This is a genomic window from Pseudomonas sp. NY15356 (assembly GCF_048068175.1).
Taxonomy (GTDB): domain Bacteria; phylum Pseudomonadota; class Gammaproteobacteria; order Pseudomonadales; family Pseudomonadaceae; genus Aquipseudomonas; species Aquipseudomonas putida_K.
The window spans coordinates 1-175,968 of sequence record NZ_JBLUPW010000007.1; the positions used below are offsets into that span (position 1 = coordinate 1).

Annotated in this window: 144 protein-coding genes, 2 tRNA genes and 2 pseudogenes; 63 read left to right on the forward strand and 85 right to left on the reverse strand. The window is 64.3% G+C overall.

The features are described 5' to 3' along the window. The coding region (locus ACNFCI_RS07695) for a hypothetical protein (RefSeq protein ID WP_324724994.1) at positions 1–190 on the forward strand (190 nt) is incomplete at its 5' end. Positions 191–254: 64 nt separating this feature from the next. Here ACNFCI_RS07695 and ACNFCI_RS07700 read toward each other — a convergent pair. The 3 genes from ACNFCI_RS07700 to ACNFCI_RS07710 all read right to left on the reverse strand — a co-directional run bounded on the left by ACNFCI_RS07700 (position 255) and on the right by ACNFCI_RS07710 (position 2,916). Next, positions 255–1,319: a hypothetical protein gene (locus ACNFCI_RS07700; RefSeq protein WP_084858097.1), complete on the reverse strand. Its 1,065-nt coding sequence runs from the start codon at positions 1,317–1,319 to the stop codon at positions 255–257. Between the two features lie 70 nt (positions 1,320–1,389). Next, entirely contained in the window at positions 1,390–1,767 is a 378-nt protein-coding gene (locus ACNFCI_RS07705) for a RidA family protein (protein ID WP_416767753.1), read from the reverse strand. A 12-nt stretch (positions 1,768–1,779) separates the two neighbouring features. Continuing rightward, on the reverse strand, positions 1,780–2,916 hold the full coding sequence (locus ACNFCI_RS07710; protein ID WP_416767754.1) for an NAD(P)/FAD-dependent oxidoreductase: 1,137 nt from the start codon (positions 2,914–2,916) through the stop codon (positions 1,780–1,782). Between the two features lie 114 nt (positions 2,917–3,030). On the opposite strand from ACNFCI_RS07710, the gene ACNFCI_RS07715 reads away from it, so the two are divergent. After that, a complete protein-coding gene (locus tag ACNFCI_RS07715; protein WP_084858100.1) occupies positions 3,031–3,654 on the forward strand; it encodes a helix-turn-helix domain-containing protein in 624 nt (207 codons plus the stop codon). Positions 3,655–3,809: 155 nt separating this feature from the next. Beyond that, the gene (locus ACNFCI_RS07720) at positions 3,810–4,595 is read left to right on the forward strand and encodes a sulfite exporter TauE/SafE family protein (protein WP_416767756.1); all 786 of its coding nucleotides are present in this window, start codon (positions 3,810–3,812) and stop codon (positions 4,593–4,595) included. Positions 4,596–4,623: 28 nt separating this feature from the next. Here the strand turns inward: ACNFCI_RS07720 and ACNFCI_RS07725 are convergent, their stop codons facing one another. The 5 genes from ACNFCI_RS07725 to ACNFCI_RS07745 all read right to left on the reverse strand — a co-directional run bounded on the left by ACNFCI_RS07725 (position 4,624) and on the right by ACNFCI_RS07745 (position 9,681). Next, entirely contained in the window at positions 4,624–5,163 is a 540-nt protein-coding gene (locus tag ACNFCI_RS07725) for a histidine phosphatase family protein (protein WP_416767757.1), read from the reverse strand. Positions 5,164–5,188: 25 nt separating this feature from the next. Next, on the reverse strand, positions 5,189–5,515 hold the full coding sequence (locus ACNFCI_RS07730) for a DUF3325 domain-containing protein (RefSeq protein ID WP_416767759.1): 327 nt from the start codon (positions 5,513–5,515) through the stop codon (positions 5,189–5,191). Next, on the reverse strand, positions 5,512–7,041 hold the full coding sequence (locus ACNFCI_RS07735) for a PepSY-associated TM helix domain-containing protein (RefSeq protein WP_416767761.1): 1,530 nt from the start codon (positions 7,039–7,041) through the stop codon (positions 5,512–5,514). Before ACNFCI_RS07735 ends, ACNFCI_RS07730 begins: the two co-directional genes overlap by 4 nt. Next, entirely contained in the window at positions 7,038–7,325 is a 288-nt protein-coding gene (locus ACNFCI_RS07740; RefSeq protein ID WP_324819203.1) for an iron transporter, read from the reverse strand. Before ACNFCI_RS07740 ends, ACNFCI_RS07735 begins: the two co-directional genes overlap by 4 nt. Positions 7,326–7,440: 115 nt before the next feature. Continuing rightward, positions 7,441–9,681, reverse strand: a complete 2,241-nt coding sequence (locus ACNFCI_RS07745) for a TonB-dependent siderophore receptor (RefSeq protein WP_324818552.1) — start codon at positions 9,679–9,681, stop codon at positions 7,441–7,443. A 261-nt stretch (positions 9,682–9,942) separates the two neighbouring features. Between ACNFCI_RS07745 and ACNFCI_RS07750 the strand changes: the two genes are divergently transcribed. The 3 genes from ACNFCI_RS07750 (at position 9,943) to ACNFCI_RS07760 (ending at position 12,767) form a co-directional block, all read left to right on the forward strand. Next, complete coding sequence (locus tag ACNFCI_RS07750; protein WP_416767762.1) at positions 9,943–10,086, forward strand: hypothetical protein; 144 nt, start codon at positions 9,943–9,945, stop codon at positions 10,084–10,086. 11 nt (positions 10,087–10,097) lie between these two features. Further along, entirely contained in the window at positions 10,098–11,381 is a 1,284-nt protein-coding gene (locus ACNFCI_RS07755; protein ID WP_368829502.1) for an arsenic transporter, read from the forward strand. Between the two features lie 168 nt (positions 11,382–11,549). After that, positions 11,550–12,767: an MFS transporter gene (locus tag ACNFCI_RS07760; RefSeq protein WP_416767764.1), complete on the forward strand. Its 1,218-nt coding sequence runs from the start codon at positions 11,550–11,552 to the stop codon at positions 12,765–12,767. 5 nt (positions 12,768–12,772) lie between these two features. Here ACNFCI_RS07760 and ACNFCI_RS07765 read toward each other — a convergent pair whose 3' ends face one another. The 6 genes from ACNFCI_RS07765 to ACNFCI_RS07790 form a co-directional block, all read right to left on the reverse strand. Beyond that, a complete protein-coding gene (locus ACNFCI_RS07765; protein WP_416767766.1) occupies positions 12,773–14,590 on the reverse strand; it encodes an ABC transporter ATP-binding protein/permease in 1,818 nt (605 codons plus the stop codon). Between the two features lie 187 nt (positions 14,591–14,777). Further along, entirely contained in the window at positions 14,778–14,987 is a 210-nt protein-coding gene (locus tag ACNFCI_RS07770; RefSeq protein WP_084858110.1) for a formate dehydrogenase subunit delta, read from the reverse strand. Then, on the reverse strand, positions 14,984–17,860 hold the full coding sequence (gene fdhF, locus ACNFCI_RS07775) for a formate dehydrogenase subunit alpha (RefSeq protein WP_084858111.1): 2,877 nt from the start codon (positions 17,858–17,860) through the stop codon (positions 14,984–14,986). Before fdhF ends, ACNFCI_RS07770 begins: the two co-directional genes overlap by 4 nt. Next, positions 17,857–19,416, reverse strand: coding sequence for a formate dehydrogenase beta subunit (locus tag ACNFCI_RS07780; RefSeq protein ID WP_084858112.1), 1,560 nt, complete (start codon positions 19,414–19,416; stop codon positions 17,857–17,859). Before ACNFCI_RS07780 ends, fdhF begins: the two co-directional genes overlap by 4 nt. Further along, positions 19,410–19,892 (reverse strand): formate dehydrogenase subunit gamma, encoded by a 483-nt coding sequence (locus tag ACNFCI_RS07785; protein WP_084858113.1) that lies wholly within the window; start codon positions 19,890–19,892, stop codon positions 19,410–19,412. Before ACNFCI_RS07785 ends, ACNFCI_RS07780 begins: the two co-directional genes overlap by 7 nt. 865 nt (positions 19,893–20,757) lie before the next feature. Beyond that, a complete protein-coding gene (locus tag ACNFCI_RS07790; RefSeq protein ID WP_416767769.1) occupies positions 20,758–21,390 on the reverse strand; it encodes a hypothetical protein in 633 nt (210 codons plus the stop codon). A 17-nt stretch (positions 21,391–21,407) separates the two neighbouring features. Here ACNFCI_RS07790 and ACNFCI_RS07795 point away from each other — a divergent pair, with 17 nt between their 5' ends. The 4 genes from ACNFCI_RS07795 (at position 21,408) to ACNFCI_RS07810 (ending at position 26,298) form a co-directional block, all read left to right on the forward strand. Beyond that, on the forward strand, positions 21,408–21,734 hold the full coding sequence (locus ACNFCI_RS07795) for a hypothetical protein (RefSeq protein WP_172403037.1): 327 nt from the start codon (positions 21,408–21,410) through the stop codon (positions 21,732–21,734). A gap of 422 nt (positions 21,735–22,156) precedes the next feature. Next, entirely contained in the window at positions 22,157–23,167 is a 1,011-nt protein-coding gene (gene dusA / locus ACNFCI_RS07800) for a tRNA dihydrouridine(20/20a) synthase DusA (RefSeq protein WP_368829507.1), read from the forward strand. Between the two features lie 122 nt (positions 23,168–23,289). After that, positions 23,290–24,216 carry a transaldolase gene (tal, locus tag ACNFCI_RS07805; RefSeq protein WP_084858164.1) on the forward strand — a complete coding sequence of 309 codons (927 nt, stop codon included), beginning with the start codon at positions 23,290–23,292 and terminating at the stop codon, positions 24,214–24,216. Positions 24,217–24,411: 195 nt separating this feature from the next. Beyond that, positions 24,412–26,298: an alkaline phosphatase D family protein gene (locus tag ACNFCI_RS07810; RefSeq protein ID WP_416767771.1), complete on the forward strand. Its 1,887-nt coding sequence runs from the start codon at positions 24,412–24,414 to the stop codon at positions 26,296–26,298. Between the two features lie 153 nt (positions 26,299–26,451). Here the strand turns inward: ACNFCI_RS07810 and rssC are convergent, their stop codons facing one another. From rssC to ACNFCI_RS07825, 3 genes are all read right to left on the reverse strand, one after another. Beyond that, complete coding sequence (gene rssC, locus ACNFCI_RS07815; protein ID WP_016394629.1) at positions 26,452–26,934, reverse strand: anti-sigma factor antagonist RssC; 483 nt, start codon at positions 26,932–26,934, stop codon at positions 26,452–26,454. Then, the gene (rssB, locus tag ACNFCI_RS07820) at positions 26,931–28,115 is read right to left on the reverse strand and encodes a two-component system response regulator RssB (protein ID WP_084858166.1); all 1,185 of its coding nucleotides are present in this window, start codon (positions 28,113–28,115) and stop codon (positions 26,931–26,933) included. Before rssB ends, rssC begins: the two co-directional genes overlap by 4 nt. Before the next feature lie 429 nt (positions 28,116–28,544). Then, positions 28,545–29,252, reverse strand: coding sequence for a VacJ family lipoprotein (locus tag ACNFCI_RS07825; RefSeq protein WP_084858167.1), 708 nt, complete (start codon positions 29,250–29,252; stop codon positions 28,545–28,547). Positions 29,253–29,446: 194 nt separating this feature from the next. Here ACNFCI_RS07825 and ACNFCI_RS07830 point away from each other — a divergent pair, with 194 nt between their 5' ends. Both ACNFCI_RS07830 and ACNFCI_RS07835 read left to right on the forward strand, forming a co-directional pair. Further along, positions 29,447–30,010, forward strand: a complete 564-nt coding sequence (locus ACNFCI_RS07830) for a phosphonoacetaldehyde phosphonohydrolase-related protein (RefSeq protein ID WP_084858168.1) — start codon at positions 29,447–29,449, stop codon at positions 30,008–30,010. A 123-nt stretch (positions 30,011–30,133) separates the two neighbouring features. After that, a complete protein-coding gene (locus tag ACNFCI_RS07835) occupies positions 30,134–30,397 on the forward strand; it encodes a DUF4404 family protein (RefSeq protein WP_084858169.1) in 264 nt (87 codons plus the stop codon). 38 nt (positions 30,398–30,435) lie between these two features. Here ACNFCI_RS07835 and queF read toward each other — a convergent pair whose 3' ends face one another. Further along, positions 30,436–31,266, reverse strand: coding sequence for an NADPH-dependent 7-cyano-7-deazaguanine reductase QueF (queF, locus tag ACNFCI_RS07840; RefSeq protein WP_084858170.1), 831 nt, complete (start codon positions 31,264–31,266; stop codon positions 30,436–30,438). 221 nt (positions 31,267–31,487) lie between these two features. Here queF and ACNFCI_RS07845 point away from each other — a divergent pair, with 221 nt between their 5' ends. Beyond that, positions 31,488–32,168 (forward strand): heavy metal response regulator transcription factor, encoded by a 681-nt coding sequence (locus ACNFCI_RS07845; protein WP_084858171.1) that lies wholly within the window; start codon positions 31,488–31,490, stop codon positions 32,166–32,168. After that, positions 32,165–33,511, forward strand: coding sequence for a heavy metal sensor histidine kinase (locus tag ACNFCI_RS07850; RefSeq protein WP_084858172.1), 1,347 nt, complete (start codon positions 32,165–32,167; stop codon positions 33,509–33,511). The genes ACNFCI_RS07845 and ACNFCI_RS07850 overlap by 4 nt, the downstream gene beginning before the upstream one ends. 125 nt (positions 33,512–33,636) lie before the next feature. Here the strand turns inward: ACNFCI_RS07850 and ACNFCI_RS07855 are convergent, their stop codons facing one another. From ACNFCI_RS07855 to ACNFCI_RS07865, 3 genes are all read right to left on the reverse strand, one after another. Further along, a complete protein-coding gene (locus ACNFCI_RS07855) occupies positions 33,637–34,881 on the reverse strand; it encodes a lipoprotein-releasing ABC transporter permease subunit (protein WP_084858195.1) in 1,245 nt (414 codons plus the stop codon). Between the two features lie 61 nt (positions 34,882–34,942). Beyond that, a complete protein-coding gene (gene lolD / locus ACNFCI_RS07860) occupies positions 34,943–35,626 on the reverse strand; it encodes a lipoprotein-releasing ABC transporter ATP-binding protein LolD (protein WP_172403038.1) in 684 nt (227 codons plus the stop codon). 7 nt (positions 35,627–35,633) lie between these two features. Further along, on the reverse strand, positions 35,634–36,884 hold the full coding sequence (locus tag ACNFCI_RS07865; protein WP_084858174.1) for a lipoprotein-releasing ABC transporter permease subunit: 1,251 nt from the start codon (positions 36,882–36,884) through the stop codon (positions 35,634–35,636). Positions 36,885–36,977: 93 nt separating this feature from the next. Between ACNFCI_RS07865 and ACNFCI_RS07870 the strand changes: the two genes are divergently transcribed. Together ACNFCI_RS07870 and ACNFCI_RS07875 are read left to right on the forward strand one after the other, a co-directional pair. Beyond that, entirely contained in the window at positions 36,978–37,562 is a 585-nt protein-coding gene (locus ACNFCI_RS07870; RefSeq protein ID WP_084858175.1) for a PilZ domain-containing protein, read from the forward strand. 30 nt (positions 37,563–37,592) lie between these two features. After that, entirely contained in the window at positions 37,593–38,315 is a 723-nt protein-coding gene (locus ACNFCI_RS07875; protein ID WP_084858176.1) for a glycerophosphodiester phosphodiesterase, read from the forward strand. Between the two features lie 42 nt (positions 38,316–38,357). Here the strand turns inward: ACNFCI_RS07875 and sthA are convergent, their stop codons facing one another. From sthA to ACNFCI_RS07890, 3 genes are all read right to left on the reverse strand, one after another. Further along, positions 38,358–39,752, reverse strand: coding sequence for a Si-specific NAD(P)(+) transhydrogenase (gene sthA, locus ACNFCI_RS07880; RefSeq protein ID WP_084858177.1), 1,395 nt, complete (start codon positions 39,750–39,752; stop codon positions 38,358–38,360). 200 nt (positions 39,753–39,952) lie between these two features. After that, entirely contained in the window at positions 39,953–40,924 is a 972-nt protein-coding gene (locus tag ACNFCI_RS07885) for an FAD:protein FMN transferase (RefSeq protein ID WP_368829508.1), read from the reverse strand. A 258-nt stretch (positions 40,925–41,182) separates the two neighbouring features. Then, positions 41,183–42,646 carry a glyceraldehyde-3-phosphate dehydrogenase gene (locus tag ACNFCI_RS07890; RefSeq protein WP_084858179.1) on the reverse strand — a complete coding sequence of 488 codons (1,464 nt, stop codon included), beginning with the start codon at positions 42,644–42,646 and terminating at the stop codon, positions 41,183–41,185. A 167-nt stretch (positions 42,647–42,813) separates the two neighbouring features. Between ACNFCI_RS07890 and mfd the strand changes: the two genes are divergently transcribed. From mfd to ACNFCI_RS07905, 3 genes are read left to right on the forward strand one after another with little or no spacing between them, the layout of a single operon-like run. Then, positions 42,814–46,263 (forward strand): transcription-repair coupling factor, encoded by a 3,450-nt coding sequence (gene mfd, locus ACNFCI_RS07895; RefSeq protein ID WP_368829509.1) that lies wholly within the window; start codon positions 42,814–42,816, stop codon positions 46,261–46,263. A gap of 9 nt (positions 46,264–46,272) precedes the next feature. Beyond that, on the forward strand, positions 46,273–46,845 hold the full coding sequence (locus tag ACNFCI_RS07900) for a CsiV family protein (RefSeq protein WP_416767776.1): 573 nt from the start codon (positions 46,273–46,275) through the stop codon (positions 46,843–46,845). Position 46,846: 1 nt separating this feature from the next. Beyond that, positions 46,847–50,167: an SNF2-related protein gene (locus ACNFCI_RS07905; protein WP_368829510.1), complete on the forward strand. Its 3,321-nt coding sequence runs from the start codon at positions 46,847–46,849 to the stop codon at positions 50,165–50,167. Between the two features lie 51 nt (positions 50,168–50,218). Here ACNFCI_RS07905 and nagZ read toward each other — a convergent pair whose 3' ends face one another. Genes nagZ through ACNFCI_RS07920 form a run of 3 tightly spaced genes read right to left on the reverse strand, consistent with a single transcriptional unit; the run spans position 50,219 to position 52,519 of the window. Beyond that, entirely contained in the window at positions 50,219–51,217 is a 999-nt protein-coding gene (gene nagZ, locus ACNFCI_RS07910; RefSeq protein ID WP_172403039.1) for a beta-N-acetylhexosaminidase, read from the reverse strand. A 23-nt stretch (positions 51,218–51,240) separates the two neighbouring features. Next, positions 51,241–51,765 (reverse strand): L,D-transpeptidase, encoded by a 525-nt coding sequence (locus tag ACNFCI_RS07915; protein ID WP_084858184.1) that lies wholly within the window; start codon positions 51,763–51,765, stop codon positions 51,241–51,243. Between the two features lie 40 nt (positions 51,766–51,805). Continuing rightward, a complete protein-coding gene (locus ACNFCI_RS07920) occupies positions 51,806–52,519 on the reverse strand; it encodes a TetR/AcrR family transcriptional regulator (protein ID WP_084858185.1) in 714 nt (237 codons plus the stop codon). 244 nt (positions 52,520–52,763) lie between these two features. Between ACNFCI_RS07920 and lexA the strand changes: the two genes are divergently transcribed. Next, complete coding sequence (lexA, locus tag ACNFCI_RS07925) at positions 52,764–53,372, forward strand: transcriptional repressor LexA (protein ID WP_084858186.1); 609 nt, start codon at positions 52,764–52,766, stop codon at positions 53,370–53,372. 13 nt (positions 53,373–53,385) lie between these two features. Then, positions 53,386–53,874 carry an SOS-induced cell division inhibitor SulA gene (gene sulA / locus ACNFCI_RS07930; protein ID WP_084858187.1) on the forward strand — a complete coding sequence of 163 codons (489 nt, stop codon included), beginning with the start codon at positions 53,386–53,388 and terminating at the stop codon, positions 53,872–53,874. Between the two features lie 49 nt (positions 53,875–53,923). On the opposite strand, the gene ACNFCI_RS07935 is transcribed toward sulA, so the two are convergent. The 7 genes from ACNFCI_RS07935 to ACNFCI_RS07965 form a co-directional block, all read right to left on the reverse strand. Next, the gene (locus ACNFCI_RS07935; RefSeq protein WP_084858188.1) at positions 53,924–54,157 is read right to left on the reverse strand and encodes a hypothetical protein; all 234 of its coding nucleotides are present in this window, start codon (positions 54,155–54,157) and stop codon (positions 53,924–53,926) included. A 51-nt stretch (positions 54,158–54,208) separates the two neighbouring features. Continuing rightward, positions 54,209–54,730, reverse strand: a complete 522-nt coding sequence (locus tag ACNFCI_RS07940; RefSeq protein ID WP_416767778.1) for a DUF6586 family protein — start codon at positions 54,728–54,730, stop codon at positions 54,209–54,211. A 159-nt stretch (positions 54,731–54,889) separates the two neighbouring features. Continuing rightward, the gene (gene topA, locus ACNFCI_RS07945; RefSeq protein ID WP_084859240.1) at positions 54,890–57,499 is read right to left on the reverse strand and encodes a type I DNA topoisomerase; all 2,610 of its coding nucleotides are present in this window, start codon (positions 57,497–57,499) and stop codon (positions 54,890–54,892) included. A gap of 100 nt (positions 57,500–57,599) precedes the next feature. Beyond that, positions 57,600–57,851, reverse strand: a complete 252-nt coding sequence (locus ACNFCI_RS07950) for a DUF1653 domain-containing protein (RefSeq protein WP_084859241.1) — start codon at positions 57,849–57,851, stop codon at positions 57,600–57,602. Between the two features lie 78 nt (positions 57,852–57,929). Continuing rightward, positions 57,930–59,105, reverse strand: coding sequence for an acetyl-CoA C-acyltransferase FadA (gene fadA / locus ACNFCI_RS07955; RefSeq protein WP_084859243.1), 1,176 nt, complete (start codon positions 59,103–59,105; stop codon positions 57,930–57,932). A 31-nt stretch (positions 59,106–59,136) separates the two neighbouring features. Continuing rightward, positions 59,137–61,284, reverse strand: coding sequence for a fatty acid oxidation complex subunit alpha FadB (gene fadB, locus ACNFCI_RS07960; RefSeq protein WP_084859244.1), 2,148 nt, complete (start codon positions 61,282–61,284; stop codon positions 59,137–59,139). A 382-nt stretch (positions 61,285–61,666) separates the two neighbouring features. Continuing rightward, positions 61,667–62,104 (reverse strand): hypothetical protein, encoded by a 438-nt coding sequence (locus ACNFCI_RS07965; RefSeq protein WP_084859246.1) that lies wholly within the window; start codon positions 62,102–62,104, stop codon positions 61,667–61,669. Between the two features lie 108 nt (positions 62,105–62,212). On the opposite strand from ACNFCI_RS07965, the gene ACNFCI_RS07970 reads away from it, so the two are divergent. Beyond that, a complete protein-coding gene (locus ACNFCI_RS07970; RefSeq protein WP_084859247.1) occupies positions 62,213–62,656 on the forward strand; it encodes a universal stress protein in 444 nt (147 codons plus the stop codon). 118 nt (positions 62,657–62,774) lie between these two features. Here ACNFCI_RS07970 and ACNFCI_RS07975 read toward each other — a convergent pair whose 3' ends face one another. Further along, positions 62,775–64,709: an ATP-binding cassette domain-containing protein gene (locus ACNFCI_RS07975; RefSeq protein ID WP_084859249.1), complete on the reverse strand. Its 1,935-nt coding sequence runs from the start codon at positions 64,707–64,709 to the stop codon at positions 62,775–62,777. A 221-nt stretch (positions 64,710–64,930) separates the two neighbouring features. On the opposite strand from ACNFCI_RS07975, the gene ACNFCI_RS07980 reads away from it, so the two are divergent. Beyond that, positions 64,931–66,859: a transglycosylase SLT domain-containing protein gene (locus ACNFCI_RS07980; RefSeq protein WP_084859250.1), complete on the forward strand. Its 1,929-nt coding sequence runs from the start codon at positions 64,931–64,933 to the stop codon at positions 66,857–66,859. A gap of 239 nt (positions 66,860–67,098) precedes the next feature. On the opposite strand, the gene ACNFCI_RS07985 is transcribed toward ACNFCI_RS07980, so the two are convergent. Together ACNFCI_RS07985 and ACNFCI_RS07990 are read right to left on the reverse strand one after the other, a co-directional pair. Continuing rightward, positions 67,099–67,902, reverse strand: coding sequence for an MOSC domain-containing protein (locus ACNFCI_RS07985; protein ID WP_368829512.1), 804 nt, complete (start codon positions 67,900–67,902; stop codon positions 67,099–67,101). A gap of 60 nt (positions 67,903–67,962) precedes the next feature. Beyond that, positions 67,963–68,898 (reverse strand): chemotaxis protein, encoded by a 936-nt coding sequence (locus tag ACNFCI_RS07990; protein ID WP_084859051.1) that lies wholly within the window; start codon positions 68,896–68,898, stop codon positions 67,963–67,965. 339 nt (positions 68,899–69,237) lie between these two features. Between ACNFCI_RS07990 and ACNFCI_RS07995 the strand changes: the two genes are divergently transcribed. From ACNFCI_RS07995 to ACNFCI_RS08005, 3 genes are all read left to right on the forward strand, one after another. Next, entirely contained in the window at positions 69,238–69,750 is a 513-nt protein-coding gene (locus ACNFCI_RS07995; protein ID WP_368829513.1) for a histidine kinase, read from the forward strand. A gap of 285 nt (positions 69,751–70,035) precedes the next feature. Then, positions 70,036–70,926, forward strand: a complete 891-nt coding sequence (locus ACNFCI_RS08000; protein ID WP_324816431.1) for a sensor histidine kinase — start codon at positions 70,036–70,038, stop codon at positions 70,924–70,926. Next, positions 70,916–71,575 (forward strand): response regulator, encoded by a 660-nt coding sequence (locus tag ACNFCI_RS08005; RefSeq protein ID WP_084859048.1) that lies wholly within the window; start codon positions 70,916–70,918, stop codon positions 71,573–71,575. The genes ACNFCI_RS08000 and ACNFCI_RS08005 overlap by 11 nt, the downstream gene beginning before the upstream one ends. On the opposite strand, the gene yegS is transcribed toward ACNFCI_RS08005, so the two are convergent. Continuing rightward, entirely contained in the window at positions 71,559–72,446 is an 888-nt protein-coding gene (yegS, locus tag ACNFCI_RS08010) for a lipid kinase YegS (protein ID WP_368829514.1), read from the reverse strand. The two genes, ACNFCI_RS08005 and yegS, sit on opposite strands and share 17 nt — an antisense overlap. Positions 72,447–72,653: 207 nt before the next feature. On the opposite strand from yegS, the gene ACNFCI_RS08015 reads away from it, so the two are divergent. Then, positions 72,654–73,895: a glycosyltransferase family 4 protein gene (locus ACNFCI_RS08015; protein ID WP_084859046.1), complete on the forward strand. Its 1,242-nt coding sequence runs from the start codon at positions 72,654–72,656 to the stop codon at positions 73,893–73,895. Here ACNFCI_RS08015 and glp read toward each other — a convergent pair. Further along, positions 73,884–75,071, reverse strand: a complete 1,188-nt coding sequence (glp, locus tag ACNFCI_RS08020) for a gephyrin-like molybdotransferase Glp (protein WP_368829522.1) — start codon at positions 75,069–75,071, stop codon at positions 73,884–73,886. The genes ACNFCI_RS08015 and glp overlap by 12 nt on opposite strands. Positions 75,072–75,093: 22 nt before the next feature. Continuing rightward, positions 75,094–75,633, reverse strand: coding sequence for a molybdenum cofactor biosynthesis protein B (gene moaB, locus ACNFCI_RS08025; RefSeq protein WP_084859044.1), 540 nt, complete (start codon positions 75,631–75,633; stop codon positions 75,094–75,096). Between the two features lie 177 nt (positions 75,634–75,810). Here moaB and ACNFCI_RS08030 point away from each other — a divergent pair, with 177 nt between their 5' ends. Together ACNFCI_RS08030 and ACNFCI_RS08035 are read left to right on the forward strand one after the other, a co-directional pair. Continuing rightward, positions 75,811–76,032 (forward strand): YgdI/YgdR family lipoprotein, encoded by a 222-nt coding sequence (locus ACNFCI_RS08030; protein WP_084859043.1) that lies wholly within the window; start codon positions 75,811–75,813, stop codon positions 76,030–76,032. Positions 76,033–76,114: 82 nt separating this feature from the next. Next, positions 76,115–76,191 (forward strand) — tRNA-Pro (locus tag ACNFCI_RS08035). A 188-nt stretch (positions 76,192–76,379) separates the two neighbouring features. Here the strand turns inward: ACNFCI_RS08035 and mqo are convergent. The 4 genes and pseudogenes from mqo to ACNFCI_RS08055 form a co-directional block, all read right to left on the reverse strand. After that, a complete protein-coding gene (gene mqo / locus ACNFCI_RS08040; protein ID WP_368829515.1) occupies positions 76,380–77,975 on the reverse strand; it encodes a malate dehydrogenase (quinone) in 1,596 nt (531 codons plus the stop codon). A 447-nt stretch (positions 77,976–78,422) separates the two neighbouring features. Continuing rightward, complete coding sequence (locus ACNFCI_RS08045; RefSeq protein ID WP_416767816.1) at positions 78,423–79,190, reverse strand: methyl-accepting chemotaxis protein; 768 nt, start codon at positions 79,188–79,190, stop codon at positions 78,423–78,425. A gap of 165 nt (positions 79,191–79,355) precedes the next feature. Further along, positions 79,356–80,039 (reverse strand): annotated as a pseudogene (locus ACNFCI_RS08050) (methyl-accepting chemotaxis protein); the annotation flags it as partial. 191 nt (positions 80,040–80,230) lie between these two features. Further along, positions 80,231–81,994, reverse strand: a complete 1,764-nt coding sequence (locus tag ACNFCI_RS08055; RefSeq protein WP_084859040.1) for an ABC transporter transmembrane domain-containing protein — start codon at positions 81,992–81,994, stop codon at positions 80,231–80,233. 264 nt (positions 81,995–82,258) lie between these two features. Between ACNFCI_RS08055 and ACNFCI_RS08060 the strand changes: the two genes are divergently transcribed. After that, positions 82,259–82,432: a PA1571 family protein gene (locus tag ACNFCI_RS08060; protein ID WP_196145475.1), complete on the forward strand. Its 174-nt coding sequence runs from the start codon at positions 82,259–82,261 to the stop codon at positions 82,430–82,432. 137 nt (positions 82,433–82,569) lie between these two features. On the opposite strand, the gene pdxB is transcribed toward ACNFCI_RS08060, so the two are convergent. The 3 genes from pdxB to rlmM all read right to left on the reverse strand — a co-directional run bounded on the left by pdxB (position 82,570) and on the right by rlmM (position 85,256). Further along, positions 82,570–83,712, reverse strand: a complete 1,143-nt coding sequence (gene pdxB / locus ACNFCI_RS08065; RefSeq protein WP_368829517.1) for a 4-phosphoerythronate dehydrogenase PdxB — start codon at positions 83,710–83,712, stop codon at positions 82,570–82,572. Positions 83,713–83,771: 59 nt separating this feature from the next. Continuing rightward, a complete protein-coding gene (gene tusA, locus ACNFCI_RS08070) occupies positions 83,772–84,014 on the reverse strand; it encodes a sulfurtransferase TusA (RefSeq protein ID WP_084859038.1) in 243 nt (80 codons plus the stop codon). A 177-nt stretch (positions 84,015–84,191) separates the two neighbouring features. Further along, positions 84,192–85,256, reverse strand: a complete 1,065-nt coding sequence (rlmM, locus tag ACNFCI_RS08075) for a 23S rRNA (cytidine(2498)-2'-O)-methyltransferase RlmM (RefSeq protein ID WP_368829518.1) — start codon at positions 85,254–85,256, stop codon at positions 84,192–84,194. 240 nt (positions 85,257–85,496) lie between these two features. On the opposite strand from rlmM, the gene acnA reads away from it, so the two are divergent. The 3 genes from acnA to ACNFCI_RS08090 all read left to right on the forward strand — a co-directional run bounded on the left by acnA (position 85,497) and on the right by ACNFCI_RS08090 (position 90,929). Continuing rightward, positions 85,497–88,238: an aconitate hydratase AcnA gene (acnA, locus tag ACNFCI_RS08080; RefSeq protein ID WP_368829519.1), complete on the forward strand. Its 2,742-nt coding sequence runs from the start codon at positions 85,497–85,499 to the stop codon at positions 88,236–88,238. A 276-nt stretch (positions 88,239–88,514) separates the two neighbouring features. Then, positions 88,515–89,300, forward strand: coding sequence for a type II CAAX prenyl endopeptidase Rce1 family protein (locus ACNFCI_RS08085; RefSeq protein WP_368829520.1), 786 nt, complete (start codon positions 88,515–88,517; stop codon positions 89,298–89,300). A 63-nt stretch (positions 89,301–89,363) separates the two neighbouring features. Next, the gene (locus tag ACNFCI_RS08090) at positions 89,364–90,929 is read left to right on the forward strand and encodes a methyl-accepting chemotaxis protein (protein WP_368829521.1); all 1,566 of its coding nucleotides are present in this window, start codon (positions 89,364–89,366) and stop codon (positions 90,927–90,929) included. 348 nt (positions 90,930–91,277) lie between these two features. Here ACNFCI_RS08090 and ACNFCI_RS08095 read toward each other — a convergent pair whose 3' ends face one another. The 5 genes from ACNFCI_RS08095 to ACNFCI_RS08115 all read right to left on the reverse strand — a co-directional run bounded on the left by ACNFCI_RS08095 (position 91,278) and on the right by ACNFCI_RS08115 (position 94,624). Next, complete coding sequence (locus tag ACNFCI_RS08095; protein ID WP_084855134.1) at positions 91,278–92,162, reverse strand: pseudouridine synthase; 885 nt, start codon at positions 92,160–92,162, stop codon at positions 91,278–91,280. Between the two features lie 50 nt (positions 92,163–92,212). Then, positions 92,213–92,521 carry a transcriptional regulator gene (locus ACNFCI_RS08100; RefSeq protein ID WP_084855133.1) on the reverse strand — a complete coding sequence of 103 codons (309 nt, stop codon included), beginning with the start codon at positions 92,519–92,521 and terminating at the stop codon, positions 92,213–92,215. A gap of 64 nt (positions 92,522–92,585) precedes the next feature. Further along, positions 92,586–93,017 (reverse strand): D-Ala-D-Ala carboxypeptidase family metallohydrolase, encoded by a 432-nt coding sequence (locus ACNFCI_RS08105; protein ID WP_084855132.1) that lies wholly within the window; start codon positions 93,015–93,017, stop codon positions 92,586–92,588. Positions 93,018–93,106: 89 nt separating this feature from the next. Further along, positions 93,107–93,343, reverse strand: a complete 237-nt coding sequence (locus ACNFCI_RS08110) for a glutaredoxin family protein (protein WP_084855131.1) — start codon at positions 93,341–93,343, stop codon at positions 93,107–93,109. 72 nt (positions 93,344–93,415) lie between these two features. After that, positions 93,416–94,624: an ammonium transporter gene (locus ACNFCI_RS08115; protein WP_368829226.1), complete on the reverse strand. Its 1,209-nt coding sequence runs from the start codon at positions 94,622–94,624 to the stop codon at positions 93,416–93,418. Between the two features lie 301 nt (positions 94,625–94,925). On the opposite strand from ACNFCI_RS08115, the gene ACNFCI_RS08120 reads away from it, so the two are divergent. The 6 genes from ACNFCI_RS08120 to ACNFCI_RS08145 all read left to right on the forward strand — a co-directional run bounded on the left by ACNFCI_RS08120 (position 94,926) and on the right by ACNFCI_RS08145 (position 101,866). Beyond that, positions 94,926–95,240, forward strand: coding sequence for a DUF883 family protein (locus tag ACNFCI_RS08120; RefSeq protein WP_084855129.1), 315 nt, complete (start codon positions 94,926–94,928; stop codon positions 95,238–95,240). 9 nt (positions 95,241–95,249) lie between these two features. Further along, a complete protein-coding gene (locus ACNFCI_RS08125) occupies positions 95,250–95,624 on the forward strand; it encodes a phage holin family protein (RefSeq protein ID WP_084855128.1) in 375 nt (124 codons plus the stop codon). Further along, positions 95,621–95,950 carry a hypothetical protein gene (locus tag ACNFCI_RS08130; RefSeq protein ID WP_084855127.1) on the forward strand — a complete coding sequence of 110 codons (330 nt, stop codon included), beginning with the start codon at positions 95,621–95,623 and terminating at the stop codon, positions 95,948–95,950. The genes ACNFCI_RS08125 and ACNFCI_RS08130 overlap by 4 nt, the downstream gene beginning before the upstream one ends. Before the next feature lie 73 nt (positions 95,951–96,023). Beyond that, positions 96,024–97,355: a deoxyguanosinetriphosphate triphosphohydrolase gene (locus ACNFCI_RS08135; protein WP_084855126.1), complete on the forward strand. Its 1,332-nt coding sequence runs from the start codon at positions 96,024–96,026 to the stop codon at positions 97,353–97,355. Positions 97,356–97,625: 270 nt separating this feature from the next. Beyond that, positions 97,626–98,246 carry a response regulator transcription factor gene (locus ACNFCI_RS08140; RefSeq protein WP_084855125.1) on the forward strand — a complete coding sequence of 207 codons (621 nt, stop codon included), beginning with the start codon at positions 97,626–97,628 and terminating at the stop codon, positions 98,244–98,246. An 8-nt stretch (positions 98,247–98,254) separates the two neighbouring features. After that, a complete protein-coding gene (locus tag ACNFCI_RS08145) occupies positions 98,255–101,866 on the forward strand; it encodes a transporter substrate-binding domain-containing protein (protein WP_416767789.1) in 3,612 nt (1,203 codons plus the stop codon). Positions 101,867–101,899: 33 nt separating this feature from the next. Here the strand turns inward: ACNFCI_RS08145 and ACNFCI_RS08150 are convergent, their stop codons facing one another. Further along, positions 101,900–102,247 (reverse strand): YggL family protein, encoded by a 348-nt coding sequence (locus ACNFCI_RS08150; RefSeq protein ID WP_084855117.1) that lies wholly within the window; start codon positions 102,245–102,247, stop codon positions 101,900–101,902. Positions 102,248–102,433: 186 nt separating this feature from the next. Here ACNFCI_RS08150 and dacB point away from each other — a divergent pair, with 186 nt between their 5' ends. After that, positions 102,434–103,897 carry a D-alanyl-D-alanine carboxypeptidase/D-alanyl-D-alanine-endopeptidase gene (gene dacB, locus ACNFCI_RS08155; protein WP_084855116.1) on the forward strand — a complete coding sequence of 488 codons (1,464 nt, stop codon included), beginning with the start codon at positions 102,434–102,436 and terminating at the stop codon, positions 103,895–103,897. A gap of 197 nt (positions 103,898–104,094) precedes the next feature. Here the strand turns inward: dacB and ACNFCI_RS08160 are convergent, their stop codons facing one another. After that, complete coding sequence (locus ACNFCI_RS08160) at positions 104,095–106,485, reverse strand: diguanylate cyclase (RefSeq protein ID WP_368829227.1); 2,391 nt, start codon at positions 106,483–106,485, stop codon at positions 104,095–104,097. 94 nt (positions 106,486–106,579) lie between these two features. After that, on the reverse strand, positions 106,580–108,772 hold the full coding sequence (gene rlmKL, locus ACNFCI_RS08165; RefSeq protein WP_416767791.1) for a bifunctional 23S rRNA (guanine(2069)-N(7))-methyltransferase RlmK/23S rRNA (guanine(2445)-N(2))-methyltransferase RlmL: 2,193 nt from the start codon (positions 108,770–108,772) through the stop codon (positions 106,580–106,582). Positions 108,773–109,323: 551 nt separating this feature from the next. On the opposite strand from rlmKL, the gene rmf reads away from it, so the two are divergent. Continuing rightward, the gene (gene rmf, locus ACNFCI_RS08170; RefSeq protein WP_080642046.1) at positions 109,324–109,539 is read left to right on the forward strand and encodes a ribosome modulation factor; all 216 of its coding nucleotides are present in this window, start codon (positions 109,324–109,326) and stop codon (positions 109,537–109,539) included. A gap of 99 nt (positions 109,540–109,638) precedes the next feature. Here the strand turns inward: rmf and ACNFCI_RS08175 are convergent, their stop codons facing one another. Then, positions 109,639–110,664, reverse strand: coding sequence for a quinone-dependent dihydroorotate dehydrogenase (locus ACNFCI_RS08175; protein WP_416767793.1), 1,026 nt, complete (start codon positions 110,662–110,664; stop codon positions 109,639–109,641). Positions 110,665–110,792: 128 nt separating this feature from the next. Between ACNFCI_RS08175 and ACNFCI_RS08180 the strand changes: the two genes are divergently transcribed. The 4 genes from ACNFCI_RS08180 to ACNFCI_RS08195 all read left to right on the forward strand — a co-directional run bounded on the left by ACNFCI_RS08180 (position 110,793) and on the right by ACNFCI_RS08195 (position 115,692). Continuing rightward, positions 110,793–112,007, forward strand: coding sequence for a CmpA/NrtA family ABC transporter substrate-binding protein (locus ACNFCI_RS08180; protein WP_416767794.1), 1,215 nt, complete (start codon positions 110,793–110,795; stop codon positions 112,005–112,007). Between the two features lie 11 nt (positions 112,008–112,018). After that, positions 112,019–112,594 carry an ANTAR domain-containing response regulator gene (locus tag ACNFCI_RS08185; protein WP_084855109.1) on the forward strand — a complete coding sequence of 192 codons (576 nt, stop codon included), beginning with the start codon at positions 112,019–112,021 and terminating at the stop codon, positions 112,592–112,594. Positions 112,595–112,799: 205 nt separating this feature from the next. Beyond that, positions 112,800–114,011 carry a nitrate/nitrite transporter gene (locus ACNFCI_RS08190; protein ID WP_368829230.1) on the forward strand — a complete coding sequence of 404 codons (1,212 nt, stop codon included), beginning with the start codon at positions 112,800–112,802 and terminating at the stop codon, positions 114,009–114,011. Between the two features lie 10 nt (positions 114,012–114,021). After that, positions 114,022–115,692, forward strand: a complete 1,671-nt coding sequence (locus ACNFCI_RS08195) for a protein kinase domain-containing protein (RefSeq protein WP_368829231.1) — start codon at positions 114,022–114,024, stop codon at positions 115,690–115,692. 97 nt (positions 115,693–115,789) lie between these two features. Here ACNFCI_RS08195 and ACNFCI_RS08200 read toward each other — a convergent pair whose 3' ends face one another. The 8 genes from ACNFCI_RS08200 to ppsA all read right to left on the reverse strand — a co-directional run bounded on the left by ACNFCI_RS08200 (position 115,790) and on the right by ppsA (position 124,034). Continuing rightward, on the reverse strand, positions 115,790–116,824 hold the full coding sequence (locus ACNFCI_RS08200) for an OmpA family protein (protein WP_084855106.1): 1,035 nt from the start codon (positions 116,822–116,824) through the stop codon (positions 115,790–115,792). Positions 116,825–116,934: 110 nt separating this feature from the next. After that, positions 116,935–117,501, reverse strand: a complete 567-nt coding sequence (gene sigX, locus ACNFCI_RS08205; protein WP_084855105.1) for an RNA polymerase sigma factor SigX — start codon at positions 117,499–117,501, stop codon at positions 116,935–116,937. Between the two features lie 113 nt (positions 117,502–117,614). Beyond that, positions 117,615–118,439, reverse strand: a complete 825-nt coding sequence (locus ACNFCI_RS08210) for a mechanosensitive ion channel family protein (RefSeq protein WP_084855104.1) — start codon at positions 118,437–118,439, stop codon at positions 117,615–117,617. Positions 118,440–118,441: 2 nt separating this feature from the next. Next, complete coding sequence (locus tag ACNFCI_RS08215; protein ID WP_043206741.1) at positions 118,442–118,693, reverse strand: hypothetical protein; 252 nt, start codon at positions 118,691–118,693, stop codon at positions 118,442–118,444. Positions 118,694–118,906: 213 nt separating this feature from the next. Beyond that, a complete protein-coding gene (locus tag ACNFCI_RS08220; protein ID WP_084855103.1) occupies positions 118,907–119,902 on the reverse strand; it encodes a zinc transporter ZntB in 996 nt (331 codons plus the stop codon). 27 nt (positions 119,903–119,929) lie between these two features. Continuing rightward, positions 119,930–120,421: a ribonuclease E activity regulator RraA gene (gene rraA / locus ACNFCI_RS08225; RefSeq protein ID WP_224458467.1), complete on the reverse strand. Its 492-nt coding sequence runs from the start codon at positions 120,419–120,421 to the stop codon at positions 119,930–119,932. A gap of 152 nt (positions 120,422–120,573) precedes the next feature. Next, positions 120,574–121,563, reverse strand: a complete 990-nt coding sequence (locus ACNFCI_RS08230; protein WP_368829232.1) for an alpha/beta fold hydrolase — start codon at positions 121,561–121,563, stop codon at positions 120,574–120,576. 95 nt (positions 121,564–121,658) lie between these two features. Then, the gene (gene ppsA, locus ACNFCI_RS08235; protein WP_084855100.1) at positions 121,659–124,034 is read right to left on the reverse strand and encodes a phosphoenolpyruvate synthase; all 2,376 of its coding nucleotides are present in this window, start codon (positions 124,032–124,034) and stop codon (positions 121,659–121,661) included. Between the two features lie 179 nt (positions 124,035–124,213). On the opposite strand from ppsA, the gene ACNFCI_RS08240 reads away from it, so the two are divergent. Next, positions 124,214–125,032, forward strand: a complete 819-nt coding sequence (locus ACNFCI_RS08240) for a pyruvate, water dikinase regulatory protein (protein WP_084855099.1) — start codon at positions 124,214–124,216, stop codon at positions 125,030–125,032. 203 nt (positions 125,033–125,235) lie between these two features. On the opposite strand, the gene ACNFCI_RS08245 is transcribed toward ACNFCI_RS08240, so the two are convergent. Further along, the gene (locus ACNFCI_RS08245) at positions 125,236–130,101 is read right to left on the reverse strand and encodes an NAD-glutamate dehydrogenase (protein WP_084855098.1); all 4,866 of its coding nucleotides are present in this window, start codon (positions 130,099–130,101) and stop codon (positions 125,236–125,238) included. A 337-nt stretch (positions 130,102–130,438) separates the two neighbouring features. Between ACNFCI_RS08245 and ACNFCI_RS08250 the strand changes: the two genes are divergently transcribed. The 4 genes from ACNFCI_RS08250 (at position 130,439) to ACNFCI_RS08265 (ending at position 134,534) form a co-directional block, all read left to right on the forward strand. Continuing rightward, positions 130,439–130,792 carry a hypothetical protein gene (locus ACNFCI_RS08250; RefSeq protein ID WP_416767797.1) on the forward strand — a complete coding sequence of 118 codons (354 nt, stop codon included), beginning with the start codon at positions 130,439–130,441 and terminating at the stop codon, positions 130,790–130,792. A 361-nt stretch (positions 130,793–131,153) separates the two neighbouring features. Further along, entirely contained in the window at positions 131,154–131,864 is a 711-nt protein-coding gene (locus ACNFCI_RS08255; protein WP_084855096.1) for a FadR/GntR family transcriptional regulator, read from the forward strand. A 105-nt stretch (positions 131,865–131,969) separates the two neighbouring features. Beyond that, on the forward strand, positions 131,970–133,163 hold the full coding sequence (gene lhgO / locus ACNFCI_RS08260; RefSeq protein ID WP_416767799.1) for an L-2-hydroxyglutarate oxidase: 1,194 nt from the start codon (positions 131,970–131,972) through the stop codon (positions 133,161–133,163). Between the two features lie 42 nt (positions 133,164–133,205). Beyond that, positions 133,206–134,534, forward strand: a complete 1,329-nt coding sequence (locus tag ACNFCI_RS08265) for an MFS transporter (RefSeq protein ID WP_416767801.1) — start codon at positions 133,206–133,208, stop codon at positions 134,532–134,534. A 60-nt stretch (positions 134,535–134,594) separates the two neighbouring features. Here the strand turns inward: ACNFCI_RS08265 and ACNFCI_RS08270 are convergent, their stop codons facing one another. Beyond that, a complete protein-coding gene (locus tag ACNFCI_RS08270) occupies positions 134,595–135,917 on the reverse strand; it encodes a T6SS phospholipase effector Tle1-like catalytic domain-containing protein (RefSeq protein ID WP_416767803.1) in 1,323 nt (440 codons plus the stop codon). Between the two features lie 217 nt (positions 135,918–136,134). Between ACNFCI_RS08270 and ACNFCI_RS08275 the strand changes: the two genes are divergently transcribed. Genes ACNFCI_RS08275 through ACNFCI_RS08300 form a run of 6 tightly spaced genes read left to right on the forward strand, consistent with a single transcriptional unit; the run spans position 136,135 to position 142,940 of the window. After that, positions 136,135–137,094: an AAA family ATPase gene (locus tag ACNFCI_RS08275; RefSeq protein ID WP_084855092.1), complete on the forward strand. Its 960-nt coding sequence runs from the start codon at positions 136,135–136,137 to the stop codon at positions 137,092–137,094. 4 nt (positions 137,095–137,098) lie between these two features. Next, the gene (locus tag ACNFCI_RS08280) at positions 137,099–138,043 is read left to right on the forward strand and encodes a DUF58 domain-containing protein (RefSeq protein ID WP_416767805.1); all 945 of its coding nucleotides are present in this window, start codon (positions 137,099–137,101) and stop codon (positions 138,041–138,043) included. Then, complete coding sequence (locus ACNFCI_RS08285; protein ID WP_084855091.1) at positions 138,040–138,534, forward strand: DUF4381 domain-containing protein; 495 nt, start codon at positions 138,040–138,042, stop codon at positions 138,532–138,534. Before ACNFCI_RS08280 ends, ACNFCI_RS08285 begins: the two co-directional genes overlap by 4 nt. Beyond that, positions 138,527–139,603 (forward strand): vWA domain-containing protein, encoded by a 1,077-nt coding sequence (locus ACNFCI_RS08290; protein ID WP_084855090.1) that lies wholly within the window; start codon positions 138,527–138,529, stop codon positions 139,601–139,603. The genes ACNFCI_RS08285 and ACNFCI_RS08290 overlap by 8 nt, the downstream gene beginning before the upstream one ends. Further along, complete coding sequence (locus ACNFCI_RS08295; protein ID WP_368829234.1) at positions 139,600–141,318, forward strand: tetratricopeptide repeat protein; 1,719 nt, start codon at positions 139,600–139,602, stop codon at positions 141,316–141,318. Before ACNFCI_RS08290 ends, ACNFCI_RS08295 begins: the two co-directional genes overlap by 4 nt. Further along, positions 141,315–142,940 (forward strand): BatD family protein, encoded by a 1,626-nt coding sequence (locus tag ACNFCI_RS08300; RefSeq protein ID WP_416767808.1) that lies wholly within the window; start codon positions 141,315–141,317, stop codon positions 142,938–142,940. Before ACNFCI_RS08295 ends, ACNFCI_RS08300 begins: the two co-directional genes overlap by 4 nt. 315 nt (positions 142,941–143,255) lie before the next feature. Here ACNFCI_RS08300 and ACNFCI_RS08305 read toward each other — a convergent pair whose 3' ends face one another. The 5 genes and pseudogenes from ACNFCI_RS08305 to ACNFCI_RS08325 all read right to left on the reverse strand — a co-directional run. Continuing rightward, positions 143,256–144,056 carry a hypothetical protein gene (locus ACNFCI_RS08305; protein WP_416767810.1) on the reverse strand — a complete coding sequence of 267 codons (801 nt, stop codon included), beginning with the start codon at positions 144,054–144,056 and terminating at the stop codon, positions 143,256–143,258. A gap of 10 nt (positions 144,057–144,066) precedes the next feature. Continuing rightward, positions 144,067–148,302: an RHS repeat-associated core domain-containing protein gene (locus tag ACNFCI_RS08310; protein WP_368829237.1), complete on the reverse strand. Its 4,236-nt coding sequence runs from the start codon at positions 148,300–148,302 to the stop codon at positions 144,067–144,069. A gap of 3 nt (positions 148,303–148,305) precedes the next feature. Further along, the gene (locus tag ACNFCI_RS08315; protein ID WP_368829238.1) at positions 148,306–148,767 is read right to left on the reverse strand and encodes a DcrB-related protein; all 462 of its coding nucleotides are present in this window, start codon (positions 148,765–148,767) and stop codon (positions 148,306–148,308) included. Between the two features lie 29 nt (positions 148,768–148,796). Next, a complete protein-coding gene (locus ACNFCI_RS08320; RefSeq protein ID WP_368829239.1) occupies positions 148,797–149,381 on the reverse strand; it encodes a hypothetical protein in 585 nt (194 codons plus the stop codon). A 59-nt stretch (positions 149,382–149,440) separates the two neighbouring features. Further along, positions 149,441–149,521: pseudogene (locus ACNFCI_RS08325) on the reverse strand (Rhs element Vgr protein); the annotation flags it as partial. Between the two features lie 570 nt (positions 149,522–150,091). Between ACNFCI_RS08325 and ACNFCI_RS08330 the strand changes: the two are divergent. From ACNFCI_RS08330 to ACNFCI_RS08340, 3 genes are read left to right on the forward strand one after another with little or no spacing between them, the layout of a single operon-like run. Further along, positions 150,092–151,330 (forward strand): exonuclease SbcCD subunit D C-terminal domain-containing protein, encoded by a 1,239-nt coding sequence (locus ACNFCI_RS08330; RefSeq protein ID WP_368829240.1) that lies wholly within the window; start codon positions 150,092–150,094, stop codon positions 151,328–151,330. Further along, on the forward strand, positions 151,327–154,971 hold the full coding sequence (locus ACNFCI_RS08335; protein ID WP_368829241.1) for an AAA family ATPase: 3,645 nt from the start codon (positions 151,327–151,329) through the stop codon (positions 154,969–154,971). The genes ACNFCI_RS08330 and ACNFCI_RS08335 overlap by 4 nt, the downstream gene beginning before the upstream one ends. Continuing rightward, entirely contained in the window at positions 154,968–155,561 is a 594-nt protein-coding gene (locus ACNFCI_RS08340; protein ID WP_324815249.1) for a glutathione S-transferase, read from the forward strand. Before ACNFCI_RS08335 ends, ACNFCI_RS08340 begins: the two co-directional genes overlap by 4 nt. A gap of 188 nt (positions 155,562–155,749) precedes the next feature. Here the strand turns inward: ACNFCI_RS08340 and ACNFCI_RS08345 are convergent, their stop codons facing one another. The 10 genes from ACNFCI_RS08345 to ACNFCI_RS08390 all read right to left on the reverse strand — a co-directional run bounded on the left by ACNFCI_RS08345 (position 155,750) and on the right by ACNFCI_RS08390 (position 167,502). Then, positions 155,750–156,880 carry a lactonase family protein gene (locus ACNFCI_RS08345; RefSeq protein WP_368829242.1) on the reverse strand — a complete coding sequence of 377 codons (1,131 nt, stop codon included), beginning with the start codon at positions 156,878–156,880 and terminating at the stop codon, positions 155,750–155,752. Beyond that, a complete protein-coding gene (locus ACNFCI_RS08350) occupies positions 156,846–157,133 on the reverse strand; it encodes a DUF5629 family protein (RefSeq protein WP_084855079.1) in 288 nt (95 codons plus the stop codon). The genes ACNFCI_RS08345 and ACNFCI_RS08350 overlap by 35 nt, the downstream gene beginning before the upstream one ends. A gap of 165 nt (positions 157,134–157,298) precedes the next feature. After that, on the reverse strand, positions 157,299–159,701 hold the full coding sequence (locus ACNFCI_RS08355; protein WP_368829243.1) for an RND family transporter: 2,403 nt from the start codon (positions 159,699–159,701) through the stop codon (positions 157,299–157,301). Further along, on the reverse strand, positions 159,698–160,711 hold the full coding sequence (locus tag ACNFCI_RS08360; protein WP_416767818.1) for a WD40/YVTN/BNR-like repeat-containing protein: 1,014 nt from the start codon (positions 160,709–160,711) through the stop codon (positions 159,698–159,700). Before ACNFCI_RS08360 ends, ACNFCI_RS08355 begins: the two co-directional genes overlap by 4 nt. Positions 160,712–160,996: 285 nt before the next feature. Further along, the gene (gene pepN, locus ACNFCI_RS08365; RefSeq protein ID WP_416767812.1) at positions 160,997–163,654 is read right to left on the reverse strand and encodes an aminopeptidase N; all 2,658 of its coding nucleotides are present in this window, start codon (positions 163,652–163,654) and stop codon (positions 160,997–160,999) included. Positions 163,655–163,667: 13 nt separating this feature from the next. Continuing rightward, complete coding sequence (locus ACNFCI_RS08370; protein WP_084855075.1) at positions 163,668–164,498, reverse strand: DUF2797 domain-containing protein; 831 nt, start codon at positions 164,496–164,498, stop codon at positions 163,668–163,670. Beyond that, a complete protein-coding gene (locus ACNFCI_RS08375) occupies positions 164,495–164,755 on the reverse strand; it encodes a YeaC family protein (RefSeq protein ID WP_084855074.1) in 261 nt (86 codons plus the stop codon). The genes ACNFCI_RS08370 and ACNFCI_RS08375 overlap by 4 nt, the downstream gene beginning before the upstream one ends. Positions 164,756–164,768: 13 nt before the next feature. Next, the gene (locus ACNFCI_RS08380) at positions 164,769–165,644 is read right to left on the reverse strand and encodes a rhomboid family intramembrane serine protease (protein WP_084855073.1); all 876 of its coding nucleotides are present in this window, start codon (positions 165,642–165,644) and stop codon (positions 164,769–164,771) included. Continuing rightward, positions 165,641–166,612, reverse strand: coding sequence for a metallophosphoesterase (locus tag ACNFCI_RS08385; RefSeq protein ID WP_084855072.1), 972 nt, complete (start codon positions 166,610–166,612; stop codon positions 165,641–165,643). The genes ACNFCI_RS08380 and ACNFCI_RS08385 overlap by 4 nt, the downstream gene beginning before the upstream one ends. Next, positions 166,612–167,502, reverse strand: a complete 891-nt coding sequence (locus ACNFCI_RS08390; RefSeq protein WP_084855071.1) for an NAD(+) kinase — start codon at positions 167,500–167,502, stop codon at positions 166,612–166,614. The genes ACNFCI_RS08385 and ACNFCI_RS08390 overlap by 1 nt, the downstream gene beginning before the upstream one ends. A gap of 57 nt (positions 167,503–167,559) precedes the next feature. On the opposite strand from ACNFCI_RS08390, the gene ACNFCI_RS08395 reads away from it, so the two are divergent. Continuing rightward, complete coding sequence (locus ACNFCI_RS08395; protein ID WP_368829245.1) at positions 167,560–168,549, forward strand: DUF1853 family protein; 990 nt, start codon at positions 167,560–167,562, stop codon at positions 168,547–168,549. 164 nt (positions 168,550–168,713) lie between these two features. Continuing rightward, positions 168,714–169,259 (forward strand): cytochrome b, encoded by a 546-nt coding sequence (locus ACNFCI_RS08400; protein WP_084855069.1) that lies wholly within the window; start codon positions 168,714–168,716, stop codon positions 169,257–169,259. Here the strand turns inward: ACNFCI_RS08400 and ACNFCI_RS08405 are convergent. Together ACNFCI_RS08405 and ACNFCI_RS08410 are read right to left on the reverse strand one after the other, a co-directional pair. Beyond that, the gene (locus ACNFCI_RS08405) at positions 169,250–170,146 is read right to left on the reverse strand and encodes a 1-aminocyclopropane-1-carboxylate deaminase/D-cysteine desulfhydrase (protein WP_084855068.1); all 897 of its coding nucleotides are present in this window, start codon (positions 170,144–170,146) and stop codon (positions 169,250–169,252) included. The genes ACNFCI_RS08400 and ACNFCI_RS08405 overlap by 10 nt on opposite strands. 66 nt (positions 170,147–170,212) lie before the next feature. After that, a complete protein-coding gene (locus ACNFCI_RS08410) occupies positions 170,213–172,249 on the reverse strand; it encodes an NADPH-dependent 2,4-dienoyl-CoA reductase (RefSeq protein ID WP_084855067.1) in 2,037 nt (678 codons plus the stop codon). Between the two features lie 186 nt (positions 172,250–172,435). Between ACNFCI_RS08410 and ACNFCI_RS08415 the strand changes: the two genes are divergently transcribed. Both ACNFCI_RS08415 and ACNFCI_RS08420 read left to right on the forward strand, forming a co-directional pair. Beyond that, positions 172,436–173,554, forward strand: coding sequence for a carbon-nitrogen hydrolase family protein (locus tag ACNFCI_RS08415; protein WP_084855066.1), 1,119 nt, complete (start codon positions 172,436–172,438; stop codon positions 173,552–173,554). A gap of 3 nt (positions 173,555–173,557) precedes the next feature. Then, on the forward strand, positions 173,558–174,643 hold the full coding sequence (locus ACNFCI_RS08420; RefSeq protein WP_368829246.1) for an AraC family transcriptional regulator ligand-binding domain-containing protein: 1,086 nt from the start codon (positions 173,558–173,560) through the stop codon (positions 174,641–174,643). A gap of 199 nt (positions 174,644–174,842) precedes the next feature. Here ACNFCI_RS08420 and ACNFCI_RS08425 read toward each other — a convergent pair whose 3' ends face one another. Both ACNFCI_RS08425 and ACNFCI_RS08430 read right to left on the reverse strand, forming a co-directional pair. Beyond that, on the reverse strand, positions 174,843–175,682 hold the full coding sequence (locus ACNFCI_RS08425) for a DUF2242 domain-containing protein (RefSeq protein ID WP_368829247.1): 840 nt from the start codon (positions 175,680–175,682) through the stop codon (positions 174,843–174,845). A 189-nt stretch (positions 175,683–175,871) separates the two neighbouring features. Beyond that, positions 175,872–175,948, reverse strand: a tRNA-Asp gene (locus ACNFCI_RS08430). Positions 175,949–175,968 lie beyond the last annotated feature (20 nt).

Here is a 175,968-nt window from a genome sequence, read left to right on the forward strand (position 1 = left end):
GAACCAGTCGGTGGCCACCGCCACCGAGGAGCAGAGCGCGGTGGTCGAGAGCCTGAACCTGGACATCACCCAGATCAACAGCCTCAACCAGCAAGGGGTGGAGAACCTCAATGAAACCCTGCGTCATTGCGATGCCTTGAGCCAGCAGGCGGGGCGCTTGAAGCAGCTGGTGGGCAGCTTCAGGATCTGAGGCGACCCTATCGCGGGGCAAGCCCGCTCCTACAAGCGATTGGGCTGCAAGGCAGCCCCCTCGCTCAGGCCACTGCCACGTTCCGTACCTTGCCCCGCCGCAGCCACCCCAGCAATACCGCCGCCATCAGCACGAAGCCCAGGTAACCGAAGAACGGGTACACCTCCCCCACCAGGCTGATGAACCCAACCAGACTGCAGACGAACGCCACCACACCGGTCACCACCGACCCCCAGCGGAACTGCCGGGTCCCCGCCGGCAGCAAGCGCGACAGGAAGGAAAACAGCGTCCCCACCGCCGTATTGATGATCATCCCGAAGATGATCAGGCACATCACCACGCCCAGCAGCGGCGACACTTCATTGGCGATCGACAGCATCGGCATGGAAAGCTCGGCCACGCTGTCCAACCGCGACAACAGCCCCGCGCTCATCACCAGCATCAGCCCACCCAGCGCCGCGCCACCGATCAGGCCGCCCCACACCGCCGTTCTCTCGCCCTTGGCCGAACCGCCAAGAATGGCCAGGATCGGCGCACCGGCCACGATGTTGTACGACACATACAGGAACGCGCCGAGCAGCCAGTGGCGAGTACCGGCCTCCTGCTGGCTGGCCAGCTGGTCCAGTTCGGCGAAGCTCTGCCCGCGGCTCGCCACGGCATACAGCGCGATGGCCGAGGCCACCAGGATCAATATCGGCGTGACGGCACCGATGGCGACGATCACCTTCTGCACATCCAGGCATACGATAGCCACCACCATCATGGTCACCAGTACACTACCGGCCAGCGCCGGCACACCGAACTGCTGCTCCAGCAACGCACCGCCGCCAGCGAGCATGACCACGGTGACAGCGAACATGAAGAAGGTGATCAACCAGTCGACGAACAGCCCCAGGTGACGGCCGCAGATGGCCTGGATCACGTCCTTGTGCGACGTGGCGTGCTGGCGATTGCCCAAGCCCGCCAGGGCCATGCCCAGGAAGGTGAACAGCGCGGCGCTGACCAGGGCACCGACCAGGCCCCAGACACCGAAATCGACGAAGAACAGCAACAACTCCCGCCCGGACGCGAAGCCCGCCCCCACGATCACGCCGACGAAAGCCCCGGCGATCTTCAGCTGCTCTTTCATGTGCACCTCTGGATTATTGTTGTTTTAAGCCACCCCACCGCCCTCACCGTGTGGGGGCGGCGATTTCGCGTCAGTCGTGCCCAACGAACGCCTGCACCTCGATTTCCACGTCCACATCCAGAGCCAGTGCCGAGGCCACCGTCGAACGCACCGGCAACGCCTCACCGAAGAATGCCTTGTAGACCTCGTTGAAACCGGCGAAATGGGCCATGTCGGACAGCCAGACCGTGACCTTCACCACCTGGTCGAAACGCGCACCGCACACCGCCAGGCTTTCGCCGATGCGCTCGCAGGCCGCCCGGGTTTGCGCCTGGATGTCACCGCGTACCACTTCGCCGGATGCATTCATCGGCACTTGGCCGGACAGGAACAGGAAGCCGCCCGCCTTCACCGCCCGGGAGAACGGGAACGGCAGGCTGCTGGGGAAACGCTGGATGTCATTGCTCATGGGTGATACCTCTCAAGGTTGCAGCAAACGTGCTGGGGACAATTGTTCAGGGGACACGCCCTGGGCCGTCAGGCTAGGGCACAGCGGCTGGCCAAGCAGCAGGTCCGCGGCCAGGCGCGATGCCCCGGCGGCGGACTGGATGCCGTAGCCACCCTGGGCCGCCAGCCAGAAGAACGTTGGCGTGCCCGGGTCGAACCCAATGACCAGGTCGCCATCGGCGACGAACGAGCGCAGCCCGGCCCAGCTGTGGCTCGGACGACGAATCTGCAAGGTGGTCATGGCTTCGATGTTGTAGATGCCCAGGGCCACATCCAGCTCCTCGGGTGCGGCATCCTGGGGCTCGACCGGGTCAGCATTGGCCGGAGAGCCGAGCAACTGGCCGGCATCGGGCTTGAAATAGAAGCTTTCATCCACGCCGATGACCGCGGGCCAGCGGCTGAAATCTTCCTCTGCCGGGCCCGGGAAGGTGAACGCACTGCGTCGGCACGGCTGCAGGCCGATCTTGGCCACACCGCATTGCTCGGCCACCTGGTCGGCCCAGGCGCCTGCTGCATTGACCAGCTGCCGTGCCTGTACATGGCTGCCATCGGCGAGGGACACCTGCCACAGGTCGTCCAGGTAATAAGCCTGGATGAGTTCTGCGTTGCAGCGCAGCTCGCCGCCTGCGGCGCGGTAGCCGCGCAAGAAGCCCTGGTGCAGGGCATGCACGTCCAGGTCCATCGCCCCCTGCTCGTGCACTGCACCGCACAAGGCCTCGCTGCGCAGGCTGGGCACCAGGGCCAGGGCAGCGTCACGGTCGAGCAGCCGCACGTCGGTGCCATTGGCCAGGTTCTGCGCATAGGTGGCCTCGAGCATGTCGCGCTGCTCGGTGTTGGCGACATACAGGCAGCCCCGCGGCTCCAGCAGCGGATGCTCGCAGAAGCCTGCCGGCGGCTGCTCGTAGAAGGCACGGCTGGCGCGGGTCAGCGCCTGGATCTGCGGCGTGCCATAGGCCTCCATGAACATGGCCGCCGACCGCCCGGTCGAGTGGTAGCCAGGCTGGGCCTCGCGTTCGAGCATCAACACCTGGCGCTGCCCGGCCAGGCGGTAGCCCAGGGAAGCACCGGCGATGCCGGCGCCGATGATCAGGGTGTCGTAGATCTGAGCCATGCACGCTCCTGTCGCGCCAATTATCATTTATGAGAATTCTAATATATGAGAATTTCAGCTCGCGCAAGTGTCCAAGGTAAGATGCCCGACCAAACGTAGCCCAAGAGAGAGCCGATGCCCGACGACCGCACCCGCGCCAATGCCCAACCCGGTACCCGGCCCCTGCTCGACCGAGCCGAGGTCGGCGCGCGCCTGCGCCAGGTGCGCAAGGCCCGGCAGATGACGCTCAAGGAGCTGTCCGGTCTCAGCGGCGTGCCGGTGTCGACCTTGTCGAAGATGGAGCTGGCCCAGGTTTCGGTGAGCTACGAAAAACTGGCGGCCGCCGCGCGCGCCTTGAACGTGGACATTGCCCTGCTGTTTCGCGCCAGCGGGCCGGTGACAGCGCCCGTGCCGGTCACGGTGGTGGTCGATTCACTGCCTGATTCGGCCGGCTATTCCACCGGCACCTACGACTACCACCCGCTCGCCGGCGCCTTTCCCGAGCGCTGCATGACGCCCGCCTATGCTCGCATCATCGCTCGCGAACGCGGCCAGTTCGACGACTTCATCCGCCATCCCGGTCAGGAGTTCGCCCTGGTATTGAGCGGGCGCGTACGGATCCTGTTCGAGACCGGCGAGGCGGTCAGCATCGGGCCGCAGGAAACTGCCTATTTCGACAGCCAAGTGGGGCACATCTACCTGTCCGAAAGTGAAGATGGCGGGGATGCCCACGTCATGGTAGTGATGACCGATCGTTGAGGGCCGCTGCGCCCCCCACCGCTTCATCACATCCATTCAGACGAAGACAGAAAGCATCCGGTTATAACCTAATAACGAACAAGTCTATTCGGTTATAAAAAAACCTTTATGCTGGCAGCCATCCGATCACGGGCAAGTTGGGCGTCGAGTAGCGTATGGATGTAGGTTCTTTCGGTTTCACCATCGCGGGGCTGATTGTTGGGTTCATCGTCGGCATGACCGGCGTGGGCGGCGGCTCGCTCATGACCCCCATCCTGCTCTGGTTCGGCATCAACCCCGCCACCGCCGTGGGCACCGACCTGCTCTATGCCGCCATCACCAAGGCCAGTGGCGTCTGGGTGCACGGGCGCAACAAGAACGTCGACTGGAAGATCACCGGCCTGCTGAGCCTGGGCAGCGTGCCCGCGGCGGCATCGACCTTGTGGTTCCTCAGCACCCTGCACACCGATACCTCGGCGCTCAATGCGGTGATCAAACAGGGCCTGGCCGTGGTGCTGATCCTCACCGCCCTGGCGATCTTGTTCAAATCCCGCCTGCAGGCGTTTGCCAACCGCCACGCGGGCGACCACTATCATCTCAGCGACCGCACCCTGAACATCCTCACGGTGCTCACCGGTGTAATGCTCGGTGTCATGGTCACCCTGACCTCCATCGGCGCCGGCGCCCTGGGCACCGTGGCGCTGTTCCTGCTCTACCCGTTCCTGGTCACCCGTCGCCTGGTGGGCACCGAGATCGCCCATGCCGTGCCCCTGACCCTGGTGGCAGGCCTGGGCCATGCCGGCATGGGGAACATGGACTGGTCATTGCTGGGCTACCTGCTGCTCGGCTCGCTGCCTGGGATCTACCTGGGCAGCCACCTCACCGGGCGCATCTCCGACCGCGTGCTGCGCCCTTGCCTGGCGACGATGCTGTTGCTGATCGGCTACAAGCTGGCGTTCTGAGCCGGGAGCGCTGCGCGCGCCGGGTCGCTCAGGCCAACCGCAACCGCCACTGCCCCGCCCGGCTCAAATGCAGCCGCGACAAAGGCAGCACATCGATACGCTGGAACCCCGCCAACGGGCTCTCCAGCACATGAACCAACGCCGCCCGTATCACCTGCGGATGGGTCACCGCCCACGTCTCCCCCGGCCTGTCGAATGCTTCCAGCCAGGTCACAACCCGCTGGCAGAGCTGGGCGATGGACTCGCCGCCATGGGGGGCGCTGTGCGGGTCCTCGAGCCATTGCCCCAGCGCCTCAGGGGCCTCGGCCTGCACCTGCTTGAGCGCCAGCCCTTGCCAGGCGCCCAGGTCGCTATCCGCCAGGGCCGGTTCGATATCCGCTTTTGCCCCCAGGCCAAGGGCCGTCTGGCGCGCCCGTGGTTCAGGCGCGCTCAGGACGCGGATACCCGGCTCGGCTGCGGCAGGCCATTGGCCTACGGGCAGGATGGCCTCGTCGATACCATGGAAGCGTCCGACCTTTTGGCTCTGGGTCAAGGCGTGGCAGATGAGGGTCAGGCGAATGGCTTTCACAGGTGGTCTCGTCGTTGAGCGGTGCTCAGAGTATCGACACCGTCCAGAGCGGCAGCAACCCCACCAACCCGATTGCCAGCCGCGGCCAGTACGGCAGCAGCAGCACCAGCACCACCGCCACCAGCGAGATCATCCCGAACCAGGCCACCGGCCCCATGGCCCACCCCCAGGCTTCGGCACACAGCAGCAGGCTCACGGCCAGCGCTGCCCAGCCGCCACCGCGCAGAGCCCGGCGCAGCAACGACGGGCCAGCCCTGCCCCAGACCTGCTTGTAGTGCCGCTCCAATCCTTGGCACAGGCCAACCATTCCTGCATAGGCCCACAACAAACCACCCACCATCATCATCGTCATCCCCCGACCTCCACGCGCCGTGCGGTACGGCGCTTCGCTGGCGCCCCATCGGCGCAGGCCACCCGCCAGGCCGCCACTGCCAGCCCCAGGCCCAGCGCAAGGCCGGTGGCTTCGACGCCCAGCCGCAGATTGCCGCCTGCTCCACAGACCGCACCCAGTACGCCAAGCCCGGCGCACAGCAACGAAGCCAGCCCCAATTGCTCGACCCAGGCGCGCCTGGCGGGTCGCACGCCGGCGTGCAACAGTGCCAGCAACCAACTGCCGAAGAACACCCGCACCTCCCAGGCTTCGCGGTGCGCCAACGCCATCGGCAGCAACCGGCTGGCCCACAGCAGGCCGGCGCAGGCGAGCACCAGGCCACTGATGAACCCGACGTTGCACACCGCAGCCAGCCGGTACCAACGCTGCGGCCACACCTGGGCGGTCGCACTGGCGTATTTGCGCCCACGCTTGACGCAGAACAGCACCAGGCCGCTGGCGATCATCGCGCAACTCACCAGCCCGCAGAGGAAATACAACCAACGCATGGGGTAGCCCCCGAACTGCGCAAAATGCAGGCCCGCCATCACCCGCTGGGTCAGCGGTGCCGGGCGCAGCTCGGGTACGTCGAAGAGCAGCTCGCCGGTGACGCCGTCGAAGACCATGGCGTGTCCCTTGGTCAAGGCGATGCGGTTGCCAAGCTCTGGGCGGACCTCGATACGCGCCGCAGCCGTATTGGGGTTACGGATGTTCAGGCCAGCGATGGGCCCTAGGCGGGCCTGGGCTTCGGCCAGCAAAGGCGCTACGTCGACCAGTACGCCAGGCTGCCGGGCCAACGAGCGCGGCTGCTCCAGCCGCGCGTTGCCCTGGGCCTGGAAATACGCCCGGGTGTCGCCGTCGAACAGTGCGTCGACCCCGGCCGGGATGTAGATGAGCATGAAGATCACCAGACCGGTATAGGTAATCATCAGGTGGAACGGCAGCAACAGCACCGCGCTTGCGTTGTGAAAGTCCAGCCAGGAGCGCTGCCCCTTGGCCGGGCGGAAGGTGAAGAACTCCTTGAAGATCTTCTTGTGGATCACGATACCGGTGACCAGCGCCGCCAGCATCACCAAGGCCAGGGCGCCGACCACGAAAATGCCCCAGTTGCGCGGCAGGTCCAGGGTGAAATGGAAGCGGAAGAAGAAATTGCCACCGACGCTGTCACGCACCTGGATCGGCTCGCCGGTTTGCGGGTCCAGTTGCACGCCGACGCCATGGCGACGGTCGCCGGTGGAAACCCGCAGCCCCGGCGAACGCTCGGTAGGCAGGCTGATGCCCCAGTTGCCGGCAGTGGGCTCATGGGCCTGCAGGTAGGCGATGGCACGGTGGGCGGCGTCGGCCTGGGACACTTGCACGGCCGGGATCTCCGGCTGCATCCAATGGCTGAGCTCCTTGTCGAACACCGCCAGGGTACCGGTGACGAAGATGGCGAACAGCAACCAGCCGAAGATCAACCCGGCCCAGGTGTGCAACCAGGCCATCGATTGGGTGAAGCTGTTCTTCATGCCAGCCACCTCATTGCCTGGGGCCAGAAGCCGGCCACGGCCAGCGGTACGGCGATGGCCAGGGGCAACCAGGCACGCAGGGGATCACGGCTGGCGAACGCCCAGAGAATGGCGGCGGTATAGCAGACGAAAGCGGGCAGCGTGGCGACGGTCACTGCGTCGGAAGGGGCCAGTGGCAACAGACGGGCCAGGCAGGCGGTGAAGGCGTAGGTGAAGGCATAGCCGCCGAACAATGCGGCGGCGCTGCGCGAGAGGATGGCCAGGCTGGTGGGGAGGATGCTCATCGTGGGCTCCTTGGGTACGGGGACTGCTGCGCAGCCCGCCCCCCACAGGTATTGCACAATCCCTGTAGGAGCGGGCTTGCCCCGCGATCGGGCCGCACCGCGGCCCCTTTGCACATCAGAACGAAATATTCAATGCCGCGAACACCGCACGCCCCGGCTGGTTGTAGGTGTTGGCCCCCGAGCTGCTGGCGTTGCCGCCACGCAGGATCTGCTTGTCGAAGAGGTTGTTCACCCCTACCCGCACGTCATAGTTGGCGTTGAACTTATAGCCAGCGCTCACATCCACCAGGCCATACGCCTCCACGTCCTGCTGGGCGGCTTTGTCGTAGTCCTGCTGGGTGCGGTAGTTGTAGGTCGGCGACTTCTGCTTGCCGAAATAGGTCCCGGCCACCTGGAACGACAGCTTGTCGGTGGCACGCCAGTCGAGGGTGGTGTTGACGGTGTATTCAGGGATAACCGACAGCGGCTCGCCGGTTTCGCGGTTGTCGTTGTCGAGCATCCAGGTCAGGTTGGTGTTCCAGTCCAGGGTCGGGGTCAGCGCCATGAAGAAGTTGCCTTCGATGCCTTCGACCCGCGCCTTGCCGGCGTTTTCCCATTGGGTCACCCGGCGCCCGCCATTGATGTCGTAGACCACATCGGTACCCCCGATGATCTTGTTCTTGTAGTCGTTACGGAAATAGGTCGCGCTGGTGCGCCAGGTGCCACGGTCGTACAGCAGGCCGATTTCCTTGTTGACGCTGATCTCCGGCTTGAGGTCGGCGTTGCCCTGCAGGTAGCAACCGCCGTTGTTGGTCTGCTGCACACTGCAGCCGTTGCCGCGGCTGTAGAGCAGGTAGCTGGGGTTGGACTGGTACAGGTTGGGCGTCTTGTAGGCACGGGCGATGCCGCCCTTGACGCTCAGGGCATCGGTGATCTTGTGCGACAGGTTCAGGCTCGGGCTGAAGTTGTCGCCGAAGGTCTCGTGGTGGTCGAAGCGCAGGCCCGGGGTGATGGTGGTATCGCCCACGACGATGTTGTCCTCGACGAACAGCGCGTAGCTGCGCGCGGTCATCTTGGTGTCGCTGCGGTCGAAGCCGATGATCGTGTCGTCACCGCCACCGGTGGGGTCGGAGCTTTGCGGGCGGAACGAGCCTTGGTCGTTGAGCGACTCGTAGAGGTATTCGCCGCCCAGGGTCAGCACATGCTCGGTGCTGCCCAGGGCGAACGGCAGGTTCACTTCGCTGTTCAGGCGCGTGTTGCGCAGGCGCGACATGGCGGCCCCCTCGTCGTTCGGCGCGCCTTCGGTGCGCCCGGCCAGGCCTTCGTTCAACCGCCAGTTGCGCACGTATTCGTAGGCCAGCACGGTCTTGCTGGTGCCCCAGGTGAAGTCGCCCAGGTGGGTCAGGTCGTAGGTGCTGCGCTGCATGACGTTGGTTTCATGGCCATACAGGTCGGCGACGAATTCCGGGTCGCCGCCACCATTGCTGTTCATGGTATCGCCGGCAAAGATGTTGCCCTGTCGGCTGTAGCCGGCGTTGAGTTCCAGGCGATGCTCATCGTTGAGCTTCCAGCTCAACAGGCCGTTGATGTCCTTGTTGCGCACGCCCTCGCGACCGGCCACCAGGGCGCTATTGGCATGCCCGGCGTTGATGTCCAGGTCGTCGGCATCGGTCTTGGCCAGGCCGCCGTAGAGGCGAAAGCCCAGGTTCTCGGTCAGGCCGCCGCTGAGGTTGAAGTTGGTCCGCCGGCTGGCCCCCTCGGCGCTGTCCTCGGGCAACTGGGTGAACAGGCTGACGCTGCCCTTGAGTTCGTCGGTAGGCCGCTTGGTGATGATGTTCACCACCCCGCCCATGGCGCCGGAGCCGTAGCGCGCCGCAGCCGGGCCGCGCAGGATCTCGATACGCTCGACCGCCTCGGCCGGGACCCAGTTGGTCTCGCCGCGGGTATCGCGGTCGCCGTTCCAGCCGTAGCGTACCGAGTTGCGCGCGCTCGACGGCTTGCCGTCGATGAGAATGAGCGTGTTCTCCGGGCCCATGCCGCGCAGGTCGATCTGGCGGTTGTTGCCTCGCGCGCCGCTGGCGCTGTTGCCGGTCAGGTTGACCCCAGGTTCGCGGCGGATGAGTTCGGACAGGTCGTTGGCCGGCGGGTGACGCTTGATGTCCTCCTCGGTGATGATCGATGTACCCAGGGCCTGGCGGGCTTCACGCTCGGCGGTAACCAGGGTGTCCTGGATCACCAGCGCGTTGCCGTCGACCGGCACCTCCAGCACCTCGCTGGCCTGCGCCTGCTCGGCCTGGGCCGCAGTCGCCACCATGGCCGGCGACGTCAGGGCGACGAAGGCCAGGGCCAGGTTGTTGGATGAGGTTCTGGGTTGCATCGACAGATCTCCTGCGGTTCATGGGCAAAAGGCATAACCCGGCCCCCACACGATTACGGGGGCTGACAGGGATCGTGAATATAATGATTCTCAAATGGGTTTAAATCTTATTTACGAAATTTACAGATCGGCGGGGAACGTGTGGGAGCGGCGGAGCAACGTGTCCCGCGATCGAGGGCGAAGCCGTTGCCACCGAAACATTCGATTTGCCATATATATGAGTTTACGTATATTCACATCGCCACTTGTCAGGACCTTCCTATGTTCACCCTCACCGACCTTTTCAAATGCCTGACCGATGAAACCCGGCCGCGTGCCCTGTTGCTCATCCTCGAAAACGGCGAACTGTGCGTCGCCCGCCCGCAAACCATGAATGGCCGCCCCACGCGCGCCGCCTGCCGCTGAGGAGCCGACCGATGCTGCCTGCCGCCGCTGTCTTCCTGTTCACCCTGGTCCTGGTCATCTGGCAACCCCGCGGCCTGGGCGTAGGCTGGAGCGCCAGCCTGGGTGCCCTGCTCGCCTTGCTCGTCGGCGCAGTGTCACTGCACGACATCCCCACGGTGTGGGCGATCATCTGGAATGCCACCGCCACCTTCATCGCCATCATCATCGTCAGCCTGTTGCTGGACGAGGCAGGTTTCTTCGAATGGGCAGCCCTGCACGTGGCCCGTTGGGCGCGGGGTGATGGGCGACGTCTGTTCGCCTTCATCGTGCTGCTCGGGGCGGCGGTCTCGGCACTGTTCGCCAACGACGGCGCGGCGCTGATCCTCACACCGATCGTCATGTCGATGCTGCTGGCACTGCGCTTTTCTCCTGCGGCCACCCTGGCGTTCGTGATGGCCGCTGGTTTCATTGCCGACACCGCGAGCCTGCCGCTGGTGGTGTCGAACCTGGTGAACATCGTCTCGGCCGACTATTTCGGGCTGGGCTTCAACCAGTACGCAGCGGTGATGCTGCCGGTCAACCTGGCCGCCGTTGCGGCCACCTTGATCGTCCTCTACCTGTATTTTCGCCGTGACATTCCGCTGCGCTATGAAGCGCATGATCTGAAGAGCCCGGCCATGGCCATCCGTGACCGAGCCACCTTCCGCGTTGGCTGGCTGGTGCTGGTGGCATTGCTGGCAGGCCTGTTCATCCTCGAGCCTTTGGGCATCCCCGTCAGCGCCGTGGCTGCCGCCTGCGCAGCGGTACTGTTCGCCGTTGCCGCCCGTGGCCATGTGATCGCTACCCGCCGCGTCTTGCGCGAAGCGCCCTGGCAGATCGTGGTGTTTTCCCTGGGCATGTACCTGGTGGTCTACGGCCTGCGCAACGCCGGGCTGACCGATTCGCTCACCGCCCTGCTCGACCGCCTGGCCGCCCAGGGCCTGTGGGCCGCGACACTGGGCACAGGATTGATTTCGGCGTTATTGTCCTCGGTGATGAACAACATGCCCAGCGTGCTGATCGGCGCCTTGTCCATCCACGCCAGCGAAGCACAGGGCGTGGTGCGCGAGGCGATGGTGTACGCCAATGTCATCGGCTGTGACCTGGGCCCGAAGATCACGCCGATCGGCAGCCTGGCCACCTTGCTGTGGCTGCACGTGCTGGCGCGCAAGGGCGTGCGTATCACCTGGGGCTACTACTTCAAAGTCGGCATCCTGCTGACCTTGCCCGTGCTGCTCGTCACCCTCTGTGCCCTGGCCCTTCGCCTGAGCCTCTGACCCTGGCGCGTCACCATGCGAGTCCTGTTCATGTGTACCGCCAACAGCTGCCTTCGACTGAGTAGATCGGCAAGCTCGACGTGAACCTGCGGGTCGCGCACTGCGACATGTTCATGTCCTAAAGTGAAGAGCATTACGTCGTCGGACATCAAGCTTGCGAGGACCCCGATGAGAAATGCTGGCCACGCCTCTTCCTCGCCCTCTCGCCAGACGCTCCAGGCCATCCCCCGTAGCGTCTGGGCCCTGGGGTTCGTGTCGATGTTCATGGACATTTCCTCGGAGATGATCCACGCGCTGCTGCCGCTCTACATGGTCACGGTATTGGGTACCTCAGTGGTGGCGGTCGGTTTCATCGAGGGGGTGGCCGAGGCGACGGCATCGATCAGTAAAGTGTTTTCCGGCGCGCTGAGCGACCGGCTGGGCAAGCGCAAGCTGCTCACGGTGCTGGGCTATGGCCTGGCGGCGCTGACCAAGCCGGTGTTCCCCCTGGCGTCGGGGTTGGAGTGGCTGGTCGGAGCGCGCTTCGTCGACCGGATCGGCAAGGGCATTCGCGGGGCACCGCGGGACGCACTGATCGCCGATATCACCCCGCCCGGGCTACGGGGTGCGGCCTTTGGCCTGCGCCAGGCGCTGGATACCGTGGGCGCCTTTCTCGGGCCGTTGCTGGCGATCCTGTTGATGTGGCTGACGGCCAGCCATTTCCAGGCGGTGTTCTGGATAGCCGTGCTGCCAGCCTTCCTGGCCTTGTTCGTGCTCATCGCCTTCGTTGGCGAACCCGAGGCATCCAGCAGGCCGGCCCCGGTGCGCGCCCCCCTGGCGGTCAAGGAACTGGCCCGCCTGGGCGGGCGTTACTGGCGGCTGATCATCCTGGCGACAGTGTTCACCCTGGCACGCTTCAGTGAAGCCTTCCTACTGCTGCGAGGCCAGGCCATGGGCCTGCCGGCCTTGTGGGCGCCCGCTGTGCTGGTGCTGATGTCGCTGGCCTATTCACTCTCGGCCTACCCCGCCGGTGCCTTGTCGGACCGGGTCGGGCGCCGGGCGATGCTGATGATCGGCCTGGGGCTGCTGGTGGCCGCCGACCTGGCCCTGGCATGGGCACCGGGTTGGCTGGGCCTGGGATTGGGCGTGGTGTTGTGGGGCCTGCACATGGGCTTTACCCAGGGTATCTTCAGCGCGCTGATCGCCGACAGCGCACCGGCAGATTTGCGCGGCACCGCGTTCGGCATGTTCAACCTGCTGGCCGGGGTGGCGCTGCTGGTCGCCAGCGTGGTGGCCGGCCTGCTCTGGGATGCCGCCGGCTACCAGGCCACGTTCCTGCTGGGCGCCCTCTTCGCCGCGGCCACCCTCGCCGGGGTGGCCCTGTTGCGCGGCGCCATCGACCGCTGACAGAACTAGGCCAGCGTGCCCTCGGCCGCTTGCTGCTCGAACAACGACCAGCCGCCCTGACCATCGACTTCCAGCCTGTGGGTGTGGAACGCGGCCAGTGTGCTGCGGTGGCCGACGCTCACCAGCAAGGTGTCGGGCATTTCGTTGCGCAGCAGTGAATAGAGCGCATGTTCGAGCCCTTCATCCATGGCCGAGGTGGACTCGTCGAGGAACACCACCTGCGGCCGGTTGAACAACAGCCGGGCGAAGGCCAGGCGCTGTTGCTCACCGACCGACAGGATGTGCGACCAGTCGCAACTGACATCCAGGCGCTCGGCCAGGTGGGCCAGGTTGACCTGGCGCAAGACCTGGCGCATGCGTGGGTCGTCCTCGGCAGCACCGGCCGCCGGGTAGGCGATAGCGGTGCGCAGGTCGCCCAGGGGCAGGTACGGGCGCTGGGAGAGGAACAGCGCACGGTTGCCCAGCGGCCGCGCGACCTGCCCCTCGGCATAAGGCCACAGGCCTGCCAGCGCTCGCAACAATGTGGTCTTGCCACTGCCGGAGGGCCCCTTGATCAATAGGGCCTGGCCGGCCTGCAGGCGCAGTTCGAGGTCGGCGATCAACGGGTGGCCATCGGGGCGCAGTACCTGCAGGCCACGGATATCCAGCGCCTGGGCCTGGTCTTCGGTGATCACCCGCGGCAACGCGCCGGCCTGCTGGTTGGCGTCGATGAAGCCGGTCAGACGGTCCAGGGTGGCGCGGTACTGGGCGAAGGTGTCATAGGACTCACGGAAGAACGACAGCGAATCCTGCACCTGGCCGAACGCCTGGGACGTCTGCATGACATCACCGAGCTTGATCGCGCCGCTGAAGAAGCGTGGCGCCTGCAGGATGAACGGGAACACCACCGCGACCTGGCTGATCCCCAGGTTGAAACCGTTGAACTTCAGGCTCCGGTAGACCAGCGCCCAGACGTTGACGATCAACGCGCCGAAGCGCCCCAACAGCGTGCCCCGCTCCACCTGGGCCCCTTGGTAGAAGGCGATGTTCTCGGCATTCTCGCGCAGGCGCATCAGGGCATAACGGAAGTTGGCGGTGAGTTTTTCGTTGAGGAAGTTCAGGCGGATCAACGGGCGCCCGAGGCGGAAGGCGATCCAAGTCGCGACGATGACATAGAGGTATACGGCAAACACCATCGCCCGGGGAATCTCCATGCCCGCCAGCGTCAACGGTGCGGAGAGCCCCCACAAAATGGCGGTGAAGGCCACCAGGGAAACCAGCGCGCTGACCGCCCCCAGGGCCAGGGACACGGAACCGGTGACGAAGGCGTTGACGTCCAGTTCGATACGCTGGTCGGGGTTGTCCACCGGCTCAGCGAGAAAACGCCCGCGGTAGTAGGCATCGCCCTGCATCCAGTCAGCGGTCAGGCGTTCGGTCAGCCACACACGCCAGCGGATGCTGAAGGCCTGGGTCACGTAGTAGGTGAACAGCGAGCGCAACACATGGATGGTGGCTAATACGGCAAATACGCCCAGCAGGTACCAGAACGCCGTCTGATCGAGGGCTTGCAGGGCGCTGTAGAAACCGTTGTACCAGAACGAGAACAGCACGTTCAGGCGCACTGAAAACAGCGTCAGCACCAGCAACAGCGCGAACACCAGCAAGGGGCGCCAGCTGCGTCTGAAGTTGAAATAGGCGCCGGCGAGCTGCCAGAACTGCCGCCCCCAACGGGTGAAACGCACCGCCAGGGCGCCAGCGGCGGCAAAGCCGGCCAGGGTGAAGAGAGAGGCGATTGCGAGCCAGCTCAGGCTCTCCTGCAGGGCCTGGTGCCAGTTCATGTCCATGGTGACTTCCATACGAATGCGGGTTGTCTGGCGAGCGTAGCATTGCCCCCGGATTCGTCAGGCATATATGACGGACTTTTCATCTTTTGCGGCCAGGCCCAATCGCCGGCAAGCCGGCTCCCACAGGATGGCCGCCTTGCACAGTCCCCGGTGGGAGCCGGCTTGCCGGCGATTGGGCCGCCCCGCGCTAGGCCAGCGCCTCGCGCACCAGCGGATGCAGCTCGGCCTGCGGGTTGGCCTGCGACCACTCCCCCAGCTGCCGACGCATGGCCGGCGTCCAGAAGCTCTGGATATGCTGCCTCACCCCCTCCACCGCCAGCGCCCGGTCGGGCTCGCTGACGAAGTACTGGGCGATCTGGTTGGCCATCTTGACCAGGCTTTCATGACCACTGCTCATCGGCGCACCTCGGCTTTCTCGGCTTGGCGGCGTTCCTTGAGCAGCCGCTGCTGTTCATCGCTGAAGGCCTGGTAGCGCTTCTGCCATTCGGACGGCTGGAACACCCGCACCACTTCCACCGCCGTGACTTTGTACTCAGGGCAGTTGGTGGCCCAGTCGGAGTTGTCGGTGGTGATCACGTTGGCCCCGGACTCGGGGAAGTGGAACGTGGTGTAAACCACGCCCGGCGCCACCCGATTGCTGACCTTCGCGCGCAGCACCGTCTGCCCTGCCCGGCTGCCCACACCGACCCAGTCGCCATCGCTGATGCCACGGCTCTCGGCGTCGGTCGGGTGGATCTCCAGGCGGTCCTGGGCGTGCCAGGCGACGTTCTCGGTGCGACGGGTCTGAGCGCCGACGTTGTACTGGCTGAGGATACGCCCGGTGGTCAGCAACAGCGGGAAGCGGTTGTTGACCTTCTCGTCGGTCGGCACGTAGCCGGTCAACATGAAGCGGCCCTTGCCCCGCACGAACTGGTCGATGTGCATGGTCGGCGTGCCGTCCGGCGCCTCGTCGTTGCACGGCCATTGCAGGCTGCCGTGGCGGTCGATCTCGGCGTAGCTGACCCGGTGGAAGGTCGGGGTCAGGCGCGCGATCTCGTCCATGATTTCCGAGGGGTGACGGTAGTCCATCTTGTAGCCCAGCGCATTGGCCAGGGCCACGGTGGCTTCCCAGTCGCCCTTGCCGGCCAGCGGCTCCATGACCTTGCGGACCCGCGAGATGCGGCGCTCGGCGTTGGTGAAGGTCCCATCCTTCTCGAGGAACGAGCTGCCCGGCAGGAACACGTGGGCGAACTTGGCCGTCTCGTTGAGGAAGATGTCCTGCACCACCACGCACTCCATGGCCATCAGGGCGGCGGTGACGTGCTGGGTGTTGGGGTCGCTCTGGGCGATATCCTCGCCCTGGCAGTAGAGGGCCTTGAAGCTGCCGTCCAGGGCCGCCTCGAACATGTTGGGGATCCGCAGGCCCGGGTCAGGCTGCAGGGTCACGCCCCAGGCCTGTTCGAACTCGCTGCGCACGGTCTCGTTGGAGATGTGGCGGTAGCCCGGCAGCTCGTGGGGGAAGGAGCCCATGTCGCAGGAACCCTGGACGTTGTTCTGCCCACGCAGCGGGTTCACGCCCACGCCTTCGCGGCCGACGTTGCCGGTGGCCATGGCCAGGTTGGCGATGCCCATCACCGCGGTACTGCCCTGGCTGTGCTCGGTGACGCCCAGGCCGTAGTAGATCGCCGCGTTGCCGCCGGTGGCGTACAGGCGAGCCGCTTCGCGGATCTGTTCGGCAGGCACGCCGCAGACCGGGCCCAGCACTTCAGGTGCGTTTTCCGGCAGGCTGACGAAGTCGCGCCAACGGGCGAAGTCTGCCGCCTCGCAGCGGGCATCGACGAACGGCTGGTCGACCAGGCCTTCGGTGACGATCACGTGGGCCAGGGCGTTGAGCATGGCCACGTTGGTGCCCGGACGCAGCTGCAGGTGCAGCTCGGCGCGAGCGTGAGGCGAATCCACCAGGTCGATGCGTCGCGGGTCGATGACGATCAGCCGCGCGCCCTGGCGCAGGCGGCGCTTGAGCTGGGAGCCGAACACCGGGTGGGCGTCGGTGGGGTTGGCACCGATCACCAGCACCACGTCGGCCTGCATCACCGAATCGAAGCTCTGGGTACCGGCGGACTCGCCCAGGGTCTGCTTCAGGCCATAGCCGGTCGGCGAGTGACAGACGCGCGCGCAGGTATCGACGTTGTTGTTGCCAAAGGCAGCGCGTACCAGCTTCTGCACCAAGTAGGCTTCTTCGTTGGTGCAACGGCTGGAGGTGATGCCGCCGATGGAATCACGCCCATACTTGAGCTGGATGCGGCGGAACTCGCTGGCGGCGTAGTTGACCGCTTCGTCCCAGCTGACCTCCTGCCACGGGTCGTTGATGTGCTTGCGGATCATCGGCTTGGTGACGCGATCCGGGTGAGTGGCATAGCCCCAGGCGAAGCGGCCCTTGACGCAGGCGTGGCCGTGGTTGGCGCCGCCGTTCTTGTCCGGGACCATGCGCACCAGCTGGTCGCCCTTCATCTCAGCGCGGAACGAACAGCCCACGCCGCAATAGGCGCAGGTAGTAATCACGGCACGCTCGGGCTGGCCGAGCTGGATCAGGCTCTTCTCGCTCAGGGTCGCGGTCGGGCAGGCCTGCACGCAGGCGCCACAGGAGACGCATTCGGACTCCAGGAAGTTGTCACCGCCCGCTGCCGCCACGCGCGACTCGAAGCCACGGCCGGTGATGGTCAGCGCGAAGGTGCCCTGGATTTCCTCGCAGGCGCGTACGCAGCGGTTGCAGACGATGCACTTGCTCGGCTCGTAGTCGAAGTACGGGTTGGAGACGTCCTTCTGCTCGTCCAGGTGGTTGTCGCCGTCGTAGCCGTAGCGCACTTCGCGCAGGCCCACCTGGCCGGCGACGGTCTGCAGCTCGCAGTTGCCGTTGGCCGAGCAGGTCAGGCAGTCCAGCGGGTGGTCGGAAATGTACAGCTCCATCACGTTACGGCGCAGGTCGGCCAGGCGTGAGGTCTGGGTACGGACCACCATGCCCTCGGTGACCGGCGTGGTGCAGGATGCCGGGTAACCGCGCATGCCCTCGATTTCCACCACACACATACGGCAGGAGCCGAAGGCCTCCAGGCTGTCGGTGGCGCAGAGCTTGGGAATGGTGGTGCCCAGCAGCGCCGCGGCACGCATCACCGAAGTGCCGGCAGGCACGCTGATTTCACGGCCATCGATGACCAGGTTGACCTGCACGTCGCTTTCGCGGGCCGGTGTACCCAGGTCGATGTCGCTGGCGGGGTCGAAGAAATTGATCACTGGGCGACCTCCGTGGTGGTCAGACCGAAGTCGGCGGGGAAGTACTTGAGGGCGCTGGCCACCGGGTAGGAGGTCATCCCGCCCATGGCGCACAGCGAGCCGTACTGCATGGTGTCGCACAGGTCATGCAGCAGCAGGGCCTGGTTCTGGCGCTCGGTGACATCGGTGGCGGCGATCAGCCGGTCCACCACTTCCATGCCACGGGTCGAGCCGATCCGGCAGGGCGTGCACTTGCCGCAGGATTCTTCGGCGCAGAACTGCATGGCGAAGCGGGCCATGCTGGCCATGTTCAGGGTGTCGTCGGCGACGACCACGCCACCATGGCCGAGCATCGCGCCGATGGCAGCGAAGGCCTCGTAGTCCATCGGCGTGTCGAAGGCACTGGGCGGCACCCAGGCGCCCAACGGGCCGCCCACCTGCGCCGCCTTCAACGGCCGGCCACTGGCGGTACCACCGCCGTAGCCTTCCACCAGCTCGCGCAGGGTCAGGCCGAAGGCACGTTCCACCAGGCCGCCCTGGCGAATGTTGCCCGCCAGTTGGAACGGCATGGTGCCCAGCGAGCGGCCCATGCCGAAGTCGCGGTAGAACGCCGAGCCCTTGGCCATGATCACCGGCACCGACGCCAGGGTGAGCACGTTGTGCACCAGCGTCGGCAGGCCGAACAGACCCTCGAGCGCGGGCAGCGGCGGCTTGGCGCGGACGATGCCACGCTTGCCTTCGATGGACTCCAGCAGCGCGGTTTCCTCGCCGCAGATATAGGCACCGGCCCCGACCCGCACTTCCAGGTCGAAGGCCTTGCCGCTGCCGGCGACGTCATTGCCCAGGAAGCCCGCCGCACGGGCGATGTCGAATGCCTGGTTGAGCACGCGGATCGCATCCGGGTATTCGGAGCGCACGTAGATGTAGCCCATGGTCGCGCCCACGGCGAGACCGGCGATGGCCATGCCTTCGATCAGCAGGAAGGGGTCGCCTTCCATCAGCATGCGGTCGGCGAAGGTACCGGAGTCGCCTTCGTCGGCGTTGCACACCACGTACTTCTGCTCTGCACGGGCGTCACGCACGGTGCGCCACTTGATACCGGCCGGGAACGCCGCGCCGCCACGGCCACGCAGCCCGGAATCCAGCACGGCCGCGACCACCTCGGCGCCATCGAGCGCAACGGCCCGGGCCAGGCCCTCGAAGCCACCGTGGGCGCGGTAGTCGTCCAGCGACAGCGGCCGGGTGATGCCGGCACGGGCGAACAGCAGCCGCTGCTGGGTCTTCAGGTACGGGATTTCTTCAACCGGCCCCAGGGCCAGCGCATGCTTGGCAGGCTCACCGGCCAGCGCATCCAGCAGGCCAGGCACATCCTCGACGGCGACCGGGCCGAAGCCGTGGCGGCCATCGGCCTGCTCCACCTCGACCAACGGCTCCAGCCAGTACAGGCCACGGGAACTGGTGCGCTGGATGTCCAGCGGCAACTGCCGGCGTTCGGCCTCGCGGGCCAAGGCCTCGGCGACCTGGTCGGCACCGACGGCGCGGGCGATCGAATCGCAGGGAATGAACAGCTTCAGCATGCTTCGTCCTCCAGGCAGCCATTGACCAGGGAACGCAGGCGTTCAGGGGTGATGCGGGCGTGCAGCTGGCCGTCGAGCTCCAGGGCTGGCGAGCAGGCGCAGGCGCCCAGGCAGTACACCGGCCGCAGGCTGATCGCGCCGTCGGCGCTGGTGCCATGGTCGTCCAGCGCCAGCTGTTCGCGCAGTTGCGCGGCCAACGCCTCAGCGCCACGGCTCTGGCAGGACTCGGCCCGGCACAGGCGCAGGGTGTGGCGTGCCGGCGGCGTGGTATGGAAATCGTGGTAGAAGCTGATCACCCCGCGCACCTCGGCCTGGCTGAGGTTCAGAGCATGGGCGATGTCGGGAACGGCGCCGTCGGGCACATAGCCCGCGCCTTCCTGGATGGCGTGGAGGATCGGCAGCAAGGCACCGGGGGTGTCCTTGAAGCGTTCCAGCACGGTCTGGATCAATGGCAGGTGAAGCGTCTCATCAGGCATACAGCGGACCTCGGCATCACGGACCGACCTGCCTCCCTGGGCAGGCCGCCGGTGTCTTCTGCTGCGGCGCACCGCCCATGTCACGGTTGCATGGTTACGGACGCCCTCCGTGCCCATGGCCATGCGTCTGCGCGCACTGGTTCCCTAGGCATCCTTAAAGCATGGCAGTACTGGCGCTGGAGATTTGCACCCAAGCGACAGGGCTCATCCTGAAACCGACGCGGGGTGCTGGAAGGCTTTTTGCCTGGTGCTGTAGGGGCCAACTGTCTTTCGCTTCGACCGGACCAATCCATCAGCATGACTTTTCGCCGCCATGGCGAATGGATGATTCGCGATTCCAACGGCGGCGATGCTTCTGCTTTTTTTGGGAGGTGTTGGTATGAGGTGGGCGAACAGTCCATTTGCGATGGCGACGCATAATCACCTTTCCGCCCTTACGGCGGGTCACTTTTTGTCAAACGCGACAAAAAGTAACCAAAAAACGCTGGCTCCTGCATCCGGCCCCTGCGCTGCGCTCCGGGGTTCCCTCGCTCCAGCCTCGCTCCGGTGGGGCGCGGCGAAGGGCCATCCATGGCCCTGCGCCGCTTGCCAGGCATCCATGCCTGGCACCCACCTGCGCAAGGCTTCCACTCGGCCTCCTGACGTCGCGATTGGCGGCGCCTGGGCTATCGCGTAGCAAGAGCAAGAGCAAGAGCAAGAGCAAGAGCAAGAGCAAGAGCAAGAGCAAGAGCAATGACAGGAGCATACTGCTGTCATGAATCCTATGGACGATGACCCAGCCGTTCAGGATGGACTGCCGTGGGGAACGAGTGGCTAGCGCTGCCCCTGGGAGCGGGCTTGACCCAAATAGCCGACGCTCAATTCATCAGCCCGCAAGCCGCATCAGTCCCCGCAGGGTGCGAATCACCCCAGGGTCCTGCCCTTGCAGTACATCCGCCTGGATCCGCGCGATCACCGCCTTGAGCACATCCGTCTGGCTCATGTGGCTCTGCTGCTGCAACGTCAGAAAATCCTCGGCCACATGCGGGTTGACCTTCATCGACAACCGCCGGGTCGAACCGGAAGACGCCAGCCTGCGCCCCTGCAACTGCTCCGCCAACTCACACGCGAACACCTCATGAGCCGGCTGCAGGCCCTCTCCCTGGCAACCCTGGGCCAGCATCTGGAAGTAATGCCCGAGGAACAACTTGCGCAAATGGGCACCGGCGTCGCCGCTCACGACATGCATGGCCGCATCCAGGACATCCAGGTAAACCGCGGGCAACCGCGCTTCGATGGACTTGAGCTGCTGCTTGCGCGCCTCGCGTATCGCCGGCGTGGACTGCGGCGGAATGGCCACCACCGTGTCGCAGCCGGTGCAGACGCCCACCAGGATATCCCTGGCCTGCCCCTGGCCATCGCTGAACGGCACGTCGCGGCGCAGGTAACGGGTCTGGACCACCGCCTGGCAACGCTCGCAGAGCGCCGTACCGGTGTCGCCTTCGAAAAGGATCTTCATGATCTGGATACTCATCGATGTACGCTGATGAACCAGGTGTCTGGTTCGATGAAATAGAACTTGATGTACCAACCATGCCGCTTGAGCACATGCACATCGATATGCGCGACAGCATGGTGGGGGCTGCTGTGATGATGGGTGCCGTTGCATGCGCGAACGATGCCAGCCACCTCCTACACCGTCACCTCTCCTGTCGCAAGCAAGTTCTTGACCTCGATATCGCCCCGCGACACGTGCAGGTAGTCACCTGTTTCAAGCGCCGCGATCACATCGCGCTTGGCCTTCCTGAAGCCATTGTTCATAGCCTTCCTTGTAGATACGAAAATCATCGTACAAAAACATGACCGAATCCACCCGCTGGTGAACCGGAGCGACCGACGGTCATGCGAGCCTATACCGGCAAGCCGTCAGCACACCCTGGAAACTATGGCCTGATTGTCCGAGCAGCGGCGTCCAACACTGTTACTGGCGTTTGCCAGGTCACTTGACGTGTCCGGCCGATGTGGTCGCTGGGGTGGGGCGGTGATCGTAGGCATCTGGTTGGTAATCGGCCTGATGTCATCAGGGTGTTCTGGCCATGATCGCGCCTTTGTAGAAGGCTCTGGGTCATCGAAAATTTCGCGCGCTTCGTCGTCCCTGCTCCAGCGCTCCCAGGCGAAGCCCCTGCAATCTGGTAAACTACCGCCTCTTTTCCCTGACACTACCGTGCCGCGAGCGGCCATTACACATGCGCCCCGCCGGAATCGGTACGGAAACACCTAGCCAAATGCTCCCAGAATCAGCCACCAAGCCCGCCGCTGCACGTACTGAGCCCTCCCGCCGCTTCAGCGTTGCCCCCATGATGGACTGGACCGACCGTCACTGCCGGTTCTTCCTGCGCCTGCTCTCCAAGCACACCCTGCTCTACACCGAGATGGTCACCACCGGCGCGCTGCTGCACAACGATGCCCAGCGTTTCCTGCGCCATGACGTGTCCGAGCACCCGCTCGCCCTGCAATTGGGCGGCAGTGTGCCGGCGGAGCTGGCGGCCTGTGCGCGGCTGGCGGAGGAGGCAGGCTACGACGAGGTCAACCTCAATGTCGGCTGCCCCAGCGACCGGGTGCAGAACAACATGATCGGTGCCTGCCTGATGGGCCACCCGGCGCTGGTGGCCGATTGCGTCAAGGCCATGCGTGATGCGGTGGGCATTCCGGTCACGGTCAAGCACCGCATCGGCATCAATGGCCGCGACAGCTATGCCGAGCTGTGCGACTTCGTCGGCCAGGTGCGTGATGCCGGTTGCCGCAGCTTCACCGTGCATGCGCGCATCGCCATCCTCGAAGGCCTGTCGCCCAAGGAGAACCGCGAGATCCCGCCGCTGCGCTATGACGTGGCGGCGCAGTTGAAGGCCGACTTCCCGGACCTGGAGCTGGTGCTCAACGGCGGCATCAAGACGTTGGAGGAATGCCACGCGCACCTTGCGACCTTCGATGGCGTGATGCTGGGCCGCGAGGCGTACCACAACCCGTACCTGCTGGCCGAAGTGGACCAGCAGCTGTTCGGCAGCGATGCGCCGATCGTCAGCCGCAGCGACGCGATGGCGCAGCTGCGTCCCTATATCGTCGCGCACATGCAAAGCGGCGGCGCCATCCATCACATCACCCGCCACATCCTCGGGCTGGGCCAGGGCTTCCCGGGGGCGCGGCGCTTCCGCCAGCTGCTGTCGGCGGACATCCACAAGGCCCAGGACCCACTGGCCGTGCTCGACCAGGCCGCCGAGCTGCTGCAGGGCCGCTGACGGAACCCCGGGCGCGCTTTCGACTCGAACCTTCATTCCCTCGCCCGACCTGCCCCGCCGGCCCTTGAGTGGCCGTCGGGGCTCGGGTAATGTCGAGTCATTGCACAGGACAGAGCACGCCCATGACCTCCAAGCTGGAACAACTCAAGCAGTTCACCACCGTGGTCGCCGACACCGGGGACCTGGACGCCATCACCCGCCTCAAGCCGGTCGACGCCACCACCAACCCCTCGCTGCTGCTCAAGGCAGCGGCGATCCCGGGTTACGCGGACCTGCTCAAGCAGGTGAAGCGCGATGCCAAGGGCAATGTGGACCTGGCCTGCGACCAGTTCGCCGTGGCGGTGGGCTCGGGCATTCTCAAGGTCATCCCAGGGCGCATCTCCACTGAAGTGGATGCGCGCCTGTCGTTCGACGAACCTGCCCTGCTGGCCAAGGCCCGCCAGTTGATCGAGCTGTACGAAAAGGCCGGCGTTCCGCGTGATCGCGTGCTGATCAAGCTGGCCTCTACCTGGGAAGGCATCCGCGCCGCCGAGAAGCTGGAAAAGGAAGGCATCCAGACCAACCTGACTCTGCTGTTCTCCTTCGCCCAGGCCCAGGCTTGCGCCGACGCCGGGGTGTTCCTGATCTCGCCGTTCGTGGGCCGCATCTACGACTGGTACAAGAAGAGCACCGGCAGGGAATACGTCGGCGCCGAAGACCCGGGCGTGCAGTCGGTGACGCGCATCTACAACTACTACAAGGCCAATGGCTACGACACCGTGGTCATGGGCGCGAGCTTCCGCAACATCGGCCAGATCGAGCAATTGGCCGGCTGCGACCGCCTGACCATCAGCCCCGAACTGCTGCAACAGCTGAGCGACGACCAGGGCCAACTGCCCCGCGTACTCCAGCCGGGCAAGGCCGGTGAAGCCAAGCAGCACTTGAGCGAAAGCCAGTTCCGTTGGGCGATGAACGAGGATGCCATGGGCACCGAGAAGCTGGCCGAAGGTATTCGCCAGTTCGCCCGGGACCAGGAGAAGCTCGAAGCGTTGATGGCTGAAAAGGCCTGATACAAATCTGGCTTGCCCGGCGGGCGGGAAATGCCGAGCATTTTCCGCCCGTTTTCGTTGGGAGAGGCTGCTACCGCGCTTTCTCCATGACACGACCGACGCAATCGCGGGGCAAGCCCGCTCCTACAGGGCTGGCGCCAACCTTGTGGGAGCGGGCTTGCCCCGCGATTGGATAGAGCAGACACCACAGGATCAATGGCAATCGACGCTCCGCTCCCCCTCGTGCTCGCCGGCCCCGTACTGCGCCGCCTGGAACCCCAGCGCCTGGCCATCTGGCTGGTCGCCACGCAACCGCTTCGCCCTGAATTCGTCCTCGATTGCCCAAGCATCACGACCAACCTGCATTGCAAGGTGGTGCCGATCGGTACGCATGCGTTCGTGCACCTGCTGGACATCCGTTTCGACCAGCCGCTGCCGTGTAACCTGGCGATCGGATACGACCTGCTGCTGGGCGACGCCCAAGGCATCGCCAGCTGGGCGCCGCACCTGCTCTACCCAGGCCAGCAACGGCCGGATTTCGTGCTGCGCGAGCGCGTCGACCAGTTGCTTCACGGCTCCTGCCGCAAGCCCCATCACCCGGCTGCCGATGGCCTGCTCTGCGCCGACCGCTTGCTGGAACAGTGCCAGCAGCCCCAGGAGCGCCCCGCGCTGCTGCTGATGAGTGGCGACCAGGTGTATGCCGACGATGTTGCGGGGCCCATGTTGCGGGCCATCCACGGGCTCGTGGCGCGCCTGGGCCTGTTCCAGGAAACCCTTGAAGGCGCCCTGGTCAAAGACAGCGCCGAGCTGTATCGCCACCCGGCCTGCTACTACCACCGCGCCGACCTGCTACCCGCCCAGGAGAGCAACGAGACCTTGCGCGAACGCTTCTTCGGGGGCAAGCGCAAGCCGATCTTCTCCAGCAGCAACGCCGACAATCACCTGGTGACCTTCGCCGAAGTCATGGCCATGTACCTGCTGGTCTGGTCGCCAACACCCTGGCAGCTGGTGCGCCTGGACATGCCTGCGGGCCTCACCGACAAGCGCCAGGCCCGCTACCGCCAGGAGCTGCCGCTGATCGAAGCGTTTGCGGCGGACCTCGGCCAGGTGGCGCGGGTCATGGCCCACCTGCCGTGCCTGATGATCTTCGATGACCACGACATCACCGACGACTGGAACCTGTCGGCGCAATGGGAGGAAACCGCCTACGGCCACCCCTTCTCCCGCCGGATCATCGGCAATGCACTGCTGGGCTACCTGCTCTGCCAGGGCTGGGGCAACGACCCGGATAGCTGCCGGCCACTGGTCGAGCGCAGCAAGGCCCTGGGCGAACAGGCCCTGCAAGGGCACCTGGACCGCCCAGCCCAGGATGCACTGATCGACCAGCTACTGCGCTTCCAGGGCTGGCAGTTCAACCTGCCCAGCACCCCGCCGCTGCTGGTGCTCGACACGCGCACCCGCCGTTGGCGCAGTGAGAGCAGCCTGAAGAAACCCTCCGGCCTGCTGGATTGGGAAGCCCTGAGCGAACTGCAGCAGGCGCTGCTCGATCACCCATCGGCGATCATCGTGTCCCCGGCGCCGATCTTCGGCGTGAAGCTGATCGAGACGGTACAGCGCGTGTTCAGCTGGCTGGGCCACCCGCTGCTGGTGGATGCCGAGAACTGGATGGCCCACCGGGGGGCGGCCCAGGTGATCCTCAACATCTTCCGCCACTCGCGCACGCCAGGGCATTACGTGATCCTTTCGGGTGATGTGCATTACTCGTTCGTCTATGAAGTGCTGATCCGTCATCGCCAGCGCAGCCCGCACCTCTGGCAGATCACCAGCAGCGGTATCAAGAACCAGTTCCCCAAGCGCCTGCTGGACGTACTCGACCGCCTGAACCGCTGGCTCTACGCGCCCCGCTCGCCGCTCAACTGGTTCACCAAGCGCCGGCAAATGGAGGTGGTGCCGCGCACGCCCAGCCGCAGCCAGGCGGGGGAACGGCTGTGGAATGGTGCAGGGCTGGGGCAGGTGTGGTTCGATGAGCAGGGGCGGCCAGCGCGGGTGTTTCAGTTGAGCGCCGATGGGGATGAGGCGACGGAGTTTACGCGGCCAACGTAACTGCGGCTGGTGGGTTTTGTACGGCCTTTACTGACCGCTTCGCGGTTAAACCCGCCCCCACAGGGATAGCCTGGTCCTGGTCCCGTCCGCCTTAAGCGTGTATGGCTCCCGTGGGAGCGGGTTTACCCGCGCAAGCGTCGGGACAGGCACGGATCAGGTCCGCTCCAGGGCATTCACCAAGTCATGGAACGCCTCGCGGTTGGAGTCGTTCAGGCCCATGAGGATCTTGTGTGCCTCAAGCACCTTCGAGCGCACCACATCCTCGTTCTGGTCCTGGGACGGCAGGTCGGTCAGGCACTCCGGGCACGGCACCGGGCGGTCGACGATGTTGAACACCTGGTCGAAGCCCATCGATTGCAGCAACCGGGAAATGTCCGGGTTGGTGGTGACCACGGTCGGCAACAGCCCGACCTTCTGCCGGGACAGGATGGATAGCTTGGCCAGCAGGCCAAGGGTGGTGCTGTCGATGCTCTCGGTCTCGGTCAGGTCGATGACGATGGCCGAGAAGTTCAGCGCAGTGAAGATCTTTTCGATCGTCGCATCCAGCGCCGAGCACAGGGTCAGGCGCACTTCACCGACAAACTTCAGGACGAAGGTCCCGCTCTGCTCGGCGAACTGGATTCTACCGGTACTCATTCAAGGTTCCTGCTCAACACCAATAGGGCGATATCATCCGGCATCTCCCCAAGCGTAGCCAATTCGAATCGTTGGCGCAGCCCGTCCAGGCTGCCCCCTGCGTCCTTGACGATTTCCGGCAAGGTCGCTTCCTTATCTTTGAGTGTATCCCCTGGCAAAAGGTCCAGAATGCCATCGGACATCAGGCTCAGGCTGAAGCTCGGCGGCAGCTCCAGCACCTGGTCCTGGTAGCTGGCCTCCTCGAACAGCCCCACCGGCAGGCCACGGCCCTCCAGGTAGCGAGCCTGACCAGGGGTATAGAGCACCGGCAGCGGCAAATGGCCGCCGACGCTGTAGGTCATCAACCCGGTGTCCTCGTCGATCACCCCGCCGACCATGGTCACATGCTTGCCCAGCTTGCAGTTGATCAGCCCACGGTTGATGTGGCTGAGCACCTGCGAGGGCTTGAACTCGCGCATCCTGTTGCTGCGCTTGAATTCGAACAACAGCCGGGTGGTCATGAACTTGAGCAGCACCGTGACGAACGCCGACGAGGCGCCATGGCCGGACACGTCCGCCAGGTAGAAGGCGATACGCCGCTCATCCACGCGGAAGTAGTCGGCAAAATCGCCCGACAGGTAGAGCGACGGGATGATCTGGTGCTCGAACGACAGGTCACCGGCCACCCACGGGCTTTCCGGCAGCATGTTCATCTGCACTTGGCGACCGGCGTTCTGGTCCTCCTGCAGCAGGTGCAGGCTGGCTTCCAGCTCACGGTTGGCCGCCTCGAGCTTGTCCCGGTAGCGCTGGTTCTCGAGCACCAGGCGCGAGCGGTCGAGGGCGCGACGCACCGAATGCTCGAGCACGGCGAGGTCTTCCAGGGGCTTGATCAGGTAGTCGGCGGCGCCCAGGCGCAAGGCCTCGACCGCATCGTTCATGACACCCGCGCCGGAGACCACGATCACCGGCAGTTGCGGCGCGCGCTCGCTCACCCGACGGATCAGTTCGAGGCCGCCCATTTGCGGCATGCGCAAATCGCAGATCACGAGGTCGGGCTGGTGTTCTTCGAAGACCTGGAGCCCCTGCTGGCCATTGCCGGCCTGGAGGACGCTGAAGCCACTGTCTTCCAGATAGGCGGCGAGGCTGGCACGGACCACGTCGTCGTCATCGATGATCAGCAGCGTTGCACTGGTTTTCTGCATGTGGGCGAACGGCGCCGGATTGGGTTGGTGTAGCGGCGTCGGCAAGGTGGCCGCGGCGCTACTGGAATACTGTGTGGCATCACTCTACTTGAGTTGTAGGACAAGAAAACAAGCCCGGCAACTTGCAGAGGTACCCTGTAAGGCGCAGACGGTACTCCCATCCGCCAGGCGTTTCAAGCATGCAAGGGTCGAGTTGCCTGCACCGTTATAAGGCAAATGACCGGAAGTTATAAGAAAGCGACCTGGTGCGATCCGAATGGATGGAAGCCAGGCGTGAACAGCACCGCCTGTGGCCCTCGGAGGGCTCGGAATTGGCGCCGTCCTGTGGGTGCGGGCTCATCTCGCAATGGGCTGCATAGCAGCCCATCACGACGAATTTCCTGACTGAATGGCCATGAACCACCATCAGGCTGCGCTGCGACTCTACAATCAGAAGTCGTCTTCGACTTCGCCATCCTTGACGCGGAACTCACGGTTCTGCAGGTAGGCATTACGAATGAAGACGTACTTGTCGCCGCTGATCAGCTTCTCTGCCGACAACAGGTCGGCCCGGGTGTCGATCACGTCCAGGGCGAAGATCGAGTTGCGCGTCGGCACGTGGTCGATGTAGCGGTAAGGCCGGGTATAGGTGTCCGGGTACTTGGCCAGGCCATCGCGCACGGTACTTGGGCCAAGGAACGGAATGACCACGTACGGGCCGCTGCCCACGCCCCAGTAGCCCAGGGTCTGGCCGAAGTCCTCGTCGTTGCGCTGCAGCCCCATCTTGGTGCCGACATCGAAGAAGCCACCCAGGCCGAAGGTGGTGTTGACGATCAGGCGCGCGGTATCGACGCCGGCGGCGTGCGGCTTGAGCTGCAGCACATCGTTCACCAGGTTGGTGACATCGCCCAGGTTGCGGAAGATGTTGTGGATGCCATCTTCGAGGAACTGCGGGGTGACCGCCTGGTAGCCCTTGGCCAACGGCTTGAGGGCATAGGTGTCGAGGGTATCGTTGAACTTGAAGATCGGTCGGTTGACCGCCTCCCAGGGATCCTCCTCGGTGGCCGCCTGGGTGGCTGCCACAGGCGCCAGCAACAAGCTGGCGCAGACACAGGCCTGGGTGACTCGCTCGATCACACCGGCACCGATCCTACGCATAGATGTTTCTCCATCGGATTTCACGGCCGCAACGCCCCGCTGGGCGCTGCGTAACTAAGACGCCAGTATAAATGCTGATTGGCTGATAAACAGCCTTACACATTTTTATTCAAGATTATGTGAACAACTGTTGCAGTGTCATCCCGCGGTAACACAGCCGACCTAGCCTGCGGGCTATTTCAGGGACGTTGCCAATGCTCGATGCATCCGACTTCACCGCCGTGCTCTTCGGGCTGCGTGGTTGCCTGGTCCAACCCGTGGGCGCCGCCGCCCAGCCCTTGCCGGGTGCCCTCGACACCCTGTCCAACCTGCAGCGCCAGCGCGTGCCCTGTATCTGGCTCGACGACGTAAGCCCAAGCCAGGGCAAGCGCCTGGCCGCCGTGCTGCCAGACTGGCTGCCCGGGCATCTGGTCAACGGCTGCCCCTTGCCGGCACCGAATGCCTGCTGGCAGGCGCTGATGGCTCTGCGAAGCGAACGCCTGGAGGGCTGCGTGCTGGTCAGCGGCCAACCACGCCTGTTGCAAGCGGGCCTCAACGCCGGGTTGTGGACGGTCGGCCTGGCTGGCAGCAACCCTGAGTGCGACCCCAGCTCCAGCCAGTGGCAGGCCATGACCGAGCAGGAACGGGAACTGGCGCGTGGCAAGGCGACCCTGGCATTGTTCGGCCTGGGCGTACACTCGGTGATCGACCACCTGGAGGCCCTGGACACCTGCCTTGCCGATATCGCCCTGCGCCGGCGCAAGGGTGAAAAACCCTGATACGGCCTAGTTGACGCGGATCATGCAAAGCGCCCGCCGGTGGATTACGCTTGAAGACAGGCCAGAACCTTTGCCCCGTTGCGAAGGTCCATGCCTTGCCAAGCCATAGAGGGAGAACACCCAATGCCTGCCCGCGAACTGCAAGAGCAACTCGAGAGCCTGCGCGAGCAACTGGAACGCAACCCGCCGCTCTCGCTGGAAGAGCGCGAGCATCTGCATGCACTGATGCAGCAGATCGAAGCCCAGATCAAACTAGAGGAAGCCACCCAGGACACCAACCTGGTCGATGGTGTCAACTCGGCCGTCGAGCGCTTCGAAGCAGACCACCCCGACCTGACCGCCATCCTGCGCAACATCGCCAACAGCCTGCACAGCATGGGGATCTGACCCTTCATCTGTCCTGGGGCCGCACAGCGGCCCCCCGCTTACTGACGAACCAGCCGCTGGTTGCCTGGGCTGATCGCCCCGGTGCTGCGGTACGGGTTGATGTCCAGGCCGCCACGGCGCACATAGCGTGCATATACGGTCAAATGCTCAGGCTTGAGCAGGCGCAGCAGGTCCAGGTAGATGCGCTCGACGCACTGCTCATGGAAGTCGGCATGCTGGCGGAAGCTCACCAGGTAGCTCAGCAGGCTGGCATGATCCAGAGCCAGGCCCTTGTATTGCACCACCACGCTTCCCCAGTCCGGCTGGCCGGTCACCGGGCAGTTGGACTTGAGCAAGTGGCTGTGAACGGTTTCCTCGACCACACGCTGCGCGTCGCAGTGCAGCAGCTCCGGCTGGGGCTGTTCGTAATTGCTGATGCTTACATCCAGGACATCGATGCACTGGCCAGGCAGGGCTACCACGCCCTGGGCCTCGACTTCACCCAGGCTGCGAACCCGAACGCCCACCGGCTTGCCGGCAGCGGCGGACAAGTCCTTCTCCAGGCAGGCCTGCAGCTCGCCGACCGAGGCAAACGTCGTCTGGTTCAGCGAATTGAGGTACAGCTTGAACGACTTGGACTCGATGATGTTCGGCGAGTCGGCCGGGATGGCAAATTCGCCAATGGCCACCACCGGCTTGCCCGAAGGCAGCAGCCAGGACAGCTCGAAGCAGTTCCAGTAGTCCACGCCCTGCCAGGGCAAGGTCTGGGCCGTGACACCCAGCTCGGCCCATTTGGCCGTACGCGGGATGGGGAACAGCAGCGAAGGGGTGTAGGTGGCGATGTACTCGCTGGACTTACCCAGCGGGGAATGTTCGGCGGCGGGATGCATGGACCTGACCTGGATACGGAAGTTTCGAATGGCCCTAGTCTACCGTTTTTAACGCCTGCCTTGGCACTGGCGTCGCCCGGTGCCCCCCACCAGGCGACCAAGCGCGGCTGGCCGCTGGCTGACAGCCGCATTACAACGCCGTCAGCTTCGCCCGGCAGGCCCTGGGTCACGTATCATTTGCCCGGTACTCACTGCCCTCACCTTCCAGCACAAGGGACACCATGAAACTGCTGATCGTCGAAGACCAGGCCAAGACCGGCCAGTACCTGTGCCAGGGCCTGAGCGAAGCGGGCTTCGCCACGGAGCTGGCCAGCGATGGGGACACCGGCCAGCACCTGGCCCTGAGCGGCGACCATGACCTGTTGATCCTCGATGTGATGCTGCCGGGACGCAATGGCTGGCAGATCCTCCAGGCCGTCCGCCAGGCCGGCCTGGATACGCCAGTACTGTTCCTCACCGCACGCGATGCCGTCGAAGATCGGGTGCACGGCCTGGAACTGGGCGCCGACGACTACCTGGTCAAGCCTTTCGCCTTCTCCGAGCTGCTGGCGCGGGTCCGCACCCTGTTGCGCCGCGGCACCAGCCCCAACCAGGACACCACACTGGGCCTGGCCGACCTGCGCCTGGACCTGATCCGCCGCCGCGCCGACCGCGACGGGCAGCGTATCGACCTGACCGCCAAGGAGTTCGCCCTGCTCGAACTGCTGCTGCGTCGCCAGGGCGAGGTGCTGCCCAAATCGCTGATCGCCTCGCAGGTATGGGACATGAATTTCGACAGCGACACCAATGTCATCGAAGTGGCGATCCGTCGCCTGCGCCTGAAGATCGACGACGGCCATGCCAACAAGCTGATCCACACCGTGCGTGGCATGGGCTACGTGCTCGAGGAGCGTCAGGATTGATGCGTCGCTTGTCCCTTGGCGGGCGCCTGGCCCTACTGTTCGCTGCCTGCACCGCAGCCGTTTCGCTGAGCGCCGGGCTGCTGTTCAGCCGGGCCAGCGAACGGCACTTCATCGAGCTGGACCAGCAATTGCTCGGCAGCCGCCTGTCGCTGATGCGCGCGCTGCTCGACGGCGTGGCCAGTCCCGACGCGCTGGCGCAACGGCTGCCGGCGCTGCGCAACGAGCTGAGCCACCAGGCCGACCTGGCCCTGCGCATTCGTGGCGCCGATGGCGTGGTGTGGTACGACAGCCGCACCGACCTACCCGAGGCGCCCCGCCATTCGGGCCTGGCGACCCTGCATGCCGACGGCATCGACTACCGCAGCCTTTCGACCCGCCTGGACGAGCAAAACCCAAGCGCAGGGCAACTGACCCTGTTCCTCGACATCACCCATCACCAGCATTTTTTGCAGGGCATGCAGCGCCTGATCTGGCTGACAGTCGGCCTGTCGGCCCTGGCCACCGCCCTGCTCGGTGCCTGGGCTGCGCGCCGTGGGCTACGCCCCTTGCGGCAGATGGGCGAAGTGGCCGCCAGCGTCAACGCACGCTCCCTCACCACCCGCCTGCCGGTGGCGCAGATGCCCGAGGAGCTGGCGGAGCTGGCCGACACGGTCAATGCCATGCTGCAGCGACTGGACGATGCCTTCCAGCGCCTCTCGGCGTTTTCCGCCGACATCGCCCACGAACTGCGCACGCCCCTGTCCAACCTGCTGACCCATACCCAGGTCACCCTCACCCGCCCACGCAGCCTCGAGGAGTACCGCGAAGCGCTGCACGGCAACCTGGAAGAGCTGCAATGGATGGCGCAACTGGTCAACGACATGCTGTACCTGGCCAAGGCCGACCATGGCCTGCTCATGCCCAACCGCGAGGCCCTGGACCTGGCCCAGGAGCTGGATGCACTGCTTGAGTACTATGCGCCCTTGGCCGAGGACGCCGAGGTGCAGTTGCTGCGTGAAGGCCAGGCGAGGCTCGAAGGCGACCGGCACATGCTGCGCCGAGCGCTGTCCAACCTGCTGGACAACGCGCTGCGCTTCACGCCAAACGGCGGGGAGATTCGTGTGACGCTGGTGCCCGGCACACAGATCACCGTCGCCAATACGGGCCCTGCGATCGCACCGGCCATGCTGCCGCGCCTGTTCGACCGCTTCTACCGCGCCGACCCCGCGCGCCGGGAAGGCAGCAGCGAGCATGCGGGGCTGGGCCTGGCGATCACCCGTTCGATCATCCAGGCGCATGGTGGAACCATTCGCGCCGAGTGCGTGGAAGGTTGGACGCGGTTTGTCATCGAGCTACCCGAATAGAGGCCTCTGCGCGCCCCATCGCCGGCAAGCCGGCTCCCACCTGCCCTGCGCTGTTTTCAAAGACACCATCGTACCTGTGGGAAGCTGGCGGAGCCTGCGATGGGCCGCAAAGCGGCCCTGGAACGTCACTCGTAACGCAACGCCATCGCCGGCTCCACCTGGGACGCCCGATACGCCGGGTAGATCGTCGCCAGGAAGCTCATCACCAGCCCCGCCGTGCAGATGATCGCCACGTCGCCCCACTGCAGCTCCGACGGCAGGCTGCTGATGAAGTACACGTCGGAGGTGAAGATATGCTGCCCGCTGACCCGCTCCAGCCAGCCGACGATCTGGCTGACATTGAACGCAGCGACCACGCCCAGCACACCGCCGACCAGGGTGCCGACGATACCGATCAAGGAACCCTGGACCATGAAGGTCCCCATGATCTGCGCCGGCGTGGCGCCGATGGTGCGCAGGATGGCGATGTCCGAACCCTTGTCGTTCACCACCATCACCAGGGTGGCGATGATGTTGAAGGCCGCCACGGCGATGATCATCATCAGCAGCAGGCCGATCATGGTCTTTTCCATCTTCATGGCACTGAACAGGCTGCCCTGGGTGTGGGACCAGTCATCGGCACGGTAGGCATCGCCCAGGCCTGCGGCGATCGCCTTGGACACCTGCGGCGCGGCATACAGGTCGTGCAGCTTCAGGCGCACGCCCTGCACACTGCCCGGCGCCCAACGCTGCATCTCACCGGCATCGGCCACGTGTATATAGGCCTGCGAACCATCCAGCTCGGCCCCCACCTTGAAGATGCCGACCACGGTCAGGCGCTGCATGCGCGGTGTGATGCCACCTGGCGCCTTGCTGATCTCAGGAACGATCAGGGTCAGCTTGTCACCGGTATTGAGGCGGAAACGCCGGGCCGTCAGCTCGCCGATCACCACGCCATACTCGCCCGGCACCAGGTCCTGCAACCGCCCCTGGACGATATGCTGGCCGACGATGGAGACATTGCCTTCCTCGGCCGGGTCGATACCGCTGACCTGGATCGGCTGCATGGCGCCCTTATAGGACAGCATGCCTTCCATTTCGGTCAGCGGCGCGGCGGCCATCACGGCTGGGTTCTTCAGCGCGCTATCGGCGACCTTGCGCCAGTCATCCAGCGGCTGCACGCCAAGGATGCTGGCATGGGGCACCAGGCCGAGGATGCGCGAGCTCATTTCGCGCTGGAATCCGTTCATCACCGAGAGCACCACGATCATCGCCAGCACGCCCAGGGACAGGCCGATCATCGAGGTCATGGAGATGAACGAGATGAAATGGTTACGGCGCTTGGCACGGGTGTAGCGGGCACCGATGAACAAGGGCAAGGGTCTGAACATGTACGAGAACACCCAATGAAAAAGAGTTACGCAGCGGCTCCTGCCGCCGCGTGCGAGCGGCTCAGATCGGCACCAGGTGGCCGTCTTCCAGGCGCAGGACCCGGTCCATCTGGCGTGCCAGGTTGAGGTCGTGGGTCACCACCAGGAAGGCTGTCTGGGACGAGCTGGACAACTCCTGCATCAACTCCTGGATACCCTGGGCGGTATGGTGGTCTAGGTTGCCGGTGGGCTCGTCGAGCATCACCAAACCCGGGCGATTGACCAGGGCACGGGCGATCGCCACGCGCTGGCGCTCACCGCCGGACAGCTCGGCCGGCTTGTGGTTCAGGCGATGGCCCAGGCCCACCCGCTTGAGCAGCGCCTCGGCACGCTCGCGGGCCTCCGGGATCGGCGTACGGCCGATCAGCAGCGGCATGCAGGCGTTCTCAAGGGCAGTGAACTCCGGCAGCAGGTGATGGAACTGGTACACGAAGCCCAAGGCGCGGTTGCGCAGCAGGCCACGGGCCCGCTCGCCGAGGGCCGACAGCTCCTCGCCGGCCAGCCACACACTGCCCTGGGTCGGCGTGTCGAGGCCGCCCAACAGGTTGAGCAAGGTGCTCTTGCCGGAGCCGGAGCTGCCGACGATGGCCACCCGCTCACCGGCGTGCAGCTCCAGGTTCAAGCCCGACAACACCTGCACAGACTCCGGGCCTTCCTCGTAGGACTTGCCCAGGTTGCGGCAACTCAATACGGCTTTATCACTCATGCGCGACTCACTCATAACGTAGCGCCTCTGCAGGCTGGGTGCGGGCCGCACGCCAGGCCGGGTACAGGGTGGCGAAGAAACTCAGGACCAGCGCCGCACCACAGACCATGTACACGTCCTGGGCCTGGATCTGCGACGGCAGGTAATCGATGAAATACACATCGGCATTCAGGAACTTGTGCCCGATCAGTTTCTCGATGCCGGCGATCACCGCACTGACATTGAGCGCCGCGAAGATCCCGACCACGGCGCCGATCAGGGTACCGACCACGCCGATCACCGTGCCCTGGACCATGAAGATGGCCATGATCTGCGCCGGGGTAGCGCCCAGGGTACGCAGGATGGCGATGTCGCCCCGCTTGTCGTTGACCACCATCACCAGGGTGGAAATGATGTTGAACGCCGCCACCGCCACGATCAGCAGCAGCAGCAGGCCGATCATGGCCTTCTCCATGCGGATCGCCTGGTACAGGTTGCCGTGGGTGCGGGTCCAGTCGCGGGCATAGAATTCCTGCTCGCCCAGGTTCTGGGCGATGTTCCAGGCCACCCGCGGGGCCTGGAACAGGTCATCGAACTTCAGCCGCAGGCCCTGGACCTGGTCGGCCTTCCAGCGGTGCAAGCGCGAGAGGTCGTTGATGTTGGTCAGGCCCAGGTAGCCGTCGATCTCACCGGCACCGACATGGAAGGTGCCGACCACGGTGAAGCGCTTCATGCGCGGGAACATGCCGGCCGGGGTCACGCTGACCTCCGGGGCGACGAAGGTCAGCTTGTCGCCGATGCCCACGCCCAGCTTGGCCGCGGCCTTGTCGCCGATCATGATGCCCCACTCGCCCGGCGCCAGCTTGTCGAGGCTGCCGTCGCGGATGAAGTTGTCGATGATCGACACCTCGCGCTCGCGCGCAGGGTCGATGCCGTTGAGCAGTACCTTCTGCACCTTGCCGTCATGGGTCAGCAACCCCTGCATTTGGGTGAAGGGCGCCACCGCAAGCACTTGAGGATTCTGCTTTACTTGTTGGGCGAGGGCCGGCCAGTCGTCCAGCGGCTGGCCGCTTTCCAGCGTGGCGTGAGGGATCATGCCCAGCACGCGGGTACGCATCTCGTGGTCGAAACCGTTCATGACCGACAGCACCACGATCATCACCACCACGCCAAGGGCGAGGCCGATCATCGAAGTCAGCGAAATGAACGAGACGAAGTGGTTGCGACGCTTGGCACGGGTATAACGCGTACCGATGAATACGAAAAGAGGTCTGAACATGTCGGGGCTTGTTCGGATGAAAGGGAACGTCCTTGTGGCAGGGCGCCTGCAGCGGCTTTACACTCGGACCACCGCCGTAACCATGGGTTCGCCATGACGACACTAGACGAAGAAGATCGCCGCGAATACTACCGCATCGAAGACAGTATCGCACTTGAAATCAGCCCCCTGGGCGCGGCCGAAGCCCTGGAAACAGACCTGTTGCAAGATGCTTCACCGCTGTTCAACCTGCTCAGCGAACTGCACCTTGCCGACTTCGAATCCCAGCACCTGATGCGCCAGCTCAGCGAAAAGGACCGCACCCTGGCGGCATTCCTGCGGGTGCAGAACAAACGCCTCGACCTGCTCAGCGCGGTGATGGCCCAAGCCCTGCTGGGCGAAATCGGGCAGCCGCAGCCGGTCATTCTCTCCGAAGGCGGCATCGAGTTCGCCCAGGCGACCCCGCTCGCCACCGGTACCCGCGTGGCCGTGAAGATGGTGCTGATGCCCCGCGCCCTGGGCCTGCTGCTGCGTGCCCGGGTCACCCACTGCGACCGGCGCCCGGACGGCCATTACGAGGTCGGCAGCGAATTCATCGACATGACCGACGCCCAGCGCCAGTTACTGGCCCGCTACATCCTGCAGCGCCAGCAACAACAGCGGCGCCAGGCGCTGGAACAGAACGCCCCCGCCTCCTGAGCCTATCCACTCTGATTTGAAGGAACGAACGTGACCCTGATCTATGGCCATCGCGGCGCCAAGGGCGAAGCACCCGAAAACACCCTGACCAGCTTCCGTCAGTGCCTGTCCCACGGCGTCAATCGCTGCGAGCTGGACCTGCACCTGTCAGCCGACAACGAGCTGATGGTGATCCACGACCCCAGCCTCAAGCGCACTACCGGTCGACGCGGCAAGGTGGTCGAGCACACCGCCGCCGAGCTGGTCACCTACGATGCGCGCAAAGGCGGCCCGGGCTGGGTGCAGCCCTGCCCTGTCCCGCGGCTGGAGGAACTGTTCGAGAAATGTGCCTTCGAGCACTGGCAACTGGAGGTCAAGAGTGCCTCGCGCACCCGCGCCGCCAGTACCGTATTGGCCATTCGCGAGCTGGCTCAGCAATACGGCCTGCTCGACAAGGTAACCATCACCTCGAGCTCCCGCGAAGTGCTCGGCGCCGCACTGGAGCTGGTACCGGACGTGTCCCGCGGGCTGGTGGCCGAATACGCCTGGCTCGACCCGTTGAAGGTCGCCCAGAACTACAGCTGTGACATGCTGGCCTTGAACTGGACACTGTGCACCCCCGAGCGCCTGCTCAAGGCCCAGCGCCAGGGGTTGCACGTATCGGTGTGGACGGTCAACGAACCGGCGCTGATGCGCCGGCTCGCCGACTTTGGCGTAGACAGCCTGATTACAGACTTTCCCGGTTTGGCCATGACCACCCTTGGGAAGGGCTGAACCCGGACTCCCCGACCGGCTCAGGCCACCGGCCGGAGCCGCTCAAAAAAGCCGGTTCAGGCCGTCGTAGGCCGCTACCCGATAGGCTTCGGCCATGGTCGGGTAGTTGAAAGTGGTGTTGACGAAGTACTTCAGGTTGTTCTGTTCACCTGGCTGGTTCATGATCGCCTGGCCGATGTGAACGATCTCCGAGGCCTGGTAGCCGAAGCAGTGCACGCCGAGGATCTCCAGGGTCTCGCGGTGGAACAGGATCTTCAGCATGCCCTGGGGCTCGCCGGCGATCTGCGCGCGGGCCATGCTCTTGAAGAAGGCCTTGCCCACTTCGTACGGCACCTTGGCCTGGGTCAGCTCCTGCTCGTTCTTGCCGATCGAGCTGATTTCCGGAATGGTGTAGATACCGGTCGGCACGTCATCGACGAAACGCCAGCTGCCATTGTCGACGATGCTGCCAGCGGCCGAACGGCCCTGGTCGTGGGCGGCGCTGGCCAGGCTCGGCCAGCCGATCACGTCACCGGCACCATAGATGTTCGGTACGCTGGTGCGGTAGGCCTGGTCGACCTCGATCTGGCCACGGCTGTTGACCTTGATGCCGATGTTCTCCAGGCCCAGCTTGTCGGTGTTGCCGGTACGGCCGTTGCACCATAGCAAGGCGTCGGCCTTGATCTTCTTGCCCGACTTCAGGTGCAGGATCACCCCGTTGTCCAAACCTTCGACCCGGTCGTACTCCTCGTTGTGGCGTACGGTGATGTTGTTGTTGCTGAAGTGGTAGCTCAGCGCCTGGGAGATTTCCGAATCCAGGAAGCTCAACAGCTGGCCACGGTTGTCCACCAGCTCCACCAGCACGCCCAGGCCGCTGAAGATCGATGCGTATTCGCAGCCGATCACCCCGGCACCGTAGACGATCAGCTTGCGCGGGGTGTGGCTCAGGCTGAGGATGGTGTCGCTGTCGTAGACGCGCGGGTGGTGGAAGTCGATATCGGCCGGGCGGTATGGGCGCGAACCGGTGGCGATAATGATGTGCTTGGCCACCAGGGTCTCGACCACGCCATTGGAGCAGACCACTTCGATGGTCTGCTCGTCAGCGAAGCTGCCGGTGCCGACGAACACATCGACGCGGTTGCGCGCATAGTAGCCGGTACGCGAGGCCACCTGCTTGGAGATCACCTTCTCGGCGCTCTTGAGCACATCGGGGAAGGAGAACCAGCGCGGCTCGCCGATGGCGCGGAACATCGGGTTGGTGTTGAACTGCATGATCTGCCGCACCGAGTGACGCAGTGCCTTGGACGGAATGGTGCCCAGGTGGGTGCAGTTGCCGCCGACCTGGCGACGGCTGTCGACCATCGCCACCTTGCGCCCTGCTTTGGCGGCATTCATTGCCGCACCTTCTCCGGCCGGGCCGGAACCCAGCACCACTACGTCGTAGTTGTAGACAGCCATGCGTACTCCTTCAGAACTGGCCCGCCGGCCGGGTGGCCGCGGGGCGCGATCATGTCGCCGGGGCGCCATGAGAAAATTCGGGTGCAGTCTAATCAAGCGTGAACGCCGCGCACATTAACCCTTGGTCGCGTCGTAGGCCAATTTTGACCACACTACATGTCATTCACCGGCCCTGGCGACGATCATCCGTGCTTGCGCTTTCACCTGCCTTTCAACGCCTGCTCGAACGCAGGCGTAGCACGGGAGACGAAGCCACCCTCGGCCCGGGTCACCAGCACCGCGGCAATACCGTGGGCCATGGCGAAATCCCAGCCCTGCTCAGCGCCGAGGATCAACAGCAGCGTCGAGTAGCCGTCGGCCTGCAGCGCCGAGGCATCGAGCACGGTGACCGCAGCCAGGTCGTGTTCGACCGGACGCCCCAGGCGGGCATCGAAGGTGTGCGAATAGCGCCGGCCATTGTCCTCGAAATAGTGGCGATAGTCACCCGAGGTCGACACGGCCAGGCCATCCACGGCGATCACCTGGCGGGCGACCTGGCGGTCTTCGCGGGGCAATTCCAGGGCGACCCGCCACGGGCTGCCGTCGGGTTTGTTGCCCACGGCCTTGAGCTCGCCGGTGGCCTCGACGAGAAAATGGCTGACGCCCATCGCCTGCAGGCGTTCGGCGATCAGGTCCACGGCGTGGCCTGCGGCGATGCTGTTGAAGTCCAGTTCCACCGGGGCGTCCTTGCACAAGGCACCGCCCTCGATACGCAGGTGCCGGTAGCCGACGCGCTGGCGTGCCTGGGCCAGCTGCAGCGGGTCGGGCACCTGCGCCTGCCGGGCTTGGGGGCCGAAGCCCCACAGGTCGAGCAACGGCTCGACGGTAAGGTCGAAGGCCCCCTCGCTCTGTTCGGCCAGGTGCTGACCGAAGCCGACCAACGCCAGCATGTCCGCCGGCAGCGCCAGGCAGCGGTTGGCTGGCAGCTGGTTGAACCGGCTGACGGTGGAGTCGCCACGGTAGGTCGAGTAGTGCTCGTCGATGTCACCGAGGATCGCATCGACGGCTTCCCGCACCTCCATTGACGACGGGCCGCCAGGGTCGCGGACATACTGGATGCTGTAGCTGCTACCCATGGTCGGGCCGCCCAGGCGTTCCAGAGTCGGGACTGGGTCGCAGGCACCAAGGGACATCAGGATGAACAGTAATAGAAGTACGCGCAAACTCGATCTCTCGATTGTCCAGCCGCCTGCACGCCCCTTGTAGGAGCGGCCTTGCGCCGCGAAAGGGCCGCACAGCGGCCCCTACTCTTGCCGGAGTCGCAGGGGCTGCCGCGCAGCCCTTTCGCGGCGCAAGGCCGCTCCTACAGGTACCGTGCAGATCGGCGCTTCGTGGCCAAAAAAAAAACGGGAACCCGAAGGTTCCCGTTTCTTCAACGCATTACAAGCGGATCAGCGTGGAAACGCTGGCGGGTTCACACCAGCCATGTCTTCCATCACACGAACGACCTGGCAGCTGTAACCGAATTCGTTGTCGTACCAGACGTACAGGACAACGCGGTTGTCGTTGCAGATGGTCGCCTCGGCGTCGACCACACCGGCGTGGCGGGAACCGACGAAGTCGGTCGATACCACTTCCTGGGAGCTGACGTAGTCGATCTGCTTGTGCAGGTCCGAGTGCATGGCGGTCTGGCGCAGGTACTCGTTGATTTCGTCGCGCGTCGTGGCCTTTTCCAGGTTCAGGTTCAGGATGGCCATCGAGACGTTCGGCGTCGGCACGCGAATGGCGTTGCCGGTCAGCTTGCCCTTGAGCACCGGCAGCGCCTTGGCCGCAGCGGTGGCGGCACCGGTCTCGGTGATGACCATGTTCAGCGGCGCGGCGCGGCCACGGCGGCTGCCCTTGTGGAAGTTGTCGATCAGGTTCTGGTCGTTGGTGAACGAGTGAACGGTCTCGACGTGGCCGTTGACGATGCCGTACTGGTCATTCACGGCCTTGAGCACCGGCACGATGGCGTTGGTGGTGCAGGAGGCGGCGGAAATGATCTTGTCGTCGGCAGTGATGTCACCGTGGTTGATGCCGTGCACGATGTTCTTCAGCGCGCCCTTGCCAGGTGCGGTGAGGATCACGCGGGAAGCGCCAGGGCAGGCCAGGTGCTGGCCCAGGCCATCGGCGTCACGCCATACACCGGTGTTGTCGACGATCAGAGCATCCTGGATGCCATACTGGGTGTAGTCGACTTCGCTCGGGTTCTTGGCGTAGATGACCTGGATCAGGTTGCCGTTGGCGGTGATGGTGTTGTTCTGCTCGTCGATGACGATGGTGCCATCGAACGGGCCGTGTACCGAGTCACGACGCAGCAGGCTGGCGCGCTTGGTCAGGTCGTTCTCGGCGCCCTTGCGCACGACGATGGCGCGCAGGCGCAGGCCGTCGCCACCACCGGTCTTCTCGATCAGGATACGCGCCAGCAGGCGGCCGATGCGGCCGAAGCCGTACAGGACGACGTCAGTGCCCTTGCGTGGGGAAACGTTCTGCTGGCCGACGACATCGGCCAGCTCTTCGCGCACGAACTGCTCGACGGTGCGACCGTTGCCTTGCAGCTTGAACTTGTTCGCCAGCTTGCCCAGGTCGACCGAGGCGGCACCCAGCTTCAGCTCGCTCATGGCCTTGAGCAGGGGGAATGTCTCGTGGACGGACAGTTCGGTTTCGTCGGCTTGACGGTGACGGGCAAAGCGGTGGGCTTTGAGAATCGAGATAACCGAACGATTGATCAGGCTGCGGCCATAGATCGAGCTCACCACGTTGTTGTTGCGGTAGAGCTGACCGATAAGCGGGATCATCGCTTCAGCCAGGGCTTCACGATCGATCCACTCACCAAGACACTGGTCGGGCTTCTGAGTCACGGGAACCTTCCACATGTAGGGGGAGAAAAAAGGGGCTACATTATGACGCCCCTCGACGTATCGGGCAATGAGCGCCTGTCGCCACCGCCAGAGCCCGTCGCCACGCCCTTCCGAGCCTGACAGCGCGCACCGGCACCGGTACAATTGTCGTCTTTGCCGCAACGCTTGGAGTCCAATCTCCCGTGTCAGTTCTGCGCCTACCGCAATTATCGGCCACGGCCGGCAAACAAACCTGGGGCAACCTGCCCGGGGCCGCCCTGAGCCTTGCCATCGCCGAAGCCGCCAGCAGCGCTGGCCGCTTCACCCTGCTGTTGACCGCCGACAGCCAGGCTGCCGACCGTCTGGAACAGGAGCTGCGCTTCTTCGCGCCCGACCTGCCGGTGCTGCCGTTTCCCGACTGGGAGACCCTGCCCTACGACCTGTTCTCGCCGCACCAGGACATCATCTCCCAGCGCATCGCCAGCCTCTACCGGCTGCCGGAACTGGACCACGGCATCCTCGTGGTGCCGATCACCACCGCCCTGCACCGCCTGGCCCCGACCCGCTTCCTGCTGGGCAGCAGCCTGGTGCTGGACGTCGGCCAGACGATCGACGTGGAACAGATGCGCACGCGCCTGGAAGCCAGCGGCTACCGCTGCGTCGACACGGTCTACGAGCATGGCGAGTTCGCCGTGCGCGGTGCATTGATCGACCTGTTCCCCATGGGCAGCAAGCTGCCCTACCGGATCGACCTGTTCGACGATGAGATCGAGACCCTGCGCACCTTCGACCCCGAGACCCAGCGCTCGATCGACAAGGTCGACTCGGTGCGCCTGCTGCCGGCCCGCGAATTCCCGATGCAGAAGGAAGAAGTGACCCGCTTCAAGGCGCGCTTTCGCGAACGCTTCGATGTCGATTTCCGCCGCAGCGCGATCTTCCAGGACCTGACCAGCGGCATCATCCCCGCCGGCATCGAGTACTACCTGCCGTTGTTCTTCGAGGAAACCTCGACCCTGTTCGACTACCTGCCGGCCGACACCCAGGTGTTCTCCCTGCCAGGCGTCGAACAGGCCGCCGAGCACTTCTGGAACGATGTGCGCGGGCGCTACGAAGAACGCCGCGGCGACCTGACCCGCCCACTGTTGCCCCCGGCCGAGCTGTTCCTGCCGGTCGAGGACTGCTTCGCCCAGCTCAAGCAGTGGCCACGCGTGGTGGTCAGCAGTGACGAGGTCGAGCCCGGTGCCGGTCGCCAGCGCTTCCCGGCCCGGCCGCTGCCGAACCTGGCCATCGAAGCCAAGGCCAACCAGCCCCTGGGCGAACTGTCGAAGTTCCTCGACGAGTTCTCCGGCCGCGTGCTGTTCACCGCCGAATCGGCGGGCCGTCGCGAAGTGCTGCTGGAGCTGCTCGAGCGCTTGAAGCTGCGCCCGCAAACAGTCGAAAGCTGGGCCGACTTCGTCACCGGCAAGGCGCGCCTGGCAATCACCATCGCCCCACTGGACGACGGCCTGCTGCTGGACGAGCCGGCCATCGCCCTGGTCGCCGAAAGCCCGCTGTTCGGCCAGCGCGTGATGCAGCGTCGGCGACGCGAGAAACGCGGCGACGCGGCCAACGATGCGGTCATCAAGAACCTCACCGAGCTGCGCGAAGGTGCGCCGGTGGTGCACATCGACCATGGCGTGGGCCGCTACCTGGGCCTGGCCACGCTGGAAATCGACGGCCAGGCCGCCGAGTTCCTCACCCTGGAGTACGCCGAAGGCGCCAAGCTCTACGTGCCAGTCGCCAACCTGCACCTGATCGCCCGCTACACCGGCAGCGACGATGCCTTGGCCCCGCTGCACCGCCTGGGTTCCGAAGCCTGGCAGAAGGCCAAGCGCAAGGCCGCCGAGCAGGTCCGCGACGTGGCTGCCGAACTGCTCGACATCTACGCCCGCCGTGCCGCGCGCAAGGGCCATGCATTCGCCGACCCAGCTGCCGACTACGCCACCTTCAGCGCCGGCTTCCCATTCGAGGAAACGCCGGACCAGCAATCGGCCATCGAGGCGGTGCGCGCCGATATGCTCGCCGGCAAGCCGATGGACCGCCTGGTGTGCGGCGACGTCGGCTTCGGCAAGACCGAGGTGGCCATGCGCGCTGCCTTCATCGCCGTGCACAGCGGCCGCCAGGTGGCCGTGCTGGTGCCCACCACCCTGCTCGCCCAGCAGCACTACAACAGCTTCCGCGACCGCTTCGCCGACTGGCCGGTGACGGTCGAGGTCATGAGCCGCTTCAAGTCGGCCAAGGAAGTCAGCGCTGCCGCGGCGGACCTGGCAGAAGGCAAGATCGATATCCTCATCGGCACCCACAAGCTGCTGCAGGACGACGTGCGCTTCAAGGACCTGGGCCTGGTCATCATCGATGAGGAACACCGCTTCGGCGTGCGCCAGAAGGAACAGCTCAAGGCCCTGCGCAGCGAAGTGGACATCCTCACCCTGACCGCAACGCCCATCCCGCGCACGCTCAACATGGCGGTGTCGGGGATGCGCGACCTGTCGATCATCGCCACTCCGCCGGCGCGACGCCTGTCGGTGCGCACCTTCGTCATGGAGCAGAACAAGAGCACGGTCAAGGAAGCACTGTTGCGCGAGCTGCTGCGCGGCGGCCAGGTGTACTACCTGCACAACGACGTCAAGAGCATCGAGAAATGCGCGGCCGAACTGGCCGAACTGGTGCCCGAGGCGCGTATCGGCATCGGCCACGGGCAGATGCGCGAACGCGAGCTGGAACAGGTGATGAGCGACTTCTACCACAAGCGCTTCAACGTGCTGGTGGCCTCGACCATCATCGAGACCGGCATCGACGTGCCCAGCGCCAACACCATCGTCATCGAGCGTGCCGACAAGTTCGGCCTGGCCCAGCTACACCAACTGCGCGGCCGTGTCGGGCGCAGCCACCACCAAGCCTATGCCTACCTGCTCACGCCACCGCGCCAGCAGATCAGCGCCGATGCCGAAAAGCGCCTGGAGGCCATCGCCAACACCCAGGACCTGGGCGCAGGCTTCGTCCTGGCCACCAACGACCTGGAGATCCGTGGTGCCGGCGAACTGCTCGGCGAAGGCCAGAGCGGGCAGATCCAGGCCGTAGGCTTCACCCTCTACATGGAGATGCTCGAGCGCGCGGTCAAGGCTATCCGCAAGGGCACCCAGCCGAACCTCGAGCAACCGCTGGGCGGCGGCCCGGAGATCAACCTGCGCTTGCCGGCCCTGATCCCGGAAGACTACCTGCCGGACGTGCATGCCCGCCTGATCCTCTACAAGCGCATCGCCTCGGCCGCCGACGAAGAGGGCCTCAAGGACCTGCAAGTGGAGATGATCGACCGCTTCGGCCTGCTGCCCGAGCCGACCAAGAACCTGGTCCGCCTGACCTTGCTCAAGTTGCAGGCGGAAAAGCTCGGCATCAAGAAAGTCGACGCCGGCCCCAACGGCGGCAAGATCGAGTTCGAAGCCGAGACACCCGTCGACCCGCTGACCCTGATCAAGCTCATCCAGGGCCAGCCCAAGCGCTACAAGTTCGAAGGCGCCACGCAGTTCCGCTTCCTCGTGCCGATGGAGCGCCCGGACGAACGTTTCACCACCCTGGAGGCGCTGTTCGAGCGCCTGACCCCACAGCCTGCCTAAGGAAGATCCATGCGTGCCATCCGTTGCCTGACCTTGATGCTGACGCTGTTCGCGCCGGCCGCCTTCGCCGAAGGCCCCTATCAGGTAGAAATGATCCTGCTGCGCCAGAACGCCGTGCCCGCGGTGACCAGCCCGTTCGCCCCGGAAGACTGGAGCGCTGGCGCGCCACGCCTGGACAAGGCAGCCGAACGGCCACTGGCGCTGGACGACGAAGCCACCCGCCTGCAGGCGACCGTCGACTACACCGTGCTGCTGCACAAGGCCTGGCAACAGCAGGTCGGCAGCACGCCAAGCCGCATTGCCCTGAGCGCCGGCGAAGAGCAGTTCGGGCATTTTCCCATCGAAGGCAACCTGAGCATCGCCGACGGCCGCTTCATCGCCGTGGACGCCAACTTCTGGGTCAACCAGCTCGACGGCAACGGTAGCGTGCTGCGCAGCGAGCAGTTCAGGCAGAGCAACAACAACATGAAGGCCAACCAGCTGACCTTCCTCGACGGCGGGCACCTGGCCGTGCTACTGAAGGTCACCCCCGCCGGCATGCGCAAGCTGCCGGTGCTCGACCCGGAGATGATGGAGCAATGAGGTGAGCGCGCGGGATGTGCAGCAACTGCTCCTGGCCCATGGAGGCTGGACGTCCGCCTTCGATGCCGGAGCGCTTGGCCGTGGCCTGGACTACGCCATCCAGGGCAAGGTCAAGATACTTTCGGCCCATGACCAGGCGGTCGAGGCAGTCTGCTCGGGTTCCGCAGGCCAGCGCTACAGCCAGACGATCCACCTGATGCACAGCGGCGCACAGCTGCGTGTACTCGGGCGCTGTACTTGCCCCGTAGGGACCAACTGCAAGCACTGCGCCGCCGCGCTGTTCCACCTGCAAGACTGCATCGACGACCCCACGACACCCGGTTGCGGCCCGTCGCTTTCTCCCGAACTGAGCTTGTGGGTCAAGGCTCTAGAAGCCCCCACGGCCACGCCGGCAGAGCAAAAGCCCGCGCGCAAGGGGCCGGCCATCTACTACCAGGTCAGGCTCGACCGTATGCAGTGCCGCCTGGAAGCAGTCAAGGGCACCCAGCAGAACGACGGCCGACTGAAACTGGGCAAGATCACCTCATTGCCGGAGATGATCTACTACACCCCACGCTATGTGACCGAAGAAGATGCTCGCCTGCTGCGCCTGATCAGCTCGCAGAACAAAGCCGTCGTTTCGCCCTCGACGCCACTGGAGGGCAAGAAAGGGGCGGAATTGCTCGAATATGCCCTGGCCACAGGTCGCCTGCTGTTCGAGGACCACGCCGAGCCGTTCACCCAAGGCCCCGAGCAATCGGCAGAGTTCCGTTGGGTGCGCCAGGACAACGGCAGCTACCGTGGCGCCTGGTACCATGATGGCCACGCCCTGTTCCCGGTGCTGCCGCTGGACCCGCTGTACTACGTGGATACCCAAGCCTGCCAAACAGGCCGGCTGCGGCACGAACTGGACCCCTTCATCGCCAGCCAGCTGGCCCGCGCGCCGACGGTACCAGAGGAGCTGGTCGTGCCGCTGAGCCATCGGCTCAACGCCCTGAACCGACAGGTTCCCACGCCCACCACCGTGCGCAGCGAAGAACACGACCATATCCAGCCACGCCCGCACCTGACCCTCGGCAGCCTGGAATTCAGCGCCTATATGCCCAAGACCGGGCGCATGCAGCGCCAGACGCAGCACCGCGCCGCCCTGGCCTTCAACTACGACGGCCTGCTGGCCAGCGGCAACGACGAAAAGCCCCTGAACCGCCTCGTGGGCGAGACCAGCCAACGCATCCACCGCCAGCCCCAGGCCGAGCAGGTCATACGCAAGACCTTGCGCGGGCTTGGCTTCAAGCCTGCCACCCGGCAGAGCAAGGCCCTGCCCGACAGCGCCGGCGAAATGTTCCAGCTCGCCGACGACGAAGCCTGGCTGCTGTTCGCCCGTGAAGGCCTGCCACGTCTGCGCAAGGCCGGCTGGGAAATCGACATCCCCCGGGATTTCGCCTTCGACCTGCAGGACATCGACGAGTGGTATGCCACCCTCGACGAAACACCCGGCCATGAATGGTTCGACCTGGAGCTGGGGATCGTGGTCGATGGCCAGCGCCACAGCCTGCTGCCGATCATGCTGCAGCTGCTGCGCAGCAGCCCCGAACTGCTGCGCCCCAGCGAGCTGGCCCGGCGCAGCGACGACGAACACCTGCTGATCGATCTCAACCGCGGCCGCCAGGACACCCCTGCCCTGCGCGTCGCCCTGCCCTATGGTCGCGTCAAGGCGGTGATGGGTACCTTGGGCGAGCTGTACCTGCACGAACATGCCGGCGGCCCCTCCCTGCGCCTGGACCGCGCCGACGCCGCGCGACTGAACGACATCGACCACCTGCCATTGCGCTGGGAAGGCGGCGAACACCTGCGCGACCTGGGCCGACGCCTGCGCGATGCCCGCGACCTGCAGGTCGAACCACCCAAAGGGCTGAACGCTGCGCTGCGCCCCTATCAGCAACAAGGCCTGAACTGGCTGCAGGCACTGCGCGAAATGGGCACCGGCGGCATCCTCGGCGACGACATGGGCCTGGGCAAGACCCTGCAGACCCTGGCCCACCTGCTGCTGGAAAAGGAAAACGGCCGCCTGCCGCAACCCGCCCTGGCAGTGATGCCCACCAGCCTCGTGCCCAACTGGCTCGACGAAGCCCAGCGCTTCGCCCCCGGCCTGCGCGTGCTGACGCTGCATGGCCCGGGGCGCAGCAAGCATTTCAACACGCTGCTCGACTACGACCTGGTGCTGACCACCTATGCCTTGGCGCCGCGAGACCTCGAGCACCTGCGCACAGTGTCCTGGAGCGTGTTGATCCTGGACGAAGCACAGAACATCAAGAGCAGCACCAGCAAGGCCGCCCAGGCGGTGTGCGAACTGCAGGCCGGCCAGCGCCTGTGCCTGACCGGCACGCCGATGGAAAACAACCTGGGCGAGCTGTGGTCGCTGTTCCACTTCCTGATGCCCGGCTGGCTGGGCGACCTCAAGCGCTTCAACCAGGACTACCGCACGCCCATCGAACGCCACGGCGACAGCGAACGCATGGCTCACCTGACCAGCCGCATCCGCCCCTTCCTGCTGCGCCGCACCAAGGAGCAGGTGGCCACCGAACTGCCCGCCAAGACCGAGATGATCCATTGGGTCGAGCTCAGCGATGCCCAGCGCGACACCTACGAAACGGTACGGGTGGCGATGGACAAGAAAGTCCGCGACGAAATCGCCCGCAACGGCGCGGCACGCAGCCAGATCGTCATCCTCGACGCCCTGCTCAAGCTGCGCCAGGTATGCTGTGACCTACGCCTGGTCAAGGGCGTGGAAGCCAAGGGCAACCAGGCCGACAAAGGCAAGCTGGGCAGCCTGATGGAGATGCTCGAGGAGCTGCTCAGCGAAGGGCGAAAGGTGCTGCTGTTTTCCCAGTTCACCTCGATGCTGGCTTTGATCGAGGCCGAACTGGACAAGCGCAGGATTCGCTACAGCCTATTGACCGGCGATACCCGCGACCGTCGCACGCCCGTGCAACAGTTTCAAAACGGCCACAGCGAAGTGTTCCTGATCAGCCTCAAGGCCGGCGGTACCGGCCTGAACCTGACGGCCGCCGACACGGTGATCCACTATGACCCTTGGTGGAACCCGGCCAGCGAGAACCAGGCTACCGACCGAGCCTATCGCATCGGGCAGGACAAGCCGGTGTTCGTGTTCAAGTTGATCACCCGGGGAACGGTGGAAGAAAAGATCCAGCAACTGCAACAGGAGAAGGCCGCGCTGGCGGCCAGCTTGCTCGATGGCGGGCAGGGCGGGCAGTGGCGCCTGGGCGATGACGAGATCGAGGCGCTGTTCGCGCCGTTGCCGGGCAAACGTAGTCGGCCCTGATACGCTCGCCGGCAAGCCGGCCCATAGGGTGGGGCCGGCGATAGGGCCCACTCAATCGATCAACTGCGCTTGCTTCAAGGCTCCCAATGCCTCCAGCCAGCGCGGCTGCTGGCGGTAGTCGGTACGCGCGAACCCTCGCCCGCGCATTCCCGCGATACGCGGCGACGGCCTGACCTTCAGGCGCTGCGCCGCGCTCAAGGCCAGCTCCGCCGCAGCCCGGTCGTTGCACACCAGCCCCATGTCGCAGCCGGCGCTCAGCGCGGCCTCGATACGGCTGGCCGCATCCCCTACCACATGGGCGCCAGCCATCGACAGGTCATCACTGAAGATCACCCCCTTGAAGCCCACTTCGCCGCGCAGGATGTCCTGCAGCCAGCGACGCGAGAAGCCAGCCGGCTGGTTGTCCACCTGAGGGTAGATCACATGGGCCGGCATCACGGCCGCCAACTGGCCACTCAGGCGCGTGAATGGCACCAGGTCGGCCTGGCGCAATTGCTCCAGGCTGCGTTCATCCGTAGGGATGGCCACATGGGAGTCCGCCTCCGCCCAGCCATGGCCGGGGAAGTGCTTGCCGCAAGCGGCCATGCCGGCTGCGTTCATGCCGCGGATGAAGGCTCCGGCCAACCGCGTGGCCCGCGCCGGGTCGCCTTCGAAGGCACGGCTGCCGACCACCGCACTGCGCTGGTGATCGAGGTCCAGTACCGGCGCGAAGCTCAGGTCCAGGCCGACCGCCAGCACCTCGGTCGCCATCAACCAACCGCACTGCTCGGCCAACTGCTCGGCATTGGCGTTGTCGGCGATCGCACGCATGGCCGGCAGGCGCACGAAGCCCTGGCGCAGGCGCTGGACCCGGCCGCCCTCTTGGTCGACCGCTAGGATCAGGTCGGGTCGGACGGCGCGGATGGAGGCGCACAGCTCGCGCACCTGGCGAGGGCTGTCGATGTTGCGGGCAAAGATGATCAGGCCGGCCACCTCGGGCTGGCGCAATAGATGGCGGTCTTCGGCGGTCAGCCATTTACCGGCGATGTCCACCATCAGGGAGCCTTGCAGGCTGGCGGTCATAATTGAATCCTTCAGTGAAGAGGCAGGGAACCCCATTGCGGGCAGGCGGCTTCGTCGATCCGCACCCGGCAATGCACCTGTATGCGGTCGAACAGCGGCACCAGGTCGCTGTTCCTCATGCGTATGCAACCATGGGACAGCGGCACGCCCATAGGTTCAGTGTCCGGTGTGCCATGCAGGTAGATGTAGCGGCGAAAGGTGTCGACCTGGCCGAGACGGTTGAACCCTGGCTCGCAGCCGCTGAGCCAGAGGATGCGGCTCAGGATCCAGTCTCGCCCGGGAAAACGTGCGTGCAGCGCCTCGGACCAGACCTCGCCGGTCCAGCGTCGGCTGCTCAGCACGGCGCCCTGCGGCAAGCCGGCGCCGATCTTCGCGCGGACCTGATGCAGGCCACGGGGCGTGCAGCCCGAGCCATTGCGCTCGCCAGCCCCGTTGCGCGCCGTGGACACGGCCAGGCGCACGCGCAGCTCGCCCTGGGCGAACCCATAGAGGCGCTGGTCGGCGAGGGAAATGTGCAGGAAATCGAGGTCGGGCATGGGCGCTAGCTTAGCTCAAGCGCCCTTCCACGCCCAGCGCTCAGGCCTTGGCCGAGGCCGGCGCGGAACCGGTCTTGCTGCGCGGGCGCAATTGCGCGGCGGCCATCGCTTCGTCAGTGACACCGCTGTCGGCACGCATGCCCGCGGCCAGGAACGGCACCATCAGGCGCATCACCTGTTCGATCGAAGTGTCGACGCCGAAGTCGGTCTCGGCAATGGCGCGCAAGGCCTTGATGCCCGACATGCTGAACGCCGCCGCGCCGAGCATGAAGTGCACGCGCCAGAACAGCTCCAGCGGCGGAATACGGGGGGCGGCCTCGTTGACCAGCAGCATGTAGCGGCGGAACACTTTGCCGTACATGTCTTCCAGGTAGCGGCGCAGGTGCCCCTGGCTCTGGCTGAAGGCCAGACCCAGCAGGCGCATGAAGATCGACAGGTCGTTGTTGCTGCGTGGTTGCACGGCCAGGGCCTGCTCCACCAGCATTTCCAGGAGCTCTTCCAGGCTCGGCCGCGGCTCGGGGCGAGCCTGGCGTCGGTCCAGCTCGCGCTCGAGGCTTGCGCAGAATGGGCCGAGGAAACGTGAGAAGACCGCCTGGATCAAGGCTTTCTTGGAGCCGAAATGGTAGTTCACCGCCGCCAGGTTGACCCCGGCCTTGCTGGTGATCAGCCGCAACGAGGTTTCCGCGAACCCCCTTTCCGCGAACAGCTGCTCGGCAGCATCGAGAATGCGTTCAACGGTTTCGGATTGGGCCATGACTACTCCGCCTGACAAACAGTTGTTTGAAACATACGTTTCAAGCAGGCCTCTTGTCAAGGCTCGGTGACTGGTGGGTCGCCATTTAACCACAGCTCCGCATGTCACGCTGCAGCCCGCGTATCCCGTAGCCTGGGCGATGAAAGTCAGCCTCGTGTGAAGCTTTTCTCGTCGGCAAGTGCTTGCAGCTGGCCATCCACTGTATATAATCCCAGTCACTGTATAAAAAGACAGAGCGCCCGCCATGTTGAAACTGACGCCACGCCAAGCCGAAATCCTGGCCTTCATCAAACGCTGCCTGGAAGACAACGGCTTCCCGCCGACCCGTGCGGAAATCGCTCAGGAATTGGGGTTCAAGTCCCCCAACGCCGCCGAGGAACACCTCAAGGCACTGGCCCGCAAGGGTGCGATCGAAATGACTCCGGGCGCCTCCCGTGGCATCCGCATTCCCGGCCTGGAAACCAAGGCGGAAGAAAGCGGCCTGCCAATCATCGGCCGCGTCGCCGCCGGTGCCCCGATCCTCGCCGAGCAGCACATCGAGGAATCCTGCAACATCAACCCGGCCTTCTTCCACCCCCGCGCCGACTACCTGTTGCGCGTGCACGGCATGAGCATGAAGGACATCGGCATCTTCGACGGCGACTTGCTGGCGGTGCATACCTGCCGCGAAGCCCGCAACGGCCAGGTTGTCGTCGCCCGTATCGGCGATGAAGTGACCGTCAAGCGTTTCAAGCGTGAAGGCAGCAAGGTCTGGCTGATCGCCGAAAACCCCGAATTCGCCCCCATCGAAGTCGACCTGAAAGAACAGGAACTGGTGATCGAGGGCTTGAGTGTCGGCGTCATTCGCCGCTGATCCAGGAGGCGTCATGCAGCAGTTCATCCATGCACCCCAGCAAGCACAGCTACCCCTGTTCGAGGCCTTCCTGGCCCAGCCGGTGCTGCCTGGCCTGAAAGCCCGCAACGGCGCCGCAGAGCAACCACGCAAGCCCCAGCAGCCCGAGCTGTTCAGCGAACTGTCCCTGCGTGGCGCACCTGGCCACTGCCAAAGCCTGCTGGCGCCGGTTCTGCGAGAACTGAGCGAAGAGGACGAAACCCGCTGGCTGACCCTCATTGCACCGCCCGCCAGCCTGACCCAGGCCTGGCTACGCGATGCCGGCCTCAACCGTGAACGCATCCTGTTGCTGCAACCGGGCGCTAACCAGAGCGCCCTGCAACTGGCCTGCGAAGCCTTGCGTCTGGGCCACAGCCATACCGTGGTCAGCTGGCTTGGCAACCTCAATGCCACGGCGCGCCAGCAACTGATCCGTGCAGCCACGACCGGAAACGCACAAAGCCTGAACATCCGCCTCGGCTGATGTTCAGGCTTTGCCTGTCTTTCAATTTCTGAATTACAAAGCGCGAGGCTCAATGCAGAACGCGTGGCCCTTCCTCGTGCTCGAGATCGCCTTCAACCAGGCGACCTGCCATTTGCACGCCGACACTCAGCATGGCCTTGGCCACTTCCACATGCTGGCCTTGCAGGAACGCCTTGGCGTCCTCGGAGAAATCCAGGGTCACCAAAGAACCCTCGTCCTCGGCACGGCGCAGCTCGATCCGGCCATCAGGCAACTCGACAATTTCTAGAAAGGACGTTGACATATAGGGCCTGCTTTTCACGAAAGGCCGGTATTGTACCAGCCACCGCCGCTGTCAGCACTCACTCAACGCGTCGCGGAAACGTCGTACCAAACCCTTGAGATTGTTGCGCCAACTTTCCAGCTCCTCCCGGGACAGCAGCGCCTGCTCGGGCTCATCCAGGTTCACGGCTTGGATCAGAGGCTGGGTGACATCGGTTTTCGGTGCTTTTTTGGCGACCGGCGGTCGGAACAAATCGGCATAAGCACGAAGCAATTGCGCGAGCCAGGTTTCCGGCTGACGCGCCAGTTCCAGCATTTCGGCCACCTCCGGGATGGCGATGCCATTGAGCGCCTCCTCATTGAGCAACAGCTCCACCTGCGCTGCCGCCGCTTGCGGCAGACGGTAGAAGCCGGCGATCTCATGGCATAGACCGAGTAGCGCGCCATACAAGTGGAACAGCGCCGATTCACGCTCCGCCTGGATCAGGCCCTGGGCATTCATTGCCTGGCTGTCGGCAGCCTTGGCCATGGACTCCAAGGCAAGCCCTGCGAAGAACAGTTTCTGGTTGGTGTGGGTGTAGAGTTCCTGGGCCATTTCGAATGGCCTCCCTAGGCTGCAAGGCGATGCCTCAGTTTCAGGGATTGCCCCGCCCTGCCGCAAGCCGAATGTCATAAAAGACAAGGGCCGCTTCATGCCCCATCGCGGGCTTGCCCGCGATGGGGCATGAAGCGGCCCCCTTTTAGCGCTTACCGATCAGCGCTTGTCTTCGACCTTCCACACCTTGCCGTCGTAGAACGCCTTCCAGCCCGTCGGCTTGCCGTCCACCTCGGACTGTACGTACTGCTCCTTGGTCTTGCGGCTGTAGCGGATCACCGCCGGGCGGCCATCCGGGTCCTTCTGCGGCGCATCGCACAGGAAGTGGTACTTCGGATCGATCTCATGCTTATGCGGGACGATTTCCAGCACCAGCGGCGCACGGGTTTCGCGGTTCTTCGGGAATTGGCTGGCAGCCAGGAATAGCCCCGAGGCACCGTCGCGCAGCACGTAGGTATCGTCGACCTTCTCGCACTTGAGCTCCGGCATGTCCACCTTGTCCATCTTCGGCGGCGCCGCCTCACCGTTCTTGAGCAGCTTGCGAGTGTTCTTGCACGCAGGGTTGGTGCAACCGAAGAACTTGCCGAAACGGCCGGTCTTGAGCTGCATCTCGCTGCCGCACTTGTCACATTCCAGGCTCGGCCCTTCGTAACCCTTGATGCGGTAGCTGCCCTCTTCGATCTCGTAGCCCGGGCAGTCCGGGTTGTTGCCACAAATGTGCAGCTTGTGTTTTTCGTCCAGCAGGTAGGCATCCATCGCCGTGGCGCAGATCGGGCAACGGTGCTTGCCACGCAACACCAGAGATTCGGACTCGCCTTCGTCGTCAGCAGCGATCTCGTCGCCCGGCACCAGGTTCACGGTGGCCTTGCAACGCTCCTTCGGCGGCAGGCTGTAACCCGAGCAGCCGAGGAAGACCCCCGTGGAGGCAGTACGGATCATCATCGGCCGGCCGCACTCTTTGCACGGAATGTTGGTCAGCGTCGGCTGATTGGCGCGCATGCCGTTCTCGGCCGACTCGGCGGTCAGCAGCTTCTTGCTGAAGTCGCCATAGAACTCGTCGAGGACGTTCTTCCAGTCGCGCTCGCCCTGTGCCACGTCATCGAGGTTCTCCTCCATGCCGGCGGTGAAGCCGTAGTCCATGAGGTTGGAGAAGCTCTCCGAGAGGCGTTCGGTGACGATGTCGCCCATCTTCTCGGAATAGAAGCGACGGTTGTGCAGGGTCACGTAGCCGCGGTCCTGGATGGTGGAGATGATCGCCGCGTAGGTCGACGGGCGGCCGATGCCGCGCTTTTCCATTTCCTTGACCAGGCTGGCTTCGGTGTAGCGCGCCGGTGGCTTGGTGAAATGCTGGCTGGGGTCGAGCTGGATGAGCTTGAGCACCTCGCCCTGGGCCATTTCCGGCAGCACGTCATCTTCGCCCGGCTTGCTCTGCTGGGGCAGCACACGGGTGTAGCCGTCGAACTTGAGGATACGGCCCTTGGCCCGCAGCTCGAAGTCGCCGGCATTGACCGTGACACTGGTGGACAGGTACTGCGCAGGCGGCATCTGGCAGGCCAGGAACTGGCGCCAGATCAGTTCGTACAGGCGTTCGGCGTCCCGCTCCATGCCACTGAGCTTGCTCGGGTGGGTGTTCACGTCCGAAGGACGAATCGCCTCGTGCGCCTCCTGGGCGCCTTCCTTGCTGCCATACACCACCGGCTTTTCAGGCAGGTACTGCTTACCGAATTCGCGCTCGATGTAGCTGCGCGCCATATCCAGCGCATCGACCGACAGGTTGGTCGAGTCGGTACGCATGTAGGTGATGTAGCCAGCCTCGTAGAGGCGCTGCGCCATCATCATGGTTTTCTTCACGCCGAAGCCCAGGCGATTGCTCGCTGCCTGCTGCAGGGTAGAGGTGATGAACGGCGCAGACGGTTTGCTGCTGGTCGGGCGATCTTCACGCTTGGCCACGCTGTAGCTGGAGGCCTTGAGCTTCTCCAGGGCCGCCATGGCCTGGGCTTCGTTCAGCGGCTTGAAGGCTTCGCCTTTTTCGCGCGCCACTTCGAAGCGCACCTTGGCGTTCTTGGCAGTGCCCAGGTCAGCATGGACTTCCCAGTACTCTTCCGGGACGAATGCACGGATCTCACGCTCGCGCTCTACCACCAGCTTGACCGCCACCGACTGTACGCGGCCAGCCGAAAGGCCACGGGCGATCTTGGCCCACAGCAGCGGCGAAACCATGTAGCCAACCACGCGATCGAGGAAGCGGCGCGCCTGCTGGGCGTTGACCCGGTCGATGTCCAGCTCGCCCGGCTGGGAGAAGGCTTCCTGGATGGCCTTCTTGGTGATTTCGTTGAATACCACGCGCTTGTAGCGGGTGTCGTCGCCACCAATGGCCTCGCGCAGGTGCCAGGCGATGGCTTCCCCTTCGCGGTCCAAGTCGGTTGCGAGATAGATGGTGTCGGCATCTTTGGCCAGGCGACGCAATTCGTCGATGACCTTTTCCTTGCCGGGCAAGATCTCGTACTTGGCCTTCCAGCCAGCTTCCGGATCGACGCCCATGCGTGCCACCAGCTGGCGACGGGCCTTCTCCTTCGGCGACAGGGCCGGCGCCTCACCTGCGGCCTTGCCGCGCTTGGCCGCCGGTTCCTTGCTGGCGCTGGCCGAACCGCTGGTGGGGAGGTCTCGGATATGGCCGATACTCGACTTCACCACGTACTGGCTGCCCAGGTACTTGTTGATGGTCTTGGCCTTGGCCGGGGATTCCACAATGACCAGCGATTTGCCCATGGATCGGAGTATTCCTGAATCTGAAGATGAAAAACGCGTCAGGTGCCGGACGCGGCACCGCTATATATAGTGGCAACAGAGTGAGGTCAAGCGCTCAGGTTCAGTCGCTTGCCGTGTCGGGACGCTTGAACATCCCCTCCTCGGCCTTGACCAAAGCAAAGCGCGGCACCTGCTCGCCGTCAACCTCGACAGTGTCATGGAACAGGGCCAGAGGCCGGGCACCCAGGCCGTAATCACCGTAAAGCAACTGGTAGATCACCAGCAACTCATCGGTTTCCGTATGATGTGCAACGCCCAGCACGCGGTACTCCGGCCCTTTGTAATGCCGGTATACGCCTGGCTGTATCTGCATGTCGCTCACCCTCTTGAAACAAATCTTGTAAAAAACAAAAACCGGGGCACGAGGCCCCGGTTGCTGTCGATGACGCGATCAGACGCGTTCGAAGACAGTCGTGATGCCCTGGCCCAGGCCGACGCACATGGTGGCGACACCCAGAGTACCGCCATTCTGCTTCATGACGTTGAGCAGGGTCCCGGAAATCCGCGCGCCCGAGCAACCGAACGGGTGGCCCAAGGCGATGGCGCCGCCGTGCAGGTTAACCTTCTCATCCATCTTGTCGAGCACTTTCAGATCCTTGAGCACTGGCAGGGCCTGTGCGGCGAAGGCTTCGTTGAGCTCGATGAAGTCGATGTCGGCCATGGTCAGGCCGGCGCGCTTGAGGGCTTTCTGGGTCGACGGCACCGGGCCGTAGCCCATGATCGCCGGGTCTACGCCCGCCACGGCCATCGAACGGATCACCGCCAAGGGCTGGATCCCCAGGTCCATGGCACGCTGGCCGGACATGACGATCATGCACGAGGCACCATCGGTGATCTGCGACGAAGTACCCGCGGTGACGGTACCGCCCTTGGGGTTGAATGCCGGCTTGAGCGATGCCAGGCCTTCGAGGGTGGTTTCCGGGCGAATGGTCTCGTCGTAGTCGAAGACCTTGAGGAAACCGTTCTCGTCATACCCTTGCATCGGGATGATCTCGTCCTTGAACTTGCCTTCGACCGTTGCCTTGTGGGCAAGCTGGTGCGAACGCAGACCGAACAGGTCCTGCTGCTCACGGGTGATGCCGTGCATCTTGCCGAGCATCTCGGCAGTCAGGCCCATCATCCCCGAGGCCTTGGCCGCGTGCAGGGACAGGTGCGGGTTCGGGTCGACACCATGCATCATGCTGACGTGCCCCATGTGCTCCACGCCACCGACCACGAACACGTCGCCGTTGCCGGTCATGATCGCCTGGGCAGCGGTATGCAGCGCGCTCATCGACGAGCCGCACAGGCGGCTGACGGTCTGGGCTGCCGAGGTATGCGGGATCGGAGTCATCAGCGACGCCATGCGGGCGATGTTCCAGCCCTGCTCGAGGGTCTGGTTGACGCAGCCCCAGATCACGTCCTCGACTTCCTTCGGATCGACCTTGTCGTTGCGCTCCAGCAGCTTGCTGATCAGGTGCGCGGACATGTCCTCGGCACGGGTGTTGCGGTGCATACCACCCTTGGAACGGCCCATCGGCGTGCGACCGAAGTCGACAATCACCACGTCTCTTGGATTCAGGCTCATATCAATACTCTCGCTCTAACTCGTTGGGCGCTCAGTTGAAGAAGCGCTGGCCGCTCTTGGCCATTTCGCGCAGCTTCGCGGTCGGGTGGTACAGCGGCCCCAGATCGGCGTACCGGTCTGCCAGGGCGACGAACTCGGCGACCCCGATCGAATCGATGTAGCGCAGCGCGCCACCGCGGAAGGGAGGGAAGCCGATGCCGTAGACCAGGCCCATGTCCGCCTCGGCGGCGGTTTCGACGATGCCGTCTTCCAGGCAGCGAACGGTCTCCAGGCACAGCGGGATCATCATCCAGTTGACGATGTCCTCGTCGGTCACTTCACGCTGTTCGAAGACGATCGGCTTGAGCACTTCCAGCACCGAGGGGTCGGCGACCTTCTTCGGCTTGCCGCGCTTGTCGGTTTCGTAGGCGTAGAAGCCCTTGCCGTTCTTCTGGCCCAGGCGGTTAGCCTCGTACAAGGCATCGACGGCGGAACGGCGATCATCCTTCATGCGGTCCGGGAAGCCTTCGGCCATGACGTCGCGGCCATGGTGGCCGGTGTCGATGCCGACCACGTCCATCAGGTAGGCCGGGCCCATGGGCCAGCCGAACTTTTCCATGACCTTGTCGATGCGCACGAAGTCCACGCCTGCGCTGACCAGCTTGGCGAAACCACCGAAGTACGGGAACAGCACGCGGTTGACCAAGAAGCCCGGGCAGTCGTTGACCACGATCGGGTTCTTGCCCATCTTCTTGGCGTAGGCCACGGTGGTGGCGACCGCCACGTCACTGGACTTCTCGCCACGGATCACTTCCACCAGCGGCATCATGTGCACCGGGTTGAAGAAGTGCATGCCGACGAAATTCTCCGGGCGCTTGAGCGCCTTGGCCAGCAGGTTGATGGAGATGGTCGAGGTGTTGGAGGCAAGGATCGCATCTTCCTTGACCTGCCCTTCCACTTCCGCCAGCACGGCCTGCTTGACCTTCGGATTCTCGACCACGGCCTCGACGACGATATCGACAGTGCCGAAATCACCGTAGGACAGGGTCGGGCGAATGGCATTGAGCGCCTCGGCCATCTTGGCCGGGGTCAGGCGGCCCTTCTCGACACGCTTGCCGAGCAGTTTGGAGGCTTCGTTCAGGCCCAGCTGGATGGCTTCTTCGCGGATGTCCTTCATCAGGATCGGCGTGCCCTTGACCGCCGACTGGTAGGCGATGCCCCCCCCCATGATGCCGGCGCCGAGCACGGCGGCCTGCTTCACGTCGTGGGCGATCTGGTCATGGGCCTTGGCCTTGCGCTTGAGTTCCTGGTCATTGAGGAACAGGCCGACCAGGCTTTCGGCGACCGAGGTCTTGGCCAGCTTGGCAAAGCCTGCGGCTTCGACTTCCAGGGCTTTGTCACGGCCGAAGTTGGCCGCCTTCTGGATGGTCTTGATAGCTTCGACCGGTGCCGGGTAGTTCGGGCCGGCCTGGCCTGCCACGAAGCCCTTGGCGGTCTCGAAGGCCATCATCTGCTCGATGGCGTTGAGCTTGAGCTTTTCCAGCTTGGGCTGGCGCTTGGCCTTGTGGTCCAGCTCGCCGCTGATGGCGCGCTTGATCAGGTCCAGGGCTGCGGCCTGCAGCAGCTCGGGGGCCACCACGGCATCGACGGCACCGACCTTCAGGGCGTCCTCGGCACGGTTTTCCTTGCCAGCGGCGATCCATTCGATGGCGTTATCCGAACCGATCAGGCGTGGCAGGCGCACGGTACCGCCGAAGCCCGGGTAGATACCCAGCTTGACTTCAGGCAGGCCGATCTTCGCCGTGCTGGACATCACGCGGTAGTCTGCTGCCAGGCACATCTCCAGGCCGCCGCCCAGGGCGATGCCGTTGATGGCGACAACGGTCGGCACTTCGAGGTCTTCGAAGTCGTTGAAGATGCGGTTGGCTTCCAGGTTCCCGGCGACCAGCTCGGCCTCGGGCAGCTTGAAGTTGTCGACGAATTCGGTGATGTCGGCGCCGACGATGAACACGTCCTTGCCGCTGCTGACGATCACGCCCTTGATGGCGGCGTCGGCCTTGATGGCATCCACGGCCTGGCGCAGTTCGTCCAGGGTCAGGCGGTTGAACTTGTTGACGGACTCACCCTTGAGGTCGAACTTCAGTTCGACGATGCCGCTTTCAAGAGCCTTAACCGTGATGGCTTTACCTTCGTAAATCATCAACTGATCTCCACGATATGGAAGCTGAACTGTACACGCCGAACGCTGAGCATAAGGGCCGGCTTGGCCCCTACCCAGGCACACCCGTCAGCGCGCGAGTCGGGATTCTGTTAGAGCCGTTCGACATACAAACGCTCAATTCATACGCCCGTTTGATTTGGGTACGCACACATTCCTCGAAAAGATCGACGTTGTCAAATGCTCGCAAGCACGGTGAAAACGCGACTTTCCGGTCATTTTGCACCCAATGGGTACGAAACATGATGACAGTGATAGGCAGGTATTCATGGCGCAGCGCATGCCTTGAATTTTGCGGCGCCGATAAAATCGAGCGCCGCGCGGGGGGCGCTGGATCTCACACCCGCCCAATATCCCAACCCTATCAAGCGAGGGCTTCGAGGACCTGGGCAATATCCTGCAAAACAGATTTGTCGCCCCGCTCGCCCCAGTACAAGGCAAGCATGCGGCTGTCGGCTTCGATCTTGTAGACGCTCGCCGGCAGGCGCGCAAAGGCCTCGCACAGACGCGCGTCCTCACATGGTTCGCGCCACTGGTTCCACCACACACCAGGGGTGACCTGCCAATACACCCAGGTATCGTCATGGCCTTTACGACGCGCGCGGTGGTATTGCGGGCAAGGACTTGGCGGCTCCTTTTCCAGCCAATGAGGCCAGGTCTGGGGCGCCAGCTGCATGGCAAGGCCCATGCGTCGCCCCTCCATGCGCAAGTTCATCTGTTCGCTCTGCTTGCGCGATGGGCGCAACCAGGCCAGGGGGCTGAGAATCAGCGCAAGGATTGACACCACCAGCCATACCGTCATATCTGTAGTTCCCATAAAGCGTTGCAAATGAGCTGGTTAGCCAGGTTTCACGGCATTCGGCCCGAAAGCGACCATACTTCTACTATCGCGATTGCAGGAGTACCACCCATGTCCTACGAACATCTTCTGGTCGCAGTCGACCTGACCGAAGAATGCGACCCGGTGATCAAGCGTGCCATGAAACTCGCCGAGCCCACGGGTGCCAAGGTCTCCCTGGTGCATATCGTCGAACCCATGGCCATGGCCTTTGGCGGAGACGTGCCAATGGACCTGTCGCAATTGCAGCAGCAACAGTTCGACCAGGCCAAGGAGCGCATGGATCGCCTGTTCAACAAGTACCCGACCATCAACCGTGGCGACTCGCACCTGACCTACGGCCAGCCACGCCAGGAAATCCACCAGTTGGCCAAGGAGCAGAATTGTGACCTGATCGTGGTGGGCAGCCATGGCCGCCATGGCCTGGCCCTGCTGCTGGGCTCCACCGCCAACGACGTGCTGCACGGTGCGCCTTGTGACGTGCTGGCGGTACGCCTGCTGAAGAAAGAAGGCTGACACGTACTTGGGGCTGCTTTGCAGCCCGCTCCCACAGGGCCAGCGATGCCCCTGCAGGAGCGGCGCTGCGGCGGTCCCGCTTGCCCCGCGATGGGGCGCATAGCGCCCCCGATACGCTCTACCCTTCCAACTCGGCCCAACGCTCGACCAGGGCGTCCAGCTCACCCTGCATCTGCTCCAGCTTGGCCAGTACTGCCGAGGTCTCGCCAATCGGGCGCTGGTAGAAACCAGGGGCATTGACCTCTTCCTGGACCGCGGCCATACGCTGCTCCAGCGCGTCGATCTGTCCCGGCAGGGCTTCCAGCTCGCGCTGCAGCTTGTAGCTGAGCTTCTTCTTCCCAGGCTCCACCGCAGCGGCAGACGCAACCGGCGCTGGCGCCGCCTGCTCGACAGGCTTCTCCACCACCGCGCTGCCAAGCTCTGCCTTGCCGCCCTTGCTCTCGGTCACGCCCAGCAGCTTCGGCGAGCCACCCTGGCGGATCCAGTCCTCATAGCCCCCGACATATTCGCGCACCCGCCCCTGCCCTTCGAATACCAGGGTGCTGGTGACCACGTTGTCGAGGAACGCCCGGTCGTGGCTGACCATCAACACGGTGCCCTTGAAGTTGGACAGCACTTCCTCGAGCAGCTCGAGGGTTTCGACGTCCAGGTCGTTGGTCGGCTCGTCCAGCACCAGCAGGTTGGCCGGCTTGCTGAACAGCTTGGCCAGCAACAGGCGCGCCCGCTCACCGCCCGACAAGGCCTTGACCGGCGTGCGGGCACGCTGGGGGCTGAACAGGAAATCGCCCAGGTAGCTGAGCACGTGGCGATTCTGGCCATCGATCTCGATGAAGTCGCGCCCCTCGGCAAGGTTGTCGATCACCGTTTTTTCCAGATCCAGCTGGTGGCGCATCTGGTCGAAGTAGGCGACTTCCAGCTTGGTGCCGCGCTCGACCTTGCCACTGCTGGGCTCCAGATCGCCCAGCATAAGCTTGAGCAAGGTGGTCTTGCCGGTGCCATTGGCGCCCAGCAGGCCGATGCGGTCCTCGCGCTGCAGGACCATGGAGAAATCCTTGACCAGCATGGGGCCGTCGGCATGGGCGAAACTGACGTTCTCCAACACCATGACCTGCTTGCCGGACTTGTCCGCCACCTCGATCTGGATGTTCGCCTTGCCCTGGCGCTCACGCCGTTCGCCACGCTCCACACGCAGGGCCTTGAGGGCGCGTACACGGCCTTCGTTGCGGGTACGCCGAGCCTTGATACCCTGGCGAATCCACACTTCCTCCTGGGCCAGGCGCTTGTCGAACAGCGCATTGGCGGTTTCCTCGGCGGCCAGCATGGCTTCCTTGTGCACCAGGAAGCTGGCGTAGTCACCGTTCCAGTCGATCAGGCCGCCGCGGTCCAGCTCGAGGATACGGGTGGCCAGGTTCTGCAGGAAGGAACGGTCGTGGGTGATGAACAGCACCGCACCGTTGAAACCGCTCAGGGCTTCCTCGAGCCAAGCGATGGCGCCGATGTCCAGGTGGTTGGTCGGCTCGTCGAGCAGCAGCAAATCGGGTTCGGACACCAGTGCCTGGGCCAGCAGCACACGACGACGCCAGCCACCGGAAAGCTCTGCCAGAGTCTTGTCGGCCGGCAGCTGCAGGCGGCTCAGGGTGCTTTCCACCACTTGCTGCAGGCGCCAGCCGTCGCGGGCCTCGAGCTCGTGCTGGACATGCATGAGTTTCTCCAGGTCGGCGTCGCCCTGGATGTTCTGGCTCAGGTGGTGATATTCGGCCAGCAGCGCCCCGACACCGTCCAGGCCCTCGGCCACGACGTCGAACACGCTGCGCTCGTCGGCCACCGGCAACTCCTGCGGCAGCTCGCCGATCTTCAGGCCCGGGGCCCGCCAGATCTCACCGTCATCGGGCCGTTGCTCGCCCTTGACCAGGCGCAGCATGCTCGACTTGCCGGTGCCGTTGCGACCGATGATGCACACCCGCTCGCCACGCGCGATCTGCCAGGACACCTTGTCCAGCAGCGGCATGGCACCGAACGCGAGGGACACATCGCTGAATTTGAGCAGGGTCATAATCGTCTCCAAAAACCGGGCGCGCATTCTACCTGACTTACCCCTTCCCGGCATCAACCCGGCCATATTCCAAGGGCCGTGCGACACCCGGTCGAAGATAATCTCCGGATACAAGCACAGTGCTTTCATCCGCCGCCGGCAAACGGCTAAGCTAAGGCAATAGATCCCAACAGTGCTGGCTCCGCCGTCACTTTCCCATGGTTCAACTGCCCGGACGTCTCATGCGCAGCCGCCTGTTCCAACTCGTTTCCTGCCTGTTGCTCACCGCCACCGCCGCGAGTGCGGCACAGGCCATCGACATCACCCAGCAACGTCAGTACTACGACGAAGCCAAGCGCGCCTTGGCCAAGGGCGACAAAGGCCCCTACCTGCGCTATGCCCAGGCACTGCGTGACTACCCGCTGACGCCCTACCTGGCCTATGACGAGCTCACCGCCCGCCTCAAGAGCGCCAGCAACCAGGAAATAGAAGGCTTCCTCGCCAAGCACGGCGACCTGCCCCAGGCCAACTGGATGAAGCTGCGCTGGCTGCGCTGGCTGGCCGAGCGCGGAGAGTGGAACACGTTCGTCAAGTACTACGACCCCAAGCTCAACTTCACCGAGCTGGACTGCCTGAACGGCCAGTACCAGATCACCCACGGTCAGCGTGCCGAGGGCTTCGCCAGCGCCGAAAAACTGTGGAACGTGGGTAAGTCGCAACCGGCGGCCTGCGACACCTTGTTCGGCCTCTGGGCCGCCGAGGGCCAGTTGACCGAAGCCAAGCGCTGGCACCGGGCCAAGCTGGCGGCCCAGGCGCGCAACTACGGCCTGGCCAACAGCCTGGTGAAAAGCCTGACCACCCTTGCCCCCCAAGGCCGCCTACTGATCGACGTGGCGCAGAAGCCGCAACTGCTCAACCAGCCGTCGCGCTTCACCCCGGTCAACGAGGCCATGTCCGATGTGGTCAGCCTGGGCCTGCGCCGCCTCGCCCGCCAGGACCCGGAACGGGCCATGGCGCTGCTCGACGACTACGCCCAGCGCATGCACTTCTCTCGTGACGAGAAAGTCGCCATCGCTCGCGAGATCGGCCTGACCCTGGCACGCCGCTATGACCCGCGCGCCCTCGACCTGATGACGCGCTACGACCCCGAACTGCGCGACAACACCGTCAGTGAATGGCGCCTGCGCCTGCTGCTGCGCCTGGGGCGCTGGGAAGAGGCCTACAAGCTGACCCAACGCCTGCCCCAGGACCTGGCCAGCAGCAACCGCTGGCGCTACTGGCAGGCACGCAGCCTGGAGCTTGCCCAGCCGAACAACCCACAGATCCCGCTGCTGTACAAGACCGTGGCCCGTGAACGCGACTTCTATGGTTTCCTGGCCGCCGACCGGGCGCAAACGCCCTACCAGTTGAACAACAAGCCGCTGGTGCTGAGCCAGCAGGTAATCAACAAGGTTCGCAACACCCCGGGCATCCGCCGCGCGCTGGAATTCCACGCCCGCGGCCAGATCGTCGAAGGCCGCCGCGAGTGGTACCACGTCAGCCGTCATTTCAACCGCGACGAGATGGTCGCCCAGGCGCGCCTGGCCTACGACCTGCGCTGGTACTTCCCGGCGATTCGCACCATCAGCCAGGCACAGTACTGGGACGACTTGGACATCCGCTTCCCCATGGCCCATCGCGACACGCTGGTACGCGAGGCCAAGGTACGCGGGCTGCATTCGAGCTGGGTGTTCGCCATTACCCGCCAGGAAAGCGCCTTCATGGAAGACGCCCGCTCCAGTGTCGGGGCCAGCGGCCTGATGCAACTGATGCCGGCTACGGCCAAGGAGACGGCGCGCAAGTTCAACATACCGTTGGCTTCACCGTCGCAGGTGCTCAACCCAGACAAGAACATCCAGCTGGGGGCGGCTTACCTGAGCCAGGTGCACGGGCAATTCAATGGTAACCGGGTGCTGGCATCGGCAGCCTACAACGCCGGCCCCGGGCGAGTACGTCAATGGCTCAAGGGCGCCAAGCACCTGAGCTTCGATGTCTGGGTAGAATCGATACCGTTCGATGAGACCCGGCAGTATGTACAGAACGTACTGTCCTATTCGGTCATCTACGGGCAGAAGCTGAATTCACCGCAGCCGTTGGTGGATTGGCATGAGCGTTATTTCGACGATATGTAACGGGGTGGGCTACGCGGACGGGCGCTATTTGGTTCGTCGTTCGGGCCCTATCGCCGGCAAGCCGGCTCCCACCGGACCTACGCTGTCTTCAGAGACACCGCGATACCTGTAGGAGCCGGTTTGCCGGCGATAGGCTGCAAAGCAGCCTCTAGAACCAGAGCCCACCCCCGTCCACCAGGCCAGGCGCCGTCTGTAATCTTGAGGCAACAAGAGGCCGGAACACAGGGGCCCATAGCCCCCTACTCAAGCACCTCGACCGCCATCCCCACCCGCAACTCCCCACTGCCATCCACCGCCAGGTTCTGCCCGAACAACACATCCCCCTCACGCTCGCGGAACGTCTTCAAGGTCGTCAACGGTTCGCGATCCGCGCTGCGCTCCCCGGTCGCCGGGTCCAGGGTCGTCAGGATGCAACGCACGCTAGGCTTGAGCACCCGGAAAACCAGGCCGCCGATACGAATCCGCTTCCACCCGTCCTCGGCAAACGGCTCGCCGCCCGAAACCACCAGGTTCGGTCGGAACCGCAACATCTCCATGGGCCGCCCGATCCGTCGATTCAGCTCATCGAGCGAGCCCTGCCCGATCAACAGCAAAGGAAACCCGTCCGGGAAAGCCGCACGATCACTGTTGAACCCATAGCCATTGGGCAGGTAGCGGGCCCGCTGCTCGGGGCAATGCACCAGGCGCACCGGCTTGCCGAGCAGCTCGCTCAACCAGGCCGCGGCGGCGTCGCCGGCATCGGGCACGCGCAGGGTATCGCGCCATATGGTCACCCCCCGCAGCGCCTCGTCGGCAGGTGGTACAGGCACCGTAAGCGGCGCCTGCCCCGATGTTTCAAGCAGCAATTGGCCATCCACCGCATAACTGGCCTTGAGCTGCCCCAGGCGCGGCCAGGCCCGCTGGGTAAGGAAGCGCCCATTGTCTTGCTCCACCACCATCCAGCGCCGGTCGCCCTGCAGGCCCAGCATGTCTACCGTCGAAGCCTCGAGGCTCTGGGCCTGCCCCGATTTCACCGGGTACCGATACAACGCACTCAAAAACATCCCTGCCCGCCTCGTGCCAGTCGAAAGCGCAAGCTTATACCCGGCAGTGGCCAGCAAGCACTAGGCGGTGGCCTCATCCAACATCAGCCGCTGGTGGACCACCTCCACCAACCGGTCAGGCTGGAACTTGGACAGGAAGTTGTCGCAGCCGACCTTCTTGACCATCGATTCGTTGAAGCTCCCCGACAACGAGGTATGCAGCACCACGTGCAGACCGCGCAGACGGGCATCGTTGCGAATCTCCGTGGTCAGCCGGTAACCGTCCATTTCCGGCATTTCCGCATCGGTGAACACCATCAACAACTTCTCGCAGACGTCCTCCCCTGCATCGGCCCACCCCTTGAGCATGCGCAAGGCCTTCAGGCCGTCACTGGCCACATGCAGCTTCATGCCCAGCTGGGACAGGGTCTCGCGCAACTGCACCAGGGCGACGCTGGAGTCGTCCACGAGCAACACTTCACGCCCACGTGCCCGCGCCAGGACCGGGTCGTCGAGCTTGTCCCGGGAAACGCGGGTGTTGTAGGGCACGATCTCGGCCAGGACCTTCTCCACATCGATCACCTCGACCAGTTGCTCATCGACCTTGGTGATCGCCGTCAGGTAATGCTGGCGCCCGGCACTGGAAGGCGGTGGCATGATCGCTTCCCAGTTCATGTTGACGATGCGATCGACACCACCGACCAGGAACGCCTGTACCGAACGGTTGTACTCAGTGACGATGATGGTGCTGTCCGGCCCCGGCTGCAGTGGACGCATGCCGATCGCCTGGGACAGGTCGATCACCGGCAGCGTCTGGCCGCGCAGGTTGACCACGCCGCAAACGAACGCATGGCGCTGTGGCATCAATGTCAGCTTTGGCAGTTGCAGTACTTCCTGAACCTTGAACACATTGATGGCGAACAACTGGCGGCCTGCCAACCGGAACATGAGAATCTCCAGGCGGTTCTCACCCACCAATTGCGTTCGTTGGTCGACCGTGTCGAGAATGCCAGCCATTGGAAACCCCCAGGCTTGAGTCAGGTGAATGATGTCATCTGCCCTGTATCGGCGGCTTGGGCAGCAGCTTGACCTGCTATGAAAAATGCATGATGCCCAATTGATATCAATTTAACATCATGCTCTACTGCTTACAGCCCTACTAGCCCCGCCCTTGCGCCCTCGCTTTGAAAACCATCAGGGTTTCCCCTAGTGGCAATCGGGTGCGACCTGATATTCCCCATATCCGTTAGCCATTAATGTGACGCCTTTCTCAATGCATGAATGGAGTCAGGCTTTGCTAGCGACAGTCTCGGTGTTGCCAAGCGCGTGTCCCGCCCTGCACACAGGGGCGTCATGATGGACAACGCACCACTGAACAATGGCGTTCTCCAGGATTTCCTGGTGGATGCACAGGTGTGGCTGACAAAGTCGCTGGAATGCCTGCAGCATCTCGAGCTGATCCACAACGATCCCGATGCCTGCTTCTGCCTGAACGAAACCCTCGAGACCCTCGCCCGTCGCGCCAACCTGCTGGGCCTGCTGGAAGTCGCCCACTACACGGCCTCCCTGCAACGGTTGCTCGAGCCAGCCTGCCGGCAACGGCATCTGGGCAGTGAAGCCTTGAGTGCGCTGCACGCATGCCTGAACCTGCTGGCCTGGCAATTGGAGCTGGTCGACGCTTCGACCGGCCGCCTCAGCCTGGATACCGAGGAACAACAGCTGCTGCTAGGCGAGCTGGCCGATGCCGTGGGCCAACCCCTTCCCGAGCTGTGCGGCCCTTGCCGGGCCCGTGGCGATGTTTGCGTTCACGCACGTCCCACCCAGGCGATATCCAGGCCATCCAGCAGCCTGAACAGCCCCCGGCATTGAGGTCCGTGCCCAGGCATTCGGGTGTGTTCCAAACCCATCGTCATACAGACAGCCCACGACACGACTTAACGCTGCTTGCGCCCGAAAACACCGGGGTCCCAGGCCATTACCCAGCAGCGACCAAATGAACCTGAAGTGATACCATGCCCGCAATCGAATGCACGCGTCGCGGGTATTGTCCAATTGGATGGACACCTTCGATGACAGTTGAACGCAGGATGCCAAAGCCTCTGATCACACCCATGCAAGGCCTCCAATAGCAATAATTCAGTGGCTTTTCTACTTATGTTTCCACGCTTGAAAACTCCATCACGTTGCCGCGCCACCTTGCTGCGCTGGGCGACTGCATTGATATGCGTGGCCTCCCTGCTTGCCAACCTGATGCTGAGCCTGCGCGAGCAGCCGTTGCCTGCCAGCCTGCTGCTGTTGCAAGTGCTCGCCCTGGCCGGCGTTTTCTGGCACTGGCGTCAATGGGGGCGATCGATCAGCCTCCGTCCGTCAGAACTGGCCGATCGCATGCTCAAGGTCCAGGAAAGCGAACGGCAACGCCTGAGCCGCGAGCTGCATGACGACATCGGCCAATTGCTCACGGCCGCAAAGCTCCAGGTCGACTGGCTCCAACGGCGCATGCCAGCCGATCTGCAGGCGCACTGCGACACTTTGCGCAAGACCCTCGACAACACCTTGGGCAATGTACGCGACGTCTCTGCTCTTCTGAATCCGCGTCAATTGGCCAGCCTGGGCCTGGAGGCCAGCCTGCGCGCCCACCTGCTGCGCACGCTGGAAAACAGCGGCGTGCATTGGAGCCTGGAGTGTCACCAGCGTTTGGGGGGCATCTGCGAGGACGTTGCCATGGCGGCCTTTCGCATCACCCAGGAAGCCGTTACCAACATGTTGCGCCACGCCAATGCTCGCAACCTCACGATCAGCCTGCGGCGCACCCCTTCGGGCCTCGCCCTGTCGATCCAGGACGACGGTTGTGGCTTCGCGCCTGCCACCGACCCGGCCGAGGCAGGCCAGCGCGGCATGGCAGGCATGCTGGAACGCGCCACTGCCCTGCAAGGCAGCCTGACCATCACCAGCCAACCCGGCCAAGGCACCCGGATCGACGCCGTGTTCCCATGGCCACCGCGCACCGAAGAGCGTGCCAGGATACCTGCCTCCCATGACCTGTAGATTATTGCTGGTGGATGACCACTCGCTGATCCGTGCCGGCGTGCGCGCCCTGGTGTCCGACATTCCCGGCTATGTGGTGGTTGGCGAGGCCGACGACGGCAGCCAGTTGCTGGAAATGGTCCAACGCCTGGCCCCGGACATCGTCCTGCTGGACATCTCCATGCGCTCGACCAGCGGCCTGGATGCCTTGAACCAGCTCCAGGCAAACGGCCTCGCATGCAAGGTACTGATCCTTTCCATGCATACCGACCCTGATCTGATCATGCGCGCCCTGGAGAGCGGTGCCCATGGCTATCTACTCAAGGACACCACAGCCAACGAACTGGAACAGGCCTTGGCTGCCTTGCGCAGCGACGAACGATACCTGAGCCCAGCGATCGCCCACACGGTGATCAACCAGGCGCTGCTGCGTGCCCAAGATGGCAAGCAGCTTGCGGTCGATCGACACAACCTGACCGCCCGCCAGCTGGAAATCCTGCGCCTGATCGTGCGCGGCAAGTCGACCCGGGAGATCGCAAGCGGCCTGGGCCTTTCCATCAAGACCGTCGAAACCCACCGCTCGCAGATCATGAAACGCCTGCAAATCTATGACGTTGCCGGCCTCGTGCTGTTTGCGGTGCGCGAGAAGATCATCAGCCTCGACGACTGAGCACTGGCGAGTCCTCCGGCAAGTGCAGGCGCAATGCCCCCGGGCAGGCCTCGAAGCGCAGGCTGTCGGCCTGCAGCGGCTCGCCGTCGAGGTTGATGTCCAACCCCTGGGAGCCCTTGATTTCGACCCAGGGCAGGCGGGCCCGGATGAACAATCCTTCTCCGGCCAGCAACTCGCGCAACGCCCCGACCATCTCCTGAGGCGCAGGCAAGATGCCGATGTCCAGCAACCCGTCGTCGACCATTGCATCAGGGCACAGCACATGCCCGCCACCCGCCTGGCGGCCGTTGCCGATGCCCAGCGCGAGCAAATCGCCCTGCCAGTGGAAGTCCGGCCCTTGCAGTTCCACCGAGGCCGCCTGCAATTCGCTGAAACGCGACAACCCCGTGAACAAGTAGGCCGCAGCGCCCAACACCTTCTTCAAGTCTTCCGAGGTGTTGGCGGTCACCTGGCTGCCGAAGCCGCCGGTAGCCATGTTGAGAAACAGCTGGTCGCCGACCTTGCCCAGGTCCACCGCCCGGGCCGGCTGCTCCAGCAGGTTCAGCGCAGCCTCCGGCTCCAGCGGTACACCTGCAGCCTTGGCAAAATCGTTTGCCGTGCCCAGGGGTAGCAACGCCAGGCTGGCCGAGTGGCTGGCCTGGCCCATGGCTTCGGCGATGTCGCGCAGCGTGCCATCCCCACCACCGGCGACCACGTGCGGATAACCGGCGGCCAAGGCCTCGCCGACCAACCGCTGGGCGTCACCCGCCTCCCAGGTCAAACGTACATCCAGCATCCAGCCACGCTCACGCAGGACACCCACGGCTCTGCGCACCTCTTCGTTCATGGCCTGCTTGCCATGCAGGATCAACATTGCCTTGCGCTCGCCCATCACGCTTCCCCTCGCCTTTTCGCTTCCAATCTCGACCACGACTGATGGCCAATGGTTGCATGGCATGAGTGAGATAGAACCTGACCAACCGACAAAAACTTGGCTCTCCAGACCAGCCGCCTGGCACCCCGGCCATTTTATTGACTATGCTCATGCCATATACCCTGGCTGAAACAGCGTACCAGCCAACGACGAGGTAGCGGGGCCATGCGCATACTCTGGACACTACCCTACCTGCCCTGGCCCACCACCAGCGGCAGCAAGACCCGGCAATATCATCTGCTGCGTGAACTGTCGCGACACGGCCACCGGATCACCTTGCTGGCGCAATCGAAGGTTCCGCTCGGCGATGCTGCCCGCGAAATGCTGGAACCCTTGGTCGAACGCTTGATCGTGTTGCCCCGGCGGCCGCTGCACAGCCCACTCAATTTGTTGGCTTCACCGATCATCGACTACCCCATGCGGGCCATCATCCATGGCCTGGCGCCCTGCCTGCGACACCGCTTCGAACAGTTGCTGGACGAACCCTGGGACGTGATCCAGATCGAGCACAGCTACAGCTTCCAGCCCTTCGAAAAAGCCCTGCAAGCCCGCCGCCTGCCCTTCATGCTCACCGAGCACAATCTCGAGTCGGTGATGGGTACCGCCTGCCATGACCGCCTACCGCTGTGGCTACGCCCGCTCAACGCCTTCGACCGCTGGCGCTACCGGCGCTGGGAGCAGCGTGTGTTGCGCCAGCCCAGCGAGGTGGTGGCCGTCAGTGCCCATGATGCCGAATGGATCGGGCAGATCAGCGGCCGGCCAGTGAACGTGGTGGTCAACGGTGTCGATTGCGACTATTACCAGGACGTAAGGCCGGCCTACCGCAGCCAGCGCCTGCTGTTCGTCGGCAACTTCGAATACGGCGCCAACCTCGAAGCCATCGAATGGGCGCTGGAAGAGATCCTGCCGCAGGTATGGATGAGCAACCCGGCCGTGCGCCTGGCCATCGCCGGGCATGCGCTGCCGGCCAGTTGGAAGCTGCATTGGAACGATCCGCGTATCGAATGGATCGGCTATCGCCCGGACCTGAGGGACCTGCAACGGCGCTCGGCATTGTTCTTCGCACCGCTACGCTATGCCGGCGGTTCCAAGGTGAAGATCCTCGAAGCCATGGCCGCCGGGCTGCCGGTGCTGACCACCAGCAAAGGGGCGTCAGGCCTGGCCATCAACAGCGGCGAGCACTACCTGGGCAGCGATGACAGCGGCCAATTGGCGCTGTCGATCACGCAGTTGCTCAACCAGCCCTGGCGCATGTGTCAACTGGGCGAGACAGGCCGGCAGTTCGTACGCCAGCGCCACGACTGGAGCGTCGCGGCGCAGCAACTGATGAACGTGCACATACGCCTGAGCCAACTGGGGCCGATCGAAGCCATGGATACCGCGTTGCTCGGGCGCTCAGTCAAGTAACGCGCTGAAGGGAATGAACGACACGCTGTCACCCTGGCGCAACGTGGCGCCTTCATTCACCTCCACCAGCCCCTCGGCCCAGGCCGCACTGCGTAGCACGCCGGAGCTCTGGTTCTTGTAGATGTGCACCTGGCCGTCTTCGATCCGCGCCCGCAGGTATTCGCGCCGACTTCCCGGTTTGGGCCAGTCGAAGCCTGCCGGCACACTGAAACGCAGCGGCGTGACCTGCGCTACACCTTGGCGACGCAGCAGATAAGGCCGGGTCAGCAAGGCGAAGGTGACCAAGGTCGATGCCGGGTTGCCTGGCAAGCCGATCACCGGGACACCGCGAAAATGCCCGAAGGTCAGCGGCTTGCCCGGCTTGATGGCCAGCTTCCACAACGCCAGCTCGCCCGCTTCGCGCAGCGCCATGCCCAGGTAGTCGGCCTCGCCCACCGAGACACCACCACTGGAAAGGATCAGGTCGACGTCGCCAAGCCCCGCGAGACATTCGCGGGTACGCTGCAGGTCGTCGGCGAGGATGCCTACATCTACCACCTCGCACCCCAGGCGCTGCAACCAGCTGGCCAGCAAACGCCGATTACTGTTGTAGATCTGCCCGGGGCCCAGCGGCTGCCCGGGCTCGACCAGTTCGTCACCGGTAGACAGCACCGCGACGCGCACCTTGCGCACCACCTCGAGCCGGGCAAGGCCCAAGGTTGCCGCCAACCCCAGCTGGATCGGCCCCAGCCGCGTGCCAGCCGCCATCACCTGTTCGCCTACACGCGTCTCCTGCCCTTGCGGGCGTACGTTCTGCCCGGGCTTGAGCGGCTCGAGGAAACGCACCTGGCCGTTTTCCAACACTTCGGTGTTTTCCTGCATCTCGACGCAATCGGCCCCCTCGGGCAGCGGCGCGCCAGTGAAGATCCGTGCACACGTGCCCGGCTGCAGCGGCGCAGGGGCATGGCCAGCGAAGATGCGCTGGCTCACCGGCAAAGGCTCGCCCTGCCAATCCGCCAGGCGCAGGGCATAGCCATCCATGGCGCTGTTCGGCCAGGGCGGCAGGTCCAGCTCGGCGACCACCTCGCGCGCCAGCACACGCCCTTGGGCATCGGCCAGGGCCACACTTTCCGAGCCCTTGATCGGCGCCGCTTCGGCCAGCGCCAGCAAGCGCTCCAAGGCTTCTTCCACCGCCATCAACGGGCGGGGCTTGGCGACCTCAACCACGGCTTTCACAGGCCGCTGCCTGCTTCAGGTGCGGTACGAAGTTGCAAGGGCGATGGCGAGCATCGAGCTGCTCGGCCAGAATACCGTCCCACCCGGTACGCACCGCGTTGGTCGAGCCCGGCAGGCAACACACCAGGGTACCGTTAGCCAGGCCCGCCAAGGCGCGGGACTGCACGGTGGACGTGCCGATATCGGCCACGGAGATCTGCCGGAACAGCTCGCCGAAGCCCTCGACCTGCTTGTCCAACAGGCAGGCGACCGCTTCGGGTGTGCTGTCACGGCCAGTGAAACCGGTGCCGCCAGTGATCAGGACCACCTGCACCTGGTCATCGGCGATCCAGGTGGCGACCTGGGCGCGGATCTTGTACAGGTCGTCCTTGAGCAACACGCGGGCTGCCAGGCGATGGCCCGCCGCGCCCAGGCGGTCGACGAACAACTGGCCGGACGTGTCGGTCTCGAAGGTACGGGTGTCGCTGACCGTGAGCACGGCGATGTTCAGCGGCACGAAGGGGGTGTCTGCCTTGGCTTTCATGGGAGTCCGTCGCAGGAAGAGGAAGATGGCCGCTTTTATATCACAGGCCAGCCGCGACGCCGCCGTTGTTCTGCGTCAATGCCTGCGCAATGGCGCTATGCTGCACTGTGCAAGGAACTTTGCGCGGACGCCCGGCGTCCTACTAGACATCAAGCACGATCGTACTGGAGAAACACAATGATTCAACGGACCCTTCCCGCTTTCCTGCTCGCCCTCGGCCTGGGCGCCCTCGCTGGCTGCGCATCGCCGACCGTCATCACGCTCAATGATGGCCGCGAGATCCAGGCAGTGGACACTCCTGCCTACGACGAGGACTCCGGTTTCTACGAATTCGAGCAGCTCGACGGCAAGCGCACCCGCATCAACAAAGACCAGATCCGCACCGTCAAGGAGCTGTGATTTGAGTGGCGCTTTTCGGCAAACACTCTTTTTGCAACAAGGGGTTGCGTCGAAAAATGCGATGCAGTAGGATTTTGTTCATCGGAGTGTAGCGCAGCCAGGTAGCGCGTCTCGTTCGGGACGAGAAGGCCGCAGGTTCGAATCCTGTCTCTCCGACCAAATCCTCTCCAAGAAGCCCGCCTCGAGCGGGCTTTTTGTTGTCTCTGGAAAAGCTGGGCCTTGCGGCCCACGCGGGGCAAGCCCGTTCCGCACAAAGAGCTTGCAATGACTGCACTAACACCAGATCCCCTCTAGCAGCCTTGCTCTTGCAAAAACGCCCCTCGGGAGGGGCGTTCTTCGCGATAGCGTTACTGCAGCGTGGCCGCTTCGGCCACCGCCTCTTCAGGCTGCACCGGAACGTACAGCAGCTGCAGACGCGCACTGCTCCATTCACGGGTCTTGTTGGTCAGCTCGAGATTATTGTTCAGCTTCTGGCCGTAGGTCGGCACGATCTCCTTGAGCTTGGCCTGCCATTCAGGGCTCTGGACGCGGTCCTTGAAGGTCTTCTCCAGCACCGTCAGCATGATCGGCGCCGCGGTGGATGCACCTGGCGAAGCCCCCAACAGCGCGGCGATGGTGCCGTCCTGGGAAGCCACCACCTCGGTGCCGAACTGCAGGATGCCGCCGTGCTCAGGGTCCTTCTTGATCACCTGGACACGCTGACCGGCCTGCAACAGCTTCCAGTCCTCGTTCTTGGCGTTGGGGAAGTATTCACGCAGGGCGTTCATGCGGTCATCGAAGCTGAGCATCAGCTGGCCCATCAAGTAGGTGCTCAGGTCGATGTTGTCGATGCCGGCGTTCATCATCGGCATGATGTTGTGCGTGGTCAGCGATGCGAACATGTCCAGCAGCGAGCCATTTTTCAGGTACTTGGTGGAGAAGGTCGCGAACGGGCCGAACAGCAGCACTTCCTTGCCGTCGATCATGCGGGTATCCAGGTGTGGCACCGACATCGGCGGCGCGCCGACCGAGGCCTTGCCGTACAGCTTGGCCTTGTGACGAGCGACGATGTCCGGGTTGTCGGTCATCAGGAACTGGCCACCGACCGGGAACCCTGCGTAGCCTTCGGCTTCCGGGATGCCGGACTTCTGCAGCAGCTTGAGGGCACCGCCACCGGCACCGATGAACACGAACTTCGCGTTGACGCGGGTTTCCTGGCCGCCGTTGGCCAGGTCCGCCACCACCACGTTCCAGCTGCCGTCATCGTTGCGCACGATATCGCGCACTTCATGGCTCAGGTGCACCTGGACGTTGGGGTTGCGGGTCATCGACGCAAACAGCTGGCGGGTGATCTCGCCGAAGTTGACGTCGGTGCCGATGGCCATGCGGGTGGCGGCGACCTTCTGATCAGGCGAACGGCCTTCCATCACGATCGGCACCCACTTGCGGATCTGCTCGTGGTCCTCGGAGATCTCCATGCCGCGGAACAACGAGCTGTGCTGCAGGGCCTCGACGCGCTTGTGCAGGAAGGCGACGTTCTCGTCACCCCAGACGAAGCTCATGTGCGGCACGTTGTTGATGAAGGACTTCGGGTTGCTCAGCACGCCCTGCTCGACCTGGTAGGCCCAGAACTGCTTGGAGACCTCGAACTGCTCGTTGACGTTGACCGCCTTGCTGATGTCGATCTTGCCGTCCTTGCCTTCGCTGGTGTAGTTCAGCTCGCAGAAGGCCGAGTGGCCGGTACCGGCGTTGTTCCAACCGTTGGAGCTTTCCTCGGCGACTTGGTCCATGCGCTCGTAGACGTCGACCTTCCAGTTCGGCTCGAGCTCGGTAAGGTAGGTACCTAGGCTCGCACTCATGATGCCGCCGCCGATAAGCAGGACGTCGACGGACTTTTCCGGCTCACCGGGCTTGGAGCAGCCGATGACGCTCAGGCACAGGAGCGTCAGCAGGATTTTTTTCATAGTTCAATCCAATTGAAGTGAAGTGGCTGGCATTGCCCCGCCCCCGCTGTGCACGCCCGGTTGTTGTTCTGGCTCGCGCGGCCTCTCGCGTCAGCGACGCGCCATCCTGCGGCAACTGGCCTGCAGGACCGGTGAAGGTCGACGCCTGGGGTTTCGATGGATCGGGGCGGGATTGCCGTGGGCCCTTGGCCCGGCTCGCCCTCAAGCAGAAGTTGTGCCAGTTTCGCCAAGACCAACGGCTAATAGCTAGGACGTGTGGTCGCACCCCATCTTTAGCGGTTTTGCTGGCGACAATCCGCCACATTACCTTGCCCTTTGGGCATACAAATGGCGGGTTTCCCCCGCCCGTGTGCCCCCTCCTTCTGTAGCAGCGGGTAGGCCCCGCGATTGCGCCGGGCCTGCCAGCGCATTGCATGGCAAGGGGCGCAGGTAGGCGAAACAGCCTTCTCAGGCACTGAGCCGGGACGTGACCTCACCCAACTGCCCGGACAACCCCTGCAGGCGTTGCCCGGCCTGCTCGGTATCCTGTACCGCCTGCTGGTTGGCCGTGGCGATACGGGTGATCTCGACCAAGTTGCGCGAGATGTCCTCGGCGACGCTGGTCTGCTCCTCGGCGGCGGTGGCGATCTGTCGGTTCATGTCGCGTATCGCCTCCACCGCCATGGTGATGCGCTGCAGCATCTGCCCGGCCTGTTGCACCTGCTCGGCGCCCTCCTCGCTGCGGCGCTGGCCGTTCTCGATGGCCTTGACCGCCTCCAGCGCACCGGACTGCACCGCCTCGATGATCTGCTGGATCTCGGCGATGGACGATGCAGTGCGCAGGGCCAGGCTGCGCACCTCGTCGGCGACCACGGCGAAACCACGCCCGGCTTCACCGGCCCGGGCCGCCTCGATGGCCGCATTGAGCGCCAGCAGGTTGGTCTGTTCGGCGATGCCGCGAATCACCTCCAGGACCTTGCCGATCCGCGTGCTGTCATGCTCCAGGTCGCGAATCACCGTGGCCGTGCCCGCGATCTCATGGTTGACCCGGGCAATGATGTCGATGGTCGCCTGCATCACCTGCTCGCCGGCCTGGGCGCTGTGGTCGGCATCGTCCGCCGCCCGCGCCGCCTCGGCGGCATGGCGTGCCACCTCCTGGGCCGTGGCGGACATCTCGTGCATGGCCGTGGCCACCTGATCGGTACGCTGGAACTGGTCATCGCTACCACGTGCCATGTCACCGGCAATGCTGCGCAACTGGCCGCTGGCATTCTCCAGATCGTCGGCATTGCCCTTGAGCCGGCCGATGGTCTCGGCGAGAAAATCACGCAAGGTGTTGGCGGCCCGGGCCAGGCGCCCGAGCTCGTCGGCCCGGCGACTGTCGACCCGGGCGGCGAAGCGACCTTGGCTCAGCTGCGCCACATAGTCGATCAGACCACGGATCGGCTCGACCAGGCTGCGGTTGACCAGCCACAGGCTGAACAGGCCGACCAGCAACGCCGATGCCAGCATCACCAGCAGGCCCAGCCACACCGTACGCTGCGCAGTAGCGTTGATGGACGAGGCGCGCTCCTGGGCATCGGCACGCAACCGCTCGACCAACGCGCTCATCTGCTCGCTGGCGGCACGGTCCACACCTTTGACCGCCGCATCCCCCGCTCCCGGGTCGCCGCCCGCCGCCAGGAAGGCCTGGCGACCACTGACATAGGCCTGGCCCAGCTGGCGATGGCTTTCCCGCAGCTGCTGCAGGCGCAGCGCCAGGTCGCCTTCGCTGCTTTCGATCAACTGCCCGAGCAACGCCTGCACCCGCTGCTCGCGGGCCTGGAACTGCTGCCAGTACTTGTCCAGCTCAGCAGGTTGCCGACCCCGCAAGAGCACATTCTTCCATTCCTGCACCTGGATCTTGAATTGCAGGTTGGCCTCGTCGATCAACTGCGAATCGCGCAACGGGCCGTCAACCAGCTCGGCGTAGCCGCGCACGCTCGAGGACAGGAACTGGAAGCACACCAGGGCGATCAGCAACATCGCCGCCAGGCTGCCGCCGAGCAGGGCCAGGATTTGCATTCTGAGGGATTTACGCAACATCGGTCGATCTCGGGAACAAGGCTGTAGGGAAACGGCATGCCGAGGGGCGCCGCAACGACATCCTTGCCCTCGTTCGCAGGCCAAAAAAAAGCTGCCATCAATCGATAGCAGCCAGGTCGAGCACTTACGCAACAGTTGAGCGAGATAGTCTCAAGCCTTTGCTACAAAAATGTTACAGCCGCGCAAAGCGTCTAGCCCGGGCTGAACTGCAGGGCGGCCAGGCGGGAATACAACGGGCTTTGCTCGATCAGTTGGCGGTGGTTGCCCACCGCCACCACGCGCCCGTGGTCGATCACCGCGATGCGCTCGGCATGCTGTACGGTGGCCAGGCGGTGGGCGATGACCAGGGTGGTGCGCCCGGCCATCAGGGGCGGCAGCGCCTGCTGGATCAGGTGCTCGCTCTGGGCATCGAGGGCGCTGGTGGCTTCATCGAGCAACAGGATCGGCGCATCCAGCAGCAGCGCACGGGCGATCGCCAGACGCTGGCGCTGGCCGCCGGAGAGCCCTAGGCCACCCTCCCCCAGGAGGGTCTGGTAACCCTGGGGCAGTTGTTCGATGAACGCATGGGCATGGGCGCTGCGGGCCGCCGCCTCCACCTCGGCCAGGCTGGCCTCGGGCCGCCCATAGCGGATATTGGCCTCGACAGTGCCGCGAAACAGCGCCGGGTTCTGGGCTACCAGGGCAAACTGACGACGCAGGTCGCCTGGGTCCAGCTCGGTGATCGCCTGGCCATCGAGCAGGATCTGCCCACGCTGGGGGTCGTAGAACCGCAGCAACAGGTCGAACAACGTGGATTTGCCAGCCCCCGAAGGCCCGACCAGCGCCACGGTCTGCCCCGGTTCGATGACCAGGTCCAGACCATCGATGGCCGCCACGCCAGGGCGCGACGGGTAGGCAAAATGCAGGTCGCGCAGCTCGATGCGGCCACGGGACCGCCCCGCAGCCAGGGCGCTCGCCTGCAGCGGTGGCAGGATCGCGCTGCGGGCCGCCAACAGTTCGGCAATGCGTTCGGCCGCTCCGGCAGCACGCTGCAGCTCGCCGATCACCTCGCTGAGGGTGCCGAAGGCACTGCCGACGATCAGGCTGTAGAACACGAAAGCGGCCAGTTCGCCCCCGGAAATGCGCCCGGCGATGACGTCCATGCCACCGACCCATAGCATCACCCCGACCGCCCCCAGCACCAGCACGATCACCAAGGTGATCAACCAGGCGCGTTGGGCAATCCGCCGCCGAGCCACGGCGAACGCCGCCTCCACCGTATCGGCGAAACGCTCGCGATCCAGCGCCTGATGGTTGTAGGCCTGCACGGTCTTGATCTGGCCCAGAGTCTCGGCCACATAGCTACCCACGTCGGCCACCCGATCCTGGCTCTGGCGCGACAGGCTGCGCACCCTGCGACCGAACAGCAGGATCGGCGCCAGTACCAGCGGCAGCGCCAATACCACGATGCTGGTCAGCTTGGGGTTGGTGACGAACAGCAATGCCACGCCACCGATCACCATCAAGGCATTGCGCAGGAACATCGACAGCGACGAGCCGATCACCGACTGCAGCAAGGTGGTATCGGCGGTCAGCCGCGACTGGATCTCCGAGCTGCGGTTGTCCTCGAAGAACCCCGGATGCAAACCGATCAGGTGATCGAACACCGCCCTGCGAATATCCGCCACGCAGCGCTCGCCAATCCACGAGACCAGGTAGAACCGGCTGAACGTACCGACCGCCAGGGCCAGCACCAGCAGCAGGAACAGGCCGATGGTCTGGTTCAACTGCTGGGGAGAACGGGTCATGAAACCTTGGTCGACCAACAGGCGGATGCCCTGGCCCATCGACAAAGTGATGCCGGCGGTGACCACCAGCGCCAACAAGGCCAACATCACCTGCTTGCGATACGGGCGAATGAACTGCCAGGCCAGGCGCAGGGCGCGGCGTTGACGGGAAGAAACCGGTTCGGGCATGAAAAGACCATCCACTGCCAGGAGATTGCACACTACCACTGATCCGCTCGAGCGGAACCGCAAGCCCCCACCCGGCGTCGTTTGCACAGCGAGGCCCAGCGATGGGAAGCACGAACCAGTCCCTATGCGCTTTCGTTCTAACAGGCCTCTGGAGCTTTACCACACTTTCTGGTGGACTATCCCTGTCGCGACGCCAGGGAGCTGTCACAGGCCAGTCACGGCAACGGGGTTATCCTGAGCTTGAACCTGATGAGGAGACAGGACATGAGCTTGCAACATAGCAGCGAAGCACCGAAGACTACCCACCAGCCGCAGCCGAAGGTGTGCGGTTCGATCATCGACGCCCAGGGCCGCGAGGTCCCGATCACCGAGCAGATGATCCAGCAGGCCTGCAAGGAGCTGGAGGAAAGCCGGGTGAAACAGGTGCCCAAGGCGTAAGCCAGGAATGACTTCGACCCGGCGCTTGCGCCGGGTTTTTATTTGCCTTTCGCCGGCAAGCCGGCTCCCACAGGCTCTGAAAACAGCGCAGGACAGGTGGGAGCCGGCGTGCCGGCGATAGCAGCAGCCAAGGAACGTCAGGCGAGCACAGCGCCCAGCGCGTTGACCACCTGCGCCAACTGCGGCGCCTCGCCCCGCAGGCGCACTGCCAGCCCCTCGATCTCGCGCCGCACCGGGTAGTGCTTGCGCAGCAGGTCGAACGCGGCACGCTGCTCGGCCGGCTCTTCGCTCAAGCTGCGACGGAAATCCGCATCGTCGCGACGCGGGTCGTACACCGCGCGACACAGCGTTGCCAGAGCCCAGGCGGGCTCGGCACTGGCGTCCAGGTCGACTTGCGCCAGCGCCGGTGCCGGCAGCAGGTCGGCCAGCTGCACTTGCTCGGGCTCCCCCCGCCAGCGGCAGAACGTCTGGTAGATCTGCGCCGTACCGCGCTGCTTGCCATCGAGGCTATAACCGGCGATATGCGGTGTGGCCAAGGTGCACAGGTCGGCCAGGTCCAGGTCCACCTGTGGCTCGCTTTCCCATACATCCAGCACCGCATGCACGTCTTCGCGATCGAGCAGCAGCTCGCGCAGCGCATTGTTGTCCACTACCGGGCCACGGCTGGCGTTGATCAGCCATGCACCCGCCCGCAGGCGTGCCAGCTGCTCCTCGCCCAGCAGATGCCAGGTCGGATGTTCGCCGCCGCGCTGCAACGGGGTGTGCAGGCTGATCACGTCGCAGGCTTCGAGTAGGGTATCGAGGCTGACGAAATCCCCGCCCTCCTGCGCCTGGCGAGGTGGGTCGCATACCAGCACCTTCCAGCCCAAGCCACGCAGCACGCGCACTAGGCGCTCGCCCACCTGCCCGGCACCGACCACACCGTACACCCGCTCGCTCAGCCTGGCGCCATCGAGCTCGGCCAGGGTCAGCAGGCTACCCAGTACGTAGTCCACCACGCCACGGGCGTTGCAACCCGGCGCGCTGCTCCAGTGGATACCGACTTGGGCGAAATAGTCGAGGTCGAGGTGGTCGGTGCCGATGGTGCAGGTACCGACGAAGCGTACCTGGCTGCCTTCGAGCAGTCGCCGGTCGACCTGGGTCACCGAACGCACCAGCAGTACATCGGCGTCCTTGACGCAGGCCGCGTCGATGCTGCGCCCTGGGTAACGGCGGATCTCGCCGAACCCGGCGAAGAAGGCATCGAGCAGCGGGATATTCTCGTCGGCAACTATCAGCATGGCGCTCTCCTTTCAGGGGAACGCAGTGTAGGCCCTCTGCAGGGCGCGATCCAGCGGGCTCAGTCGGCCTTCTTGCGGATCCAGTACAGGTAGGTGCCAGCCTGCTCCTGTTGCTCCAGCAGTTCATGGCCGAGGAAGTTGCAAAACTTGGGGATATCGCGACGGGTCGAGGGGTCGGTAGCGATCACTTTGAGCAGGCCTCCAGCGGCCAGGTCACGTACATGCTGGTGCAGCATCATCACCGGCTCCGGGCAGTTCAGGCCAGTGGCATCGAGGACGGCGTCAGGGGTGAATTCGGTCATGGGGGGCTCCAAATGATGGGGCATTGTCGCGCATCGGGCGCCAGGCTCCAAGGGGGCAGCCTTCAGAGCCAGCCAATCGCGGACAAGCCCACCCCAACGGATTGGACCACCCTGTGGGAACGGGCTTGCCCCGCGATCAAGGGCGAAGCCCTTGCCAGGCGGCAAACCTATTGCAGGTTACCGCGGTTTGAGGTCCAGCCGCCGCAGGTGGCAAGTGACCTCCTCACGGTCGTGATACAGCTGCTTGCAGGCGATCGACACCTTGATCTTGCGCGCCTTGAAGCCCGCCTCGATCCGGTCGAGCAGCCGACGTACCTCGGCATAACGCTGCTTCATCGGCAACTTGAGGTTGACCACCGCCTCACGGCACAGCCCCTCGCCCAGCCAGGTCTCGATCAAGGCCGCCGTGCGCGCAGGCTTCTCGACGATGTCGCAGACCATCCAGTCCACCGTCTGCCGCGGTTGCCAGGTAAACCCATCGGCCATCAGGTGCTGGACCAGACCAGTGTCCATCAGGCTCTCGGCCATGGGGCCGTTGTCGATGGCAGTCACCAACATCCCGCGCTTGACCAGCTGGTAGGTCCAGCCGCCTGGCGAAGCCCCCAGGTCGACGCCGGTCATGTCATCGTTCAGGCGTTGATCCCATTGGTCGCGCGGGATGAACTGGTGCCAGGCCTCTTCCAGCTTGAGGGTCGAACGGCTAGGCGCCTCGCGTGGGAACTTCAGACGCGGGATGCCCATGGGCCAAAGCGCCGAATTGTCGGCTTCGGCCAGGCCGACGAAAACCCGCCGGCCACTGATGAATGTCAGCAGCAGGCGTGGCCCGCCCGCCTTCTCCACCAGGCGCCCGGCCTTTTCCAGCGCTTTGCGCAGCGGTACTTCGAACTTGCGGCAGAAGGTCGACACCTCCTTGCCTTCGTTGCTGTCGAGCACCTCCAGCCACAGGCTGCTGCACACCGGGTAGCTGGCCAGGTGCTCGAGCAGGACACTGATACGGTCGCTTTCCGGCAAGTCGATAAACAGGCCTCGGGCCCACTGGCGCGGGAAGATCAGCCGATCGAAGCGCAGTTCACGCATCAGCCGCTCGCCGCCGTCGGGTTCGGCGCAGACGAACTCGGCACAGGCACTCTGCGGCTTGCCCTTGGCGTAGCCGGCAACGCCCAGACGGGCGGCGTGTTCGCTGATTTCGGCGCAGACCTCGCCCTCGAAACCGGGCCGGCAATGCATGAACAGGGTATCCATCTTTCACTCCACTTCGCTGGCATCGGTCGCCAGCCTTGATCCGGCGCAAGGCAGGCGCCGGCAGGGCGGCGATGATAAAGGAAGATCGGAACCTGCGACACGCCCCACCGGTCCAGAATTGAGTCAGGGTCGGCAAACCGGTCTACCCTGAGCATTCAGCCAGGTCCGTGCCGTGCGGACCGTCACAGAGCGGTGACACCGGCCTGGAATTGCCGGGCACCGGCGCAGAAGGAGTTGGCAATGCCCTCGCTCGATAGCCTGAACAGCCTCAAGACACTCAAGGTCGCAGAGCAGACCTACCACTATTTCAGCCTCGCCGAGGCCGCCCGGCAGCTGGGCGACCTACAGCGCCTGCCCATGTCGCTCAAGGTGTTGTTGGAGAACCTGCTGCGCTGGGAGGACGGCAAGACCGTCACCGGCGATGACCTGCAGGCCCTGGCCGACTGGCTCGGTGAACGCCACTCGGACCGGGAAATCCAGTACCGCCCGGCGCGGGTGCTGATGCAGGACTTCACCGGCGTGCCCGCCGTGGTCGACCTGGCCGCCATGCGCGCGGCCATGGCCAAGGCCGGCGGCGATCCGCAGCGGATCAACCCGCTTTCTCCGGTGGACCTGGTAATCGACCACTCGGTGATGGTCGACCGCTACGCCAGCCCCGCCGCCTTCGCCCAGAACGTCGACATCGAGATGCAGCGCAATGGTGAACGCTACGCCTTCCTGCGCTGGGGCCAAAGCGCGTTCGACAACTTCCGTGTGGTACCGCCGGGCACCGGGATCTGCCACCAGGTCAACCTGGAATACCTCGGCCGCACGGTCTGGACCCGCGAAGAGGACGGCCGCACCTATGCCTTCCCCGACACCCTGGTCGGTACCGACTCGCACACCACCATGATCAACGGCCTGGGCGTGCTCGGTTGGGGCGTGGGCGGCATCGAGGCGGAAGCGGCGATGCTCGGCCAGCCGGTGTCGATGCTGATCCCCGAAGTCATCGGCTTCAAGCTGACCGGCAAGTTGCGTGAAGGCATCACCGCCACCGACCTGGTGCTGACCGTGACCCAGATGCTGCGCAAGAAGGGCGTGGTGGGCAAGTTCGTGGAATTCTACGGCGACGGCCTGGCCGACCTGCCCCTGGCCGACCGCGCCACCATCGCCAACATGGCACCCGAATACGGCGCCACCTGCGGGTTCTTCCCGGTCGACCAGGTGACCTTGGACTACCTGCGCCTGTCCGGGCGGCCGGAGGCCACCGTGCAACTGGTGGAAGCCTATTGCAAGGAACAGGGGCTGTGGCGTCTGCCTGGGCATGAACCGGCGTTCAGCGACACCCTGTCGCTGGACATGCACGACGTCGAAGCGAGCCTGGCCGGGCCCAAACGGCCCCAGGACCGAGTCGCACTGTCCCAGGTCAGCCAGGCCTTCGACCATTTCATCGAGTTGCAGCCCAAGCCCCTGGCCAAAGAAGTCGGTCGCCTGGAAAGCGAAGGTGGCGGCGGCGTGGCGGTCGGCAATGCCGACCAGGCCGGCGAGATCGACTACACTCACGAGGGCCAGACGCACACCCTGCGCGACGGCGCCGTGGTGATCGCGGCGATCACCTCCTGCACCAACACCTCCAACCCGAGCGTGATGATGGCGGCAGGCTTGGTGGCCAAGAAGGCCATCGAAAAGGGACTTACCCGCAAACCCTGGGTGAAAAGCTCCCTGGCGCCTGGCTCCAAGGTGGTCACCGACTACTTCAAGGCCGCCGGCCTTACCCCCTACCTCGACCAGCTCGGCTTCGACCTGGTCGGCTACGGCTGCACTACCTGCATCGGCAACTCCGGCCCGCTGGACGACGCCATCGAGCATGCCATCAGCTCGGCGGAGCTGACCGTGGCCTCGGTGCTCTCGGGCAACCGCAACTTCGAAGGTCGCGTCCACCCGCTGGTGAAAACCAACTGGTTGGCCTCGCCTCCCCTGGTGGTCGCCTATGCCTTGGCCGGCAGCGTACGCACCGACCTGACCCGCGACCCTCTGGGCACCGGCAAGGATGGCCAGCCGGTCTACCTGCGCGACATCTGGCCCAGCCAGCAAGAGATCGCCGATGCCGTGGCCAAGGTCGACACGGCCATGTTCCACAAGGAATACGCCGAAGTCTTCGCCGGCGACGCGCAGTGGCAAGCCATCGAAGTGCCCCAGGCAGCCACCTATGTCTGGCAGGCCGACTCCACCTATATCCAGCACCCGCCGTTCTTCGACGACATCGGTGGCCCACTGCCACAGATCCGCGATATCCAGGGCGCGCGCATACTCGCCCTGCTCGGCGATTCGGTGACCACCGACCACATCTCCCCGGCCGGCAACATCAAGGCCGAGAGCCCGGCCGGGCGCTACCTGCGCAGCAAGGGTGTGGAACCACGCGACTTCAATTCCTATGGTTCGCGACGCGGCAACCATGAGGTCATGATGCGCGGCACCTTCGCCAACATCCGCATCCGCAACGAAATGCTGCGGGGCGAGGAAGGCGGCAATACCGTGCACGTGCCCAGCGGCGAGAAGCTGTCGATCTATGACGCGGCCATGCGCTACCAGGCGGAAGGCACGCCACTGGTGGTGATCGCCGGCCAGGAGTATGGCACCGGCTCCAGCCGCGACTGGGCGGCCAAGGGTACCAACCTGCTGGGGGTCAAGGCGGTGCTGGCCGAAAGTTTCGAGCGTATCCACCGCTCCAACCTGGTGGGGATGGGCGTGCTGCCGTTGCAGTTCAGGGCCGGCGAAGACCGCAAGGTCCTGGGTCTGACCGGCACCGAGCGCATCGACGTGCTGGGCTTGACCGACGCGCAGGTCCACCCCGGCATGACCCTGCCGCTGCGCATCACCCGCGAGGATGGCCAACAGCAACAGATCGAAGTGCTATGCCGGATCGACACGCTCAATGAAGTGGAGTACTTCAAGGCGGGAGGCATCCTCCACTACGTGTTGCGGCAATTGATCGCAACATGAACCCATGACCCGGGCTCTGCTTGCTTCATGGGAGCTGGCGGAGCCTGCGATGAGCCGCAAAGCGGCCGTTAAACCCGCTCCCACAGGGGCAGCATTGGCCGCTTGTTCTCTGCGCGACAGCGCAGCCCGAAGGGCTGGGTAACCTCCCACCGAGATTGCGCCGCTGCGAAAATCACTGTGGGCCTTGTGCCGCGATTGGCAGCCCCTCGATGACGTGTCCTGGACGACATTCGGTGAGTCGTACCCTTACCTGCCTCACCTCGACAAGGATTTCCCATGCCCCTCCCTCACAGCAGCGCCCTGCTCCTGCTCGGCTTCGGCTACCTCCTGGCCTTGGCTTACGGCAGCCTCGGCCCGGCCAGCCTGCCCACCTTCATCGCCCTGCTCGGCGCCTACCTGCTGGTCCGACGCCAAGTACGCTGGCAACAGGTCCTTGGCCACGCCTCGTTCATTGCCCTGGCCATCGCCCTCGCCCTGCATTGGCTCCCCGGCTTCCATAGCGCCAAGGTGATCGACAAGGCAGTCTTCAGCCCCGGCGCCCTGCCCTTTTCCATGTACCTGAACCTGGACAAACCCCTGATCGGCTTCTGGCTACTGCTGGCCTGTCCCTGGGCCCTGGCCTGGCGCGGCCGTGCCTGGGCGCCGAGCCTGGCACTGACGTTGCCCGCTACCGTGCTCGTCTGCCTGGGCGGGGCCTGGGCTGCAGGGCTGGTGGCCTGGGCACCGAAATGGCCGGACCAGGCCTGGATCTGGCTGTTGAACAATCTGCTGCTGGTAAGCCTTACAGAAGAACTGTTGTTCCGCGGCTACATTCAGGGCGGCCTGCAACGCCTGTTCGGCCATGACCACTTGGCCTTGCTCGCTGCCGCACTGTTGTTCGGCCTGGCGCATCTGGGGGGCGGCTGGCAATGGGTCTGCCTCGCCAGCCTCGCCGGCTTCGGCTATGGCCTGGCCTATCGCCATGGCGGCTTGCTCGCCGCCACGCTGTGTCACTTCGGCCTGAACCTGGCGCATTTCGCGGGCTTCACCTATCCGATGCTATCGCCCTATCCAATCCATTAAATAAACACTCAATAAAAGTCCGGACATGCCGATACCAGTCCAAAGCCTTGCGGATTGAGCCCCATGCGTAATAACCAGCCCATTACCCAGAGAGAACGGACGTTTCCTGCCGAGCAGCGGTTGATCTCCACCACCAACGCCAAGGGCGTGATCACCTACTGCAACGATGCCTTCATCGACATCAGTGGCTTTTCCCGCGAGGAACTCACGGGCGCGCCCCATAACCTGGTGCGTCATCCCGATGTGCCATCGGCGGTGTTCGCCCATATGTGGCAGACCCTCAAGCAGGGCCTGCCCTGGATGGGCATCGTCAAGAACCGCTGCAAGTCCGGCGACCATTATTGGGTCAATGCCTACGTCACGCCTGTGTTCGAACAAAACCAGGTGGTCGGCTACGAGTCGGTGCGGGTCAAGCCCACGGCCGAGCAGATCCGCCGGGCCGAGGCGCTGTACCAGCGCATCAACCAGGGCAAGCCAGCAATCCCTCGGCGCGATAAGTGGCTGCCGGTGCTGCAGGACTGGCTGCCGTTCATCCTGATCAGCCAGATCGGCTTCTGCATCGGCAACTGGCTTGGCCACTCCTGGGGCTTCGCCCTGGCGGCGGGCCTCTCGGTGCCGCTCGGCCTGCTTGGCCTGGGTTGGCAACAGCGTGGGCTCAAGCGCTTGTTGCGCTTGGCCGAGCAGACCACGTCCGACCCGTTGATCGCGCAGATGTACACCGACAGCCGCGGCGTCCAGGCACGCCTGGAAATGGCCATGCTCAGCCAGGATGCACGCATGAAGACGTGCCTGACGCGCCTGCAGGACAGCGCCGAACACCTGAGCGACCAGGCTCGCCAGTCCGATGCGTTGGCCCACCAGAGCTCCACCGGGCTCGAGCGTCAGCGCGTGGAAACCGAACAGGTGGCCGCTGCGGTCAACCAAATGGCCGCCACCACCCAGGAAGTGGCCAACCACGTACAGCGCACCGCCGACGCCACCCAGCAAGCCAACCGTCTGACCAGCCAGGGCCGTCAGATCGCCGGGGAAACCCGTGAAGCCATCGAGCGCCTGTCGGTTGCCGTTGGCGAAACCGGGCAGACCGTCACCCAGCTGGCCAAGGACAGCGACGAGATCGGTGGCGTGGTCGATGTGATCAAGGGCATTGCCGACCAGACCAACCTGCTGGCGCTGAACGCAGCCATCGAGGCCGCCCGGGCGGGAGAGATGGGACGTGGCTTCGCGGTAGTGGCCGATGAGGTTCGTCAGTTGGCCCAGCGCACCGCCGAATCTACCGGGCAGATCCACGGTCTGATCGCCAAGCTGCAGCAGACCGCCAGCAATGCGGTACAGACCATGGAAAATGGCCATCGCCAGGCCCAGGAGGGCGTGGAGCGCGTCATGGAAGCCGACCAGGCACTGGTAGGCATCAGCGAAGCGGTAGCCAATATCACCGACATGGCCACCCAGATCGCCGCCGCGACCGAAGAACAGACCGCCGTGGCCGACGAGATCAGCCGCAACATCAGCACCATCGCCGACCTGGCGGACCAGACGGCCGAACAGGCGCAGCGTTCGGCATTGCTGAGCGAGGAACTGACCAGCACGGCCGGCAGCCAGTATTCGCTGGTGGAGCGGTTCAACCGCTGAGGCTTGGCCTGACGCAGGGCTGCTTCGCAGCCCATCGCCGGCAAGCCGGCTCTCATAGAACAACGCATGACCATTTGATTTGCGGCACCCTGTGGGAGCGGCGGTGCGGCGGTCCGACTTGTCCCGCGATTAGGCCGGGCCCGATATCACCGCCGCCTGGCAAGGGCTTCGCCCTTGATCGCGGGACAAGTCGGACCGCCGCACCGCCGCTCCCACAGGGGCAAGCATCGGCCGCTTGTTCTCTGCGCGACAGCGCAGCCCGAAAGGCTGGGTAATCTCCCACAGTGATTTCGCAAGTCTTGAGCGCGGCGCAAACGCCGATCGGCCGGCCTCACACCAAGCCGTCAATCACCAATCAAGTGCCAACCGGCTCTCGAAATAACGCGCCTGCCCGGTCAAGGGGTCTTCGAACCGCAAGCTCTGCGCCAACAGTTTCAAGGGCCGCTGGTAGTCGTCCTCTTCGTTGGTCAGCTGCGGATAGAACGGGTCGTTGCAGATAGCTGCGCCCAGCGCCGCCATATGCACCCGCAACTGGTGCGTCTTACCGGTCACCGGCGACAGGCCATACCGCCATAATTCGCCGTTCTTCTCCAGCACCTCGGCCAGGGTTTCGCTGTTCGCCACGCCTTCCACTTCGTGCATGCGAAAGAAGGGCTCGCCATGCACCAGACGGCTGCGGTGCACCAACGGGAACTCTCGCCCAGGCAGCGCTGCCGCGATCGCCTGGTAGCGTTTGTCGATGCGCCGCTCGGGAAACAGCCGCTGGTAGGCCCCGCGACTTTGCGGGTTCGCCGAGAACAGCACCAGCCCTGCGGTGTGGCGGTCTATTCGATGCAATGGCACCAGGTGTGGGTTGTCCAGACGGCGGATCAGGCGGCGCAGCAAGGTCTGCTCGACATACTCCCCGGTGGGCGTGACGGGAAGGAAATGCGGCTTGTCCGCCACCACCAAGTGTTCATCGACGTGCAGAATCGCCTCTTGCACGGGGATCGGCTTTTCATTGGGCACTTCGCGAAAGTAATGCAGGCGCATGCCCTGGCGGTAGGGCAGGTCCGCCGGGATCGCTCGCCCCTCGGCGTCCAGCACCCGCCCACGGGTAAAACGGTCGAGCCACTGCTCGCGGCCGATACCCTTGAAGTGATCGCTCAGGCAATCGAGCACGGTCGTCCAACGGCCAGGGGGCAGGCATACGGTACTGGCTTGCTGGCGGGCGGGGTCGAAAGGTGCGGTCATGGCAAGGCTCGGGCATTCAAAGGCGGGCATTATCCGTCATGCCCGCTGGCTCAACCAGCCTGGCCGGTCAACTCACTGCGCTCCTTCAACCAGCGCAACACCTGCACGGCCTCCCAACGACCAGGATCGAACAGGGCATAGACCAGCCCTTGGTACCCCACCACATCCAGGGGGCGGTGGTAGCCGGCGCGCTGGAACAGCGCCTCGATTTCGGCAAAGCAGGTGTTGAAATGGACCTTGCCGAAGGGTGTCCGGTCGTCGGTCACCAGGCCTTCGAGTCGCAGCTCCAGCACGGCTTCGCACACGCGCTCCGGCGGCATGCGATTGACGCTGTACTTCAATTGCTCGACATTGAGCATGTGGCATCCCTGATACTGTATTTATATACAGCATACGGACGCAACAGCGCCTGCGTCAATCGCGTCAATGCAACCCCTGGAGGTAACCGCTGCCACGGCGAACGGTCAGCACCTCCCGTCGCGGCGTCTGTACCGCCACGGCAAGATGGACCCAGCTGTCATACTCCAGGATCAATTGGTCGAACATCAGGTCGCTGTCGAGGATGCGCTGAACCACTTCCCGAGGCTCGATTTCCACCACATTGAAATCGGCGGCCAGCCCGGAAAGGTGGGCACTGTTGCGAGCGCCGCCCACCCGCTGATTGACGGCGGGGCTGCGAAACCCACTGCTGATGAGAATAGGGGCATGACACAACTCACGCACCCCCTCCAATGCCTGGCACAGCAGGTCAAGATTGGCCAAGGCCTGCGGGCCCGGTTCGTTGCTCAGGCCTTCACGCGCGGCGACTTGCGAGACGGTCATTTCTGCGAGGGTGAAATGGGGGGTAATGAACATCACGGTACTCCAGGGTTTGGATCGGACCCGAATTTTCGATCCACGCCCTGTTGGATGCAGGATGGAGATGACTCCTGCCCGAGCATTTCTTACCCCAAGAATGCCACCACCTGCTCGGCATCGAACGGCCAACCCAGTTCAGCCCCGGTGTCGCAACGGCGCAACACCGGGATGCTCAACCCATAGCGCTCGAACAAGGCCTCACTGTCGGCGATATCGACCAGTTCAACCAGCAGACCATGCTCGACAAAAGGCATCAGCACGGCCTCGGCGACTTCGCACAAATGACACCCAACGGTGCCGAACAGTTGGCATTCAGGCAACATGGCCAGGCCCCAGGTCTGTGGAGAAGGAGTCTTATTCTAGGTCCATCCCCTGCCACGTGCACCTGTGGTGGGTCAGTCCTGGCTGGTCGCCCCGATACGATGCAGCGACAGGTCAGCGCCCTGGAACTCCTGCTCATGACTCAGGCGCAGCCCATGCACCGCCTTGATCAGGCCATACACGGCAAAACCGCCGGTCAACGCCACCAGCACGCCCGCCAGGCTGCCAAGCACTTGGCTGGCCAAGCTGACACCCCCCATTCCGCCCAGCAGGGTCTGCCCGAACAGGCCGCAGGCAATGCCGCCCCAGACACCACACAACCCGTGCAGTGGCCACACGCCCAGCACATCATCGATCTTCCAGCGGTTCTGCGCAGCGGTGAAGCACCAGACGAACATCGCACCCGCCACCAGGCCGGTTGCCAGGGCGCCGATCGGGTGCATGAGATCGGAGCCGGCACAAATGGCCACCAGCCCGGCCAGCGGCCCGTTGTGCAGGAAACCTGGGTCGTTGCGCCCGGCCAGCAAGGCGGCCAGCGTACCGCCGACCATGGCCATCAACGAGTTGATCGCCACCAGGCCACTGACACCCTGCAAGGTCTGGGCGCTCATGACGTTGAAGCCGAACCAGCCGATGATGAGAATCCACGAACCCAACGCCAGGAATGGAATGCTCGACGGCGCGAACGCCACCAGCCGACCCTCGCGATAACGCCCACGGCGCGCGCCCAGCAGCAATACCGCTGCCAGTGCCAGCCACCCCCCCATGGCATGCACCACCACCGAACCTGCGAAATCATGGAACGGAGCGCCAAAACGGGCCTGCAACCAGGCTTGCGCCCCGAAGTTGCCATTCCATACCAAGCCTTCGAAGAAGGGGTAGACCAACGCCACGATCAAGGCCGTGGCGCATAGCTGCGGCACGAAACGGGCGCGCTCGGCAATGCCACCGGAAATGATCGCCGGGATCGCCGCGGCAAAGGTCAGCAGGAAGAAGCACTTGACCAGGGCATAGCCATGGTCGGTGGCGAGTTCGCTGGCCGGCTGGACGAAGTTGACACCATAGGCCACCCAGTAGCCGACGAAGAAGTACACCAGGGCCGAGATAGCGAAATCACTGAGGATCTTCGACAAGGCGTTGACCTGGTTCTTGTGCCGCACGGTACCCACCTCGAGGAAGGCGAAGCCGGCGTGCATGGCCAGCACCAGGATGGCGCCCATGAGGATGAACAAGGTATTGGAGCCATGAACGAGAGAGTCCATCGCGCTGTGCATGTTTTCCATGAGTAGGCAGACCTGAAAAAAGCACCAGGACAGTTCAAGAGTCCGCATCCGTGCACCGATTCGGTGCCAGGCCTCTGCCCTGTTTCGGTGAATGGGGCGGGACCTGCGTGGTTTTTTCTTGGGTTTGTCGTGGATTGGGTTAAGGTTTATCGGTATCGGCCAGCCAGGTGCACGTATTCGGCGCGCGCAACCTGATGGTCACGCCCCTGCTGATAGCAAGGGCCATACCAGCAACCGCACTGAACCTTCCGCTTCGCCCATCACTCGAAATAGCCACACACATTTCACAGGGAGAGATCGCATGGCCAATAAATCGGCAAAGACTGCTCAAGAGCTATTGATGGCTGACTTCCAGGCCTTGGTGCGCGACACCGAGAAATTGCTCGCCGACACCGCCAACCTTGCAGGCGACCAGGCCGATGCCCTTCGCGAACAGCTGCACGAACGCCTGACCCAGGCCCGCGAGACCCTGCAACTGACCCAGGATTCGGTCCGCGAACGCGGTCAGGCGGCACTTGGCACCGCCGAACAGTACGTCCAGGAAAACCCCTGGCAAGCCATTGGCATTGCCGCCGGCGTCGGCCTGCTCATCGGCCTGCTGGCCAATCGACGTTAAGGAGCGCCCATGGACACCGACGCCCCCGGCGCCAGCGCTTCCGGCAAGCGCCTCGGCGCGGCCCTGCTCGGCCTGTTGCACAGCCATATCGAACTGTTCGGCATCGAACTGCAGGAACAGAAAGCCCGCACCCTCAGCCTCCTGCTGTTCGCAGGCCTCGCCCTGGTATTCGGGCTCCTGTTGCTGACCGCATTGTCCGGCCTGCTCCTGGTGCTGTTGTGGGACAGCTATCGCCTGGCCGGGATCGTCGGGCTGTGCGTGTTCTACGGCATTGCCGCGCTGTATTGCGGGTTGCGTCTGAAGGCGGCCGTGTTCGATGAGTCGTCGCCTTTCAGCGCCACGCTCGAGGAACTTGCCAAGGACAGGGAGCGCCTGTTGCCATGAGCCTGCCCGAACTGCCCAATACCCGGAACCCCAGGGAACTGCGCAAGGCGCTGCTGCGCCTGCGCCTGGAAATGCACCGCCAGGAAATCCGCCACGAATCGGCGCAACTGCTCGAACCCGTCCGCCGCCTGCGTGGCGTAGGCGATTCGCTGCACGACGGCCTGGGCATCAAGCACGCGCCCTTGTGGGGCCTGGGCGCAGTGGTCGCCTTGGGTTTTGTCACAGGCAAAGGTGTGCGCAGCGGCAACCTCAGCCGCCTGTTGCGCCTGGGCACCACCCTGGTCCCCCTGGTACGCCTGTTCCTGCGCAGCGGCCAACGTCCCTGAACCTCGTGCCCGCCGCTTGCGCGGGCGCGCTCGACACGGGAAGCTATGGCGTCCACTGATGGGAGATAGAGCCTTGGACTGGCATACCCTGCTGACCCGCGAACGCCTGGGCAAAGCCCTGTACAGCCCCGAGGAGCTGGGGCGCAGCCCCTTCCACAAGGACCATGATCGCATCATCTTCTCCGGCGCCTTCCGCCGCCTGGGGCGCAAGACCCAGGTGCACCCGGTCTCCAGCAACGACCATATCCATACCCGTCTGACCCACTCCCTGGAAGTCAGTTGTGTCGGCCGTTCGCTGGGCATGCGCGTGGGCGAGACGCTACGCGACAACCTGCCCGCCTGGTGCGAGCCCAGCGACCTGGGCATGATCATCCAGTCTGCTTGCCTGGCCCATGACATCGGCAATCCACCGTTCGGGCATTCCGGCGAAGACGCCATCCGCCATTGGTTTCAACAGGCCGCCGGGCGCGGCTGGCTGGACGACATGAGCGACGACCAGCGGGCCGACTTCCTCAATTTCGAAGGCAACGCCCAGGGTTTTCGGGTCCTCACCCAACTGGAATACCACCAGTTCGACGGCGGTACCCGATTGACCTACGCCACCCTGGGCACCTATTTGAAATACCCTTGGAGTGCCCGTCACGCCGACGCCCTGGGCTACAAGAAGCACAAGTTCGGCTGCTACCAGAGCGAACTGGCGCTGCTCGAGCAAATTGCTCGCAAGCTTGGCCTGCCACAGCTCGAGCAGCAACGCTGGGCAAGGCATCCATTGGTGTACCTGATGGAAGCGGCCGACGATATCTGCTACGCGTTGATCGACCTTGAAGATGGCCTGGAGATGGAGTTGCTGCAATACGCAGAAGTGGAGGCCTTGTTGCTCGACCTGGTGGGCGACGACCTTCCCGAGACCTATCGTCAGCTGGGGCCGGCGGATTCGAAGCGACGCAAACTGGCGATTCTGCGCGGCAAGGCCATCGAACACCTGACCAACGCCGCCGCCCAGGCCTTCGTCGAGCAGCAGCACGCCTTGCTCGCCGGCCACCTGGCCGGTGACCTGGTCGAGCACATGCATGGCCCGGCCAAGCGCTGCGTCCTGCAAGCCAAGGACATGGCGCGTAAGAAAATCTTCCAGGACAAGCGCAAGACGTTGCATGAAATAGGCGCCTACACCACCCTTGAGATCCTTCTGAACGCGTTTTGCGGCGCTGCGCTGGAACAGCATGGCGGGCGCACGCCTTCGTTCAAGAGCCGACGTGTCCTGGACCTGATCGGCAACCATGCACCTGACCCCCATGGCTCGCTACACAATGCATTCCTGCGCATGATCGATTTCATCGCCGGCATGACCGATAGTTATGCCAGCGAAATGGCCAGTGAAATGACTGGACGCTCCAGCCCGACATAAGGGCAGGAGCTGCCCAGATCCGATGGGCTTTGATGAAGGAAACATCTTAATAACCAACCCTTCAATTAAACATCTCTTTATATTTCCAAATAAAAAGTAACCAAATTCACCCCTTGCCGCCGCCCCGATACACGGGCGGCGTAGCGCGGATAGTTTTTTACTGTAAGCCTTTTCCCATATCATAATTACAGCCCTTCACCGCATATTCCTCATCTACCAACTGCGCTAAGGTAGATGTTGTTTTCCGACACCTACGCATGGAAGTTGAATATGCACTCTGTATATATCGTCGATGATCACCCCGTTATCCGTCTGGCTGTTCGCATGCTGCTGGAAAATCAGGATTACAAGATTGTCGGCGAGTCGGACAATGGCGTGGACGCCATGCAAATGATCCGCGAAACACGCCCCGACCTGGTAATCCTCGACATTGCCATTCCGAAGCTGGACGGCCTGGAAGTGCTTTCCCGCTTCCAGAGCATGGCACTCCCCTTGAAGGTTCTGGTTCTGACCGCCCAGTCACCTGCGCTATTCGCTGTCCGTTGCATGCAATCCGGCGCCGCAGGGTATGTCGGAAAGCAAGAAGACCTGAGTGAATTGCTAAGTGCAATCAAGGCAGTACTGTCGGGTTATAACTACTTTCCGAGCCAAGCCGTTAATGGCAGCCTCTCCGACGCCAACTCCGAAATACGACTTTTCCGACAGGTCAATGACAGAGAACTGATGGTGTTGCAATTATTCGCGCAAGGCAGAAGCAACAAGGATATCGCCAAGGGCATGTTTCTCAGCAACAAGACCGTCAGCACCTATAAAAAACGGCTCATGCAAAAACTTCAGGTTCAAACATTGGTCGACCTGATCGATGTCGCCAAACGCAACGCCTTGGTTTGAGGTGCGACATGGGGCGGTACCTGGCCATTTATCTTGCCTTGGCGCTGATGTGCAGCTCGGTCCTCGCTGAACCGGCAACACCCAAGGCATTGAACCTGCTTACGCGCTCGAACCTCAAGCCGATGCCGCCCGTGCTGAGCGAAGCACAACGCCAATGGCTTGAAAACAAGCAGGTATTGGTCGTCGGGACATCCTTTCCGGACTATCCGCCGTTCGATATCACCACCGGGGGGCGAGACTACCAGGGGCTCACTGCCGAATATGCAGGATTGATCGGCAGCGCCTTGGGGCTGCAGGTACAGGTGCTGGGTTTCGACAGTCGCCAAGCCGCGATCGACGCACTCACCCGAGGCGAGATCGACCTGCTCGGCAGCGCCAACGGTTACGAGGCCAATGCCGGGCTTGCCCTTTCGCGGCCCTACGCCGTCGACCAACCGGTCCTGGTGACCCGCGAACAGGAAGGTCGTGTACTGGATGACCAGCTCGAAGGCCTACGCCTGAGCATGCTCTACCATTACTTGTCGCCAAAGACCGTATTGCAAACCTACCCAAAGGCCGAACTGCTCGCCTTCCAATCCTCGACCCTGGCGCTCAATGCCGTCGCCTTCGGCCAGGCCGACGTATTCATCGGCGATACCATTTCCACCCATTACCAGCTCAACCGCGGCCACATGCCGCCCCTACGCATGGCCAGTTTCGGCAAGCATGAGGCCGTAGGCTTCAGCTTCGCCCTGCGTCGCCAGGATACCCAACTCAAGGCATTGGTCGACGCAGCCCTCGACACCCAGACCAACGCCATGAAGGCCAGCATCTTCAAACGCTGGGGGGCCGGCAGCGACCTGCTTTTGAGCGACCGCAAGCTGCAGCTTTCGCCAAGCGAGGAACAGTGGCTGCGGGAGCATCCGGTCATGCGCGTGGCCATCAACGAAACGGCCGCCCCCATATCCTATTTCGACAGCAACGGCCATTTTCGAGGCATTGCCGCCGACTTGCTCGAACTCGTCCGCCTGCGCACGGGCCTGCGCTTCGAAATCGAACGGGCCAGCGGCATTCGGGACATGCTGGCCCGGCTCAAGGATGGCCGAGCCGATGTCATCGCGGCCATTTCCAGCGATGAGAAACATGACCTTGCCCTGCATATCAGCCGCCCCTACCTGGAAAGCGCCTATGTATTGGTCACGCGTGCAGGCGGTGATCAGGCGTCATCGCTCGAGCAACTGCAGAACCGCCAGGTCGCGATCATGCGTGACAGCAACATCGCCGAACTGCTCTCGGCACACCATCCGCAGATCGGCAGGATCGAGACGGACAGCCCATTCTTTTCCATGGCCCTGCTCGGCAGCGGCGAGGTGGATGCGGCCATTACCACATTGATCGATGCCAACCACGCACTGGCCGACAACCCGGACCTGGTGATCCGCAGCACGATCGGCAGCGAGCCGGCAACCTTTGCGATGGCCACCAACAGCCAACCCCAGGCGCTCGCCTCGATACTCGACAAGGCCCTGCAGAGCATCTCGCCGGAAGAGCTGGGTGTGATCGACAACCGCTGGCGGGGCTATCGGTTGCATGACGATGCGCCCTGGCGCGAATTTCGGCGCGAAGCCCTGCAGTTCTTGCTGGCCATAGGCTTGCTGTTGCTGCTGGCCTTGCTCTGGAATGCGCACCTGCGTCGACAGATCAAACACCGCCAACGCGTGGAGCGAGCGCTCAACGACCAACTGGAGTTCATGCGCGCCCTGCTCAACGGCACACCCCATCCCATGTATGTACGTGACCGCGAAGGGCGCTTGCAAAGCTGTAACGACAGCTACCTGGAAGCTATCGAAGCACAGGCCGAGGACCTGATTGGCAAGCGCCTGGATGAGAGCCTGGGCAACGAACGTGAATATACCCAGCAGATAGAAACCGACTATCGGCAGGTGATGGCTGCCGGCACGCCCCTGATACTCGATCGTGCCTTGCACATAGGGGGTCGCCACCTGACGCTCTATCACTGGATCCTGCCTTATCGTGATTCTCTGGGCGAAGTCCAGGGCATCATTGGCGGCTGGATCGATATCAGCGAGCGCCGCGAGCTGGTTCAGGAACTGCGCCTGGCCAAGCAGCAAGCCGATGACGCGAACCGTGCCAAAAGCACCTTTCTGGCGACCATCAGCCATGAAATCCGAACGCCCATGAATGCAGTCATCGGCATGCTGGAGCTGGCCGTGCGGCGCGCCGACAAAGGGCAGCTGGACCGACCGGCACTGGAGGTCGCCTATCATTCGGCCAAGGACCTGTTGGGGCTGATCGGAGATATCCTGGATTTCGTTCGTATCGAATCCGGGCATCTCTACCTCGCGCCCGAGCCAGTCGACCCAAGCGCACTGGTGGAATCGGTGGCCCGGATATTCGACGGTCTGGCACGACAGAAGGGCCTCGCCTTGCAAGTGGTGATCGCACCGGATGCCCGCTGTCATGCCCTGCTCGACCCATTACGCTTCAAGCAGGTCGTCTCCAACCTGGTGAGCAATGCCATCAAGTTCACCGAAGATGGCCAGGTGTGCATCGACCTCGCCCTCGACGACAAATCGGGTACACCTGTCCTGGAGCTGCAGGTGCGTGATACCGGCATCGGCATCCATGAAGATGACCTGCAGCGATTGTTCAACCCGTTCGTTCAGGCCAACCCTCACAGCGAAGGCGCCCGGGCGGGTACTGGCCTGGGCCTTGCGATCAGCCAGAGCTTGTGCGAAATGATGGGAGGCGACCTGACGATCAAGAGCCTTCCGGGTGTGGGGACCCAGGTCCGCTTGGTCATGCCGCTGCAATGTGTCGCGCCCCCAATGGAAGCTGCGCCGCTGATACCTGAGGTCGAGGCGCCGGTGGCGCGCCTGAAAGCGCTCGTGATCGACGATCACCCGGCCAACCTGTTGCTGATGGAGCAACAATTGAGTTTCCTGGGGCTACGCCTGAACAGTGCTCGCGATGGCCATGAAGGCTTGGAAAAATGGCGCACGGGCGGTTTCGACCTGGTGATTCTGGACTGCAACATGCCACGCATGAGCGGCTACCAGGTAGCCGAAGCGATCCGAGCGCACGAGCACCAGCTCGGCTGGCCACGTTGCGTGATCCTTGGCTATACCGCCAATGCCCAGCCTGAGGTACGTCAGAAATGCCTGGATGTCGGCATGGACGATTGTCTGCTCAAGCCCATCAGCTTGCACATGTTGAACCAACGCCTCGCTGCCATCGCCCCCACCCGCCCGGGTAAGCAGGCGAACCCGCGCCCCAAACCTTTCGAACCCGCAGGCCTGACCGCCATCGCCGGAGAGAACCCCGCCAACCATGAACGGCTGCTCAAAGCGCTGCAACTAAGCCTGCAACAGGACCTGACTACATTGATGGCCATCGACCCAGACCTTGATCCACAGAAGCTCGCCACCCAGGCGCACCATATCCTTGGCGTAGCGAGGATGCTCGACGCGCGGGCGCTGGTAAAGGCTTGTGAGGCGCTGGAGTGCCAGCCATTGGCTTTGCCGCAACGCAAGCTGCGAAGGCAGGCCTTGGCACGGCACATGCGCCGTGTCGAGAACGCCCTGGCCAGGCATCTGCAGGATCTGGCCAGGGCTCGCTGAAGCGGCGCGCCGAACGGCGGCCGCACAGGTGGATCAGGAAGCCGGGGTATTGATCGGCTTGTCCGGATACCAGGCGTCCAGCAGCGGGCTGAGTTCGATCTTGGTCAGTTCGCTACGACCCTTGAGCCAGGCTTCGACAATAGCGCGCTGCTCTTCGCTGACCGAGCCACGCTTGGCCAGGCAGACCAGGCCGAAATCATCGCCGCCAACATAATCCAGGCCGTTGGCATCCATGGCTTCGGCGAGGAAGGCATCGAGGAAGGCGTCGATGGCTTCGTCGGACAGGTCTTCCTTGAATTCCAGGTTCAGTTCGAAACCCAGCTCCTGGAATTCGTCCACGCAGAGCTTCTTGCGCAGGCGACGGGAACGGTTGGTGGCCATGAAACAATCCTCTTGAGTATTAACGCGCGGCACTTTACCAGTTTCCGCGCCAGAGCGGCGCTTTTCCGTCGAACATGACCCATGGTCGGTGCGCTTGGGGCATAATGCGCACAGTATTTTGTCGTGGGGCCATCATCTATACAGCCCCGTTGTCATTTTCCCTCGTCCGCAGGGTTGAAATCGCACATGATCAAAACGCTTCGCCCCCTGATTCTCGCCGGCCTGTTCCTGCCGTTCGCCATGACCAGCCAGGCCGCCACGGTCAATACCACCCTCTCGCCCAAGGTGCAGCAGGCGCTGAAGGCCAACAAGCTGCAGGATTCGGCGCTGTCCCTGGTAATGCTGCCTCTGGACGGCCCAGGCACGCCGACCGTGTTCAACGCTGATGTCTCGGTCAATCCTGCCTCGACCATGAAACTGGTCACCACCTACGCGGCGCTGGAGCTGCTCGGCCCGACCTTCCAGTGGAAAACCGAGTTCTACACCGACGGCACCCTGAGCAACGGTGTACTCAACGGCAACCTGTATCTCAAAGGTGGCGGCGACCCGAAGCTGAACATGGAGAAACTCTGGTTGCTGATGCGCGACCTGCGTGCCAACGGCGTGCGTACCATTACCGGCGACTTGGTGCTGGACCGCAGCCATTTCGTCCAGCCCAACCTGCCACAGTTCAATGACGACGGCGGCGACATGAACAAGCCGTTCCTGGTACGCCCTGATTCGCTGTTGGTCAACCTCAAGGCCCTGCGCTTCGTGGCCCGTAACGACGGCGGCAAAGTGACGGTGGCCGTCGAGCCGCCATTGGCCAACATCCGTATCGACAACCAGGTCAAGGCCGTGGCGTCCAAGCGTTGCACGGGTGATGTGCGCTACAACCCGGTGCCCCAGGCCGACGGTGTCAGCGTGGTGGTCAGTGGCCAGCTTGGTGATGGCTGCAACTCCCAGACCTACCTGTCGCTGCTCGACCATCCGACCTACGCCGCTGGCGCCGTACGTGCGATCTGGAACGAGCTGGGCGGCAGCATCCAGGGCCGCGACCGGATCGAGAACGTGCCCAAGAGCGCACGCCTACTGGCCCGAGCGTTCTCGCCGGACCTGGTGGAAGTGATCCGCGATATCAACAAGTACAGCAACAACACCATGGCCCAGCAGCTGTTCCTAAGCCTGGGGGCACAGTTCCGCACCGATGCCGACGGGGATGACGCACGTGCCGCCCAGCGTGTGGTGCGCCAGTGGCTGGCGAAGAAAGGCATCACCGCCCCGCACCTGGTCATGGAGAACGGCTCCGGGCTATCCCGTGCCGAACGGGTCAGCACCCGTGAAATGGCGGCGCTGTTGCAGGCGGCCTGGAAGAGCCCTTATGCAGCAGAATTCATAAGCTCCATGCCCCTGGTGGGCATGGACGGGACCATGCGCAAACGGCTCAAGCGCACCGCGCTCAGTGGCGAGGGCCATATCAAGACCGGGACGCTCAATACGGTCCGGGCAATCGCCGGCTTCAGCCGGGACAGCAATGGGCATACCTGGGCCGTGGCGGCGATCTTGAACGACCCCAAGCCTTGGGGCGCGTCCCAGGTTCTGGACCAAGTGTTGCTGGACCTTTATCGCCAGCCCAAGGTGGGTGCCGGGACCGTGGGCGTCGTGCCCTGATGGCCCGGAGCCTGGCCTTCAGCGCCTGGGTCTGAATGATCGATGGCGATAGGGGCATGCTACCTGGCTGGCAATCCCGGCCCTGTCGCCGGCAAGCCGGCTCCCACAAAGACCAGTAGCGCCCCGGATCTTTGTGTGGCAGCCGGCTTGCCGGCGATGGGCTGCAAAGCAGCCCGCTACCTCTCCCATATCATCCCTCAGAGCAATTCCGACTCCACCCGATCCCGGCCCGCCTGCTTGGCCGCATAAACCCCGGCATCTGCTCGCAGCAACAACGCATCCGCGCCCTCACCCGCCCGCCATCCCGCCACCCCGAAACTCGCCGTCACCCGTCCGACCCCCTCGACCGCCACAGTCCGCACCCCCTGCCACAACTCCAGCGCCAGCAACCGCGCCTGCTCGGCATTGCTGCCTGGGCACAACACCATGAATTCCTCGCCGCCCAGGCGACAGAACACATCCGTGCGACGCAGCCGATTGCCAATCCGCTGGCACAGGCTGCGCAGCACATGGTCCCCGACCGCATGCCCATACTGGTCGTTGATGCGCTTGAAGTGATCGATGTCCAGCATGATCACTGCCAGGTCCAGGCCATCGCGCTGGGCCCGCTCGAGCTCATGCTTGAGCCGCTCCTGGAAGTAGCGACGGTTGTGGATGCCTGTCAGCGAATCGGTGACCGACAGGGCGCGTAGCTCCTCCTCCACCCGCTTGAGGTCGGAAATATCCGTCAAATACCCATGCCAGACCGTGCAGCCGGCATCGTCGACTTCCGGCGTCGCCTCCCCGCGGACCCAACGCAGGCCCGCCTTGGGCAGCACGACCCGGTATTCCTCACGCCAGGGCGTCAGGTGCTCGGCGGAATACCGCACCGACCTGCGCACGCGTTCCAGGTCGTCCGGGTGGATGCGCTCGTACACCACCGAGGCGTCTTCACGCAGCACCTGCAGGTCGATCTCGTAGATGTCGCGCAGCCCTTGGCTTGCGTAGGAAAAGCACGAATGCCCGTCGGCGTCCTGCCGATACTGGTAGATACCGCCCGGCACTTCGGCACTGAGCTTTTCCAGGAGCCGGTCACGTGCCGCCAGGGCCTCGTGGACCCGTCGCCGCTCGGTGACATCGATACAGATCGCCAGGTACCCCACCCACAGGCCCTGCTCGTCAAGCACGGTCGTCACCAGCATGTTCGCCAGCAGGTGGCTGCCATCCTTGCGCACCAGGGTCCATTCCCCCGGCTCGCTGCCACTCTCCTGTACCGTCTCGGCGAACATCGCCTGGCCGCCGCCGAAATCACGTCCGTAGCGCACGCTCAAGGCATGAGCGCGCTGGGTCAGCTCCTCGGGCGGAACCAGGTCCTCCAGGCGCAACCGGCCGACCGCCTCGCTGGCCGAATAGCCCAGCATGCGTTCGGCACCGGCATTGAAGGTGCTGACCACGCCCCTGAGGCTGGTGGCGATGATCGCCACCTGGGTGGCGGCATCCAGCACGCTGCGCAGCTGGTTATGGGTGTCGCGCAGGGATTGCTCGCTGACGCGCAGCTCAGCGGTGCGTTGCTCCACCAGGCCCAGAGCGCGCTGGCGCTGGCTGAACAGGCTGTAGAGCAAGGTGCTGAGCAGCAGGCTCAACAAGCCGCCCAGCAAACCGATGGCCACCGAAGCGGAGGAGCGGTTGGCCTGGAGGAAGGCCAGACTGGGGCGGATGTCGAGCTGGTAATGATGGTCTGCCAAGTGCAGCAGGTGGCTGCTGGCCAGGGACACCGGGGCGATAGGGTTCTGTGAGTCGAACAGCACCTCCGGGCCCTTGTCCCCGGAATTATCGGTGATGCGCACCACCAGGTTGTCCTCCTCCGACGGCGGCAGGCCTTCGGCAATCAGACGTCGCATGCTCAGCAGCGCCATCACATAGCCCGTCGGCAGACCGGCGACCACGCCGTCGGCGAATACCGGCGCGACCATCAGCACGCCACGCGCATAGGCCGGCTCGACATTGATCATGTCCAGCGGCGCCGAAACCGCCATGCCGCCCGGCGACTGGGCGCGGATCAACGTAGCCTCGCGCAGGGGCTGGCCACGCAGGTCGAGGCCATAGGGCTGTCCCTGCAGCGAGGCGGCCTGGGTATAGAGCACCGGGTAGTAGTAGTCGCGCTCGGCGGCTGGCTGCCAACCGCCCTGCGCGCCTTGGTCGCGAATCTGGTAGTCCTGGCCCAGCCACACCCTGGCCCGGCGCTCGAAGTCGCCTCGCTGGCCGGCATCGACCCGCGGCGCCCAGGAATAGGCCTGGGTGCGGTACAACAATGGCCGGGCATAGCCATCGAACTCCAACGGAGTGATCTGGGTGGAATAGCTGAAGAAGCGCCGCAGCCCGTCCAGGCGCTGCTCCTGGTCTTCGAAACGTTCGGCGATACGGCTGTAGCGCTCGTTGGCCAGCAAGTCGAAACGCTGGCGCAACTGCTGCTTATAGAATGTCTGGGCGGCGATCACCAAGGCGGCCGTGAGCAGCCCGCCGGCGACCAAGGCCGCCAGCGCCACCGCCCACGCAGGCACGGCTTCGCGAAATACGCCAAGCACCTTCGCACGCACGCCACACTTCATAGAAGGCTCTCACCACGTCAGCGTCCTGCGAATTGTCCAGCCCTTCGCTCAGTTATAGCTATTGGCCACTAGGCGCGCAACGTAGCTGGTCGGCTCAGCGGGCCTGAATGCGCCAGGCTTTGTGGATCCGGTTGTTACGGGCGAAATCCGGGTCCAGGGTCCGCGCGCTGATCTCCTCGACCGCATAACGCTCCTCCAGCCCGGCGTCGAGCTGGAACTTGCGGAAGTTGTTCGAGAAATACAGCACCCCCCCTGGCGCCAGCCGGGCCATAGCCAGGTCCAGCAGTTGCACATGGTCGCGCTGTACGTCGAACACGCCTTCCATGCGCTTGGAGTTGGAGAAGGTCGGCGGGTCGATGAAGATCAGGTCATAGCTGTCGCGGTTGCCCTCCAGCCATGCCATGACGTCGCCCTGCTCGAGGCGGTGACGGTCGGAGAAGCCATTGAGCGCCAGGTTGCGTCGCGCCCAGTCCAGGTAGGTCTTGGACAGGTCGACGCTGGTGGTGCTGCGCGCCCCGCCCTTGGCCGCATGCACGGTGGCCGTGGCGGTGTAGCAGAACAGGTTGAGGAAGCGCTTGCCGGCCGCTTCGCGCTGAATGCGCATACGCATCGGGCGATGGTCCAGGAACAGGCCGGTGTCCAGGTAGTCGGTGAGGTTGACCAGCAGCTTGACGCCACCTTCGTTCACTTCATGGAAACGTCCTTCGGCACCCTGGCGCTCGTACTGGCGGGTTCCACTCTGGCGCTCGCGGCGCTTGAGCACTACGCGCTGCGGGTCGATGCCCAGCGCCTGGGGGATGGCCGCCAGGGCGTCGAGCAGGCGCGCCTGGGCCTTGTCCGGGTCGACCGAACGCGGTGCGGCATATTCCTGCACGTGCACCCAGTCCTGGTAGAGGTCCACGGCCAGGGCATATTCGGGCATGTCGGCATCGTACAGCCGGTAGCAACCGACCTGCTCGCGACGGGCCCACTTGCCCAGTTGCTTGAGGTTCTTCTGCAGGCGGTTGGCGAACATCTGCGCGCCCTCGGACAGGCGTGCCGGCTCGCTGGCAACCGCCGCAGGGCGGCGCGGCTCGCCCGCTTCAGGCTCGGCCTGGCGGCGCTCGCCGGTCACGAACTGGTCGGGCTGCACCTTGAACAGCAACAACTTGCAGGGCAGCGCGCCGTTCCAGAACGCGTACTGCTTGTGGCTGCGAATGCCCATGCGCTTGCCCAGCTCCGGCGCACCGGTGAACACCGCCGCCTCCCAACCCAGGCACGCCTGGCGCAGGCGCTCGCCAAGGTTCTGGTAGAGGTAGAGCAGGCTCGCCTCGTCGCCCAGGCGCTCGCCATAGGGTGGGTTGCTGATCACCAGGCCTTTCTGATTCTGGTCCGGGCGCGGCTCGAAGCTGCCCACCTCGCCCTGGTAGATCTTCACCCAGTCGCCCAGGCCCGCGCGCTCGACGTTGTTGCGCCCCGGCTGGATCAGCCGAGGGTCGGCTTCGTAGCCGCGAATCCACAGCGGCGGCTTGGCCAACCCTGCCTGGGCACGGGCCTGGGCCTCGTCATGTACCTTGCGCCACAGCGCCGGCACATGGCCGAGCCAGGCCGTGAAGCCCCAGCGTTCGCGCTTGAGGTTAGGTGCAATATCGGCAGCGATCATCGCCGCTTCGACCAGGAAGGTGCCCACGCCGCACATGGGGTCAGCCAGGGCGCCGCCTTCGGCGGCGATACGCGGCCACCCGGCACGGATCAGCACCGCCGCAGCCAGGTTCTCCTTCAGCGGCGCAGCGCCTTGCTGCAGGCGGTAGCCGCGCTGGTGCAGGCTGTGGCCGGAAAGGTCCAGGGACAGGATCGCCTCACCGCGCTCCAGGCGCAGGTGCACGCGCACGTCCGGGTCGATCTTGTCCACCGAGGGGCGCTGGCCTTCACGGTTGCGCAGCTTGTCGACAATGGCGTCCTTGACCTTCAGGGCACCGAAGTGGGTGTTGTCGATACCTGAGCCGTGGCCGCTGAACTCCACCGCCAGGGTGCCGTCGGCCATCAGGTGGTCCTGCCAGTCGACACCATGGACGCCGCCGTAGAGCTCGTCGGCGTTCTTCATGGAAAAGCGCTTGAGCACCAGCAGCACGCGGTTGGCCAGGCGCGACCACAGGCACAGGCGGTAGGCGGTTTCCATGTCGGCCGAGCCGCGGATCGCCGAGGTGTGCTCGCGCACCTCTTCAAGGCCCAGGCTGCGGGCTTCCTCGGCGAGCAGGCCTTCCAGGCCTTTGGGGCAGGTGAGATAGAGTTCGAAACGGTCCGACATGAGCAATCCAAAGCCTTGGGCTGGTTGAGTGACGGGCCGACGCATCGCCCCGCCTGAGTTTGCCCGGGCGCCCTTCCAGCAGGCGCTCGGGTGGCCTTGCCCATTGAGGGAAGGCCGGGCCACCTGATCGACGAGCCCATCGCGTCATGGCGAAAGTGGGTTAGATCATCAGGCAGTATGAAAATTTCCAGCGACGGGGCCGCCAATGTGACCCTTCGTCGCATTTCAAATTGTTACGGTCATCATCCGGCACCACTGGCCAGGTGACTGCACAGCAGCGCTAAACCCTGATCATAGCGGGCTCAACGATAAATCAAGTTGAGTCGCATTTATTTACTTATCCTTTGACCCTTGGAAAGGTTACGTCCTTATGACAAATCGATCATTCACACTGTGACTCGCTTTGGTTAGAACTGACCTCAGGTTGTCTCGCAACGAGGCAACACCTTCCGCTCGCCACGCCGGCAGCGAGCGCAAACCGGCAGAACGATTCTGCCCGGCCTCGGAGAGGCCGACGGGACATTACAGTCAACAAGTGAGGGCAACACCCTATGAGAAGACTTAAGCGTGATCCGTTGGAAAGAGCATATTCACGTGGCTACCAGTATGGGGTCACCGGCAAATCCCGCGAGCTTTGCCCCTTCAACCTGCCGTCCGTACGTCAAGCCTGGATCAATGGCTGGCGCGAAGGACGCGGTGACAACTGGGATGGCATGACCGGCACCGCTGGCATCCAGAGACTCAACGAAAATCACGCCGTTGGCTGAGACGAGGACACTGAATTCGAGTCACCATGCGCGCCCTATCCGGGCGGCGGGCTGAGGCCCAGGGGCCCCCTCGAGGGGCCCTTTTTTATGCCCGTTCCTTTATTGCCGAGGCATCGCCGCAATGGCATCCACCGCCTCGCGGAGCAGCGCAGGCCCCTTGTAGATAAAGCCCGAGTACACCTGCACCAGGCTGGCACCCGCGGCAATCTTTTCCGCTGCGTGACGCCCTTCGGTGATCCCGCCTGCGGCGATGATCGGCAACCTGCCGGCCAGTTCACCGGCCAATACCTTCACCGTGTGGGTGCTCTTCTCCAGCACCGGCGCACCGGACAGGCCACCGGCCTCGTCACCGAACGGCAGGCCCTGCACGCCTTCGCGGCCGAGCGTGGTGTTGGTGGCGATCACCGCGTCCATGCCGGTTTCCATCAGCGCCGAGGCCACCAGCGCGGTTTCCTCGTCGGTCATGTCCGGGGCGATCTTGATGGCCAGGGGCACGCGCTTGCCGTGCTCGGTGGCCAACTGCTCGCGGCGCACCGCCAGCGCCTGCAGCAATTGCTTGAGCGAATCGCCGAACTGCAAGGTGCGCAGGCCTGGGGTGTTGGGCGAGCTGACGTTGACGGTGATATAGCTGGCGTCGGCGTAGACCTTCTCCAGGCAGATCAGGTAGTCGTCAACCGCGCGCTCGACCGGCGTGTCGAAGTTCTTGCCGATGTTGATGCCCAGCACACCGTCATAACGTGCTGCGCGAACCCGCGCCAGCAGGTGATCGACGCCGAGGTTGTTGAACCCCATGCGGTTGATGATCGCCGTGGCTTCGGGCAGGCGGAACAGACGCGGCTTGGGGTTGCCCGGCTGAGGGCGCGGGGTCACGGTGCCGATCTCGACGAAGCCGAAACCCAGCTGGGCGAAACCGTCGATGGCCGCGCCGTTCTTGTCCAGGCCAGCGGCCAGACCGACCGGGTTGGCGAAGTTCAAGCCCATGACCGTTACCGGCAACGCCGCCGGCTGCTTGCACAGCAGGCCGTTCAGACCGAGGCGGCCACCGGCGCCGATCAGGTCCAGGGACAGGTCGTGGGAGGTTTCCGGGGAAAGCTTGAACAGCAGCTGGCGGGCCAGGGTATACATGGGCAGGCAAGACTCGCGGTGAGTGAGCGGGCGATTATAGCCAGCGCGCGGCCCGGGCGACAGGGGCGCTGGCACATGGGTTGCTTCGCAAGGTACAGGCAGACAGCCCCGTATCGGCGAGGAACCCCTTGAATACAGCACTCCCCACGACACCCCTGGCCTGGGTCAATGGCAGCGATGCCCCCGAGAAAACCTCCCTGGACATCGGCTTCATGGCCTTGACCGACTGCGCGCCAGTCGTAGTGGCCGCCACACAAGGCTTCGCCCAGCTGCACGGCCTGACCCTCAACCTCAGGCGCCAGGCCTCCTGGGCCGGGCTGCGCGACAAGCTGGTCAGTGGCGAACTGGACGCCGCCCATTGCCTGTACGGCCTGGTCTATGCCGTGCACCTGGGCCTGGGCGGCGTCCCCAGCCATGCCATGGCCGTGCTCATGGGCCTGAACCAGAACGCCCAGGCCCTGAACCTCTCCCCGGCCCTGCAGCGCAAAGGCGTGACCAGCCCCGAGGCGTTGTCGCGCCTGGTGCACCAGCATGGCGCACGCCTGACCTTCGCCCAGACCTTCCCCACCGGCACCCACGCCATGTGGCTGTACTATTGGCTGGCCAGCAAGGGTATCCATCCACTGCAGGACGTGCGCAGTGTGGTGGTACCTCCCGCGCAAATGGCTGCCCACCTGCAGGCTGGACGCATCGACGGCTTTTGCGTCGGCGAGCCCTGGTCGGCCGATGCGGTGGCCAAGGGCTTGGGCTTTACCTTGGCGACCAGCCAGTCGATCTGGCCGGACCACCCGGAAAAAGTCCTCGGCGCTACCCGCTCATTCGTAGAGCAATACCCCAACAGTGCCCGAGCGTTGTTGAAAGCCGTTCTGGCTGCCAGCCGATTCATCGAGCAATGCCAGGAAAACCGTCGTAGCACAGCCCAACTGCTCAGCGGCAAGGCCTACCTGGACGCCCCGCTGGGCAGCATCGAACCGCGACTGCTCGGCGACTACCAGGACGGCCTTGGCAACCAGTGGCACGACCCTCACGCCCTGCGCCTGTTCGACCAGGGGCGGGCGAACATGCCCTACCTGTCCGACGGCATGTGGTTCATGACCCAGTTCCGCCGCTGGGGCCTGCTACGCGAAGACCCGGACTACCGGGAGATCGCCCACCAAGTCCAGCAGCTGGATCTTTACCGACAGGCAGCCGAGGCCATCGGCGTGCCATGCTCCTATCCCCTCATGCGCAGCAGCCTGCTGATCGACGGCAGCCGCTGGGACGGCAGCGACCCTTACGGCTATGCCCGCAGCTTCCGCCTGCATGCCCTGGATGACGCTCTCGGCACCCGAGCCGGACTGTGAGGAGCACGAACATGCTGCGTATCCTGCTGATCGACGATACCGAGAAGAAAGTCGGCCGCCTCAAGGGCGCCCTGATCGAGGCGGGCTTCGAGGTGATCGAGGCCGGCGCGCTGACCATCGACCTGCCCACCTGTGTCGAAACTGTGCACCCGGACGTGATTCTGATCGATACCGAATCACCGGGCCGGGATGTGATGGAACAGGTGGTTCTGGTCAGCCGCGACCGCCCTCGCCCGATCGTGCTGTTCACCGACGAGCACGACCCGGGCGTGATGCGCCAGGCGATCCAGGCCGGGGTCAGCGCCTATATCGTCGAAGGCATCCAGGCCACGCGCCTGCAGCCGATCCTCGACGTGGCCATGGCCCGCTTCGAAAGCGACCAGGCGCTCAAGGCACAGTTATTGGCTCGCGACCAGCAACTGGCCGAACGCAAGCGCATCGAACAAGCCAAAGGGCTGTTGATGAAGATGAAAGACTGCAACGAGGAACAGGCCTACACGCTGATGCGACGCCAGGCCATGAGCCGCCAGCAGAAGCTGATACAGGTGGCCGAGCAGATCATCGCCATGCACGAGATGCTGGGCTAGGCACCGAAAATCCAAAGCCCCCCGCCTACAGTTGGCCCATCTCTTGCTGAGCAAACCTCACCGGTAGCCAGAGGCGGCTACCTCACTTGATTCCCGACAAAGACGTCGCTCTCCCCTCCTCTCGTGGAGCGGGCAGCGGCGTCTTTTTCGTTCCAGCCCTGCACAGCCAGGGCGTGACCAGCGTTGCAGCCACGCGAGGTGTTCGATGAATACGAGCTTCTGGAAATCCGGGCATGTCCCCACCCTGTTTGCCGCGTTCCTGTATTTCGACCTGAGCTTCATGGTCTGGTACCTGCTGGGCCCCTTGGCGGTGCAGATCGCCACCGACCTCGGGCTCAGCGCACAGCAACGGGGCCTGATGGTGGCCACGCCGATCCTGGCCGGCGCCGTGCTGCGTTTCGTCATGGGCCTGCTGGTCGATCGTTTGTCGCCGAAGACGGCCGGGTTGCTCGGCCAGGTCGTGGTGATCGCCGCCTTGGCCAGCGCCTGGCATCTGGGCATCCATAGCTATGGGCAAGCCTTGCTGCTGGGCGTATTCCTCGGCTTTGCCGGCGCCTCGTTCGCTGTCTCCCTGCCCCTGGCCTCGCAGTGGTATCCCCCTCAGCACCAGGGCAAGGCCATGGGCATCGCCGGCGCGGGCAATTCCGGCACGGTGTTCGCCGCCCTGTTGGCCCCGGCCCTGGCGGCGGCCTATGGCTGGAACAACGTGTTCGGCTTCGCCCTGCTGCCCCTGGTGCTGACCCTGGCCTTGTTCGCCCTGCTGGCACGCAATGCACCGCAACGGCCCAAGCCCAAGGCCATGGCGGACTACCTCAAGGCCCTGGGCGACCGCGACAGCTGGTGGTTCATGTTCTTCTACAGCGTAACCTTCGGCGGTTTCATCGGCCTGGCCAGTGCCCTGCCCGGCTATTTCAGCGACCAGTACGGCCTGAGCCCGGTGACCGCCGGCTACTATACGGCCGCCTGCGTATTCGCCGGGAGCCTGATGCGCCCCCTGGGCGGCGCCCTGGCCGACCGGTTCGGCGGGATCCGCACCTTGCTGGCCATGTACAGCGTGGCCGCCATCTGCATCGCCGCGGTCGGCTTCAACCTGCCCAGCGCCATGGCGGCCTTGGCCCTGTTCGTCAGCGCCATGCTCGGCCTTGGCGCGGGCAACGGCGCGGTGTTCCAACTGGTGCCCCAGCGCTTTCGCCAGGAGATCGGCGTGATGACAGGGCTCATCGGCATGGCCGGGGGCATCGGAGGGTTCCTCCTGGCCGCCGGGCTGGGGGCGATCAAGCAACATACCGGCGACTACCAGCTAGCCCTGTGGTTGTTCGCCAGCCTCGGCCTTTTGGCCTGGTTCGGCCTGCACGGTGTCAAACAGCGCTGGCGCACCACCTGGGGCTCTGCGGCCGTCACTGCGGCGCGGGTCTGAGGAAGTACCCATGAGCCTGCAGTTGAGCTTCGCCCAAGCCACGGCCACCGGCCCACGGGCCGAGAACCAGGATGCCCTGCGCCTGGTCACGCCCGCTGCGGAGCTGGCCGCCAGCAAGGGCTACCTGTGCGCGCTGGCCGATGGCGTCAGCCAGTGTGCCGACGGCGGCCTGGCCGCGAAGGCCACCCTGCAGGCGCTGGCCCTGGACTACTACGCCACCCCGGCCACCTGGGGCGTGACCCAGGCCCTCGACCGCCTGTTGCTGGCACAGAACCGCTGGCTGCGTGCCCAAGGCAACGGCCAGCCGCTGCTGACCACACTCAGCGCCCTGGTATTGCGCGGGCGGCGTTTCACGTTGGCCCACGTGGGCGACTGCCGCATCTACCGCTGGCACGCAGGCCACCTGAAGTGTTTAAGCGAAGACCATGTCTGGGACCAGCCCGGCATGCAGCATGTGCTCAAGCGGGCCCTGGGGCTGGACCAGCACTTGCTGGTGGACTACCTCGAGGGTGAGCTGCAGGTCGGCGATTGCTTCATGCTGCTCAGCGATGGCGTCTGGGCGACCCTTGGCGATCGGCTTATCCAGTCGATACTGCATGACCAGCCCGACCTGCAGGCAGCCGCCGACACCCTGGTCGCCACGGCCCACCATGCCGGCAGCCAGGACAACGCCAGCGCCCTGCTGGTGCGCGTGGACCAGCTGGGCCCGGCCAACCTCGGCGATACCTTGGCGCACCTGCAGCAATGGCCGGTGCCCGGGCTGCTACGCCCAGGCCAGTCGATCGATGGCTGGCAGGTCGATGCAGTGCTGTCGCGCAGCCGTCAATCGGTGCTGTATCGGGTGCACGACAGCCAGGGGCAAGCCTGGCTGCTCAAGACCCTGCCTGAGGACCTGCGTGCCGAACCGGGCGCCACCCAGCGCCTGTTGCTGGAAGAATGGTTCCTGCGCCGGGTCGCCGGGCGGCATTTTCCCGAAGTGCACAGCGCCAGCCAGCGCCAGCACCTGTACTACCTGATGCGCGAATACCCAGGGCAGACCCTGGCGAGCCTGTTTGCCGAGCATGGACCGCTGCCCCTGCAGCGCTGGCTGGAGGTGGCGCGCCAGCTACTGCTAGCAGTCGGCGCACTGCACCGGCGCAACCTGCTGCATCGGGACATCAAGCCGGACAACCTGCACCTTGGCAGCGATGGCCAGGTACGGCTGCTGGATTTTGGCCTGGCCTATTGCCCGGGTTTGTCCGAGGACGCGGCCCACGCGCTGCCCGGTACCCCTTCGTTCATCGCACCGGAAGCGTTCGAAGGCGCCCAGCCCAGCCCGCAGCAGGACCTCTATGCGGTCGGGGTGAGCCTGTATTTCCTGCTCACGGGGCGTTACCCGTATGGCGAGGTCGAGGCGTTCCAGCGGCCCCGGTTCGGCGTGGCGGTCGATCCGGCACGCTACCGACCGGATGTGCCGGCCTGGGTGCAGGGGAACCTGTTGCGAGGAGTAGCGCGTGAGCCTGCGCGACGGTTCGAGACGGCCGAGGAATGGTTGCTGGCCTTCGAGCGAGGAGACAGGGACGAGGCGCCCAAGCGAGCCCGGCCGCTGCTGGAAAGGGAACCGTTGAAGGTCTGGCAGGGGGTGGCGTTACTGTCGTTGCTGCTGAACCTGCTCCTGCTGGTGCTTTTGCTCAAGCGATGAGACGTCACGGCATTGCTGCTCCCACAGAGCGAAGCCTGCAGGCCAAAAAAAGAAAAACCCGGCCGAAGCCGGGTTTTTCGTGAAGCATCAAACCAAATTACTTGGCCTGGGCTTCGACCTGAGCTTCAACGCGACGGTTGATAGCGCGGCCTTCTTCGGTGGCGTTGTCAGCAACCGGACGGGTCTCACCGTAGCCAACCGAGTCGATACGGCTGGATTCAACACCGTACTGCTGGGTCAGGACTTCCTTGACAGCATTGGCACGACGCTCGGACAGCTTCTGGTTGTAAGCATCCGGACCAACGGAGTCGGTGTGACCTTCAACGGTGGTGGTGGTCTGTGGGTACTGCTTCATGAAGTCAGCCAGGTTCTTGATGTCGCCGTAGCTGTTTGGCTTGACGACCGACTTGTCGAAGTCGAACTTGACGTCCAGCTCAACACGTACGACTTCGGCAACAGCCGGGCAGCCGTCGGCGTCAACGGTAACGTTGGCCGGGGTGTCAGGGCACTTGTCGACGTTGTCGCAGACGCCGTCGTTGTCGCTGTCGGAGCAGACTTCGGCAACAGGAGCCGGAGCAGCTTCAGCTTGCTTCGGGCTACCGCCGAAGTTCATGCCGATACCGACGCTCGGGGCCCACTCGGTGTCGCCCTGGTCGATGTTGTACTGAGCTTCGACACCGGCACGGGCGTAGAACATGTCGGTGATGTACCACTTGGCACCAGCGCCAACGTTGGCGAAGGTGGAGTGGTCACGACCGCCACGGCCGGTCTGGCCCAGGCTCTGGTGCGAGAAACCAGCCGAAACGTACGGACGGATGGCGTCGTACGGGTTGTTGAAGTGGTAAACGGCGTCCAGGGCGGTGTTGGAGCCCTTGATGTTCTTGCCGTCTTCGCCACGAGCGTTGTGAACTTCGTCGTAGCCCAGACGCAGTTCGACGTCGTCGGTCAGGAAGTAACCGATCGAGCCACCGAACAGGTTGCCGTCGTTCTTGAAGTCGCGCTGGCTGTCGAAGAACTCCTTCTTGTAGAAGATCTCGGTCTCGACGGCGCCTTGACCTTGTGCCAGAGCGCCAAACGAAGTGGCGGCTACAAGCGAACCAATGGCCAAGCCCAAGGTGTTTTTCAATTTCATCCGTTAAATCCCCATCTGGTGATAGTTAAGCAGTCCCACCAACATCCGGGGGACAACTCGACGGCAAGTCTAGCAGAACTTGCCGGTTGGTTAGAGATATTTACGCGCCACTAAGTTTCAGTGAGCCCCGCAAATTTCTCTCTAAGCTTGTCGAGCGCACGCTTGTAGCGCATTTTCGTGGCGCTCAGGCCCATGTGCATGATGTCTGCGATCTCCTGGAATTCCAGCTCTGCGACAAATCGAAGCACCAGGATTTCCCGGTCGATCGGGTTCACATGCACCAGCCATTTATCCAGCCCGCCTTTTTCTTCAGGTTTCGGTGCCTTGTCCTCGGACGCCTCTTCCATAGGGTCCAGGCTCAGGGCATCCATCAGCCTTCGCTTGCGTCGTTCCTTGCGGTACTGGGTAATGCATTCGTTGTAGGTGATGCTGTAGAGCCAGGTCTTGAACTTGGACTTTCCCTCGAAGTTCTTCAGGCCGTACAGCACTTTGAGCATCACTTCCTGACAGACATCGTCGGCATCCCGGTCGTTCCCCAGGTAACGTGCACAGACGTTGAACAGGGTCCGTTGGTAGCGCCGCATGAGCTCCTCATAGGCGCGGGTTACGTGAAACAGCTCCTCATGCGAACGCGCCACCAACTCCTCGTCAGTGAGTTCTCGGGGGTCATAGCGCATGGGCGGCGAATGAACTTTATTCAAAACGGATCTGGCCGACAGTCGGGTCAATGTCGCCGCTCGGCCCCATGGGCCGGTTTTCGCGGCGGCATACATTAACAGCTTTTGTGCGGTTAGCGGCTATTGACTCGCTGCTCGAGCAATTCCCGATTGGACAACGACACCAATTCGCCATCATCGGTCAGCAGGGTCGTCTTGACCGTACCGATCTCCTCGATCTGCCCTTCGACCTCTCCAATCCGCACCTGCTGGCCGACCTGGTAGAGTTCACGCACGTAGATTCCAGCCAGGATCTGCCCGGCGATTTCCCGGCTGCCCAGGCCCATCGCCAGTGCAACGGCCAGACCAACGGTAATCAAACCGATGACGATCACATGGTTGAGCAGGTCGGTCTTGACCTCCAACTGGCTGATCGCCACCGAGATGCTGATGATGATGACCAGGCCCTGGGCGATACGCCCGACCCCGGCGGCATATTCCAGGCCCACCCCTTCGGCGGCGCCGCGCACCAGGCCATTGACCAACTGCGCCAGGAGCACGCCGGCCAGCAATACCAGCGCCGCGCCGAACACTTTCGGCAGGTACAGGGCGAGCATGTCGAGGGTCGCTGAAACCCGCTCCAGGCCCAGGGACTCCGCGGCCGAGACCAGGAAGATCAGCAGTACGAACCAGTAGACGATCTTGCCGATCAGGGTGGAAATGGGCACCTGGATGCCGACGCGGCTGAGCATCTTGGTCAGGCCGGTGCCGCTCATCAGGCGGTCCAGGCCGAACTTGGCCAGCAGCTTGGACAACAGGGTGTCGAGCAGCTTGGCCACCACGAAACCGAGCAGCACCACGACCAGGGCGCCGAACAGGTTGGGGATGAAGTTCGCCACCTTGGTCCAAAGGGCGGTCATCGCAGTGACCAGGCTCTGGGTCCAGAGATCGAGTTCCATATTCAATCGGCCTTATCAGCTTTTCTGCCTGCGGCAGGGTTGCGGCGCACCGGCGCGACATGCGCCGAGCCATTGTTCACGGCGATCATCAGCGCCTGGCTCCAACGGCCGAGCAAGCTGAACAGATCACCCGCACCGACCTGGCGGTTGGCGGTCTTGAGGACGCGACCCAGGCAAGCGGCATCGTCACGGTCCTGGCCGGACGGCGATGCCTTGAGCAGGTCGCGCAAGGATTCTTCAAACGGATCGTGCATGGGCACCTCGCGTGATGTCTGTCAAAGACGAGGGCACGGGCCGATGGGTCACACCTGGATGTGGCACGAATGTTTCAAAATGCTTTGGCCTCTGGCAATCCTCATCGCGGGGCAAGCCCGCTCCCACAGACTCAGCGGCAGTTGAAAGGGTGCACCGAAACTGTGGGAGCCGGCTTACCCCGCGATGGCGGTGGCACGACAGACGAGGCTGAATCATACCCACCGCAACCGCCGGAACAGCCACCACTGCCCTGCCGCCAAGCCCAGCACCACGGCGCAGGCAAGCAGGAAACCATAGGGGCTGTCGGCGCCCGGGATACCGCCGACGTTGATGCCCAGCAGGCCGGTGACGAAGCTCATGGGCAGGAAGATGCAGGTGATGATGCCGAAGCGGTACATGGTCCGGTTCATGCGCTCGCTGCGCCGCCGGTCCTCACTCTCGAGCACCAGTGCAGCCCGCTCGCGGGTGAGCTCCAGCTCCTCCAGGTAACGGGTCAGGCTGTTGTTCAGCTCGTTCCAGTAGTCGGCATCGCCATCGGCGAACCAGCTCCACTTGTTGCGCGAGAGCTGGGCGTAGATCTCCCGCTGCGGCGCGAGGAATCGACGCAGGCCGGCGGCACGGCGGCGGATCTGCTGCAGACTGCCCTGCACCGGGCTATACCGTTCGTCGGATTCAACCTTCTCTTCCTCGAGGTCGACCACTTCCGACAGGTCATCGACCAACGCCTGGACCTTCTCGGTAAGCAGTTCGCCCATCAGCAGCAACAGCTCGGACGCCGACTTCGGCCCCCGGCCCTCGTCCAACTGCTGGAGAATCTCGTCACTGGCACGCAGCGGCCGCAAGCGCAGCGAGATCACCCGTCGGGCCTCGGCGAAGATACGCACCGATACCATGTCCTCGGGTTCAGCCCCCGGGTTCAGGTTAACCCCACGCAGGAACAGCAGCATCTGCTCCTCGGCCAGCGGCAGCAGGCGTGGGCGGGTGTTCTCCTCCAGCAGCAGCTCGCAGGCGAACTCGCTCAGGCCACTGTCGTGCAGCAACCAGGTGCGGGTCTGGGGATGGCTGCGATCCCAGTGCAGCCAGAGGCTTTCCCCGGCCTGCAAGGCAAGGTCGTCCAGTTCGGTCCGGGCAATCGAGCGCGCGCCGCCTTTGCCGTCGAGCACCAGGGCATGGACCAGCCCCCACTGCGCGTTGTCTTCCTCGAACATTCCAGCTCCATCAGCGCGCGCAGCGCGTCACTCGGGCATCTTCAACGGGCTTGGCGAGACGATCACGCCATTGTTGTCGGCGTACACGTACTCGCCCGGGCGGAAGGTCACGCCAGCGAAGGTCACTACCACGTTGAGGTCGCCGATGCCGCGCTTGTCGGTCTTCATCGGGTGACTGGCCAGGGCCTGGACACCGACGTCGGTCTGCACCAGTACATCCACGTCGCGCACGCAGCCGTAGATCACCAGGCCTTCCCAGCCGTTCTTGGCAGCCTTTTCGGCGAGCATGTCGCCCAGCAGCGCACGGCGCAGCGAACCACCGCCATCGACCACCAGGACCTTGCCCGTGCCGTCGAGCTCGACCTGCTCCTTGACCAGCGAGTTGTCCTCGAAGCATTTGATGGTGACGATCTGGCCGCCAAAGGAGTCGCGACCACCGAAATTGCTGAACATCGGCTCCAGCACCTGGACCAGGTCCGGGTAGGCGTCGCACAGGTCGGGCGTTACGTAATGCTGCATGGGAAACTCCTGTCAGTCACAACGAAAGCGAAGTTGCCCAAGGCTACACCGGGGAAGCCCTCGCAGTCATCCGAGACTGCTCGGTCAGTCGAGGCCAGGTGTAGATCCATCGCCGGCTTGCCGGCGATGGGGCCGAGCAGACCAGCCTGGCTTCACCCGGCCAAGCCAGGCTCCACCACCGCAGCCCCGGGCAACGGCGAAAGCGGGTCGTTCAACCACCCTTCCACCAACGGCCACACCTGCGCCTGCGCCGCCTTGCTCACCAGCATGTCGACGTGCCCGAACGCATCGAAGCCCTCCTCCCGCCCCAGGCGCAGGAATTGCTTGCGCGTCCCGCCCAGTTGCTCGAACAGCTTGCGGCAGGCCCATACCGGGTCCTGGTGATCCGCCGCGCCTGCCACGGCCAGCAGCGGCACATCGACCTGCGCCAACCCGGCCCACCAGTCGTCCTGCTTGTCGCCGAAACGCCCGAACAGCTTGTGCCAACGCAAACTCTCCAGCGCAAGGCCAATGGGTTCGTCTTCCGGGCCACGCCTGAGCCGCGACCCGGACAACTGGGCGAAACGCTTGAGCAGCAAGCGCGCGCTCCAGGCAACCGGCGGCACTTTCAGCGGCCAGTACACACGGCTGACCTGGGCGCCAAAGAGGGCCACGCTGGCCACCTCGTCTGCACCCAGGTAGCCACCTCCCAACGCCGCCGCCAGGGTGGTGCCCCCCAGGGAATGGCCAACCCAGTGCGGCGCCTGCCCGGCCTGTTCCTGGACGAACGCGCCGATCACCGGCAAATCGAAGCGGGCGTAGTCGGCGACACGGTTATGCCGCCACTGGCGATTGCGTGGCGACAGGCCATGGCCGCGCATCTCCGGAATCCACACATCGAACCCGGCCCGGGCCAGGTAGGCGCCCAGGCCGATGCCCTTGGGTGAATACCAGAAACGACGGTTGGAGAAACTGCCATGCAGGAGGATCACCGGCACACCCTGGGCACTCGCCTGGCTGGCCAGGCCCAGGCGGGTCACGGCCAGTTCCACGCTGGGGTCGGGGCTGTTGCCGGCCTTGATCCGGTACACGTCCTCGCTGAGGTCACCGCGTCGCTCGGCGCTGAGCAAGGCCACGGGAAACAGGGTACTGCTGCTTTGCATAGGTCGATTGCACAAAAAAGGGCGGGATCCATTGCTGGAACTCGCCCTGGGTAAACCAGGCGGGAGCGCCCTGGAGCGCTCCCGCGTTCGTTGCATCAGGCTGCGCCTTGGCCCTCGGCCAGGAAGAACCAGGTCTCGAGCACTGAGTCAGGGTTCAGCGACACGCTCTCGATGCCCTGCTCCATCAGCCACTTGGCCAGGTCCGGGTGGTCCGACGGGCCCTGGCCGCAGATACCGATGTACTTGCCGGCCTTGTTGCACGCGGCAATGGCGTTGGCCAACAGCTTCTTGACCGCGGGGTTACGCTCGTCGAACAGGTGGGCGATGATGCCCGAGTCGCGGTCCAGGCCCAAGGTCAGCTGGGTCAGGTCGTTGGAACCGATGGAGAAGCCGTCGAAGTACTCGAGGAATTCTTCGGCCAACAGGGCGTTGGACGGCAGCTCGCACATCATGATCACGCGCAGGCCGTTGACGCCACGGCCCAGGCCGTTCTCGGCGAGCAGGTCGACGACCTGGCTGGCCTCGCCCAGGGTGCGCACGAACGGCACCATGATCTCGACGTTGGTCAGGCCCATCTCGTCGCGCACGCGCTTGAGGGCGCGGCACTCGAGCTCGAAGCAGTCACGGAACGACTCGCTGATGTAGCGCGAGGCGCCGCGGAAGCCCAGCATCGGGTTCTCTTCTTCCGGCTCGTACAGCTTGCCGCCGATCAGGTTGGCGTACTCGTTGGACTTGAAGTCCGACAGGCGCACGATGACCTTCTTCGGATAGAACGCCGCAGCCAGGGTGCTGATGCCCTCGACCAGCTTTTCGACATAGAAGCCGACCGGGTCGGCGTAACCGGCCACGCGCTTGTCGACGCTCTCTTTCAGATCGGCCGGCAGGCCTGCATAGTTGAGCAGCGCCTTGGGATGCACGCCGATCATGCGGTTGATGATGAACTCCAGGCGCGCCAGGCCCACACCCGCGTTCGGCAGCTGGGCGAAGTCGAAGGCGCGGTCCGGGTTGCCGACGTTCATCATGATCTTGAACGGCAGCTCAGGCATGGCGTCGACCGAGTTCTGCTTGACGTCGAAGCCCAGCTCACCCTCGAAGATGAAGCCGGTGTCGCCTTCGGCGCAGGAGACGGTCACGCCCTGGCCGTCCTTGAGCACCTGGGTGGCGTTGCCACAACCGACGACCGCCGGGATGCCCAGTTCACGGGCAATGATCGCCGCGTGGCAGGTGCGCCCGCCGCGGTTGGTGACGATGGCGCTGGCACGCTTCATCACAGGTTCCCAGTCCGGGTCGGTCATGTCCGAGACCAGCACGTCGCCTGGCTGCACCTTGTCCATTTCGGAAACGTCGTGGATCACACGGACCTTGCCGGCGCCGATGCGCTGGCCGATAGCGCGACCTTCCACCAGGACGGTGCCCTTCTCCTTGAGCAGGTAGCGCTCCATGACATTGGCGCTGGAGCGGCTCTTCACGGTCTCGGGACGTGCCTGGACGATGTACAGCTTGCCGTCGTCCCCGTCCTTGGCCCATTCGATGTCCATCGGGCGCTGGTAGTGCTGCTCGATGATCATGGCCTGCTTGGCCAGCTCGCTGACCTCGGCGTCGGTCAGGCAGAAGCGCGCGCGGTCGGCACGGTCGACGTCGACGGTCTTGACCGAACGGCCGGCCTTGGCCTCGTCGCCGTAGACCATCTTGATGGCCTTGCTGCCCAGGTTGCGACGCAGGATGGCCGGGCGGCCGGCCTGCAAGGTCTGCTTGTGCACGTAGAACTCGTCAGGGTTGACCGCGCCCTGTACAACGGTTTCGCCCAGGCCATAGGCACCGGTGATGAACACCACGTCACGGAAGCCGGACTCGGTGTCGAGGGTGAACATCACGCCGGCGGTGCCGGTTTCCGAACGGACCATGCGCTGCACGCCAGCGGACAGGGCGACCAGTTTGTGGTCGAAGCCCTGGTGCACGCGGTAGGCGATGGCGCGGTCGTTGAACAGAGAGGCGAACACTTCCTTGGCGGCGCGGATCACGTTGTCCACGCCACGGATGTTCAGGAACGTCTCCTGCTGGCCGGCGAAGGAGGCGTCCGGCAGGTCTTCGGCGGTGGCCGAGGAACGCACGGCGACGGCCATGTTGTCGTTGCCCTGGGCCATTTCGGCGAAAGCGGTGCGGATTTCTGCGTCCAGGCGCGCCGGGAACTCGGCGTCCATCACCCACTGCCGAATCTGCGCGCCGGTCTTGGCCAGGGCATTGACGTCATCGACGTCCAATGCGTCCAGGGCTGCATGGATGCGGTCGTTCAGGCCACTCTGTTCGAGAAAGTCGCGGTACGCCTGAGCCGTAGTGGCAAAGCCGCCCGGCACCGAGACGCCGGCACCTGCGAGGTTACTGATCATCTCGCCCAGGGATGCGTTCTTGCCCCCCACATGCTCTACATCGTGGACGCCGAGCTTATCGAGGGAAACTACGTACTCTACCAAGGTGATCTCTCCACTAACTGTATTGGAAAAGCTCAAGGGCGCCCGCCTGTCGACTCCGACTTGGCCGGACGCTTGTGGCCTGGACCTGGAAAATAAGTGAGAATGCCGAACACACGCGTTCGGCAAACCGAACCTATCATACTCCAGAAAACTTCGGCAGCTTAAGGCCCAGGGTGCAAATGAAACGATCCGCGTTCTTCATCTCCGACGGTACCGGTATCACTGCCGAAACGCTGGGCCAAAGCCTGCTCGCACAATTCGATAGCATTCCTTTCAATAAATTCACCCGTCCCTACATCGACACGCCCGACAAGGCGCGCAACATGGTCCGCCAGATCAACGACGCGGCGGAGCGGGACGGCATGCGGCCGATCATCTTCGACACCATCGTCAACCAGGACATCCGTGAGATCCTGGCCACCTCGAACGGCTTCATGATCGACATCTTTTCGACGTTTTTATCCCCGCTGGAGCAGGAATTAACCGCCCATTCGTCGTATTCCGTGGGCAAGTCCCACTCGATCGGCGGTAACTCCAACTACATGGAGCGCATCGAGGCGGTCAACTTCGCCCTGGACAACGACGACGGCGCACGCACCCATTATTACGACAAAGCCGACCTGATCCTCGTGGGCGTGTCGCGATGTGGCAAGACGCCGACGTGTTTGTACATGGCGATGCAGTTCGGCATCCGCGCGGCCAACTACCCGCTGACCGAAGATGACATGGAGCGCCTGCAGCTGCCGGCGGTGCTGAAGAAGCACCAGAACAAGCTGTTCGGCCTGACCATCGACCCCGACCGCCTGACCGCCATCCGCCACGAGCGCAAGCCCAACAGCCGTTATTCGAGCTTCGCCCAGTGCGAATTCGAGGTGCGCGAAGTGGAGAGCCTGTTCCGACGGGAGAACATCCCGCATATCAATTCCACGCATTTTTCGGTGGAGGAGATCTCGGCGAAGATCCTGGTGGAAAAAGGCGTCGAGCGCCGCTTCAAATAGCACCGCCTCCCTGTAGGAGCGGGCTTGTGCCGCGAAAGGGGTGCGAAGCGCCCCCAAGGGATCAGTGCATCAAGCGGATATTGCCGGGGCCGCTGTGCGGCCCTTTCGCGGCACAAGGCCGCTCCTACATGGGCACGCGGTAGGCTATAAAAGAAAAGCCCCGGCATCGCTGCCGGGGCTTTCTTTTTACCTCAATCCCCCACTCAGGACGGAATCACCGCCGCCTGCCCGCTCATCGCCAGGTCGACCAGCTCGCGGTTGGCCACCGCGTACATCGCATAGTCGGTACTCGTGGCGTTGCGCAGGTCGTCGAGCATGGCGCGCCAGCGCTCGACCATCACCTTATGCTGCTCGTTCCACAGGGCCACGCGGGCGTCCATGTCGTCCGGCGCGTCGGCCATCTGCAGCACGGAAATGGTGATCGCCCGCTGCTGCAGGTCGATGTCGTCGCGGAACGCCTCGCGGGCCAGGGCCTGCCAGTTGTTCTCCACCGGCAGGTTGCTGATTTCCTGCAGGTACCAGGTCAGGTCCAGCGAACTGCCCACGGCGAAGAACGCCTTGGCCACCTGGGCCGGGTCGTGGCCGGTGACGTCCGAGGCCTCGATGATCGGCAACAGGGTGTACAGGTGCGTGGTGCCTGCGACCATGCGCGCCAGCAACTCCGGTACGCCGGCCTCGACGAAGCCCTGGTAGCGCTGCTGCCAGCGCTCGCGGGTCGGGCCTTCGAGCAGTTCGTCGAGCTTCAGGCCCAGCTGCGCGATCTTCGGCCCGAAGTGCGCCACGTCACGGCCTGCATCCTGCTCGTTGCGACGGCTGCGCAAGAACCAGCGGGTGGCACGACGGCCCAGGCGCATCAGCTCGTCCATCAGGGTCAGCTGGATCTCGGCCGGGACCTGGTAGTCCAGGGCCTCGATCTGGCGGAACCAGTGCGGCAGATGGAAGATGTCACGCACGATCACATAGGCACCGGCGACGTTCGCCGGGCTCATACCGGTGGACTCCTTCAGGCGCTGCACGAAGGTGATGCCCATGTTGTTGACCAGGTCGTTGGCGATCTGGTTGCTGACGATCTCGCGCTTGAGGCGGTGACGGCGCATGGCCTCGGCGAACTTGCTGACCAGCGACGGCGGGAAGGCATTCTCCATGTCGCGGGTCAGGTAGTCGTCGTCCGGCACCAGCGACTTGAGCAACTGCTCCTTGAGGTCGATCTTGCTGTAGGAGATCAGCACCGACAGTTCGGCGCGGGTCAGGCCCTGGCCTGCGGCCAGGCGCTCGGCCAACTGCTCCTCGGACGGCAGGAACTCGATGGCCCGGTCCAGCTTGCCACGGGCTTCGAGGTCCGCCATCAGGCGCTTGTACTCGGCGATGCGCTCCAGGGCCCGGCGCGCGGCCAGCGACAAGGCCTGGGTCTGCTTGTAGTTGTTGCCCAGCACCAGCGAGGCGACTTCATCGGTCATGCTGCCCAGCAGCTGGTTGCGCTGTTTCTCGGTCATGTCGCCACCCTGCACCACTTCGTTGAGCAGGATCTTGATGTTGACCTCGTGGTCGGAGCAGTCCACGCCGCCGGCGTTGTCGATGAAGTCGGTGTTGGTCGCGCCGCCATTGAGGCCGAACTCGACCCGGCCAAGCTGGGTCATGCCCAGGTTGCCGCCCTCGCCCACGACCTTGCAGCGCAGCTCGTTGCCGTTGACCCGCAGGGCATCGTTGGCCTTGTCGCCGACATCGGCGTGGCTTTCGCTGCTGGCCTTGACGTAGGTACCGATACCCCCGTTCCACAGCAGATCCACCGGCGCCTGCAGCAGGGCATGCAGCAGCTCGGTCGGCGTCAGGCGGTCGGCCTCGATGGCGAAGCGTTCCTTCATCTGCGGGCTGATGGCGATGCTCTTGGCACTGCGCGGGAAGATCCCGCCGCCCTCGGACATGATGCTGGTGTCGTAATCGCTCCAGGCCGAACGCGGCAGCTCGAACAGGCGCTTGCGCTCGGCGAAGCTGGTAGCCGGGTCCGGGTTGGGGTCGATGAAGATGTGCAGGTGGTTGAACGCGGCCACCAGCTTGAGCTTGTCGGACATCAGCAGGCCGTTGCCGAACACGTCGCCGGCCATGTCGCCGATGCCGACCACGGTGATCGGGTCTTCCTGCACGTTGATGCCGCGCTCACGGAAGTGACGCTGCACGCCCACCCAGGCGCCACGGGCGGTGATACCCATCTTCTTGTGGTCGTAGCCGGCCGAACCGCCCGAGGCGAAGGCATCGCCCAGCCAGAAGCCGTAGTCGATGGCGATGCCGTTGGCGATGTCGGAGAAGGTCGCGGTGCCCTTGTCGGCCGCCACCACCAGGTAAGGGTCGTCGTCATCGTGACGCACCACGTTGGCCGGCGGTACCACGCCACCGTCCTTGAGGTTGTCGGTGATGTCCAGCAAGCCGGAGATGAAGATGCGGTAGCAGGCGATGCCCTCGGCCTGGATCTCGTCGCGGCTGCCGCCCAGCGGCAGGCGGCGCGGCAGGAAGCCGCCCTTGGCACCGACCGGCACGATCACCGAGTTCTTCACCTGCTGGGCCTTGACCAGGCCGAGCACTTCGGTACGGAAGTCCTCCTCGCGGTCCGACCAGCGCAGGCCGCCGCGGGCCACATTGCCGAAGCGCAGGTGCACGCCCTCGACCCGTGGCGAATAGACGAAGATCTCGAACTTGGGCACCGGCTTGGGCAGCTCGGGAATCAGCTTGGGGTTGAACTTGAAGCTGAAGTACGGCTTGTTCTGCCCGTTGGCGTCCGGCTGGTAGAAGTTGGTGCGCAGGGTGGCCTTGATCAGGTCCAGGTAGCGACGCAGGATGCGGTCTTCGTTGAGCACCTGGACCTCGTCCAGGGCACTGAGGATCGCCTGCTCCAGGCGTTGCTGCTTGTCGTCCAGGTCGTCGACCGTGAGCTTGCGCGCCAGGTAGAAGCGGGTCTTGAACAGCCGGGTCAGCTCGCGGGCGATATCGGTGTGGTTGTTCAGGGTGCTGGCGATGTAGCCCAGGTCGAAGCCCAGGCGGATCTGCTTGAGATAGCGGGCATAGGCGCGCAGCAGCGCCACGTCGCGCCATGGCAGGCCGGCGGTCAGCACCAGGCGGTTGAAGGCGTCGTTCTCGGCGTCACCCTTGACGATATGGACGAAGGCGTCCTGCAGGATGTCGTTGAGCTGCTGGATGTCCAGGTCCAGGCCTTCGCTGTAGGTGAAGGCGAAGTCGTGGATCCAGAACTCACGGCCCGAGGCGTGGCGCAGGCGATACGGGAACTCGCCCAGCACGCGCAGGCCGAGGTTTTCCAGAATCGGCAGCACGTCCGACAGCGCCAGCGGCGTATCGGCGTGGTACAGCTTGCAGTGCAGCTGGCGCTCGGCCAACTGGGTCAGCGGCTGGTAGAAGCTCATCGCCAGCGGCTTGCTCTCGGACAGCGCCAGCACATGCTGCATGTCGACCACCGCCGAATGCGCCGCGAAACGCTCGCGGTAGCCGGCCGGGAAGCCTTTGGGGAAGTCGGCCAGGATATTGGTGCCCTGGGCTTCGCCGAAGTTCTCCACCACCAGCGCCGAATAGTCGTCCTGCCAGGAGCGGCACGCCTGGATCACTTCGTTTTCCAGCTGCTGCGGATCGATGTCGATGCGATTCTTCGGGTCGACACGCAGGATCAACTGCACCCGTGCCAACACCGATTCGGAGAAGAAGGTCCAGAACTCGCAGTCACTGGCCTTCAGGCGCTCCATCAGCACCTGCTGGATCTTCTGGCGCACCTCGGTGGAGTAGATTTCACGCGGCACGTAGGCCAGGCAGTAGCAGAAGCGACCGTACGGGTCCTTGCGCAGGAACACGCGGATCTTGTTGCGTTCCTGGATCTGCACGATCGCCATGACCGTGGTGAACAGCTCGTCGATCGGGGTCTGGAACAGGTCGTCGCGCGGCAGCACTTCCAGTACCTGGGCCAGCTCCTTGCCCAGGTGGGCCTTGGGATCGAAGTGCGAGCGGCGCTCCACCTCGGCCACCTTGCCCCGGATGTACGGGATGGTGCGCACGCTCTCGCCGTACACCGAGGAGGTGTACAGGCCCATGAAGCGGCACTCCTTGACCACTTTGCCGTCGGCGTCGATCTGGCGGATCGACACGTAGTCCGGGTAGGCCGGGCGGTGTACGCGGCTCGGTTGCGAGGCCTTGGCGAACGACAGCAGCTCGGGTTCGCGCAGGTAGGTGACGGCGTAGTCCTCGATGCGCAGGTCGTCGGCGCCCAGCCCCGCCCGCAGCAGGCGGGTCAGGCCCAGGAACGAGCCTTCGTCATAGACCAGGTGGCCACCGCCGGCATCGGACTCGACCACGAACTCTTCATAGCCGAGGAAGGTGAAATGGTTGTCCAGCAGCCACGACAGGAAGCTCTTCACCTCGGCCTTGTCGTGTTGTGCCGGGCCGAACGCGGTCTGCTCCACCAGCTCCACCAGGTCGCGGACCTTGGCCTTCATCGGCTCGAAGTCGGCCACCGCCACACGTACCTCGGCCAGTACCTGCTCCAGCTCCTTGCTCAGGGTGGTCAGCTCGGCGGCGCTGGCACAGCGGTCGATCTCCAGGTACATCAGCGATTCATGCTGGATGCCTTCACCCTGGGTGCCCTTGGGCAGCAGCTCGACCAGCTCGCCCTTGGCCCCGCGCCGTACGCTGAGCACCGTGGTCTGCAGGGTGTGGATGCTGTAGCCGCGGCGGTTGAGTTCGGTGCGCACCGAGTCGACCAGGAACGGCAGGTCATGGTGCAGCACTTCGACCACGGTGTGGGTCGACTGCCAGCCGTGGCGTTCGTAATCGGGGTTGTAGACCCGTACCTGCGGGTGCTCGGGATCGAAGCGCTCGATGATGCGCCAGGCAGAGAGGGTGCAGCCGGCCAGGTCGGAAAGCCTGCGCTGGGTGAGTTCGTCCAGAGAGATGATGCCGAAGAACTGTTCGGCGAACAGCGCCACTTGTGGCAGTGCCTGTTCGCTGATGTGCTGCGCCAGGGCCGCTTGCAGTTGATGCTGGAAGTCGGCTTTGCTGGCTGCGGTGAAGAACGCCATCTGTGGTACTCCGCTTGGGCTTTGTTATTTGGTGAAGCGTCGCGTGCGTCCGCCGTACACGAATCAACGATAGCCAACCCGTGGCGACTGGACGGTGAAAACCAGGCGTCGGACGCCATTTCGCGTCCATCCGTTCATGGATGAGCACCTGCAAAGACGACTGCCGCCCTCGGGCTGTGGCTTTACGGGTGTCCATCGACTGGGCAGCTTAACGACTGAGTGGTCACCAGGGCTTGCAGCGCTGCGACAATTTCGGTCAAGGGGCGGTAACTTTACGTTTATGTACGCGGGCAAGGCTGTCAGAATTCCCCTTTCATACCTTCGACCCGAGCCAGCCATGCAATTGAAAACCGCCCTGCTCTTCGCCACGCCCTGCGACGAAGAAGAAGACAACATGGCGACCCTGTGCTGCCACAGCGACAAGGGCCAGATGTTCCTGCTCACCCGTTACCCGGACGAAGACACCGTGGACCTGACCTTGGATGACGAGCCATCGACGCTCGACGGCCTGAAGGTGACGCTCAGTGCCACTCGGCTGCTGATCGAAGTGGCGGCCAGCGACCGGGATGCCCTCAAGGGCTCAGAACAGCTGGAGATCGTGCTGACCTCGGCAGGTACCGACCTCGAGGAGGTCGAGCTGACCTTGCGCAACATCCTCGACGGTACCGGGACCTTTGTCAGCGAGCGTTGAGATTGTTTGGCGTATGCCGATAGGTTTTCTGCGCCTGTGATATCGAGCGCCGCCCGCGCGGCGCATCGCGAGCTGCGCTCGCTCCTACGTTTGTTTCCGGCCAGTAACGCCTGTGACAGGCGCGCGCGACCGCCTGGTTCGTACGACACGATATCGCGCCATACACCAAGGCGCCCGCGCGAAAAACCCACAGGATGGACTGGCCCGAACAAACGTAGGAGCGAGCGCAGCTCGCGATGCGCCGCGCGGGCGGCGCTCGATCTCCCAAGCGACGAGCCTCTAAAGGCAGCCCCAACCCATTGACATCCCAACCCCGCCACAGGCATTGTCTGACAACCTGATCAATAGGCAATCACTCCCAATGCTAGAGCTCCAGCGCCCCGACACCCTGGTCGAACGGGTTGTCAGCGCCATCCGCGCAGAGATCGATTCCGGCCGCCTGGCTGCCGAATCGCGCCTGCCCACCGAACAGCAACTGGCCGAACAGCTGAACGTCAGCCGCTCGGTCGTGCGCGAGGCGGTGGCGCAACTCAAGGCCGATGGCGTGCTCATCGCCCGGCGTGGGCTCGGCTCGTACATTTCACAAACCCCCAGCGGCACCGTTTTCCGTTTCCCCGGCAGCAACGGGCGCAAGCCGGACCTGGCGCAGATGTTCGAAATGCGCCTGTGGATCGAGACCCAGGCTGCGGCCATCGCCGCCCGCCGTCGCGACGACGCGGACCTGGCGCGCATGGGCCAAGCCCTGCAGGCGATGCTCGACAAGCGTAGCGACCTGGCCAGCGCCTCCGCCGCCGACGTGGCCTTCCACCGGGCCATCGCCGAAGCCAGCAAGAATGACTATTTCGTGGCCTTCCACGATTTTCTCGGCGGCCAGCTGGCGGCCGCGCGGCGTAGCGCCTGGGAAAACTCCGCCACCTCTTCGGTGGGCGGCTCGGCCGATGCCAACCGCGAACACCAGGCGCTGTACCAGGCCATCGCCGACGGCGACCGCCTGGCGGCTGCAGCGTGCGCCGAAGCGCACCTGCGGGCCTCGGCACGGCGCCTGAAAATCGACCTTCCCGAACTCGACTGACACCGGAGCCACACGCAATGGCCTGGCGAGCCTTATCATACGCCCTACTTAGTCTGACAACCTGATAAGCAGATCGACCGACAAGAAATCCAAGGTACCTCCTGCATGACCTACGACTACTGCATCATCGGCGGCGGCATCGTCGGCCTCGCCACCGCCATGGCCCTGCTCGAGCAGCGCCCCGGCGCATCGCTGCTGATCCTCGAGAAGGAAACCAGCCTCGGCCGTCACCAGACCGGCCATAACAGCGGCGTGATCCATGCGGGCATCTACTACGCCCCAGGCAGCCTCAAGGCCGACCTGTGCAAGCGCGGCGCCCAGGCCACCAAAGACTTCTGCACCGAGCACGGCATTGCCTTCGAGGTCTGCGGCAAGTTGCTGGTGGCCTCCAACGACCTGGAAATGCAGCGTATGCAGGCGCTGCACGAGCGCTCCCGGCAGAACGGGCTGAAGGTCGAACGCCTGGACGCCACCGAGCTCAAGCGCCGCGAGCCCAATATCGTCGGCAAGGGGGCACTGTTCCTCGATGCCACTGGCATCGTCGATTACAAGCAGGTGTGCGACGCCATGGCCCGTGTCATCCAGAAGGCCGGCGGCGAAGTGCGCTTGGCCACCACGGTGCGGGCGATCAAGGAACACAGCGAGCATGTCGAAGTCAGCAGCGACGGCCAGAGCTGGCGCACCCGCCAGCTGGTCGCCTGCGCAGGCCTGCAGTCCGACCGCCTGGCGCGCCTGGCCGGGGTGAAGATCGACCACCAGATCATCCCCTTCCGTGGCGAGTACTACCGGCTGCCGCCGAGCAAGAACCAGATCGTCAACCACCTGATCTACCCGATCCCCGATCCGGACCTGCCGTTCCTTGGCGTGCACCTGACGCGGATGATCGACGGCAGCGTCACCGTTGGCCCCAACGCCGTGCTCGGCCTGGGCCGGGAGAACTACCGCAAGTTCTCGGTGAACTGGCGGGACGTTGCCGAATACGCGCGCTTCCCCGGCTTCTGGAAGACCCTCTGGAACAACCTCGGCTCCGGCACCACCGAGATGAAGAACTCGCTGTTCAAGCGCGGCTACCTGGAACAGTGCCGCAAGTACTGCCCCCAGCTCGAAGTCCAGGACCTGCTGCCCTACGAGGCCGGCATCCGCGCCCAGGCGGTGATGCGCGACGGCACCCTGGTGCACGATTTCCTGTTCGCCGAGACCCCGCGCATGGTGCATGTCTGCAATGCCCCATCACCGGCCGCGACCTCGGCCATTCCCATCGGCCAGATGATCGCCGAAAGGATCCTCAAGGCCCGCTGAACCTGCTGCACACCCAACTACAAAGACAATAAGGAACCTCAGATGTCGGTATATGAGGCGGCCCCGGCCGCGCCCGAAACCCCGGAACAGCAACGCAAGCGCCTGCGCAAGGTGGCCGCAGCGACCATTTTCGGCTCGATGTTGGAGTGGTACGACTTCTACCTGTACGCCACCATGGCGGCGATCGTCTTCTCGAAGATCTTCTTCGACGCCAGCAACCCGGCGGTGGCCTCGCTGCTGGCCTTCTCCACCTTCGCCATCGGCTTCATCGCCCGCCCCTTCGGCGGCGTGCTGTTCGGCTACCTGGGCGACCGGTTCGGCCGCAAGCAGGTGCTGGTGATCACTTTCTGCATGATGGGCGTGTGCACCGCGTTGATCGGCCTGATTCCCAGCTACGCCAGCATCGGCATCTGGGCGCCGATCATCCTGGTGGTGATCCGCATCATCCAGGGCCTGGGCGCAGGCGCCGAACTATCGGGCGCAGCCGTCACCTCCTACGAGCATGCCAGCGAAGGCAAGCGCGGCAGCCAGGGCGCCTGGCCGGCGCTGGGGCTGAACCTGGGTCTGCTGCTGTCGTCGTTGACGGTGTACCTGCTGACCATGAACGGTAACGAATTCCTCCTGGCCGGTGGCTGGCGCATCCCGTTCATCGCCAGCATCGCCCTGGTGGGCATTGGCCTGTGGGTGCGCAAGAGTATCCCCGAGACGCCGGACTTCAAAGAACTCGACCAGGCCAAGGACAAGCCGCAGGTCTCCCCGCTCAAGCTGCTGTTCAAGCACGACCTCAAGGGCCTGGCCGTGGTGTTCTTCGTGGCCGTGGGCTACAACGCCCTGAGCTATATCTTCAAGACCTTCTCCCTGGCCTACCTGACCCAGTTCAAGGGCGTCGAAGCCCATGTCACCTCGCTGTCGGTGACCCTGGCCAGCCTGGTGGCGATCTTCGCCGTGCCATTCTTCGGCTGGTTGTGCGACCGCTGGAGCAGCAAGCATGTGCTGATGCTCGGTGGCCTGCTGTCGGCGTTGTTCGCCTTCCCATTCCTGAAGCTGTTGGAAAGCGGCGAGCCGACGCTGATCTACATCGCCATCGCCATCGGCACCGGCCTGCTCGCCCCGATGATGTTCGCCCCCCAAGGCTCGTTCCTCAGCCGCCAATTCCCGACCCAGACCCGCTCCTCGGGCTTCGGCACCGGCCGCGAGATCGGCACGGCCGTGGCCGGTGGCCTGGCCCCGCTGGGCGGCCTGGCACTGGTGGCTGGCTCGGCGACCCACTCCACCGATGGCGTGGCGTTGATCCTGGCGGTCTCCGGTGTGCTGGTGGTGGTCTTTGCGCTGCTGGACCAGGGGCGCAGGCATTCGACCTCGAAGAACTGACCGGCCCCTCCGGCCTGATCGCGGTCCGACTTGTCCCGCGATCGGGCCGGCTCAGGCCAATCACCGATTGCCATGCATCACCCGCCCGCCCTCCGCCGGCCGGTCGATGTACAACACATCCAGTTCACTGTTGCGCAGCCCCTTCAGCGCATTCCAATGCGCCGAAGCATGGATATAGCGCGCCTCCAGCAATTGCCTTTGCTCCACGGTCAGCCCCGGCTCAGTGCTCCGCCCCAAGGCGAAGTCATGCAGTTTGTGGCTGATCCCCTGCAGCTCCTGCGGCAAGCAGAGCGCCGCGCCCCTCTCGTCCACCTCGGCGAACGGTACCTGCGCCCGCACCGCCAGTTCACGCATGATGCGCAGGTACACCCGCGACAAGTGCCCACGTACCTCCCGCTCGCGGTGTATCGCCGCATAGACCCGTTTGTACGGCTCATCACGGGGGTCGCTTCGTTCGACCGGCTCCTCCCAGGTCAAGACCCGGGGCGCAGGCGCTGGCGTATGAGCATGGTCCCTGGCCAATTGTGCGGCGGTCAGGATGTAGGCCTGGGTCTGCTCCACAGGTGTGCGCACCGGCACCAGGTTCGAGCGCGGCTTGCTGAGCAGCATCTGCTCAACCATGCATTCCAGGTACCCCCCGCCAATATCCGAATGGGAGCCTGGCACGACGATGTCGTTGTCACTGCGCACCAGCGGGAAGTTATGCCGGTGCTCGTCAGCGGCCACCAGTTGCACCACCTTGCGCGCCGCACCTGCGGCCAGCCCCAGCTGCAGCCCGGCATAGCGGTCGTTGGCCGGGCTGAAATTGCCTTTGAGCGGCTCGACGATCGCCGCCACGGTGTCGAACAGGCCGATGAAGTTGATGACCGGCCTGGCCTGCCAGTCGAACCCCTCGCCCAGCACGCCGGTCCGCGCCAGCAGGCTATCGCCCCCTTTGCCCAGGTCATTGGCCAGGTGCCTGGCCGCCGCCGCGCCACGACTGAAGCCGAACAGGTCGAACTCCAGCGCCACGACCTGCGCCTGGGGGCGGCTGGCCAGCCAGGCACGCATCTGCCCGGCGATCGCCTGGGCGGCCTGCGCGACACGGGCCTCGACGCCGCTGCGGCCTAGGCCGGTCGCCTGGGCGAATGCTGAATCGTCCTTGCCCGCCCAGGTACCGATCCCCTCGATATAGCACCTGAGATACACCGTGGAAGCGCCATCGCTGGCCTGCGGGTACAAGCCATGGAGCAGCGCCACGTTGCTGGGCGCATTGCCGTAGCTGCCCAGGCGGCCGTCCACCGCCCCACCGGGCGCAACGCTGTTGCCTTGGTTGTTGCCGGTCCCGTCGAAGAAAACGCCGATCCGCAAGGTGATCGGGCCAGTCGGCTGTGGTAGGTCCATCGGTCCTTTCCGCTGTTCGAAAATGAACAATGAAGGAGCAAACCGCTGGCGTGGAAAATCAGCAGATTACCGAGGTGGTCAGGCAGATGGCACTGTGCCTGCCGAGAAATTTCCACGCCGCCATTGGTCGGCATGGGCCCGTATGGATTAAAGTATCAGCCCCTGCCCGGACGCTGCGGTACACGCATCGCCGGCCCATTTCCAGGAACCGTCGACGATGGAACACCGTGAGGCGCTGATCGCGCTGCGCACCTTTCTTTCCTCCCAGATCCTTGGCCAGGAGAAACTGGTCGAACGCCTGCTGATCGTATTGCTGGCCGACGGCCACATGCTGGTCGAAGGCGCGCCTGGCCTAGCCAAGACCAAGGCCATCAAGGAACTGGCCGAGGGGATCGAGGCGCAGTTCCACCGCATCCAGTTCACCCCCGACCTGCTCCCGGCCGACATCACCGGCACCGAGATCTACCGCCCGGAAACCGGCAGCTTCGTGTTCCAACAAGGCCCGATCTTCCACAACCTGGTGCTGGCCGACGAAATCAACCGCGCCCCGGCCAAGGTCCAGTCGGCGCTGCTCGAAGCCATGGCCGAGCGCCAGGTCAGCGTCGGGCGCAGCACCTACGAGCTGTCGCCGCTGTTCCTGGTCATGGCCACCCAGAACCCGATCGAGCAGGAAGGGACCTACCCCTTGCCCGAAGCCCAGCTCGACCGCTTCCTGATGCACGTGAAGATCGGCTTCCCGGATGCCGCAGTGGAACGTCGCATCCTCCAGCAGGCCCGCGGCGAAGCCCTGGGCGGCGAGGCCAAGCCGGAACGGCGGGTCAGCCAGCAGGCGATCTTCGCCGCGCGCAAGGAAATCCTCGGCCTGTACATGGCCGATGCCGTGGAGGAATACCTGGTGCAACTGGTCATGGCCACCCGCACGCCGGCCAAGTTCGATGCCGAGCTGGCCGACTGGATCGCCTACGGCGCCAGCCCACGCGGCTCGATTGCCCTGGACCGCTGCGCACGGGCCCATGCCTGGCTGGCCGGGCGCGACTTCGTCAGCCCCGAGGATATCCAGGCGGTGCTGTTCGACGTGCTGCGTCACCGCGTCATCCTTTCGTTCGAGGCGGAAGCGGCGGGGATCGACCAGGACCGGGTGGTCCAGCGCATCCTCGACGTTGTCGCCGTCGCCTGATTCCATGCCCACCGCGTACCTGGCCGAACCCGGCGTCCGCATTGGCCTGGCCGAGCTGATCGACATGCGCCACCGCGTGCGCGAGATCCAGCTGTTCTCCCGGCCCGGCCAGCGCAGCCCGCTGGTCGGCCTGCACCATTCCAAGCTGCGCGGGCGCGGCGTGGACTTCGACCAGGTACGTGTCTACCAGGCGGGCGATGATGTGCGCAACATCGACTGGCGCGTCACCGCGCGGACCCAGGAGCCTCATACCAAGCTGTTCCACGAAGAGCGCGAGCGGCCGATCTTCATCCTGGTCGAGCAGAGCCAGCGCCTGTTCTTCGGTTCGGGGCTGATGTTCAAGTCGGTACTGGCCGCCCAGGCGGCGGCCCTGTTCGGCTGGGCCGCGCTGGGGCATAACGACCGCATCGGCGGCCTGGTGTTCGGCGATAACGAGCACCACGAGATCAAGCCACGGCGCAGCAAGCAGAGCCTGCTGCAACTGCTCAACCGCCTGGCCAAGGTCAACCAGGCATTGCACACCGAGACCCTGCCCCAGGCCGACAGCCTGGCCCTGGCCCTGCGCCGCGCCCGCGAGGTACTGCGCCCCGGCAGCCTGGCCATCATCATCTGCGACGAACGTGCCCTGAGCCCCGGCGTGGAGCAGCACCTGAGCATGCTCTCGCGCCACTGCGACGTGCTGCTGATGCCGGTGTCCGACCCGCTCGACCATGCCCTGCCCGCCGCCGGCCTGCTGCGCTTCGCCCAGCGTGGCGCACAGCTGGAACTCGACACACTCGATGCCAACCTGCGCCTGGCCTACCGCCAGCAGGCCGAGGCGCGCATCGAACGCTGGGAGCTGCTGGCGCAGAAGCTACGGGTATTGATGATGCCCCTGAGCACCCAGAGCGAAATGATCGAACAGCTGCGCGAGTACCTCAACGCCCAGCGGCCCGGGAGCACGCAATGAACCCGCTGGACCAGCTGCAACCGCTGATCGCCCCGCCGGCGGTCAGCCTGTGGCCGCCCGCGCCCGGCTGGTGGGTGCTGCTCGCCCTGCTGCCGCTGCTTGGCTGGGGGCTATGGCGGGTTCGCCATTGGCGCCCGACCAAGCGCCCGATCGTACGCGCCGAGCTGCCCCTGGACCCGGTGCGCGTGGAGGCACTGGCCGAGCTCGCCCGCCTGCCGCGCCCGTACGACGGCGCGCCGGCCGGCGCCTGGCTGCAGCAGATCAACGCGCTGCTCAAGCGCCTGTGCCGCAACCACTACCCCGGTGCCAACAGCCATACCCTCAATGGCCGGCAATGGCTGGCGTTTCTCGACAACCGCTGCCCGGCCGCCGGCCTGACCCGTTGGATGGTACTGGTCGAAGGCGCCTACAAACCCGAGTGCAAGCTCGACGACAAGGCCATCGCCGGGCTTGCCCAGGCGGTCGAAACCTGGATCCGCAAGCATGTTTGAGTTGGCCTGGCCGTGGATTTTCCTGCTGTTGCCGCTGCCCTGGCTCGCGCGCCTGGTGCTGCCTGCCGCCGACAGCGGCGAGCCGATGCTCAAGGTAGGCTTTCTCGATGAGCTCGAAGGCCTGGCCGGACGCCGGGCGCGGCTGAACCTGCCGACCTGGCGCCAACAGGCGCCGTTCGTGGTCATCTGGGGGCTGCTGCTGTTGGCTGCCGCGCGCCCACAATGGCTGGGCGACCCTGTACCCGTGGCGGCCAGTGGCCGCGACCTGCTGGTGGCGGTGGATGTATCCGGCTCCATGGACTTCCCCGACATGCAGTGGAAGGACGACGAAATCAGCCGCCTGGACCTGGTCAAGGCGCTGCTCGGCGACTTTCTCCAAGATCGCGAAGGCGACCGGGTCGGCCTGATCCTGTTCGGCAGCGAGGCCTACCTGCAGGCGCCCTTGACCTTCGACCGACGCACCGTGCGCACCTTCCTCCTCGAGGCGCAGATCGGTATCGCCGGCAAGAACACCGCCATCGGCGACGCCATCGGCCTGGCGGTCAAACGCCTGCGCCAGCGCCCGGCACAGAGCCGCGTGCTGGTGCTGGTCACTGACGGCGCCAACAACGGTGGGCAGATCCACCCGCTGACCGCCGCCCGCCTGGCTGCCCAAGAAGGCGTGCGCATCTACACCATCGGCATCGGCGCCAACCCCGAGGCCAGCGGCACACCCGGCCTGCTCGGCCTGAACCCGAGCCTGGACCTGGACGAAGCCTCGCTCAAGGAGATCGCCGAGCTGACCCAGGGTACCTATTTCCGCGCCCACAACGGCGCCGAACTGGACGCCATCGGCGATGCCCTCGACCAGCTGGAACCGGTGGCCCAGCAACCGACCCAGGCGCGCACCGCCAAGGCACTGTACGCCTGGCCGCTGGCCCTGGCGCTGCTGTTGAGCGTATTGCTGGTGGTGGCCGTGCAATGGCCGGACAACCTGTTGCAGCGCCTGCTGCGCCGGCCACGCTTCCTGCAGCCGCACCCGGAATGGCGCCAGCGCCTCAAGCGCCTGCGCCTGAGGAGGCGGCGATGATCGAACTCTGGCCACAATGGCTGCGCCCGCTCTGGCTGTTGGTAGTGCCCCTGCTCGGCTGGCTGCTGTTCAAGCTGTGGCATCGGCGCAAGCGTGCCGGGCGCTGGCAGATGATCCTGCCGCCACAATTCCATGCCGTGCTGCTCGGCGGCGGCAAGGGCCAGGCCAGCAAGCTGCCCTGGGTAGCCCTGGGCCTGGCCTGGCTGCTGGTGGTCCTGGCTCTGCTGGGCCCCAGCTGGCAACGCCTCGAAGAAACCCGCCAGCGCCCTGCCGACCCGCTGGTGATCCTGCTCGAGCTGACCCCACAGATGCTCGCCGAGGACAGCGCACCCAACCGCCTGGAACAGGCCCGGCGCAAGGTCCTGGACCTGCTCGAGCACCGCCGCGACAGCCAGACCGCGCTGGTGGTGTATGCCGGCAGCGCACATACCCTGGTGCCGCTGTCCGACGACTTGGGCACCACGCGCAACCTGCTCGAGGCCGTCGACCCGTCGATCATGCCGCAACCTGGCCAGCGCGCGGACCTCGCCGTGCAGAAAGGCCTGGCCCTGCTGGCCCAGAGCGGCCTGGGCCAGGGTCGCCTGCTGCTGATCGGCTCCTCCCTGAACGAGCAGGAACGCACCGGTATTCTCAAGGCCCTCGGCCGCCAGGGCCCGAGCTTGTTGATGCTGGGGGTCGGCAGCGCCGAAGGCGCCCCCGTGCGCCAGGCCAACGGCGAGTTCCTCAAGGACGAACAAGGCGGCATTCTCGTGCCGCGCCTGGACGGCGCCAGCCTCAAGGCCTTCATCAACGGCACCGGCGGGCGCTATCGTCATGCCCGCATCGACGACCTGGACCTGCGTGGCCTGGGCCTGTTCGACACTCCCCGCGCCCTGCGCAACGACGGCCAGACAATGCAGCTCGACAGCTGGGCCGACCAGGGCCACTGGCTGCTGCTGCCCCTGCTGTTGCTGGCAGCCTGCGCCGGCCGACGCGGCTGGTTGTTCTGCCTGCCCTTGCTGCTAGCCTTGCCACAACCAAGCCAGGCCTTCGAACTCAACGACCTGTGGCTGCGGCCTGACCAACAAGGCCAGCGTCTATTGGAGCGACAACGCCCCGCCGAAGCCGCCCGGCACTTCCAGGACCCACAATGGCGCGGCGTGGCGCTGTACCAGGCCGGCGACTACGAAGGCGCCGCGCGGGCCTTCGCCCAGGGCAGCAGTGCCGCGGCCCATTACAATCGGGGCAACGCCCTGGCCCGCGCCGGCGAACTGGAGGCCGCGCTGGATGCCTACGAACAAGCCCTGGAACGCCAGCCCGACCTGCAACCAGCACTGGACAACCAGGCCTTGGTCCAGCAATTGTTGCAACAACGCCAGGCCAAGGCCGAGGAACAACCGGCCGACAGCGATGCCCAAGGCACACCCGGCAACGAGACCGAAGGCAACAGCAGCTCGGCGGCCAACCCGGCCCAGGGCACACCCGGCAACGAAGAACAGGGCGCCGCCGAAGAACCCGGCGAAGGAGCCAGCAACGAGCAGGCCCAGGGCGGCAACCAGCCCGGCGCTGACGATGGGGTGACCCAGCCACCACAGCGGCCGGCTTCCACCAGCCTGGATGCCGAACAGCGCCAGGCGCTGGAGCAATGGTTACGGGAGATTCCCGACAACCCCGCCCAGCTGCTACGGCGCAAATTCTGGTATGAACAGCAATTGCATCAGGACAACCCACGATGAGTCGCCTCGGCGTCTTCCTACTCAGCCTGTTGTGGCTTCTCCAGGCCCAGGCGCAACCGACCTTGCAGGCCAGCGTCGACCGCACCCGCCTGCAGGCCGGCGAAACCCTGGAACTGACCCTGGAAAGCCAGGATGTCACGCAGTTCGGCAAGCCCGATCTGCGCGCCCTGGAAGGCGACTTCGAAGTGCGCGGCACGCGCCAGCTCAACAGCCTGCACACCCTGGACGGCGAGACCCGCGCCAGCACCCGCTGGATCATCACCCTGCTGCCACGGCGCAGCGGCAGCCTGCGCATCCCTGAACTGCAGCTAGGCCGCTCGCAGAGCCAGGCCATCGAGCTGCAGGTGTTGCAGGCTGACGCCAGCCGCCCGGAAAGCGCCGCCCAGGTGTTCATCGAAGCCACCCTCGACCGCCAGGATGTCTATGTCCAGGCCCAGGCCGTGCTGACTTTGCGCATCTACCATTCGGTGCCGCTGTACGACGACAGCAGCCTGAGCCCCCTGCAGCTGCCCAACGCCAAGGTCGAGCCGCTGGGCGAGTCGCGCACCTATGAAAAGGAAATCAACGGGGTCCGCCACGGGGTGATCGAGACCCGCTATGCGCTCTACCCGCAACAAAGCGGCAGCCTCGACATCCCGGCACTGACCTTCACCGCCACCGCCGCCGACAGCGGTGTGCAGCCAGCCGGCACGCCCCGGGTCGGCCGCCAGGTGCAGGTCAGCTCGCTGCCGCTGCACCTTGGCGTGCGGCCGATCCCCAGCGCCTGGCCAGCCGACCAGCCCTGGCTGCCCGCCCGCAACCTGAGCCTGGAGGAACACTGGAACCCGGAACCCAACGGCCAGCCCACGCAGATCGGCGACTCCCTGACCCGCAGCATCACCCTGCGCGCCGAAGGGCTGTCCAGCACCCAGCTTCCTCAATTGCCGGCCACCGAAATCCATGGCCTGCGCCGCTACCCCGACCAGCCACTGCTGCGCAACGAGATCAGCGAACGCGGCATGACCGCCAACCGTGAAGAACGCGAGGCGCTGGTCCCCACCCACAGCGGCGACCTGGCCCTGCCGGCTCTGGACGTCACCTGGTGGAACACCCGCGAAGATCATCTGGAACACAGCAGCCTGCCGGCACGCACCCTGACCGTGCAGGACAATCCGGCCCTGAGCGGCGAAACACCGGTCAGCGACACCAGCAGCGGCACGGCCCTGCTCTGGCCGTGGCAATTGGCGACGGTGCTGCTGGCCCTGACCACCGTGCTGGGTTTTGCCCTATGGTGGCGCGCACGCTCGCAACCGGCCATCTTGCGCGCCGCACAGAGCGGGCCAAGCCCACGCACCCTGCTGGACGACCTCAAGCGCGCCTGCCAGGCCAACGACCCCCAGGCCACCCGCCAGGCCCTGGATGCCTGGGCGCGTCAGCAACCGGAAACCCTGGCCGAGATGGCCGCCCGTTTCGTGCCGTTGTCGGACGCGCTGGATGGATTGAATGGGGCGCTGTACAGCGAGAGCGGTCAGTATTGGCAGGGTGAGGACTTGTGGCGAGCGATTGGCACGATTCCGCCGGCGGAGCAGGTGCTGTTGCCGGCAGGTGAAAGCACAAGCTTACCTCCGCTCTACCCGAAGTGAGGCTTGAAACAGGGCACGCCTGAAATCTCCAAGCCTCCAGCGGCCCCAAGTAATCGAGGCGGGGCCGACCAACTCGGTTTAAATCATCCGCTGGCCCTCGAACGGGTTCCAGCCCTGCTGATCCGTTGTCTGCTTCAGGTAATACGCGCGGTGGGTGAGGTAGCTGTAAAGGAACGCAAAGTGAGCTTGCCCTGGGTCCGGTAGACCTCGCGGTGCAGGTCATCGCGCTCCATGTCGCTGATGGCTTGGCTATCCAGGTTCAGCTGGAAAAACACGCAGAGACAGTATCACGCCCCTAAGAATTTTGCCTGAAAATCAAAACGTTAACTTACTTTTCTTTGCAGAGCGCAACGGTTTCCATGCAATTAATAACCCAGCAGCCCCAAGCTCGGCATTAACATATTCCAAGTTCTCCTCCTTGACCTCCCACACCCACATCCTATTTAAGCTTGGCTTTAACAGCCCACGCCGCTCTTCGCTAAGAATCCAGTCCTGCAGCTTGCCATCCCCTACCTGTAGATTGAGGTGCTCCTCATTTATAACGTTTAGCGGATACACCATCCTCAACATTTTATCCTTGTACCGTTCCGCCCCTTTAAACCTCCCTCCTGTTTCCTTGTTGAATAGTATTGGATTTTCGTAATCGTACACACTACTCAGATTTTCCCCGCCAGCATAATAAAAGCCTTCCGAGACATCGTCTACCGAATAAAATATTGCGTACCTGAATTCGCTCAACTCGCCCAACTTCTCGACAAACTCTAAAAATTTATCTTTTCCAAAATGTTGATCTAGGCATTGCGCATCGAAATGATAAAAACCTCCGAAATCGTTTGTCGTGTATCCGAATGAGGCATCCCAGAGATTACTGCTCTCGCTTGTACAATAAAGCCTGAACGATGTTGCCCTACCAGCTTCAATTTTACCTTTTAGTTTAGCCCTTGAAACTTCGATAAAGTCAATATCCTCGTCAGCTCTATCCTCACGATACCGATAATATCCTGAAGCTGTTACTTCAAGCTTTATAACCCGAAAAAAAAGCAATCCGATTTCGTATGCCAATTTAGCAGAAACCTCTTCAATCCCGTAAACCGCCATTGCTTTAGCTGCGCCCATATCATTCCACCTATATACTACCGATCAGATTATCCAAGGCACTCTTTACTTTCGAGGCATCATAAGGATGTCTCAATACAACAATACTTCCCTGCCCGGTGCTTGGCAAATTATTCATTGCCGCCTGATTCCGCACAGTTAATGACGGCAACTTCCTTCCCATATCAGTTTTAGACGCAAGCTCTATGGCGTGCACCCTTCCAGATTTATCAATAGCCATGATATCAGGTCGTCGCCCTGACACTCCTTTACCGTTGGCGAAGTTATATGATCTATTCAAATAGATTTCTTTGAACCTCCCGCTCATGGCCAGCTTATTAGCGATAACCTCAGAGAACTGGTTGTGGCCAGGCGTACCATCTTTCTGACCCTTTCCGAATATCTTGGTTCCATTAACTTCCCGCATTGAGCATGGAGAAAGCCCCAGAGGATCGACCCATGTGATCGGGCTGGGCACATAAGCATATATATTGCTTCCACCTTCTAATCCTATAGGATCCTGTGTAACGAAACGCCCGACTTCCGGATCGTAATACCTAAATAAGTTATAATATAGGTCAATCTCCAAGTCGAAATACTGCCCTTGGAAGCGCAGATTCTGCTCAACCTTATTGACGGCTAATTGATCAATCTCTCCCCACGATCGATACGTCGCCTGCCAAACGATCTCACCTTCGCTATCCGTCAGTTCCAGCGGCGTGCCGATCTGGTCAGTATGGAAGTAGTAGACCCTCTGCTCCTCACCTACCACCTGATCAACTCGCGCCAAGGGCGCATAGCTTCCCGGCTCGTACAAGTACAGGATGTTTTGCCCCGGCGTCTCCTCACGCAGCATCCGTAGCCCTTGCCAGAGGAAGCGTTTCTGTTCGACTTCACCGTTGATTTCTGACTGCTTCGCAACCCGCCGTCCCAGGCTGTCATAGCGATACTCGCCTCGGCTCTCCAGCTTGCCATTGACCAGCGTTTCCGCCCGCACCAACCGGTTTTCGCAATCATAGGCAAAGTGCTGCAGCTTGCTGTGCCCCGAGCGCTTCTCGATCAGGTTGCCCCACGGATCGTAGCGGTACTCCTGGTCCCGCCACTGCTTGATCCGGTTGTCCTTGACCTTGTCGAACTGGCGCGCGTTGAAATCGAGTCGGTTGGCCGCCGCGTCGTAACGAAACTCTTCGCTACCAATCAGCGAGCCGGTATCGCGGCTGCGTAATTGGCCGTTGGCTTCGTATTCGTACTTGATCTCGCCGCGCAGCTTGTCGAGGGTACGTACCAGTTCGCCTGCAGGGTCGTACTGATAACGACGGTGGATGGGGTTATACGCATGCTCCACCAGCAATGAGGTATTGATGCCGGTGTTATGCACCTGCGAGAGCTTGTCGGCTGGCAAGGTCGAGGCGAATTGCCAGGCCTTGCGCCCCATGGCGTCATAGCCAAAGCAACTGGTGAGCTTGCCCTGGGTCCGATACACCTCGCGGTGCAGGTCATCACGCTCCATGTCGCTGATCACCTGACCGTCCAGGTTCAGCTGGTGCAGGTGCCCGCTCCCGTAGTACAGGTGGTTGACCTTGCGGCCATCTGGCAGGGTCAATGTGGTCAGGTTGCTGAGCGGGTCGTACTCGTAACCGAGCGTGCCGGCGGGCGTGATTTCTTTCGTCAGCCGGCCGAGCAGATCGTAGGCGTACTCCAGCTTCTCTTCCGTGACCCCAAGCTGCTTGCCGATCCCGGTCGGTTGCCGCTCGATGCTCAGTAACCGGTCGGCATCGTCGTACGCGAAGGTCTGGCTCGCATCGCGGTTGATCTTGGCGACCAACCGGCCAATGCTGTCACGCTCGAACAGCGTGTGCCGTTCCGGGCGTTCGGCGTTTTCGCCGTAGCCCATCTCATCCAGTCGGGTGAGATGACCACCTTCGTTGTAGGTGAAGCGCCGCGTCAGGTTGTCCACCCGCACTTCTTCGACCAAGCGGTCCGATGCATCGTAGGCAAAGCTATAGGTCGCGTTGTTCTCGTTGACCAACGCGGTCAGGCGAATGGCTTTGTCGTACTCGTAGCGCACCCGCTGCCCTTTGGCGTCCTGGCGGCTGCTGGGCAGGCCTCTTGAAGTGCGCTGCAGGCGGGTGGTCTGGCCCTTGCCGTCGGTGTGCGCGATTACCTGGCCGAGGGGGTTGTAGGTGAAGGTTTCCGAGGTGCCGTCCGGGTGGATGATTTTCAGCACCTCACCGTCCGGCTTGCGCTCCAGCGTGGTGGTCTGGTTCAGCGCGTCGGTGACGGCGACCAAGTGCTGGCGCTCGTCGTAGCGGTAGTAGGTGCTCTTGCCCGAGCAGTCCTCGAAGCGTTCGACCTGGGCGTAGGCGTTCCACCACAGGTACTTGGACTTGAAGTTCGCATCGATGATGGTGTGCGGCAGGCCATCTTCGCCGTTGAGGTATTCGGTTTTGTTGCCTAGTGGGTCGATCTCGGCGACCAGGTTGCCCTTGTCGTCATAGCGGGACTTCCACACGCTGCCATCCGGGAAACGGGTTTCGGTCACCAGTGGCGTCGCAAGGTGGTGCTTGTAGCTGATCTTGCGGCCCAGTGGGTCGGTTTCCTCGACCAGGCGGCCAAAGTCGTCGTACTTGAGCGCCAGCGGGTTACCGTCGGGCAAGGTGAGGCCGACGATGTTGCCGAACGCGTCGAAATCGATCTTGTAGCGTTCGCCACCGAAATCCCGGCTGGCGATGACGCGGTTGTCCTCGTTGTACTGGATCTCCAGTTCGCGGCCCAACACGTCGGTCGCGCAACTGGTACGTTGGCCGAAGTCGTAGCGGAAATGATAATGCTCGCCGTCGCTGGTCCAGTGCTCGACCACGCGCGGTTTACCGTCCTGGGTTTGCCAGCGGTATTCGCACATCAGGCCAAGCGCATTGCTGTGGCGTACCATCAGGCCGTCGGCGTAGTGGAAATGCCGGACGGAATCACCGTTGCGGTTGATGACCTCGATCAGTTGGCCGTTATCGTCATAGCGATAGCGCACCAGGGTTTCCACAGCGCTGTCGCCCACCACGCGTTTGACGTCGGTAAGGCGCCCCAATGGATGGTCGTAGTGCAAGTGGACACGCACAGCGCCTGGTGCTGTGATATCCGTCAGTCTGCCATTTGCGCTGTAGGTAAAATGCAAATAATGGCCCAGCGCATTCTCCAAACGCTGCAAAGGGACTCTGCTATTGTCGTTCGGCACTTCGCCAAAGTAGAAACAAACATTGTCCAGCGTTTGCAGAATGTAGTGCCCACCTGCGGTACGCACGAGGTGGATGTGCTCATGGGGGTTGTAGATGCTTTCGCCGGGCTCCAGATCGATGAACGGAACGCTGCGGCCTTGGTTGTCGGTGAGGTAGACAAAGCCACCCTTGCGGCGCAGATTCTGCTCCCAGGGCAAGATCCAACCCCGCCCCAGCGCGCGCTCTACGGCAAGATCGCTAGCGTAGAAACGAGACCATTCGATAGGCATCAACCCCGGCAACACGAAGTCTGTTTCGTCGCCCAGCAGTTTACGGCCATTGGTCATGTCTACCGGGTTTCCGATAAAGCCACCAATCGCTCGCTCCACGGCGGGGCCAATGATGTAGCGCCCGGCAAGGTAGCTTGCCGCAATCGTGGCGCCTACTCGTAAGGCACAAGGGCCGGCGGCCTTGAGGCCCGCCTGTAGGCCCAGACGGCCGACCGACCAGACCGAGCGCCCCATGGACGCCACGACCATCAATATGTCGACGGTCACCCGTAACCATTCGGGCACCTCCTCGTCCACCGGCAAATAGCGCGTGGTGCCGCCACCGATGTATACGTTGTTCGACCCGCCCGAAATCTTGGCGCCGCAGATCAGCTTGTCGCCCTTGCGCGCAGCAGCAACACCGTTGATGAACACATTCGAGGAGCCCTCCGCCACCCGCACGGTCGCAGGGTGCTTCTCGCACTTTGCAGTACTCGATGTGGCGAGGGCCGCGTTCCGCTGGTTGATGAACACATTCGTCGAACATCCAGCCCGTTCTATCTGTCCAGCCGGTGAACTGAACGTTGAGCCAAATTGCTCGCCCATCATCGGAATCAGGCTAGCGGCCAAGCCGATCGCCGCGCCCAGCAGGAAACCGCCAAAGCCAGCCGTACAGATCATAAAGGCTGCTGCCGTCGCGATCGCAAGCCCAATCACCGCCCCTGCAAGAAATCCGGCCAAAGCACCGGTATGCTCAATTTCATCACCCCAACGCGCAGCTTCGAACATGGTTCAACCCTGCGGTGTGGTTGCTGTGGCGCTGCTCTGGCGAGGCTCGAAGCTGTTCAATAGTGCAAGCCAACTGTCGTTCTGCTTCCCGTTGAAGTCGGCCTGGCTGGTGGTCGAGAAAACCAGGATGCGCCCTGGGGCAACCTCGAATGCGGCCTGGCGTTGATAGACGGGGCGGCCATCGTTGAGGTAATAACCTTCTATCTGGACGCCCATCAGAGGCTGGCTGGAAGATAACTGCGCAGGCTTGCGGGCGAGTACGGTGTAGCCGCGCAGCTTGGACGCGATCAGTTTTACCTGGCGGTCGATATAGGCATCGAGGTTCTCCGCAGGCAGAACGTTGTCTCGCGAAATCGTGATGTTCAACGGTGCGGGGATATTGCTGCCCAAGATGAACATGTTCACCGTCCGATCCTGGAAGCCTTCCGGCAACGTGATGCTGCCTTCCTGAAGCTGATAGTCCATGGGTTTCAAATTCCATTTGAAAGAAAAAATTACTGAGCAGTCATTCCAGCCAGCATGGCCTCGAACTCAATCAGCCAATCGGCCAGGGGCGCCTGGGCTGGGTCGATCTGGGTGGACACCTCGAGCCAGTGGCGGATGTCGCTCTCGTGGGTGATGATCGTGCACACCGTACGCCCGTGCCGGCGCGCTTGGCCAAGCTGGAACTCATAGTCGAGTGCTACTGCCGGGTGCCCTGCCAACAACGATTCGGCCTGGCGTACCAAGGTCAGTTCGGTATGGCAGTCGCGCAGTTTCTTCACACACGCGTCTATGGCCGTGGGCAGTTCCAGGTCATCTGGTGCGCCTCTCAGGCACGCCCTGAACATGACCTCGCAGCCGGCGAACTCCAACGTGGTTTCGAGAGTTCGAAAGCTAAAGGCTGCAGGTACCCGCATATCGAGCCCAGCGATACGTAACGCATTGCTCTGCGCATTCAAGGGCAATGCCTGGACAGGAGCGGGCATCGCGCTCAGGGCTTGGACGGCCTCACGCTCCTGCTCGGCCTGTCGCCGTGCGAGCGCTTCGGCAGCCTCACGCTTTTGGGAAATCCTGTCGTAGATGCTCCTGGTGGCCATCGCTACGCCCCATTCGTTGATATCGACACGGTCACCGCCGTGGCGATTGCTTCGATCGGTTCGGGGTTGCCCAGGTTGTGAAACTTGAACAGGCGACGGTTCTGCGGCGACAGCAGCGCTGCGGCCAGGTCCATGGTCATGCGAGATCTCCTTGAAAGTACGGCCAGCACGCCTATGCGATGCTCAGCTGCTTCGATCCAGCGGGCACATCCCAGCCCGCACTCTGCCTAGCGGAAGCGGCCATCACGATGGGTTCACACGGCGATATGCCACGCGCGGCAGAGAGGCCAAAAGAAAACACCGGTAAAAGCTGCACTGTCAACGTGCTGCGGCCCGTAAACAATTGGCGAAGCAGAGTGGCCAGGTGAAGTCAATTTGACACCACCCATGCATTTTCTTCCCTTCCCGAATAACACTTGGTTTCGGTGAATCGCCTGCTGCAGAGCGGTTTCCAGCTACGCGTCAGCGCACAATAGAAGTGGTTTCCGACCTGCTCATGCCAGCGCCTACCGCGCCCGACACGCACGCGAAGAAAAGTGTTTCATAACGTGGACTGGCGTTCCAAAACGCAATGGCGGATACCTGGCGCTGCGGCTCAACCTTCACCCTGCTCCCTCTCCCGCCGTGTTGAGTTACCATAGCCGCCCCTCTGAGAAGCTCATCATTCAAGCGAAGCACAAGCTTGCTTGACCCCACTCGACAGGTCATCCATGCGTCTGTTTCACACCTCCGACTGGCACCTGGGCCAAAGCCTGCACGGCCAGGAACGCGACTTCGAACATGCCTGCTTCCTCGACTGGCTGCTTGGCCAGCTGCGTCTGCGCCAGCCCGATGCCCTGTTGATCGCCGGCGATATCTTCGACACGGTCAACCCGCCGGTCAAAGCCCAGGAGCGGCTCTACGACTTCATCGTCCAGGCCCATGAGCAACAGCCCAAGCTCGACATCGTGATGATCGCCGGCAACCACGACTCCGGCTCGCGCATCGAGCTGCCCGCGGCCTTGATGCGGCGCCTGCGCACCCACGCGCTGGGGCGGGTGCACTGGCTCGACGAAGGCCTGCTGGATGCCGAGCGACTGCTGATCCCGCTGACCAATGCACGCGGCAAGGTCTGCGCCTGGTGTCTGGCCCTGCCCTTCCTGCGCCCGGCGGAAGTCACCGGGCCGCAGCTGGGCGACGACTACCTGCAAGGCATCACCCAGGTACACCAGCAACTGATCGAAGCCGCCCAGGCCAAGCGCAAGAAGGACCAGGCCCTGGTCGCCATCAGCCATGCACACATGGCCGGCGGCGCAGTGTCCGAGGACTCTGAGCGCAGCCTGGTCATCGGCAACGCCGAAGCCCTGCCGGCGCGCCTGTTCGACAAGGCCATCAGCTATGTCGCCCTGGGCCACCTGCACAAGCCGCAGCGGGTCAATCGCGAGGAACGCATCCGCTACAGCGGCTCGCCGATCCCGCTGTCGTTCGCCGAAATCAACTACCCGCACCAGGTGCTGGAAGTGGAGCTCGATGGCGCCGAGCTGGTCAGCGTCGAGGCCCGCCTGGTACCTCGTGCGGTGGCCCTGCAACGTATCGGCCCGGCACCGCTGGGCGAGCTGCTGCAGCAATTGGCCGACCTGCCGGTGGTCGACCTGCTGGAAGACCCCAACCGCCAGCCCTGGCTGGAGGTGCGGGTGCGCCTGGACGAGCCGCAGCCGGACCTGCGCCAGCAGATCGAAGGCGCCCTGGAGGGCAAGGCCGTGCGCCTGGTGCGCATCAGTGCCGAGTACGCTGGGCGCGGCAGCCAGGACGAGGATGAACGGGCGTTCGTCGAGCTGTCGCAGATGACCCCGCAGGACCTGTTCAGCCGCGCCTGGGAGCAGGCCTATGGCAACCCCGTCGACGAGCAGGCCCTGGCCGACTTCGCCCTGCTCCTGCAGGACGTACAGCAGGAGGAGGTGCAGCCATGAAGATCCTTGCCATTCGCCTGAAGAACCTGGCCTCGCTGGCCGGCCCGATCGACATCGACTTTACCGCCGAGCCCCTGGCCAGCGCTGGCCTGTTCGCCATCACCGGGCCCACCGGCGCTGGCAAGAGCACCTTGCTCGATGCCCTGTGCCTGGCGTTGTTCGGCACCGTGCCACGGCTCAACGATATCGGCCGGGAAGCCAAGGTGCCCGACGCCGATGGCGAGATCGCCACCTACGACCCGCGCAACCTGCTGCGCCGCGGCACCGGCAGCGCGTACGCCGAGGTGGATTTCGTGGGCATCGATGGGCACCGCTACCGCGCCCGCTGGGAAGCCAACCGCGCCCGTGAAAAAGCCAACGGCAAGTTGCAGCTCAGTCGCCAGAGCCTGTACGACCTGGACGCCGAGCAATTGCTGGGCAGCGGCAAGAACGAATACAAGCAGCTGGTCGAGGCGCGCCTGGGCCTGAACTTCGAGCAGTTCACCCGCGCGGTGATGTTGGCCCAGAGCGAGTTCGGCGCCTTCCTCAAGGCCGACGACAAGGACCGCAGCGAACTGCTGGAAAAACTCACCAACACGGCGATCTACACCCGCCTGGGCCAACGCGCCTTCAGCAAAGCCCGCGAGGCCGGCGAAGCGCACAACGACCTGAAGAAACAGGCCGAGCACCTGGTGCCGATGGCCGCCGAAGCCCGCGCCGAGCTCGACCAGCAGCTGGCGCAGGCCCAACAGCAGTTCAAGGCCGGCCAGGCGCGCCAGCGCCAACTGGAACAGCAGCGGGCCTGGTTCGACGAACACAGCAAGCTGCAGGCCCAGCACGCCGAGGCCCAGGCCGCCTTGCTAGCGGCCGAGCAAGGCTGGGAACAACTCGCCGAGCAGCGCCTGGACCTGCAACGTCTGGAACGCCTGGCCCCCCAACGCCACCAGTTCCACCGCCAGCAGGTATTGACCGCACAACTGGCGCCCCTGGCCGCAGAACTCGCCGACCAGCAGCGCCAGCAGGCCGACCTGCAGGTCCGCACCAGCGAACTGGAGCAAGCGCTGGAGGCGGCCCGCCAGGCCCTGGCCCATAACCAGGCCCAGCACAGCGAAAACGCCCCTCTCCTGCGCCAGGCCTTTGCCGCCCAGGACAGCCTGGCACGCCTCGACCAGGCGCTGGCCAGCCAACGCAGCGCCGCCCAGCAGGCTGACCAGGACGTCGCCGACGGCCAGCAGCAGGTGCAGCAGCTCGAGGAACACCAGCAACGCAGCCAGCAGCTCCTGGCGCAGATTGACATGGCGCTGGCCGACAGCGAGCACCTGGCGGGCCTGGCCAGCGCCTGGCAGGCCTACCTGCCGCAACTCAAGCAGGTGATGCAGATCGGGGCGCGCCTGGCCAAGGGCCGTGAAGAGCTGCCCGGCCTGCAGGCCCAGGCCAGCCAGGCCAACGCCCAGCTGCAAAGCCAACGTGACGCCTTCGAGCTGCTGTTCCGCGAAGCCGGGGCCGAACCCCACGCCCTGGCCGAGCAGATCGACCTGCTCGGCGCCATGCTCCAGGACAACCGCAAGCAGCAACGCACGGTCGAGGAGCTGTCGCGCCTGCAGGCCCGCGAACTGGAACTGCGCCAGCGCGTCGCGACCTTGCGCGAGCGCCAGCAGCAGGCCATGCAGCAGCGCCAGCGACTCATCGGCGAAGGCACCGCGGCCAAGGCCGAACTGGAAACCGCCGAGCAGGCACTGGCCCTGACCCGCCAATTGCTGGAACGCCAGCGCCTGGCACGCACCAGCAGCGTGGAAGAACTGCGCGGGCAATTGCGCGATGGCGAACCCTGCCCGGTCTGCGGAAGTGCCGAGCACCCGTTCCACCAGCCAGACGCCCTGCTGCAGAGCCTCGGCCGCCATGACCAGGCCGAAGAGGACGCTGCCCGTGCGCAGGTCGAGCGCCTCAACACCCGCCTGGTGGAGCTGCGGACCGAGCTGGGCGTGGTCAATGCCCAGCTCAAGGACTTCCAGCAACAGCAGGTGCAACTGGGCGAGCAGTTGCAACCCCTTGCCGAACAGCTCCAGGCGCATACCCTGTGGCCGACCCTCGCCCCGCAGGACGACAATGCCCGCCGCACCTGGCTCGACGGCCAGCTGCGTCGCCTGGGCGAAGAGATCGATCGCGACGAAAAACGCCAGGCGGCCCTGCTGGCCCTGCAGAAGGACGCCGCCCGTCTCACCCAGCAGCTGCAGGCGGCAAGCGAGGCCCAGCAACAGGCCCAGCGTCACCTCGAGCAGCAGCACCAGGCCCTGTCCACCGACGAGCAGCAACTGCAACAGGGCTTGAACGACCTGGCCAACGTGCTGCCCCAGGATATCCTCCAGGCCCTGCGCGACGACCCGGCCACGGCCTTCCTCGGCCTCGACCAGCAGATCGCCCAGCGTCGCCAGCAGCTCGAGCAACGCCAGGACGAACAGCAGGAGCAGCAGGCCCGCCAGGTGCAGCTGGACAAGCTGCGCGACCAGCAACAGGCCCGCCTGGCTGCCCAACAGCAGCTCCGGCACACGCTCGCCACGCTGGATGAACAGCGCCAGCAGGCCCTGGCGACCTTAAGTGAACTGCTCGGCGAACAGGCCAGTGCCGAAGCCTGGCAACAGCACATGGACACCCAGCTGGAACAGGCCCGGGTGGTCGAGGCCGAAACGGCCCAACGCCTCCAGGCGCTGCACACCCAGGGCGTGCAACTGGCCAGCGAACTCAAGGCCAACAACCAGCGGCAACAGGCGTTGGAGCAGGAATGCCAGCAGCTGCAGGGTCAGATCAGCCAATGGCGCAGCGAGCACCCGGAGCTGGACGACACCGGCCTGGAACGCCTGCTGGCCATCGACGATGCCCAGCTCGGCGAACTGCGCCTGCGCCTGCAAACCGCGGAGAAGGCCATCGAGCAGAGCCGCGTGCTGCTGCAGGAACGCGAACAACGCCTGCAGCAACATGCCGAGCAGGGCCAGGGCGATCTGGCTGCCGAAGCCCTGCATCAGACCCTGGCCGAAATCGGTCAGCAGTTGGCCCTGCAGGAACAGCAGTGCGCCGAGCTGCGCGCCCGGCAGGCCGACGATCAACGCCGCCAGCAGGCCCACCAGGCCCTGGCCGAACAGATCGAACAGGCCTACCAGCAATGGCAACGCTGGGCACGCCTGAACGCCCTGATCGGCTCAGCCTCGGGGGACGTGTTCCGCAAGATCGCCCAGGGCTACAACCTCGACCTGCTGCTGCACCACGCCAACAGCCAACTGCGCCAGTTGGCCAAGCGCTACCGCCTCAAGCGCGGCGGCAGTGCCCTGGGCCTGCTGGTGCTGGACACCGAAATGGGCGACGAGCTGCGCTCGGTGCATTCGCTCTCCGGTGGCGAGACCTTCCTGGTGTCGCTGGCCCTGGCCCTGGGCCTGGCCTCCATGGCCTCGAGCACCTTGCGCATCGAGTCGCTGTTCATCGACGAGGGCTTCGGCAGCCTGGACCCCGAATCGCTGCAGCTGGCCATGGATGCCCTCGACGGGCTGCAGGCCCAGGGGCGCAAGGTAGCGGTGATTTCCCATGTGCAGGAAATGCACGAGCGCATCCCGGTGCAGATCCAGGTGCGTCGCCAGGGCAATGGCTTGAGTGACGTGGAGGTGTGCGGGTGATTCTCTACTCGTTCCGTCGCTGCCCTTGGGCCATGCGCGCACGCCTGGCATTACGCTATGCAGGCTGCCCGGTGGAGGTCCGCGAGGTGGCAATGAAGAACAAGCCGGCCGAGCTGCTGGCCTTGTCGCCCAAAGGCACGGTGCCGGTGCTCGATACCGGTGCCGGGGTGCTGGAGGAAAGCCTGGACATCATGCGCTGGGCGCTGGCCCAGAACGACCCACAGGACTGGCGCCTGCAGGCCGACCCGGGCGGCGCGCAACAGGCCGAGGCCTTGATCGCGCGTAACGACCGGGACTTCAAGGTACACGTGAACCTGTACAAGTACGCCGAGCGTTACCCCGACCACTCGCGGGCGTTCTATCGTCAGCAGGCCGAACCGTGGCTGGTCGAGCTCGAAGGGTTGCTCGAAGGCCGGCCCTACCTCTTGGCCGACCATCCGAGCTTGGTCGACGCCGCCCTGCTCCCGCTGATGCGCCAGTTTGCCGGGGTGGAACCTGACTGGTTCGCCGAAGCGCCCTACCCCCGGTTGCGCAGCTGGTTGCAAGGGTGGCTCGAATCGGCGTTGTTCAAGGCCATCATGGCGCGCTGAACAGCCCTATAGGTATACCCCCTGGCGTTTCGAGCATTTCAGATCGCCAGGATCGGCGAAGAGAACAGCAACAGCACCACCGCCGCGATACGCCACATCATGCTTCACCTCTCGCGAGTCAAAAATACAGCGTCAAATTCAAACACATGGCGTTGTGCTATTACCAGCCTTTTCAATCCAATCGAGGGTCACTCGAGAAACTTGAGATCCGATGGCGCATCCTGGGCCAGTTTCTGCACGGTTTCGCCCAGCTTGCCGCTACGCGGGTCGCGGCGCAGGACCACGATCTGGTTGCTCTTCTGGTTGGCCACCAACAGGAATTTGCCGCTGGGGTCGAGGCTGAACTCCCGTGGGTGGTCGCCTTCGACGGAGCGGCGTTGCAACAGGGTCAGCTGGCCATCGTGCTTGTCGACCGCGTAGGCCACGATCTCGTTGCTGGTACCGCGGTTGCTGACATACAGGAAGCGCCCGTCGGCCGACAGGTGCAGCCCGCCGGCGGCCTTGGCCGCGGCCTCCTGCCGCTCGGTCAGGGGCAGGCGTTGGCGTTCCACCAGGTTGCCGTCCTGCACGTCGAACATCACCACCTCGGCGCTCATCTCCAGGGTGAGGTAGGCGTGCCGGCCCTTGGCATCGAACAGCAGATGTCGCGGGCCGCTGCCTGGCGGCAGGCTGACCGACGCGGGAATCGCCGGGCTCAGCGGATGCTCGGGGCTGGCCCCGTCGTAGCGGTAGATGAACACCTGGTCGGCACCCAGGTCGCTGGCATAGAGGTGACGGCCTTCGGGCGAGAATACCACCGAATGCACATGGGCCCCGGCCTGGCGCTCGGGGTTGACCTTGCTGGGCGCATGGCGCAATTGCTGGACCACGCCCTTGAGCTTGCCGTCGCGTGCCACCGGGAGCACCGTCAGGCTGCCGCCCGGCTCCGGCGCGACGGCATAGTTGGCAACGAACAGGTAACGCTGGTCATGGCTGAGGCTGGCGTGGGTCGGTTCGTCGCCACGGCTGGCCACTTGGTTGAGCAGCTTGATGTCACCCTTGGCATTCAGCGAAAAGCTGCTCACCTGGCCCTGGGGCGTTTCATTGACCGCGAACAGCAGGCGCTGGTCGGCGGACAGCACCAGCCAGGACGGGCTGACACTCTTGACCACCTGCAACGGCTTGGCATCGACCTGGCCGCTGTCGCTGTCGAAGCGGTAGCGGTAGATCCCTTGGCTGGCACCGTCGGTGTAGCTGCCAACGAGCAGTACCGCGGCATGACTGTTCACTGTCAGGCCCATGAGACTAGCGGCCAGCAGGCTCTTCCAGGTCTTCATCATCGTCATCTTCCGAAGCGCGCAGGGCATCCATACAGACTAGCCGATGCTCGCCTTCGGCATCGGCGAGCCGCCACTGGTCGCCCTCGGCGATGGCAGCGGCCACTTGTTCGGGGGTGAAGCGCCAGCGACGCAGCTGGCGACCGTCCATGCATTCGATCGAAAGGCCTGAGTCGTCGTAGGTGAAGTCGAAGGCGTGGAGCCCGTCGATCAGCAGCATGTCGCAGGCTGCGAGGGCGGTGGCGAGGGAAGACATTGGAGCACCAGGTAAAAAGTGGGGCGCCAGTATAACCCCGGGCCTGCTGTGCAGCCCAATCGCCAGCAAGCCGGCCCCACAGGGATTTCGCAAGTCTTGAGAGCGGCGCAATCTCGGTGGGAGCCGGCTTGCCGGCGATTGGGCCGCAAGGCGGCCCCGTGTGGATCAATGGGCGAAGATCGACCCGCCCACCTTGCCCGCCAGCTTCTGCGGCTTGATCAGGAACCGCGCCAGCGCCGGCAGCAGCCACAGCGCGCCAAACATGTTCCACAGCAACATGAAGGTCAGCATCAGGCCCATGTCGGCCTGGAACTTGATCGCCGAGAAGATCCAGGTGCACACGCCGATGGCCAGGCACAGCCCGGTGAACAGCACGGCCTTGCCGGTCGACCGCAGGGTTTCGTAATAGGCCTCCTGCAGCGGCAGGCCGGCACGCAGGAAGCTCTCCAGGCGGCTGTAGATGTAGATGCCGTAGTCCACGCCGATACCTACGCCCAGGGCGACCACCGGCAAGGTGGCGACCTTCACGCCGATGCCCATGAACGCCATCAGGGCGTTGCCCAGCACCGAGGTCAGCACCAGGGGCAGGACGATGCACAGGGTCGCGGCGAGTGAGCGGAAGGTGATCAGGCACATCACCGCCACGCACAGGTAGACCAGCACCAGGATGGTCAGCTCGGCCGACTTGATCACCTCGTTGGTGGCCGCTTCGATGCCGGCATTACCCGCCGCCAGGAGGAACTGCAGGCCATCCTTGTTGTGACTGTCGGCAAAGGCCTTGGCCACCGAGGTCACGCGCTCCAGGGTCTCGGCCTTGTGGTCGTTGAGGAACACCAGCACCGGCGCCAGGGAACAGTCGGCGTTGTACAGGCCGTCGGCACGGGCGATGGAGTTGTTGAGCACGTCCGGGTTGCGCGACAGGGTCTCCCATTTCAGGCTGCCCTCGTTCATGCCCTTGATCACCTGCTTGGACACGGTGACCAGGGAAATCGCCGACTGCACGCCCGGGGTGTTCTCCATGGTCCACATCAGCTCGTCGATCGGCGCCATGGTGGAATGGATCGAGCAGCTCTCCGACGGCGTCTTGACCATGATCACCAGCACGTCGGAACTGGTGGAGTAGTTGTTGATGATGAAGTTGTTGTCCTGGTTGTAGCGTGAGTCCGGACGCAGCTCCGGCGCGCCCTGGTCGAGGTCGCCGATCTTCAGGTTCTGGCTGTACCACAGGCCACCGGCGAAGGCCGCCAGGGCCAGGGCGATGGACACCGGCGCCACCTTGGGGCTGGCGAAATTGGCCAGCAGGCGCCAGAACGGATGTTCGCGGGTCGCGTCCTTCTTGCTGCGGGCGATGGCCTTCTGGCTGATGCCCACATAGGAGATCGCCACCGGCAGCAGGATCAGGTTGGTGAAGACGATCACCGCCACGCCGATCGACGCACCGATGGCCAGCTCGCGGATCACCCCGATGTCGATCACCAGCAAAGTGATGAAGCCCACGGCGTCGGCCAGGATGGCGATCATGCCCGGCAGGAACAGCTGGCGGAACGTGCGCCGAGCTGCGGTCAGAGCATTGTCGGCACCGCTGGACTGCAAGGCGATACCGTTGATCTTCTGCACGCCGTGGGAGATGCCGATGGCGAAGATCAGGAACGGCACCAGCATCGAATACGGGTCCAGCCCGAAGCCCACCGCATGCATCAACCCCAGTTGCCAGACCACCGCCACCAGGGTGGTGATAAGGACCGCGATGGTGCTGCGGATGCACCAGGTGAACCAGTACAGCAAGGCCCAGGTGATGGCCAGGGCCACGCCGAAGAACATCACCACCATCACCAGACCGTCGATCAGGTCACCGACCTTCTTGGCGAAGCCGACGATATGCACCTTCACGTTGGGGTTCTGGGCCTGGAACTTGTCGCGGATCTTCTCTTCCAGCTGGTGGGAGAACTGCTGGTAGTCGAGCTTGACCTGCTTGCTCTGGTCCTGTGGGTCCGGGTAGCTCTCCATCAACGGCACGTCGACGATGCTGGACTTGAAGTTGTTGGCCACCAGGCGCCCGACCTGGCCGGACTTGAGCACGTTGTCGCGCAGCTCCTCGAGGCTTTGCGCCGAGCCGTTGTAGGTGTTGGGGATCACCTCGCCGCCGGCGAAACCGTCTTCGGTGACCTCGGTCCAGCGCACCGCCGGGCTCCACAGCGACTTGAGTCCCGCACGGTCGACGCCAGGAATGTAGAAGACCTCGTCGTGGATCTGGCGCAGGGTCTCCATGTAGTCCTTGTCGAAGATATCGCCATTGACCGCCTCCACCGAGATACGCACGGTGTTGCCAAGGTTGGCCAGGTCGTTGCGGTGCTCGATCATCTGTTCGATGAACGGGTGCTGCAGCGGGATCATCTTCTCGAAGCTGGTGGACGGGCGGATCTGCGTGGCCTGCCAGAACAGGAAGATGCTCACCAGCAGGCACAGGGCAATGACCACCGGCCGGTTGTTGAAGATCAGCCGCTCGAGCAGGGTGGCCTTGTCCTGATGGTGTTGCTGGTGCATGTCGAAGCTCTCCCGGCTGGTCATGGCTGCACCTCCTCGGCGCCCTGGGCAGTGGCCAGGTGCACCCCGCCCTGCCCGACCAGCAGCAAGCCGCCGTCGGCAAGGCCCGTGGCAGCCGACAAGGCGATGCGGTCGGCGCGGTTGTAGACCGAGAAGCTCTGGCCGTCATCCTGGCTGCGCAACACGCTGCCACTGTTACCCACCAGCACCAGGCTGCCATCTTCCAGAAGCGTAGCGCTTGCCAGGCCGAACTCGAATGGGCCGCGGGCGGTCTTGAGCGGGATCGGTTGCCAGGTATCGCCGAAATCGGTGGAGCGCAGCAGGTTGCCGCGCAGGCCATAGGCCAGCAGGGTGCGCGCCTGGGTGGTGCCGATCACGCCGAACAGCGACCCCTCGTAGGGACTCTGGACCACGGACCAGCTCTGGCCGTTATCGCTGGAGCGGAACATGCTGCCCTGCTCGCCGACGATGAACAGGCCGGCATCCTTGACCTGGGCGATGGCGTTCAGGTGCAGCTGGTCGGGGTTGTCCAGGCGCTCGCCGATGTCCTGCCAATGCTGGCCACCATCGGTGGTCTCGAGCAATGCGCCATAGGCGCCGACGGCGAAACCGTGCTGGGCGTCGAGGAAGGCGACATCGAGCAGGGGCGCCTCGCGGGCGAGGTCTTCAAACTGCTTGCTCCAGGTGGCGCCACCATCGTTGCTGGCCAGCACCTGAGCGTCATGACCGACGGCCCAGCCACGCTTGTCGTCGAGGAAGAACACGGCGGTGAGCAGTTGACGGGTGGGTACCCGGGCCTGGGCCCAGGTCTTGCCCTGGTCGTCGGAGAACAGGATATGGCCCCGGTCGCCGACCACCACCAGCCGCTTGCCGGCATGGGCGACATCGATCAGCAGGCTCTGGCTGGCCCGCGCCGACTCCACCGAATACTCCTCGGCCGCCGCGGCTCGTGCACCCCCTGCTCCTGTCGCCAACGCCAACGCCAGCAGCGCACTGGCCGCCAGCGGCCAGGCACCGCGCCTGGCTTGCGCCATCACCCGATCCGTCATGATCGCCCCCTGTTGTGTTCTTGTAGTGGGTCAATCTATTGCCAGGTACTGCGAAAAGCCTGTTCCAGAGCCCTGCAATAGCTTTGGGGCCATCGTATCGGGGTTATCGGCGGGAAGACAACGAGCGGGACGTTATGTTTTGTTAAGCACTCGAAAGCATCGCGGGGCAAGCCCGCGCCTACACCGGACCGCACCACCCTGAAGGCCGCGCTGTACCACTGTAGGAGCGGGCTTGCCCCGCGAAAGGGCCGCCAAGCGGCCCCCTGGGCCTTATGCCAAGCTCTTGCTCACCACTTCATACACATCGCTGGACAACGCCCCAGACGCCAGGATTCGCTCCAGCTCGCCACGCATCAACGCCTGGCGTGCATCGTCATACTTGCGCCAGCGGGTCAGCGGCGCCAGCTGGCGCGAAGCGATTTGTGGGTTGAGGGCGTTGAGCTCGATCACCAGGTCCGCCAGGAAGCGGTAGCCCGAGCCGTCGGCGGCATGGAAGTTCACCAGGTTCTGCCCGGCGAAGGCACCGATCAGCGCACGCACCTTGTTCGGGTTCTTCAGGGTGAAGGCCGGGTGCTGCATCAGCGCCTTGACCCGCGCCAGGCCGCCCGGCAGGGGGCTGGCCGCCTGCACGCTGAACCACTGGTCCATGACCAGCGGGTTGTCCTTGAAGTGCTCGGCGAAGGCGTCCAGGGCCTTGGCGCGCTCGGCTTCGAACGGCGAGTTGACCAGCACCGCCAGGGCGGTGAGGCGCTCGGTCATGTTGTCGCACTGGTCGAACTGCTCCAGCGTTGCCGCCAGCACCTCTGGCTTGCCGCTGAGCATCAGGTACGACAGGGCGATGTTCTGCAGGCTGCGCCGGGCGAAGTGCTCGGCCTCGGCGACATAGGCGGTTTTCGCCGACACCTCGCGGTTGGCCTGGTAGCGCGCCCACAGGGCATCGAACAGTTGCTCGGCGATTTGCTTGCGGGCGAACTCACGGGCAGCGTGGATGGCCTCGACGTCGGCCACCTGGCTGATCTCGGTCAGGTACGCCTCGCCTGGCAGCGAGAGCATCTCGGCGACCATCGCCGCGTCCAGCGACGCGTTGCCCAGCACGGTGCCCAGCGCCGTGATCAGGCGCTGGTCGAGCTTGAGCGCCTCGCCGCGCTGATGCTGGCCGATCAACTCCTGCAATACCTGCACCGACAGTTGCTGCCCCGCCTCCCAGCGGTTGAAACCGTCGCTGTCGTGCTGCATGAGGAACATCAGCTGGTCGCGGTCGTAGGGGAAGCTCAGCTTGACCGGCGCGCTGAAGCCGCGCAGCAACGAGGGCAGCGGCTTGGCCGCGATGCCTTCGAAGGTGAAGGTCTGCTCGGCCTCGGTCACCGACAGTACGCGGCTTGTGCCCTGTGGCGCGGCTTCGCCGGCCAGGCGCAGCGGCAGGTCGTTGCCCTGGGCATCGAGCAGGCCCAGCTCGACCGGGATCACGAACGGCAGTTTCTGGGCTTTGTCCGGGGTCTGCGGGCAGCTCTGGCGGAAGGTCAGGCTGTAGCGCTGGGCCGCGGCGTCAAAGGCTTCGCTGACCTCCAGGCGCGGGGTGCCGGCCTGGTTGTACCAGCGCTTGAACTGGGTGAGGTCGACACCGTTGGCGTCTTCCATGGCCTTGATGAAGTCGTCGGTGGTCACCGCCTGGCCATCGTGGCGCTCGAAGTACAGGTCGCTGCCCTTGCGGAAGCCTTCCGCGCCCAGCAGGGTACGCACCATGCGCACCACCTCGGCCCCCTTCTCGTACACAGTCAGGGTGTAGAAGTTGGAAATCTCGATGAAGCTGTCCGGGCGCACCGGGTGGGCCATGGGGCCAGCATCCTCGGCGAACTGGTGGGTTCGCAGGTAGGCCACGTCCTCGATGCGCTTGACCGTGCGCGAGTTCATGTCGGCACTGAACTCGGCATCGCGGAACACCGTGAAGCCTTCCTTGAGCGACAGCTGGAACCAGTCGCGGCAGGTCACGCGGTTGCCCGACCAGTTATGGAAGTATTCGTGGGCCACCACGCCTTCGACGCGCTGGTGGGCGGCATCGGTGGCGGTCTCGGCCCGGGCCAGCACACAGCTGGAGTTGAAGATGTTCAGGCCCTTGTTTTCCATGGCGCCCATGTTGAAGTCGTTGACTGCAACGATCATGAAGATGTCCAGGTCGTACTCGCGGCCATAGACTTCTTCGTCCCAGCGCATGGACTTCTTCAGGCTGACCATGGCGTGGTCGCACTTGTCGATGTTCTCGGGCTCGACATAGATACGCAGGGTCACATCGCGGCCGGACTGGCGGGTGAAGGTGTCCTCGACGCACCACAGGTCACCGGCGACCAGGGCGAACAGGTAGGCCGGCTTCTTGAACGGGTCTTCCCAGGTGGCCCAGTGGCGGCCATCTTCCGACGGGCCGTTGCCGACGGGGTTGCCGTTGGACAGCAACACCGGGTAGCGATGCTGCTCGGCGATCACCGTGGTGGTGAAGGTGCTCATCACGTCCGGGCGATCGAGGTAGTAGGTGATCTTGCGGAACCCCTCGGCCTCGCACTGGGTGCAGAACATCTTGCCGGACTTGTACAGGCCTTCGAGGGCCGTGTTGCTTTCCGGGTGGATCCGCACGCTGGTGTCGAGGGTGAAGCGCTCGGCCTTGGGCTGCAGGGTCAGGCTGTCGTCGTCGAGCTGGTAGTCGCCGGCGGCCAGGGCCTGGTCGTCGAGCTGCACACTCAGCAGCTCCACTTGCTGGCCGTCGAGCACCAGTGGCGGCAGGCCGGCGCCGCGCGCCGGGTTGCGGCGCATGACCAGCTGCGCATGGACCAGGCTGTGGTCCTCGAACAGCTCGAAGGTCAGGTGCGTCTCGTCGATCAGGTACTCGGGCGCCTGGTAGTCCTTGAGGTAGATCACTTGCGGTTGTTCGGTACGCATAGTGCTGGTCCTTTTACTGGTGCACGGCCAACTGGTAGGCCGTGTACTTGCGAATGTTGATCACGCCGGTGTCGAAGATCAGGTACTGGCCCTTGATGCCCAGCAGCGTGCCTTCGGCCACCGGGTCCTTGTCGAGGTTGAAGCTGACGATTTTTTTCGGGTAGGCCTCGACCGGGTAGCGCATCTGGACCACCTCGGCATCGGGTACCGGCTGGATGGCCTGCAGGCCGAAGCGCGCCTGCAGGCCGCGCAGGCCCTCGGCACAGGCATCGAAGATCTGCTCACGGATGGCCGGCAGGTCGAGCACCTCGGCATCGCCCTTGAGCAGCGTGCGCCAGTTGGTGCGGTCCGGCACCTGGCTGCGCAGCAGGTCTTCGACCAGGCCCGACTGCTGCCGGGTGGCCACGCGCATGATCGGCAGGGCCTGGCTGGCGCCCTGGTCGAGCCAGCGCGTAGGCAGTTGCGTGGCACGGGTGATGCCGACCTTGATACCCGACGAGTTGGCCAGGTACACCACATGGTCGGTCATGCAGAACTGTTCGCCCCACGACGGCTCGCGACAGGTGCCGGCGTCGTAATGGCATTTTTCCGGGGCCATGATGCACACGTCGCACTGGGCCAGCTTGGTCATGCAGGGGTAGCAATAGCCCTGGCTGAAGCTGGTCTTGGTGCGCTTGCCGCAATGGGTGCAATGGATGGCGCCAAGGTATTCCAGGCGCACGGTGGACCCGATCAGCGGGTTGACCGGCACCTGCTCCTCACCCAGGCGGAAACTGTATTGAACGACCGGTGCTTCCAGGCGCACCGCCATCTTGCTCAAAGAGCCACGAGCGAGTTCGATCAATGTACCGAGTCCGATTTGAACAGGATGTTGGGGACCGGTGCCGACTTCGACGCGCACTCCTGGGGGCCCATGTAGCCGGTACGCTGCTCCTCGGGCAGGTTCTTCATCTCCCAGGCGATCACCGCCTGCAGGGACAGTTCCTTCTGCTCCGGGGTCAGCTTGCGGCCGTCGGCCCATTTGCCGATTTCCACGGCCAGCTTCAGGCTTTCGTAGATTTCGGGGGTGATGTTCTGGATCATTTGCGCGAACGTGGACATAGCGTCTCCTCAATCAGGCCGACAGTTTACGCCGTGCCAGCGCCCCGCCCAAGAGCCCGGTCAGGCATCCGATGAGCAGCCCGCCGACGTGGGCGGCATTGGCGACCTGGCCGAAGCCGAGCTGGCCGACCACACCCGTCAGGCACACCAACAGCCAGATGAGCATCATCACCAGCACGCCCTTGGGCAGGCTGAACAGGGGGTTGGGCGCCAGCCACTGGTACAGCCACACGTGCCCGAGCAGGCCATAGAGCACGCCGGACAAACCGCCGAACAGGCTGGGGCCGCTGGTGTAGTGCTGGGCAAGGTTCGAGACCAGGCTGAACACCAGGGTCAGGCCCAGCAGCATCCATGGGCCTTGGCGCAGTTCGATGCGCTTGCCCAGCTCCCAGTACCAGAGGGCGTTCATCGCCAGGTGCAGGACGCCGAAATGCAGCAGCATGGGCGATACCAGGCGCCACCATTGCCCTTCGGCCAGGCCCTGGGCCAGCGGGGTGAAGTACAGGTACTCGCCCTGTACACGGAATTCCAGGAAGGTGAACCAACCGATGGTCGACAGATTGTCACCCAGGCCGGTCACGCCGGCCACCACCAGGCACAACAGCAATATGGCGGCAGTGACCTTGCAGGCGTGGGCCTGATCGGCGAGGGATGGCTGGGCCGGGCCGTTCGCGGGTAGGCCCGCACCTTCGATGTCCAGGTCATCGTTGCCTTCGGGGAAGCGCTGGTACAACTGGCGCACGTCGTCGGCCAGCGACTCGGGCACCCAGAGCACCTGCTCCTGGCCCTCCTCGACCACCCGGTGCGGCACCTGCAGGCGCCGCAGCATCCGCACGAAACCGCCCAGGTCCACTGCCAGCGGCAGGCGCATCGCCTCGACCACGTTCATTGGTTGGCCTGCGGGCGGTCGACATCGACCCAGACGAACTTGTGCGGGTCGATGCGGGTTTCGTCGTCCAGGCGGTAGGCCGCCAGCTTGCCGTAGAGCACCGCGCTGTAGTCCAGGCAGGCCAGGTTGGCGCGGATCGGCGCGGGTCGGCCGCTGCGCCAGTAATGGCCGACGAACAGCAAAGGCTCGTCCTCGCCGTAACGCAGCAGGGCATTCTTCTCGCTGTGGCTCAAGGGTGTGCGGGCCACTTCCTCGGGCAGGGCGTCGGGCTGGAACACGATATCTCCGTAGGTCTGTGGGTCTTCTTCCCAGAACTTGGTGCGGAAGAAGGCACGGGTCAGGCCATCGCCACCGGTCAGCGTCAGGCCGTCCGGCAGGCGCATGTCGGTGCCGCGCAGCAGGCGGTTGCACACGGTGGCGGCGAAGCTGCCGGACACCGCCGAGGCCTGGATGAAGTGTTCGTCGATGCACCCGTCGGGGTATTCCCGGCGCAGCGGCTCGATCAGGCGAGGGTCCCAGCAGGCATGCACCAGGCGGAAACGGCCAGCGTCGACGAACAGCGGCAAGGTGTAGAACCACTCGAGGAAGTCATGCCAGTCGCCCGGGTGCTGGGCGAACTGGGTCAGGGTTTCGTCGATCAGGCGGGCATGGCGGGGCGTATGCTCGCGCACGTAGGCCTTGCCACTGCCGGGCAACGCCGGGGTGACCCAAGCCAGGGCGTTGTATTCATGGTTGCCCATGATGCAGAACCCTTGGCCGGCCTCGACCATGTCATGGACGATGTGCAGCGCCTCGCGGATACGCGGGCCGCGGTCGACGATGTCGCCCAGGAACAGCGCCTGGCGCCACGGGTGGCGCCAGACACCGCCGATGCGCTTGTAGCCAAGGGTGTCGAGCAGGCGTTCCAGGGTCAGGGCACAACCGTGGACATCGCCGATGATGTCGAAACTTCGCGCCGGATCGAGCATCAGTCGCCTCCACCACCCAAACGGCTGCCCCAGCCGAGTTTGGTGCGGCAGACCTCGTAGTAGTTGTGGTCCAGCGGATGGATCAGGCGCAGCTTCTGCGGTTTCTTGCACACCGTGATGGTATCGCCCGGCGCGCAGGTGAAATGGTTCTGGCCATCGCAGGACACCTGCGGGTAGATCGTCAGGTCTTGCGACACCACGATCTTCAGTTCGCTGTTGCCGTCCACCACGATCGGCCGCCCGGAGAGGGTGTGCGGGTACATCGGCACGATGACGATGGCGTCGAGCTTGGGGTGCATGATCGGCCCGCCAGCGGATAACGCGTAGGCGGTGGAGCCGGTGGGGGTGGCGACGATCAGGCCGTCGGCCTTCTGGCTGCAGACGAACTGGCCATCGATGTAGATTTCGAATTCGATCATCCGCGTCGACTTGCCCGGGTGCAGCACCACGTCGTTGAGCGCATCGCCCTGGCCTATGGCCTCGTTGTGGCGGCGCACCTCGGCCTGGAGCAGGAAGCGGTTTTCCACCAGGTAATGGCCGTCGAGCACCTCGGCGACCTTGACCTCGAGCTCATCGGGGCGAATGTCGGTGAGGAACCCCAGGCTGCCACGGTTGATGCCCAGCACCGGGATGTTGTGCCGGGCCAGGGCGCGGGCTGCGCCCAGCAGGCTGCCGTCGCCACCGACCACGATGACCAGGTCGCACACCTCGCCCAGCAGCTTGCGCGTGGAGGTCTGCAGACCATGGCCGGGCAGCACTTCGGCGATGGTGTCCTCGAGGATCACGTGCAGGTGGCGCTCGAGCAGGAATTTTTTCAGCCGGCGAATGGTGTCGAGCACCTGGGAGCTGCCAAGGCGTCCGATGATACCGATATTGCGAAATTGCTCCATGGGGCTCCTGCGAGGCTCTGCGGCGGGTGACGGGTGGCCGGTGCGGCCTCGGGGATTATGGGCGAAACGACCGGCCAGCGGCAAACCGGCTATGCTCGCGGGATGATGCCGTTCGCCGATCTTCACGCCCTGCCCTGCCAACTGCGCCGCCCTGCGGTGCGCGACCTGGCATGGGTATTGGTGTCGCCACCTTTGCTCGGCCAGCCGCCCTGCGCGCAACGCCACCCGCTGGCCGCCAGTGCCTGGGCGCATGACCCCGCGCGCCTGCGCCAATGGTTGCTGGCGCTGGATCAGAACGACCGGCCGCTGCGCGACTGGCTCGCCCGCCTCACCAGCCACCGCCTGGGCCAGTACTACGAAAGCCTGTGGCAGTTCGCCCTGGGCCAGGCGCCCGGCATCGAGTTGCTGGCGGCCAACCTGCCGATCCGTGAAGGCGGGCATACCCTCGGGGAGCTGGATATCATCCTGCGTGACCGAGAGGGTGTGCACCATCTGGAACTGGCCATCAAGCTCTACCTCGGGCCACCTGGCGGGGATGGCCACGACCCGGCGCATTGGCTGGGCCCGGGCTGCCACGACCGGCTGGACCGCAAGCTGAACCACCTGGCCGGGCACCAACTGCCCATTTCGGCCAGTGCCCAGAGCCGCACGGCCCTGGCGCTGCTGGGCGTGAGCGAGGTTCATGCGCATGCCTGGCTCGGTGGCTACCTGTTCTACCCCTGGCCGAGGCATGCGCAAGCGCCGGTCGGCGCCGATCCACACCATCTGCGTGGGCGCTGGCTGCATCGAAGCGATTGGGACAGTTACCGGCAAGCCAGCCCCGCCGGGCGCTGGCAGCCTCTGGCCCGGCATGCCTGGCTGGCGCCTGCGCGGATCGAGGCGCACGCGTGCTGGTCGCCTATGCAATTCGACGCTTGGCTTGGCGAACTGGATAGCCAGGCGCCGGCGCACATGCTGGTCCGTTTGGAAGACGCCGGAAACGGTAACTGGGAGGAAGCCGAGCGCTTGTTCCTGGTCGCGGATGATTGGCCCTACCTACCGGCTTGATGGCTGTCACTGCTCCTGTAGGAGCGGGCTTGGCCTGCGATTGGGCCAGCATTGCCAAGATCAATTTCAAAGACCTGGCTCAAAGAAAAATCCTCAGCGAACGATTAGAGTTGCAATCAAGCGCCACAAAGAGCGCTCCCCCGCCCTGATGATGAGGACTACCCATGGTTTCACCCGCCCCCTCGACGCACTACGCGCGCCTCTCGATCACCCTGCACTGGCTCATGCTGGTACTGCTGGCCGCCGTCTATGCCACCATCGAGCTGCGCGGCCTGTTTCCCAAGGACAGCGCCGAACGCAACCTGATGAAGGACATGCACTTCATGCTGGGCCTGACGGTGTTCATCCTGGTCTGGCTGCGCCTGGCCATGCGCCTGATCCGCCCTGCCCCGCCGATCCTGCCCAAGCCACCGGCCTGGCAGACGGGCCTGGCGCACCTGGTGCACGTACTGCTGTACCTGATGATGATCGGCCTGCCCGTGGCAGGCTGGTTGATCCTGAGCGCCGCCGACAAGCCGATCCCCTTCTACGGCCTCGAGCTTCCGGCATTGACCGCCCCGGATACAGACCTGGCCAAGTTCATCAAAGGCTGGCATGAACGCATCGGTAGCTGGGGTTACTGGCTGATCGGCGTGCACGCCGTGGCCGGCCTCTACCATCACTACGTCCAGCGCGACAACACGCTGGTGCGCATGCTGCCTCACCGGTAGCCGCGACGCCCCTGCAGCCCACCGGTATGCAGGAAGATCAGGCGCGTGCCAGGCGCAAAGCGCCCGGCCGCGACCTGGTCTCGCAAGGCCATCAAGGCCTTGCCGGTGTATACGGCCTCCAGCGGCACGCCGCTGTGACGCTCGCTCTCGTCGATGAAGGCCAGCAGTTCATCGTCGAAGCGACCGAACCCGCCCCGGCAGGCGTCGTGCAGTTCATGGCCGCCGTACACCAACCCGGCGAGGTTCTGCTCGACGCCATGGCCACGCGGCACTGCCAATGCGCCATGTACCGTCCGGCCGCCAGCTTCGGCGAGCACCAGGCCCGCCAGAGTGGTACCCGTGCCGACCGCCAGCCACCACCCGTCATGGCCTGCCCAGCCCATGCTTCCCAGCTGCGCCCTCGCCTGCTCGACGATCAACCGGCAGCCCTCGGCACCGGCCAGCCCGGCACCGCCTTCGGGAATGCAGTGCCAGCCCGGGTAACGTGCTTGCCAGGGCGCCCAAAAGCCTGCCTGGTGACGTTCGCGGTAACCGCCATAGCCCAGCCAGTGCAACTCCATGCCCAAGGCTTGCAAGTCACGCACCGTGGGGGTGTCCTGCGCGTGGCCACGCAACAGCCCGGCGGTGGCGAAGCCGAAGCGCTTGCCTGCTGCTGCCAGGGCATGAAGATGATTGGAATGATTGCCCCCCAGGCTGATCAGGCCCGGTGCGCCGGCGGCCTGGGCCTCGAGCAGGTGATGGCGCAGCTTGAACCATTTGTTGCCACTGACCAGCGGGTCGATGAGGTCCAGGCGCAGCACCGCGACCTCGACACCGGCTTGGTCGAGCCAGGGCAAGGGCAATGGTTGCAACGGAGCTTGGGGAAGGTTGGCGAAGGTTTCGGACATCGGGCGAGTATATCAACAGCCTGGCCCGGCGATTGGGCCGCACAGCGGCCCGTTCCAACCGGCCGATCACAACTGCGCAGCCAACCTCGACCCCTGGTTGATCGCCCGCTTGGCATCGAGCTCCGCCGCCACATCGGCGCCGCCGATCAAATGCACCGATTGCCCCGCCGCCACCAACCCGTCGTACAACTCGCGCAACGGTTCCTGGCCCGCGCAGATCACCACGTTGTCCACCGCCAGCACGTGCGGCTCGCCCTCACCGATGCGTACATGCAGGCCATCGTTGTCGATCGCCAGGTACTCGACGCTGTTGAGCATCTGCACCTGCTTGTTCTTCAGGCCCGTGCGGTGGATCCAACCGGTGGTCTTGCCCAGGCCATCGCCCACCTTGGATTTCTTGCGCTGCAGCAGGTACACCTGGCGGGCCGGCGCGTGCGGTTCGGCCTTGATGCCTGCGACGCCGCCCCGGGCCTCGAGACGGGTATCGATGCCCCACTCCTTCCAGAACGCCTGGCGGTCCTGGCTGGTGGCCACGCCCTCATGCACCAGATACTCGGACACGTCGAAGCCGATCCCCCCCGCACCGATCACCGCCACCCGCTTGCCCACCGGCTTGCGCTCGAGCAGCACGTCCAGGTAGGTCAACACCTTGGCATGCTCGATGCCCGGAATCGCCGGCGTACGCGGGCTAATGCCGGTGGCGAGAATGATTTCATCAAAACCGCCCGCCACCAACTCATCGACCCCGACCCGAGTATTCAGGCGCAGGTCGACACCGGTGCGCGCCACCTTGTTGCGGAAGTAACGCAGGGTTTCATGGAACTCTTCCTTGCCAGGCACACGTTTGGCGACATTGAACTGCCCGCCGATTTCACTGGCACTGTCGAACAGCGTCACTTGGTGGCCGCGTTCGGCGGCCACGGTAGCCGCGGCCAGACCTGCGGGGCCCGCACCGACCACGGCGATGCGCTTGATCTGGGTGACTGGGAGGTAGTTGAGCTCGGTCTCGTGGCAGGCACGAGGGTTGACCAGGCAACTGGTGAGCTTGCCCGCGAAGGTGTGGTCCAGGCAGGCCTGGTTACAACCGATGCAGGTGTTGATCTCGTCGCTGTGGCCTGCGGCGGCCTTGTTGACGAACTCCGGGTCAGCCAGGAAAGGCCGGGCCATGGACACCATGTCAGCATCGCCCTCGGCCAGCACTGCTTCGGCCACCTCGGGGGTGTTGATGCGGTTGGTGGTGATCAGCGGAATGCTCACAGCGCCACGCAACTTGGCGGTCACTTTGGTGAAAGCCGCGCGCGGCACCTTGGTGGCAATGGTCGGAATACGCGCCTCGTGCCAGCCGATACCGGTGTTGATCAAGGTAGCCCCGGCCTGCTCGATGGCCTTGGCCAGTTGCACGATCTCGTCCCAGGTGCTGCCCCCTTCCACCAGGTCGAGCATCGACAGGCGGAAGATGATGATGAATTCGGTCCCTACTGCCTCACGCACCCGGCGCACGATTTCCACGGCCAGGCGCATGCGGTTCTCGTAGCTGCCGCCCCAACGGTCGGTACGCTGATTGGTATGGGCGGCGAGGAACTGGTTGATGAAGTAGCCTTCCGACCCCATGATCTCGACGCCATCGTAGCCCGCGCGCTGGGCCAGCGTGGCACAGTTGACGAAGTCTGCGATCTGCTTTTCGATGCCCTGCTCGTCCAGTTCCTTGGGTTTGAAGGGGTTGATCGGCGCCTGGATGGCGCTGGGCGCGACCTGGCGGGGGCTATAGGCGTAACGCCCGGCGTGGAGGATCTGCAGGCAGATCTTGCCACCCGCGGCATGCACGGCCTCGGTGACGATCCGGTGCTTGTCGGCCTCCTCCTCGGTACTGAGCTTGGCCGCGCCGGAATACACGCCGCCTTCGTCGTTCGGCGCGATACCACCGGTGACCATCAGGCCAACGCCGCCGCGGGCACGTTCAGCGAAATACGCCGCCATGCGCTCGAAGCCGCCCGGGCGCTCTTCCAGGCCGGTGTGCATCGAGCCCATCAGGGTGCGGTTGCGCAGGGTGGTGAAGCCCAGGTCCAGCGGGGCCAGCAAGTGCGGGTAACGGTCGGCAGCCATGGATGAACTCCCTATCAGGCGTGATCACGGTATGCGGGCGCCTCGCAGGCCCCGTCGTTTGTCTGGCCCTGACATTAAACGGGCGTTTGATCGTGCTCAATGATCGAAAGTGACAACTTGTTGATCCTGATATACAGCAGGTCTACCCTAGGACACCCTTGATTAGAAAGGTGCCCTGGCCGCCTCATGCGAAAACTCCTGGCAAGCGCCCTGGCGCTGGTAATGATCGCCGCGCTCTGCGGCTACGGTTTCTGGACCCTGCAGCGGCCGGAAGGCCACTACCTGTCCGACCTGCGCATCGAACTGGCGCTCAACCATGGCGTGCCGGGCGAGCATGGCAACCTGCTGGGGGTCGAACCCCTGCTCTACCCGGGCGACTACCAGAACCTGCAGCGCTTGCACCGCAAGCTGTCGGCCTACCTGGAGCAGGCCCGGGCCCAGGGCCTGGTGGGGCCGCGCACCGTGGTCGTGTTGCCCGAACACATCGGCACCTGGCTGTGGGCCCGCGGCGAAAAGAACGAGCTGTACCAGGTGACCCAGCGCCGGGAAGCCTGGCAATGGCTGGAGCTGAGCAACCCACTGCGCTACGGCCTGGCCATGCTCACCGCCACGGGCGACGACCGCCGCGCCGACGCCCACCTGCGCATGAAAGCCGAGCAGATGGCCCGCGACTATCAACAACTGTTCGGTGGCCTGGCCAAGGAATTCGGTGTAACGCTGGTGGCAGGCTCCATCGTACTTCCCGCTCCATACGTGGACCGCGGCATCCTGCACCCTGGCAGCGGCCCGCTGTTCAACAGCAGCCTGGTGTTCGGGGCCGACGGCACCGTGCTCGGCCAACCGCAGCGCCAGCAGTATCCCGACAGCGAAGTGCGTCGCTACATCCATGATGGCCGCCAGCACCCGCTGCAGGTCATCCAGACCCCGGCCGGGCGCCTGGGCGTGCTGGTGGGCAGCGACAGCTGGTACCCGGAAAACTACCAGCAGTTGGCCCGCCAATCGGTGGAGCTGATCGCCAACCCGGTGTTCCTCACCGGCAAGCACACCTGGAATGCTCCCTGGCGTGGCAATCGCCACCAGGATGCGGCCAGTGCACTGCCATTGCAGCGCGGCGAGGTCGATGAACAGGCTGCCTGGCAGCGCCTGACCCTGACTGCCAACGCCAGCACGCCCAGCCTGAGCGTGTTCCTGCGCGGCCAGTTCTGGGAGCAGGGCAGCGACGGCCAGGGCTTTGCCAACCAGGCAGGCCAGCACCTGGCCGGCAACCCCAGCCAGGGTGCCCGTCTGCTCAACCTCTGGCTGTGATCGATGGCCCGGCCACGCGTGCGCCTGGGTGACCTCTCGGTAGGCTTCGTCCAGCCCCTGGGCGAGGCGCTGGAGCAGCTGGGGCACGACCCGGCGCCCTTGCTGCGCCGCTACGGCCTGGACGCCTCCCGCCTGGCCGAGGCCGGTGCACGTTTGTCGATTCCGCGCTACATGCACTTGGGCCATGCCGCTATCGAACTGTGTGGCGAGCCGGCACTGGGGCTGCGCATGGGCCGCGCGAGCCGCCTGGCCCAGGCGGGGCTGGCGGGCATAACCGCGGCCCAGGCCCCGACCCTGGGCGATGCCGCGCGCACGCTGCTGCGCTTCGAACCCTTATATGCGGCCAACTACCGTGGCCAGTCGAGTTTTCTCGAAGACCGCCAGGGCGCCTGGCTGCGCTTCTACTCGATCAGCCCCTACAACGCCTACAACCGTTTCGTGGTCGATTCGCTGCTGGCCGGCTGGCTGGCGCAGCTGTCGCAGCTGGCGGGCGTGCCGGTACAGGCCGAGCGGATGGACATCGAGTTCGAGGCGCCCAGCTATGCCGCGCAGTACCAACCCCTGTGCGTGACCCCCGTGCAGTTCGCAGCCGTCAACAACCAGCTGCGGCTGGACCGCGCGACCCTCGAGCTGCCCAACCCCGAGCATTGCCCCAGCACCTGGCACCACCTGCTGCAGCTATGCGAAGCAGAGCTGGCCCAGCGCACGCGCGTGCGCAGCCTGGGTGAACGCATCACCCACCTGCTGGGCCCCCTACTCAATGGCGGCCAGGAACCGGATCTGGAAGCGGTGGCGCGCCACCTGCAGCTGCCGACCTGGACGCTGCGGCGCAAGCTGGCCGAAGAAGGCACACGCTTTCGCAACCTGCTCAACGATACACGCCGCGACTTGGCCGAGACCTATATCCGCGATACGCAGCTGGCCTTCGGCGAAATCGCCTATCTGCTGGGGTTTGCCTCGGCCGAGGCCTTCCAGCGCGCATTCAAGCGCTGGACCGGCATCACGCCCGGCGCGTTTCGCCGCAACCAGCGGCGGGAGGGTCAGAGCTCGGTAGCGTCGTCTGCCGGCTCCATCGGGTCCAATTCGTAGGCCTGGAATTCGAGCAGTTCTTCCTGGTAATCGTCCATCGCTGCATCCTCGTCAGTCATTCATCGGTCGGGTCATGCCGCCACGCTAAGCGCATTGGATGAACGCATCATGACAACGTGGTAGACGATGAGCACTGTGGGAACGGATTTACCCGCGCCCATAAAGGCCAATGAGTACCCGCCCCTACAGGAATGGACAATTACAACGGCGCGGGTGGCGCCTCGGTCACAGGCGCCTCTTGCTGCACTTCGATCGGCGCAGGCTCGGCAGGCGGGGCGATGGGCTGGGAGCCCTGGCTGTCGTCCACGACCGGAGCGGCCTGTACTTCGCTGGCAGGCGCAGTCGTGACGGGTGCCTCGACCACAGGCGCAGGAGCCGGTGCTTCGACGGCAACCGGTGCCGGGGCCGGCTGGGCAGTGGACGCCTGCTCAGGCAACCCCAGGGCAGGCGCCGGTTGCTCAGGCGCGGGCTTGGGCGCTTCCACCTTCGGCTCGGCCTTCTCCACCTTCTTCGACTTGGGCAGGTAGCTTTCCACCAACGCGAAGTAGCGCTCATAGAACTGCGGCGCAGTGACCGTCTCGCTGGCCACCTTGACCATCGAATCGTCGCTCGAACCAATGGGCATGGACACCGACCCCAGCACCCCCACCCCCAGGCTGGCCGACGTATTGGATTTTTTCAGGGCGTAGCGGTCCTGCAAGGCGTTGGCGAACATGGTGGAACGCTGTTCGTCATTGGTGTCCGGTGCGCAGGTAACATTGAAGCTGATCTGCAGATGGTTGTCGCTGTTCTGCTGGAAGCTCTTGTTGCCCGCGATCTGGTTGGGGCCGCTGCTGGTGATGATGTAACCCTGGCTGAGCAGCGCACGACGGGCGGCCTCGCAGGAGCCCGCCTCGCTCACCGGAAAGCTGCGCGAAAAGGTGCCCGAATCATCGAAGTTTTCGTGCTCGTAGATGGCGGGCTTTTTCGAGGAACAACCGGACACGCCCGCCAGCACAAGGGCCAGCCCGAGCGCACCGAAGACGGAAGATCTGGACATCTTGGATTCCGGAGAAAAGGACAAACGGTGTGTATTGTGCAACACAAGAACGCTCACTGAAACTGCGGCGCTGGCCTGATCGAGCAAAATTCATCATTGCATGCCGGGCTGGGTGCAGAAAACGAAAAAGCGACCCGAGGGTCGCTTTTTCGTAGGCTTCGAGGTGTTCAAGGGACCTCGAGGCGAAGATGGCGCAGCGGACGGGACTCGAACCCGCGACCCCCGGCGTGACAGGCCGGTATTCTAACCGACTGAACTACCGCTGCGTATCGTTCAGGCTTACGCC

Excerpts from the sequence above, each read along its gene's own strand:
- rssB (WP_084858166.1), bottom strand. The coding sequence starts at position 28,115 with ATGCAGAAAACCAGTGCAACGCTGCTGATCATCGATGACGACGACGTG.
- ACNFCI_RS08215 (WP_043206741.1), bottom strand. The coding sequence starts at position 118,693 with ATGCACGATCCGTTTGAAGAATCCTTGCGCGACCTGCTCAAGGCATCG.
- ACNFCI_RS07835 (WP_084858169.1), top strand. The coding sequence starts at position 30,134 with ATGCCTGCCCGCGAACTGCAAGAGCAACTCGAGAGCCTGCGCGAGCAA.
- ACNFCI_RS08250 (WP_416767797.1), top strand. The coding sequence starts at position 130,439 with ATGCAATTGAAAACCGCCCTGCTCTTCGCCACGCCCTGCGACGAAGAA.
- lexA (WP_084858186.1), top strand. The coding sequence starts at position 52,764 with ATGTTGAAACTGACGCCACGCCAAGCCGAAATCCTGGCCTTCATCAAA.
- ACNFCI_RS08390 (WP_084855071.1), bottom strand. The coding sequence starts at position 167,502 with ATGGAGCAATTTCGCAATATCGGTATCATCGGACGCCTTGGCAGCTCC.
- ACNFCI_RS07790 (WP_416767769.1), bottom strand. The coding sequence starts at position 21,390 with ATGAAGATCCTTTTCGAAGGCGACACCGGTACGGCGCTCTGCGAGCGT.
- rlmM (WP_368829518.1), bottom strand. The coding sequence starts at position 85,256 with ATGGATACCCTGTTCATGCATTGCCGGCCCGGTTTCGAGGGCGAGGTC.
- ACNFCI_RS07855 (WP_084858195.1), bottom strand. The coding sequence starts at position 34,881 with ATGTTCAGACCCTTGCCCTTGTTCATCGGTGCCCGCTACACCCGTGCC.
- sigX (WP_084855105.1), bottom strand. The coding sequence starts at position 117,501 with ATGCGCTATGACCCCCGAGAACTCACTGACGAGGAGTTGGTGGCGCGT.
- ACNFCI_RS08375 (WP_084855074.1), bottom strand. The coding sequence starts at position 164,755 with ATGTCCACGTTCGCGCAAATGATCCAGAACATCACCCCCGAAATCTAC.
- ACNFCI_RS08295 (WP_368829234.1), top strand. The coding sequence starts at position 139,600 with ATGATCGAACTCTGGCCACAATGGCTGCGCCCGCTCTGGCTGTTGGTA.
- dusA (WP_368829507.1), top strand. The coding sequence starts at position 22,157 with ATGCTCCCAGAATCAGCCACCAAGCCCGCCGCTGCACGTACTGAGCCC.
- ACNFCI_RS07865 (WP_084858174.1), bottom strand. The coding sequence starts at position 36,884 with ATGTTCAGACCTCTTTTCGTATTCATCGGTACGCGTTATACCCGTGCC.
- rmf (WP_080642046.1), top strand. The coding sequence starts at position 109,324 with ATGAGAAGACTTAAGCGTGATCCGTTGGAAAGAGCATATTCACGTGGC.
- ACNFCI_RS08210 (WP_084855104.1), bottom strand. The coding sequence starts at position 118,439 with ATGGAACTCGATCTCTGGACCCAGAGCCTGGTCACTGCGATGACCGCC.
- topA (WP_084859240.1), bottom strand. The coding sequence starts at position 57,499 with ATGGGCAAATCGCTGGTCATTGTGGAATCCCCGGCCAAGGCCAAGACC.
- ACNFCI_RS07770 (WP_084858110.1), bottom strand. The coding sequence starts at position 14,987 with ATGAGCAGTGGTCATGAAAGCCTGGTCAAGATGGCCAACCAGATCGCC.
- ACNFCI_RS08130 (WP_084855127.1), top strand. The coding sequence starts at position 95,621 with ATGAGCCTGCCCGAACTGCCCAATACCCGGAACCCCAGGGAACTGCGC.
- ACNFCI_RS08060 (WP_196145475.1), top strand. The coding sequence starts at position 82,259 with ATGAGCTTGCAACATAGCAGCGAAGCACCGAAGACTACCCACCAGCCG.
- ACNFCI_RS07940 (WP_416767778.1), bottom strand. The coding sequence starts at position 54,730 with ATGGCCCAGGAACTCTACACCCACACCAACCAGAAACTGTTCTTCGCA.
- ACNFCI_RS07760 (WP_416767764.1), top strand. The coding sequence starts at position 11,550 with ATGAGAAATGCTGGCCACGCCTCTTCCTCGCCCTCTCGCCAGACGCTC.
- mqo (WP_368829515.1), bottom strand. The coding sequence starts at position 77,975 with ATGAAAAAAATCCTGCTGACGCTCCTGTGCCTGAGCGTCATCGGCTGC.
- ACNFCI_RS07740 (WP_324819203.1), bottom strand. The coding sequence starts at position 7,325 with ATGAGCATCCTCCCCACCAGCCTGGCCATCCTCTCGCGCAGCGCCGCC.
- moaB (WP_084859044.1), bottom strand. The coding sequence starts at position 75,633 with ATGAAAGCCAAGGCAGACACCCCCTTCGTGCCGCTGAACATCGCCGTG.
- ACNFCI_RS08150 (WP_084855117.1), bottom strand. The coding sequence starts at position 102,247 with ATGGCCACCAACCGTTCCCGTCGCCTGCGCAAGAAGCTCTGCGTGGAC.
- ACNFCI_RS07720 (WP_416767756.1), top strand. The coding sequence starts at position 3,810 with ATGGATGTAGGTTCTTTCGGTTTCACCATCGCGGGGCTGATTGTTGGG.
- ACNFCI_RS07785 (WP_084858113.1), bottom strand. The coding sequence starts at position 19,892 with ATGCCTGATGAGACGCTTCACCTGCCATTGATCCAGACCGTGCTGGAA.
- ACNFCI_RS08005 (WP_084859048.1), top strand. The coding sequence starts at position 70,916 with ATGACCTGTAGATTATTGCTGGTGGATGACCACTCGCTGATCCGTGCC.
- ACNFCI_RS08360 (WP_416767818.1), bottom strand. The coding sequence starts at position 160,711 with ATGGCGCAAGCCAGGCGCGGTGCCTGGCCGCTGGCGGCCAGTGCGCTG.
- ACNFCI_RS08275 (WP_084855092.1), top strand. The coding sequence starts at position 136,135 with ATGGAACACCGTGAGGCGCTGATCGCGCTGCGCACCTTTCTTTCCTCC.
- ACNFCI_RS08160 (WP_368829227.1), bottom strand. The coding sequence starts at position 106,485 with ATGAAGTGTGGCGTGCGTGCGAAGGTGCTTGGCGTATTTCGCGAAGCC.
- sulA (WP_084858187.1), top strand. The coding sequence starts at position 53,386 with ATGCAGCAGTTCATCCATGCACCCCAGCAAGCACAGCTACCCCTGTTC.
- ACNFCI_RS07705 (WP_416767753.1), bottom strand. The coding sequence starts at position 1,767 with ATGAGCAATGACATCCAGCGTTTCCCCAGCAGCCTGCCGTTCCCGTTC.
- ACNFCI_RS08110 (WP_084855131.1), bottom strand. The coding sequence starts at position 93,343 with ATGTTGCCTGAATGCCAACTGTTCGGCACCGTTGGGTGTCATTTGTGC.
- ACNFCI_RS07950 (WP_084859241.1), bottom strand. The coding sequence starts at position 57,851 with ATGCAGATACAGCCAGGCGTATACCGGCATTACAAAGGGCCGGAGTAC.
- fadA (WP_084859243.1), bottom strand. The coding sequence starts at position 59,105 with ATGAGCCTGAATCCAAGAGACGTGGTGATTGTCGACTTCGGTCGCACG.
- ACNFCI_RS07825 (WP_084858167.1), bottom strand. The coding sequence starts at position 29,252 with ATGCGTAGGATCGGTGCCGGTGTGATCGAGCGAGTCACCCAGGCCTGT.
- ACNFCI_RS07715 (WP_084858100.1), top strand. The coding sequence starts at position 3,031 with ATGCCCGACGACCGCACCCGCGCCAATGCCCAACCCGGTACCCGGCCC.
- ACNFCI_RS08125 (WP_084855128.1), top strand. The coding sequence starts at position 95,250 with ATGGACACCGACGCCCCCGGCGCCAGCGCTTCCGGCAAGCGCCTCGGC.
- yegS (WP_368829514.1), bottom strand. The coding sequence starts at position 72,446 with ATGGGCGAGCGCAAGGCAATGTTGATCCTGCATGGCAAGCAGGCCATG.
- ACNFCI_RS07900 (WP_416767776.1), top strand. The coding sequence starts at position 46,273 with ATGCGTGCCATCCGTTGCCTGACCTTGATGCTGACGCTGTTCGCGCCG.
- tusA (WP_084859038.1), bottom strand. The coding sequence starts at position 84,014 with ATGACCGAATTCACCCCTGACGCCGTCCTCGATGCCACTGGCCTGAAC.
- ACNFCI_RS08240 (WP_084855099.1), top strand. The coding sequence starts at position 124,214 with ATGAAACGATCCGCGTTCTTCATCTCCGACGGTACCGGTATCACTGCC.
- ACNFCI_RS08425 (WP_368829247.1), bottom strand. The coding sequence starts at position 175,682 with ATGTCCAGATCTTCCGTCTTCGGTGCGCTCGGGCTGGCCCTTGTGCTG.
- ACNFCI_RS07830 (WP_084858168.1), top strand. The coding sequence starts at position 29,447 with ATGCTCGATGCATCCGACTTCACCGCCGTGCTCTTCGGGCTGCGTGGT.
- ACNFCI_RS08095 (WP_084855134.1), bottom strand. The coding sequence starts at position 92,162 with ATGACCGCACCTTTCGACCCCGCCCGCCAGCAAGCCAGTACCGTATGC.
- ACNFCI_RS08190 (WP_368829230.1), top strand. The coding sequence starts at position 112,800 with ATGAATACGAGCTTCTGGAAATCCGGGCATGTCCCCACCCTGTTTGCC.
- ACNFCI_RS08245 (WP_084855098.1), bottom strand. The coding sequence starts at position 130,101 with ATGGCGTTCTTCACCGCAGCCAGCAAAGCCGACTTCCAGCATCAACTG.
- ACNFCI_RS08195 (WP_368829231.1), top strand. The coding sequence starts at position 114,022 with ATGAGCCTGCAGTTGAGCTTCGCCCAAGCCACGGCCACCGGCCCACGG.
- ACNFCI_RS07765 (WP_416767766.1), bottom strand. The coding sequence starts at position 14,590 with ATGGACATGAACTGGCACCAGGCCCTGCAGGAGAGCCTGAGCTGGCTC.
- ACNFCI_RS07700 (WP_084858097.1), bottom strand. The coding sequence starts at position 1,319 with ATGAAAGAGCAGCTGAAGATCGCCGGGGCTTTCGTCGGCGTGATCGTG.
- ACNFCI_RS08300 (WP_416767808.1), top strand. The coding sequence starts at position 141,315 with ATGAGTCGCCTCGGCGTCTTCCTACTCAGCCTGTTGTGGCTTCTCCAG.
- fadB (WP_084859244.1), bottom strand. The coding sequence starts at position 61,284 with ATGATTTACGAAGGTAAAGCCATCACGGTTAAGGCTCTTGAAAGCGGC.
- ACNFCI_RS08120 (WP_084855129.1), top strand. The coding sequence starts at position 94,926 with ATGGCCAATAAATCGGCAAAGACTGCTCAAGAGCTATTGATGGCTGAC.
- ACNFCI_RS08415 (WP_084855066.1), top strand. The coding sequence starts at position 172,436 with ATGCGAAAACTCCTGGCAAGCGCCCTGGCGCTGGTAATGATCGCCGCG.
- ACNFCI_RS08015 (WP_084859046.1), top strand. The coding sequence starts at position 72,654 with ATGCGCATACTCTGGACACTACCCTACCTGCCCTGGCCCACCACCAGC.
- ACNFCI_RS08100 (WP_084855133.1), bottom strand. The coding sequence starts at position 92,521 with ATGCTCAATGTCGAGCAATTGAAGTACAGCGTCAATCGCATGCCGCCG.
- ACNFCI_RS08000 (WP_324816431.1), top strand. The coding sequence starts at position 70,036 with ATGTTTCCACGCTTGAAAACTCCATCACGTTGCCGCGCCACCTTGCTG.
- ACNFCI_RS08395 (WP_368829245.1), top strand. The coding sequence starts at position 167,560 with ATGGGCGAAACGACCGGCCAGCGGCAAACCGGCTATGCTCGCGGGATG.
- sthA (WP_084858177.1), bottom strand. The coding sequence starts at position 39,752 with ATGGCTGTCTACAACTACGACGTAGTGGTGCTGGGTTCCGGCCCGGCC.
- ACNFCI_RS07920 (WP_084858185.1), bottom strand. The coding sequence starts at position 52,519 with ATGGCCCAATCCGAAACCGTTGAACGCATTCTCGATGCTGCCGAGCAG.
- ACNFCI_RS07885 (WP_368829508.1), bottom strand. The coding sequence starts at position 40,924 with ATGTCCCTTGGTGCCTGCGACCCAGTCCCGACTCTGGAACGCCTGGGC.
- ACNFCI_RS07845 (WP_084858171.1), top strand. The coding sequence starts at position 31,488 with ATGAAACTGCTGATCGTCGAAGACCAGGCCAAGACCGGCCAGTACCTG.
- ACNFCI_RS07975 (WP_084859249.1), bottom strand. The coding sequence starts at position 64,709 with ATGACCCTGCTCAAATTCAGCGATGTGTCCCTCGCGTTCGGTGCCATG.
- ACNFCI_RS08420 (WP_368829246.1), top strand. The coding sequence starts at position 173,558 with ATGGCCCGGCCACGCGTGCGCCTGGGTGACCTCTCGGTAGGCTTCGTC.
- ACNFCI_RS08380 (WP_084855073.1), bottom strand. The coding sequence starts at position 165,644 with ATGAACGTGGTCGAGGCGATGCGCCTGCCGCTGGCAGTGGACCTGGGC.
- ACNFCI_RS08220 (WP_084855103.1), bottom strand. The coding sequence starts at position 119,902 with ATGTTCGAGGAAGACAACGCGCAGTGGGGGCTGGTCCATGCCCTGGTG.
- ACNFCI_RS08280 (WP_416767805.1), top strand. The coding sequence starts at position 137,099 with ATGCCCACCGCGTACCTGGCCGAACCCGGCGTCCGCATTGGCCTGGCC.
- lolD (WP_172403038.1), bottom strand. The coding sequence starts at position 35,626 with ATGAGTGATAAAGCCGTATTGAGTTGCCGCAACCTGGGCAAGTCCTAC.
- ACNFCI_RS07750 (WP_416767762.1), top strand. The coding sequence starts at position 9,943 with ATGTTCACCCTCACCGACCTTTTCAAATGCCTGACCGATGAAACCCGG.
- ACNFCI_RS08270 (WP_416767803.1), bottom strand. The coding sequence starts at position 135,917 with ATGGACCTACCACAGCCGACTGGCCCGATCACCTTGCGGATCGGCGTT.
- ACNFCI_RS08355 (WP_368829243.1), bottom strand. The coding sequence starts at position 159,701 with ATGACCAGCCGGGAGAGCTTCGACATGCACCAGCAACACCATCAGGAC.
- ACNFCI_RS08410 (WP_084855067.1), bottom strand. The coding sequence starts at position 172,249 with ATGGCTGCCGACCGTTACCCGCACTTGCTGGCCCCGCTGGACCTGGGC.
- ACNFCI_RS08140 (WP_084855125.1), top strand. The coding sequence starts at position 97,626 with ATGCACTCTGTATATATCGTCGATGATCACCCCGTTATCCGTCTGGCT.
- ACNFCI_RS07915 (WP_084858184.1), bottom strand. The coding sequence starts at position 51,765 with ATGCCCGACCTCGATTTCCTGCACATTTCCCTCGCCGACCAGCGCCTC.
- ACNFCI_RS08105 (WP_084855132.1), bottom strand. The coding sequence starts at position 93,017 with ATGTTCATTACCCCCCATTTCACCCTCGCAGAAATGACCGTCTCGCAA.
- ACNFCI_RS08230 (WP_368829232.1), bottom strand. The coding sequence starts at position 121,563 with ATGCAAAGCAGCAGTACCCTGTTTCCCGTGGCCTTGCTCAGCGCCGAG.
- ACNFCI_RS08265 (WP_416767801.1), top strand. The coding sequence starts at position 133,206 with ATGTCGGTATATGAGGCGGCCCCGGCCGCGCCCGAAACCCCGGAACAG.
- ACNFCI_RS08200 (WP_084855106.1), bottom strand. The coding sequence starts at position 116,824 with ATGAAATTGAAAAACACCTTGGGCTTGGCCATTGGTTCGCTTGTAGCC.
- ACNFCI_RS08185 (WP_084855109.1), top strand. The coding sequence starts at position 112,019 with ATGCTGCGTATCCTGCTGATCGACGATACCGAGAAGAAAGTCGGCCGC.
- ACNFCI_RS07870 (WP_084858175.1), top strand. The coding sequence starts at position 36,978 with ATGACGACACTAGACGAAGAAGATCGCCGCGAATACTACCGCATCGAA.
- ACNFCI_RS08350 (WP_084855079.1), bottom strand. The coding sequence starts at position 157,133 with ATGTCTTCCCTCGCCACCGCCCTCGCAGCCTGCGACATGCTGCTGATC.
- ACNFCI_RS08345 (WP_368829242.1), bottom strand. The coding sequence starts at position 156,880 with ATGATGAAGACCTGGAAGAGCCTGCTGGCCGCTAGTCTCATGGGCCTG.
- ACNFCI_RS07890 (WP_084858179.1), bottom strand. The coding sequence starts at position 42,646 with ATGTGGAAGGTTCCCGTGACTCAGAAGCCCGACCAGTGTCTTGGTGAG.
- ACNFCI_RS08315 (WP_368829238.1), bottom strand. The coding sequence starts at position 148,767 with ATGGACTATCAGCTTCAGGAAGGCAGCATCACGTTGCCGGAAGGCTTC.
- ACNFCI_RS08285 (WP_084855091.1), top strand. The coding sequence starts at position 138,040 with ATGAACCCGCTGGACCAGCTGCAACCGCTGATCGCCCCGCCGGCGGTC.
- ACNFCI_RS08335 (WP_368829241.1), top strand. The coding sequence starts at position 151,327 with ATGAAGATCCTTGCCATTCGCCTGAAGAACCTGGCCTCGCTGGCCGGC.
- ACNFCI_RS08400 (WP_084855069.1), top strand. The coding sequence starts at position 168,714 with ATGGTTTCACCCGCCCCCTCGACGCACTACGCGCGCCTCTCGATCACC.
- ACNFCI_RS08290 (WP_084855090.1), top strand. The coding sequence starts at position 138,527 with ATGTTTGAGTTGGCCTGGCCGTGGATTTTCCTGCTGTTGCCGCTGCCC.
- ACNFCI_RS07780 (WP_084858112.1), bottom strand. The coding sequence starts at position 19,416 with ATGCTGAAGCTGTTCATTCCCTGCGATTCGATCGCCCGCGCCGTCGGT.
- ACNFCI_RS08145 (WP_416767789.1), top strand. The coding sequence starts at position 98,255 with ATGGGGCGGTACCTGGCCATTTATCTTGCCTTGGCGCTGATGTGCAGC.
- ACNFCI_RS08310 (WP_368829237.1), bottom strand. The coding sequence starts at position 148,302 with ATGTTCGAAGCTGCGCGTTGGGGTGATGAAATTGAGCATACCGGTGCT.
- rraA (WP_224458467.1), bottom strand. The coding sequence starts at position 120,421 with ATGCAGCATTACGTAACGCCCGACCTGTGCGACGCCTACCCGGACCTG.
- acnA (WP_368829519.1), top strand. The coding sequence starts at position 85,497 with ATGCCCTCGCTCGATAGCCTGAACAGCCTCAAGACACTCAAGGTCGCA.
- ACNFCI_RS08330 (WP_368829240.1), top strand. The coding sequence starts at position 150,092 with ATGCGTCTGTTTCACACCTCCGACTGGCACCTGGGCCAAAGCCTGCAC.
- ACNFCI_RS08255 (WP_084855096.1), top strand. The coding sequence starts at position 131,154 with ATGCTAGAGCTCCAGCGCCCCGACACCCTGGTCGAACGGGTTGTCAGC.
- ACNFCI_RS07795 (WP_172403037.1), top strand. The coding sequence starts at position 21,408 with ATGTACGCTGATGAACCAGGTGTCTGGTTCGATGAAATAGAACTTGAT.
- ACNFCI_RS07710 (WP_416767754.1), bottom strand. The coding sequence starts at position 2,916 with ATGGCTCAGATCTACGACACCCTGATCATCGGCGCCGGCATCGCCGGT.
- ACNFCI_RS07965 (WP_084859246.1), bottom strand. The coding sequence starts at position 62,104 with ATGACGGTATGGCTGGTGGTGTCAATCCTTGCGCTGATTCTCAGCCCC.
- pdxB (WP_368829517.1), bottom strand. The coding sequence starts at position 83,712 with ATGCTGATAGTTGCCGACGAGAATATCCCGCTGCTCGATGCCTTCTTC.
- tal (WP_084858164.1), top strand. The coding sequence starts at position 23,290 with ATGACCTCCAAGCTGGAACAACTCAAGCAGTTCACCACCGTGGTCGCC.
- lhgO (WP_416767799.1), top strand. The coding sequence starts at position 131,970 with ATGACCTACGACTACTGCATCATCGGCGGCGGCATCGTCGGCCTCGCC.
- ACNFCI_RS08055 (WP_084859040.1), bottom strand. The coding sequence starts at position 81,994 with ATGCCCGAACCGGTTTCTTCCCGTCAACGCCGCGCCCTGCGCCTGGCC.
- ACNFCI_RS07745 (WP_324818552.1), bottom strand. The coding sequence starts at position 9,681 with ATGCAACCCAGAACCTCATCCAACAACCTGGCCCTGGCCTTCGTCGCC.
- ACNFCI_RS08320 (WP_368829239.1), bottom strand. The coding sequence starts at position 149,381 with ATGGCCACCAGGAGCATCTACGACAGGATTTCCCAAAAGCGTGAGGCT.
- ACNFCI_RS07755 (WP_368829502.1), top strand. The coding sequence starts at position 10,098 with ATGCTGCCTGCCGCCGCTGTCTTCCTGTTCACCCTGGTCCTGGTCATC.
- ACNFCI_RS07990 (WP_084859051.1), bottom strand. The coding sequence starts at position 68,898 with ATGGCTGGCATTCTCGACACGGTCGACCAACGAACGCAATTGGTGGGT.
- ACNFCI_RS07980 (WP_084859250.1), top strand. The coding sequence starts at position 64,931 with ATGCGCAGCCGCCTGTTCCAACTCGTTTCCTGCCTGTTGCTCACCGCC.
- ACNFCI_RS07935 (WP_084858188.1), bottom strand. The coding sequence starts at position 54,157 with ATGTCAACGTCCTTTCTAGAAATTGTCGAGTTGCCTGATGGCCGGATC.
- rssC (WP_016394629.1), bottom strand. The coding sequence starts at position 26,934 with ATGAGTACCGGTAGAATCCAGTTCGCCGAGCAGAGCGGGACCTTCGTC.
- ACNFCI_RS07970 (WP_084859247.1), top strand. The coding sequence starts at position 62,213 with ATGTCCTACGAACATCTTCTGGTCGCAGTCGACCTGACCGAAGAATGC.
- ACNFCI_RS08175 (WP_416767793.1), bottom strand. The coding sequence starts at position 110,664 with ATGTATACCCTGGCCCGCCAGCTGCTGTTCAAGCTTTCCCCGGAAACC.
- ACNFCI_RS08090 (WP_368829521.1), top strand. The coding sequence starts at position 89,364 with ATGCGTAATAACCAGCCCATTACCCAGAGAGAACGGACGTTTCCTGCC.
- pepN (WP_416767812.1), bottom strand. The coding sequence starts at position 163,654 with ATGCGTACCGAACAACCGCAAGTGATCTACCTCAAGGACTACCAGGCG.
- ACNFCI_RS08115 (WP_368829226.1), bottom strand. The coding sequence starts at position 94,624 with ATGGAAAACATGCACAGCGCGATGGACTCTCTCGTTCATGGCTCCAAT.
- ACNFCI_RS08385 (WP_084855072.1), bottom strand. The coding sequence starts at position 166,612 with ATGCTCGATCCGGCGCGAAGTTTCGACATCATCGGCGATGTCCACGGT.
- rlmKL (WP_416767791.1), bottom strand. The coding sequence starts at position 108,772 with ATGTCGGACCGTTTCGAACTCTATCTCACCTGCCCCAAAGGCCTGGAA.
- ACNFCI_RS07730 (WP_416767759.1), bottom strand. The coding sequence starts at position 5,515 with ATGACGATGATGATGGTGGGTGGTTTGTTGTGGGCCTATGCAGGAATG.
- ACNFCI_RS07985 (WP_368829512.1), bottom strand. The coding sequence starts at position 67,902 with ATGTTTTTGAGTGCGTTGTATCGGTACCCGGTGAAATCGGGGCAGGCC.
- ACNFCI_RS08405 (WP_084855068.1), bottom strand. The coding sequence starts at position 170,146 with ATGTCCGAAACCTTCGCCAACCTTCCCCAAGCTCCGTTGCAACCATTG.
- ACNFCI_RS07995 (WP_368829513.1), top strand. The coding sequence starts at position 69,238 with ATGGACAACGCACCACTGAACAATGGCGTTCTCCAGGATTTCCTGGTG.
- ACNFCI_RS07810 (WP_416767771.1), top strand. The coding sequence starts at position 24,412 with ATGGCAATCGACGCTCCGCTCCCCCTCGTGCTCGCCGGCCCCGTACTG.
- ACNFCI_RS07735 (WP_416767761.1), bottom strand. The coding sequence starts at position 7,041 with ATGAAGAACAGCTTCACCCAATCGATGGCCTGGTTGCACACCTGGGCC.
- ACNFCI_RS08085 (WP_368829520.1), top strand. The coding sequence starts at position 88,515 with ATGCCCCTCCCTCACAGCAGCGCCCTGCTCCTGCTCGGCTTCGGCTAC.
- dacB (WP_084855116.1), top strand. The coding sequence starts at position 102,434 with ATGATCAAAACGCTTCGCCCCCTGATTCTCGCCGGCCTGTTCCTGCCG.
- ACNFCI_RS08045 (WP_416767816.1), bottom strand. The coding sequence starts at position 79,190 with ATGGCACGTGGTAGCGATGACCAGTTCCAGCGTACCGATCAGGTGGCC.
- ACNFCI_RS08030 (WP_084859043.1), top strand. The coding sequence starts at position 75,811 with ATGATTCAACGGACCCTTCCCGCTTTCCTGCTCGCCCTCGGCCTGGGC.
- glp (WP_368829522.1), bottom strand. The coding sequence starts at position 75,071 with ATGGCGGTGGAAGAAGCCTTGGAGCGCTTGCTGGCGCTGGCCGAAGCG.
- queF (WP_084858170.1), bottom strand. The coding sequence starts at position 31,266 with ATGCATCCCGCCGCCGAACATTCCCCGCTGGGTAAGTCCAGCGAGTAC.
- ACNFCI_RS08305 (WP_416767810.1), bottom strand. The coding sequence starts at position 144,056 with ATGGGCGCAGCTAAAGCAATGGCGGTTTACGGGATTGAAGAGGTTTCT.